This is a genomic window from Thermobifida sp., assembly GCF_017577275.1.
In the GTDB taxonomy this organism is placed as follows: Bacteria; Actinomycetota; Actinomycetes; order Streptosporangiales; family Streptosporangiaceae; genus Thermobifida; species Thermobifida fusca.
In genome coordinates, this window is the sequence record NZ_PITY01000020.1 from 1 (window position 1) to 230,686 (window position 230,686).

Below are 230,686 nucleotides of genomic sequence, written 5' to 3' on the forward strand. Positions count from 1 at the left end.
GCAGGTCGAAGGCGGGCCGCTCAGAGCGGATCCGCGGCAGCGAGACGAAGTTGTGCCGCGGCGGCGGGCAGGAGGTCGCCCACTCCAGCGAGCAGCCGTAGCCCCACGGGTCGTCCACGGTCACCTTCGGCGCCTTCTTCGCGGTCACCCAGACGTTCCAGAAGAAGATCAGCGTGGAGATGCCCAAGACGAACGAGGACACCGACGAGATCTGGTTGAGCAGGGTGAACCCGTCCGACGGCAGGTAGTCCGCGTAGCGGCGCGGCATGCCTTCCGCGCCCAGCCAGTGCTGGACGAGGAAGGTGCCGTGGAAGCTGAAGAACAGCGTCCAGAAGTGCCACTTGGCCAGCGTCTCGTTGAGCATCTTGCCGGTGAGCTTCGGCCACCAGAAGTAGAAGCCCGCGAACATCGCGAACACCACAGTGCCGAACAGCGTGTAGTGGAAGTGGGCGATCACGAAGTACGAGTCGGTCACGTGGAAGTCCATGGGCGGCGACGCGAGCATGATGCCGGTCAGCCCGCCGAAGAGGAAGGTGACCATGAAGCCGATGGAGAACAGCATCGGCGACTCGAAGGTGAGCTGGCCGCCCCACATGGTGCCGATCCAGTTGAAGAACTTCACGCCGGTCGGCACCGCGATGAGGAAGGTCATGAAGGAGAAGAACGGCAGCAGCACCGCGCCGGTGGGGAACATGTGGTGCGCCCACACGGTTCCCGACAGCCCGGCGATCGCGATGGTGGCGCCGATCAGGCTCTTGTAGCCGAAGATCGGCTTGCGGCTGAACACCGGGAGGATCTCGGTGACGATGCCGAAGAACGGCAAGGCCAAGATGTAGACCTCCGGGTGGCCGAAGAACCACAGCAGGTGCTGGTAGAGGATCGGCCCGCCATGCTCGGGGTCGAACACGTGGGTGCCGACGATCCGGTCGGCGAGCAGGGCGATGAAGGCACCGGTGAGCACGGGGAAGGTGAGCAGGATCAGCACACCGGTCAGCGCCGCGTTCCACGTGAAGATCGGCATGCGGAACATGGTCATGCCGGGGGCGCGCATGCACACGACCGTGGTGATGAAGTTGACCGCACCCAGGATCGAGGACAGGCCGGTCAGCGCCAGGCCGAGGATCCACAAGTCGCCGCCGATGCCGGGGGACCGCACCGCATCCGAGAGCGGCACGTAGGCGAACCAGCCGAAGCTCGCCGCACCGCCGGGCGTGATGAACCCGGCGATCGTGATCAGCCCGCCGAACAGGTACAGGTAGTACCCGAGCTGGTTGAGGCGGGGGAAAGCCACGTCAGGCGCGCCGATCTGCAGCGGCACGAGCGCGTTCGCAAAACCCGCGAACAGCGGGGTCGCGAACAGGAACAGCATGATCGTGCCGTGCATGGTGAACAACTGGTTGTAGGTCTCGTTGTTCATCAGCTGCATGCCCGGGTACATCAACTCGGCCCGGATCAGCAGCGCCATGACTCCGGCGAGCAGGAAGAACGCGAACGAGGTGATCAGGTACATGTTCCCGATCACCTTGTGGTCAGTCGTCGTGATCACGCTGATGATCTTTGAGCCGGGCCGGGCCCGGACCGACGGCTTCGGTGCCGTCGCAACCTGTGTGGCCACGATTCATCTCCCCTTCGGGTCGCCCGCCTCGTCCCGGGGTGCCCGGCAGGGCTCTGCCGGGACGCGCCACGCTCCAGACAGGCAATGACAGACAAAGAATTAACGCACAAATAATTCGCGTCCTAATTACTTGTAGGATGCTACACAGGGTCTGGGGAGGCCCTCAGTGGGGGTGAGGATTGTGAACAGCAGCGATTCCAGCCTCGGCGATCCGCTCGCCCTGGAGAACCAGGTCTGTTTTGCGCTGACCATCGCGGCGCGCAACGTGGTCGCGCTCTACCGTCCGGTGCTGGCCCCCCTGGGCCTGACCCATCCGCAGTACCTGGTGATGCTCGCGCTGTGGCAGTACGCCCCCGTGTCGGTCAAGGAGCTGGCCACCCTGCTGGAACTGGACTCCGCAACCCTCTCCCCGCTGCTCAAACGCCTGGAAGCAGCGGGGCTGGTGCGCCGGGAGCGCAACCCGGACGACGAACGGCGGCTCATGGTGACACTCACGCCCGCCGGCCGCGAGATGCAGGAGAAGGCCCGGGACATCCCGGAGCGGATGATGCGCCTGCTGGGCATGGACCCGGAAGAACTCCGCCACCTCAACGCCGTGCTCTCCCGCCTCAATGCGGCCGCCACGAGCGCCGATCTGACTGACGCCGAGTCTTAAGCCCGCCATCCCCTCTCCCCGGTCTCTTCCTTTCGGCCCACCCGGTGTCTGCGCTGTCCACCCCCGGGATAACATCCACGCTATCAATTAGTGCACTAACGATTTGGGCACTAAGTCCTTAGTTGGCTGGGTCCTTCGCCCTGCCGGGTAGGGGCCCAATGGGAGGCGAGAACATGGCACACCGACGTCCCAACACCGTCACCGCCCCCACACCGATCCCCAAAGGGGTGGTCTTCGGCATCTTCCTCGCGGTCCCCAGCCTCATGTACGGCTGGGTGTACTTCGGCCACCTGTGGTGGGCCGTCGCCGCCGGCCTCGTCCTGGTCCTCGGCTTCGGCCTGACCCTGCTCCCCCGCCACCTGCCGCGGTTCAGCCGCGGCCAGCAGAAAGTAGAGCTGTACGGCGGGCCGCTCGACGGGGAGCACATCGACCTGTCCGCTCTCTCGGTGGAGCGGCTCAGCGAAGGGATCACCCTGCCGGTCCGCGGCGGCGGCCGCTGCCGGTACGCCCTGGACCGCTCCGGCGTCCTTCGCCACGTCGGCGACGGCTGACCGCATCCGAGGCCACGGCAGGGACCGCGCCCCTGCCCCGCCTAAGCACCAGCGTCTGCTCCTCTGCTACCGTGCGCAGACAGGTACGCCCCAGCCGAAGACACAGAAAAGCACCGGAAGCAGCGGTGACACGAATCGGTGGGTGCGAGAAAAGAACGTTTTGCGGGCATCCCGCCGGAAAAGACGGGTAGGCCGGGCGGGACTTGAACCCGCGACCCAGGGATTATGAGTCCCCTGCTCTGACCAGCTGAGCTACCGGCCCGCGCGAGACACCGGGCCCGGGGAAGGCGGGCTCCGCACATCCAACCGATGACAGATCGGCCAGGATGTCCGCGATTCTATCAGGGGGTGCCTTGCGCTGCGGGCAGGAAAAACCGACTTGCCGCCCCGGCCGCGTCCGACGCTCTGCTCAAGCACCGGTCCTCGACGGCCCGTCCCCTCCGGTCCGACGGGTCTCCCCACGGTCTCCCCTACGGGGGACAGCACCCGCCCTAGCGCCCCGCAGGACACACCCCGACAGCCCGGATTCACCTGGGACAACGCTGCTCCCCGCCTGTCCCTTCCCCTGGATGGCCCACCCCCTTGTCGCTCCAGCGAAGGCGCTCGGCGGTATTCCCGCCTCTTTCCCGGACTCCCCCGCCGATACGGCACGATCAGGTGCGGAAAGCAGGCAGTATGGAAGTGTGAGCCTCATCGATCATCTCCCTGACGGCACCGCTGATCCCGACACCCTGTTCGACGCCTTCGCGTCCTGGGCTGAGGAACGGGGGCTCACCCTCTATCCCCACCAGGAGGAAGCCCTCATCGAAGTGGTGTCGGGATCCAATGTGATCCTCAACACTCCCACCGGTTCCGGGAAGAGCCTGGTGGCCACCGGAGCGATCTTCGCTGCCCTGGCCCGCGACGAATGCAGCTTCTACACCGCCCCCATCAAAGCCCTGGTCTCGGAGAAGTTCTTCGACCTGTGCGAAATCTTCGGCACCGAGAACGTCGGCATGATGACCGGCGACGCCAGCGTCAACTCTGATGCGCCGATCGTGTGCTGCACCGCTGAAGTGCTCGCCAACATCGCCCTGCGCGACGGCGCCGACGCCGACATCGGCACGGTCATCATGGACGAGTTCCACTTCTACGCCGACCCCGACCGGGGGTGGGCCTGGCAGGTGCCGCTGCTGGAACTGCCGCAGGCCCAGTTCCTGCTCATGTCGGCGACCCTGGGGGACGTCAGCCGGTTCGAAGAAGACTTGACCCGCCGCACCGGACGCGACACGACCGTCGTCGCCTCCGCGGAACGGCCGGTGCCGCTGTACTACTCGTACCGGACCACACCGCTGCACGAAACGCTGGAAGAACTGCTGGAATCCCAGCAGGCGCCCGTCTACATCGTGCACTTCACGCAGGCCGCGGCGGTGGAGCGCGCCCAGTCGCTGACGAGCATCAACATGTGCTCCAAAGCGGAGAAGGCCGCCATCGCCAAGGAGATCGGCAACTTCCGGTTCACCACCCGGTTCGGCCGCAACCTGTCCCGCTACGTCCGGCACGGAATCGGCGTGCACCACGCGGGCATGCTGCCCAAGTACCGCAGGCTGGTGGAGCGGCTCGCCCAGCGGGGCCTGCTCAAAGTCATCTGCGGCACCGACACGCTGGGCGTGGGCGTCAACGTGCCGATCCGTACCGTCCTGTTCACCGCACTGTCCAAGTACGACGGTTCCCGGGTCCGCCGGCTCACCGCCCGCGAATTCCACCAGATCGCGGGCCGCGCGGGCCGCGCCGGATTCGACACGGTCGGCAACGTGGTGGTGCAGGCCCCCGAACACGTGGTGGAGAACGAGCGTGCCCTCGCTAAGGCGGGCAACGACCCGAAGAAGCGGCGCAAGGTGGTCCGCAAGAAGCCGCCGGAAGGGTTCGTCGGCTGGGACGAGGCCGTCTTCGAGAAGCTCATCAACGCCCAGCCCGAGCCGCTCGTCTCCCAGTTCAAGGTCTCGCACGCGATGCTGCTCAGCGTGATCGCGCGCCCCGGCGACTGCTTCGCGGCCATGCGCCGTCTGCTCACCGACAACCACGACGACCCCAAGAAGCAACGCCGCCACATCCGCGAAGCGATCGCGATCTACCGGTCCCTGTTGGACGCGGGGATCGTAGAACGGCTGGAAGAGCCGGACGAGGAGGGCCGCACCGCGCGGCTCACCGTCGACCTGCAGCCCGACTTCGCGCTCAACCAGCCGCTGTCCCCGTTCGCGCTGGCCGCGTTCGAACTGCTGGACCGGGATTCGCCCCACTACGCGCTGGACGTGGTGAGCGTAGTCGAGTCCACCCTCGACGACCCCCGGCAGATCCTCGCCGCCCAGCTCAACAAGGCGCGCAGCGAGGAGCTGCAGCGGCTGAAGGCCGAAGGGCTCGACTACGAGGAGCGGATGGCGCGGCTGGAGGAGGTCACCTACCCCAAGCCGCTCGAGGACCTGCTGGAGCACGCCTACGAGACCTATCGGCGCGGCCACCCGTGGGTGGGCGACCATCCGCTGCAGGTCAAGTCGGTGGTGCGCGACATGTACGAGCGCGCGATGACCTTCACCGACTACATCGGCTACTACGAGCTGGCCCGTTCGGAAGGCCTGGTCCTGCGCTACCTCGCCAGCGCGTACAAGGCGCTGACGCAGACCGTCCCCGAGGACATCAAGACAGAAGAGCTGCGGGACCTGATCGAATGGCTGGGCGAAATGGTGCGCCAGGTCGACTCCAGCCTGCTGGACGAGTGGGAGCAGCTCACCAATCCGAGCCAGGAGCAGGACACGGACGCCCCCGTGGAGACCAAGCCCAAGCCGGTCACCGCCAACCAGCGCGCCTTCCGCGTGCTGGTGCGCAACGAGATGTTCCGCCGGGTGGAGCTGGCAGCGCTCCGCCGCTACGCGGAGCTGGGCGAACTGGACGGCGAAGACGGCTGGGACGCCGAGGCGTGGGAAGAGGCGATGGAGGCCTACTACGCCGAGCACGAGACGTTGGGGACCGGTCCGGACGCGCGCGGCCCGCACCTGCTGCTCATCACCGAGCACGAGGACCACTGGGAGGTCCGGCAGATCTTCGACGACCCGGAAGGCCACCACGACTGGGGGATCACCGCGCACGTGGACTTGACCGCGTCCGACGAGGAAGGACGCGCAGTGGTGCACGTGGTCGCAGTGGACCGCAAGGACTCCTTCTAAGACCGCGGCAGCGCCCACCGGGCACGGCCGTGCCCGGTCATGCGCGGCGGAGCAGGTGGGCGTTGACCTGCCGCACCAGCGGCGCGAGTTCGGGGACTTCGACGACTTCCCGGCCCGCGGCGCGCAACAGTTCGGCGCCGCGGCAGTCCACGAACAGTTCGGGCTCCCGCCAGGCGAACACGATGCGGGGGATCGGCGTGTCCAGGATGAGGCTGGTGCACGACCGGGGCCGGGAGGCCCGGGTGCTGCACGGTTCCAGCGAACTGTAGAGGGTGGCTGCGGCGAGGCGCGGATCCTCGGCGGCGACCGCGCGCAGCGCCACTTCTTCGGCGTGGTCGTGGGGGTCGTCCCGGCGGGAGTAGCCGTCGGCGAGGACGGTGCCGTCGGCGGCGACGATCAGCGCGCCGACGGAGAACGCGGTGGACGACGGCGGGCAGGAGCGGGACAGGTCGACAGCGGTGCGCAGCAGGCGCAGATCACGTTCGGTGGGTGTGGTCACTGCTCCTCCCGCAGGACGTAGTGGAGGACCGCCATTCCGGCCACGTTCCGGGCAGAAACCAGCCGCATGGGCTGGCCGGGGCGGTGCGGGAATACGGCGGGGTGGACGAACCGGGGTGCGCGGGCGTCGCCGACGAAGAAGGGGGCGATAGCCAGCCGCAGTTCGTCGGCGAGGTTGCGGGTGAGGAAGGCGGTGTGGACGGCTCCGCCGCCTTCCACGAGGAGTCGGCGCACGCCGCGGCGGGCCAGGTCGGCAAGGACGCGGTCGAGGTCGGGGGCTCCGGCGGCCACGACCTCCACGCCCGCGGTTCCGGCGAACCGGTGGCGGGCGGCTTCTGCTGCGTGGTCGGCAACGTAGAGCAGGCAGCCGGCGTCGCCGGTGGTGAAGACCCGCGCCGCGGGGTCCAGGTCCCCGCTGGTGCTCAGCACGACTTTGCGCAGGTGGGCGGGGTGTCCTGCGGCGAGGCGGCGCTGCTGCCGTTCAGGGGAGCGCACGAGCAGCCGCGGATTGTCGGCGCGGATCGTGCCGGCGCCGACGAGAATCGCGTCGCAGGAGGCGCGGAGTTCATCGACTTCATCGAAGTCGGCTTCGGTGGAGAGCCGCAGCCGCTCAGGGGAGGCGTCGTCGATATAGCCGTCCACCGACATGGCGCAACTGAGGATGACCCGGGGGCGTTCGCCTGACATGCCGCCCAGGCTAGCGGGGACGGTGCGCAATGCGGCACAGGCCGCGGGGGTGCCCCCGTCTGCTGCGGGCCGCGGGGTCCCGTGCCGTCACCGTGGACTGGGCGGATAACGGCACGGGACCGGCAGCCTGGATCACCTGTCCGGGGTGAGGAGCCACTCACCCCACGCCACAAACTGACCGGACGGTATGTTACTGGTGGTTTTTCGTTGCCGGTACATCAGGAGTGCCCATGACCGACGTGTACATCCTCGACGCGGTACGCACCCCCTTCGGACGGTACGGTGGCGCACTGTCCGGGATCCGCCCCGACGACCTGGCCGCGCACGTCCTGCGCGCGCTCGCGGAACGCTCCCCCGGGCTGGACCCCGCCGCGGTCGACGACGTCTTCTTCGGCGACGCGAACGGGGCTGGGGAGGACAACCGCAACGTGGCCCGCATGGCCGCGCTGCTCGCGGGCTGGCCCACCTCGGTGCCGGGCGTGACCTTGAACCGGTTGTGCGGTTCCGGCATGGAATCCGTGATCGCCGCCAACCGCGCGATCGCCGTGGGCGACGCCTCCCTGGCGGTGGCCGGGGGTGTGGAGTCGATGAGCCGGGCACCCTGGGTGCTCCCCAAACCCGCTCAGGGCTTCCCCACCGGCCACGAAACCCTGTACTCCACCACGCTGGGGTGGCGGATGGTCAACCCGGCCATGCCGGAGCAGTGGACCGTCTCCCTGGGAGAGAGCACCGAGCAGGTCGCCGCCACGTACGGCATCAGCCGCGCCGAACAGGACGCTTTCGCGCTCCGCAGTCACGAGCGCGCAGCCCGCGCCTGGGCGGAAGGAGTGTTCGACGCGGAGATCACCCAAATCCCCGGCGCGGAACTGGAACGGGACGAGAGCATCCGGGAGACGTCCGCGGAGAAACTGGCCGCGCTCAAACCCGCGTTCCGCCCCGACGGCACGATCACCGCGGGCAACGCCTCCCCGCTCAACGACGGGGCGGCCGCGCTCCTCATCGGGGACGCGGCAGCAGCTGAACGGGTCGGCCGCGAGCCGCTGGCCCGGATTGTCAGCCGCGGGGTCGCCGCAGTCGACCCCGACGTCTTCGGAATCGGCCCGGTCCAGGCAGCCGAGATCGCGCTGCGCCGCGCCGGGATCGGCTGGGACGACCTGTCGGTGGTGGAACTCAACGAAGCGTTCGCCGCCCAGTCCTTGGCCTGCCTGAAACTCTGGCCGGACCTGGACCCGGAGATCGTCAACCCCAACGGCGGCGCCATCGCCATCGGCCACCCCCTGGGCGCGTCCGGTGCCCGGATCGTCGGCACGCTCGCCCACGAACTGCACCGCCGCGGCGGCGGGTGGGGGCTGGCCGCGATCTGCATCGGCGTGGGCCAGGGCCTCGCCGTAGTGCTGCACCGCTAAGCGCCACCGGGCACGTTCGGCACGGGCGCGCCGCACTCTCCGGAATGCTGACCCGGGCATGTCCCCTCCGCGCTCCTCGTGGGTAGCGGCGGAGCGAGCAGGGCGGCGCCGTGCCAGCGCACGGGCCGAGACCGCCCGCGCCCCGGGGCCTCCCGGGGATGTGTGCCGTAGGCGGAGCAGTCTCCGCACTGTTTCCGCCCCAGCCAGGAGGAGAGCGCCCATGAGAGTGTGCGTGAGCGGAGCGGCACCAGCCAACCACCCCGGGCCTGCACTGTGACCGGCATCACGGGCATGACCGCTCCGTGGGGGTAGTCGTCGTGGTGGCGCGGCTTGCGCCCGGTGCCCCGCGGCCCGCCGTTCGTCGTCCACGGCGGACCCGACCCGCGCCCGCGGGGCACCGCAGGCCGATCATGTCCCACTTCCCGGTCTTCGTGGCGCGCGGCGGCCCGCATGCCCGTCGACCGGGACGGGCCCGGCCGCTCCGCACAGCAGCGGGCCTCCCCGCAGCCTGGTCTCCCCGCCCGCCTGCCGGATCCGAGACAGCAGTCCGCTTTCCCACTGTCGGGGTTGTGCACGGTGGCCTGCCCGGGTATCCCCCAAGGGTTGGAAGAGCGGGGAAGGCCACAGGTTTCCCATGCCCGGCCAGTCCCTTCCCGCTGCGGCAACCGCCATATTCGACCCTGCGGGACCTTCCGGCTCGCTCACCAGGAACACCCGTTCCGCACAGAAAGGTCAAGGCTATGAGTGTTGATGTGCACTACACCGTGGACGGTCCCGAAGACGGGCCCGTCGTCGTGCTCAGCGGTTCGCTGGGCAGCCGCCTCGACATGTGGGATCCGCAGATGGCGGGACTCACCGGACAGTTCCGCGTCGTCCGCTACGACCTCCGCGGCCACGGCTCCTCCCCGGTTCCCCCCGCGCCCTACACCATGGCGGACCTCGGCTCTGACGTGCTGCGGCTCCTCGACCGGCTGAAAGTGGAGCGCGCCCACTTCGCGGGCCTGTCCATCGGCGGGATGACCGGCATGTGGCTGGCCGCGAACGCCCCGGAACGGATCGACCGCCTGGCCCTGCTGTGCACGTCGGCGACACCCCCCGGCACGCCGGAAGCGTGGGAGGAGCGCATCCGGACAGTGCGCACTCAAGGCACGGCCGCGATCGCGCCGACCGTGGTATCCCGCTGGTTCACCCCCGCCTATGCGGAACGCGACCCTGAGACGGTGTCCCTGTTCATCGACATGATCGCGAACACCCCCGACGAGGGGTACGTGGGCTGCTGCAACGCCATCCAGACCATGGACCTGCTTCCGGGGCTGCCTTCGATCACCGCGCCCACCCTGGTCGTGGCGGGCAAACTGGATCCCACCTCCCCGCCGGAGCACGCCGAGCTCATCGCGTCGCGCATCCCCAACGCCCGCATGGAGGTCATCCCGGACGCCGCCCACCTGGCGTCGTGGGAGCAGGCGACCTTCGTCAACGAACTGCTCCTCGACCACTTCGGCCGGTCGTCCGCTGCTGCCTGAAGCACGGGGTGCACACCGCGGGGCCCGAAGCGGCGCGTGCCGCTCGGGCCCCGCTTGAACGCCTGGGTCTCCGGCGGTCAGGCCTTCCCCGGGGCGGGGGCCTGGTGTCCCGGCGAGGACAGCATCGCGGCGCCCTGCGGTGCGGCCTCCGCGGACCGCAGTGAGGAGGGGATCACCCCGGCGTGGTGGAGCATGGTCAGGGCGGCTTGGATCGCTTCGGGGGTGGTCTCGAAGACGCAGCCTGCCTCCCGCAGCCGGGGGAGGGTGCCCAGGGACTCCAGCGGACGCAACTGTCCCGGGCGCAGACCGGACATCATGACGGTGATGCCGCGGGCTTGGAGCCGGTCCACGGCATCCCCGAGAACCTGGGCCCCGGTGGCGTCGATCGTGCTGACCCGGGCCATGCGGAGGATGACGACCCGCACGTCGGCCACCTCGCTGAGTTCCAGCAGGAACCGGTGGGCGGCGGCGAAGAACAGCGGACCGTCGATCCGGTAGGCGACGATGTGCTTGGCCAGGAGGGCCCGCTCCTCTTCCGTGTGGTCGCCCGGGGGCAGGTGCCGGGCCAGCTCCTCCTGGTCGAGGCTGGCGTTGCGGGCCAGCGACGCCAGGGCGAGCGCACCGGCGACGAGCATGCCGACCAGCACCGCGACCACGAGGTCGACGGTGAGGGTGACGACCGCGGTGAGCACCAGCACGACCCCGTCGGAGCGGGTGGCGCGGACCATGGCGCGCACCGAGCCCACTTCGACCATGCGCACCGCTGTGGCCAGCAGCACTCCAGCCAGGGCCGCCAGCGGGATCCGCTCCACGAGGGGCGCGGCCAGGTAGACGATTCCGGCGAGGACGAGGGCGTGGGTGATCGCTGCCAGCCGCGAGCTCGCCCCGGAGCGCACGTTCACTGCGGTGCGGGCGATTGCCGCGGTGGCGGGGACCCCGCCGAAGAGGGGGGCGGCGATGTTCGCCACGCCCTGGCCGAACAGTTCCCGGTCGGGGTCGTGGCGCTGGTTGACGCTCATCCCGTCGGCGACGGTGGCCGACAGCAGCGACTCCAACGCGGCCAGGGCCGCCACCGCCGCGGCCGGGGCCACGAGTGTGCCCACCTGGGAGAGGTCGAGAAAACCAAGGGAGGGGGCGGGCAGGCCCGCGGGCAGGTCCCCGATCCGTTCCGCGTGCAGCGGGGTGACTTCCACGAGGACCGTGGCGAGCACGACAGCCATCAGGGAGAACGGCACTGTGGGCCGCCAGCGGGCACCGACGAGCATCACCACGACCACGCCGAGAGCGATCGCGACCGCGGTCCACTCCGGGTGGGCCGCGAAGTCGAGGACCGCCTGCCACGCCACGACGAGCACCCTGTCGCCTTCCGGAACGGGCACGCCCAGGGCAGCGGGCACCTGCTGCAGGGCGATCACCGCGGCGATGCCGATGGTGAAGCCTTCCACCACGGAGGCGGGAATGTAGCGGACGTAGCGGCCGGCGCGGAGCAGGGCCAGCAGGACAAGCATGAGGCCCGCCATCAGCCCGACGGTGAGGACTCCGGAGGGTCCGTGCTGGGCGACGATGGGCACCAGCACCACCGTCATCGCCCCGGTGGGGCCGGAGACTTGCAGGTTGGAGCCGCCGAAGAACGCGGCGAGGGCACCCGCGACGATCGCGGTGACCAGCCCGGCCTGAGCTCCGAGCCCGGAGGAGATCCCGAAGCCCAGGGCGAGCGGCAGGGCAACCACGGCGACGGTCACCCCGGCCAGCAGGTTGCGTCCCGGTGCGTGCCGCATCCGGGCGAGGTCGGCGCGGGCCGGAATCATCACGCGGAAACGGTCGAGGACAGGGCGCAGGGCGCTGTCCCGGGAGAGGACGGGAAGGTTCACCGCTGCCCCTCCCGTTCTGCTTCGCGGAGCTCGGCCAGCAGTTCCCCCTGGTCGACCAGCATGCTGGTGAGGATGGTGCGCGCGGCGCGCAGCAGGTCGCCGACCTGTGGGGCGCTCAGCTCGTAGCGCACGACGTTGCCTTCGCGGTGGGAGACCACCAGACCGGTGCGGCGCAGCACCGCCAACTGCTGGGAAAGGTTGGACGCTTCAACACCGATGTCGGCAAGGAGTTCGTGGACCGGGCGGGGCCCCTCCTGCAGCAGCTCCAGCACCCGGATCCGAACCGGATGGCCAAGCGTGCGGAAGAACTCCGCCTTGGCCTGGTAGAGCGGTACCGGCACGTTTGATTCTCTTTTCACTTTTGAGGGGATGTGGGGAGGTATGTCGGGATCAAGAATGTATGAACATGAAAAATTCTTCAAATCAAGAAGAACGAAAGTGACTCCTGCCACTTGCGTTGAGGGGATCGCCCGTGGTAGCAGAAGCCGCTCGCAGCAGGGACACGGCAGCGCACTCCGTCGGTCCCTGTCCCACCGGTTCTGCAGCGAGAAAAGGCCAGCGGTCGTGCACCAGTGCCGCGCCGCCTCCTGCCCCGCGCTGGCCCCACCCGGAGACACAAGCCCCGGGCTCGACTCGCGGAGTCCCGCGGGCCTCTCGGACTCGGCACGCCGCCCTTCCCCGGGAAAGCGCCGGCTCCGGACCTGGGAACAGCCCGCAGAAGAAAGCGCTCGACTCCCCGAGAGAATGCGAAAGACAGAGCGGTCACCCAGCTACAGCGCTCCCCGGTGCCTGGGCTGCGTCCTCAAGGCCACGGGCCCCTGCCACCGGGAATCACTGCTGGAGACCCACTGCCGGAGATAAAGCGGCAACCGATGCCCGGATTCCCGCGGCGGCACGCCAGTGTGCCCGCCCACGCGAAGGCCGAATCGGGAACCAGCAGTCACGATAAAGGCTCTCGCCTCAGGGCAAGAGCCTCGACGTGCGGAACTTGCAGGAGATGACGCTATCCACCGCTGACGCGGGACCGCGTCCTCACTGTCGTTGCTCCCGCGATTGGACTCGAACCAATAACCTGCCGGTTAACAGCCGGCTGCTCTGCCAATTGAGCTACGCGGGACTGCGTTGCTGTGGGGTTCGTGTTCCCCGCAGTGACACCACTAGCGTAGCGCACTCTGGAGAGTGCTCGTGACAGATTTTCCTCCCCCGCAGTTCCCCCGCCCCGAATGTCGCCTCCTGTCCTGCGGCAACCACTGCGGGTAGCGTGGATCACGGCACGAATTCATCGTCTCGGGAGGACCGCATGCGCTATCGGATCGTCTTTATCGCCGGGTTCGCTATCGGCTACATCCTCGGCGCCAAAGCCGGACGGGAACGGTACGAGCAGATCGCCCGCGCGGCCCGCAGCCTCGTCGAGAACCCCACGGTGCGAGAGACAGCCGACCGGGTGCGGTCCCAGGTGACCGACGCCAGCAAGACCGTCTACGACAAACTCTCCGAGAAACTCCCGGTCACCTCCGTGCGCGACTTCCTGGCCAGCCCTACCCCGGAAGAGGAGGCCGAGCTCGACCGGATCGAAGCCGCCTCCGGCACCGCGGCACGCGACTAGGCGCCTCCGTGTGCTGACCGTCGGGCACGGACTACGGTAGGACCATGCTGCGCTGGCTCCGCCGACACGCTCTGCCCTCCGAGATCCGTGCCCGACTCGACCTCGCTCCCGGGGAGCGGATCATCGCCCACGCGTGGACCGAGAACGGGACAGCGGTCGTCGCCACCACGGCCGCCCTGCACCTGCCGGAGGGGCGGCGCATCCCGTGGGAGCGCATCGACCAGGCCCGCTGGGACGACACCGGCCTGGTGCTCACCACCGAAGACGAACCCGAAGAGGTCATCCCCCTGCCCCGGCCGGGCCGCCTCGCCCAAGCCGTCTACGAACGAGTCACCGCCACCATCGTGGTCTCCCGCCACGTGCCGTTGCTGTCTGACGTCGAAGGCGCTCCCGGGGTCCGGTTCATTGCGCGACGCGCCCCCGGGAGCACCGACATCACCTGGCAGCTCCGCTACGACGAGGGCGTGGACCCGGAATCCCCCGAGATCCGCCAGCGCACCCAGCGCGCCCTGGCCCGGCTCCGCGAGCAGACCGGCGTGTAACCCCGCTCCCGAAGGGAGATCCATGGCCACTTGGGAATCCTTCGCCGCAGAAGCCCCGCGCCTCGCCGCCGCGGTGCGCGCCCGCTTCACCGCCCACCGGCACCACGTCCTCGCCACCCTCCGCAAAGACGGGTCTCCCCGGGTGAGCGGTACCGAAGTGGTGTTCCACGGCCCCGACCTCATGCTGGGCTCCATGCCCGGCGCGGTCAAAGCCCGCGACCTGCAACGGGACGGCCGGTTCGCCCTGCACGCCAACCCCGGCGACGGCTCCATGGCCGCGGGCGACGCCAAACTGTCCGGGCGCGCCATCGAGGTGACCGACCCGGAAGAGATCGCCGCGTTCCGCCAGCACGGGGTACCGCCCGGGCCGTTCCACCTGTTCCGGCTGGACCTCCACGACGCCGTGCTGACCTCGGTGGACGGCGACGAACTCGTCATCGAACTGTGGCGGGCCGGATCGGGGGTGCAGCGGTTCGTGCGCCGCTAGCTCCAAGCGGGTTCAGCGCAGCGACTCCGCCATCGCGGCGACCAGCTCCCCTTCCGGATCCATGTCCAGGTTCCACAGCACCAGGCCGCGCAGGCCGTGGCGGACGGCGTAGGCGCCTTTGCGGCGCACCACTTCCGGGGTGTCGTAGGACCACCACTCGTCGCCGTCGTAGATCCACGCGGCCCCGGTCTCGCGGTCGAAGAAACGCTCCCCGGGATGCTGCTCCAGTGTTTCGTAGGCGTGTGTCGCCTCCCCGTAGCCGCCTTCCGCCGGCTGTTCCGCTTCGACCAGCCACCCGTCGCCGTTGGGCCCCGGCGGCACCCCGCGCCAGCCGCGACCGTAGCCGGGGATGCCGAGCACGAGCTTCTCGGCGGGCAGCCCGTAGTCGAGGTACTGGCGGACTGCCCGGTCGACGCTGGGCTGGTCGGGATCCTGGTCAGGCGCGTACAACTGCGCGTGGTGGCCGGTGATGTCCCGCCACGACCCGGTGAAGTCGTAGCCCTGGACGGTAGCGAAGTCCAGGTAGTCGAAGACCTCAGGCTCGTAGCTGTCCCGCATGATCTTCGGGTCGTGGCTCAGGGACGCCGACAGGGTGTACTCCCGCCCGGTCTCGCGTTCCAAGGCGTCCAACTGGGCGCGGAACTCCTGCACGACGAGGGTGAAATTCCGCTTGTCGTCGGGGTGCTCGACGTTGTCGGGATGGCCGTTGCCGCCCGGCCACTCCCAGTCGAGGTCGATACCGTCGAAAATCCCTGCGGCGACCCCTTCGCCTCCCTGCGGCTCCCCCTCGAGGCGGGGCAGGTTGCCGCGCAGCCACAGGTCGATGCAGGAGGCGACGAAACGCTCCCGGGACTCCTGAGTCCGCACCGCCTCGGAAAAGTACGTGGACCAGTTCCATCCCCCCAGCGAGATGCTGGCGCGCAAGTCCGGGTACTTCTGCTGGAGTTTGCGCAACTGGTTGAGGCTCCCGGCGAGCGGCTGCTCGTAGGTGTCGGCTTGGCCGTCCACGCTTTCCGCGGCCTCGTAGCGGCGCTGGAAGATCTGCCACGGCTGGTCCGCCTCAGCGGGGATGTGGCACAGCCCGTCTTCGCTCACATCCCCGAACGCCCAGATCAGCCGGTCCAGGAGTGCGGCAGCCCCGCTCTCGTCCACGTCTTTGATCGTGTAGCCGCGGTTGGCGGTATTCCAGTCAGCGAAGTAGGCGATCCGCTCCGCCGTGGGCCTGGTCCACCAGTTCCCCAGGCGCGGGCCGAGGAGCACGACGACCCCGCCGCACAGGGCCACCACGCCGGCCGCGACCAGCAGCACGACCCAGGTGGGTGCAAAGGTACGGCGCCGTGCTGGAAGAATCCGGTGTCGACCCGCCATGGTTTCAACGTATCCCGCCCCGTGACGGAATGTCCGCGACATACCACTATTAGTCGCGGCGCATTACCTGTTTCTTCCCACCGCTTATCCCAGGTAGTCGCGGAGGATGCGCGCTCGGGAGGGCTGCCGGAGTTTCGCGAGCGTCTTGGACTCGATCTGCCGGATGCGTTCCCGGGTCACGCCGAACTTCCGTCCCACCTCTTCAAGAGTGTGCGGTTTTCCGTCCTCCAACCCGAAACGGAGCGTGATCACCCGCTGCTCCCGTTCTGAAAGCCCGCCCAGGACCTGAGCCAACTGGTCCTGGAGCATGACGAACGCCGCGGCCTCCACCGGCGGGACTGCGTCCGTGTCCTCGATGAAGTCGCCGAACGCGGAGTCTTCCTCGCCGATCGGCGTGTGCAGGGAAATGGGCTCCTGGGAGACGCGGTGGATTTCCACGACCCGGTCGTGGTCGACGTTGAGTTCGCGGGAGAGCTCGTGCAAGGTCGGTTCTCGGCCGAGCTCCTGGTGCAGGCGGCGGCGGGTGCGGGCCAGCCGGTTGATGCTCTCCACCATGTGCACGGGGACCCGGATGGTGCGGGCCTGGTCCGCGATGGCGCGGGTGATCGCCTGCCGGATCCACCAGGTGGCGTAGGTGGAGAACTTGTATCCGCGGGTGTAGTCGAACTTCTCCACCGCGCGGATGAGCCCCAGGTTGCCCTCCTGGATCAGGTCGAGCAGGGCCAGACCGCGGCCCAGGTAGCGCTTGGCGACCGACACCACCAGGCGCAGGTTAGATTCGATCAGGCGGCGTTTGGCGAGTTTTCCTTCGCGGACGAGCTCGTTGAGGTCCTCAAACCATTCAGGGGAGTACTGTGCGGGGACCGGACCGGTGCGTGCGGCGCGCAGTTTCTGCTCGGCGTAGAGGCCGATTTCGATGGCTTTGGCGAGTTCGACTTCTTCTTCAGCCGTGAGCAGGGGGACTCGGCCGATTTCTCGCAGATAGGCGTGGACGATGTCGCCCGAGGAGGTGCGGGTTTCGGGGTGCTCCGCGAAATCGTCGCGGTCCACGTACTCCGGTTCTCCCCCGACCGCCTCGACAGGAGGACCGCCACTGCGTTCCACCGCGGCCGCGGGGCCAGCGGGCGTTCTCCTTTCCACGATCTCAGCCGCCGTATCTCGCATCGACGACGCCCTCTTAGGTGACACCGGAAAAACCACTCTTATAGTGTGCCTGCGTTTTCCCGGAGTAGAGGGATTGAATTTTATCACCTTTATGTCACATAGCTCCCCCAAAACGCTCTCGCATCATACGTTTCTGCTGTTCAGCGGTCATGAGTTCGGTGAAAATCCGCTGGTATTCCTCGGCGTCCGCGACCGGGTCGAGCCGGGACAGGCGAGATTTGAGGTTTGTGATCTGTCGGTTGATGGAATGAATTCTGATTGTGCTGATGATCTCTTGGGCGCGGTACTCGTCGAGTTCCCCGTAAATCTCGATCGGCTCCACCGCCAATTGGGTGAGGAAAGTCCGCTGCGCTTCGTTACGGGCCGTCTCCCGCAACTGTCCGGCCCAGAGCGCCGGGTCCTGGACGGACTGGGTGCCGCCCGCTTTCTGGATGAGGTGAAACACGTCGCGGTGCTGCTCCACGGTGAACATGTCAGCGTCCAGGTGGTCGAAACCGGAGCAGAGCAGGGGGTGTTGCACCGCGAGTTTGAGGGCGAGACGCTCCCGCTGCACCACGGGGTCGCGCAGGTCGTAGCGGGGCGCGGGTGCGGCAGTGGCCGGTTTGGGCGGGACCCGGCGGCCGCGGGCCCGGCGCATGTGCTCCTGGATCCGCCGGTGGACGAATTCTTCGTCCATGATGCCCAGCCAGCGGTCCAGGCTGACCCCGTAGAGGCGGCGCACCCCGGCGTTGCGGATGCTCGCCACGATCGGCGCGGCCGCGTCCAAGGCAGCCAGCCGCCCCTCCGGGGTGTCCAGGTTGTAGCCCTCGAACTTGCTGCGGATCATGAACTCGTACAAGGGCTGCTTCGCGGCGATCAGGTCGCGGACCGCCGCATCGCCCCGTTGGACCCGCAGGTCGCAGGGGTCGAGCCCGTCGGGTTGCACGGCGACGAACGTCTCTGAGGCGAATCCGTGCTCTTCAGCGAAGGCGCGCAGGGCCGCGTTGCGCCCTGCCTGGTCGCCGTCGAAGGTGAAGATGACTTCGCCGCCGAACTCGGAGCGGCCCAGCAGGAGGCGCCGCAGGATCTTGAGGTGCTCTTCTCCGAACGAGGTGCCGCAGGTGGCGACCGCCGTGGTGACGCCAGCCAGGTGGCAGGCCATCACGTCGGTGTAGCCTTCCACGATCACGGCCTGGCGCTGGCGCGCGATCTCTTTCTTGGCCAAGTCCAGCCCGTAGAGGAGGCTGGCCTTCTTAAACAGCGGGGTTTCCGGGGTGTTGAGGTATTTGGGCCCGGTGTCCTCGGGGTCGAGTTTGCGCGCCCCGAAGCCGACGACGTCCCCGCTGAGGTCCCGCACCGGCCAGACGAGGCGGCCGCGGAACCGGTCGTAGGGGCCGCGCCGCCCCTGGCTGGCCAGTCCGGCGAGCACGATCTCCTGGTCGGTGAAACCTTTGGCACGCAGATGGGACAGGAGCGCATTCCAGGAGGCGGGAGCGTATCCCACGCCGAAGTGCTCCGCATCGGCCCGGGTGAAGCCGCGTTCGACGAGGAAGCGGCGGCCCGCCTGCGCTTCCGGGCTCAGCAGCTGCTCGGCGTAGAACTCGGCGGCGACCCGGTGGGCGTCGACCAGCCGCTGGCGCTGCCCCTGCTCGTTGCGGGGGACGTAGCCGCCCTGCTCGTAGCGGAGCTGGATGCCCGCTGCCCGCGCCAGGTGCTCGACGGCTTCGACGAAGCTCAGGTGTTCGATCTTCTGGATGAAGGAGATGACGTCGCCGCCTTCCCCGCAGCCGAAGCAGTACCAGAGGTTGCGTGCGGGGGTGACGTTGAACGAGGGGGTCTTCTCGTCGTGGAAAGGGCACAGGCCTTTGAGGGAGCCGCCGCCGGCGTTGCGCAGCTGGAGGTATTCGCCGACCACGTCGGCGATAGGGGAACGCTCCCGTACCAGTGCGACGTCTTCATCTTTGATTCGACCGGCCACGGAAGCCAGGGTATTCGTTGCGGCCGGGCTCGGGTGGGATGGGGGTGGAAGCCCTGCTGTGGGCGCGGGCCATGCAGGGCTCCCGCCCACAGTCGCTGCTTCGGGCAAGGTTGCAATGACAGATTTCTGGGGCGGGGCTTAGCGGCCGCAGCGCAGCCCCGGTCAGCAGAGGCGAGCGTGCCAGGAGAGGGCAGAAAGGTCGGTGAGCGACGCCACCTGGTCGATCACCACGCGCAGCGCGGCGGCATCGTCCTGGGCTGCCGCGTAGTCTGCCTGAAATTGCGGCTCCAACGTGGCGGGCGCGCCCGCGGCAACCGCCTCGACGAGCTCCGTGACCACCTGCCGCTCCCGCGCATAGCGGTCCTCTTCGTCTACCAGGAACACGTAGTGCGCGGTCACTGCTTTGAGCAGGGCGCACTCCATGCGCTGCTCACGGGGCACCACCAGTTCCGCGGCGTAGCGGGTCAGCGGTGCCGAACCGTACTTCTCCAGCGTGGCCCGCTCCGCGGCCCGGCAGAACCGTCCGATCAGCTCGCTGGTGAGGTTCTTCAACGCCGCCAGCGACGGCAGGTCGCCGCTGAGCGACCGCGGCCAGCACTCCTGCGCCATCAGGCGGGCGAACACCTCCTCCAGTTCCGCTGGCTCAGCGTCGGAGTAGTGCGCGGCTGCGGTCCGGCACACCTCGCTCCGCTCGGCGGGGCTGTGGAGCGCGGCCAAGGAGAGCTGCCCCGTGTACAGTCCGTCCTCCAAGTCGTGGACCGAGTAGGCCACGTCGTCAGCCCAGTCCATGACCTGCGCTTCGAGACAGGTGCGCCGCCCCACCTCCCCCTGGCGGATCCACGCGAACACGTCGCTGTCCTCGGCATAGACGTTGAACTTGGCGGTCTCGCCGGCTTCCCCGCGCCGCCAGGGGTATTTGAGGGTGGCGTCCAGCGTCGCCCGGGTCAGGTTGAGTCCGGCACTCCGCCCCTCGGGGGTGAAGACCTTCCCTTCCAGGCGGGTGAGCAGCCGCAGGCTCTGCGCGTTGCTCTCAAATCCGCCGCACGGGCGCGCGGCCCGGTCCAGCGCGGCTTCCCCGTTGTGCCCGAACGGCGGATGCCCCAGGTCGTGGGCGAGGCAGGCGGCTTCCACCAGGTCCGGGTCGCAGCCGAGCGTGCCGCTGAGCTCCCGCCCGATCTGGGCGCACTCCAGCGAATGGGTGAGCCGGGTCCGGGGGAAGTCGCTGACCCCTGGCTGGGCCACCTGGGTTTTCGCGGCGAGTCGGCGCAGCGCGAAACTGTGCAGCACGCGGGCCCGGTCGCGGGCGAAGTCGCTGCGGGACCGGCGTTTCGGCGGCTCCGCAGCCCACCGCTGCCGGTCGTGGTCGCGGTAGCCGTCCCCCGGGTTACCAGCCATGGGCACCCCACAACACTGCGCTGGTGTTCTCCGCCCTACTTTAGGAGCGTTAGCGCAGGAAGTCCGGGATTCCCGCGGTATGCCGGGGTGTCGGGGTCACAGGGCGTCGACGCGGACCGCGGCGCTCTCCCCGAAAATCCAGTAGTGCCACAGCGACGCGGTCTCGCGGGTGATGTACCACAGTTGGGTTTCCCGTTCGAGGACAGCCGGTCCGGAGCGGGCCGGGGACGTGGCGGCTTCGATCCCGAAATCTTCGGCGATCTCCCGGGAGCGCAGGGAATGCCACGGGTCGCTGACGATGACCGCGGTGCGCCAGCCTCGCTCTTCGAAGACCTGGGCCACGAGCTCCAGGCTCTCCAACGTGTCGCTGCCCTTGCCGATCGGGATGACGCTGTCTGCAGGCACGCCCTGTTCGACCAGCCAGCGGGCACCGCTGCCGCCCTCGGTGAAGTTGTCGCCCGGCTGGTTGCCGCCCACGGTGACCACGGTGGGCGCCACCCCTTCCTCGTACAGGTGGGCGGCGTGGCGGAGGCGGGCCTCGAAGACCGGAGAAGGGCGGCCATTGTACTGGCTGGCGCCCAGCACGACGATCGCATCGGAGGGCGGGCGTTCGTCCTGCCGCGCGGTGTACCACACCCAAGCCCAGGTCGCGCACGGCAGCAGGATCACGGTGAGCACCAGCAGCGCCACAGTGCGCCGCACTATCCGCCCGATGCTGCGCGGGCGGCGGGTGCGGGCGGGGCGCCGCAGGGTCCGGGGGTCCTCGAGGCGGTCAGGCTCGTCAGGGGGCCCGTCGCGGCCTGGTAAGGAAAGGGTGTCCCGCGTAAACGTGCGCGTAGGCGCGGGCTCGGGCGGCGCGGCCGCTTCGGCTCCCCCACTGATCCGGCGGAACGTCCGCGCGTGGTCGTCGCCGGGGTGGTCCGCGTCGTCCCGGAGGTCGCGGGCGTCCGGCTCGAAGGTGGAGAGCCGTGTGAAGACCCGGGTGGCCTCCTCGTCGGCCCCGTGGTGGCCCGCCTTCTCAGGCCCGTCACCGGTCGTGCGCACCTTCACACCCCCTAGCCGATCGAGCACGGTTGTGCGGTACCGCACCCCGGGCCGTGCCAACGGTGCTGTGCAGGCCTGCGGACGGTGGGCCGGAGTACCCCTGGCGCGTCCGCGTGTGCGGTCTGACGGCACCCTGGTCGGGAGAGCGCGGCACCGGATTCCTGTCCGGTACGGCCGCTTCCCGGGGACAATGCTACGAGAAGGTCACAGCCGAAACACCCAAATGTCTTGTATTCGTCATATATGAAGTCCCCGCCTCGGAGCAGGGTCGCAAGGCGGGGACCACCGTGCTTATCGGCGTTGGCGCAGGTTAGCGGAGCGCGGCCCGTCCCGCTTCGAGGCGGGCGACGGGGACGCGGAACGGCGAGCAGGAGACGTAGTCCAGGCCCACCTCGTGGAAGAAGTGCACCGAGGCTGGGTCGCCGCCGTGCTCACCGCAGACCCCGAGCTTGAGGCCGGGGCGAGTGGCGCGGCCTTCCTCCGCGGCGATGCGGACCAGCCGTCCCACCCCGTCGACGTCCAGCGACTCGAACGGGGAGACGCCGAACACTCCCTTCTCCAGGTAGGTGGAGAAGAAGGAGGCTTCCACGTCGTCGCGGGAGAAGCCCCAGGTGGTCTGGGTGAGGTCGTTGGTGCCGAAGGAGAAGAACTCGGCGCTCTCCGCGATCTGCCCGGCAGTGAGCGCGGCGCGGGGCAGCTCGATCATGGTGCCGATCGGGATGTCGAGCTCCACCCCGTGCTCGGCGGCGACCTCGCGGATGACCTGCACCGACTCCTCGCGGATGATCTCCAGCTCCTGGACGGTGCCGACCAGCGGGATCATGATCTCGGGGCGCGGACGGCCGCCCTGCTTGATCCGTGCGGCCGCAGCCTCGGCGATCGCCCGTACCTGCATGGTGAACAGTCCCGGTACGACGAGGCCGAGGCGGACCCCGCGCAGGCCCAGCATCGGGTTCTGCTCGTGCAGCCGGTGGACGGCCTGGAGCAGCCGCAGGTCCCCTTCGTTCTTCTCACCGCGCGCCTCCGCTACGGCCACACGCACCGACAGTTCAGTGATGTCGGGCAGGAACTCGTGCAGCGGCGGGTCGAGCAGCCGCACGGTGACGGGCAGGTCGTCCATCGCCTCGAAGATGCCGGTGAAGTCCTCGCGCTGCAGCGGCAGGAGGGCGGCGAGAGCCTCGTCCCGCTCCTGGTCGGTGTCGGCGAGGATCAGCCGTTCCACCAGGGCGCGGCGGTCACCGAGGAACATGTGCTCGGTGCGGCACAGGCCGATCCCCTGGGCGCCCATGCGCCGGGCGCGGGCCGCGTCCTCGGGGGTGTCGGCGTTGGCACGCACAGCCATGCGGCGCTTGGCGTCGGCGTACCGCATGATCCGGTCGACGGCGCGGACCAGGTCGTCGGCTTCCGCCGAGGAGGGGTCGAGCTCGCCTTCGAAGTAGCGCACGATCGGGGAGGCCACGACGGGGACTTCGCCGAGGAACACTTCACCGGTGGTGCCGTCGATGGAGATGACGTCGCCTTCCTTGATGACCCGGCCGTCCGGCGCGGTCAACTGGCGGTTCTTGGTGTCGATGTCGAGCTCTTCGGCACCGCAGACGCAGGTCTTGCCCATGCCGCGGGCCACGACGGCGGCGTGCGAGGTCTTGCCGCCGCGGCTGGTGAGGATGCCCTGGGCAGCGAGCATGCCTTCCAGGTCGTCGGGGTTGGTCTCCCGGCGGCACAGGATGACCTTCTCCCCGTTGCGCGACCACGCGACGGCGGTGGCGGAGTCGAAGACCGCGCGCCCCACGGCCGCGCCCGGGGAGGCGTTCATGCCCCGGCCCAGCAGGTCGCGTTCGGCCTTCTCGTCGAAGCGGGGGAACATGAGCTGGGCGAGCTGCTCGCCGCTGACCCGGTTCACCGCTTCTTCCAGGGTGATGAGCCCCTGGTCGACGAGCTGGTTGGCGATACGGAAGGCTGCGGCAGCGGTGCGCTTGCCCACGCGGGTCTGCAGCATCCACAGTTTGCCGCGCTCGATGGTGAACTCGATGTCGCACAGGTCGCGGTAGTGCCGCTCGAGTTTCTCCATGATCTCGAGCAGTTCGGCGTAGCTCTTGGGGTCGATCCGCTCCAGTTCGGTGAGGGGGATGGTGTTGCGGATCCCCGCGACGACGTCCTCACCTTGCGCGTTCTGCAGGTAGTCGCCGTAGACGCCCTGCTGGCCGGTGGCGGGGTCGCGGGTGAAGGCCACTCCGGTGCCGGAGTCCATGCCGAGGTTGCCGAAGACCATGGAGCAGATGTTGACCGCGGTGCCCAGGTCGCTGGGGATGCGCTCCTGGCGCCGGTAGAGGACGGCGCGGGGGGCGTTCCAGGACTTGAAGACGGCTTCGATGGCCAGGCGCATCTGTTCGCGCGGGTCGGTGGGGAACTCCGCGTCGGTGGCTTCCCGGACGATGGTCTTGAACGTGTCGACGAGCCCGGCGAGGTCGGCGGCGTCTAGGTCGAGGTCGCTGGTGACGCCTTTGCGGGCCTTGAGGTCGTCGATGGCGTCCTCGAACAGGTCGCCATCGATGCCCAGTACGGTCTTGCCGAACATCTGGATGAGGCGGCGGTAGGAGTCCCAGGCGAACCGCTCGTTGCCGGACTGGGCGGCAAGTCCTTTGACCGACTCGTCGTTGAGACCGATGTTGAGGACGGTCTCCATCATGCCGGGCATGGAGAACTTGGCGCCCGAGCGTACGCTCACCAGCAGCGGGTTGTCGGGCTGGCCGAGGCGCTTGCCCATGGTCGCTTCAAGGGCGGCCAGCTTCTCTTCGATCTGGGCGTCTAACCCCGGGGGCATGGTCCCGTGCTCGAGGTAGTGCCGGCACGCCTCAGTGGTGATGGTGAACCCGGGCGGCACGGGAAGGCCAAGGTTGGTCATCTCCGCGAGGTTGGCACCCTTGCCTCCGAGGAGATCCTTGAGGTCCTTGTTCCCCTCGGTGAAGTCGTACACGTACTTGGGCACGGGAACTCCTTGCTACGGTCGGGCGGCCTAAAAGATGGCGCGACTCTACCCGACCCTGTCGAGCAACTTTGTTCAGCACACCCCTTATTTGAGTGTTTTCGCAGGTCATAGGCATTCGAATGGTATAAACCAATGGTCCATCCGTTTTGTCCCAGTTCAGGGCACTATTTCCGCGAGGAGCACCAGGGAACGACCTGCAAAACACGAGATCAAAAGAGATTTAGACCACTCACCCGACCGAGGGGGAGAAAATTGGTCCACTCCGCCCGACATCAGCCCGGAAATGTGCCCAGCACCACATCGCTACCGCCAAGTAACCTACGAATGCGTAAGTTACGCTCCAGAAGCAATGCCGCTCGGCGCCCACGAAGGAGAGGTGGCACAGAAGAACGTGGCTGCACAGCCGGAAAACCGCCCCCCAGCAGAACGCCCGCACCCCTCCCCGACCCCGCTCACCCGGGTCGAGGCGGCCGCCGCCCACCTCCTGCACTCGGCCAAGCCTCGCCTACGCGGCTGGCTGCATTTAGGCACCGCCCCCCTGGCCCTCATCGCAGGCATCATCCTCATCGGGTTTGCGCCCACCACTGCGGCCCGGCTCGCCAGCGCAATCTACGGCCTCAGCGCGGTCTTGCTGTTCAGCATCTCAGCGGCCTACCACATCGGCCGCTGGTCCCCCCGGACCGCGGCTGCACTCCGCCGCCTCGACCACGCCAACATCTACCTGATCATCGCCGGCACCTACACGCCGTTCGTCCTGCTCGTCCTCGACGGGACCCAGCGCACCGCGATGCTAGCCCTGATCTGGGGATGCGCCGCGGCCGGAGTCCTGTTCACCCTGGTGTGGCTCCACGCCCCGCGCTGGCTGTCCACCACGCTGTACGTGGCCCTGGGGTGGATCGCCGTCCTGTTCCTGCCCGACCTGATCCGCGGCGTGGCAGCCGTCCCCCTGCTGCTCGTCCTCACCGGAGGAATCCTTTACAGCCTCGGCGCTCTGGTGTACGCGCTGAAACGCCCCGACCCGTTCCCGCGCTGGTTCGGCTTCCACGAAATCTTCCACGTGCTGACCATTGCGGCCTTCGCCTGCCAGTACATCGCGGTGTTCGCCGTCGTCACCGCCGCCGCACCGGCGCAGTAACCACTGCGGCCCCGGACCAAAACGGTCCAGGGCCGCAACGTCAACGGGCCGCCGTACGGGTCAGCACCCGGCGAGCCGCTCCGCGAGGTACTGCTCGACCTGGTCGATCGAGATGCGTTCCTGAGCCATCGAGTCGCGCTCGCGGACCGTCACCGCGTTGTCTTCCAGCGTGTCGAAGTCGATCGTCACGCAGAACGGGGTGCCGATCTCGTCCTGGCGGCGGTAGCGGCGGCCGATCGCCCCGGCGTCGTCGAACTCCACGTTCCACCGCTTGCGCAGCTTCGCGGCCAAGTCCCGGGCCTTCGGCGACAGGTCCGCGTTGCGCGACAGCGGCAGCACCGCCGCCTTGACCGGGGCCAGCCGCGGGTCCAGCCGCATGACGACGCGCTTCTCCATCTTGCCCTTGGCGTTCGGCGCCTCGTCCTCGGTGTAGGCGTCGAGCAGGAAGGTGAGCATCGTCCGGTCGACACCCGCCGACGGCTCGATCACGTAAGGGATGAACCGTGTGTTGGTCTCCTGGTCGAAGTAGGACAAGTCCGTGCCCGACCTCTTGGAGTGCGTGGACAGGTCGTAGTCAGTGCGGTTGGCGATGCCCTCCAGCTCGCCCCACTCGCTCCCGGCGAAGTTGAACCGGTACTCGATATCCACGGTCCGCTTGGAGTAGTGGGACAGCTTCTCCTTCGGGTGCTCGTACAGCCGCAGGTTGTCCTTGTTGATCCCCAGGTCGATGTACCACTGCAGCCGCGTGTCGATCCAGTACTGGTGCCATTCCTCGTCCGTTCCCGGCCGGACGAAGAACTCCACCTCCATCTGCTCGAACTCGCGGGTGCGGAAGATGAAGTTGCCCGGGGTGATCTCGTTACGGAACGACTTGCCGATCTGGGCGATTCCGAACGGGATCTTCCGGCGCGACGACTGCTCGACGTTCTTGTAGTTGATGAAAATGCCCTGCGCGGTCTCCGGGCGCAAGAACGCCAGGCCGCTCTCGTCCTGCACCGGTCCCACGTAGGTGCGCAGCAGACCGCTGAACATCCGCGGCTCGGTGAACGCACCCTTAGCGCCGCAGTGAGGGCAGTTGAGGTCCGCCAGTCCGTTCGCCGGAGGCTTGCCGTGCTTGGCCTCGTAGGCCTCGGTGAGGTGGTCGGCACGGAAGCGCTTGTGGCAGGACTGGCACTCGGTGAGCGGGTCGACGAAGGCGTCGACGTGGCCGGACGCCTCCCAGACCTCACGGGCCAGGATGACGCAGGAGTCGAGGCCGACGATGTCCTCACGCTCCTGGACCATGGCGCGCCACCACTGGCGCTTGACGTTGTTCTTCAGCTCCACGCCCAGAGGGCCGTAGTCCCACGAGGCGCGCAGACCCCCGTAGATCTCGCTCGAGGGGTAGACCAATCCCCGGCGCTTGGCAAGACTGACCAGGGTGTCCATTGCCTCTGACTTAGCGGCCATAGTGATTGACTCCATCCATCCGGCTGGCGGTCGGCGGATCGCGGAAAGGCGCGACGCTCGAAATAGGTACGGTCCTCAAGCCTATTGGACTCACCACCGACTTTATGCCGCTCAGCGACTTGTCTGTTTTGCCGAGTGTCTGCGGTCCCGCAGTGCCGTGCGTCAGTCCTCCGCCGCGGGCGCCTGGCGGGCCAGGGTCTCGAACGCACTGGGCTCGTCGTGGGCGGTGGACAGCAGCGGTACCGCGGTGACCTTGACGTCGTAGTGGGAGAGCGCCCGGCGGTAGTAGCCCGGCCCGTCCCATTCGGTGACCACCGTCCACAGCGTGGGGTCGTCGACCGCGCGTGCCAGGGACCCCCGGCGGTAGCCGGGCCTCTGCGACAGCACGTCCAGCGCCGCTTTGGCGTGGGCGACGAACTCCTCAGAGTCTTCGGTGGCGACGGTGTGTCTGGTGATGACGATCACCACGCCATGGTGCCATAGCGGGTGATGCGGCGCAGATCCAGCCGCAGCGGACGTCGCCCGGCCCGCAGCGGGCAGAGGGTGCGGTGCCGTGCGGGCGCTCCTCGACTAGAAGCGCCGCACGGTCCTCGCGGTACTCCGGGCACCGCCCGTCCCGCTGCTGCAACCCCTCGGCGGTGAGGCCGTCACTCAGTACGCTTAGACCGTCGCCCCAATGCTGTGGAGGAAAGCCGGGTGTCCCCCAAAGAGCACCACACTGAGCCCGCTGGTCGCCGTCTCCCGGACGAGGAGCCCTCTGCCGCTGCTGAAGTGTCCCGACTACGCCGCGCCGTGGAGGAGCGGAGCGCGCTCCCCCTGCTCGTCCTGCACCACGCCCCCGGGTGGGTCCTGCCTGTCGCCGTGGTCGGGGTGTTCTTCTCCGGCCTGCTGCTGACCGGGATCGTGGGCACGCTGCTCCTCGTCCTGCTGGCCCTGTTCTTCGCCTGGCTGGGCTACCTGGCCTGGCCGCGGCTGTCGTCGGCTGAGCGAGCGATGCGGTGCGTCGTGGTGGCGGTGCTCCTCGGGCTCGGAGTACTCCAATCCGGGATATTTTGACAATCATTTTCGTTTTCGCGACACTGAAAAAGTGTCGTCATCGAGCCTGCCCACCGCGCCTGCCTTCACCGCACGCGACGTCGCCGTAGCGTACGACGGCAAGCCCGTGCTGCGCGACGTCTCCTTCGAGATCGCCCGAGGAGAGACCGTCGCCGTCATGGGACCGAACGGGTCAGGCAAGTCCACCCTGGTCCGCGCCCTGCTCGGCGTGGTGCCGCTCTCCGGTGGACAGGTGTGGATCGGCGGGACCCCGCTCCGCCGCTTCCGTGACTGGGCGCAGATCGGCTACGTGCCGCAACGCCTCTCCGTCGGCGGCGGTGTCCCGGCGACCGTGCGCGAAATCGTCGCTTCCGGGCGGATCAACCGGCGCCGCCGATTCCGCCCCCTCACCGCGCACGACCGGGACGCGGTCACCGAGGCGCTGACCGCGGTAGGACTGCTCGACCGCGCCGACGACTCCGTCTACCACCTGTCCGGCGGCCAGCAGCAGCGCGTCCTCATCGCCCGTGCCCTTGCCGGGGAGCCCGACATCTTCGTCATGGACGAGCCCATGGCCGGGGTGGACGCGGCCAACCAGCAGGCCCTGGCCCGCACGATCGAAAGCCTCGCCGCGCGGGGCGCCACCATCCTGCTGGTCCTCCACGAACTCGGACCGCTCGAACCTTTGATCGGCCGGGCCCTCACCCTGGAGAACGGCACACTGGTCAGTGACGGTGCGCCGCAGCACTCGGACCACGGCTGCTGCTCGGGCCGCGACCACTCCCGCACCGACACCGGACGTCCTCCGCCCACCCTTCCGTACATCGAGGTCTCACGCCGTGCCTGAGATACTCCAGCTCGACTTCATGGTCCGCGCCTTCATCACATCCGCCCTGGTCGGCATGACCGCCCCCGTCATCGGGGTGTTCCTCGTCCAGCGCCGGCTCGCCCTGCTCGGCGACGGGATCGGACACGTGGCGCTGACCGGGGTAGGGCTGGGGTTCCTCACCCACACCTCCCCCGTGCTGACCGCGCTCGTCGTCTCCGCGGTCGGCGCAGTGCTCATCGAACTCGTCCGCACCCACACCCGGACCAGCGGGGACCTCGCCCTGGCGCTGCTGTTCTACGGCGGGATCGCCGGGGGCGTCTTCCTCACCGGGCTGGCCCCCGGAGCGACCAGCGCCGACCTTACGTCCTTCCTGTTCGGCTCGGTCAGCACGGTGAGCCCGCAGGACGTGGTCCTGGTCGCCCTGCTCGCCGTCGCCGTCCTCGCGGTCCTGGGCTACTTCGGACGGGAGCTCTTCGTCCTCTGCCAAGACGAGGAGCTGGCCCGGGTGCACGGCATCCCGGTCCGCTTCCTCAGCACAGTGCTCGCGGTCGTCGCCGCGGTCACCGTGGTCTTGGCGATGCGGGTCGTGGGGGTGCTGCTCGTCAGCGCGCTGATGGTTGTTCCGGTGGCTGCGGCCCAGCAGCTCACCCGTAGTTTTCGGGCCACGGTACGACTGGCGGTGCTCCTCGGCGTGCTCGCTGCACTCACCGGTCTCTCCACCGCGTACTACACCGACACCGCGCCGGGCGCCGCCATCGTGCTGGTCGCGATCGCACTGTTCGTTACCGCCGCAGGAGGCGGAATCCTGCTGCGCCGCAGGCGATTCCGAACCGTCCCTGAGGCGGAGTCTCCTCCGGCGGTGGGTACGATTTCCGGGACTGATCCGGGGAGTGTTTCGCCATGAGCTCACGTCGTGAGGCTGTCCGCCAGGCCCTGCACAAGAGCAACGGCTTTCGCAGCGCTCAAGACCTCTACGCGTCTTTGCGGGCTGACGGCGCCAAGATCGGCCTGACCACTGTCTACCGCGCCCTGCAGGCACTCACCGATGCGGGTGAAGTGGATGTCCTGATGACGGACGAAGGTGAAGCCGTCTACCGGGCCTGCAGTACCCCCACGCACCACCACCACTTGGTCTGCCGGGACTGCGGCAAAGCCGTGGAGATTGAAGGCCCGGCAGTGGAAAGCTGGGCGGACGAACTCGCCGCCCAGCACGGCTTCGTCGACCTCACCCACACATTGGAACTCTTCGGTACCTGCTCCGACTGTGCCGCGGCCAAGCCCCGCACCTGATTCCGCGGGACGTCACCGCCGGACCAGCGGTTCCAGGTTCGGGCGTTTGGGCCGCACTCCGTCGCCGGAGGAGCGGCCCGTCAACCGCCGGTGGATCCACGGCACCAGGTGCTGGCGGGCCCAGCGCAGGTCCTCCTGCCGGGCCTGGTGCCAGGGCGCCGGCGGTTCTTGCGGCCACGGGGCGTTCCAGTCCTCGTCGACCGGCACCCCCATCACTTCGCACACCCGCAGCGCCAAGCGGCGGTGCCCCTCCGCCGACAGGTGCAGCCGGTCGTCGCTCCAGGCGCGGCGGTCCTGGAAGATCTTCATGCTCCACAGGTCCACGACACGGCAGTGGTAGCGGTCGGCGATGCCGCGCAGGTGCATGTTGTAGGTGGCGATCTTGCCCCGCAGGTGCCGCATGACCGGTTGGAACCCGGTGTCGAACCCCGTGAAGATCACGACGTCCGCTCCGGTGTCGCGCAGTTGGCGCACCGCGCCCTCGAACGCGTCGGCCAGCGTGTCCGGGTCGGAGCCGGGGCGGAGGATGTCGTTGCCGCCCGCGCAGAGCGTGACGAGGTCGGGGCGGAGTTCCACGGCTCGGGGGAGCTGTTCGGTAAGGATCTGGCGCAGGAGTTTGCCACGCACCGCGAGGTTGGCGTAGCGCACCTCGCGCACGTGCCGGGCCAGGTGTTCGGCGAAGCGGTCCGCCCACCCGCGGTACCGGCCCTGGGGGAAGCGCGCGCTGTCCGGGTAGGGGTCGTCGAGTCCTTCAGTGAAGCTGTCACCGACAGCCACGTAGGAGAGGATGTCCTTCCCGAGAGTAAAGCCGCTCATATTAGAGGATCATGCACGGTAAATCCACGGTTACGCGACAGTAGGTTTGTGGATTACCGGATTTTGTCGCGGCCCTCACACCCGCGCTCCCCCTGCCGATCAGGGGTTTTGCCCCCGCTGCGCGTAGTGCGGGCAGGGGCGCCGCCCCTAGTCCTGCGGCGGGTACTTCTCCAACACCGGACGCTTTGCGGTCACCGTGTCCCCGGACGAACGGCCGGTCAGCCGCCGGTGGATCCACGGCACCAGATACTGGCGGACCCAGCGCGCATCCTCCCGCCACGCCTGCGCGCGCGACACTGGAGCGGCCGGCGGCCACGGGGCGTTCCAGTCCTCGTCGACCGGCACCCCCACGACTTCGCACACCCGCAGCGCCAACCGGCGGTGCCCCTCCGCCGACAGGTGCAGCCGGTCGGTGTCCCAGGCCCGCGGGTCCCGGAACACGGGCATAGACCACTGGTCGACGAGGAAGCAGCCGTAGCGGTCCGCGATCGCGCGGATGTTGAGGTAGTAGCGGGCGAACCGGCCGATCAGCCCGCGCATGTACCCGGTGGCGATGTTGACCCCGGTGAACAGCACCACCTCGGCGCCGGACGCGCGGAGCTGACGCACCCCGATCTCCAGGGCCCGCGCCAGCCGGTCCGGGTCGCCGCTCGGGCGGAGCAGGTCGTTTCCGCCCGCGCTGAACGTCACCAGGGTGGGGGCCAACTCCAAAGCGCGGGGCAGCTGCTCCTCCATGACCTGGCGCAGCAGCCTGCCGCGCACCGCGAGATTGGCGTAACGCAACTGTCCGCTGTACTCCGCCAGGCGGTCGGCGAACCGGTCCGCCCAGCCGCGCGGGGTGCCGTCGGGGTACCAGTCCCCCACGCCTTCGGTGAAACTGTCGCCGATGGCCACGTAGTCCACCGGCATCCCAGGGGCGAGCGCTCCCATCAGTCCTGCCCCTGCGCTCCGGCAGCGGACTGCGGCGGCCCCACCGGGTTGGGTTCGGCTCCCCCGTAGCGACGGTCCCGGCGGGCGTAGATCTCGCAGGCCTGCCAGAAGTGCCGCCGGTCGAAGTCGGGCCAGAGCGTGTCGAGGAACACGAATTCCGCGTACGACGACTGCCAGAGCAGGAAATTGGAGAGGCGCTGCTCCCCGGAGGAACGGATGAACAGGTCCACGTCGGGGATGTCCGGGTGGTACAGGTAGCGAGCGAGCGTGGCCTCGGTGACCCGGTTGGGGGAGAGGCGGCCGGCAGCCACATCCCGGGCCAGGGCCGCGGCCGCGTCCGCGATCTCGGCACGGCCCCCGTAGTTCACGCAGAACTGCAGCGTGAGCTTGGTGTTGTGCTTGGTCAGCTCTTCGGCTTCGGTGAGCTCTTTGATGACGCTCTTCCACAGCCGTCCCGGCCGTCCCGCCCAGCGCACCCGCACCCCGCGTGCGTGCAGCTCGTCACGGCGGCGTCGGATCACGTCGCGGTTGAACCCCATGAGGAAGCGCACCTCGTCCGGGGAGCGCTTCCAGTTCTCCGTGGAGAACGCGTAGGCGGACAGGTAGGGCACGCCGAGCTCCAGCGCTCCCTCGATCACGTCGAACAGGGAGGACTCGCCCGCCTTGTGCCCTTCAGTACGGGGCAGGCCGCGCTGCTTGGCCCAGCGGCCGTTGCCGTCCATGACGATTGCCACGTGCCGGGGAATGAGTTCTCGGGGTAACTGGGGTGGCCGAGCCCCGCTGGGGTGCGGTTGCGGGGGTATCGGCTCCCGGTGGGTGTCGGTCGAGAAGACGGTCTTGGGACTCACGCACGCTCCACAAGGCGCAAAGATCGGACTCCGTTCTCCAGGTGCCACTGGAGATAGGCGGCGACCAGGCCGCTGCATTCGGTGCGGTCCCGCTCAGCGCTCGCATCGGCGCTCTCCCAGTCACCGCGCAGCAGCGCCACCATCAGCGCCACTGCTGCGGGGGACGGCTTGACCGAGCCCGCGGGACGGCACAGCGAGCACACCATACCCCCGGCGTGCACCGCGAACTCCCGGTGCGGTCCCGGCACACCGCAATGGGCACATTCTTCCAGAGCGGGGGCATAGCCGGCGACGGCGAGGGAGCGCAGCAGGTAGGCGTCGAGGACCAGGCGGGGGTCGTGCGCGCCCTCGGCGAGGGTCCGCAGTCCGCCCCACAGCAGCAGGAACTGCCGCAGCGCCGGGTCTTTCTCCACGCTCACGACCTTCTCTGCGGTCTCCAGCATCGCGACCCCCGCGGTGTAGCGTGGATAGTCGGTGACCAGGACACTCCCGTACGCGTGCAGGGTGTCGACCTGCGTGACCACGTCAAGGCTCTTGCCGGCGTGGAGTTGCACGTCGATGTGGGTGAACGGTTCGAGGCGCGCCCCGAAGCGGGACCGGGTGCGGCGCACCCCCTTGCCGACCGCGCGGACCAACCCGGTGCGCCGGGTCAGCAGAGTCACGATCCGGTCGGCCTCTCCTAGGTCCTGAGTACGAAGGACGATGCCTTCATCTCGGTAGAGGCTCACTCTCCCATTGTCACCGATGCGACGGACCGCAACGGCCTGTCCTCATTCCCACTTTTCGCCCGCCGCAATCCTGTGACATATTTCGGACGGATAACACTTTGGGGTTTTTCGTCGTCTACCATCATCCCCCAACGGAAAATCCCGCATCCCCCGTCCGAGGTCCCCTCACGAACGGAGGCAGGCGAATGTCCGAGGACGAGCAATCCCCGCTCGGCTCCCGGTCGCATCGGCGCCGCCCACCGCCCTCCCGGCGCCGCCGCAGGCGTCCTCCCCTACGACGGCGCCGGATAAGCGGCACACTGCTCACCGCGCTCCTCGCCCTCCCCGTAGGGTTGGTGCTGGCCGCGGTGCTGGTGTTCGGGTCGATGCGCATGCCCAGCAGTGATCCGTCCTCTTATGCACCCGGGTCACTGCTTCCCAACGACGCCGCGGTGCCCACCCCCTTCTTCCCCAGCGCGGAAGCGGAAGCGGCACCGCCCATCCCCTCCCCCAGTCCTCCCCCCAACGTGCAGGCCGAGCAACGGCGTGACGGGGTGAAAACCCAGGCTGAGGAGCAGAACAGCGCCGAAGAGGAGGCCTCCTCTGGCAGCAGTACGGGATCGGGTGGGCAAAGCGGTTCCGGAGGCGGAGGTTCGGGATCCTCGTCCGCCCCTTCGTCCCGGAGCGGGTCCACCGGAAGCATGAACGCGTTGAGCGCCCAAGTTTTCGCGCTGGTCAACGAAGAGCGCGCCGCAGCGGGCTGTCCCCCCGTCCGGGCCGACGACCGGCTGACCGCCGCCGCACAGGCGCACAGCGAGGACATGGACCGCAACAACTACATGTCGCACACCAGTCTGGACGGCCGCACCCCCGACGACCGCGCCCGGGAACACGGCTACCACGCGTGGTCCGGGGAGAACATCGCTAAAGGGCAGCGCACCGCCGCACAGGTCATGCGCGACTGGATGAACAGTCCGGGCCACCGCAGAAACATCCTCAACTGCAGCAACCGCGCGCTGGGGGTGGGCGAGTCCAACGGTGCCTGGACCCAGATGTTCGGCCGCGAATAGTCGAGCACGCCAACAGGCCCCGCCCGTATCGGGCGGGGCCTGTGCCTGTTCTCGAACAGTCAGGCGGACGCGCCGCGGCGGCACCGCGACCGATCCGCCGCGCTCAGGTCAGCTCTGCTGGGCCCGGTTGACCGCGCTGCACACCGCCTTCAGCGAGGCTGTCGTGATGTTGCTGCTGATCCCCACACCCCACAGGACGTTTCCGTCGACTTCGGCTTCGACGTAGGCCGCGGCGCGGGCGTCGCCGCCCTCGCTCAACGCGTGCTCGCTGTAGTCCAGGACCCGCAGCTTGAAGCCCACACCGGCCAGCGCGTCCACGAACGCGGAGATCGGGCCGTTGCCGGTGCCGGTGATCTCACGAATCTCGCCGCGCAGCCGGACGTCGGCGCTGATGCAGTACTCGCCGTCCTCGCTCGTCTCCGAGCGGTACGCCATGACCCCGACCACGCCCTCGGACAGGTAGGTGTCGGTGAAGATCTCCCAGATGCGCTCCCCGCTGAACTCGCCGCCCTCGGCATCAGCGAACTGCTGCACCACGCGGGAGAACTCGATCTGCAGACGGCGCGGCAGGTCGATGGAGTAGTCGCGCTGCAGGACGTAGGAGACCCCGCCCTTGCCGGACTGGCTGTTGACCCGGATGACCGCCTCGTAGGTGCGGCCCACATCCTTGGGGTCGATGGGCAGGTACGGCATGTTCCACCGGTACTCGTCCACAGGGACGCCCGCCGCAGCAGCGTCGGCCTCCAGGGCGTGGAAGCCCTTCTTGATGGCGTCCTGGTGGGAGCCGGAGAACGCGGTGTACACCAGGTCGCCGCCGTAGGGGTGGCGGGGGTTGACCGGCAGTTGGGTGCAGTGCTCGACCGTACGGCGGATCTCGTCGATGTTGGAGAAGTCGATCATCGGGTCGATGCCCTGGCTGAACAGGTTCAGGCCCAGGGTCACCAGGCATACGTTGCCGGTGCGCTCGCCGTGACCGAACAGGCAGCCTTCGACCCGGTCGGCGCCCGCCATCACCGCCAGCTCGGCGGCGGCCACTGCGGTGCCGCGGTCGTTGTGCGGGTGCACGGACAGGCACACATACTCGCGGCGGGACAGGTTGCGGCTCATCCACTCGATCTGGTCGGCGTACACGTTCGGGGTGGCGCGCTCGACCGTGGCGGGCAGGTTGAGGATGATCTCCCGGTCCGGACCCGGCTGGTAGGCGTCCATGACGGCTTCGCACACTTCGAGTGCGAACTCCAGCTCGGTGTCGATGAAGATCTCCGGCGAGTACTCGTAGCCGAAGTACTCGGTGTCCTTGAGGTACTGCTCGGCGAACTTCAGGACGGTGCGGGTGCCTTCCACCGCGATGCCCTTGCACTCTTCGCGGTTCACGCCGAAGACGATGCGGCGGAACTCCGGCGACGTCGCGTTGTACAGGTGGACGGTGGCCCGCTTGGCGCCGACCAGGCTCTGGACGGTGCGTTCAATCAGCTCCTCGCGTGCCTGCGTCAGCACCGAGATCTGCACGTCGTCGGGGATGCGGTCCTCTTCGATCAGGTACCGCACGAAGTCGTAGTCGGTCTGGCTGGCTGCGGGGAAACCGACCTCGATCTCCTTGTAGCCCATGCGGACCAGCAGGTCGAAGATCTCGCGCTTGCGCTCGGTGTCCATGGGCTCGATCAGCGCCTGGTTGCCGTCGCGCAGGTCAGTGGAGAGCCAGCGAGGAGCTTTGGTGATGGTCTTCGAGGGCCAGGTTCGGTCAGGCAGGTCGACCGGCTTGAACGGCTGGTAGCGGTGGAACGGCATGCCACTCGGCTGTTGCTGCGGAATCATGTGAATACGCTCCCGTGAGACTTTTTCTTGCGGTCGTGCGGCCGACAGCAGACAGGTCGAACCTCCGCGGCGAGGGAGCCGGCCCTTATCGGCCCCCGCCGCGGCCGCTAAGCAGGAGCAGCTCACGCAGCATGACAAAGGCCACGTTAGCAGACTGCTGAGCGAAGTGGGACGGGGAGCCCGCAGTGTGAGACTGCTCATGGGCGTGCCGCGGGTCTGCGACGCCTGGTTTTCCCCTCGGTGAACTGCATCGACTCCGGCAGGTTCGGTCCGGTGCATGCTGTCCGGATGGTCCCGCCGGCTGCCGCGCCGCGGCCCCTGGGTCCCCCTCCCCGGCCGCACACGGCAGCAGCCCTGCCACGCAGGACCGCACTGGCCATCGACAGTACCCGCTCCCAGGCGCCGGGGTACGCCCCACAGCAACGACCGCGGCCTGGTCGAGCTCCGTGGCCGGAGTCGGCCGTTCCCCCCGCCCGCCACTACTTCCGCATGCCGGAGTCTGACTTCTACACTTCGAAAGCACGTGGTGCGGTCTGTGCTGCCCGCGCACTCCACAAGCCGTTCAGCCTTGAGGCGGCAACCGCGCTGCCGTACCACGCAACACGGGCGCCATGCCCGCAGATGGCCGCCCGGATACCGCAGAATAAGGGTCCCGAGAACTCATGTGGCCGCCAGCGCAGTCGGTCACGGCGATGGGAGCTGACTTCCTATGACCACGTCACAGACAGCGACCGGTGACGCCGGACTCGACGGCATGAACGGGACCACCGTCACCGCGGGCAAACGGGAACGCTCAGGTGGCGTGCAGTCCCTTGACCGCGCGTTCTGTCTGCTCGAAATCATGGCCGAGGCGGGCGGGGAGACCTCGCTCAGCGAACTCGCGCAGTCGTCCGGGCTGCCCCTGCCCACCATCCACCGCATCGTGCGGTCCCTGGTCAGCAACGGCTACGTGCGGCAACTGCCGTCCCGCCGCTACGCTCTCGGCCCCCGTCTCATCGGCCTCGGAGAGAGCGCGTCCCGCCTGCTCGGCGCCTGGGCCCGCCCGCACCTCGCTCGCCTCGTCGACGAGCTCGGCGAGACCGCCAACCTGGCCATGCTCGACGGCGACCAGGTCGTCTACGTCGCCCAAGTGCCCTCCGCGCACGCCATGCGCATGTTCACCGAAGTGGGACGCAGGGTGCTGCCGCACTCGGCGGGCGTCGGCAAAGCGCTCCTCGCCCAGCTCCCCGACGACGAAGCCCTGGCCATCGTCCGCCGCACCGGGATGCCCGCGGCCACCGACCGCACCATCACCACCCCGGACGAGTTCGCGGCCGAACTGGCCCGTATCCGCAGCCGCGGCTACGCCATCGACGACGGCGAACAGGAAGTCGGCGTGCGCTGCCTTGCCGTGCCGGTCGTCGGCGGCCCGGCGATGATGGCCATCTCCATCTCCGGCCCCGAGTCCAGGATGACCTGGGATTTCGTGGCCAAAGCCGCTCCCGTGGTCCGGGAGGTCGCCCGCGAACTCGCCGACGACCTCAACAACCAGGCGCGGTGACCTGCGGCCCAGGCCCGCGTCACACCTGCTGGTCGAAACCGAGCCGGCGCAACTGCTTGGGGTCGCTCTGCCAGTCTTTGGCGACCCGCACCCGCAAGTCCAAGTACACGCGGCTGCCCAGCAGCGCCTCGATCTGCCGGCGTGCCCGGGTGCCGACCTCACGTAGCCGGGAGCCTTTCGTACCGATGACGATCGCCTTCTGGCTGGGCCGCTCCACGTAGAGCGAAGCGTAGATCTCGATGAGGTCCCGGTCTTCGCGCGGCACCATCTCGTCGACCACGACCGCGATCGAATGCGGCAGCTCTTCCCGCACCCCTGCCAGTGCGGCCTCCCGGACCAGCTCCGCCACGAGGATCTCCTCGGGCTCGTCGGTGAGGTCGCCGTCCGGGTACAGCGGCGGCCCTTCCGGCAGGTGGCTGCAGAGCACGTCGACCAGCTCGTCGAGCTGGAAGCCGCTCGCCGCGGAAACTGGGACGATGTCGGCCCAGTCCCCGAGTTCGGAGACCGCCACCAGTTGCTGGGCGATCTGGGCCCGCCGGGCCTTGTCGGTCTTGGTGACGATCGCCACCACCGGGGTCTCCTTCTGCTGGGCGAGCTCCCTGGCGATATAGGTGTCGCCGCGGCCGATCGGCTCGTCCGCGGGGATGCAGAAGCCGATCACGTCGACCTCGACCAGGGTGGAGCGCACCAGGCTGTCCAGCCGCTCCCCGAGCAGGGTGCGCGGCTTGTGGAGGCCCGGCGTGTCCACGATGATCAACTGCGCGTTCTCGCGGTGCACGATGCCGCGGATCGTGCGCCGCGTGGTCTGCGGCCGGTCGCTGGTGATCGCTACTTTCCGGCCGACCAGAGCGTTCATCAGCGTCGACTTGCCGACGTTGGGCCGCCCGATGAAGCAGACGAAACCGCTGCGGAAACCCTCCTGTTGCGTCGGTGCGGAAAGCGGTGTCGTGGTGTCGAGATCGTCCATGGTTCCAGTCTCACCGGTTCCCGCGGCCTGCTGCGCCCTGCTCCACACGGACCGGGGTACCGTCGGGCGCGGCCACCACCAGGGTCTCGGTGTTGAGGTCGGCTGCCACTGCACGGTCCGCCTCGGTCCACTCCGCGGCTTCGGTGACGACCACGGCCGCTTCGAGACGCTGGGCCCCGCTGGACACCGCGGCAGCCACGGCAGCCTGCACCGCGCTCAACTGGAGCGACGGCAGGGACACGGTGGTGGCCACATAGGTGCGGCCGGTCTCGTCCCGCACGGCCGCGCCCTCGGCAGCGCTGTTGCGGGCCCGGGACGAGCGGGCCAGGGTGATGAGCTTGGTGTCCTCGGGGTTGGAAAGCTCGTGGGCAGTGTTACTCACGGAAATAGCCTTTCTGCGGTCAAGACTGGTCCGGATCAGTGGATTCCACGGCGGCGGGCAGCCGTTCCACTAAGACCGTGGCGGTCTTGCGACGGCGGCGCGCCGGATCCTCCGCGACCAGCCGCAGTCCTGCATACTCTGCCTGGGATCCGGGCACAGGCACCCGGCCGAGTGCGTAGGCGAGCAGCCCGCCGACCGTATCCACATCCGGCGCGTCGATCTCCACGCCGAACAGTTCCGCGAGCTCACCCAGCGGCAGCCGCGCAGTCACCCGGGCACGGTTGTCGTCCAGCCATTCGATCGGGGGGACTTCGTCGTCGTACTCGTCGGTGATCTCCCCGACGATCTCCTCCACAATGTCCTCGATCGTGACGATTCCCGCGGTGCCACCGTACTCGTCGATCACCACTGCCAAGTGGATGCGCTGCTGCTGCATCTCCCGCAGCAGTTCGTCGACGGGCTTGGAATCCGGCACGTAGGTGGGTTCGCGCATGACGTCGCGGATCGTCCGCCCCGGGGCGGGAGCGCCGCCGTTCGCGCGCCACGCATCGTACAGGCGCGCCACCAGGTCCTTGAGGTAGACGATGCCGATGACGTCGTCAAGGCTCTCCCTAATCACCGGGATGCGCGAATATCCGCTGCTCAACGCCTTTTCCAGGGCTTCCTCAATGGAGACGTCGCCTTCGAGGAAGACAATGTCGGGGCGCGGGATCATCACCTCGCGCACCGTGGTGTCGTCGAGCTGGAACACCGAGTGGATCATCCGGCGCTCCTCGGGGTCGATGACGTGCCCCCGTTCGGCCAGGTCCACCAAGTGGCGGAGCTCCTCCTCGGTCGCAAACGGCCCCTCCCGGTCGGTGCCGCCGCGCGGCAGGAGCAGCTGGCCGGCCCGCACCAGGAGCCGGGCTACCGGGCCCAGCACCACTGTTGCCGGGCCGACGACGGCGGCGGCGACCTCCGCGGTAGGCCCGGGGAACCTCCGCGCCAGAATCCGGGGAATCACCCCAACCAGCACGTAGTCGACCAGCACCGTCACCACCGCGGTGAGGGCGACCGCCCCCCAGGTCAACCCCAGCCAGGTGAGGAAGCCCACCGCCAACGCCAGGGTGGCCCCCACCTCGCAGCAGACCCGGAGCAGCAGCGCCGTGTTGAGATGGTAGGCCGGGTCCGCCGCGACCCGACGCAGGCGGCGGGTCGCGGAATGGTCGCGGCTCGGCGCCTTGCCCCCCAACCGCACCGTGCGGCTGAACGCGGTCTCCGCCGCGACGAAGAAAGCCGCGCCGCAGATCAGCAAGACCGCCAGTCCGAAGACACTCCCCGTGCCGGCGGCCCCGTTCACCGTTCCTCTTCTTCCAAACTTCGTCGCCAGCCCGCCAGCAGCTCGTTCTGCAGGCTGAACATCTCCCGGTGCTCATCCGGCTCGGCGTGGTCGTAGCCGAGCAAGTGCAGGATCCCGTGCGTGCACAGCAGGTCGATCTCGTCCTGCATGCTGTGCCCGGTCCGCTCCGCCTGCCGGGCGGCAACCTGCGGGCAGATGACCACATCCCCCAGGATCCCCGGTTCGGACGTCCGCCCCGGAGCGCCCGGGCGGAGCTCGTCCATGGGGAAGGAGAGCACGTCGGTCGGTCCCGGTTCATTCATCCACCGGACGTGCAGATCCGCCATCGGCTCCTCGTCAACGAGGAGCACGGACAGTTCCGCGAGAGGGTGCACCCGCAGGGCGTCCAAGATGTAGCGCGCCAGTCGGGCCAGCCGTTCCTCGTCGGCGGGGACGCCGGACTCGTTCGCGACGTCGATACTCATTGCTGTTACCGGCCTTGTTCCATTGGTGTCGGGGACACTGCGGCATGCGGTCTGCGCCGCGGCTCACCTGCTACTGGAATCGGTCCCATGGGGACGGTGCGTCTCCCGTCCCACAGCACCGTTGCCTTGCTTGCGACGCTGTGCAGCTTCGTGCCGACCATAGGCGTCCACGATCTTGCCGACGAGCTTGTGTCGGACGACGTCGTTGCTGGTCAGACGGCAGAAGCTGATGTCCTCGATGCCGTCGAGGATGGTCTCCACCGTCCTCAGCCCGCTCTCCTGGCCCTCCGGAAGGTCCACCTGGGTGATGTCACCGGTAACCACGATCTTGGAGCCGAAACCCAGGCGGGTGAGGAACATCTTCATCTGCTCGGGCGAGGTGTTCTGCGCCTCGTCGAGGATGATGAAAGCGTCGTTGAGGGTACGGCCCCGCATGTAGGCCAGCGGCGCGACCTCGATCGTCCCCGCCGCCATCAGCTTGGGGATGGAGTCGGGGTCGAGCATGTCGTGCAGCGCGTCGTAGAGGGGACGCAGGTAGGGGTCAATCTTCTCGTACAGGGTGCCCGGCAGGAAGCCCAGCCGCTCTCCCGCTTCGACCGCGGGACGCGTCAGGATGATCCGGTTGACCTCCTTGGCCTGCAAGGCCTTGACCGCCTTGGCCATCGCCAGATAGGTCTTTCCGGTCCCAGCGGGGCCGATCGCGAAGACGATGGTGTGCTTGTCGATCGCGTCGACGTAACGCTTCTGGTTCAGCGTCTTGGGTCGGATCGTGCGCCCCCGCGCCGACAGGATGTTCATCGTCAGCACGTCGGCGGGACGCTCAGGTCCGGGGGAGCGGAGCATGGCCAGGACCCGTTCGATCGTGTCCGGGGTGATCTGGGTCCCGTTCTCCACGAACCGCAGCAATTCCTCGATGAGCCGGACCACGAGAGCGTTGTCCTCGGGGCGCCCACTGATGGTGATCTCGTTACCCCGAACGTGGATGTCGCTGTCGAAAGAGTCTTCGACCACGCGGAGCAGTTCGTCTTCGGTGCCCAGCAGATGGAGCATCATCTGCTCTTCGGGGACGACGACCTTAACCTGGGTGTGCGCGTACGTTGACTCGACCATGATGTGGCCTTGCGGCCGTCTCGCCCCTACCTTTCGCGTGTCCGGAGGCCGTGTCTCACCTGCCCCTGCGGCCTCATTTCTTTTCGGCAATTCTACCAACGGGTGCTTAATCCCCCGAGAGGTTTTCCCGTCCCGGCCGGGGCTGTCCGCCGGACCGCTCCCGACCGGGACGGGGACGATCGATCACCCCGGGGGCCACTCCAGTCCGCGGCCGCCGAGCAGATGGCCGTGCACGTGGAAAATGGTCTGCCCGGCTCCGGGACCGGTGTTGAAGACCATCCGGTACCCGCTGTCCGCAATGCCCTCGGCCCGGGCGATCTCCCCGGCTTCCCGGGCGATCTCGTCGAGGAGGCCGATCCCGGCAGCGCCCGCGCTGGCCATGTCGGGATAGTGGTCCCGCGGAATGATCAGCACGTGCGTGGGCGCCTGCGGGTTGATGTCGCGGAAGGCGATCGTGCGCTCGCCCTCCCGCACGATATCGGCGGGCACTTCCCCGGCGACGATCTTGCAGAACAGGCAGTCGGACCGACGATCGGTCACCGCTTCTCCCTCCGTTGCCGAATGCGGGGGTGCTGCCCCAGGGTCCCATCATGCCGGAAACCGCGACTAGGCAGCGTCCGGGGATCCCGTGTCCTCGCATAACCGCACCTGAGGCACTATGACCGCCACTATCCTGGTTCTCGGCGCGCCGGCCGCGCTCCTGTCCGGCCCCGACTCCCCCGCTCCCAACGCCGAAGGAGGTCATCGACGCTTTTCCCGTCAGCAGCAGTCTCCGACCAAGCGAGAAGAACGGCATGGCCTTTCGTAAACCCGGCGAGAAGGGGCCGCGTCCTCATCACGTGAGCGAAACCATGGTGGTGGAAGCGCCCGCGGCTACGGTGTCGGCCCGGTGGGATGCCGACCAAGCGGTGACACAGCTCTACTCGGACCACTACCGCCCTTTGGTGCGACTCGCTGCCCTCCTCGTTCGCGATGTCGCCACTGCCGAAGAAGTCGTACAGGACGCGTTCGTCGCCATGCACGGGGCGTGGCGGCGGCTCCGCGACCCCAACAAAGCGCTTTCCTATCTGCGGCAAGCGGTGGTCAACAAAGCCCGGTCGGTCCTGCGGCACCGAGCCGTTGTCGAGAAGCACGCACCCAAGGCGCTTCCCGACGCCCCCAGTGCTGAGCACGGTGCACTTAACGAACTGGAGCGCGCCGAGGTGGTCAACGCGCTGCGCGCGTTACCGACGCGGCAGCGGGAGGCCATCGTCCTGCGGTACTACGGAGACCTCTCCGAAGCTCAGATCGCCGACGCCATGGGCATCAGCCGTGGCGCGGTGAAGAGCCACACGGCACGCGGTATCTCCACGCTCCGCAAGCTCCTGGAGCAGACGAAATGACCGAAGAATTCGACGACTTCGAAAAGCGGCTCAGGGCTGCCTTGCACGCCGCGGCCGACGACATTCCCATCTCCCACGACGCGCTGGAACGGATCCGGGCCCGCACCGAGCGCCGGAGCCTGTTCCCCTGGACAGGACTGGCATGGTTCCGTCCGGTCGTCGCCGTGGGCGCCGCGGTGCTGATCGCCGGATCAGTGCTGCTCGGGACCCCGCAGCTCCGCAACCAGGTGCTGCCAGGGTCGTTCGTCTCCGCTTCAGACACCCAGCGGGCCGAAGAGACACCGTCGCAGTCACCGCAGGCGCCGGCCGATCCCGAAGGCGTCGTGCCGCCTCCGGTGCACGGGGCTCCCTCCACACTGCCGTCGGCCGCCCCGGAAGCGTCGCCGTCCGCTCCGGAAGCTGAAGCACCGCCCACCGTCTTCGGAAGCTCTGCGTGCGCGTCCCCCAGTCCGGGGGAGCGGGCAGACAGCGGTGCCGCAGCAGACCCCCGCGCCACGGAACGCCCGTGCCCGTCGGAGTCGCCGGCTGTCCCGGACGAGCCTGAGCCGTCGCCGTCCCCCTCCGAGGACGACGGCTCGAACGGCTCCTCATCCCCTGGCTCCCCGGGAGCGGAGAAGACGCCGACCGCCTCCCCGCCCCCGCCGTCCGGCGGCGACCCGCAGTAAACCGCTTCCCGGTGCCGGCCGCGCGCCAAGAGTCGCCCGGCTACCAGCGGCCGCACCGGGCCTGGAGGACCGCGAGAGCAGCCACGCCGGCCGTGGACGTGCGGAGCACGGTCGGCCCCAGCAGCGCCCGCAGCGCCCCGGCGTCCTCGAAAGCTGCGAGCTCCGCGTCGCTGAACCCGCCTTCCGGCCCCACGACGAGGACGGCGTGCCCGGCAGGGCCGAACAGTTCTTCCGGCAGCGGCAGCTGTGAAAGCCGGACCGCGCCTTCTTCATGCAGCACGATGCCCAGCGTTGCGCTTTCCAGCAGCGCGACGACACCCGCCTTCCCCACCGGTTCGGCGACCTCGGGGATGCGGCTGCGCCGGGACTGCTTAGCGGCAGCCCGGGCCGCGGAACGCCATTTCGTGAGCGACCTGGCGACACGGTCCCCCCGCCAGCGGGTGATGCAGCGCTCTGCCTGCCAGGGCACCACGGCGTCGACGCCCGCTTCCGTCATGACTTCCACGGCGAGCTCACCGCGGTCCCCTTTCGGCAAGGCTTGGACGACCGTGATCCGCGGCCGCGGTTCAGCCTCGAACACCCGCTCTTGGACGGCGCAGGTGATCGTGTCGCGGCCGACCGCGGTCACCACGCAGCGGGCCCGGTGGCCCGCGCCGTCGACCAGGTCCACGGGTTCACCCACGGCGATGCGGCGCACCGTGGCGGCGTGCCGCCCCTCAGCGCCGTCCACCACGACGGGGTCAGAGTCGAGGGCCGCGGGCTCGACCAGGAAAACCGGGGCGGTCACCGCGCGCCGAACGCGTCACGGATGCGGGAGAAGAAATTGCCCTGCCCCGGGCTGAACTTGCCCGGCGGCCGGTCCTCGCCGCGGAGTTCCGCGAGCTTGCGCAGCAGCGCTTCCTGCTCTTCGTCCAGTCGGGTGGGGGTCTCCACCGTGACGTGGATGTGCAGGTCGCCGCGGCCCGGCGCGTTGAGGTGGTGGCAGCCCTTCGACTGCAGGGTGATGACCTGCCCGGAATTGGTGCCGGGGCGCAGGTCGATCTCCTCCGGGCCGTCGAGGGTGTCGATGGTCAGCGTCGCCCCCAGCGCGGCCGCGGTCATCGGAACGGTGACCGTGCAGTGCAGGTCGTCGCCGCGCCGTTCGAAGATCGGGTGCGGGCGTTCCACGATCTCCAGGAAGATGTCGCCGCGCGGTCCGCCGTTCGGGCCGACCTCGCCTTCGCCCGCCAGCTGGATCTGGGTCCCGTCCTCGACACCCGCGGGGATCTGCACTTTGCGGGTGACGCGCTCCCGGACCCGGCCTTCCCCGGCGCAGTCCGGGCAGGGGTTGCGGATGATCGTGCCCTGGCCCGCGCACTGCGGGCACGGCCGAGTCGTCATGACTTGGCCGAGGAACGAGCGAGTGACCTGGGAGACTTCACCGCGGCCACCGCACATGTCGCAGGTCTCGGGGTGGGTTCCCTGCGCCGTGCCCTCACCCTGGCAGGTGTTGCACACGACCGCGGTGGGGAACGTGATGTCCTTGGTGACGCCGAACGCGGTCTCTTCGAGGTCGAGCTCGACCCGCACCTTGATGCTCCGGCCCCGGCGCATCCGCTCGCGTGCCGCGCGGGTTCCCGTGCTCCCCCCGAAGAACGCGTTCATCAAGTCGTCGAACGGGAAGCCCGCTCCGAAGCCGGTGGCTCCGCCGCCCGCTGCCCCGCCGCGCGCGAACGGGTCGACGCCCATGTCGTACATGCGGCGCTTCTCCGGGTTGGAGAGCACCTCGTAGGCTTGGGCGACTTCCTTGAACCGCTCCTGGGTCTCTGGGTCGGGGTTGACGTCGGGATGCAGTTCACGTGCGAGCCGGCGGTATGCCTTTTTGATCTCGTCCTGGGTCGCGTCGCGGCGAACACCAAGGATCTCGTAATAGTCTCTGGCCACTTACTGTCCCGCCAAGATCTGACCGACGTACCTTGCCACTGCGCGCACCGCTCCCATCGTTCCTGGGTAGTCCATCCGGGTTGGACCGACGACCCCGAGCTTGGCCAACGTTTGATCGCCGATCCCGTACCCTGCGGCGACAATCGAGGTGGACTGCAGGCCCTCGTGGTTGTTCTCCGCACCGATACGCACGGTCAGCATCGATGCGTCGCCCATCTCACCCAGCAAACGGATGAGGACGACGTTTTCTTCCAGCGCTTCAAGGACGTCTCGGAGCCCGGCAGAGAACCCCATCGCCGCGAGGTTCGCGGTCCCCCCGAAGACGACCTTCCCCTCGTGCTTCTCGACGAGGCTCTCCGTCAAGACCGACATCACCGACTCGGCGATCGGCCGCTCCTCCAGCGGAAGCTGGGCGAGGACCGTCGGGAACTCTTTCGGTGCCTCGGTCAGCCACTTGCCCACGAGAGCCCGGTTCAGCGCCCCGCGCAGGTTCTCGACCACGTCGTCGGAGACCTCTGCAAGACCGTCGATGACGCGCTGCTCGACACGACCGGTGTTGGTGATCAGCACCAGCATAAGACGCTGCGGTCCCAGCGGCACGAGCTCCAGGTGCTGCACGCTCGACCGGGTGAGGGACGGGTACTGCATGATCGCCACTTGCCGGGTCAGGTGCGCCAACAGCCGCACCGTGCGGGAGACGATCTCGTCGAGGTCGAGCGCCCCGCTCAGAAACGTCTCGATAGCCCGACGCTCAGCCTTGGACAGAGGCTTGACCTTGGAGAGCCGGTCCACGAACAGACGGTAGCCCTTGTCCGTCGGCACCCGGCCCGCGCTGGTGTGCGGCTGGGCGATGTACCCCAGCTCCTCCAGCGCAACCATGTCGTTGCGGATAGTCGCCGGAGAAACCCCCAGCTTGTGCCGCTCGGCCAGTGCTTTCGACCCCACGGGCTCATTCGTGGACACGTAGTCTTCGACGATGGCACGCAGCACCGCGAGTTTACGGTCGTCGAGCACGTTACGGTCGTCGAGCACGCGCTCACCTCCTGGCACTCCGTGGTCTTAAGTGCTAATTCTATGCGGCGGCGCCGAGCGGCGTTATGTCTGTCCAAGCACGGTATCAACCGAATTTTGCCCCGCTTCGGACCTGTATTCACTCCCCATCACCAGATTTCCCACGCCGCAGGCCCTGCCGTTTCGGGGCCGGTCGCCCTGTTCCCGCCAGCCTCGTCCGCAGCACCATTCCCACCGCCGCTGCCCGTGGGAACAGGAGCGGGGCATGAGGCTATCCGCGTCGGCTGCAGGCCGGGCGTCCCGGCACACCCGTGGCGCGTCGCGGCACAGGTGTGCAGATGAGGCGTTCTCCGCCCAAGGGCGGAAAGCCGCCGCGGGGCCGCGCCTGGCACAGGGCCAACCAGACTCGAAATCTTCAGTCGCGGCCTGCTGCGGCTCGGCTGGAATCGGTCGACGACTGAAAGCTCCTTGTAATCGCTCCGCAGCCCGTCCTGATTAAGCTGCCTGTGTGGATCCGCGATGCGTATCCACGGCAGTGCCCCAGCCAGCCAAGGGAAGATATGCACGAGACACCGTCTTCTCCCTCCCCCGACCACGACCCGGCTGTCCCTTCTCCGGGGGCGCAGCCGGGGTCCGGACCTTCTGGGGCCGCTCCCCAGTCCGGCCCGCACCCGCCGCACCATCCTCCGCAGTTCGCCCCGCCGACTCCCCCCGCACCCGGGGCAGGACCTTATCCCGCGTATCCCGCACCGCAGCCCCACCAGGAAGGCAGCTATCCTCCCCCCGGCCCGTACGGGACCGCTCCGGGGGTTCCCCCCGCCGCCTGGCCGCCCGCACCGGACGGCAGTACGTGGGCGATGATCGCGCACCTGGTGGGTATCGTGTTCGCCTGTGTCGGGTGGCTGCCCGCGCTCCTCGTCTACCTGGCAGTGAAAAACCGTTCTCCGTGGACCCGGCATCACGCCGCTGAAGCGTTGAACTTCCAGTTGACCCTGTTCATTCCCTACGTGGTGGGAGCCGGGCTTTTTGTGGGATTCGGGTTCTTCACCCCGGATTTGGCGTGGATCGGCGCGGTAGTCATCGTCGTCGTGTGGCTGGACTGCCTCGTGTTCGGGACTATGGCCGCGATGGCCGCGGCCCGGGATGCCTGGTACCGCTACCCGATCGCCATCCATCTGGTCAAGTAGCGGAACCTCCTCTACGGTGAAGCCATCTAAAGATTGGTGGACGGCCGCTGCCGCCGAGGACGCCCCGGCTGTTCACGACCGCACGGCTAGGGCTGCAGCGAACCGTTGCGGTGCCACTGCATCGCTACTGCGGAGCATCCATCTCCCCCATCCTCGATTGACGAACTACTGAGGACGACGCATGAATAACCCCTATCCGCCCCCCCGGTCCTGAGGAGTACGGCACCGGCGGTTACAGCCCCGATCCTTCCGCTATGGGAGGCCAGCCCGGCTACGGGACTCCGCCCGGCTACGGCGCGCCCACACCTCCCCCCGGCTACGGCGCCCCCGTCCCGCACCCCGGCTACGGGCAGTACGGCTACGGGCAGCCGGGACCGAGCAACTCTGACGAGAAGACGTTCAGCGTGCTCACCCACGTGCTCGGTCTGCTCACCGGGTTCGTGGGGCCGCTCATCCTGTTCTTGATCCAGAAGGACACGGCCTCCCCTTACCTGCGGCACCACTTGACGGAAGCGCTGAACTTCCAGCTCACGCTCCTCATCGCCTACGTGGTGTCCTGGTTCCTGACCTTCATCGTCATCGGCGCGCTCACCTGGATAGCCGCCCTGGTCTGCGGGATCATCTTCGCCATCCTCGCCGCGGTCGCCGCGAACCGGGGCGAGTGGTACCGCTACCCGATCAGCATCCGCATGGTCAAGTAGTCTCGGCCTGCGGCACGGGGGATCCCACCGGGATCCCCCTGAACTTTGTCGGGCTCCTGCTCAGGCAAGGTCGAGCACCAGCGCATCGGCGAGCAGCCGGCCGCGCAGGGTGAGGACGGCGCGTCCCCGCGCGTGGGCGGCGGCGTCCAGCAGCCCGTCGGCGACGGCGCGGGCAGCCGCGGCACGCCCCGCGTCGTCGAGCAGGTCGAGGGGGCAGCCTTGGGCGATCCGCAGCTCCAAGAGGATCCGTTCGAAACGGCGGTCCGCTGCGGAGAGGATCTCCCGGGCGTGCGCCGGGGTGCGGCCCGCGGCCAGGCGGGCCGCGTAGGCAGCGGGGTGTTTGACGTTCCACCACCGCACCCCGCCGATGTGGCTGTGCGCACCGGGGCCGACCCCCCACCAGTGGCCGCCGGTCCAGTACAGCAGGTTGTGCGCGCTGCGCGCGGTAGGGTCGGCTGCCCAGTTCGACACCTCGTACCACTGCAGTCCCGCGGCGGAGAGCAGTTCGTCGGCCATGATGTAGCGGTCGGCCAGCACGTCGTCGTCGAACGGGGTCAGCTCGCCGCGGCGCACCCGGGCGGCGAGCCGGGTGCCTTCTTCCACGATGAGCGAGTAGGCGGAGATGTGGTCCGGGCCGGCCGCGATCGCGGCGGTGAGGGACTCTTTCCAGTCGGCGTCGCTCTCCCCGGGGGTCCCGTAGATGAGGTCCAGGTTGACGTGCGCGAACCCGGCCTGGCGGGCCCAGGCCACGCACTGTTCGGGCCGTCCCGGGGTGTGGGTGCGTTCCAAGACCGCGAGCACGTGCGCTTTGGCGCTCTGCATCCCGAAGGAGATCCGGGTGAACCCTGCTTCGCGCAACCGGGCGAGGATGCCCGCGTCCACGGTTTCCGGGTTGGCTTCGGTGGTGATCTCGGCGTCGGGGGCGAGCCCGAACTGCGCGTCGATCGCGTCGAGGATGCGGCCGAGTTCCTCCGGGGAGAGCAGGGTGGGGGTGCCGCCGCCCATGAAGACGGTACGCACCGGGAGTTCGCGGTCGCCGAGCACCCGCCGGGCGAGCGCTATTTCAGCGATCGCCTGGTCCGCGTAGGTGCGCGGGGAGGCGACTGCTGTTCCGTCCCGCGAGCGCAGCTCCGCGGCGGTGTAGGTGTTGAAGTCGCAGTAGCCGCAGCGGGTCGCGCAGAACGGCACGTGCACGTAGAACCCGAACGGCCGGGTGCCGAGCTCGGCGAGCGCATCGGCAGGCAGGGAGCCGTCCGGGGGAACAGGCGTACCGTCGAGTGGAGCTGAAGGCATGTCTTCAGTGTCGGCGATGCGAGGCAGTCCTCGCTCCGGCCGCCGCGGGCCAGCATGGCTGCCGTGCCGCGGCCCTGCCCACTCGGTGGGGGCGAGTGGGCTGGCCTGGTGGGACCGTGCGGTCCGCGGAGCACAACGTCGGCTAGTTCCCGGCCGGAGCGACCTGTTCTCCCAGGGAGGCCCGGTGCACGCCGGTGGAGCCGCGCACGACGAGCTCCGGTTCGAACATGTACTCGGTGCGTGCCGGGGCATGCCCGGAGATCTCGTCGCAGAGCGCGCGGACCGCGGCGAGTGCCATGGCCTGTATCGGCTGGCGGACCGTGGTCAGTGGCGGGTCGGTGAACGCGATGAGCGGGGAGTCGTCGTAGCCGACCACTGACAGGTCACCGGGGACGGTGAGGTTCCGCTGGCGGGCCGCGCGGATCGCCCCCAACGCCATGAGGTCGGAGCCGCAGACGATGGCGGTGACCCCGCGGTCCAGCAGTCTGCTGGCCGCCGCGTGGCCGCCTTCCACCCCGAACAGGGAGAGTTCGACCAGGTCGTCGTGGAAGTCGAGGCCGTTCTCCAGCATCGCGGCCTTGAAGCCGTCCAGCTTGCGCTGGACGGGCACGTAGCGGTGGGGGCCGCTGGCGAACCCGATCCGGGTGTGGCCGAGAGCCGCGAGGTGGTTGACCGCGAGTCGGGCCGCAGCCCGGTCGTCCGGGGAGATAAAGGTCGCGGGCAGTCCTTCGACGTAGCCGTTGACCAGGACGATAGGCAGGCGGCGCTGGAGGAGCGCCCGGTAGCGGTCGTGGTTGGCGGTGGTGTCGGCGTGCAGGCCGGAAACGAAGATGATGCCGGAGACGTTACGTTCCAGCAGCATCTCCACGTACTCGTCCTCCACGATCCCGCCAGGGGTCTGGGTGCACAGCACGGGGGTGTAGCCGTGCTGGGCGAGCACCCGCTCTGCGGCCTGGGCGAACATCGGGAATATCGGATTCTCTAGCTCCGGGACGACCATGCCGACCAGCCCGGCGGAGCGCTGCCGCAGCCGGGCTGGACGCTCGTATCCGAGCACGTCCAAGGCGGTCAGTACAGCTTCGCGCGTGGCTGGGCCGACCCCTGGCTTGTCGTTGAGTACCCGGGAAACTGTCGCCTCGCTTACGCCCGCGTGGCGGGCGATGTCGGCCAATCGTGGTGGACCCATGGCAGAACTCTATCGAAAACCCCTCTTCCATGTACGCAAGAAGTAGGTAATCTTGCGCAAGTAATTGCAATCGTGGGTTCCACTCGTGCGATGGAGACGCATCCATGCAGCAAGTTCCCGACAGCGTTCACTTGACCGCGCCCACCGCCCATACCCACTGGTGGCGCCACGCGGTCATCTACCAGATCTACGTCCGCAGCTTCGCGGACTCCAACGGCGACGGCGAAGGCGACCTCAACGGCATCCGGGAGCGCCTGCCCGCCCTGGTCTCGCTCGGCGTGGACGCGATCTGGCTGACCCCCTTCTACGTCTCCCCCCTCGCCGACGGCGGCTACGACGTCGCCGACTACCGTGACGTCGACCCGCGGTTCGGAACGCTGGCCGACTTCGACGCCCTCCTGGCCACCGCCCACGACCTGGGCCTCCGGGTCATCATCGACATCGTTCCCAACCACACCTCCTCCGCCCACCGCTGGTTCCGCGACGCGCTGGCCGCCGGACCGGGCAGCCCGGAGCGCGACCGGTACGTCTTCCGCCCGGGGCGCGGGGAGAACGGGGAGCTGCCGCCGAACAACTGGCAGTCGATCTTCGGCGGGCCCGCCTGGACCCGGGTGACGGAGCCGGACGGGACGCCCGGCGAGTGGTACCTGCACCTGTTCGACGTAGAGCAGCCCGACCTGAACTGGGAGAACCCGGAGGTCCGGGCCGAATTCGCCGACATTCTGCGGTTCTGGCTGGACCGCGGGGTGGACGGCTTCCGCATCGACGTGGCCCACGGCATGATCAAGGACCCCGCGCTGCCCGACATCGCCGAAGGCCAGAAGGCGGACATGCTCGACGGCCACACGCGGCTGCCCTACTTCGACCAGGACGGGGTCCACGAGATCTACCGGGAGTGGCGCGCCATCGTCGACAGCTACCCCGGGGAGCGCGCGCTGGTGGCCGAGGCGTGGGTGGAGAACGCGGAACGCGTGGCCCGCTACCTCCGCCCCGACGAGCTGCACCAGGCGTTCAACTTCGAGTACCTCACCGCAGACTGGGACGCTGCAACGCTGCGCGCCGTGGTGGACCGCTCCCTGGCCGCGAACAACGCGGTGGGGGCGCCGACCACATGGGTGCTCTCCAACCACGACGTCACCCGGCACGTCACCCGGTTCGGCGGGGGCGCGCAAGGGCTGGCGCGGGCACGCGCCGCGCTCCTGCTGATGCTGGCCCTGCCGGGATCGGTCTACCTCTACCAGGGTGAGGAGCTGGGACTTCCCGAGGTCACCGATCTGCCGGAGGAGGCCCTGCAGGACCCCACGTGGAAGCGCTCCGGATACACCGAGCGGGGCCGCGACGGATGCCGGGTGCCGCTGCCTTGGGAAGGCGACGAGCCCCCGTTCGGCTTCGGCTGCTCGGCGGAGCGCAGTTGGCTGCCGGTGCCCGCGGAGTGGCGGTCGCTGACCCGGGAGGTCCAGGAGCGCGACCCGGACTCGACCCTGTCGCTGTACAAGAAGGCGCTGCGGCTCCGCCGCGAACTGCTGCTCCCCGCAGAGGACGCGCTGCACTGGGCGGACGCCCCGCAGAACGTGCTGGCTTTCCGCCGGGAACCGGGTTTCACCTGCGCGGTGAACTTCGGCGCTGACCCGGTCACGCTGCCGTTCGAGGGCGAAGTGGTGCTGTCCAGCGGTCCGGTGGAGCAGGACGGCACGCACCTCGTGCTGCCTGGGGACACCGCGGTGTGGCTGCGGCAGTAGCGGGGTGAGTCGGCGCGTGGCGCGCTGACACCGACAGAGGGGTCCGGACTTTTCGGGGGCGTTCGGACCCCTCTATGTCAACCGGAGATTTCACTTGGATTACTCATTTCGTTGCAAGAAAGAGAAAACTCTTCCAACTTTTGCAAAAAGTTGCTAACGTCCACGCCACCGCACCCGGAAGCCGCGCCGTGCAGGGGGACGCTGCCGCGGCCTACTCGAAGGAGAATCCATGAAGTTCCGTAGCTTCAGCGTGTTGTCGGGCATAGCAGTCCTGACACTGCTTGCCACCGCGTGTGGCGGCGGAGGCGACGACAGCGCGTCCTCCGAGCAGTCCACCGACGGTGCCATGGTCATCTGGGCTGACCCCAACCGCACCGATGTGCTGATCCCCTACGCGGAACGATTCGGTGAGGCCCACGGCATCACCGTGAAAGTCGAATCCATCCCGAACGAAGACCTCCAAGACAACTTCGTCACCGCACACCAGGCAGGATCCCCGCCCGACCTGGTCGTGGGCGCCCACGACTGGACCGGCAACCTCGTCCGCAACGGCGCCATCGACCCCGTCCAGCTCCCCCAGGAGGTTGCCGACGGATTCGAACAAGTCGCCCTCGACGCGGTGACGTTCGAAGGCCAGCTCTACGGCGTGCCCTACGCCATGGAGAACCTGGTGCTCTTCCGCAACACCGACCTTGCCCCCGAAGCCCCCGACACCATTGAAGAGCTCATCAAGAAAGGCAAGAAGCTCAAAGAGAGCGGCAAGGTCGAAGAGATCATGAGCCTCCAGGTGGGCTCGGAAGGCGACGCCTACCACATCTACCCGCTGTACACCTCCGCGGGCGGCTACCTGTTCGGCAAGGACGACGAAGGCAACCTCGACCCCTCCGACATGGGTGTGGGCTCGGAATCCTCCATCAAGGCGTTCGAGAAGATCGCGGAACTCGGCGAGAAGGGCGAAGGCGCGCTCAAGCGCTCCATCGACAGCCAGAACGCCGGCCCCCTGTTCAACGAAGCGAAGACCGCCTTCCTCATCTCCGGCCCGTGGGCGATCGCAGACATGAAGGAAGCGGGCATCCCCTACGAGATCAGCCCGGTTCCCGGCTTCGCGAACGGAGACGAAGCGCGCCCGTTCATCGGCGTCCAAGCGTTCTTCGTGGCTTCCGGCGGCGCCAACAAGGTCTTCGCCCAGGAGTTCGCCACCAACTTCGTGACCGAGACCGAACTGGCCGTCGCCCTGTACGAGGCCGACCCCCGTCCCCCGGCGCTGACCGCCGCCCTGGAAAAGGTCTCCGCCGACGACCCCGACCTGCTCAAGATCGTCGAGGCCGGCGCCAACGGCGACCCGCTGCCCGCCATCCCCGAAATGGCCGCGATCTGGGGCCCGTTCGGGCAGGCCGAGGCCGCGGTGATCGCCGGTGAGGACGTCGCCGAGGCCGTCAAGGCCGCGGGTGAGGCCATCTCCGAGCAGATCGGCGGTTGATCCACGGTGGCTCGCAACACCGTCACGGGCGCCCGCTCGGGGGCGCCCGCCCCCACATCCCACGTCCGCGGTGAGCCCACGACCTCACTGCTCGGACTGGTCGTCAAAATCGGTGCGCTGGGGCTGGCCGCTGCCCTAGCAGTCTGGGCCGCGTTCCCGCTCATCGAAGCGGCCAACTGGGTCGGGGTCGGCATCGTCGCCGCAGTCACCGCCCTGATCTTCTACGTCTACCTGTCCCCCCGCCACGTCCCGCTGAAATACCTGCTGCCCGGGACGCTGCTGCTCATCGCCTTCCAGATCCTGCCGGTGCTGTACACCGTCAGCACCTCGGTCACCAACTTCGGCGACGGGCACCGCGGGGACAAGGAGCAGGCCATCGCCGCGATCGAGGCCTACTCCGTGGTGCGCACCCCCGACTCCCCCCAGTACACCCTCACCGTCGCCGCCGACGGCGCCCCGGACACCGGCGACCTCGTCTTCCTGCTCACCGCGGCCGACGGCACCGTCTACGCCGGCGACGCCGACGGCCTCACCCCCCTCGACCCCGACGACCTCACCCGAGAGGCTTCCGGGAAGATCGTCGACGCCGAGGGGTACACCGTGCTCACCACCGCCCAGATCAACGAGCGCAGCGACGAGATCGCCGACTTCGCGGTGCCCACCGGCGACGGGACCGGGATCCGCTCCAGCGGCCTGTCCATGGCCTACGAAGGCCAAGCCACCCGGACCTACCAGGAGGACTGCGACTGCATCGTGGACTCCGTCACCGGGGTGACGTACACCGCCGACAACGTCAACGGCTCCTTCGTCTCCGACGACGGGCAGCGGCTCCTCCAAGGCTGGCGGGTCAACGTCGGCTTCGACAACTTCCTCCGGTTCGTGACCGACCCGGCCACCGGCGCGTCCTTCCTGTCCATCCTCGCCTGGAACATCGGATTCGCTGCCGGCACCACCCTGCTGGTCTTCGTGGTCGGCCTGGGCCTGGCGCTGCTCATGCACACCCGCACCCCGCTGCGCGGCCGCACCCTGTACCGGATCCTCTTGGTCCTGCCGTACGCCATGCCGTCCTTCGCGATGCTGCTGCTGTGGCGGGACATGTTCAACACCGACTTCGGGCTGATCAACCGGGTGCTGGGACTGGACGTGAACTGGTTGGGCAACGCGTGGACCGCGCGCGGCTCGATCCTGCTGGTCAACACCTGGCTCGGCTTCCCCTACATGTTCCTCGTCGCCACGGGAGCCCTCCAGTCCATCCCCCGGGAACTGGAACAAGCAGCCCGAATCGACGGCGCGGGCGCCTGGCAGGCGTTCCGCCACGTCACCCTGCCGCTGCTGATGATCGCGATGACCCCCATCCTGGTCTCGACCTTCGCGTTCAACTTCAACAACTTCAACGCGATCTGGCTGATCACGGCAGGCGGCCCGTTCAGCCCGGACAACCCGCTGGCCGGAGCCACCGACCTGCTGATCACCTACACCTTCCGGTTGGCGTTCGGCGGCCAAGGCGCCCAGTACGGGTTCGCCTCAGCGGTCTCCGTGCTGATCTTCCTGATCGTGGCCCTGCTGTCGCTGATCAGCCTCAGACAGAGCCGTTCCCTGGAGGAGGTGAACCGGTGACCGCCCCCGTCTACCGCGACCGCCCCTTCCTCCGCTGGCTGCGCGACAACTCCTGGCGGCACCTGCTGCTGTGGTGTGCGGTGGCCTTCGCCCTGTTCCCGATCCTGTTCGTCATCTCGGCCGCGCTCAACCCGCTGGGCACGCTCAGCTCCAGCCACCTGGTGCCGACCGGGGCCAGCCTGGACAACGCCCGGGAACTGTTCGCCACCACCCCGTTCGGTGCGTGGTACGTCAACTCGATCGTGCTGGCGGTGTGCAACGCCGCAGTGACCGTGTTCCTGTCCGCGCTGGCCGCCTACGCTTTCAGCCGGTTCCGGTTCACTGGGCGCCGCATCGGCCTGCTCGGCATCCTGCTGATCCAGATGTTCCCGCAGTTCCTGGCGATCGTGGCGATCTACCTGATGTTCGCCACGGTCACCGACTACTGGCCCCCGATCGGCTTCGACACCCGCTGGGGCCTGCTGTTGGTCTACCTGGGCGGGGCGCTGAGCGTGAACACCTGGCTGATGAAAGGGTTCTTCGACACCATCCCCATGGAGCTCGACGAATCCGCCAAAGTCGACGGCGCCACCCACGCCCAGGCGTTCTTCCGCATCATGCTGCCTCTGGTCACCCCGGTGCTGGCGATCGTCGGCCTGTTGGTGTTCATCAACACCATCAACGAGTTCCTGCTCGCCACCGTGTTCCTGCGCGACCCGGAGGCTAAGACGGTGGCGCTCGGCCTGTACTCGCTGGTCGCCGACGAACGCAACGCGAACTTCGGCCTGTTCGCGGTGGGCACGCTGCTGATCGCCCTGCCGACCATGGCGGTCTTCTGGTTCCTGCAGCGCTACATCGTCGAAGGGCTGACCTCGGGGGCGGTCAAAGGCTGAAAGCCATCGGGCCGGTGCGGCGGCCCCTCCCCAGACCGCACCGGCCCCTTCCCACGCGCTTCCCGGCGTGCGGGCCGGGAAGCGCTTTACTTCTTCTTGCCGTCCTTGCCTTCGCCGCTGCTCTCGGTGGACAGTGCCGAAATGAACGCCTCCTGCGGCACTTCGACGCGGCCCACCATCTTCATGCGCTTCTTGCCTTCCTTCTGCTTCTCCAGCAGCTTGCGCTTCCGGCTGATGTCACCGCCGTAGCACTTGGCGAGCACGTCCTTGCGAAGCGCGCGGATATTCTCCCGGGCGATGACCCGGGAACCGATCGCGGCCTGGATCGGCACCTCGAACTGCTGCCGGGGGATGAGTTCCCGCAGCTTCTTCGTCATCTCCGCACCGTAGGAGTAGGCGTTGTCGCGGTGCACGATCGCGGAGAACGCGTCCACCACCTGCCCCTGCAGCAGGATGTCCACCTTCACCAGGTCGGCGGCCTGCTCCCCGGACGGCTCGTAGTCCAAGGAGGCGTACCCCTTGGTGCGGGACTTGAGCTGGTCGAAGAAGTCGAAGACGATCTCGGCGAGCGGCAGCGTGTACCGCATCTCCACCCGGTCCTCGGACAGGTACTCCATCCCGTCCAAGACGCCGCGCCGCCCCTGGCACAGCTCCATGATCGGGCCGACATAGTCGGAGGGGGTCAGCACGGTCGCCTTCACCACCGGCTCGCGGATCTCCGCGATCTTGCCCGACGGGAACTCGCTGGGGTTGGTCACCGTGTGCTCGGTGCCGTCCTCCATACGGACGCGGTAGACCACGTTGGGGGCGGTCGAGATGAGCGCCAGATCGAACTCCCGCTCCAACCGGTCCCGGGTGATCTCCAAGTGCAGCAGCCCCAGGAAACCGCAGCGGAACCCGAAGCCGAGCGCGGCGGACGTCTCCGGTTCGAACACCAGCGCGGCGTCGTTGAGCTGGAGCTTCTCCAACGCGTCCCGCAGCACAGGGTAGTCGGTGCCGTCGATCGGGTACAGCCCGGAGAACACCATCGGCTTGGGGTCGCGGTAGCCGGGCAGGACCTCCGCGGCGGGAGCGGCCGCCGACGTGATCGTGTCCCCGACCCGGGACTGGCGCACATCCTTCACCCCGGTGATGAGGTAGCCGACCTCGCCCACCCCGAGGGAGTCCACCTTGGTGGGCTCGGGGGAGATCACCCCGACCTCCAGCATTTCGTGGGTGGCCCCGGTCGACATCATCTGGATGCGTTCCCGGTTGGTGATCTGCCCGTCGACCACCCGCACGTAGGTGACCACACCCCGGTAGGTGTCGTAGACGGAGTCGAAGATCAGCGCGCGGGCGGGCCCGTCCGCATTGCCCACCGGCGGGGGGATGCGAGCCACGATCTCGTTGAGCAGCTCCTCGACACCCTCACCGGTCTTGGCGCTCACCCGCAGCACGTCCGACGGCTCGCAGCCGATGATCCCGGCGAGCTCCGCGGCGTACTTCTCCGGCTGGGCCGCGGGCAGGTCGATCTTGTTGAGGACCGGGATGATCGTGAGATCGTGCTCCAGCGCCATGTACAGGTTGGCCAGAGTCTGGGCCTCGATGCCCTGGGCCGCATCGACCAGCAGGATCGCGCCTTCACAGGCCGCCAGCGACCGGGAGACCTCATAGCTGAAGTCCACGTGCCCCGGGGTGTCGATGAGGTTGAGGATGTAGGTCACATCGTCGAGCGCGGTAAAAGGCAGTCGCACCGCCTGCGACTTGATGGTGATGCCACGCTCGCGTTCGATGTCCATGCGGTCGAGGTACTGGGCCCGCATCTGGCGTTCCTCAACCACGCCGGTCAGTTGCAGCATGCGGTCGGCCAGTGTCGACTTGCCATGGTCGATGTGCGCGATGATGCAGAAGTTCCGAATCAGCGCGGGATCGGTCCGAGTTGGCTGTGGCACCGTGGTCCGTTCACATTCGTCGAGGTCGGATAGGGCACTGCGTGGCGGGAGCGCACACGCGGCCGTGATCGGGCAGTGCCCCCATGGTCCCACGGACGCGACAGCGGGCGGTACCGCGGGCCACAATGGGGCACACGATCCCTATCAGGCTATGCGACGGACAGAACCGGGAGAGCAACGTGCGCTGGCTTCTCACACGCCTTCTCGCGGGCCTGGCCGCAGTACTGGTAGTAGCGGTAGGCGCGGGCGTGGTGCTAGCCGCACAGTTCTCCGGGGAGAAAGCGGAGTGGGCGGCCTCGACCGGCGCAGACGCGGCGTGGCTGGACGGGTCGTGGGTGGACGGGAGCAAAGACGAGTCCGACTTCGCCGCGGCGCTGCCCCGGCTGCGCGCCTTCACCGAAGTGTATGTGCACGTGGGGGAGATCGCGGAGGACGGCACGGTTGACCCCGCCGGGTACGCGGCAGCGAACGCCTTCCTCGACTGGATGGGCCGCGAGCTTCCGGACGTGGCAGTGGTGGGGTGGCTCAGCAGCACCGCGGAGAGTTCTTCGCTGCTGGAGGACCGCGTGCCCAAGGAGGCGCGAGCCCGCCTGGTGGAGGCGGCCAGCGCTGTCGTGGACGCGGGGTTCGACGGCGTGCACTACGCCATCACCCCGGTCACCGTGAACGACCCGGGCTTCGTGGACCTGCTGGAGCGTACTCGCGACGCGATCGGCGCGGAGGCCGTGCTGTCCGTACTCGCCCTCCCCCTCGAGCCGCTTCCCGGGGTGCGGCTTCCCGTGTTCGCCGTCCAGGGGGGCGAACGCTACTGGTCGACCAATTTCCTCCTCCGGGTCGCGGAACTGTCGGACGTGGTCGTCGTGTCCGGCAGCGGCACGGGGATGCCCAGCGGCTCCCTGTACGGCGGTTTCATGGCCCGGCAGACGACGCTGGCGCTGCGGACCGTGCCGGAGACGATCGGGCTGCGGATCGGGGTGCCGCCGGCGGCGGACGACCCTGCCGCGGCAGCGACCGCGGTGGAGGCGGTGCGGATCGCGTTGACCGCGCACGGCCAGCGGGACAGTTTCGGGATCGCGGTCCACGCCCCGGAGGAGCTGGCCGACGACGCGTGGACGGAGCTCGAGGAAGATTGGCTGCACATCCAGCGGTAAAGCGGTGCCGCGGTGCGAGCATTCCCCTTCCCAGGGCATAATGGAAGTCCGTGTCTCAGACGTTCCACGTTCACTTTTGAGCCCTTGGTCTCAATCCTCGCGTCGATCTCCGCGGATCTCCTCGTGGCGCGGCTGCCCACAGGCGCGGTCCGGGTGGTGACGACGCACATCCTGACGTAACTGGAGCAGGGTTTCGCATGGCGAACATCAAGTCGCAGAAGAAGCGCATCCGGCAGAACGAGAAGGCTCGTCTGCGCAACAAGGCGGTCAAGTCGTCGCTGAAGACCGCTATCCGCAAGTTCCGTGAAGCTGCCGAGGCCGGGAACGTCGAAGAGGCCATCATTCTCCAGCGCGCCGCGGCACGCCAGCTGGACAAGGCCGTCAGCAAGGGCGTGATCCACAAGAACCAGGCTGCGAACCGCAAGAGCGCGATCGCCAAGCGGCTCCACCAGCTGCAGCAGTCTCAGGCTGCCTAAGCGTCTGCAGCAGGTTCGTTCCTGACACGCGCCCACGGCCAGGCATCGTGACGGTGTCTGGCCTTTCGCGTTGTCGGGGCCGGTCCGCTGCCGGTTGCGGGCCGTACCGGTGAGCGCTCCGCGCAGTTGTCCACAGGCGGAACCTTCCTCTCTAGCGCTCCCGTGGCGGGGACCTACCGTCCCCGGTATGGCACGACACACTGCTCCTGAGCCCGCTGCCCCGGCAGCGCAGCAGCCGTCTCCCCTGCCGTCGTCTGAGGCCGCCTTGCCTGCCGAGTGGCGGGCAGCGGACGACGGGGACCCGACCCCACTGGACTTCACTGTTCCTCCCCCGCCCGATGCCGTAGCCGACACGGTCCGCTCCCCGGTGCCCGTGCTTCCCGCGCCACGGCGTCCCCCGGCTCCCGAGGTGGGGAGGGACGAGGATGCGGCAGAGCGCCCTGCCCGGGCGGGCCGCGGTGCCCGTCCGGCCCCGCCCGCCGCACCTCAGCCGGACCGCGGCACGGGTCGGAACGACGGTTCGGCTCCCGCTCCCCCGCCCGGGTATGTGCGCATCCCGCCGCTCCCCGACCCGGCGGAGCGGCGGCTGCCTGCCCCGCTGGCGGCCCTTGTGGACCGCTGGAGGGGTGTCTCAGTGGAGCTGCGGCCCCGCGTGACCCTGTCCGGGGTGGCGGCGCTCGCCCTCGTGTGCCTGCTGGCCGCGGGGGTCACCGGCTGGTTCATGCTCAACGCCCGTCCCGCGTCCGCGCCCGCGCCGCCGCAGGAGGCCGTCCCGTCCGGTCCTCATCCGTCCCCGGCGGCGGAAGCGAGTCCTGCCGGCACGGTCGTGGTCCACGTGGGCGGTGACGTGGTCTCCCCGGGGATCGTGACCCTGCCCGCCGGGTCCCGGGTGGCCGATGCTCTCGACGCGGCGGGCGGCCCGCGCCCGGATGCGGATCTAGGGTTCCTCAACCTGGCCCGTCCCCTCGTCGACGGCGAGCAGATCCTCGTTGGGGTCACCCCGTCGCCCATGGCCGGGGAAGGCGAGGGTCCGGGCCTGCCCGCCGGGGACGGGCGGATCGACCTCAACACCGCTACCGCCGACCAGTTGCAGACCCTGCCGGGAATCGGCCCGGTGCTGGCCCAGCGCATCATCGACCACCGCGCGTCCATCGGCGGTTTCACCTCGGTGGAGCAGCTCCACGACGTCACCGGTATCGGGGACCGCCGGTTCGCGGAGCTGCGCGACCTGGTCTACGTCGGCGGTGCCCCGTGACTGCGGCAGGTTCCGGTCCCCTGCCCGGGGCAGGTGTCCGGCTCGACGTGAGCCTGGCGGTCCCGGCCGTGGGACTGTGGCTGACGGTCCTCGCACTGCTCCACGCTGCGCCACGCACCGCGTTCCTCACCGCGGCGGTGCTCGGCACGGCCGCGTGGGCAGGGCTGCTCCTGCTGCGCCACCCGCGCTGGGGGACCGTAGCCGCCCTGTGCGGTGCGACCCTGGTCTGCGCTGCGGGCGGGGCGGTGGCGGTGGCCGGGCGCACCGCCGCGGTAGCGGCCAGTCCGATGGCTGAGCTGGCCGCGGCCCAGCAGTTCACGGAGGCGAGTGTGGTGCTCGCCTTGGACCCGCGGCCTCGGGAGAACCCCGCGGTCCCGGGGCGGGCCGAGTTCGTGGTGACGGCCCACACCGAGTGGGTGACGCTGCCGGACGGGACCCGGGTCCGGAGCCGGGTCCCGGTGGTCCTCCTCGTCCACGGCGAACAGTGGCGGCACCTGGTGCCCAGCCAGCCGGTGCGCGTAGCGGGCACCGCGGTGCCCGCGGGCACCCGCCTGGATGCTGCGCTGCTCTTGGTCCGCGGTCCGCCCCGTCACGTGGGCCCGCCGTCGGCCGCCCATGCGTGGGCGGACCGGGTCCGCGGCGGGCTGCGGCGGGCGTGCGCGGTCCTGCCCCAGCCGGAGCGGGGTCTGCTGCCCGCGCTGGTCGTGGGGGACACGTCCCTGTTGGACGCGGAGACCGCGGAGATCTTCCGCGCCACCGGCATGACGCACCTGTTGACCGTCTCCGGGGCGAATCTCGCGGTGATGGCCGGCGCGGTGCTGGCGGTCACCCGCTGGCTCCGGCTGCCTGTGTGGGCTTCCGCACTCACCGGTGCGGCCACAATCGCCGGGTTTGTGCTGTTGGCACGGCCGGAACCGAGTGTGCTGCGTGCGGCTTTCATGGGCGCGGTCGCCCTCGTCTCCCTGGTCGTGGGGCGTCCCCGGATCGGGGTGGCAGCGCTAGCTGCCGCAGTGATCGGGCTGCTGCTGTTCCATCCGGCGCTGGCTGCCTCGTTCGGGTTCGCCCTGTCCGTGCTGGCTACCGGCGGCATCATGGTGCTCGCGCCCCCGTGGCGGGACGCATGGGCACGCCGGGTGCCGGCGTGGCTGGCGGAGCCGGTCGCGGTCACGCTCGCCGCCCAAGTGGCGTGTGCGCCGCTGCTCGTGGTGCTGTCCGCCGAGGTCAGTTGGGTGTCCGTGCCGACGAACGTGGCGGCTGGGCCGTTCGTGCCGGTCGCCACCGTCGGCGGTTTCGTGGTCGCCGCCCTGGGACTGGTGGCGCCTCCCGCCGCACAGGTGGCGGTGTGGGTTCCGGGGGTCGCCGTGGCCTGGATCCACCGCATCGCGGAATGGGGTGCCCGCGTGCCGCACGGCGCGGTGCCGTGGCGGTCCGACGTGGTGGGGGCGTTGCTGCTGGCTGTCCTGCTCGCCGCGCTGCTGGTGCTGCGGGGCTGGGCACGGAGGGTGGTGGCTGCGGGGATTGCCGCGTCCGCGGTGGCGGCGCTGGCTCTCGCCTGCCTGGCTCCTAGCTGGCCCCCGCCGGGGTGGGCGGTGGTCGCCTGCGACGTCGGCCAAGGGGACGCGCTCGTGTTGGCGGTGGACCGCGGGGAGGCGGTGGTGGTCGACACCGGGCCGCGTCCAGGGGCAGTGGACCGCTGCTTGGACCGGCTGCGGGTGCGCCGGGTTGCGCTGCTGGTGCTCACCCACCACGACCTGGACCATGCGGGCGGCACAAGCGGGGTGCTGCGGGGCCGGACCGTGGCGGAGGCGGTGGTGCCTCCGGGGTTCGACGCACCGGACGCTGCCGCAGCCTTGGAGCGGGCCGGGGCGCGGCTGCGCACCGTGCATGCCGGGGAGGAGCTGGCTGTGGGACGCTGGCGACTGTCCGTGCTGTGGCCGCCCGCCGACTTCGCGGGCGGGGACGCCAATGAGGGCAGCGTGGTCGTGCTCGCCCACCGGTCCGCTGCCCCGCCCGCCGAAGGCGGGTTGTCGGTGCTGCTCACCGGGGATATCGAAGAGTCGGCCCAGCGCGCTCTCCTCACCCATCCGGGGATCCGCGGTGTTGACGTGCTCAAGACCCCGCACCATGGGGCGGGCACGCAGGAGGCCGTGTTCCTCGAAGCCACCCGGCCCCGGGTGACGCTCACCTCGGTGGGCGCCGGCAACCCCTACGGGCACCCGGCTGCGGACACGTGGGCGCAGTTGACCGCGCTGACCTCCGCCTCGTACCGCACAGACCAGCACGGCGATGTGGCGGTGGTGCCGACCGGGGACGGCCCCGTGGTGTACTGGCGCGGCCCTGACGTGCGCTAATCCCAGGACCGACGGCCCCAGCCCTCGGTCCAGCCGGAACGTAAGCTGAAAGTTATGGTCCCCTCCTCCCCCTCTGATGCTCCTGTCCTCGACCGTGTCTTCCGCGAGGCTGCCCTGCTGGCCGGGGCCGGGTACGCGATCCTGCTGCAGATCGCCCACCCCGCGGTGGGGCAGGGCGTGCACGACTACAGCGATTTCGCGCACCGGCCGCTCAGTCGGCTCCACGGCACTCTCACCTTCGTCTACGGGGTCATGTTCGGCTCCCCGGACGAAGCGGAGCGGATCAGCGCGATCGTGCGCGCAATGCACACCAAGGTCACCGGTCCCGGATACCGGGCGCTCGACCCGGAACTGCTCCGCTGGGTGGCCGCCACCTTGTACCAGTCCGCGGAGACCGCCTACGAGCGGTTCGTGGGGAACCTCACGGACGCGGAGAAAGACGAGGTGTATGCGCGTTCGGCAGTGTTCGCCACGGCCTTGGGATGTCCGGAGGAGTACTGGCCGGCCTCCCGCGCCGAGTTCGCCCGCTACTGGGAGGAGACGCTCGCTACGCTGCGGGTCACCCCAGCAGCCCGGGCCGTGGCCCGCGACCTGCTGCACCCTTCTGCTCGTCTGCTGCGTCCCGCGGCCCGCTTCCAAGGGTTTGTGGCTGCCGGGCTGCTGCCGTCCCGACTGCGCGACGAGTTCGGCCTGGCCTGGGATGCGCGCCGCCACCGCCGCTTCCACCGGTTGTGCACGGTGGTGCGGGCGGTGTATCCGCGGCTTCCGCTCCGGCTCCGCACCGCGGTGCGGGACGGTTTCCTGTGGGATATCCGCCGCCGGGCGGCGCAGAACCGGTTGTACCACCGTCCCCGCGGGCGGCGGCCTGCCGCCGCGGCGCGGGCCCGGCAGCGTTCTTGACGGCCTCCCCTGCGGGTGGGCCCGGAGGTCACCGCAGCATGGCATGCTGACGTCCATGGACTCCACCTCCGTTCCGCCGCTGACCGTCATCGTCGGCGACGAGGAGCTGCTCGTCGACCGCGCCGTCGCTGAAGTGGTGGCCGCGGTGCGCGCCACCGATCCGGAAGTCGACGTGCACGACCTGATGCCGTCCCAGGTGAGCGCCGGGAAATTGGTCGAAGTCACCTCGCCGTCGCTGTTCGGGGACCGCCGGGTGGTGGTGTTGCGCTCAGCGCAGGACCTCACCAAGGAGCCCGCCGGGGTGATCACCGACTACGTGAAAGATCCCGTCGACGACGTGGTGCTGGTGCTCGTCCATGCGGGCGGCGCGAAAGGCAAGGCGCTGCTGCAGGCTGCGCTGCAGGCCGGAGCCCACCGGATCGACTGCGCCAAGCCAACGAAGGCGTCGGAGCGGATCGCGTTCATCAAAGGCGAGTTCGACCGCGCGGGACGGAAGATCACCGCGGACGCCGCGCAGGCGCTCTTGGACGCGGTCGGCACGGACCTGCGGGAGATCGCGGCGGCCTGCACCCAGCTCATCGCCGACACCGAGGGTCGGGTCGACGCCGAGGCGGTGGCCCGCTACCACCGGGGGAAGGCGGAAGCGTCCGGGTTCACCGTGGCGGACCGTGCCGTGGAGGGGCGGCTCGCTGAAGCGTTGGAGCAGTTGCGCTGGTCGTTGGCGGTGGGCATGGCACCGGTGCTGATCACCAGCGCGTTGGCGAGCGCGGTGCGCGGTCTCGCGGTGGTGGTGCAGTCCTCGCGCGGCCTGTCCGAGTCGGAACTCGCGAAACAGGCCAAGGTGCCGCCGTGGAAGCTGCGTACGCTTCGCCAGCAGGCGCGCGGCTGGACTCCGCGGGGGGTGGCGCAGGCGATGCGGGTGGTGGCGGAAACCGACGCCCTCGTGAAAGGCGCGGGCCGGGACCCGGCCTATGCCCTGGAGCGGGCGGTGATCGAAATCGTGGCGGCCCGTGGCCGGCGGTAGACGGTCCGGAGCGGCGGCCGTGCCGCGGGTGGCTTAGGGTCGTCGTCCTGTGGACAGCGAGGTATTCCGCGGCGGGGTCAACCAGGTGGTCCGGGTCGGGGCCGTCGTACTCCGCCCTACCGGCCCGTGGACTCCTGCGGTGCACGCACTGCTGCGGCATGTGGCGGCGGCAGGGTTTTCCGGGGCGCCCCGCGTGCACGGTGTCGACGATCAGGGGCGGGAGATTCTCGACTTTGTGGCGGGGGCAGTGGCCACCGATCCGGTGCCCGCGTATGCGCGCCGGGATGCGGCCCTGGCCGCTGCGGGGCGGCTGGCTGCTGCGACGCTACCACGACGCGACCGTGGGGTTCGTTCCGCCGCGCGACGCGGTGTGGCAGTTGCCGGAACGCGCTCCCCGCGAGGTGATCTGCCACGGTGACGTGGCGCCCTACAACACCGTGTTCCGCACCGGGCTGCCGGTGGCGTTCATCGACTTCGACGCGGCGCATCCGGGGCCGCGTCTCTGGGATCTCGCGTTGGCCGCCTACCGGTTCGTGCCGTTGAGCGCGCCCGGCACGATCGGTGAGGACGTGCCTGTGGCGGAGCAGGCACGACGGTTGGAACTGTTCACGGCCGCCTACGGGCTCACGAGCGCGGCGGACCGTGCGATGCTCCTCGCAGTCGCTCAGGAACGCTTGGTGGCCTTGGTGGAGTTCATGAGGGAGCGGGCAGCGGCAGGGGATGCAGCGTTCGCCCGGCATTGTGCCGAGGGGCACGACGCCATCTACCGCACGGACCTCGCCTACCTGCGCGCCCATGCCGCGGCGCTTCGGGGCTGATCGTGGGCATCGGCTCCGGCCCGCACCGTGGCGTGTGCCGCAGGGTCAGCGGAGGGGCTCTCCGCCGCGCCACACCCGCATCGCTTTGAGCCCGTAGGACCAGGCGAAAGCGCCTTCGTGCTCGGCGTCCCACTGGACGACGTCCGCGACCTTCCCCACGGCGATCACGCCGCGGTCCAGCGTGCCCAGTGCCTGGGCCCCGCCGACGGTGGCGGCGCGCAGGGCTTCTTGCACGCTGAGCCCGTACAGCCCGATCGCCATGCACACGACCAGCGACATCATGGTGGTACCGCAGTGCGCCGGGTTGTGGTCGGTGCCCAGTGCTACAGGGACTCCGTGGTCGAGGAGGGCGCGGACCGGCGGGGTGCGGCACTCGTTGAGGGACGCGGTGGGGCAGACCACGACCGGTGTCTTCGTCCGGGCGAGCGCCACCAGGTCTTCCTCGTCGGTCTCGTGGAGCAGGTCCACCGAGTTGCACTGCATTTCCGCGGCCATGCGCACCGCGCCGTGCCGGGGTTTGGAGCAGGCGTGGATCCGTGTTTTGAGGCCGGCAGCGCGCCCTAGGGTGAGGATCCAGCGCGCGTCTTCTGTGGTGAACTGGCGGTTGTCGCAGTAGACGTCGACCCCGTCCGCCCCGGCCTGGGCGGCGTCCCCCAGCCAGGAGCCGACCGCCTGCACGTAGTCGCGGTGGCGGCCGAAGTATTCGGGCGGTATCGCGTGCGCAGCGAAGAAGGTGACGTGCAGCCGCGGCATTCCGGGTTCTTCTTCGAGGGAGCGCAGCAGGCGCACATCGGCGAGCTCCCCGTCGCGGGTCAGGTGGTAGCCGGTTTTCGCTTCTACGGTGGTGGTGCCCCACAGCAGCCAGTGGCGGAGCCGGTCTCGCACGTCGTTGCAGAGGGTCCACGGGTCGGTGCCCCGGGTCACGGTGACGGTGGAGGAGACACCGCCGCCCGCGGCGACGATGTCGCTCTGGGAGGCTCCCTCGCTGCGCGCGGAGATTTCGGCGTACCGGTTCCCCGCGTAGACGGGGTGGGCGTGGGCGTCGATGAGCCCGGGGGTGACGAGCGCGCCGCCCGCGTTGTCGATCTGGGCGTCGGCGATGTGGTCAATCACTCCGGGAATGCTCTGGGGCAGGCTGGCGGCTGGGCCAACCCAGGCAATGATCCCATCGCGCATGACGATGGCGGCGTTGCTGATCAGTTCGACGCCGGTCCATAGTCGTCCGATGTTCGTCAACAGCCGTACCGTCATTGTTTCACCGCTCGCCCGTCCGCGCTGCCACGGCCGTCCCCCGGACCCGGAAGACGACCACGTCACACGAACAGTCTTCACACGACTTCATATCGATGCCTTGCCGTAGCTGGGGGGTCAACGCGGCCGGAACGAGGCCGGGCAGCAGCATCCGTCAACTTCGGGTGAAGGCAACCGTAGTTCATAGAGCGCTGAGATGTACACCTTTGCGGCTGAACAGTAAACGGCGGAACCTCACAAGAGGTTCCGCCGTTTTTGTTCGGTTAGGCTCTAGCTATGAGGCCACGGTGGCGTATCGGTCCAGTTGACCGGCGAGTTCCGGGGACACCCAGGCGTGGAGGACCGTGCCGGAGGCGGTGTGCTCCTCGCTAAGGATCCGGCCTTCCTGGTGGATGCGGGAGACCAGGTCGCCCCGCTCGTAGGGCAGCAGCACGGTGACCTCGTGCTCCGATTCGGGCAGGGCTTCGGCGATCGCTTGGAGCAGCTCGCCGATGCCTTCCCCGGTGCGTGCGGAGACTTCGACCATGCCGGGGTACTTGGTGCGCAACTGCCTGAGCTGTGTCTCGTCGGCGGCGTCGATCTTGTTGATGACGATCAGCTCGGGGATGTCCGTGGCGTCGATCTCCGCGAAAACCTGCCGTACCGAGGCGATCTGCTGCTCGGGGTCAGGGTGGGAGCCGTCCACGACGTGGAGGATGAGGTCGGCTTCGGTGACCTCCTCCAAGGTGGAGCGGAACGCTTCCACGAGCTGGTGCGGCAGGTGCCGCACGAATCCGACGGTGTCGCTCAGGGTGAAGAGGCGACCGTCCGGGGTGCGTGCCCGGCGCACGGTCGGGTCCAGGGTGGCGAACAGCGTGTCCTCCACGAGGACCCCGGCACCGGTGATCCGGTTGAGCAGGCTGGACTTGCCCGCGTTGGTGTACCCGGCGATGGCGACGGCAGGCACTTTGCGGCTGCGGCGCCGGTCGCGTTTCACTTCGCGGGCCACCGCCATGTGCGCCAGTTCGCGACGGAGCTTGGCCATCCGCCGGTGGATGCGGCGCCGGTCGGTTTCCAGCTTGGTCTCACCGGGACCGCGCAGCCCCACTCCGCCGTTGCCGCCGCCGGACGTGCCCGTCTGGCGGGACAGGGCCTCACCCCATCCGCGGAGCCGCGGCAGCAGGTAGGTGAGCTGCGCCAGTTCCACTTGGGCTTTACCTTCGCGGCTGCGGGCGTGCTGGGCGAAGATGTCGAGGATGAGCGCGGTCCGGTCGATCACCTTGACCTTGACCGCTTCTTCCAGTTGGCGCAGCTGGCCGGGGGTGAGCTCCCCGTCGCAGATGACGGTGTCAGCTCCGGTGGCCTCCACGATGTCGCGGAGTTCAGCGGCCTTGCCGCTGCCGATGTAGGTAGCCGGGTCCGGTTTGGACCGGCGCTGGGTGAGTCCGGCGAGAACCACGGCGCCCGCGGTTTCCGCAAGCTGTTTGAGTTCGAACAGGGAGTTGTCGGCATCCTCCTGAGTGCCGCTGGTCCACACGCCGATGAGTACCACGCGCTCCAACCGCAGCGACCGGTACTCGACTTCGGTGATGTCGTGGAGTTCGGTGGACAGTCCGTTGACCCGGCGCAGCGCGAGGCGGTCCTGCAGCTCGGCCTCTCCCGGGGTGGTCGTGTCGATTCCGTCGAAATGGGCTGGCACAGAGTCTTCCGTGTCGACGCTTGATCCGGTGCGGAGTGTGTGGTCGTTGAGGTTGAGAGAAGTACGCGTCATATCCATCTGGTGAGTGCTAACACGGCGTCACCGTGGTTCCTTCCCCGATCGTCCCACGGGTACCGCCAGAAGTCAGGTGGTTTTTGAGGCGCTCCGCCGTCCCAGCAGCCCCAGAACATCCCCCTTAAGCAAAGAACAGGTGTTCTTTACCCATGTTTAACCCAGAAAAAACTTCAATATTTCCGCATGAGCGAAAAATTTGCGCCTCGTAGCACGGAGACTGCGTTGACCTGCCAGGACGGGCAGAGTAGCGTCAATTCCACATAACAAAAGCAAGTTTCGCCATGCGGAAGGGTTGGTGCCATGGGTACTCCCCACGGAGTCGAGATCACCGGTCCGATGAAGGACAGGTACGACGAGATCCTGACCACGGAAGCGCTCGAATTCCTCGCTGACCTGCACCGCCGGTTCGAGCCGCGCCGTCAGGAGCTCCTCGCCGCACGCAAGCGCCGTCAGGAAGAGATCTCCGCGGGCGCCAACCTGGACTTCCTGCCGGAGACCAAGGCCATCCGCGAAGATCCGGACTGGCGCGTCGCCCCGCCTGCCCCGGGGCTGGTCGACCGCCGTGTCGAGATCACTGGCCCCACCGACCGCAAGATGACCATCAACGCGCTCAACTCGGGTGCGAAAGTGTGGCTGGCCGACTTTGAAGACGCCAACACCCCCCTATGGGAGAACATGATCGAAGGCCAGCTCAACCTGCGGGACGCCCTCGACCGCACCATCGACTTCACCAGCCCGGAAGGCAAGCGCTACGCGCTCAAGGACGACTCCGAGCTGGCCACCATCGTGGTCCGCCCGCGCGGCTGGCACCTGGACGAGAAGCACATCCTCGTCGACGGACAGCGCACCTCCGGCGGCATCGTCGACTTCGCGCTGTACTTCTTCCACTGCGCCCGCCGCCAGATCGCCAAGGGCAAAGGCCCCTACTTCTACCTGCCGAAGATGCAGAGCCACCTGGAAGCCCGGCTGTGGAACGACATCTTCATCCGGGCCCAGGAGGCGCTGGGCATCGAACGGGGCACCATCCGCGCCACCGTGCTCATCGAGACCATCCCCGCCGCCTTCGAAATGGAGGAGATCCTCTACGAGCTGCGGGAGCACTCCGCAGGGCTCAATGCCGGCCGGTGGGACTACCTGTTCAGCATCATCAAGACGCACCGCACGCGCGGCCGCCAGTTCCTCATGCCTGAGCGCAACGCGGTGACCATGACCGCGCCGTTCATGCGCGCCTACACCGAGCTGCTGGTCAAGACCTGCCACAAGCGCGGCGCGCATGCTATCGGCGGCATGTCCGCGTTCATCCCCAACCGGCGCGACCCCGAGATCAACAAGGTGGCGTTGGCCAAGGTCCGTGACGACAAGACCCGCGAAGCCAACGACGGCTTCGACGGCTCGTGGGTGGCCCACCCCGACCTGGTCCCCGTCGCTATGGAGGTCTTCGACGGTGTGCTGGGCGACCGCCCCAACCAGATCGACCGGCAGCGCGACGACGTGTCGGTGACCGCCGCTGACCTGCTGGACATCTCCAGCGCCGAAGGCGGCATCACCGAGGCGGGCCTGCGCAACAACATCAACGTCGCCATCCAGTACCTGGCCGCGTGGCTGGGCGGCAGCGGCGCGGTGGCCATCCACAACCTGATGGAGGACGCCGCGACCGCGGAGATCTCCCGCTCCCAGATCTGGCAGTGGCTCCACAACGACGTCACCTTGGACGACGGCGCCAAGGTCACCACCGAGCTCGTGGAGCGCCTCATCTCCGAGGAGCTGGCGACGATCCGCGAGACCACGTCCCTCGACGCCGACCTGCTGGACCGCGCCACTGCGCTGTTCAAGGAGGTCGCCCTGGCCGAGGACTACGCGGAGTTCCTCACGCTTCCGGCCTACGAGCGGATGCCGTAACACTCGGCCGCATCGCCTCGGCGCCCCCACCCGGCTCGGCCGCGGTGCAGGGGCGCCTGCTCATTCCTGCACCACGTAGCCGATGTCGGCGTAGTCCAGCGTGCCCAGCCCGGGAGCCCCCACATTGGCCAGGGTGTCGCGGACCGCGTAGATCTGCGGCCGCTGGTAGAGGGGCAGGGTGTGGCCGAGCTCCCACAGCAGCCGGTCGGCTTTGTTGAGCTGTTCGATTGCGGTGCCGCGGTCGAGGGCCTCGAGCGCGCCGTACAGGGCCTGGTCCACCTCGGGGGAGCCGATCCGGCCGACATTGGTCCGCCACTGCGGCTTCCCGTCGGCGTCGTCGACCGCGTCGAGCCACTGGTGCAGCGAGTCGAAGACCGGGAACCCCCTGCCGCTGTTGACGAAAGCGACCAGGTCGTAGTTGCCGGGCTGGACGTATTTGCTGAACAACTGGTTGCCCGGCACACTCGTGATCTTGATGTCCACCCCGATCTCGGCGAGCATCGACTGCACCAGTTCGGCTTCCTCCCACGCCGGCGCATACCCCTGCGGGACGATGAACCGCAGCGTCAGCGGCTTGCCGTCACGAGTGCGCACCTCGCCGGGCTGGGCCGCGGTCCAGCCTGCTTCCTCCAGCAGTTGCGCGGCCCGGTCGGGGTCGTACTTCCCCCACTCGCCGCTGTTGTCGGCATAGCCGGGCTGTTCGGGCATGAGGAACCGGTTGTTGAGCACCCGCGGCTCCCATCCCAGGGTGCCCAGCGCCGCTGTGGCGAGCACTTCGCGGTTGATCCCCAGGAAGATCGCGTGGCGGACGTCCACGTCCTTGAGGATCGGGGTCTGCCCGTTGAGGGTGATGTGCCGGTAGTCGGCGCCCAGTGCAGCCCGGATCTCCGTGCCCGGTGCGGAGCGGATCCGCTCATAGGACCCGGAGTCGAGGGAGAGCGCGTACAGGTCGATGCTGCCGTCGAGGAAGGCCGCGTCCAGCGCGTCGGGGGCCAGCGTGCGAAAGATGATCGCCTCGAGCCGGGCCGGGTCACCCCACCAGTCCGCGTTGCGCTCCAGGGTGATGGTCTGGGCGACGAGGTCGAGCTCCGCCACGTCGAACGGTCCCGCGGTGACCGGGATCTGCTCGAGGTATCCGGTGTTGAAGGATTCCGGGTCCGCGGTGTACTCCTCGGGGAGCAGGGGCGAGAACAGCGCCGGATACTCGGAGAACGGCTGTTCGAAGACGATGACGACCTGGTACTTGTTCTTCCCCTTGCGTACTTCAGCGATCCGGTCGTAGCCGACAGTGCCGAGCGCCTGATACTCCGGGTTGCTTCCCGACAAGGCTTCGGCCATGGCCGCGTAGTCGCGCCAGGTGATGGGGTCCCCGGTGGACCAGGCAGCCTCCGGGTTGAGGGTGAGGGTGACGACCTGTTCGGGTTCGGTGGTGACCGACACGTCGATCACATAGTCGGGGTTGGGGTGGGCTTCACCCCGTTCATCGACCCGGAACGGGATGGGCAGCAGCGCTTCGAGGACCGTGTGCACGGCGGCGAGGTTTCCGGCCTGATGGTGGGGGTTCCACTGGGTGGGGAACTCGTTGATCCCCCAGGTCAAGGTGCCGCCGTCGGCTACGAGCGCGCGGTCTACGGCGTTGATTGCGGCTGTTGCGGGTTCCGGGGCTGCCTGCCTGTGGTCCACTTCCGCCTGGCAGCCTGCCAGCGCGGCGGTCAGGGTGAGCACGAATGCTCCCACCGAAATCGCACGCCGTTTCCCTGTTCGCACTTGTCCCCCAAATGCCCTGGGCCGTTCCGCTGCGGAGTCCGGGGCAGACTCCGGTGCTCCGCCGGGCCGACGCGCCATGATCGCCTTGACAAAAGGCACCAATGGAACAATTGGGGAAAATTGTACTCCGCTTGGGAACGGGGAACCCGGTATTTCCCAGGCGTTATCCCGCCTGGCTCCGCGGATCCACCACCGCACGCACCAGATCAGAGACCACTCCTGCCGCGGTCACGCACACCGCCCCGAAACAGCAGACCGCCGCAACCGCGTTCACATCCCCCTGCCCTACCGCTTCGAACAGGTACTCGCCGACCCCGTGCCATCCGAACACTTGCTCGGTGAAAACCGTACTGGTCAGTAGCACAGCCAGGGAATAGCTGAAATACGCGGCCGCCGGAATCAGCGTGACCCGCAGCGCGTGCCGCACCACCGCCTGCGACCGGGTCATCCCCTTAGCCCGCGCCGTGCGCAGATACTCGGCGCCCACCTGATCGGCGATCAGCGAACGCTGGTACCGGCTGTACAAGGCGATCTGCGGGAGCGCCACCGCCAGTGTCGGCAGTACCAGGTGGCGCAGCCGGTCGAGCGCCTGCTCCCCCACCCCGCCGGAGAACCCGGGCGTAGCCTCCCCGGTGACCCGCACCAGATCCATCCCCGCCACCTGGTTGGCCCACACCCCCACGTGCTGGAGCGCCACGGCGAGCACCACTACCGGCACGGAGATCACCAGCAGCGACAGCGCAGTCACGGCCCGGTCTGCGCTCCCCCGCACCCGGCTGCCCGTCCACGTGCCCAGCGCCACCCCGCCGATACAGCCGAGCACGGCCCCGGCCGCCAGCAGCCGCACACTCACCCCGATCCGCCGGGACAGCTCCTCGTTGACCGAAGCCCCGTCCCACGTGCGTCCGAAGTCGCCGACCGCTATCCCCGAAATCCACACCGCATACCGCTGGAACAGGGGCGTGCGGTCGTTGAGATTAGCGGCGTCCAAAGCGGCATCCACCGCGGCAGGAGGCGGGGGCGGCCGCTGCGCCTCGAAGTTCTCCCGGGGATGCAGCGTGGCGGCCGCCAGAAGGTAGACACAGCTCACCGCGGTGAACAGCAGCACCGCCCGCCGCACCACCCGCCGCAGCAGCGGGACCACGACCCGGCGGCCCACCGCGCTACCGCTCACCGGAGCGCAGACAGCCGGACGTCCCCCTCGGCGACGATCACCGCGGGGCCGCTCAGCCGAGCTGCTCCAGACTCGAGCACCACCGTGCACTCCCCGCCCGGCACCCGCACCGTCCACCGGGCATCCTCGCCCGGGGGAGTCGCGGCGGCCGCGGCAGCCACAATCCCCGTACCGCAGGACCGGGTCTCAGCGGCCCCGCGCTCGTAGACGCGCATCTCCAATACGCCCGAGGCGACTTCGCGGAACACTTCCACGTTGGCGCCCTGCGGGAACTCCTCAGCCCGCAGCAGCGGAGGAGCGCTCAAGTCGACTTCGGCGACAGGCCGCGCCACCCGGCACGCCAAATGCGGGTTCCCCACCGAGATCCGCGTCCCGTGCACCGGGCCGTCGGCCAACCGGGCACTCCCCGGCCCCAGGATCCGCACCGGCCCCATGTCGACGGTGATGTTCCCGTCGGGCTCCAGCACCACGTGGCGTGCCCCGGCCCGCGTGCCCACTTCGAAGGCTGCGGCGCCGACCAGGCCGGCCTCCTGAAGATAGCGGGCGAACACCCGCACCCCGTTGCCGCACATCTCCGCCACACTGCCGTCAGCGTTGCGGTAGTCCATGAACCACTCGCAGCGCTGCGCGGTCGCCGCCTCCCCCGTCAACGGCTCGTCCAATGCTTTGGTCCGGACCACTCGCAGCACCCCGTCCGCTCCCAGACCGGCGCGCCGGTCGCACAGTGCGGCAACCGTCGCTGCATCGAGGTCGAGCTCCCCGTCCGGGTCGGGAAGAATGACGAAATCGTTCTCTGTGCCGTGGCCCTTGGCGAAACGCATGGGTTCATCCTAGATTCCTGGCTCACGCCGCGTCCGCGTTTCCCGCTGCGAACCCGCCCGCCACACGCCGTCCACTGCCACACTTAAGGCATGAGCACAGTGATCGCGGTCGTCGGACCGACCGCAGTGGGCAAGTCTGACCTCAGCGTCGCCCTGGCGCTGCGCCTGACCGAGCACGGCCTCCCCGCCGAAATCATCAACGCCGACTCCATGCAGCTCTACCAGGGCATGGACATCGGCACGGCCAAGCTCACCCCGGAGGAACGGCGCGGCGTCCCCCACCACTTGCTCGACGTCTGGGAGGTGACCCAGACCGCGAACGTGGCCGACTACCAGCGCATGGCCCGCGCGGTCATCGACGACCTCCACGCCGCAGGCCGGGTGCCCGTCCTCGTGGGCGGCTCTGGACTGTACGTGCGGGCCGCCTTGGACGAACTCGACTTCCCCGGCACCGACCCGAAGGTCCGGGCCCGTTTGGAGGCTGAACTCGCCGAACAGGGGCCGCTCGCCCTGCATGCCCGGCTGGCGCGCCTCGACCCTGAGGCGGCCCGGGCGATCCTGCCCACCAACGGACGGCGTATCGTGCGCGCCCTGGAAGTCATCGAGATCACCGGGGGACCGTTCACCGCGACCTTGCCCGACCACGTCTCCCGCTACCCGTGCGTGCAGATCGGGTTGACTGCGCCCCGCCCGGAACTGGACGAGCGGATCGCACTCCGCGTGGACCGCATGTGGGAGGCGGGCCTGGTGGACGAGGTGCGTGCCCTGGAGAAGGCGGGGCTGCGCGACGGGTTCACCGCCTCCCGGGCCCTGGGCTACGCCCAGATTCTCCGCTTCCTGGCCGGGGAGTGCACGGAAGAGGAGGCCAAGGAGGAGACCGTACGGGCTACCCGGCGGTTCGCCCGCCGCCAGGAATCGTGGTTCCGCCGTGATCCGCGGGTGCACTGGCTGCCCTACGACGCCCCCGACCTGGTGGATCGGGCGTTCGCGCTGGTCTGCGAGCACTCTGACCCCTGCTTCCGGTCAGCCACGCGCGACGAGCAGTCCTGATACGAGCTTCCCGGCACCCGCGTTTTCTCCACGCTCGCAAGTGTGGCCGGGCCTCGGCGGGCGGCGGCTAGGCGATCCCGTACCAGGCCCGCGGGGCACGCCTGGCGTGGATTCCCGCGACCCGCCGCTTGCACTCCGCGACTTGAGCTGCGGCGCCTGCTTCCCGCATCGGCGGAGAACCGCTGCCCCGGACGCTACAGCAGGACGCCTTCTTTTCTGAAATACAGAGAATTATCCTTCACATTATTTCGACAAAATTCAACTTTCATCCATTTGCCACTTTAGGGACAAATCCACGCATTGCCAACCTTTCAGTCAATTAAAAACATGAGCACAGTTTCAGTCTTCACACTCTCCCCTACAGGAACTATCCCATCACACGAAATGTGTCATCCATCACACTCTATTCCTTCTTTATTGCGCATCCACAGCTCTGAGCTGCACACTTTTACCGACACCGCGGACACACAGGGAAACCCCAGCTCAGGAACCATCCACAAGGGGGATGAGATTCGAAAAATCACCAAGAGAAAACCATTGAAATCCCCAAACCTGGGCTGTTAGTCTCGCCTACTGTGTGGCCGCACAATCCAAAGAAATCTTTCCAAAACCCCTTCAAGGAGGACGGATTATCGGATAGGGAAACCACACTAAAACTCCCTCAATGATCACCTCTGGTTTCACATTCGGACCGCAGAAACCGTTTCCGTCGTGATCGAACGATCGGCGGCCGGCGGAATCGAGGGATTCCGAGTGTCCGCGGCCACTCGGACGGCAGCCGCACAACCTCCACCACGGTTTCACCCCTGGGGACACGTGCACCATCGGCATCTCCCCGAAATGCCGCATCCCTAGTACAGAGCATCAGGGAAATAGCCGCCGAACGGACCTCATGGTCCATGGACTTTCCATTCACTACCGCGCAATTTCCGGTCACGAGGAGTTTCCATGAACGCACTCAAGCGCACCTGCGCCACCCTCCTCATCTCCGCTGGTCTCACCGCAGGAGCCGTCGGCGTCGCTGCGGCGGCAGTGGAGTACGTCGGGGGCGGCATCTGGGACCACGGTCTCACCAGCAGCATCGTCTACTCGGACTACTACCACGGCTCCGTCTGCCACGGCTCCACCGCCGTCGGCACGAAGACGGTCCGCGCTTCCGCCCCTGCCGGCTACTGGTCTCTGGCGGACGCTCCGCGCGCCATCGCCAACAACCAGGCGTACTGGCGGACCACCTGCTGACCTCTCTTCTCTTCATCGTGCGGGCCCGCCGGAACACCCTGCATCGGCGGGCCCGCCGCAGCCATTGTTGACAGGACCACCAGGTGCCGAACCGAACACTCTCCTTCGCCTACACCGCGTGCGCTGCTCTTGCCGCGCTCATCGCTTTTCTCCTCGCGGTCACAGCCGAACGGACTTTTATCACCCTCGAAAGCTTCGAACTGGTATGGATCACCGAGAATGAGGGGATCCATGACATTGACGAAGTCGCGCGTACGGTGCAGCAGGTTGCCGACGACTACGATGCCGCGATCGGCTACACCGTCCCCGACGTGCACGAGCCCGGGACACGGGCCCACATGTACCTGGCGGTCTCTGACCCAGATTCCCGCTACGCCCGCTGGTTAGCCGACGGGTACCCTGCCTTCAGCCGCAATTACACCCTGGAAACCCATCCCATCACCGAATTCCGGGATGTCGGCCCCAACGGCTCTTACCACATCTTCGGCGCCCCGGAAGCCCGTCCTGCTCTCCTCGAGGCGCTCGCCGACCACGGCCTGCACGAATCCTCCGGGATGCAGGTTTCTCAGATCTGGCACTACTTCCTGGGTGGCCACCTCTTCAATCTCCTCGCTGTTTCCCTGCTCGCCACCGTCACCGCGGTCGGTGCCGGGGTCCTGCTGTCCGCGCGTGACTACGCCGTCATGCGCCTGCAAGGGCACTCCTATACCCGCATCCTCCTCAGCGACCTCGGCAAAGTCGTCCGGCTTTGGGCTATTGCCCTCCCCTCGGTGGCTGGCGTCACCCTGGCGTTCCTCGGCTTCTACAACGGGTGGAACCAGCTCGGCCACTACACGCTCTTCGCACTGACATTCCTGGCGGTCCTCGCGCTTTCCTGCCTCATCGCCCACGCCGCGGTCCTCGGCCTCGTCCACACCACCGAGATCCTGCCCGCACTCAAAGGCCGGCTGCCGGTGCGCAGCACCACTGTCGCTATCTACCTGGTGCGTATCCCCGTCCTAGCGATGGCCTTCGTGATCCTTAGCGCGGTGGTGCTCCACGCCCAGGAGGCCCGGGACCAGCAGGTAGGCCTGCAGTTGTACGAACAGCAGGGCGATACCTCACTGATCTCGTTGAGCTCCGACTACGGCTGGGCAACAGAGGAAGACGAACAGGCCGTCGACAGCCTCCTCGGTCCATGGCTGCAGCAGATGGATGCCGAAGGCTCCATGGTGCTGACAATCCACATCCCTCTCTCCCAACTCCTCTTCGACCCGTCCACCGGCACTGATCAGCCCGCTGAGGACGCTTCCGTCCTGCTCGTCAACGACACCTATCTCGCTGAGCAGGAACTCCTCTCCCCCAGCGGGGAACGCTACGGTCCGAATGAAACCATTCGCGTGATCGTTCCGGAATCCTCCGGCATCTCCACCGACCGGCTCGTCGCGGGATTGGAGCGGTGGCTCGCACCCCATCAGACGCCCGAGGCGGAGGGGACGGTCGAAGTGCTTCCTGCTGCCAATGGCCAGACCCTGTTCACCTACGGCGTCCAGAACTCTGCGGCCCCCTCCTACCTCCCCTTGGTGTATGAGCCGATCGTCGTTGTGCTCCCCAACGGGAAAGTCCTGTCGGAAAGGGCCTATGTCACCTACATGACCAGAGGGTCGACGATCTTCCCTGACCCGGACGTCGTCACCGCGTTCCGCGAGACCAATCCAGAAGCTGCGCGGTATATCTCCATGGTCGAAACCCTTACCGCGAATGCCGCACAGGACCACGCAACTACCTTGATCGCTCTCCGCAGTCAGCTCTTCAACCTTGCCGGTGTGAGCGCTGTGCTCCTACTGACCGCGGTGGCCGCCTGCGTGGTCTATGCGCGAGCCCGGGCCCAAACCATCTTCGCCCGCCACATCAGCGGCTGGACCTTCCTCGCCACCCACCGGCGCCTCCTCGCCGCCGAACTCGCCATCGCCGCAGGGTTCGTCGGCTGGATCACCTGGGACACCCTTGACACCTTGCAGATGCAATTGGCTGCCCAAAACGATCCTCTTCTCGGAACCCTGGGAAGAACAGAGGTCAGCGGCATCGAACCGTTCTACGCTCTCGGGATCGCCGCCGCCTCCCTGGCCATCACCGTCGCAGCGCTGGCCCTTTTCCACCGCCGAATCGTCCGCGAAGGCGCCTCACAGGCCTAACCACCCAGAAAGCCCATGATCACCGTCAAAAACCTCACCAAGTCCTTCGGCACACGCACCCTCTGGCGCAACCTCAACCTCACCGTCCCCGCAGGACGGATGCTCGCCCTCGTCGGCGCCAGCGGGTCAGGAAAAACCACGCTGCTCAACTGCATCGGCCTCCTCGAACGGCCGAGCAGAGGCCACATCCTGTTCGACAACACCGACCTGACCCGGCTCGGCCCCGGCGGACGACGCCGATTCCGCCGCGACAAACTCGGCTACCTCTTCCAGGACTACGCGCTCATCGACAACGCCACCGTCAAAGCCAACCTTGATGTTGCTCGCAGACGCGGCACCCGCCCCGACTACGCGCGCATCCTCGAACGCGTCGGCCTCGCAGGACGCGAAAACGAGAAAGTGCACTACCTATCCGGTGGAGAACAGCAGCGCGTCGCTCTCGCCCGACTCATGGTCAAACAGCCCACCCTGGTGCTAGCCGACGAACCCACCGGGGCCCTAGACAGCGCCAACAGCGCAATGGTGGTGAACGTGCTCCGTGAGATGAGCGAACAAGGCTGCGCGGTCGTCATCGCCACCCACAACGACGGTGTGCGCGACGCCTGCGACCTCGTCTTCGACGTCCACGAACAGCGGGAACTGTGACCGAAGCAGACGGGGACGGTCCGGCGTCACCGGGCCCGTCCCCGCAACACAACGAATCCGCGTCAAGAATCGCAGCAGCCGCCCACCACGCTCGGCTGCGGCTCCGGCGCCCCCACCTTCGGCATGCCCAGCAGCACCCCGGTAGGCCGCCGCTCTGGGGCGTTGCGCGCCTCCCACGCGTCGCCGGCGCGGGTGCGCCGCAGGTTCCGAATCCCCGAATCCGCCACCAGGTGGTGGGGCGCCGCGTACGTCACCTCCACCGTGACCATGTCGCCGGGGCGTACCGTCACACCCTCGTCCACCGCGAAATGCACGAGGCGGTTGTCACGGGCCCGGCCCGACATGCGACGGTGCACATCGTCCTTGCGGCCCTCGCCCTCGGCGACCAGAACCTCCACTTCGCGGCCCACGAACTTGGCGTTCTCCTCCTCGGAGATACGCTCCTGCAGCTCCAAGAGCCGCTGGTAGCGCTCTTTCACCACTTCTCGGGGCACCTGGTTGTCCATCGACGCCGCCGGAGTGCCCGGGCGCTTGGAGTACTGGAAGGTGAAGGCGTGCGCGAACCGCACCTCCTCCATCACCCGCAAGGTCTCGGCGAAGTCCTCCTCGGTCTCCCCGGGGAACCCGACGATCACGTCGGTGGTGATCGCCGCGTCCGGGATCGCTTCCCGCACCTTCTCCACGATCCGCAGGAACCGCTCGGCCCGGTAGGAGCGGCGCATCGCCCGCAGAATCCGGTCAGAACCCGACTGCAGCGGCATGTGCAACTGCGGCATCACATTGGGGGTCTCCGCCATCGCTGCAATCACGTCGTCGGTGAAATCACGCGGGTGGGGGGAGGTGAACCGCACCCGCTCCAATCCTTCGATCTCACCGCAGGCCCGCAGCAGTTTGGAGAACGCCTGCCGGTCGCCGAACTCCGAACCGTAGGCGTTGACGTTCTGCCCCAGCAGGGTGACCTCGATCGCCCCTTCGGCCACGACCGCGCGGATCTCCGCCAAAATGTCGCCGGGGCGGCGGTCCTTCTCCTTGCCGCGCAGCGCCGGAACGATACAGAACGTGCACGTGTTGTTGCAGCCCACCGAGATCGCCACCCACGCCGCGTACACCGACTCGCGCCGGGTGGGCAGCGTGGAGGGGAACCGCTCCAACGACTCGACGATCTCCACTTGGGCTTCCCGCTGCACGCGGGCGCGTTCCAGCAATGCGGGCAGCGAGCCGATGTTGTGCGTCCCGAAGACCACGTCGACCCAGGGGGCGCGGCGAATGATCTCCCCGCGGTCCTTCTGCGCCAGGCACCCGCCCACCGCGATCTGCATGTCCGGGTTGGCATCCTTGACCGGCCGCAACTGGCCTAGGTTGCCGTAGAGGCGGTTATCCGCGTTCTCACGCACCGCACAGGTGTTGAAAACAACGACATCCGGCGTGGTGCCTTCGGCTGCCCGCTGGTACCCCGCGGCCTCCAGCAGTCCGGAGAGCCGTTCGGAGTCGTGGACGTTCATCTGGCAGCCGTAGGTCCGCACTTGGTAGGTACGACTCTGGCTCACCCATCCAGGCTAAACGTTTCTCTTACCCTTCTGAACCGCGGTTCTCCCCTCAACGGCCAGAATCGGCCATCTTCGGTGGTCGACCCCCCGCTCAACGAGACAGAGCGACTAGTTTTTCCGGTTCAAACTTAACAATTCTACAAATCTAGGAATAACAAGTCTGCCACTTTGCCTGATTCACGGCACTGCCCCTGGTGACAAACGCCCCGGCACAAGCTAGTTTCCGATCCCATGACCGCCACTCCACTCGTCGTCCTGGAGAACGTCAACAAGCACTTCGGGGAGCTTCACGTCCTCCGCGACATCAACCTCTCCGTCAACGCCGGCGAGGTGGTCGTCATCATCGGCCCCTCGGGATCGGGAAAATCCACCCTGTGCCGCACGATCAACCGGCTGGAGACCATCGACAGCGGCCGCATCCTGGTCAACGGCCAGCCCTTGCCCGCGGAAGGGCGTGCCCTGGCCCGGCTGCGGAGCGACGTCGGCATGGTGTTCCAGTCGTTCAACCTGTTCTCCCACATGACCGTGCTGGAGAACATCACGCTCGGGCCCACCAAAGTCCTCAAAATCCCGCGGGCCCAAGCCACCCTGCGCGGCCTGGAACTCCTGGAACGCGTCCGCATCGCCGACCAGGCCCACAAGTACCCGGCCCAGCTTTCCGGCGGTCAGCAGCAGCGGGTTGCCATCGCCCGTGCCCTGGCGATGAACCCCAAAGTCCTCCTCTTCGACGAGCCCACCTCTGCCCTCGACCCCGAGATGGTGCAGGAAGTCCTCGACGTCATGACCGACCTGGCGCGCGAGGGAATGACCATGATCGTGGTCACCCACGAGATGGGCTTCGCGCGGCGCGCCGCCGACAGGGTCGTGTTCATGGCTGACGGCCAGATCGTCGAGGAGAACACCCCGAACGAGTTCTTCACCAACCCCCGCACCGACCGCGCCCGCGACTTCCTCTCCAAGATCCTCACCCACTAACCCACCATCCCAGATTCTCCGCACCACGAGAGAGGACAAGGTTGACTACTATGCGCATCCGCCGTACCAGCGCCGCCCTGGCCGGGGCGTCCGCACTCGCCCTGACTCTCGCCTCCTGCGGTACCGCCGAAGTCGGCGGCGGAGGCAACGGAGGGGACAGCGGCAACGGTGACACCATCACCATCGGGGTCAAATACGACCAGCCCGGCCTCGGTCTCCTCGAAGGCAACAAGCCGGTCGGCTTCGACGTGGACGTCGCCACCTACATCGCCGGCGAACTCGGCTACTCGCCTGACCAGATCGAGTGGACGGAAGCCGCCTCCGCCAACCGGGAGACGTTCCTCCAGCAGGGCACCGTCGACATGATCGTCGCCACCTACTCCATCACCGACGAACGCAAGAACGTCGTCGACTTCGCCGGCCCCTACTACATCGCCCAGCAGGACATCATCGTCTCCGCCGACAACACGGACATCCAAGGTCCGGAAGACCTCGAAGGCAAGGTGCTCTGCTCTGCTTCCGGGTCGCGTTCCGCCAACAACATCGTCGACAGCGAAGAAAACGGCGGCCTGGGCATCGGCGCGGAGCTCCGGGAAGCCGGCAACTACTCCGAATGCATGGAGCTGCTCGCCAACGGCACGGTGGACGCTGTCACCACCGACAACACCATCCTCGCCGGGTTCGCCGCACAGAACCCCGACGCCTACCGGATGGTGAACAACCCCTTCGGGGAAGAGAAGTACGGCGTCGGCCTGCCGAAGGGCTCCACGGAGATGTGCGAGAAGGTCAACGAGGCCATCACCAAGATGTGGGAGGAGGGCAAGGCCCTCGAATTCCTCGAAGCGGCCTTCGGTGAGACCGGATTTGAGTACGCCACGGAGCAGCCGCCGCTCGAAGGCTGCGCGTAGCCCCGCTACCCGTCCAAGGCCGGCGGGGCGCCCCGCCCCGTCGGCCACTCCTATCGACTGGGACTGATGGAAGCCTTCTTCACCAACATCGACAAGGTCATCGACGGTTTCTCCTGGACCGTCCGGCTCGCCTTGTTCAGCGCCCTGTTCTCCTTCATCCTGGGCGTCATCCTCACCGCGATGCGGGTCTCCCCCATCGGCCTGCTACGCGGCGTGTCCACCGTCTACGTGGAGACGGTCCGCAACTCCCCCCTCACCCTGGTACTGCTCTTCTGCGGCCTGGGCCTCAACAGCGCCCTCGGGTTGAGCCTTGCGGACAGCGTGGCCTGGGACGTGTTCTGGTGGGCGGTGATCGGCCTGTCCGCCTACACGGCGTGCTTCGTCTCCGAAACCCTGCGCTCCGGGATCAACACCATCCCCGTCGGCCAGGCCGAAGCGGCCCGCTCCCTAGGACTCACCTTCACCCAGATCCTGCGCCTCATCATCATCCCGCAGGCACTGCGCACCGTCATCGGCCCGCTCGGCAGCGTCCTCATCGCCCTGATCAAGAACACCACGGTCGCGTCGGTCGCCGGGCTCGGCGTCCAAGAAGCATCCCGGCAGATGAAGCTCATGTTCGACCAGGGGATCGCTCCCGTCCTGCCGACCTTCGTCGGCTTCGCGATCGGTTTCCTCGTCCTGACCCTGCCGGTGGGGTACTTCTTTAGCTGGCTGAGCAAGCGAATGGCGGTGGTCCGGTGAGCGCACAGCAGGTTCTCTTCGACATTCCCGGGCCCAAAGCCCGGATCCGCCACGCCGTCTACACTGTGCTCACCCTCGTGGGCTTCTTCGTCGTCCTGGCCATCATCTACCTGGGGTTCAACCGGTCGCTCGGCGAGGGCGCGCCGCCCCTGTTCAGCGCTGAGGCGTGGGCGGTCAACCCCAACGGCCAGTGGGCGGCAGTCCGCTGGCAGCCGTTCATCGACCCGGCCACGTGGACCGACTACGTCATCCCGGGTCTGCTCAACACGCTGACCGCAGCGCTGTGGGCTGCCGTGCTCGCCCTCGTGTTCGGCCTGGTGTTCGGGATCGCCCGGCTCTCCGACCACGCGTGGATCCGCATCCCGGCGGGAGCAGTCGTCGAGTTCTTCCGCGGCATCCCGCTGCTCATGCTGATCTTCTTCGCGATGGCGCTGCCGCTGGCCGTCAACCAGGTGCGCCCGCTCCTCGGCCTGCCCCCGCTGCAGCCCGGCACTTTCCAAGTCTCCGCGCTCGCCGCCGTTGTCATCGGGCTCACCCTCTACAACGGCTCGGTGCTGGCTGAAGTGTTCCGTGCCGGGATCAACGCCGTGCCCAAAGGCCAGTCCGAAGCCGCCTACTCGCTGGGTATGAACAAGGTCCAGGTCATGTGGTGGATCCTCATCCCCCAGGCGGTCCGGTCCATGATGCCCGCGATCGTCGCCCAGCTCGTGATCCTGCTCAAGGACACCGCGCTCGGCTACATCATCGCCTTCCCCGAGCTGCTCCGCAGCTTCTCCCTGATCGGCACCCGCTACGGCAACGTCATTCCCGCGGCCCTCATCTGCGCGGTCATCTACATCGCCATCAACATCTCCCTGAGCCGTCTGGCGATCTGGCTGGAGAAGCGCAACGCCCGCAGCAGCAAGGGCTGCACCAAAGGCACGGCCCTTCCCACCACGGCCGCCTCCGGCACGTTCGGGGCACCCGGATCAACCACGTAACCCACCTGGCATGACTCCCCTGGGGGAGCCTCACCTTCCGGCACAGGCGGTGAGGCTCCCCCATTCCGTCTCACCAGCGGCTAATGTCTCTCTTGATCCTCACCACCCCACTCAATGCCAGGGAAAGCGCATTATGAACGAACGCGTGATCCTGCCCTACGGGAGCTGGTCCTCACCCATCACCGCGGCCGACATCGCCAAAGGTGCTCTCCGTCTCGGTTTCCCCTCTGTCGTCGCCGATGAGATGTGGTGGGAGGAATCCCGACCCGAGGAAGGCGGCCGCACCACCGTCATGCACCGCGCTGCTGACGGCACCGTTACCGAACTCCTGCCCGCCCCGTGGAATGCGCGGACCCGGGTCCACGAGTATGGAGGCCGCTCCTACCTGCCTGTGCCCCGCCGCGACGACAAGGCGATCACCCGCTGGGGCATCGTCTTCGCCAACTTCTCCGACCAGCGCCTCTACCTGTTGGAGAAAGGCTCCCGCGAGCCCCGCCCGCTCACCCCGGAACCGGAGAGCCCGGGTGCGCTCCGCTACGCCGACTTCGTGCTCTCCCCCGACCGCAAGCACCTCATCTGTGTGCGGGAAAGCCACGACGGCACCACCGTCACCCGCGCCATCGTCTCCGTGCCCCTGTCGGGGCGGGCCGCCACCAACCCGTCGGCGGTCCGCGTCCTGGTGACCGGGGCCGACTTCTTCGCCTCCCCGGTGCCGTCACCGGACGGGACCAAACTCGCCTGGATCTCCTGGAGCCACCCACGCATGCCGTGGCAGGGCACCCAGTTGCGGGTCGCCGACATTCCGGAGACCGGGCCGATCACTACTTCGCATCCGCTGCGCGGCGGGTTGAAAGAGTCCGTGCTGCACCCGCAGTGGCGGGACAACGAGACCCTCTACTTCGTGTCCGACTGGTCCGGCTGGTGGAACCTGTACGAGACGCGGCTCTACGGGCAGGCGATGGCGCTCTTCCCGGACGAAGCCGAGTTCACGCCGCCGCCATGGCAGTTGGGGATCACCCCCTACTGCGTGCTCGACGACGGGCAGCTCATCACGCTCTACGGCCACGCGGACCTGGGGGTCGGCCGCTACGATCCCCACACCGCCGACCTCACCCCGCTCGCTTCGTCGTTCACAAGCTGGCACACCCTGGCCAGTGACGGGAAAACCGTGGTCGGTATCGCCGCCTCCCCCACCGAGCCGACCAGTCTCGTGCGGCTCAACCCGGAGAACGGGGCGACGACCGTGCTCCGCCGCTCGCTCACCGAAACCCCCACCATCGGGTACCTGCCCAAACCCCGTACCACGTCCCTGTCCGGCCGCTACGGCACCACCGTGCACGCCAACGTCTACCCGCCCACCAACCCCGAAATGGAAGGGGAAGGGCCCGCCCCCTACGTCGTCTGGGTGCACGGCGGCCCCACCGGAGCTGCCACCACCGGGCTCGACCTGCACAAGGCCTACTTCACCAGCCGCGGGATCGGCATCATCGACGTCAACTACGGCGGATCCACCGGGTACGGCCGCGCCTACCGGGAACGCCTCGACGGCCAGTGGGGGGTCGTCGACGTGGAAGACGTGGTCGCCGCAGCCCAGAGCCTCGTCGACCAGGGCCTCGCCGACCCCGACCGGCTGGCGATCCGCGGGGGAAGCGCAGGAGGGTTCACCACTCTGCTCGCACTCACCCAAGACGTGTTCGCCTGCGGCGTCTCCTACTACGGCGTCACCGACCTGCTTCGGCTCGTGCAGGAAACCCACGACTTCGAATCCCGCTACCTCGACACCCTCATCGGTGTCCTCTCCGGTTACAGCGCCACCTACCAGGAGCGCTCCCCGATCAACCGGGTCGCGGAGATCAACGTTCCCGTGCTGCTCCTGCAAGGCGCGGACGACCCTGTCGTCCCACCGGAGCAGGCCCGGGAATTCGCCGCTGTCCTCAAGGAACGCGGTGTCCCCCACGTCCTCGTGGAGTTCGAGAACGAAAGCCACGGTTTCCGCAAGCCCGACACTGTCGCCACCGCGTTGGAGAAGGAGCTTGCCTTCTACTGCAAAGTGTTCTTCGGGTTCACACCGCCGGGGGTGCCCCCGATCGACCTCGACCTGTCCGCCCCCACCGAATAGCCTCTCGGGCCCCGGCCGGTCGACGGCCGGGGCCGCCCTCGTTCAGCGGGCGGTTTCCACCGCGCGGGACTCCCGAATCACCGTCACCCGGACCTGTCCCGGATAGGTGAGCTCCTCCTCCACCCGTTTCGCGATGTCCCGGGCGATCACCTGGGCCTGCACGTCGTCCACCGCCTCCGGTTGAACCATCACCCGGATCTCCCGCCCCGCCTGCATCACGAACACCTTCTCCACCCCGTCACTGACGGCGTAGGCGATCTCCTCCATCCGCTGCAGCCGTTTCACATACGACTCCATGGAGGCGCGCCGCGCCCCCGGCCGTCCCCCGCTGATTGCGTCCGCGGCCTGGGTCAGCACCGCTTCGACCGTGCGCACTTCCACCTCGTTGTGGTGGGCTTCGATCGCGTGCGCCACTTCCTCGCACTCCCCGTAGCGGCGGGCGAGCTGCGCGCCGATCACCGCGTGGCTGCCCTCCACTTCGTGGGTGAGCGCCTTGCCGATGTCGTGGAGGAGCGCGCACCGTTTCGCGAGAGGCACGTCCGCGCCCAGTTCAGCGGCCATCATCCCCGCCAAGTGGGCGCTTTCCACAAGGTGGGCGAGCACGTTCTGCCCATACGAGGTGCGGTACCGCAACTGTCCGAGCAGCGCCACCAACTCCGGGTGCATGTCGGAGATCCCCACTTCAAGGAGGGCGTCTTCTCCGGCGCGCACGCACTGCTGCTCCACTTCGCGCCGGCTGGCTTCGTAGGCTTCTTCGATCCGGTGGGGGTTGATCCGGCTGTCGGCCACGAGTTTCTCCAAGGTGAGCCGCGCTGTTTCCCGCCGCAGCGGGTGAAAGCACGACAGCAGCACCACCCCCGGGGTGTCGTCGACGATGAGATCGACCCCCGTCACTGTTTCGAACGCCCGGATATTCCGCCCTTCCCTGCCGATGATTCGCCCCTTCATCGCCTCCTCGGGCAGGGGCACGGCGCGGACCACCGATTCACTGGTCTGCTCGCCCGCCAGCCGCTGGATCGCCAGGGAGATGATTCTGCGGGCCCGGGCCTCCCCGTTCGTGCGGGCGTCCCGCTCGATCGCGCGGACGAGGACAGCGGCTTCCCGTTTCGCCTGGTCCACGATGTCTGCAACGAGCGCGGCTTTCGCCTCCTCCGCGGTGAGCGCCGCAGCCTGCTCTAAAACAGCCCGCCGTTCTTCTGCTAGGCGGGCCAGTTCGGCTGCGCGCTGGTCGAGCTGGGCGGTCCGCTCGTCAAGCTGGCGGCGCGCCGCATCCAACCGGCGCAGCTCCCTCTCGATGCGCTGCTCCTGGGCGGCGATCCGCTGCTCCCGCCGGTCGAGTTCTGCCCGGTATGCGGCGGCTTCCGCGAGCAGGCGGTCCTGGTGGCTGCGGGCGGCGTTCTCCGCGTCGGCCCGGATGCGGTCGGCCCACTGCTGCGCCTGCGCGGCGACGGCTCGGCTGCGCGAGCGGAGCGCAAGCACATGACCCGCGGTCAGCAGCGTCAACGCTCCGAGAAGTGCGATGACCACAAGGTCGGCCACTCCGTCCATGGAGCTCCCCCCACCGCACTCCGCCCTGGTCCGACCACTGTGCGTGGCTGGCTGGACGGTTCTGCCGCGCGCTCGTGCGCGTCCTCTGTCGGGATAGGGGTTACCCCGCGGACTCTCGGGTTAATGCTTGCTCAAACGAGATTAAAGAGAACAGTGACCCTGGGGACATCACACCGATACGCGTCGCAGCGGGCTCATCCCTCCTCAGGGGACGGGAAGTCCACTTCGACGCCTTCCGCTTCCAGCTCTTCGCGGACGAGCCGATAGGCCAGACCAGCGGAGTATCCGCGGCGCGCCAGCATGCCCATGAGCCGCCGCACCCGCACCTCAGTGGGTTTCCCCCGGGTCGCGGCGAGTCTGCGGCGCACCAACTGGCGTGCCGTGGCCTCCTCCTGTGCCGGGCTGAGCCCATCGACCGCCGCGCGCACCGTGTCCTCGTCCACGCCGCGCTGCCGGAGCTCCGCGGCGAGCGCCCGACGCGCCAGCCCGCGTCCCGCGTGCCGGGAGTCCACCCACGCTTCAGCGAAAACCGCGTCGTCGACGATCCCGACTTCCCCGAACCGGTCCAGCACCGCTTCGATGACCTCGTCGGGGATCTCCCGCCGCCGCAGCGCGTCGGTGAGCTGCGCCCGGGTGCGCGGGGCACGGGTGAGCAGCCGCAAGCAGATGGCACGGGCCCGGGCGTAGAGGTCCTCCGGGGCGGCGGAGCCGCCCGGAGGACCGTCCCTGCCGTCTGCGGCGCGGTCAGGCATCCGTGCTCGGCGCCGCCGACTTCGACGCGGAGGTCGACGCCGTGGTCTTGCGGGTGGTGCGCTTGGTCGTGGACGCGGCCTTCGCCTCGTCCTTGGCAGCCTCCTCGGCGGGGGCGCTGTCGTCGCCCGTGGGGATGCCCAGCTTCTGCTTGATGCGCTTTTCGATCTCGTCGGCCATGTCCGGGTTGGCCCGCAGGAAGTTCCGGGCGTTCTCCTTGCCTTGGCCGAGCTGGGTGCCTTCGTAGGTGTACCAGGCTCCCGACTTGCGCACGATCCCGTGCTCCACGCCGAGGTCGAGCAGGCCGCCTTCCCGAGAGATGCCGACCCCGTAGAGGATGTCGAACTCGGCCTGCTTGAACGGCGGAGCCAGCTTGTTCTTGACGACCTTGACCCGGGTCCGGTTTCCGACGGCTTCCGTGCCGTCCTTCAAGGTCTCGATCCGGCGCACGTCCATGCGGACGGAGGCGTAGAACTTCAACGCCCGGCCACCCGACGTAGTCTCCGGGCTGTTGTGCACCATGACCCCGTCCACAAAGTAGTTGTGGTTCCCCTCGACTTCGATGTCGAACTTGCGCGTGCTTCCGGGCTTGACCTGGATGTCCAGCACCGGGGCGGCCACGAGACGCTGCACCGGGTCGCTGTACTCCGGGGTGACGGAGCAGCGTCCGCGGAACTGGGCGAGCAGCATGCTGCTCATGGACTCGGGCACGTAGGGGGCGACCAATTCCAGGAATCGCACCGTGGCCGCAGGCGTGAACTCGAGGAGGCTCCGCGCGTCCGCGCCCTGCTGGACCACCGCAGCGTCCAGTTCGTGGGTGTCGCGCAGGTACTCCACCAGCCGCTGCCGGGAGCCGGGGCTGAGCGTCTCAACGTCGATCTGGACCCGGGCGTCGTCGTCCGTCCCGGACTGCGGGATGGTGAGAGTGCCGGCGTCCAGGTACCACACGGCCAGCGCCAGCGGGGTGAGCTGCTTGAGGAACTCCCAGGTGAGGTGGGTGTGCCCGTCGCCGAAGTCGACGACCCGGTGCAGTTCGCTCAGTTCCGGCATCGGGGTGAACTCGACGCCCACCGTGGCCGACGCCTCGGCGGTCCGGGAGTGGGCGATGTTCCCCAGCAGGGAGACCTTCCAGTCGAGGTAGGCCGCCTGCTCGGCGGTGTGCGCCATGCAGAAGTGCACGCCAGGGCCGCCGTGTCGGTCCGGCACGAGGGTGCCGCGACCCATCAGGGAGCCGTAGACCACCTGGCGCTGCTGCTCGTTCAGGTAGTGCGGTTCGTGCACGAGGACCCGGTCCCCGGCGATCAGCTCACCGGCTTCCCGCCAGCCTCCCGGGGTGCGGATCAGGTGGTTGGGGGTGGCCGTGAACTGCGCCCCGCCGGGCTTGCCGGATCGGCCGACCGTGAACTGCAGGAAGTGGTCGGCGGCCCCGTTGTCGAACCAGTTGACGACCCGCCGGGGGACGATCCGGTCCGTCTCCGGGTCGTAGGAGAGGACTTCGACGTCCAGTTTGCGGTCGACGATAGTGCCGATCTTCTCCTGTGTACCGTCGGCCAGTGTGACCAGGGTGTCGTAGTGCATGCAGCCGAACATCACGCCGACCTTCTCGCGGAGCTGGTTGATGAAGATCGCGGTGGTCTTCGTCTGGTTGAGGGCTCCGGCGATCTTGCGCAGGGCCTGGGACATGAGGCGGGCCTGCAGGCCGACGTGGCTGTCGCCCATCTCGCCTTCGATCTCGGCGCGCGGCACGAGGGCGGCCACCGAGTCGATGACGATGATGGAGATCGCGCCGGAGCGGACGAGCATGTCGACGATCTCCAGCGCCTGTTCTCCCGTGTCCGGCTGGGACAGCAGCAAGTCGTCGATGTTGACGCCGATCTTCTCCGCATACGAGGGGTCGAGCGCGTGTTCGGCGTCGATGAAGGCGGCGATCCCGCCGGCCCGCTGCGCGTTGGCGACGGCGTGCAGGGCGACCGTGGTGTTGTGCGACAGGATGCCGTTGGCGAGGAAGCTGTGGGTGCGCGGCACCATGAGGTCGAAGGTGGGCTGCTGCCCCGCGTCCTCGACGGCGGTGATCGGCTCGTAGGTGTAGCGGGCGTCCGTCAGTTGTGTGAGGTAGCCGAGGATCGCGTTGGCAGTCGCCGGGGCCTCGTCTGTGCGGCGCTTCGCCCAGTCGATGACGCGGCGCACCTGGTCCCGGTCGTAGGCTCCGCCGCTGGCCGCGGGGAACGGGTCGTCGGTGCTCTCCGCGCGGTCGCCGATGCTGTCCCGCAGCGCGTGGATCAGCCCGGTGAGGTTCGGGATGGCTTCCACCTGCGGGGTGGGCTCGTGCAGCCCAGTCTGGGGGCTCTGCTGGGCGGTGCGGAAACCGACCTCGGTGTGGAAGCGGGGTGCTGCGGCAGGGCTGATGGTGACGGCCCACGGGTGCTGCCCATTCCCGTGGCTGCGGTCGAGATCGGCGGGGATTCCCAAACCGTAGAGCAGGTACTGGACTTCACGGGCCAGTGGCGCGGAGGCAGTGCGCAGTCCGACAGCCGCCGAGGTGTCGGTCCAGCCAGCGGCCGTGTAGAGGGCGGCGAGGAATGCACGCTGCATCTTGTCGCCCGCGGTCCGCACGCACTGCGGGATCCGGGCGGCAGCGGCGTAGTCGACGCCGTACCGTTCGGCGAGGGTGTGCCGGGCCGCCGGGTCGGACAGCACGTAGGCAACCTGGCCGTCGCCGGGGACAGCGGTGACCGTGGTGTCGAGCAGCCATTCGGCGAGAGCAGCGAACTCCGCACCGGTCTCGATGTCGGTGGTGGTGAAGCGGACGTGCCCCGCAGGGTCGAGGGAGCCCGCCGCAGTCAGGTAGCCGAGGAGGACGGCCTCATCCTCGCTGAGGCCCCCACCACTGGCGGCCTGCACCGCGCCGAACGCCGCAGAGACGAGCACGTCTCCTTCGCGGAGCTGTCCCGCTTCGCGCCAGACGATGAACCCGTCGTCGTTCATGACGCGCAGCGGGTGGTTGCGGGTGACCGTGACCTGGCGTCCCGAAGCAACCGTGATCCGCACCACCGGCTGGCGGCCGTTGTGGGTGAGCGCGGCGACCTGTTCGAGCTCGCCTTTCTCGTTGACGACCCGGATGTCCCGGTCCCGGACGTCGGTGACACGGCTGGTGCTGGAGAGCGGCAGCCCGGCTCGGCCGAAGACCTCGGCCACCGTCTCCAGACCGCGGTCGGTCCAGACGTAGGTGTCTGCGGTAAGGCACTTCCCTGACGACTCCGGACCGTAGATCTCGACGATCCGGCCGCGTGGGATGCCCCCGATTCCCAACGCCACGTCCAGGGAGATAGACCCGGTGGGGATCGACTCGATGGGCGGGCGGTTGTCGTCGCCGAGGCGCATGATGGTGCCCTTGCCGAACTGGCGCTCGATCTGCGCGAGTGCGGTTTCAAGAGCCTTGTCTCGATCAGAAGCTGCCACGGGAAACCCCTGTTGGGTCGATGCCTTCTTCTTCATGATGGGGGTGACGCTACGCCGCACCAGTGACATCCCGCGACGTGTGCTCCCCCGCTGTGGACAACCTCCGGGCCGTCCCCCGGTCGGCTGCGGCGCCCAAAGGCGGGCCACTCTGAAGCCACTCTAGGCTCAGGCGCGCCCCATCCTACCCGAACCTTTGTTCGATTGACTGGTGCTCGCGGCCCGCCTCAGTAGACGTGTGCGGGCAGGTCGAAAGCCTGACAGACGGCGTGCCAGACCTCTTTGGCGTCGAACCCGTCGTCGAGGGCCTGGCGGATGGTCCGGGAGCCGAGTTCTTCGAACACGTAGTCGCGGGAGAGGCTTTCGGCGTAGGCGGCGCCGAAGTGTTCTTCCATGCGTTGCCAGAAGTGGGACAGTCTCATCTCTCCTCCAGTATCGGCCCCGTTCCGCTCTGCCACTCCGGCATGCCGCGGCATGTCCCCCAGCGCTCCGGGGAGGCGCGGGGCGGCCTGCGCGCCCCGCTGGCGAACGCTCCCCGCACGGCCGCGGAGTGTGCTGGCAGGGGCGCCCGGCCGGTACCGGAAGAATCCACCCCACCACCCGGCTTCTATGAACTAGATCACATTCAATGCTGACGGGTGCGCTGCACAATCCTCCAGACCGTCCAGCCGATACTGCCCCGGGCACACCGACGCTTCTGAAACGGATAGGTTGGCGCACGGCCCCGGAACACCTGCCGCATCCGGCGTCCCGTCTGAGAACCGCGCCCATCCACAGCAATGGACCACACGATACGCCCCATGACCGCAGCGGACCGGCCGCGACTCGTCGAAGTGAGCCGGGCCGCCGACACACTGTTCGCCCGCGCCGGAGTGCACCTGCCGGACGACGACCCGGACGACCTCTTCGACCAGGCTGCTGCCGTGCTCGTGGCCGGCAGGCCGCCCGTAGGCTTCGCCGCGCTGACCGTCCTCGACGGCGCCGCCCATCTGGAGCAGCTCTCCGTCCACCCCGACTACGGGCGCCGCGGCATCGGAACCGCCCTGCTCACGGCAGCCTGCGCGTACGCGCAAGAGCACGGCTCCCCGTGGATTACCCTGACGACCTTCCGCGACCTGCCCTGGAACGCGCCCTGGTACGCACGGCACGGTTTCACGGTGCTCCCGGAACCGGAGTGGGGACCGCAGTTAGCCCGGCAGTGGCGCGAAGAGATTGCAGCCGGAATCGCGGTCCTCCCCCGCGTCGTGATGCGGCGCCGTCTCACTCCGGACCGCACCACCGCGACCGGTAGGTAGCCTGGAAGGGACAAGTGTGACGTGCGGCCTTGCCCGCCGGGACTTCCCGGCAGCGGGGAGCAGGCGCGCCCACCGGACAGTCCCTGGAGGAGAACCAGCGGATGAGACACTACGGCAGCATTCCTCGACTGCTCCTCGGCCGCCCCACTGGCCGGACCTCTTCGGATTCCAAGGCATAATCGCAGCATGCGCCTTTCCGCCCGGGTTGATTACGCACTCCGTGCCGCTGCCGAACTTGCGGCCGTCGGTGGCGGTCCCGTCACGGCCGAGCAGCTCGCACGTGCCCAAGCCATTCCTGGCAAGTTCCTGGAGAACATCCTGACGCAACTGCGCCGTGCCGGCCTGGTGCGCAGTCAGCGTGGGCCGGTCGGCGGATACTGGCTGGCACGCCCGGCCTCGGAGATCTCGCTGGCCGACATCATCCGCGCCGTGGACGGCCCGCTGGCAAACGTGCGTGGAGAACGCCCCGAGCACCTCGAATACGACGGTGCGGCGCGCAGCCTGCAACAGGTGTGGATCGCCCTGCGGGCCAGTGAGCGGGCCATCCTCGAATCGGTGACCCTCGAGCACGTGGCCACCTCGCAGCTTCCGGAATCCGTCCGCTCACTGGCCGAGAACCCCGAGGCCTGGACGAGCTGACCCCTCATCCCCCGGCCGCGCTGCGGCCCCTGCAGCACAGGAAGTCAGCGCCGCCCGACCAGGGCTAGCTCATGGCCTGGAACATCCAGTGCTGCTGTTCAAGGTCCTGGGCTGCCGCGATGAGCAGGTCCTGCGTGATCGGGTCGGTTTCCTCCGTGGCTTTGACGTGCTCCCGGAAGCGGTCGACTGCGCCGCTGAGCGCTTCCACCACGAACGCGACCACCTTGTCGTCCTGGATGTAGCCGGGGTCGAGCTGGGGAAGACGGGTGTCCTGGGCGATCCGGCTCACCCGCCCGTCCGGGTTCACCCCGAGCGCGATGGCGCGCTCCGCGAGAGTGTCCGTGTGCTTGCGTGCCGCTTCCACGAGCTCGTCGAGCTGCAGGTGGATGGAACGGAAGTTGCGGCCGATCACGTTCCAGTGCGCCTGCTTGCCCAGCAGCGTGAGGTCGATCAGATCGACGATCGCGGCTTGGAGCGTCTGTCCGACAGACTTGCGGGCTTCTTCGCTCAGCGCGCTGTGGATCTTGGCCATGGTTCAACCCCCGATGTGCGATAGCAGTGACAACGGGGAGTCCACTGCCCCAGACCTGCCGGGGAAAACCCAGGAAAAGCACTCCGGGGAGGGAGCGCGAACGGGTCGACCGTGTGCACCGCGGTCGACCCGTTCGGCTTCGCGGGGGCGGGCCTACACCCCCACCATGTCGACAACCTCCGGAACGCGATCGGGGATGGTGGAGTCGATGCCGAGCCTGTCGGGACCGGCAGCGGAATCCGCCGGGACCGAACCGCTGAGCGCCGCCTCCTGGAGTTCAGCGAGAGCGAGCTGGTCGGAAACCTCTCGAAGAACCTGGGAGAGGGGGACTCCCAGCGCGCCACAGATCGAGGCGAGCAGTTCAGAGGAAGCCTCCTTCTGTCCGCGTTCGACCTCTGACAGGTACCCCAACGACACTCGGGCATCGGCCGACACCTCGCGGAGAGTGCGGCCCTGCCGCTGACGAAGCTGCCGTAGCACGTCACCGAGCAGGTGACGAAGCAGGACCATCATTCGCGCTCCCTCCTACCGGTAGCGACCTTCATAAAAACACCGTACCCGCCCGAAGCCCGATCGTCGCACCTCATAGCTTCCTTGTTCGCTGGAGGGATAACACGATCTTGGTGAGGTTTTGTTCCCCGACTCCGGGGTCTTGAACGGGTCCTCGGACGTTATTTCACGGTGTTTTGTGCCACGTCGTCTACGAGGGTATCGCGCAGGAGGGCCGCCGCCGCGGCGACAGTCTGCTCCCTAATCGCTGCCCGATCCCCCGCGAGCTGAAGTTTTCGCAGGTTATCACGGTTTTCCGGGCAGGACACAGCGGCGTAGACGGTTCCGACGGGCTGTCCGTCCTGCGGCCGGGGTCCGGCGACCCCGGTGACCGCGAGACCGAAAGTGGCCGCAAAAATCCGGCGGGCGCCGCGGGCCATCGCCACGGCGACTTCCGGATGGACGGCCCCGTGCTCGGCGAGCAGGGACTGGGGAACGCCCAGAACCGTGTTTTTGGTCTCTGTGGCGTAGGCGACAGCTCCCCCGCGGAAAACCGCGGAAGCCCCGGGCAGCGCGGTGAAAGCAGCACCGATCATGCCGCCGGTGAGGGACTCGGCCACAGCGAGCGTCGCACCGCGCTCCGCGAGCAGCGCGTGGACGCGGGCTACCAGCTCAGCAGTACTGGGCACGCGCTAGTCCCTCCCCCCTTCGCGGCTGGGCTACTTGTGCCGGGCCCGCTGGTAGAGCCGGAACGCTTTGAACACGTAGTCGACCCCGGTCCACAGGGTGACGGCGACCGCGGCCGCCATGATGGTGTGCGCGGGCAGTTGCAGATACCACTCGCTCGGCAGCGGGAACAGGTAGACGCAGATGGCCACGATCTGCAACGCGGTTTTGAGTTTGCCGCCCGGGCTGGCGGGGATCACGCCGTACTTGATGACGGCGAACCGCAGCGCGGTGACCCCCCATTCGCGGATGAGGATGACTGCGGTGACCCACCACCACAGTTCCCCGATCCACGACAGCAGGATGAGGGCAGCACCGGTCAGGGCCTTGTCGGCGATAGGGTCCGCGATCTTACCGAAGTCGGTGACGAGGTTGTGGCGGCGGGCCAGCTCCCCGTCGACCCGGTCGGTGATTGCGGCGCCGACAAAGACCGCGAAGGCCGCCAGGCGCCACCAGAAGCCGTCCTGGAGGAGCAGGACGATGAAGAGGGGCACCATGACGATCCGGCTGACCGTCAGGATGTTGGCGATGTTCAGCACCGGAACGGAACCGGTGGGTGCGGCAGGATCCGGGGTGCTCACGTGGTATCAGCGTCTTCCTGGTGTTCGGCGACGAGGTCGACTCCCATGGCAGTCAGCACCGTAGCGGGCACAATGTCGCCCACGTGCAGCGCGGTGTCGGCGTAGAGGATGGTGCTGCCGTCCACTTCGGGAGCCTGGTGTGCGGCGCGTCCTTCGTAGGCACCGTCGTCCAGCACGTCTTCGACGAGGACGTCGATCGTGGATCCGATGCGCTCTTCGGCCCGCTGGGCCATCAGCTCCTCGGCGAGCTGGTTGAGCTGGTCAACCCGCTCCTTGATGGTCTCTTCAGGGAGTTTGCCATCGAATCCGGCGGCTTCGGTGCCGTCCTCGTCGGAGTAGCCGAAGATCCCGATGGCATCCAGGCGGGCCTGTTCGAGGAAGGCGACGAGTTCCGCGAAGTCCTCGTCGGTCTCGCCGGGGAATCCCACGATGAAGTTCGAACGGATGCCCGCTTCGGGGGCTTTGGCGCGGATGCGTGCCACGAGCTCCAGGAAGCGTTCGCGGTCGCCGAAGCGGCGCATGCGGCGCAGCAGGGGGCCGCTGGCGTGCTGGAAGGACAAGTCGAAGTAGGGCACCACGCCGGGGGTGCCGGTGAGGACGTCGATGAGTCCGGGGCGGACTTCCGCGGGCTGCAGGTAGCTGACACGGACCCGTTCGATCCCGGGGATTGCGGCGAGCCGGGGCAGGAGCTTCTCCAATGCCCGCACATCACCCAGGTCCTTGCCGTAGGAGGTGGAGTTTTCGCTGACCAGGAAGAGTTCGCGGACGCCCTGTCCAGCGAGCCATTCGGCTTCGCGGAGGACGTCCTCAGGCTTGCGGGAGAGGTAGGCGCCCCGGAAGGAGGGGATGGCGCAGAACGAGCAGCGGCGGTCGCACCCCGAGGCGATTTTGAGGTTGGCGACGGGACCGCCGGTGAGCCGCAGGCGCGGAATCGTGGGCCCGGAAGCGGGGGCGACCCCGTCCGGCAGCGGGGTGATCTCCTCCCCGAAGGTGAGGTGTCCGGGCACGTGGTTCTTGGCCGCTTGGGAGCGGTCGACCGGGGTGATGGGCAGCAGGGTGCGACGGTCCCGCGGGGTGTGCGGGGTGAGGGGGCGTCCCGCGAGAACATCCTCGAGACGCTCGCTGATGTGCGCATAGTCGTCGAAGCTGATGACCTGGGCTTCCGGCATAGCCTCGGCCAGTTCCGCCCCGTACCGTTCCGCGAGGCAGCCCGCAGCGACCACTCTGGCGCCGCCCTCGGCCGCGTTCAGCAGGGTCTCGATGGAGTCCTCTTTGGCTGCTTGGATGAAGCCGCACGTGTTGACGATGACGACGTCGGCTTTCTCTCCGTCGTCTGCGTCGACGAGGGTCCAGCCGTCGGCGGCGAGCCGTCCGGCGAGCTCTTCGGAGTCGACCTCGTTACGCGCACACCCGAGGGTGATCAGCGAGACAGTACGGCGCGGTGACATAGCTTCCAAGGTTAGGGGAATTTGTGAGTGCGGTGGTTTCGTCCGCTCCCAGAGTAGGTCGTCTCCGGGGTGGCCCGGGCATCGGGTCAGCGCGGAGAACCGCTCTGCGCAGTGTAGGTGAGATGAGTCACTTCTCCGTCTGCTCCGGGGACGCCGTACGCGTGGCCGTTGACCCACAGGTGGACGCCGCCGGCGTCGGCGAGCCGCAGGTGGATCACCTCGTCAGCGGTCCAATCACGGGTCTGGCCCGCGGCGAGGACCCCGGTGAAGAGCATGTCCGTGCCGTCGGTCACACTCACCCAGGTGGGGCGGTGCGCGGTGACGCGGAGCGTGACCTGCCCGGCCGTGGGCGGGACGGCCGGGGCGGCGGACGAGGCGGGGTCGGGCGCACTCGGTGAGCCAGCAGGGCTCTGCCCGGCGGCGGGAAATGCTTCCGGATGGTCGGGGGTGAACGGGCGTCCCGGCCACGCGAGGACGGCCAGGGTGAGGGCGGCAGCGATCACCACGGCCGCCCACCCCCACTGTCCCCCACGGCTGGGGGCGGTTCTCCTCCGTACAGGGGCCTGACCGGGGTCTCCACGGCACAGCAGAGCGGCCGGGTCGAGGTCCAGCACCGCGCAGAGGGTCCGCACCTGGGCCCGGTACCGCTCGGCAGGTCCGCACGCGGTGTCGCCGTGCTCCCAGGCATGCAGCACGCTTTCGGGGATGCGGGTGAGCTCGCTGAGCTGGCGCAGGGTGTAACCGCGGCGGGCCCGGGCGGCCGCGAGCTCCCGCCCGACGGGGGCCGCCGACTGGTCCTGTTCCTCGTTGGAGCATTCCTGTCGCACTCTGCCTACTGTGACCTTGCCGCGCCCCGCACCGGGCGGAGACGCGCCTGTGCCGGTGTCAAGAAAAGGTCAGAAAACGGTGGCTCGCCCCCTTAAGGGGGTGTCCGGCATGGTTCACGCGGCACGCAGCGCGGCAAGGACCTCGGGCAGCTCGTCGGGTTTGACAAGGACTTCGCGGGCTTTCGAGCCTTCGCTGGGCCCGACGATGCCGCGACTTTCCATGAGGTCCATGAGACGCCCCGCCTTAGCGAAGCCGACGCGGAGCTTGCGTTGCAGCATGGACGTGGAGCCGAACTGGGTGGTGACCACGAGCTCGACGGCTTGCAGGAGCAGGTCGAGGTCGTCGCCGATCTCCTCGTCGATCTGCTTCTTCTTGGTTTCCGCCACCCCCACGTCGTCCCGGTAGGCGGGCTTGGCCTGCTTCTTGCAGTGGTCGACGACGGCGCGGATCTCCTTCTCCGACACCCACGCGTTCTGCAGGCGGATGGGCTTGGAAGAGCCCATGGGCAGGAACAGGGCGTCCCCTTTGCCGACCAGTTTCTCCGCCCCGGGCTGGTCGAGGATGACCCGGCTGTCGGAGAGGCTGGACGTGGCGAAAGCGAGCCGGGAGGGCACGTTGGCTTTGATGAGGCCGGTGACCACGTCCACGCTGGGACGCTGGGTCGCCAGCACCAGGTGGATCCCGGCGGCGCGGGCCAGTTGGGTGATGCGGACGATAGCGTCCTCCACGTCGCGGGGAGCGACCATCATGAGGTCGGCGAGCTCGTCGACGACGACGAGCAGGTAGGGGTAGGGCTCGTAGCTGCGGTCGCTGCCCGGGGGCGCGGTGAGCTCCCCGGACCGCACTGCAGCGTTGAAGTCGTCAATGTGCCGGAACCCGGAGGCGGCCAGGTCGTCGTACCGGCGGTCCATCTCCCCCACGACCCACTGCAGGGCGTCCGCGGCCTTCTTGGGGTCGGTGATGATGGGGGTGATGAGGTGCGGGATGCCCTCGTACATGGTGAGCTCGACCCGTTTCGGGTCGATGAGGATGAGGCGGACCTCGTCGGGCAGGGCCCGCATCATGATCGACGTGATGAGCCCGTTGATGCAGGTGGACTTGCCCGCGCCGGTGGCTCCGGCGATGAGGACGTGCGGCATGCGGGCGAGGTTGGCGACGACGTCGTTCCCCTCCACATCCTTGCCGAGGCCGACCAGCATGGGGTGGTCGTCTGAGGTGGCGGCCGGGGAGCGCAGCACGTCACCGAGGCTGACCAGGTCTTTGTCCGTGTTAGGGATCTCCACGCCGATCGCGGACTTGCCGGGGATCGGCGAAAGGATGCGCACGTCGGCGCTTTTCACGGCCAGGGAGATGTTCTTGGTCAGTGCGGTGACCTTCTCCACTTTGACGGCAGGGCCGAGTTCGATCTCGTAGCGGGTGACTGTGGGCCCGCGGGTGAACCCGGTGACCCGGGCGTCCACGGAGAACTGGTCGAGGACGCCGGTGAGCGCCTGCACCACTTCCTCGTTGGCTTTGGTGCGCTGCTTGGGCGGGGTGCCGGGTTTGAGGAGGGTGGGAGGCGGCAGCTCGTAGTCGCCGTCGACCACGCGAGTGGGGATGGACAACTGCTCCACGGTGAGGGTGGGGGCCGGCTCGGGAGCGGGCTCCGGCTCCGGTTCGACTGCTGCGGGCGGCGGCGCAGCGTCCACGACCGGCGTGTCGTAGGGGCGTTCGTGGTCTCCTGCGTGGGTGGTCTTGGGCTCGGGTTCGGGGGCAGGCTTGGGTTTGGGCTTGGTGGTGCGCCGCTTGGGGCGGGGGGTCTTCTCCTCGGCCTGGTCGAGGATGTCGAGGCCGACCGACGGGCTGTTCTCGGAGACCACGACGTTGTCCCAGAGCTGCCGGAGCCGGTCGGGGATGCGGCTGATCGGGGTCGCGGTGACAACGAGCAGGCCGAACACCATGAGGAGGAACAGCAGGACCCCGGTGAGCCAGGGGGTGATGAGCAGGCTGAGCGGACCGGAAGCGGCGAACCCGACGAGTCCGCCGGCTTTCTGGACCTTCTCCATCCCCTCGGCCGGCCAGGGGATGCCGTGGCTGATGTGGATAAGGCCGAGAAGCCCGGTCAGCAGCGCGGCCGAACCGATGACGATCCGGCCGTTGTCGGTGGGCCGGTCCGCGGGAGTACGCATGAGCCGCCACGCGAACGGTAGGCACAGCAGGGGGATGACCGGGGAGAAGGTGCCCACAGCGCCGACGACGACGGTACGGGTGAGGTCCAGCAGCGGGCCTTCACTGTCCCACCACACGGCCGCGGCGATGAGGAGGCCCACGGCGAGCAGGATCATGCCCAACCCGTCGCGGCGCAGGTCCGGGTCGAGGTCGCGTGCGCTGCGGCCGGCCGCGCGGACCAGGAACCCTACCGTGTGCGCGAGCAGCCGCCACACCAGCAGCAGCGCGCGTCCGAGCCACACGAACAGCAGTGCGATCGGCCCTTCGGAAGCAGTGTGCGGCCGAGGACTCCGCTTCGCGGTGGGGCGGCGGGGGCGAGACTGCGCAGAGGTAGGACGGCGGGCCGGGGACTTCCTGCCGGTTCCACCGCCCGAACGCTGGGAGGACTTGGGCGCACGGGTGGCCATGCCCAGCAGCCTACTAAGGGTGGCGGAACGGTTTCAGGCACCGGCCGGGTGTGTCGCGGTCGGTGCCTGTGCGGTCAGATCTCGATGACGACGGGGACCAGCATGGGCCGTCGCCGGTAGCTTTCGTTGACCCACCGGCCGATGCTGCGCCGGACCAGTTGCCGGAGTTGCGCCGGGTCGTTGACACCCTCGGCTGCGGCCTGCTCCAAGACTTCTTGGATCTTGGGGATGACGTCGTCGTAGGCTTCCAGGTCGATCCCCGCGCCCCGGGTGTGGATCTGCGGTTCCCCGATGAGTTTGCCGGTGGTGGACTCCACCACGATGACCACGGAGATGAAGCCTTCCTCCCCGAGGATGCGGCGGTCCTTGAGCGCGGCCTCGGTGACGTCGCCGACCGAGGTGCCGTCCACGTACACGTAGCCGGCCTGGACCACGCCGCTGATGCGGGCCTTGCCGTCGTGGAGGTCGACGACGACGCCGTCCTCGGCGATGACGACCCGGTCCTCGGGGATCCCGCTGAGCATGGCGAGCTGGGCATGGGCGCGCAGGTGCCGCCATTCCCCGTGGATCGGCATGAAGTTCCGCGGCCGCACCATGTTGAGCACGTACAGCAGCTCTCCCGCGGGTGCGTGCCCGGAGACGTGGACCAGGGCGTTGCCCTTGTGGACGACTTTGGCGCCCCAGCGGGTCAGGCCGTTGATGACCCGGTTGACGGAGTTCTCGTTTCCGGGGATGAGCGAGGAAGCCAGGATGACCGTGTCCCCGGGTTCGATGTGGATCTGGTGGTCCCGGTTGGCCATGCGGCTCAGGGCGGCCATGGGCTCGCCCTGGGAGCCGGTGCACACCAGGACGACTTCGTCGGAGGGCAGCGCCTCGAGGTCGCGCGCGTCCACGAGCAGGTCGCCGGGGACTTTGAGGTAGCCGAGCTCCCGGGCGATGTTCATGTTGCGGATCATGGTGCGGCCCACGAAGGCGACTTTGCGGCCGTGGGCCTGGGACGCGTCGAGGACCTGCTGGACCCGGTGGATGTGGGACGCAAAACAGGCGACGATGATGCGCTTCTCGGCTTTCGCGAAGACCGTGTCGAGGACGCCGGCGATGTCGCGTTCGCTGGTGACGAAGCCGGGGACTTCCGCGTTGGTGGAGTCCGACATCAGCAGGTCGACGCCTTCCGCGCCGAACCGCGCGAACCCGCCGAGGTCGGTGATGCGGTTGTCCAGCGGCAACTGGTCCATTTTGAAGTCGCCGGTGTGCAGCACGTTGCCGGCCGGGGTGCGCACACCGACCGCGAGCGCATCCGGGATGGAGTGGTTGACCGCGAAGAACTCGAGGTTGAAGGAGCCGAAGGTGTGCTGTTCGCCTTCGGCGACCTGGATCAGGGTCGGTTTGATGCGGTGTTCCCCGAGTTTGGCGGTGAGCAGGGCCAGGGTGAGGCGGGAGCCTACCAGCGGGATATCGGTGCGTTCCCGCAGCAGGAAGGGGACGCCGCCAATGTGGTCTTCGTGGCCGTGCGTGAGCACGATCGCCTCGACGTCGTCGAGGCGCCCCCGCAGGTATTCGAAGTCGGGGAGGATCAGGTCGACTCCGGGCTGCTCTTCCGCGGGAAAGAGCACACCGCAGTCGATGATGAGCATTTTCCCCTCGTATTCGAGGACGGCCATGTTGCGGCCGATCTCACCCAGCCCGCCCAAGGGGATGATCCGCAGGGTGTTGCGGGGCAGTGGCGGCGGGGGCCCGAGCTCGGGGTGCGGGTGGCTCATGCGGTCCCCTCCGTGAGTCGTTCCGCTTCCCTCCCGCTGGCCGCGTCCTCGTGAGCGGAGGCAAGGCCAGTGGGGCCCTTCACCCCGGCCATGGCGAGGTCTTCGCGGAGCAGCTCTTTGAGTTCGGGGGACGCGTCGAGCAGGGGGGCGCGGACCACTCCGGCGGGCAGCCCGAACATGGCGAGCACCGCCTTAGTGGTGATGACTCCCTGGGTGCGGAACATGCCCCGGTAGACGGGGATCAGGCGGCGGTGGATGTCCAAAGCCCGGGCCACGTCCCCGGCCCGGTAGGCGTCGATCATGTCGTGCAGTTCGGAGCCGACGACATGGCCGACCACGCTGACGAAGCCCGCGGCGCCGATGGACAGCAGCGGCAGGTTGAGCATGTCGCTGCCGCTGTAGTAGGCGAGGTCGGTGCGGGACATCACCCACGAGCTGGCGCCGAGGTCGTCTTTGGCGTCCTTGTTGGCGACGATGCGGGGGTGCTCGGCGAGCCGGACCAGGGTTTCGGAGTCGATCGGCGTGCCTGTGCGGCCAGGAATGTCGTAGAGCATGATCGGCAGCCCTGTGGCGTCGGCAATGGCCGTGAAGTGCCGCAGCAGGCCTTCTTGGGGCGGCCGGTTGTAGTAGGGGGTGACGAGCAGCAGGCCGTCTGCTCCGGCGCGTTCCGCGGTCCGCGCGAGTTCAATACTGTGCCTGGTGTCGTTGCTGCCCGCTCCGGCAACGATGGTGGCGCGGTCGCCGACCGCGTCGATCACGGTGCGGAGGATGCGCTCCTTCTCCTCATCGCTGGTGGTGGCGGACTCTCCGGTGGTTCCGTTGACGATGAGGCCGTCGTTGCGCTGCTCATCGACGAGGTAGGTCGCGAGGCGGGCCACCCCGTCGTAGTCCACCTCCCCATTGTCGAGCATGGGGGTGATCATCGCGGTCAACATCTGGCCGAAGGGCGCGTTCGGCGTCGTACTGCCTACCATGTTGCAAACGGTACCGCGAAAGCTGGACAGAGCGCGCCAACCTCCCCGTTTGGGAAGGTCTGTGGCGCGCTCCGATCCGCACGAGGACGGTCGGTCAGTCGTCGTCCTTGCCGACGAACAGGCTCAGGAGCCAGCTCACGATCGCCACGATGATGGCTCCCCAGAACGCCGCCCAGAAGCCGTCGATCTCGAAGGGGATGCCCAGCACCCCAGCCAGCCAGGCGGTGAGCCACAGCAGAAGAGCGTTGACGACGAGAGCGACAAGCCCCAGGGTGACGTAGTAGAAGATGCAGCCGACCGTCTTGACGATCGGTTTGATGACAGCGTTGACGATACCGAACAGTGCTCCGATACCGAGGTAGGTGGCGATCGTGGAGACCGTGGTGTCGGCGGACACCTCGATCCCGTCAACGAGGAGCACCGCGGCCCAGAGCGCGATAGCGTTGACGATGACTCTCAGAATGATGCTCACACCTTGATACTCCCACGCCGCAGCGGTCTCTTTGCAGTCCCCAATGGACGATTCAGGGGTTTTTCGGGGTTCGGCCGCACCCGCGGTTTCCCGGTGCCCGGGTGTTCCTGGGACGATGGGCACGGTATCTGGAGCCGGTGAACGAGTGAGGGGCCCTGCCGTGTCGACACAGCGTTTTGTCCGTCCTGCCCGGGCCGAGGACGTCGAAGCGATCGTGGACGTGCAAGTCGCGGCGTGGCAGGAGATGTACCACGCGCTCCTCCCGGAGCCCGTGCTGGCGGAAATGGCGGGCGCTGAGGCCCGGGCAGCGTTCACCGCCCAGTGGCGTTCCGCGGTGTCCTCCCCGCCCACATCCCGGCACCGGCTGCTGGTCGCCGTGGACGAGGGGGCAGTGGCAGGGTTCGCGGCGTTCGGCCCGGCCCAGGACCCGGACCGGTGGCCCGGCACGGACGCGGAGATCTTCGCGTTCCACATCGCCCCGGGGCTGACCCGGCGGGGGCACGGCAGCCGCCTCCTGCACGCCGTCGTCGACCACCTCGTCGACGACGGTTTCCACGCCGTGTACGTGTGGACGCTGGAGCAGGCGAACCCGGTGCGCTCGTTCCTGGAACAGGCAGGGTGGGCCCCGGACGGGGCGCGCCGGGAACTGGACCCGGGCACTGTCGTGCCCATGGTGCGGCTGCACGCAGCGATCCGCTGACCGTGCTGGTCGCAGACAGCGCTACCGTGGAAAAGCGGAGAATCCGGACAGGCGTGTCCCGCCCGCGCAGGCGGGACGGAGGAAGTGAGGCCGACACGTGGCCACGGTGAGCCAGTGGGTGGCGGGGGCCCGGCCGCGGACCCTGCCGAATTCGGTGGTTCCAGTGGCGGTAGGCACCGGGCTCGCCTTCGGCCTGGGCGCCGCCGTGTGGTGGAAGGCACTGCTTGCGCTAGTCGTGGCGGTAGCGCTGCAGGTGGGAGTGAACTACGCCAACGACTACAGCGACGGGATCCGCGGCACCGACGACAACCGGGTGGGGCCGGTGCGGTTGACCGCGACCCGGTTGGCCGCGCCCCGGCAGGTGTTCACCGCCGCGTGGGTGTGCTTTGCGGCGGCTGCGCTCGTCGGTCTCGTGCTGGTAGCGACGTCCTCGTGGTGGCTGCTGCTCGTGGGTGCGGCGGCGATCGCCGCCGCCTGGTTCTACACCGGGGGGAAGAACCCGTACGGCTACCGGGCGCTCGGCGAAGTGTCGGTGTTCGTGTTCTTCGGCCTGGTGGCGGTGGCCGGCACCGTGTTCGTCCAAGCCGGTTCGGTGCCGTGGCAGGGGTGGGCGGCAGCCGTGGCCGTGGGGCTGCTGTCGTGTTCGATGCTGGTCATCAACAATCTGCGCGACCTGCCCACTGATGCGGCGAGTGGGAAGCGGACGCTGGCCGTGGTGCTCGGCGACCGGGGGGCGCGGCTGCTGTTCACCGGATGTGTGGCGGGCGCGTTCGTGGCCGCCCTGGCGGCCGTGGCGTGGTCGTGGTGGGTGCTGCTCGTGCTGCTGGCCGCGCCGCTTGCGGTGCGCCCCTGCCGCCGGGTGCTGGGCGGCGACACCGGTCCCGGCCTGATCCGCGGACTGGCGGAGACCGGGCAGCTGCAGTTGGCGTTCGGGATCCTGTTCACCGCGGGCCTGGCCCTGGGATAATCGCCTTCAGGCGCCGGGGCGGGGCGGGAGGCACCGGTTTCCTGTTCTCCCCACGACAGGGGGATGGGCCGCTAACGTCAGGAAAAATCGGTAGACGCGGCACACGAAGAGGAGCAGGGCCGGTGACCGAACAGTACGTAGCGGCAATTGACCAGGGCACCACGTCGAGTCGCTGCATCATCTTCAACCGCCACGGCGACGTGGTCGCCCTCGGGCAGCGGGAGCACCGCCAGATCTTCCCCCGCCCGGGCTGGGTCGAGCACGACGCGGAAGAGATCTGGGCGAACGTCGTCGCCGTCGTGGAGGAGGCGCTCGCCGCGGGCGGGCTGCGCCGCCACCAGTTGGCCGCGGTCGGGATCACCAACCAGCGGGAGACGACCGTGGTGTGGGACCGGCAGACCGGTCAACCCGTCCACCACGCGATCGTGTGGCAGGACACCCGCACCGACCGCCTGCTGCGAGTCCTGGGCGGGACGGAAGGCCAGGACCGGTTCCGGCAGCGGTGCGGACTCCCGCTCGCCACCTACTTCTCCGGGCCGAAACTGCGCTGGCTGCTCGACGAAATCCCCGGGCTGCGGGAGCGGGCGCAGCGCGGCGAAGTGCTGTTCGGCACCATGGACACCTGGCTGGTGTGGCAGCTCACCGGGCGGCACGTCACCGACGTCACCAATGCCAGCCGTACCATGCTGATGAACCTGCGCACCCTGGACTGGGATGCCGAAACCCTGGACGCGATGGGGATCCCCGCAGCGATGCTCCCGGAGATCCGATCCAGTGCGGAGGTGTACGGCACAGCCACCGGCCCCTTGGCGGGAGTGCCCGTGGCCGCAGCTCTGGGCGACCAGCATGCCGCCTTGTTCGGGCAGACCTGCTTCGACCCCGGCGATGTGAAAGGCACCTACGGGACGGGGGCGTTCCTGGTGCTCAACACGGGTACCGAGCCGGTCGTCTCCACCAACGGGCTGCTCACCACGGTGGGCTACCAGATCGGCGGCCAGCCCGCGGTGTACGCGCTCGAAGGGTCGATCGCGATGGCGGGCTCGCTCGTGCAGTGGCTCCGCGACAACCTGGGGATGATCACGCACGCCGCGGAGATCGAAGAACTCGCTTCGCAGGTCGCAGACAACGGCGGCTGCTACATCGTGCCCGCGTTCTCCGGGCTGTTCGCGCCGCACTGGCGGAGCGACGCCCGCGGCATCATCGCCGGCCTGACCTCCTATGTGACCAAAGCGCACCTGGCCCGCGCAGTGCTGGAAGCGACAGCGTGGCAGACCCGCGAAGTGGTGGACGCGATGAACAGCGACTCAGGGATCCCGCTGGCCTCGCTGAAAGTGGACGGCGGCATGGTCGCCAACCGGCTACTGAACCAGATCCTCGCCGACGTGCTGGACGTGGAAGTGGTGCGGCCCAAAGTGGCGGAGACGACCTGCCTCGGGGCTGCCTACGCGGCGGGCCTCGCCGTGGGCTACTGGCCGGACTTGGACAGTCTGCGCGCCAACTGGCAGCACGACGCCACGTGGACGCCGCAGATCGACGCGCAGGTGCGGGACCGCGAATACCGCAACTGGACGAAAGCGGTACGCCACACCTTCGGCTGGGTGGAATCCGAGGAGGACGCGTCCTGACGCGTGCCCCGGCATGGCCGCCGGGAGCGCAGCCGGTGCCGCGGGTACGGCGCTTCTGCGGCTTCCGGTTGCCTTGGGCCCGGCCCTCCCCGGCGGCAGCCTGCCCTGGACCGGTGGACCGGGCCGGGGCCCTGACGCGGGCTGGCCGACAGGCCGCGGGCGGCTCCCCGCTGCACATCCGGCAGCGTCCGCGGCCTTCCGGCGTTCCTCGGCCCGGGGCTCCCGCCACGTACGCCGCAGCGGGACAGCGACCGCTGCCTTCCTACAGGCCGAGCAGGGACTCCAAACCCACGGTGAGCCGATCCGGCAGGGACGCGACCTTGCGGACCCCCAAGAGCACGCCCGGCATGAACGATTCGCGGTTCATCGAATCGTGGCGGATCCGCAGCGTCTCCCCGTGGGTGCCGAACACGACCTCCTGGTGGGCGATCATGCCGGTGATCCGCAGCGCGTGGACCCGCACCCCGTCCACCTGGGCGCCGCGCGCACCAGGCAGCTCCGACGTGGTGGCGTCCGGGGCGTCGCCCAAACCAGCGTGGGCGCGGGCCGCGCCGATCAGTTCGGCGGTGCGGTAGGCGGTTCCGCTGGGCGCGTCAGCCTTGTTCGGGTGGTGCAGTTCGATGATCTCCGCCGACTCGAAGTAGGGGGCCGCCTTCGCCGCAAAGTGCATCATGAGTACGGCGGCGATCCCGAAGTTGGGGGCGATGAGCACGTTGACGCCCGGCTTCGCGTCCAGCATGCGGCGGACTTCGGCGAGTCTGGCGTCGTCGAACCCGGTGGTGCCCACCACGGCGTGGATCCCGTGCTCGATGAGCCAGCGCAGGTTGTCCATCACCGCATCGGGGTGGGTGAAATCGACGACCACGTCGGCGCCGAGCACCTTGCCGCGGTCGTCCCCGACGTCGATTCCGGCTACCAGTTCGGTGTCGTCGGCCGCTTCCACGGCCTTGACGACTTCTGATCCCATGCGCCCGAGAGCGCCGAACACTCCTACCTTAATCACGGGTCTCACCGTACCGGAAAGCGTGCGGCACCCGAGGGCGCGGCGGCTGCGGGAGACCGGCGCGTCCGGCCGGCCCTCCCCGCAGCACGCCGGGCTGGTTCAACAGCTCAGACGAACGAACGCCCCTCCTCGTACGGGCCGACCACCGCCAGCGCTTCAGGGCGGGTGAGGATCTCCGCGGCGACCTCGCTGACGTCCTCAGAAGTGACCGCGTCGAAGAGGGCGAGGTCCTCGCTCAGTGACAGGTGGCGGCGGTAGCCGAGTTCGTGGCTGGTCAGCCGGCTCATCCGCGCATTGGTCCCCTCGGTACCCAGCACCCAGGAGCCGCGGATCTGCCCCTTGGCTCGGGCCAGTTCCGCAGCGTCCACCCCGTGAGCCGCTGCCCGCTCCAGTTCGGTGCGGCAGACGTCGAGGACTTCGTCGATCTTGTCGGGCAGGCAGCCCACGTACACCTGGAACAGTCCCGTGTCGGAATAGCTGCACGTGTAGCCGTGGACGGCGTAAGCCAGCCCGCGTTTCTCCCGCACCTCCTGGAAGAGGCGGGACGACATGCCCCCGCCGAGGATGGCGCTGAGCACCCGCAGCGCATACCAGCGCGGGTCGGTGCGTTTGACCCCTTCACGCCCCAGGATCAGGTGGGCCTGCTCACTGTCCCGGCTGACGAGGACCGTTCCCGGATTGGTGGCGGGAGGCTCGGTGCCGATCCGCGGCGCAGCAGGGCGGGCGTCCCCGGCCGCGTCGAGCTTGTCCCGGAACGCTTCCGCGACCTGGCGCACCACCGTGTCATGGTCCAGGTTGCCCGCGGCGGCGACGATGAGCTCGGAGGGCACGTAGGCGCTCCGGTACTGTTCGAGGATCCGCTCGCGGGTCAACGCGCGGATCGTGTCGTTGGTGCCCAGGATGGGGCGGCCCAGGGGCGAGCCTTTGAAAAAGTGCGCGGCGAACACGTCGTCGACCACGTCGGCAGGCTCGTCCTCATACATGGCGATCTCTTCGAGGATCACCCCGCGCTCAGTTTCCACTTCGGCAGGGTCGAGGACCGAATTGGCGACCATGTCGCTGATGACGTCGATCGCCAACGGCAGGTCGCGGTCGAGGACCTTGGCATAGTACGTGGTCTGCTCCTTGGTGGTGTAGGCGTTGTAGTCGGCGCCCACCCCGTCGAGCAGCGCGGAGATGTCCAGAGCGCTCCGCCGTTCCGTCCCCTTGAACAGCAGGTGTTCCAGGAAGTGCGCGGCCCCCGCGTGCTCCGCGTCCTCATCGCGGGACCCGGTGGTCGCCGAAATCCCAAAAGCTACGGAACGCACCCCCTGCATGGTCTCGGTCACTACCCGCAGACCACCCGGCAGTACGGTACGGCGCACCAGGCCAGTGCCGTCCCCGGGTTCGAGGAGGGTGACAGTGGTGCCGACTTCCTGCTCGGCCGCGATCGGAACTGTCGTCATGGGTCCTTCTTCAGCGAAAGCGAAAACGATTGCGGGTCCTCCCCCCAGCACATAACGGAGGGCGGCCGTCCCTTCACGGTACGGCCGCCCGACGGTTTTCTCACCCCTCCCGAGGAGCCCTCAGACGGGGTGGGAGAGCCGGTCAGGTGTTCTCACTGGAACGGCTGGACGACCGGGTGCGGCGACGGCGGCGCGGCTGCTTGGCGCCGTTGCCGCTGGCGTCGGTCTTCTTCGCCACGTTCGGGCTCTCCCCGCCGTTGGGGGCGGCAACAGCTTCAGCTTCGATGACTTCGACGGGCACCAGGGAGAGCTTGCCCCGTTCGTCGATGTCCCGGACTTCGACGTGGATTTTCTCCCCGATGCCGATGACATCTTCGACGTTCTCAATCCGCTGGCCGCCGTGCATCTTGCGGATCTGCGAGATGTGCAGCAGCCCGTCCTTGCCGGGCAGCAGCGACACGAAGGCCCCGAACGCGGTGGTCTTCACGACCGTGCCGAGGTAGCGTTCCCCGACCTCGGGCATGGTCGGGTTGGCGATGCTGTTGATGGCGTCGCGGGCGGCCTCCGCGGACGGCCCGTCGGTGGCGCCGATGTAGATGGTGCCGTCGTCCTCGATGGTGATTTCGGCGCCGGTCTCGTCCTGGATCGAGTTGATCATCTTGCCCTTGGGGCCGATGACCTCGCCGATCTTGTCGATCGGCACCTTGACCGTAAGGATACGCGGCGCGTGCGGACTGATCTCAGCGGGCCGGTTGATGGCCTCCGACATGACGTCGAGGATGGCCAGCCGCGCCCCGCGGGCCTGCTGCAGCGCGGACGCCAGCACCTCGGCGGGGATCCCGTCGAGCTTGGTGTCCAACTGCAGCGCGGTGATGAGGTCGCGCGTGCCCGCGACCTTGAAGTCCATGTCACCGTAGGCGTCTTCCGCACCGAGGATGTCGGTAAGGGTGACGTACTTGCCGTCCTCGTAGATCAAGCCCATGGCGATACCGGCCACCATGTCCTTGAGCGGCACACCCGCCGCCATCAGCGACATGGTGGAGGCGCACACCGACCCCATCGACGTGGAGCCGTTGGAGCCGATCGCCTCCGACACCTGCCGGATCGCGTAGGGGAACTCTTCCCGCGACGGCAGCACCGGGACGAGAGCGCGTTCGGCGAGCGCCCCGTGCCCGATCTCGCGGCGCTTCGGCGCGCCGACCCGCCCGGTCTCCCCCGTGGAGTACGGCGGGAAGTTGTAGTTGTGCATGTAGCGCTTGGTGCGCTCCGGGTTGAGCGTGTCGATGGTCTGCTCCATGCGGAGCATGTTCAGCGTGGTGATCCCCAGGATCTGGGTTTCCCCGCGCTCGAACAAGGCCGACCCGTGCACGCGCGGAATGACGTTGACTTCGGCGGTGAGAGACCGGATGTCCTTCACACCGCGGCCGTCGATACGGACCCCGTCCTTGACGATCCGCTCCCGCACCAGCTTCCGGGTGAGCGCGCGGAACGCTGCGGCCAGCTCCTTTTCGCGGCCTTCGAAGTCCTCGGCGAGCTTCTCGGCGACCAGCGCCTTGACCCGGTCGAGTTCGGCTTCCCGCTCCTGCTTGTCCGCGATCGTGAGCGCCGCGGCGAGCTCGTCATGGATCGCTTCCTCGACGGCGGCGTACGCGTCGTCCTGGTAGTCGATGAAGATCGGGTACTCGCCGGGCGGCTTGCCCGCGGCCTCAGCCACGGTCTGCTGGGCGCGGCACAGCACCTTGATGAACGGCTTGGCGGCTTCCAAGCCTTCCGCGACGGTCTGCTCGTTGGGGCCGATCGCTCCCTCCGCCACCAGTCGCAGGGTGTGCGGGGTGGACTCGGCCTCCACCATCATGATCGCGACGTCGCCGTTGTCCAGCACCCGGCCGGCCACGACCATGTCGAACGTGGCGTTGGCCAGCTCCGAGTGCGTGGGAAACGCCACCCACTGGCCTTCGACCAGGGCCACCCGCACGCCGCCGATCGGGCCGGAGAACGGCAGTCCGGCAAGCTGGGTGGACATCGACGCGGCGTTGATCGCGATGACGTCGTAGAGATGGTCCGGGTGCAGGGCCAGCACGGTCGCAACGATTTGGATCTCGTTGCGCAGCCCTTTCTGGAAGGACGGACGCAGCGGCCGGTCGATGAGCCGGCAGGTGAGGATCGCGTCCTCCGAGGGACGCCCCTCCCGGCGGAAGAACGAGCCGGGGATGCGCCCCGCGGCATACATGCGTTCTTCAACGTCGACCGTGAGCGGGAAGAAGTCCAGGGCCTCCTTGGGGCGCTTCGACACGGTCGTCGCCGACAGGACCATCGTCTCGTCGTCAAGGTAGGCCGTAGCCGACCCTGTGGCCTGGCGGGCCAGGCGACCGGTCTCGAAGCGGATCGTACGGGTGCCGAAACGGCCGTTGTCGATGACGGCCTCGGCAGAATACACGCCCTCCATGGGCGACCTCCTACACGGATAACGAAGATCCCGCGTCCGTGCCCCGTAGGTGTCCGTCTCGAGAGTCGTGAGGACTCCGCGGTAGGCCGGGCGGACCGCCGCAGCCGTACCGCGATGGCCCCGACGGCCGGCCATCGATCGAAGTTCCCCGAGACCCCTGGTGCGGGCGTGTCGGAGAACCACTACCGAAGACCGGCCTTTCTCGACACCGTGGCGAGGGTGTTCTCCTCGCCTACCGGAAGATGCCACCGTGGCTAGAGACGGCCGAGGGTGGGAGCGCGGGAATGCCTGACTGTTCAGTTGTCATCCGACACACCGCGGCAGAGTATCTACCCTGTCTCGGCGGCCGGTAACGAGTCCACACTACTAAGAAAAAGGGAGCGGCGGAGGCCACTCCCTTTTTCGAGCACGCCGCTAGCGCCGCAGACCGAGGCGTTCGATCAGCCGACGGTAGCGGTTGATGTCCTTCTTCGCGACGTACTGCAGAAGACGGCGCCGACGACCGACCAGCAGCAGCAGACCACGACGGCTGTGGTGGTCGTGCTTGTGCTCCTTGAGGTGCTCCGTGAGCTGGTTGATGCGGTGCGTCAGCAGCGCGACCTGCACCTCGGGAGAACCGGTGTCGCCTTCCTTCGTGGCGTACTCGGCAATGATCTTCTGCTTGGTAGCGGTGTCGATCGGCACGACGCTCCTTTTCCCATACGTGGCGCGCGAACCGTACTGCGGGATTCTTTCGAAGACAGTGGCCCGAGCGGGCCGTCGAAAGCCGACAACCGTGCGCGCCCACAGTCGTCGGAGGGGAATACCCAGCCGGACGTGTCGCGGAATCACTAGCGCAGCAGAGCAGACACGAACGGCTCCCAGAAAACAAAGCTTACTACCGATGCGCACCGTCCAGGACCAGAGCCGCCCCGGTCAGCGGCCTGCCAGCAGTTCCCGGCACCGGTCGACGTCGCGCTGCATCGCCTCGATCAGCTCGTCGATGCTGTCGAAACGCAGCATGGGTCGGATGTGGTGGGTGAACTCCACCGCCATCGGCAGCCCGTAGAGTTCGAGGTCGTCCCGGTCGAGCGCGTAGGCCTCCACCGTGCGCACCTGGCCGTCGAACGTCGGATTGGTGCCTACGGACACCGCAGCCGGCCAACGGGCCTCCGTCCCTTCTGGCGGGGTGTCGAGCCGGAGCAGCCAGCCCGCATACACCCCGTCGGCGGGCACCGCGCTGCGCGGCGGGCAGTCCAGGTTCGCGGTGGGAAAACCCAGCAGTTCCCGTCCCCGCGCCGCGCCGTGGACCACGACCCCTTCGACCCGGTGCGGGCGGCCCAGTGCCGTGTGCGCGCCGGCGACATCCCCGGCCAGCACCAGGGAACGCACCTGCGCTGCGGTCACCGCCTCGGGGCCGCTGCCCGCAGCCAGGCCCACCACGGAGAAGTCGTGCTCTTTGCCGAGGGCGTGCACGGCCGCGAGGTCGAAAACCACGCCGTCGTCGTCCTCCTCAGCAAGGAGCGCTACCGCCGCAGGCACCCCGTCGACCAGGATGCGGTGGGCGAGGTCCCGGCTGGGCAGGGCGGCAAGATCCGGGGTGGCTTCGAGGACGCACACCGCGTCCACCCCGTGCTGGGCGAGCAGTCCGGCCCGGTACTCCGCACCGGTGAGCACCACAGGGGGGTCGAGCGTGCCCGCCACCAGACCGAGGGGCGGGTCGAAGGTGACGGCCACGAGAGGCAGGCCAAGCCGGTCAGCGTGCTCCCGTGCCTGGTGGAGGAGCCTCTGGTGGCCGCGGTGGACCCCGTCGAAAGTGCCGACTATCACCGCGGAACGCTTCCAGTCCGCGGGTACCTCGCCGAGTCCGCGCCAAAGCCGCACGCTCACCGTTCTCCCATCCGCCATGCTCACCAGCACGGGACGGCAGCCGAGCGGCCGCCCCGCGTCATGGTACTCGCCGCGGTTCCGCTTCCGGGAAGGACGGTCCGCAGCCCTCTGCAGCACACCGCGGAGCCCGCCCGCCTCAGCTTCCCGCGAAGACCACCACGGGCTGGCTGCTGCCCGACCGGTTCTCCGCCAGGGCCAGCACCCGGCCGTCGGGGGCGAACAACCCCACCGGACCGGAATGCCCGCTCGGGGAGATCCGGTGGCCGTGGACCACACGGCGGGCTTCGCCCGCGCTGAGCCGACGGACCGGGAACGCCGCAGCCACCGCTTCCGCCAGCGGCATCACGGTGAACTCGGCGGCCAGCTCGTCCAGGGTGGCGGCCTGCTCCACGGTGTAGGGCCCTACCCGGGTGCGGCGCAGCGCGGTCAGGTGCCCGCCCACGCCGAGGTCCGCCCCCAGGTCACGCGCCAGGGAACGGATGTAGGTGCCGCTGGAGCAGGTCACGCGAGCGTCAACGTCGACGAAGGCGCCGTCCGGGCTGTCGACGCGGCGGAACCCGGTGACGGTGAACTCGTGCACGGTCACCTCGCGCGCTTTCAGTTCCACCGTCTCGCCTGCCCGGGCACGGCGGTAGGCGCGCTGCCCCCGCACTTTGACCGCACTGACCTGCGGCGGAACCTGGTGGATCACGCCGGTGAGCGCGCGGGTCCCCGCGTGGACCGCGGCCTCGTCGATGTGGTCGGCGGGGCGGCGCTCCAGCAGCTCTCCCTCCGCGTCGTCGGTGGTGGTGGACTGGCCGAGGCGGATTGTCGCCTCGTAGACCTTCTCCGTCAACGCGAGATACCCCAGCAGCCGGGTCGCTTTGCCGACTCCGACGACCAGCACCCCCGTCGCCATCGGGTCAAGGGTGCCGGCGTGGCCGACCCGACGAGTGCCGGCAAGGCGCCGCACCCGGGCCACCACGTCGTGGGAAGTCCAGCCTGCGGGCTTGTCGACGATGACAACGCCGTCGGCCATGAATCACTCGTCCTCGTCGTCCTCGTCGTCGTCATCGGCCGGACGCGGCTCCCGGTAAGGGTCGGGGTCCCCGGCCGGACGGGCGTTGGCCGCGGCCCGAGCCACCTCCGCGTCGGCCTGCTTGGCTTTGGCGAGCAGCTCTTCGATGTGCCGGGCGTTGTCGGGAACCTCGTCGATGACGAACGTGATGGTGGGAGTGTGCCGGAGCCCGGTGCGGCGGCCGACCTCGGAGCGGATCAAGCCTTTCGCGCTCTCCAACGCAGCCGCCGTCGCGGCTTTCTCCGCATCACTGCCGAACACCGTGTAGTAGACGGTGGCGTCACGCAGGTCATTGGTGAGCCGCGCATCGGTGACGGTCACAAAACCCAGGCGCGGATCCTTGATCCGGCGTTCCAGCATCTCGGCCACGATCCGCTGGATGCGGTCGGCGAGTTTGCTCGCACGTGCGGCGTCAACCATCGGTCTATTCCTCATCGTTGAAGAGCCGCTGCCGGGCAGACAGCAGCTCGACTTCGGGGCGGTCGGCGACTAGGCGTTCACAGGAGTTCATCAACGCGGTGCAGTGCGCTGCCGTGGACGCGACCACCGCGATTCCGATCTCGCACCGCCGGTACAGGTCGTGGTTGCCGGTCTCCGCAACCGAGACGCTGTATTTGCGCTGGAGTTCGGCCACGATGGGTCGAATAACGGAACGCTTCTGCTTCAATGAACGGACGTCGCCCAACAGCAGGTCCAGCGTCAGGGCTCCGACGTACACGCACTCACCCCGGGGAAGGATTTGGAGTTATGGGTGCCGATTTCCCGGTGCGACCCACCGTGGCCACCGGGCTTCGGGCCCCGACGGAGGGCGTCGGGGCCCGAAAGCAGCCCTGGAAGGTCAGTCGCGCGGCTTCTCCCGCATCTCGAACGTCTCGATGATGTCCTCGACGCGGATGTCGTTGTAGCCGATTCCGATACCGCACTCGAAGCCCTCGCGGACCTCGGTGACGTCGTCCTTGAACCGGCGCAGCGACTCGACGGTGAGGTTGTCGGAGACGACCACCCCGTCGCGGATAAGCCGGGCCTTGGCGTTCCGCTTGATGACACCGCTGCGGACCACCGCACCGGCGACGTTGCCGACCCGCGGCACCTTGAAGATCTCGCGGATCTCCGCGGTACCGAGCTGGACTTCCTCGTACTCGGGCTTGAGCATGCCCTTGAGGGCAGCCTCGACCTCTTCGATGGCCTGGTAGATGACCGAGTAGTAGCGGATGTCCACGCCCATGCGCTCGGCCAGCTCGCTGTTCTTGCCCTCGGGCCGGACGTTGAAGCCGATGATGACCGCGCCGGACGAGGCAGCCAGGTTGATGTCGTTCTGCGTGATCGCACCGACACCGCGGCCGATCACCCGAATCGCGACCTCATCGGTGCCCGGGTCGATCTTGAGGAGGGACTCCTCAAGCGCCTCGACAGAACCAGACATGTCGCCCTTGATGATGAGGAGCAGCTCTTCGCGCTGGCCCTCCTCCAGGGTCTTCTGCCAGTTGTCGAGGGTGACCCGGCGGCTGGCCTTGGCCTGCTGGGCGAACCGCTCGCGGGCCTCGCGCTGCTGCGCGATCTGGCGCGCCACCCGGTCGTCCTTGACCACCAGGAAGCTGTCGCCCGCGCTGGGCACGTTGGTGAGACCCAGCACCTGGACCGGACGGGACGGCTCGGCTTCCTTGACCCGGTTGCCGTTCTCGTCAAGCATCGCGCGGACCCGGCCGTAGGCGTCACCGCAGACGATCGAGTCGCCGACGCGCAGCGTGCCGCGCTGGACCAGCACGGTGGCCATGGAGCCCCGACCGCGGTCCAGGTAGGCCTCGATCGCCAGGCCCTGGGCCGGCATGTCCGGGTTGGCCTTCAGGTCCAGCTCGGCGTCCGCCGTCAGGATGATGGCCTCGAGGAGCTGGTCGATGTTGAGGTTCTCCTTCGCGGAGATGTCCACGAACTGGACGTTACCGCCGTACTCCTCAGCCACCAGGCCGTACTCGGTGAGCTGGGCGCGCACCTTCTGCGGGTCAGCGGTAGGCAGGTCGATCTTGTTGACCGCCACCACGATCGGCACGTCGGCCGCCTTGGCGTGGTCGATCGCCTCCGCCGTCTGCGGCTTGACACCGTCGTCGGCCGCGACCACCAGCACCGCGATGTCGGTGGCCTGCGCACCGCGGGCACGCATCGCGGTGAACGCCTCGTGACCCGGGGTGTCAATGAAGGTGATCTTGCGCTCTTCCCCGTCCACCGTGGTGGTGACCTGGTAGGCGCCGATGTGCTGGGTGATGCCGCCGGCCTCACCGCTGGCCACGTTGGTGTTGCGGATCGCGTCAAGCAGCCGGGTCTTACCGTGGTCGACGTGACCCATGACGGTCACCACGGGCGCACGCGGCTTGAGGTCCTCCTCGCTGCCGATGTCCTCACCGAACTCGATGGAGAACGACTCCAGCAGCTCGCGGTCCTCGTCCTCGGGGCTGACGACCTCAACCGTGTAGTTGAGCTCCTCGCCCAGCAGTTGCAGGGTCTCGTCCGGCAGCGACTGGGTGGCCGTGACCATCTCGCCCAGTTGCGTCATGACGACCTGCACCAGCGAGGCCGGGTTGACGTCGATGCGCTCACCGAAGTCGGCCAGCGACGCCCCACGGGACAGCCGGATCACCTTGCCGTTACCGCTGGGGATCTTGACACCGCCGAACGACGGCGCCTGCATGTCCTTGAGTTCTTGACGCCGCTGCTTCTTCGACTTGCGGGAACGGCTCGGACGGCCACCGGGACGGCCGAACGCTCCAGCGGTTCCGCCGCGACCGCGACCACCACCGGGGCGGCCGCCGAAACCGGTGCGCGGCGCGCCGCCGCCCGCTCCGCCACCGCGCGGTCCAGCGCCGCCGCCACCACCGCGGCCGCGACCGCCGCCGCTACGGCTCGACGTGCTCGGACGGGCCCCACCAGGCGGGGTGGGCCGCGACGCAGGCATGTTCATCGGGCTGGGCCGCGGACCGGGACGCGGGACAGGGCGCGGCGGCCCGCCCGCACTCGAGCCGGGACGTCCGCCAGCCGTGCCAGGACCAGGACGCGGTGCCTGGGGGCGCGGTGCCTGGGGACGCGGCGGTCCGCCTGCACTCGCACCGGGGCGGGGCGGCATCATGCCGGGGTGCGGACGCGGCCCCGGACGAGGCGCACCCGTACCGCCGGACGCCGGCGGACGCGGCGTAGGCCGCGTGCCCATACCGCTGGCGGTCGAACTGAAGGGGTTGTTGCCCGGACGCGGTCCCGGCTTGGGCACCGGACGCGGCGTCTTCCCAGATTCAGGACGTGCGGGACCTTGGGCACCGGAAGGCTGCTGGCCGGCCTTGCCCGCACCGCCCTCAGGCCGGGGACCGGGGCGCGGTCCCGGCTTGGGCACCGGACGCGGTCCCGGCTTGAGGCCGGGGCCGGGCTTAGGCACCGCCGGACGTGGCGTCTCACCACCGGCCGACGGGGCCGAGGCCTTAGTCTGCTGCTGCGGGCTGGGCTGCGGTTTGGGGCTGGGCTTCTTCTCCTGTCCGCCCTTCGCGCCCTCAGTGCTCTCGCTGCTCTGGCTGAAAGCTTCCTTGAGTCGACGTACCACAGGCGCCTCTACCGTCGAGGACGCCGAACGTACGAATTCGCCCATCTCCTGGAGTTTGGCCAGGACAGCCTTGCTCTCCACACCAAACTCTTTAGCGAGCTCGTATACCCGGACCTTCGCCACTGCTCTCCTTTATCTCGGTCCGGGACATGAGCCTGTGCCGGACCGTCGCTAGCTTGACGTACTCATCGCTGCGTACTCATCGAGCGCTCATCGCAATCTCGACCCGCTTCCGACTCGTTTGCTACACAACAATGGGTGGGTGACGCCGGATCTTCCGGCATGACAAGACCCGCCGCGTACCCGGTTAGTACAACCGAGCGGGCGGCGTGATCATTCCAACCCTAATCCAGAACCTCGGCCAACTCGAAATCAGACCGCGGCAAACCACTCGGCAGCGGGTGAGATATCGAGGGCCCGCTTGACGCGGAACACCCGCGGCCAGACCTGGCGCCGCTGCGCGGCCTCCCAACACCGTCGGTCGGGGTGGAGATAGGCTCCCCGCCCCGGCAGCCGCCGGGCGTGGTCGCAAACGACCGCATCTCCGTCCAGCGCCAGCCTAATGAGGTCTGACTGGGCTGCTTTTGACTTGCAGCCCACGCACGTGCGCACGGGAGCCGCTGAGTTGTCACCCATTCTACCCCGTGGGCTCATCGACCTATGCGAACCGTTCTTCCGCTCGTGCTATTCCTCGCCGTGCTGTTCGGCCATCTCCGTGTCCGAGCGGATGTCGATGCGCCACCCGGTCAGGCGGGCAGCCAGCCGCGCGTTCTGCCCCTCTTTGCCGATCGCCAGCGACTGCTGGTAGTCGGGCACGATGACCCGCGCCACCCGCGCCGCAGCGTCAAGCACTTCCACGTGCGTCACCTGGGCCGGCGACAGGGCGTTCGCGACGAACTGCGCCGGGTCGTCCGAGTAGTCGACAATGTCGATCTTCTCCCCGCGCAGCTCGTTCATCACATTGCGGACACGGCTGCCAAGCGGTCCGATGCACGCGCCCTTCGCGTTGACGCCGGGCTTGTTGGACTTGACCGCCATCTTGGTGCGGTGGCCCGCTTCCCGCGCGATCGCTGCGATCTCGACCGTGCCGTCGGCGATCTCGGGAACCTCGAGCTCGAAGAGCTTGCGCACCAAGTTGGGATGGGTGCGCGACAGGGTGATCGAAGGGCCGCGGTGCCCCCGGCGGACCTGCACGACATAGGCCCGCAGCCGCTCACCGTGGGTGTAGGTCTCGGTGGGTACCTGCTCTTGCGGCGGCAGGATCGCCTCGACCCGTCCCAGGTCGACCAGCACGTTGCGCGGGTCCTTGCCCTGCTGGACGACACCGGAGACGATCTGGGACTCCCGCCCGGCGAACTCGCCCAGGGTGATCTCGTCCTCGGCGTCCCGCAGCCGCTGCAGGATGACCTGCTTCGCCGTGGACGCGGCGATCCGCCCGAACCCGGAGGGGGTGGCGTCGTATTCCCGGATCAGCCGCCCCTCTTCGTCGCGCTCTTCGGCCCACACCGTGACGTGTCCCGTAGCGCGGTCCAATTCCACCCTGGCGTTGGTGTCGGGCCCCTCCTGGCGGCGGTACGCAATCAGGAGCGCGTCCTCGATGGCTTTGACGACGAGGTCCACCGAGATGTCCTTCTCGCGTTCCAGACTGCGCAGGACACTCATGTCGATATCCACGGGGCTCCCCCTCTAATCCGCCGCGTCGTCGTGGCGGAATTCCACCTGGACCTTGCCTCGTCCCAGGTCGGAGAAGGCGTACACCTGGCTTTGACCGTCAACATCAAAGGTGACGCCCGTCTCGTCAGCGTCAATGACACGCCCCTTCACCTGGCCGCCGGCGACCAGCGGCGCGTGCACCAGGCGTCCCCGGGCGCGCCTCCAGTGCCGTGGCTCGGTGAGTGGCCGGTCCACGCCAGGCGAGGTCACCTCCAGTACGTACGGAGACTGCCCCATGACGTCGACCTCGTCAAGCGCGGTGGAAATCTTCTGGCTGACCTCGCCGATCCGCTCCAGGTCGACACCGTCATCGGAGTCCACCACCACCCGGACCAGACGGCGCTTCCCCACCGGGGTGATGTCCAGTCCCTCCAAGTCGAGTCCCGCCTCGGCCAGAATGGGGGCCACTAGCTGCGCGAGACGCTCGCGGCGGGCCTGCGCGCCCATCATGATCCTCCTCGGCGATTCCCGTCCCGGTCCGACGGTCGCGGGGCGGTCCAGTTGTCCACTCGGTTACTGATCGCCTTTACGGCGACCATTTCAGGTTCAAGGGTATCCGCAGTCTGTGCCTCTCCGGCATCGTTTGACCATTGCGTGCGCCAGCAGCACGCTACTCCCCGCCCGTCAACGCGGGCAGCACCAGGCTCTGCAGACCGGCTGCGGCGTGCGAAGATAGGGCGCGTTCGGTTCCCCTTCCGTCACGTTTTCAGGAGGTACCGTTGCGCCACCACGCTCCCTCCCGCCGCGCGGTCTTGGCGGGCGGCGCGCTGGCTGCGGCCGTGATGGGGCTGAGCGGCTGCCGGGGGTCCGACTGGTACCCCAGCGAAGTCACCCCCGACGAGTATCTGCTGCGCTCGGTCATCGCGGAAAAGGAGCGGCTGGTGGCGCGCTACACGGCGACGCTCAACAGCGGCACCGCCGACGACCCCGGGCTCTACGAGGAGCTGCGCGGCCACCACGAACGCCACCTGGCGGTGCTGCGGGACCGGCTTCCGGAACGGGACGGCCCAGAACCGGAGGTCTCCGCCCTCCCTGAGACGCCTCCCCCCGCGGCCACCGACCGGGCAGGGCTCCGGATGGCGGAGGAAGGGGCCGTCGCCAACCGGCTCCGCCAGCTCAGCGAGGTCACCGACCCGGCGCTGGCCCAGCTCCTCGCCAGTGTCGGCGCCTGTGAGGCGGGACACGTCCACCTACTTTCGGAGGCATAGTTGACCGGGACTCTTGACCCCACCCCCAGCGGGGAGGCAGGAGCCGCAACCGCCGCGCTGCGGGACGCGCTGCTGGCCGAGCATGCGGCCGTGTACGGGTACAGTTTCGCCGCTGCCCACACTGACGCGGACCTGCGCAGCCTGTGCCTGTCCCATCTGGAAAAGCACCGCGCGTGGCGGGACACGCTGCACAGCGCGCTCGTGGCCCGGGACGCGGTGCCGCCGGGCGGGGAGGACGCCTACCAGCTGCCGGAGCACACCGGGCCTGAAGAGCTGCGGAGCTTCGCCGCAGGGCTTGAGGAGACTACCGCGCAGGCCTACCTGGAGTTGGCTGCCGTCCCCGATGCGGGGCTGCGCGACCTGGCGGGCCGTGCCCTGGGCGAGGCCACCCTGCGGATGCTGGCGCTGGGCGGCCAGTTGAGCGCGTTCCCCGGCTTCCCTGGCGGAGAGCTCTAGCACCGAAACCGGTAGGGGCGTTCCGTACGGAACGCCCCTACCGGGTGGCACTAGCCCCGCACCAGGTTGACGATCGTGTCGACCACGGTGTCCACGGAGACTTCGCTGCGGTCCCCGCTGGCACGGTCGCGCAACTCCACGACCCCGTTGGCCAGGCCACGGCCCACGATGAGCACGGTGGGCACGCCGAGCAGTTCCGCGTCGGTGAACTTCACGCCCGGGGAGACCCCTTTGCGGTCGTCCACGAGCACCCGCACCCCGCGGTCCACCAGCTCCTGGCTGATCCGCAGCGCCACCTCGACCTGGTCGCCCTTGCCGGTGCCGACCACGTGCACGTCCGCGGGGGCGACTTCCCGCGGCCAGATGATGCCCCGCTCGTCGTGCGACTGCTCGACGATCGCGGCGACCACGCGGGACACCCCGATGCCGTAGGAGCCCATGGTGATGCGCACCGGCTTGCCGTCGGGGCCGAGCGCGTCCAGGGAGAACGCGTCCGTGTACTTGCGGCCGAGCTGGAAGACGTGCCCGATCTCGATACCGCGCGCCGTGTAGAGGGTGCCCTTGCCGTCGGGGGCGGGGTCTCCGTCGCGGACCTCCGCGGCCTCGATTGTGCCGTCGGGGGTGAAGTCACGACCGCAGACGAGGTCCACCACGTGGTGGTCGGCCTTGTCCGCACCGGTGACCCAGGCGGTGCCAGTCACGACGCGGGGGTCGACCAGGTAGCGGACCTTGTTGGCCTGCAGCGCGCCCGGGCCGATGTAGCCCCGCACCAGGAAGGGGTGCTTGGCGAAGTCCTCCTCGTCCAGCAGGGCCACTTCCGCCGGGGCCAGCGAGGCTTCCAGGCGCTTCATGTCCACTTCGCGGTCGCCGGGAACGCCGATCCCGAGGAGCTCCCACTCCTTTTCACCCGGGGCCCGCGTCTTGACCATGACGTTCTTGAGGGTGTCGGCGGCGGTGAACGTACGGCCCAGGCCTGCGTTGTTGAGGAACTCCACCAAGGACTCGATGGTGGGGGTGTTCGGGGTGTGGTGCACCCGCGCCTCCGGCAGGCCGTCGATGGGCTGCTCGGGCGGCGCCGGGGTGACCACGGCTTCCACGTTGGCGGCGTAGTCGGAGCCGGTGCTGCGCACGAACGTGTCTTCCCCGGTGGGGGCGATCGCCAGGAACTCTTCGGAAGCGGAGCCGCCCATCGCGCCGGACGTGGCCTTGACGATCACGTACTCCAGGCCGAGCCGGTCGAAGATGCGGATGTAGGCCTGGCGGTGCGCCTCATAGGAGCGCTGCAGCCCTTCGTCGTCGAGGTCGAAGGAGTAGGAGTCCTTCATGTGGAACTCCCGGCCCCGCAGGATCCCGGCGCGCGGCCGCGCCTCGTCGCGGAACTTCTCCTGGATCTGGTAGAGGATGACCGGGTAGTCCTTGTACGAGGTGTACTCGCCCTTGACGAGCAGGGTGAACAGTTCTTCGTGGGTGGGGCCCAGCAGATAGTCGGCGCCCTTGCGGTCCTTGAGTCGGAACAGGGTGTCGCCGTACTCGGTCCACCGCCCGGTGGCCTCGTAGTATTCGCGGGGCAGCAGCGCGGGCAGCAGCACTTCCTGCGCGCCGATGCGGTTCATCTCCTCGCGGACCACCGCGGCGACGTTCTCTAACACGATCTTGCCGAGGGGCAACCAGGAGTAGACGCCGGGCGCGGTACGGCGTACGAACCCGCCGCGCACCAGAAGCTTGTGACTCGGTACCTCGGCGTCCGCCGGGTCCTCACGCAGGGTGCGCAGGAACAGGTTCGACATCCGCAGTAGCACGACCACCACTCCTCGGTGAGAGCGCGGAGGTATTCCGCTGGGACTTTTGGACACTGGACTGGGCGGGTCGGTGGCCTCGCCCGGAAGGGGTTTCCAGGCTAGCGGTATTGGGCGGGCGCCGTGGACTCCTGCACAGCGCTGCTTCCCGGTTTCCACCCCAGGCGCGGTGTGCCGTCCCGGCTCCGGGCGCCTACCGTAGGACCGGCACGACCGTGACGTGAGGAGACGAGGACGGATGGGCAGGCGCGGGGCGACGACGGCGAAACGGGAGCGGATGGAGCTGCTGCGGGACGCGGACCGTCCCGACTCGTGGATGCTGCTGGTCGACGGCATCCCGCAGTCGCACGTGGACCTCGCCGACCCCACCTATCTCGACTTCGAATATGTGCGCCGCCTCGGCCACGTCGTGGACCTGGTCGCACCGGAGCGCGCCCCGATCGACGCCTACCACCTGGGGGCGGGGGCGCTCACCCTGGCCCGCTACGTGGCGGCGACCCGGCCCCGGTCCCGGCAGCGGGCCGTGGACATCGACCCGGACCTGGTGGCGCTGGTCCGCCAGCAGCTCCCCTGGGACCGTCGGGCGGATCTGCGGGTCGCTACCGGGGATGCCCGGGCCTGGCTGGCGGCGCGCCGCGCAGCCAGTGCCGACCTCGTCATCTGCGACGTTTTCGTGGGGGCGCGCACGCCTGCCCATCTCACGTCCGTGGAGTTCGCCGCGGAGGCGGCCCGGGTGGTGCGGCTCAGCGGCATGTACGCGGTGAATGTGAGCGACGGCCGCGGGCTGCGCTACACCCGCTCCCAGGTTGCGACGGTGGCCCAGGTCTTCCAGCATGTGGCGCTGGTCGCGGAGCCGGGAGTGCTGCGCGGGCGGCGGTTCGGGAACCTGGTGCTGGTGGCTGGGCACGAGGCACTGCCCGTGGACGAGCTGGCCAGGCGGGCCCACCGGGATCCGGCGATGGCGCGGGTCCTGGCCGGGGACGAGCTCCGCCGGTGGGCTGCGGGTGCGGCCGTGGTGCACGACGCCGAAGCGCAGGACTCTCCCGCACCGCCGGAGAGCCTGTTTTAACCCGTCCCGCGGTGTCAGGCGGGAAGTTCCCGGTCGATCACCGCGTCGAACTCCGGGGAGTGCCTGACCTGAACTCCGCCGTTGCCGGCAGGCCGGGTGGCCATGCCCTGGAGGCGGCCGTCCCGCCACCACAGCATCTGGTCGGTGACCGCGTTCCCTTCGTTGAGCTGCTGGAACACGGAGTAGAGGGTGGAGATCGCCGGGAGGGAGCGGCGGCTCCGCAGCACCGTATAGGCCAGGACGTTGGTGTCGGGGAGCATCACCAGGGCGCCGTAGGGGGCGGGCTGCTGCATGACGTCGGAGAGCCGCATCACGTGGGCGGACCCGGCCCAGCCGATCCCCTGCACCACGTGCACGTCGGTGTCGCCCCCGGACGACACCGTGTACTCCTGGTACTGGTCGTAGGCCATGTTGCCCAAGGCGGTGAACCACAGGTCCTGTTTGGTGCGCCCCCAGGCCTGGGTGTGGCGTTTGTCGAGGACTACGCCGCTGTAGTTGCCGGGGTCGGTCCGGTACACCAGGAGCGCCGTCAGCTCAGGGTTGATGGAGTAGGCGAGCTTGTCGTAGGGACCTGCCGCGGCAGGGTCCCCGATCATCAGGACGCGCAGCCACGGGGCCGCCACGTCGAAGGGGACGCGCAGCAGCTCTTCGTGCAGGTTGTCCTGGGGGGTGGAGTAGCGTCCGGGGTGGGGAAAGTGCATGGGGTCTGGTATTTCCTTGTGGTCTTGTCCACGGTCTACGGGTCTCTGCTGCTTCTGTACGGTATCGCTGGCCGCTGACAGCCCGCGGCGGCTGCCCCGCCGTGCCGCTGGGCTAGATTCCTCCCATACAGGGGACAGCGGACGCCTGTTCTCCGCTCCCCTGGCGTGCCCCCTGCCCGTGTGTGGAGTTCCACCGTGTCTCTGCCCCGTTCTTCCCCTCCGTCTGCCCTGCCCCGCTGGCGGGGGCCGCTGCTGCTCGCCCTGGCGGGAGTGCTGTGGGGAACCGGAGGGTTCGCCGGCGCTTTCCTGCAGCAGTTGACAGGAATCCACCCCATCGCCACCGCCTGCTACCGGCTGCTCGCAGGCGGGGTACTGGCGATCGTGGCGCTGGGGGTCAGCGGGCAGCTGCGCGGGCTGCCCCGCAGTCCGGCGGTCCTGCGGCGGGTCGCAGCGGCGGGGGTGCTGCTGGCCGCGTTCCAAGCCTGCTATTTTGCGGCGATCGCGGTCTCGTCGGTGAGCCTCGCCACCCTGATCGCGATCGGCAGTGTTCCCGTGTTCGTCACATGCGCCGCGGCGGTGCTGGAGCGGCGGCTGCCCCGGCCTACGCTGCTGGCCGCGGTCTGCTGCGGGGTGCTGGGCCTGGTGCTGCTCAGCGGCGACCCGGGCGGGGACGTGCCGCCGGGGCGGGTGGCGCTCGGCGTGGGCTGTGCCCTGGGGGCGGGCGCGGCGTTCGCTGCGCTGACGCTGGTCAACCGCCGTCCCGTTCCGGGCCTGGACCCGCTGCGGGTGACCGCTTTGGGGTGCCTGCTCGGCGGCACCCTGCTCGTGCCACTCGCCGCGGCCACGGGGATGACGTTCACGCCGACGCTTCCCGCGGTGGGGGTGCTGCTGTACCTGGGTCTGGCGCCCACAGCCTTGGCCTACCTGGCCTATTTCGGGGGGATGCGCACCACCCCGGCTCCGGTCGCGGCCCTCGCCGTGATCTTGGAACCGTTGACTGCGACCGTGCTGTCGCTGCTCCTCCTCGGGGAGGTGCTCACCCCGACGGGAACGGTGGGAGCGGTCCTACTGTTCGGGGCGATCCTGCTGGAATACGTCCGCCCGCCCCGCCGGTGACCAGGGCCCTCGCCTGCTCCGTACGGTGGAGGCGCGACCGAAGAGATCCTCCCTGCGGCTTATGGAGCTGGACGTCGTTGCGCCGTACGGTCGACCTGTGAGAGAACGGCTGTGGCGGATCACTTTCCTCGACGCGGGAATTACCTTGGCCGTGGCGGGGATCACCGCGGTGTCCACGGTGCTTCCCGCAGTGGACTCCCCTGGCGGCCTCGCCTCCCTGCAGGTGCTGCTGCCGTGGGGGCTGGCGCTGCTGGTGGTGGCGGTGGTGCCGCTGCTGTGGCTGAGCGCGTTCCCCATTCCCGTGGCCGTGGTGACCGTGCTGGCCACCACCGCATACTATCCGCTGGGCTATCCCGACAACTTCGTCATCCTGGCGGGTGCGGTAGCACTGTTCACCCTGGTCGCCCGCGGGTTCCGGCTGACCGGCTGGCTGCTCGGGTTCTCCCAGTACCTTGTCGTCCACGTCGCGGAGACGCTGTACTTCGGGGCACCACGCACGGTGTATGCGCTGGGCATGCTCGCCTGGGTGCTCGTGGTGTTCATCAGCGGAGAGGTGGTACGCAAGCATCGCGCGTACCTGGACATGGCGCGCAAGCATTCCGCGGAGGCGGAACGCACCCGGGAGGAGGAGACTCGCCGCCGGATCTCCGAGGAGCGGTTGAAGTTCGCTCGCGAAGTGCACGATGTGATCGCCCACAATATTTCGTTGATTAACGTGCAGGCGGGGAGTGCCCTCTACCTCATCGACACCCAACCGGAGCGGGCCGCCGAGGCGCTTGCCGCGATCAAGCAGGCCAGTCGGGAGACCCTGCAGGAGCTGCGGGCGATCCTCGGGGTGCTCCGCGCGGTCGACGAGACAGCGCCCCGCTCTCCCGCCCCCGGGCTGGACCGCTTGGACGAACTGGTCGCCGGGGTGCGGTCCTCGGGGGTCGACGTGCACGTCGACGTCGCCGGACGCCCCCGTCCCCTGTCGGCCGCCGTGGACTCGGCCGCTTACCGGATCGTGCAGGAGTCGCTGACGAACGTGGTACGGCACGCGCAGGCGGATACGGTCACCGTGTCTGTCAGATACACCCCCGACGGGGTGTCCCTCCGGGTGTCGGACGACGGCCAGGGCGCCGCTGCGGATTGGGCAGCCGGGCACGGAATTGCCGGCATGCGGGACCGCGCTGCCGCGCTGGGCGGCGAACTACGGGCAGGGCCCGATCCGGAGGGCGGGTTCACGGTGGAGGCGTGGCTGCCCGGCTGACCGGCCGTCCCGTTCAGGTGCGACTTCTTGGGAGGATCTGTGATCCGCGTACTCCTCGCCGACGACCAGGCGCTCGTGCGGGCAGGGTTCCGGGCCCTGCTCGACAGTGCCCCGGACATCAGCGTGGTAGCTGAGGCTGCGACGGGGGCCGAAGCAGTCCGGTTGGCCGTGGCGGAGCGCCCCGATATCGCCCTGCTGGACATCCGCATGCCGGAGCTGGACGGGTTGGCTGCCGCGGAACGCATCCTCGCCGACCCCCGGCTGTCGTCGACCCGGGTGGTCATCCTCACCACGTTCGACCTCGACGAGTACATCTTTGAGGCGCTCCGCCTGGGGGCGAGCGGATTCCTTGTCAAAGACACCGAGCCGGAGGACTTGATCAACGGGGTGCGGGTCGTGGCCCGGGGCGAGGCGCTGCTGTCTCCGAGCGTCACCCGCCGCGTCATCGCCGAGTACGCGGGACGGCCGCGCCGCCCCGCCCCGGACCGGCGGCTGCGCGACCTGACCGACCGGGAACGCGAAGTGGTGGCCCTGGTGGGGGAAGGGCTGTCCAACGAGGAGATCGCTGCCCGCCTGGTGCTGAGCCCAGCCACGGTGAAAACCCATGTCAGCCGGGCCATGGCCAAACTGCGGGTCCGTGACCGGGCCCAACTGGTGGTGGTCGCCTACGAGACCGGCCTGGTGGCTCCGGGGTGGATGCAGTGACGGGCGGATAGGGCCCCGCTTTTCGGGTAAGGGTTTTCCCCCGACGGCGGCTCAGGGTTGTCCTGTACTCCCCGCAGACGACCCCCGTAGTCCTGGGGTGGTGGCTGACCGCGCTGATCCGCACGCTACGGCGTAGCGCAACTGCCTCCCTGTGGGGGATGTGGCGTGCCCTGGCAACCGGAGAGCATCAGAGTGTTCCGAGGACGATCCGGTCGAGGAGCTCGCCTTCCCATGTTCACTGATCCGTTGCTGTGGGCACGGCTGCAGTTCGCGCTGACCTCAGGTGTCCACTACATGTTCGTGGCCTTCACCTTGGGCATGGCGCCGCTCATCCTCGTCGCCCAGGGCAGCGCGCTGCTGCGCCGGGACGAGGCGCGGCTGGCCGCGGTGCGGTTCTGGGGCGGCCTCTACGTCGTGAACTACGGCATGGGAGTGCTGTCCGGCCTGGTGATGGAGCTGCAGTTGGCGCTGAACTGGAGCGGGTTGAACGACGTGTTCGGCCACGTGTTCAGCGCTCCGCTCGCGGTGGAGACGGTCGCCGCGTTCTTCACCGAGTCCACGTTCTTGGGGCTGTGGATCTTCGGCTGGGACCGCATGAACCGCTGGCTGCACTTGGCGTGCTTCGGCGTGGTGACTTTGACCGCCTACCTGTCGGCGTTCTGGGTGCTGGTCGCGAACGGCTTCCTGAAGAACCCGGTGGGTTTTGCGCTGCGCGACGGTGTGGCCGTGCTCACCGACCCTGTGGCCCTGGTCACCAATCCGGCGGCGCTGCTGGCTTTCGCGCACGTGGCCACGAGCGCGCTGCTGGTGGGCGGCCTGGTGATGGCCGGGGTGAGCGCCTACCACCTGCGCCGCGGCAACGATCCGGACGGGATGTTCCGCCGCGGGGTGCGGCGCGGGGTGGTGGTGGCGTCGCTCGCCTTGTTCCCGACCCCGGCGGCCGGGGGTGCCCAATACTCCTTGGCGGGCGCGCCCCCGACGAGCGGGCTGACGCTCAGCTCAGCCGAGATCGCAGAGATCGAAGCGGCGCGGCCGGAGTCCACCATGGTGCTTGCCGAGGTAGGCAACGGCGTGATGACCCTGTGCTGGACGGTGTTCTTCCTCGTTCTCCCCGTGGCCTTGCTGGCCTGGCTGGTGCGCAGGTTGGACCGCTGGCGCTGGCTGCATTGGCTGCTCTCGGTGATGCCGGTGCTGGCGCTGCTCGCCGGGGTCGCTGGCTGGCTCTACCGGGAGCTGGGACGCCAACCGTGGGCGGTTCGGCACCACATGACGACCGCGGAGGCGATCACTCCGCTGTCAGTACCGCACGCAGTGGCCTCGTTCGTGGTGTTCACCGGGGCGTTCGCAGTGCTGGCGGGGATCACATGGTGGCTGCTGGTCCGCTATGCGCGCCGCGGCCCGCACGGGGGTCCGCTGGCCCCTGCCCCGTCGGGGGACGACGCGCCCGCCGTCCCCGTCCACACCTAACCTACTAGCTGTCGGCGTTTCCAGGTGAGGGAGTCGTTGTGGAATCCGTGGCTGTCGTCTTGCTGCTCGTCCTGCTGGGAGGCTATTTCGTCTTCGCGGGCAGCGACATCGGGCTGGGCATGCTGCTGCCGTATGCGGCGCGTTCCCCGGCGGAGCGCCGCCGTCTCATCGCCGTGATCGCCCCCTACTTTCTGGGGAGCGAAGTGTGGCTGGTGGCCACCATCGGTGTGGTGGCGGGCCTGGTCCCGGTGTGGGAGGCCGCGGTGGTGACCGCGCAGTGGCCGGTCTTCGTGCTCCTGCTCGCCGCGTGGCTGGGACGCGATGCGGGGCTGTGGCTGCGCGGGCGGCTGCCCGCCGCGAGGTGGCGTGCCGTGTGGGACGGAGCAGTGGCGGCAGGCAGCTGGCTGCTCGCGGTGGCGTGGGGATTCGTCGTCGCTGCCCTGGTGGGCGGGGGAACGCTGCGGCCCGGGGTCACCCTCGTGTGCGTGGCACTGGTCGTGCTCTTGTTTGCGGTACGGGGGGCCGCGTTCGGGGCGGAGCGGCTCGCTGCCGCGGAAGGTGTCGGGGGTGCTGAGCCGGGAGAGCGGGCGGCCCGGGCCTTCCGGGTGCTCGTGCGGGCCGGGCTGGTGGTGGTTCCGGTGGCGGTCGGCGTGCTCTGGGTGTCGGCGGGGGCGGCGCCGGCGGTCGTGGTGGCCGGAGCCGAGGTGGTGCTTGCCGCAGCCGCGGTGGACGCGGGTCGAGGGTGGGCGCGCGTGCTGTCGGCGCTGGGCATGGCCGTGCTGCCGGTGGTGCTCGCGGTCGGAGCCGAACTGCCCGCGCCCGCTGTCGAGCGGAACTCTTTGCTGCTGCTGGTCGCGGCGGCGGGCCCGCTGGTTCCGGTCATGGTTGCGGGCCAGGTGTGGCTGTACCGAATTTCGCGCCGCCCGATAGTCGGTTCGGGATTTTTCGCGTAACAGGGGAATGGCACCGGTTGCCGGTTTTTAAACCTGCTGGGCGGGGATTTGCCGAAACTGGCCACACGGGTTGAGCTGCAGGGCTTCCCGGGAAGAGTGGTTGCCGGAAGACATCCCGATACCGGGACACCGAGCCAAACGGAGGAGGGATCCCATGGGTGATCTCAGGACCGAGGCCAGGGGAGGCTGCAGTTGCGGTCCCAATTGCGGCTGCGGCTGCCAAAACGGGGGCCCTTGCTCGTGCGGCGGTAGCTGCTGACCTGTTCTTCTCCTCTCGCGGAGTGGTCGCCACTCTCCACTGCGGGCCGTCCCGGACCGGGGCGGCCCGCAGTCTGTGCTGCGCGGAGGCATGCACGGCCGTCCCGGCGCTGCTAGCCCACGGGGATGCCGAGCGCGGCGAGTTCCGCGGGGCTGCGGGTGGTGAAGAACCAGTCCCGGAACCGCGGATGGGCGACGAGCCGGGACGCGGGTGCAAGAGCCTGCTCCCCGACCAGGTGGTAGCGGTAGCCGTGCGGGTCGAGCAGGTCCGCCAGTCGTTCTGTGTCGGCGTCGGCCAGCACTTCGCACAGGATGTCGGGGCGGTGGGCGGCCAGGAATTTCTGGCCGTGTTCGAAGACCGCGGTTTCGGTGCCTTCCACGTCGACTTTGAGCAGCACGGAGCTATTCGGCGGGATCTGGTCGGTGAACGTGTCCAAGGCGACGATCTCCACCGGCACCCCGTCGGGGAAGCCGAGCCTGCTGGAGTAGAAGCAGGGGAGGGCGGAGTCTGCCGTGCGTGCGGGCATCATGACGGTGGCCGCCGGGTCGCCGACCCCGGTGTGGTGGAGGGTGACGCGGTGCAGGACGCGGTTGCGCACGCAGTTGTCCACGAGGGCCTGGTAGACGTCGGGCACGATTTCGAAGGCGTGGGCCCGGAGCGTCGGGTTGACCGCGGTGCCGACCAGGGTGAACAGGCCGGTGTAGGCCCCGATGTCGAACAGGGTGGTGGCCTGGCGGGCCGCGGCGGCGAAGACGCGGACCGCGAGGTCGTCTGCGGGCTGCGGGCGGCGGCCTCCACCCCAGTACAGTTCTTTGGCGATCACGCAGCGGGCCGGGTCCCGCATCACGTATTCGACGCCGTCTACTCGGCCGACGACTTCGGGGAGGGCAGCGGGGGCGGGCAGCCGTCCCGTGGCGCGGATCTGCGGGGCGAGGACCCGCACGGCGGCACGCATCGCCACGTGGGGCAGCCGCCAGCCCAGCACTTTTTTGATGTGCTTCTTCGTCCCGTACCAGCGTTGTCGTCGGCCGACGGCGCTGCGGCGGTAGTCGGTCACCGAAGAGTGTGTTCGCGCCATGTCACTGTCCCGACTGGTGGTCCCTGCTCGGCGTGCGCACCCGGCCCTCGTCCGCCCTGCCGTGCGGGGAGGTTGCGCCGACGATGTGTCTCGCCAGATCAACGAAACACTACCCTATGTAACCAGAGAATCACTCTTGACACATGAGGGTGGGATCGCTGTGCCGCGGCAGGCCCGCCCCGTGCGGGCTTCGCGGGGCGGGCCGCGTTTCCGTAAGGCAGCGCGCGTGCTGAACCGGGTCAGAGGGCGAACTGCACCGCGACGCGGTCTGCCAGCATCGGAGCGATGATCGCCAGCGCCGCCCGGTGGTCAGGATGGTCCTGGTAGGCCCGGAAGCCGTCTTCCCCGTCGAGGTCGGCGACGACTGCGAAGTCGTAGTTCCCTGCTGCAAGCCCGAGGTCTGCACCGAAGGCGTAGTTTTTCAGCTCCGGGATCGCCGCGGGCAGCTTGCTCAGGGCCGTTATGACCTGCTCGACCTGGTCAGGGGTGACAGTGTCGTTCCAGCGGAACAGTGCGATATGCCGAATTCCCATACGGAGCAACCTAGTGCCCGGTGCGGGCTCGTTGCTCCCGGGGGAAGCAGGGGTCAGCCGATACGGGTGGCGAGCAGGTAGGCGTCCGGGGTTTCCGGGTTGACGATCTCGTCGACCCGCCACACCTGGTCGTCGACGGTGAACGTTTCTCCGACCCGGACTTCGAGGAGCCCTCCCCATTGTGCTGGGCCGCCGAGTTTGGCTACGGGTCTTCCCTCGTCGTCAATCCAGAACGCGCCTCCCCCGACAGGACCTCCGGCGAAACGGTCGTTGCGGCCGTAGGTGATCTTCTCTTGAGCGCCGACTTCGTGGGGCACGGTAGTACGTCCTCTCTGATGCGAAACTTTTTCGGATAGCACACGCGACAACGGTTTTCACGCTGTGAGCGGGGATTCTCCGTGACCTTATCTCGCTTCTCAGAGTTCCCACATGAGGCGTAAAGCCCTTTAACCGTCATTCCGGAAAAATAGGTGGGCCCGGTGAGGGAGATCACCGGGCCCACGGAGGGGATACTGGAATGCTCCAGTCGGTCAGTCTCGGCCCATGAGGTTCTTCACCCGGCCGACAATGTTCTCCAAATCCGTGCTGAACGGCTGGTCTTGCACCATGTAGGTCCACGTGGTGGAAGGCCGTTTGACCCCGGCTGCGGCCACGTCGAGCCGACCGTCCACCACCTCCAACTTCTCGAACATCTCCGCGGCACGGGCCCGGGCCTCGTCCAGGAAGCCCTTGAACGCGGGGACCGCGTCGCGGTTGAACTCGTCCAACGGGTCGCGGCGGCCCAGGAAGCGCAGGTGGATGCCCTCACGCAGGTCGGCGAGGAAGGCGTTGTGGTCAGCCCACCCCCGGTCCAGGTGGTAGAGGGTGACGAGGCGCGCCGCCCGGGCGACCTCCTCCTCGCCTACCTCTTCCACCAGCCGCTGGTAGGTTTCGGGGCAGTCCACGGCGAGCTGGCGGCTGCCCAGGTCCTCGTGGAGCACCGCCCGGCGCTGCTCGAGCACCACCGAACGCTGGACGTCGATGATCTGGTTGTACCGCCAGGTGTTGCGGTGGAGTTCCAGCAGCTGCCCTTCCGCGATGCGCTGCGCGTGGTTGACCATCTCCTTCCAGGCCGGGTCGGTGATCTCCCCGTCAGCCGAGGAGACCCGGTAGCCCTTCGCCTCGGGAAGGTTGGTGGTGATCAGGTCGTCTTCCACGCTGACGTAGAACACCGAGCCGCCGGGGTCCCCTTGGCGTCCGGCACGGCCGCGCAACTGGTCGTCGAGCCGGCTGCTGGGGTAGCGGCCGTAGCCGATGACATAGAGGCCGCCGGTCTTCACCACCCGGTCCCGGTCCCGCATGTCGCTGCCGCCCAGGCGGATGTCGGTGCCCCGGCCCGCCATCTGGGTGGACACGGTGATCCGGCCGTAGGTTCCGGCCTCCGCGATCACCGCGGCCTCTTCGGCGTCGTTCTTCGCGTTGAGGACGACGCACTCGAGCCCGGCCCGCCGGAGGCGCTTCGCGAGCCGCTCGGACTCCGCAACGTCCTGCGTGCCGATGAGGATCGGCCGACCCGTGGCGTGCACTTCCTTGACCTTCTCCACCACGGCCTCTTCCTTCTCCTCGGCCGTGGCGTAGAGCCGGTCCTCCTCATCGATGCGGATGTTGGGCTTGTTGGGCGCGATGACCGCGACCTCGAGTTCGTAGAACTCGCGGAGCTGTTCGGCGACGGCCATCGCGGTACCGGTCATCCCGCAGCGGATCGGATAGCGCAGCACCAGCGACTGTACCGTGATGGAGTCCAGCACCTCGCCGGTCTCACTGGGCGTCAGGTGCTCCTTGGCTTCCACCGCGGCCTGCAGGCCGTCGGGCCAGCGCTGGAGCAGCGCGATACGGCCGCGCGACTCGTTGATGAGCCGCACCTTGCCGTCCCGCACCACGTAGTGCACGTCGCGGTGGAGCAGGGCGTGGGCGTGGAGCGCCAGGTTGACCCGGGAGAGCAGCGTCGTGTCCTCCGCGGAGAACAGGTCGACCCCGCCCAGGGCCTTCTCCACCACGTTGATCCCGGTGTCGGTGAGGTGGACGTTGCGCCCGTCGTCGTCGACCTTGTAGTCGATGCCGGGACGCAGCCGGCGCACCAGCTCGGCCATGGCCGCGTCGGATTCGGCCGGTTCGGCGGCTCCCGCCAGCACGAGGGGGACCCGGGCTTCATCGACGAGCACGGAGTCGGCCTCGTCGATGATCGCCACGTTCGGTTCGGGAACCACCAGTTCGGACACGTCGGTGGCGAGCCGGTCCCGCAGCACGTCGAAACCGAGCTCGCTCACGGAAGCGTAGGTGATGTCAGCGGCGTAAGCGGCGCGCCGTTCCTCCGTCGTGGACTCCTGGCTGATCCAGCCGACTTCGACACCGAGCAGCGTGTACAGCGGCCGCATCCACTCGGCGTCGCGTCGAGCCAGGTAGTCGTTGACGCTGAGCACATGCACCCGCTGTCCGCGCAAGGCGAATCCGACAGCGGCAAGTGCACCGGTGAGGGTCTTGCCCTCACCTGTAGCCATCTCCGCGACGTGCCCGTCCAGCAGCGCCATCATGCCGATGAGCTGGGTGTCGAAGGGGCGTTCCCCCAGCGTACGGCGGGCGGCTTCCCGGCCCAGCGCGCACAGCTCGGCGAGGTCGTCGCGGTCGTAGGGCAGTTCTGCGTTCCCGAGTTCGGTCGCGACCTCGGTCAGCTCGGCGTCGCTCAGCTTACGCAGCGCCTCTTCGCGTTCCTCAATCGTCTTGAGCAGCTTGATGTAGGGCTGGAGTGACACCGATCCCGGTTTCCCCAGGAGGCGTCGTACGCCCTCTGCCATTCGTGCGAACACCACAGCAGAGTAACGCTGTTCACACCGTCCGAGTTCCCTGCGTAAAGTGCGAGATCACGCCGTAGGACCGGCTCCGCGGCACCCTGCTACCGGAACCTCTCTTCTGACCTGCTGTTACTCGTCCACCACGGATTGTGGACCGCGGTTCCTCCGGCAGGCCGGGGCTGCGCCGCTGCTTGCGGTACCGACCATGGGGGTTAGTGGACGAGCTGGCGGCTCCGCCGCTCCTCCACCACCATCGCGTGCTTGACCAGGCTGATCAGTGTCTCCCGCACCGCTTCCCGCTTGCGGGCGTCCGTCGTCACGATCGGCACGTCGGGCGGGAGCGCGAGCGCCTCGCGCAGCTCGTCCTCCGGGTAGTGGTAGTACTCCTCCTCGGTTTCAAAGGAGTTCACCGCGATGATGAACGGTATGGGGTGCTGCTGTTCGAAGTACTCGATGGCAGGAAAGCAGTCCTCCAGCCGCCGGGTGTCCACGAGGATGACCGCACCCAGGGCGCCTCGCACCAGGTCATCCCACATGAACCAGAACCGCTGCTGGCCGGGGGTGCCGAACAGGTAGAGCACCAGGTCGGTGGGGAGGGAGATCCGGCCGAAGTCCATGGCCACCGTGGTGCTCCGCTTCTCCGGGGTCATGGACAGGTCGTCCACCCCGGCACTGGCATTCGTGATCGCCGCCTCGGTGCGCACGGGAGGGATTTCGGAAATCGAGCCGATGAACGTGGTCTTTCCGACGCCGAAGCCCCCGGCGACGATGATCTTCGTGGTGAGTTTCGGGGAATCGTTCACGGGTTCGTTACCTCGAGACACTGAGGGAGCGCGTGCGCGGCCCCGCTCCGGAAGGTCCGCTGGGGGTGGGAGCGGCCGACGGACATGATCATCACAGGTGAACCTAGCACCGTCTCGGGGTAGCCGCGGCGTTCTCCACCGATTCTGCAGGCGAAGGCGGAGCGGGCGCTCCGTGTAGCGTGCCGCGGTGCCCGCCTATCGCGGGGTATAGGGGTCTCAGCCGGACAAGTGAGCTGTTCCCTGGAAGGGCCCGGATGCGTATTCTCCGCGTCCGGGGCAGCGCCGGGCCGCCACCGGTCAGCTTCTAGCCCACATCCGTCCAGTTTGCAAGGGAAGAAAGTCCTTTGTTTCGGCACGGCGCAGTGCGCAACCGTCGCGGTTTTCGTCCTTTCTCCACGGCGGACTGGATCGGCAGCAAAAGATCCGCCACCACCGTTCCAGGCACCTCCTCAAGAATTTATGCGAAGCGTTTTCTCCAGAGAAAACGCTGCCGTTTTTCTGTCGGGGACTGGCCACAAAGAAACCCCCGGAACGGCTGCTCCGGGGGCAGGAAGACAAGGGCGGTAACACCGTGGGTTTTGGAGAGAAACCTCACGAGGGGGGACAGTCACCGCCTCTCGTCATCTCCAAAACCAAGCTTAGGCTTTCTACCACCCGAGGTCAAGAAAATGCCAAAACTCTCGATCCTGCGGGGGATTTTTCCGAATTCTCCTTATCCATCACTGAATTCAGTCCGCACCCCGTATTTCTTCCTTCTTTCCTGCTCGCACCCGGCAGCTCCCGGTCCGCGGCCACCGCTGCACCGGGCCACCTCCCCGCTGCCCGTGCAACCGGCCGGACAGCAGCAGCGTGCCCGCCCGGCCGGGCCGGCGAGAGCCCAGGTGTGAGCCCTTCCCCGCTTCAGGGCCTACGATTAGGCCGTACCCGAACGGTCCCTGGCTAAGGAGCCAACCGCACCCATGTCCGAACAGCGCATCATCCGACCCACGCCCATCAGCGGATTCCCCGAGTGGACGCCCCGCATCCGGTCCGTGGAGCTGCGCTGGCTGGACCATATCCGCCGCGGTTTCGAACGGTACGGGTTCTCCTCGGTGGAGACCCCGTCGGTGGAGGTGCTCGACGTCCTGCTGTCCAAGGGCGAGACCTCCCAGGAGATCTACACGCTGCAGCGGCTCCAAGCGGACGCCGACGACAGCAGTGACGCACGGCTCGGCCTGCACTTCGACTTGACCGTGCCGTTCGCCCGGTATGTGGCCCAGCACTTCAACGACCTGGTCTTCCCGTTCAAGCGCTACCAGATCCAGCGGGTCTGGCGCGGTGAGCGCCCCCAGGAAGGCCGGTTCCGCGAGTTCACCCAGTGCGACATCGACGTCATCAACGTCGACCGCATCCCGCTGCACTTCGACGCCGAACTGCCGCGCATCGTGCACGAAGTCCTCACCGGCCTGGACATCCCTGCGTGGACCCTCAACATCAACAACCGCAAGGTGCTCCAGGGCTTCTACGAGGGCCTCGGCATCACCGACCCGCTCGCGGTGATCCGCGCGGTGGACAAGCTGCACAAGATCGGCGCTGACGCGGTCCGCGAGATCCTCATCGACCAGGCCGGCCTCAGCTCCGACCAGGCAGCGGCCTGCCTGGAGCTGGCGGAAATCCGCGGCTCCGACACCACGGTGGTCGACGCGGTCGCCAAACTGGGTGTCTCCCACCCCACGCTCACCGCCGGTCTGGACGAACTGGGCGAGGTGTTGGACGAACTGTCGGACCTGCCCTCCGGAAGCGTCGTCGCGGACCTGTCCATCGCGCGCGGCCTGGACTACTACACGGGAACCGTCTACGAGGCGACGTTCAACGACGATCCCGGCTACGGAAGCATCTGCGCGGGAGGCCGCTACGAGAACCTTGCCGGACAGTTCATCCGCCGCTCCCTGCCTGGCGTGGGGATCTCCATTGGGCTGACCCGGATCTTCGCCAAACTCGTGTCCGAAGGCCGCATCACCGGCGGCCGCTTCTGCCCCACCGATGTGCTCGTCGTCCTCCCCAGCGACGAGCGGCGCAGCGCCGCCTTGGCCGTCGCGGCGCAGCTGCGCGAACGCGGCTTCAACACCGAGGTCTACCACCAGGCAGCCAAAATCGGTAAGCAGATCCAATACGCCGTGAAGAAGGACATTCCCTTCGTGTGGTTCCCGCCCTTCGACGACGGTCGGCCCCATGAGGTCAAGAACCTGGCCACTGGGGAGCAGGTGGAAGCCGATCCCGCTTCCTGGAACGGATGAGCCTCCGAGGCGTGGGATTGCCCCGGCCAAGGCAGGCCTCGGTGCAATCCCACGCCGTGCGGGTGGCCGCGTCTCAGGCCGCGACCTCTCGTTTTCTCCCGGATCGCCGGATCTCTCACATATCCGTCGGGGGAAGGAGACGGAAGGGGGCGACACCACGGTTGCAGAGACAAGACCATGCCAGCGCCACGACAGCACCTGCCCGCTCCCCGCACCCCGTTCATCGGCCGAGAACGCGACGTCGCCGATCTGATCAGCCTGCTGCACACCGTGCGCATGGTGACGCTCACCGGCTCCGGCGGTATCGGCAAGACCCGCCTGGCGCTACGCGTCGCCGAACAGGAGCGCAGCCGGTTCGCCGACGGAATGCTCTTCGTCGACCTGAGTGCGGCCACCGCCGGCGACCACGTGCTGTACTCGATCGCCCAGGCTCTGGGCATCGAGACCGCTCGCGGCCAGTCACTCCACGAAGCCGTGCTGCTGGCCCTCCGCTCCTGTGAACTGCTGCTGGTCTTGGACACCTGCGACCGCATCGTGGCCCCGCTGGCTGACCTCTGCCGCAGCCTCCTGCGCACCTGCCCCCGGCTGCGGCTGCTCGCCACCAGCCGGGAGCCGCTGCGCATCCCCGGGGAGAACGTCTGGCGGGTTCCTCCGCTCGACCTTCCCCCCGCTCCCCCAAAAGCACCGGTCAGCGTCCCTTGGTCCCCCCCTTCCCCGGGACGGTTGAGCGTCCACGAAGCGATGCGCTCCCCAGCGGTCCGCTTGTTCGCCGCGCGTGCCCACCAGGCACGCCCGGGGTTCACCATCACCCCCGAAACCGTCGACACAGTCGTGCAGATCTGCCGCATCCTCGACGGGGTGCCCCTCGCTATCGAACTGGCCGCGGCCCGCGTCCAGGTGCTGTCAGTCGAACAGATCCTGCAACGCCTCGACGACCGTTTCACCCTGCTCAACAGCACGGACCAGCAGCTCCCGGAACGGCAGCGCACCATGCGGGCCGTGGTGGAGTGGAGCCACGCCCTGCTCACCGACGCGGAGAAAGCCCTGCTCCGCCGCCTGTCGATCTTCACGAACTGGTCGCTCGACATGGCGGAGGCCCTCTTTACCGCCGACTTCGGGGACAACCTGCTGCAACTGCACGCCTCGCTGCTGGACAAGTCGCTGATCGTGCTGGAAGACGAGGTAGAGGGCATCGCCTACTACCGCATCCTCGACAGCGTCCGCGTCTACGCCGCCGAGAAACTGCAGGCCGCGGGGGAAACCGAGCACTATCTGCGGCGCGCCCTCGAACAGGGGGTGCACTGGGCCGGGGAGTTCGCGTCCGCGATGGGCGAAGACCTGCCCTGGCAGGAGCGGCTGAAACTCCTGAACCGGGTGGAGCGCAACCTGGACAACATGCGCTCCTTCCTGCACCGGGCCGCCACTGGCGACCTCGTAGAGCCCGGACTGCAGGTCTGCGTCCTCCTGCGGTCCTACTGGCTCGCATTCGACCGGTGCGCGGAAGGCGCCGCCTTCCTGTCCGCCCTGCTGGCCGCGGCCCCCGACCAGCTGCCCACGCCGCTCCGGACCCGCGCCCTGGTCCTGTACGGCGAACTGACCTTGGACCTCGACGGCGACCAGATCGTCCACGAACGGCTCACCACCGGGCTCCGCTTGGCGGAGTCGTTCGGCGACGACACTGCCCGCGCCCACGCCCTGGCTGCCCTGGCGGTCCTCGCGCTCCGCCAGGAAGAGTTCTCGACGGGCATCGCCCACGCCACGGAATCCCTGGAGTTGGCGCGACGCCTCGGCGACCGGCTCCTCGAAGTCCACGTCATGGGGGTGCGGAGCCGCCTGGCTGAGGCGGCAGGCGATGTCGACGACGCCCAGCAGTGGCTGTCGCGGACCTTGGCGTTGAGCGAGCAGACCGGCTGCGGCTGGGCCCTGGCCTACTGCCACGAGTCGCTGAGCGCCCAGGCGCTCCGGGAAGGCGCCTCTCAGCAGGCTGAAGAGCACCTGCACCGTGCCCTCACCCTGTTCTCCGAGCTGGGATCGGCGCTGGGTGCTGCGCGGTGCCTCTCAGCGCTGGGCCGTCTCGCCGCGCAGCGCGGGCAGTCGCAGACCGCCTGGGAGCACTTGAGCGGGGCTGTCCGCCGCAGCAGGCTGTCGGGGCGGCGGCTGACTCTGGCCCGCGCAATGGAGGACCTGGCCTGGTTCGCGGCCTCAAAGAACATGACCGACCGGGTTGTGCTCCTCGGCGCGCAGGCGGAAATGCTGCGCCAGTGGGCCCACGCCCCTTCCCCAGGCAGTCAGCGGTTGCGCGAGCACGTTGCCCGACAGTGGGGGGACGCGTCCGCAGCCGCAGCCTGGACCCGGGCCCGCACCCTGCCCCTCGAAGAAGCGCTGGATGCCGCGCTCGCCGCCCCCCATTTCGGAGATGTGCGCACACTCACCCCGCGGGAGCGTCAGATCGCCCGACTCGCGGGTTCGGGACTGTCCAACCGGGAGATCGCAGCCCGGCTGGTGATCAGCCAGGCAACCGTGGCGCGGCATATCGCCAACATCTTCGCCAAACTGAACATCTCCAAACGCGCTGAATTGCCCGCTCGGCTTGCCGCACTCCGGAAAACTCAGACAGACGGACACCCGCAATCGGCGGACACTTCCCCGTGCCGGTCGTGATCTTCCACCCGTATTGTCAAAACAACCATTCCGAACAGTGAAAATATCTGTTTTGGTTGCACTGGGAGTCAATAACCACTAAGACAGAATGTGACGTTCGTTTCTTCCGTTTCAGTCTGTCATTCCCCCCACCCGTCCTCGACTGAGCATAATGTCGCGTTTCCCCACCGCCTGATCTCACCGGAGTCCATGGCAACGAATACGACGCAGGTGCAGCAGAACCTTCCCCTGGAACTCGACAGTTTCGTCGGCCGTGCCCGCGACCTCGATGCCATCCTCCGTCTGCTGGGGGTCCACCGGGTCGTCACCCTGTGCGGGATGGGAGGGATCGGAAAGACTCGGCTGGCTCTGCGGGCCGCGGCGCAGGCAGTGGACCGGTTCTCCGACGGCGTGTGGCTGTGCGAAATGTCCGAGACCACGACCCGCGAGGCGGTGGCGGCGCGGATTGCGTGCGTCCTCGGGGTGCGGAGCGACCACGAGTGCGCTCCCGACCAGGTCCTCGTCGACCTGCTGCGTTCCCGCCGCCTGCTGCTGGTGTTGGACAACTGCGAGCACGCGGTCCAGCACGTCGCTTCCGTGATCGAGCAGCTGCTGCCCCGCTGCCCGAACGTCTCTTTCCTGGTGACCAGCCGGGAACCGCTGCATATCGAAGGGGAGGCGCTGTGGCGGGTCCCGCCGTTGACCGTGCCTGACCCCGGCCACGGGGACCCGCTCGAAGCGGAATCCGTCCAGTTGTTCGTGGACCGGGCCCGCGCGCATGCCCACGATTTCACCGTGACACCCGAGCGGTTGGAGGCGATCGCGACGATCTGCCGCCGCCTCGACGGCATCCCCTTGGGGATCGAACTGGCTGCCGCCCGGGTGCGGCTGCTGTCGGTCGCGCAGATCGCCGAACGGCTCCGCGACCGGTTCACCATGCTGACGTACGGCGACCGGAATGCTCCGGTGCGCCAGCGGACGCTGCGTGCGGTCCTCGACTGGAGCTACGACATGCTGGACGAGCCGGAGCGGCGGCTGTTGCGCCGGCTGTCCGTGTTCTCCGACTGGGATCTGGACTTGGCTGAACGGGTCTGCGCGGATGAGAGCCTGCCCGCGCACTGCCTGTTGGACTTGATGGTCTCGCTGGTGGACCGTTCCTTAGTCACCGTGGTCGGGGAAGTCCAGGGCCGGATGCGGTACCGGATGCTGGACACGATCCGGCAGTACGCGTTAGCCCGGCTGGCGGAGAGCGGGGAGGAGACGCGGCTGCGGCTGCGCCACCGGGAGCAGGTCCTGGCGCTCGCTGAAGAGCTGGCGCACTATGCCGTCGCCGGGTACGGCGTCTCGTGGGAGCAGCGGTTCTCCGCGTTCCAGCGGGTGTGCGCGGAGCGCGACAATGTGCGGACCGCGCTCACCTGGTCGGCGGAGCGCGGGGACGTTGTTGAAGGGCTGCGGCTGTGTGTGGCGCTGCGCCCGTATTGGATGGTCAACGGTCTGCTCGCGGAGGGGGCCTATTGGACCGACCGTTTCTTGGCCATGGACTGCGCCGATGAGATGCTGCGCGGGCAGGCGATGGTGCGCCGGGCTGAACTGGCGTGGGACCGCGCTGACCCGTCTCACGCGGTCACGATCGGCGAGGAAGGGCTCCGGCTCTGCCAGCAGGCGGGGGACCACGGGTCGGTGGCGCTGGGGTTGAACATTCTGGCGATGAGCGATATCCGCGCGGGACGGTTTGACCGGGCTGAGCAGCGGCTTGCCGAGTCGGTCACGTTGACGCGCGCCACCGACGACCCGTGGAACGAGGGGATTGCCCGCAGCACCCAGGGGGCGTTGGCGGCCCGGCAGGGCCGGTGGGAGGAGGCCCGGGACCGCTACGAGGAGGCGCTGACCCTGCTGCGCACGATCGACCACTGGTGGGGGGTGGGGATCACGCTCATCGGCCGGGGCCGGGTCGCGGAAGCGAGCGGGGATCTCCGCGGGGCAGAGCGGTGCTTCCGGGAGGCTTTGGACATTCAGCGGATGATCGGCGGTCCCCCGGAGCTGGCCCGCTGCCTGGCCGGGGTGGGCCGGGTCTTGGCCAGTCAGGGCAAGGGCGCGGAAGCCTACCGCTGCCTGCAGGAGAGTCTGACGCTCTGCCACAACACCGGGCAGCGGCTGGGGACGGCCCGCGGACTGCTTGCGATCGCCAAGGTGGCGCTGGCCGAGGGGCGTGCGGACGAGGCCACCCGGTTGGCGGGGGCGGCGGATGCGCTCCGGGAGCGTTCTGGGCATCCCGCCCCGCGGAAGAAGTGGCCGCTGCAGGGCGGGACGTTCACGCTGCGGTGGGAGGAGGGCCGCCGCATGGACTCTGACGAGGCGGTCCGTGCCGCTGTGCAGGTGGCGGAAGCGGGGGCGGCGTCGGATGCTGCTCCGCTGCTCGACGCGGACGAGGCGGTGCTCACCCCGCGGGAGCGCGAGGTGGCCGAGCTGATTGGCCAGGGGATGAGCAACCGGTCGATTGCGGAACGGCTGTTCATCAGTCCGGCAACAGTGGCCCGGCACGTGGCCAATATCAACACGAAACTGGGGTTCAACTCCCGAAACCAGATCGCTGCGTGGATCAACCGTTGATGTCCGTTTTGTGAAGAGTGGCCTGCGGAGGGAGTGCGTTCTTTTGCGGCACGGCTGCAGCGGGTACGCTATGCCTTCACCGGTGGCCCCTTCTTTGAACTGCGGAAAAGCTGTCTACATACCCCCAAACCCGGAATCTACATATGCATATGCACGGGAAAATGCATGTGCAGACGATTTCTGTGGGGGTAGTCTTTCTTCCGTGCGGTTGTGACGCGCAGAGTACCGCGGTCGGCCCGCACGCCGTTGGGGCGCACCCGTCACGGTGTCCCCGGTCACCTCATCACGCCCTTGGGCACGCTACGGAGACCACGGCACGCGGTGGGAGGACGGCCGTGGCTCTACTGAGGGCGTCGACCGCCGCGGGTTGCTGTGAGGGGAAGCGACCCGCGGCATTGACCGCGGGACTCCCCGGGTTCGCCACGTGGAGGGGGCGTGGCGAACCCGGGGCGCGTCCACCGGGGAGGAGCACTGGGAAACCGGGGGAGGCACATGAGGGTCGAGCGACGGCCCTGCACCGGCAGCGAGTCCTCCGTGCACCCGTCGCGCGGAGGACTCCAGAACGGGTCGCTCATCCACGGCCTGCTGGACCGGTTGCGCTACTGCGTGGACTCCGGCATGGTCGCCGACCACAAGGGGATGCGGATGAGCGGCGCCGAGTTCGCCGGCGTGGTCTACCGCGCTGCCGCGGGGTTGCGCAGTCGCGGGCTCCACCCGGAAGATGTGGTTGCCGTACTCGCCCCGGTGTCCACCGCCCGGCTCGTCTCCGTCTGCACTGCCCTGGCGGTGGGGTGCGTGGCCCTCCCCTTGCAGCCGTCCTCAGACGTTGACATTCTCATCAAGGTGCTGGTCGACACGGATGCCCGGATGATCCTGGCCACGGGGGAACTCGCTCCCCTGGCGGTCAGGCTGGCGGACTGCTCCCGGGTGCGCCAGGTGGTCTCGTTCGGCGGCGCCCCGGAGACGACACCCTTCGCTGACCTGCTCCGCCCGGGTCCGCGGCACAGCAGCTCTGGGACCGTGCCCGGTCCGCACGGCAGCGGTCTCATGGACTACACGGTGCTTCCGGACGCTTCTCCTCGCACGGTCTGCCACTCCCCTTGGGAGCTGATCACCCACTTCCTGCGTCTGAATACCGGGTTGCGTCTTTCTCGGGGGGATACCGTGGTGCTGGAGAACGGGATGACCGAGTGCGACCGGTACATCCTGGCTGCGGTCGCGCTGTGGAACGGCGCCTCGGTGCTTTCCTTGGCGGATGAGAACGCGACGGTCGCAGCTACGGCTCTCCGCGCTACCAGGCCGTGGTCCGGGGAGTCCCGCTGCCGTCTCGCATGAGCCTCCGCCCCGCATGACACGGCCGGGGCCGCGTTGGGCTGGCCGCGGCCCCGGCCGTGTCCCCGCACTCATCGCAGGTCGATCTCGAACCAGGCGACATGGGTGGCCTCAGTCCAGTACTCGCCGCTGCGGGAGGAGCAGTTCTCGACGATGAGCTTGCCCCGCCCGTACTCGTTCTGGTCTTCCCGACTGATCACGTCGCTCACGTGGGGGTCTTTGCGGCCCTGGTCGGCGACTGCCACGCGCACGGTCCGGGAATCGACCCTGATGAACAGGGTCATCACTCCGCCGATCTGACCTGACCGGGAGTGCAGCAGGGCGTTCGTAGCCAGTTCACTGACCGCGAGCTCGGCGTCGTCCCGGACGTGCTCAGCGCATCCGGTGCGGCCGAGGAACTCGCGGACCCGGGATCGGATGGAGCGGACCGCGGTGAGGTTGCCGACGCAGCTCCACACCGTGTGGTCAGTGGTCGAACCGGTGTACTCCACGGGGTCGACCACGGGCGCACTGGAGGTATCAGCGGAAGCGAAGGTGCGCACCTCCTGTGAATCGGTCGTCCCCATGTCACTCCCATCGCTCTTCGGTGGGACCGCCAGGATCGCACGCCCGCGAAGCCGTCATGGCGGAACTCAATAACAGGACAGCACACCAACGGTTTTCCGGATACAGCAGCCCCGCAAAACACGGTCACGTGTCCCGCAGAGGTAGCACAAAGAATTCCACGTCAGGGGCATGGATATCCCTTTCGCGCGGCAACGTTCCGGCAACAGCGACCCCCTCCACAGATTCGATACCACCCCTTATTCAATAAGCGACTGAATCGTTATTCAATCCTTTCTCTACTCTGGAAAGAAAACGATAATCGTTTCCAATAGCATGGTGGACACGCACGGTGACCACCGATGGCCGGTACGCCACCATCTCAAGACCAGCAGAGGGAGTCCGCATGAAGATCGCATTCGTCGGCAAAGGCGGCAGCGGGAAAACCACCCTGTCCGCCCTCTTCTCCCGCTATCTCGCGCACTGCGGCGTCCCCGTGGTCGCGATCGACGCCGACATCAACCAACACCTCGGCACCGCGCTGGGCGCCTCACCCGCCGAGCTCAGCACGATCCCCCCGCTCGGCAGCCACCTCACCGACCTCAAAGAGATCCTCCGCGGCCGCAACCCGCGGATCGCCTCCGCGGAGCAGATGGTGAAAACCACCCCGCCCGGGCGGGGTTCCCGGCTCCTCGACCTCTCCGCAGACAACCCGGTGCACCAGCGCTTCGGCCGCGACATCGGCGGAGTGCTCCTCATGCTCACCGGACCGTTCAGCGAAGACGACCTGGGCGTCTCCTGCTACCACTCCAAAGTGGGCGCGGTCGAGATGTACCTCAACCACCTGGTGGACGGCCCCGGCGAGTACGTCGTCGTGGACATGACCGCCGGAGCGGACTCCTTCGCCTCAGGCCTGTTCACCCGCTTCGACGTCACCTTCCTCGTCGCTGAGCCCACGGTGCGCGGAGTCGGCGTCTACCGCCAGTACGTCGACTACGCCCGCGACTACGACGTGACCGTGCACGTCATCGGCAACAAAGTGCACGGACCGGACGACGTGGAGTTCCTCCGCGACCACGTCGGCGACGCCCTCACCGTCTGCCTCACCCACTCCGGCTTCGTGCGCGCCATGGAGAAAGGACGGTTCCTCGACCTCGCCGAACTGGAAGAGGACAACCTCAAAGCGCTCGCCCGCATGCGCGACCTCGTGGACGCGGCCGAACAGGACTGGGAGAAGTTCACCCGCCAGACCGTCGAGTTCCACCTGCGCAACGCTGAGAAATGGGCCAACGCCGCAACCGGGGTCGACCTGGCCGCCCAGGTGGACCCCGAGTTCACCATGGGGCCTGAGGCGCTGGCCGCGTCCCGGCAGTGGTGCTGATCAGCTCCCGTCAAGCGCCCTGTCCGCCGCCGTATACACCTGCGCCAACCGCTTGGCATCGAGCGGGACCGCGCCGTGGAGCGCGTCCGCGAACATCGGGTGCAGACCGGAGAAGACCTCCTCGCTGAACTGCGAATAGTAGGGGGTGACCGGCCGGAGCTGGGCGTCGTCGATCGCCAGTCGGATCGTGTCCAAGAGCTGGTTGGCCTGGTTGTGCCAGGCGTCCTCCCCTGTGATCTCGTAGGAGGCGCACAACTGCGCGGCCTGTTCCGGGGACAGCTTGTTCACGTAGATGTCCTGGCGGGTGGGGGCGTACCCGCCGCAGTAGAACAGAAGCTGCTGCTGTTCCTCCCCGGTGAGGAAGCGGATGAGGTCGAGCGCGGCTTCCTCGTGGGGGGTTTCCGCTGCCAGCGCGAGACTCTGCCCGCCTAGGACCGCTCCGGGCAGGGCCTCCACCGCGTACTCGGAGGCATGCCCGGAGTCGTTCTCCGTGGACGCGATGAGCAGTCGGCGGTACCAGATCGGCCAGTTGCGCATCGCCACCGTCTCCCCGCTGAGGAAGCGGACGTATGCCTCCTCTTCGTTGCTGTCCAACGCGGCAGGGTGGAAGGTGCCGTCCTCGAAACTGGCTGCGATGAGGTTGAGCGCCTGGTGTTCCGCCCCGTTGCGGTGGATGTCGGCGAGGCGCTGCTCACCGGAGACGATGAGCCTCCCCTGCTCCCCGGCGACGATCTCCATCGTGTTGACCGTGAACCCCTCGTACTGGGCGAACTGCCCGATGTAGAGGTGGTCGACGTCGGTGCCTTCCGCGGCGTCCGCGAGCTCTGCGAGGATCTCGTGGAACGTGCGCCCCGCGGTCAGCGACCCCTGGCCGACCAGGTCCCGGCGGTAGTAGAGCATGCCCACGTCCGCGGTGAAGGGGACCGCGTAGGCCTCATCCTCGTAGGTCACCGACCGGATCAGCGTCTCCCGGAACGTCCCTTCCAGCAGGGCGGTGCCGTCCGCGTCAGGGAACCCGTTGGCCTCTGCCCAGCCAGGGCCGATCTCTTTGATCCACCCGGCCTCGGCGAACATGGCGATGAACTGGTTGTCAATGTTGATGATGTCGTACTCGGGGCTGCCGCTCTGGGCGTCGCGGACCATCTCCGCGTACTGCTCATCGGCGCTCCCCGGCAGTTCCACGAGGTAGGCGCGGTAGCCCTCCTTCTGGTGGGCTCTGTTCCACTCCTGGATGAGACTGAGGTAGAGGTTGTTGCCGCTGACGTCCCGGCCGGTCGCCAGGTAGATGATCCGGTCCTCCTCCACCTCGCATGCGGCCGCCGCCAGTACGGCCAGCGCTGCCGCCGCGGCCGCTATCCTCCGCACTTCCCGCACTACCTCCCGCCACGTGCTTCCTCGGCTACGCCGCGCGCACTCTCGTCCGCCCTGCCCTCGTCAGCGGCGCGGCATTCGACATTCGGGTGCTCGGTGAGCTGGGGCAGGAGTCCCACCTCGCACGCGTTCTGCTCCTCGGCCTGCTGGGCTCCCCCGCCGACCGCGATGATCCGCACGCGTACGTCGCTCTCGTCGAGCACCCGCTCCAGTTCCTCCTGGCCCAGCCCGGGGTCGTCCTGGATGCGCACCCCGTCGGTGATGACCACGAGGACCGCTTGGGGGGCCTGCTCTTTTTCCAGGGCGAGCACCCCGTCGCGGATCACTTCGCGCAGCGGGGTGGGCCGGTAGATGGGGGTGAGCCCTTCCACTGCGGAGATCAACCCTTGAGGGAGTTCGTCGCGGTGCACCATGTCCACGAGGGTGGCGGCGGTGGTCGCGGCTGCCCCGGTGTCGCCCGCCGGATAGGACCACAGTCCGAAGCGGTCCTGTTCCCGCAGGTCCCGGATGATCGTGGTCGCAGCGGTGCGGGCAGCGTCGAACTGCTGCGGGAGCGAAGCCATCGACGTGGAACGGTCGAAGGCGAGCAGCACGGTCGCGGGTTCGGCGGCTTTCTCGTGCGCGGTCTTCGCCCGGGTCGCCCAGGAGAACCATTCCACGGCGTCGAACTGGGCCGCCCACTGGGGGATTTCCCCTTCCCGCGAGACGCCGTGGCCGGCCGCCAGCTCGGCGGCCGCAGCACCCTGCCCGGTCACCGACCGGTATCCGGCGTAGACGCCGGAGCTGCGGTACGCCTCCTCGTCGTCGGCGAGGTCGAGGAGGAAGTCTTCGAACTTCCGGCGTTCCTTGGTGATGTCGTCGGGCTCTACCGTCTTCCAGTTCACCCGGATGAGCGGATGGTCGAGGAAGGGAAGGTCCGGACTGTAGCGGGGGACCAGGTCGGTTCTGATCCCCTCCGGGCAGTCAGGGGAGACGCTGTCGCTGGCGTGGTAGGCCCGGTACAGGGCCGCTTCACTGACCAGCGCGACCGTGTCGGACCCTGTGCCGAGGCGGCATAGAAGCGCCGCGCTGCTGTCCGCCCCCTCGTCCCCAACGAAACGGGCCTCGGCTTCTTCCACGTCGAGTATCCGGTCGTTTTCCACCAGCAGGCGGGTCTGGTGGGCGCCGTGCAGCCGTCCCACCGAGGTCCACCGCAGTCCGGGGCGCGCCCAGTTCACGTCCGGGTCGTCGTAGGGAATTCCCGGTTCCACGTCGTGGGGAAATGTCGTGGGAACCGCCCAGACCAGCGGGGTCAGCCGCGTGGCCCCCAGGTATTCGAGCCCTCCTGCCTCTTCGTTGTGGTCGAGTTCCGCGCTCTTGATGATCCGCTTATCAACCGGGTTCACTAAATCGAGGTATTCAACAGTGGATTCAGGAATCCAGTAATGGGGTTTGGCTCCTAAAGAGCGGTCGATGAGATAACTAGGCCCTGTTGATCCGGATCCGGGTTCCGCGGTGGTGGGAAGCTGCCAGTTGTTCTGCAAAGTCTTCTGGACGACTTCTGTCGTTCCCGCCGAGTAGACCACCACGTCTGCCGGTCGGCATCCGCCGTTTTCGTCACGGCGCATGATCTCGTATTTGTCGGCGGCGGCTCGCAGCACCGCTTCACTGTCTGTCGCGGTGGCGACGACGATCTGGGTGGGGATCGGGCACGCGGGCCGCAGTATCGGCCAGATCCAGGGGGCGAGGAAAGCGGCCGCGGCGATCCCGGCCAGCACGGTGAGGACGTATCCGGTGACGGGCGAGTCAGGCAGCGTTTTAGCGACGAGGCGGAGTCCTTCGTGCGGGCTGTCCCGCTGTGCGTGCGCGAGGAGCAAGATGAGGGACCCGGAGAAGAGGAGGAGCGAGCCGACCCAGAGGAGGTCTCCCAGCAGCGCGCCGAGGGTCTGCCCCAAGAACTCCTGCCACAGGGCGATGAAGAACGAGGAGAGAACTGTGGCGGCGACGAATATGAAAGATTTAGACTTTTTTGTCGTACCGCGCTGGTCGGTCTGGGTCATGTCAGGGCGGACTCCAAAGCCACAAAGGTGACTGGCCGGGACCGCCTACGCCACCTCCTTTAGGCACTCCAGGATATGCGTCGTCAATCACATTTTCCACCCTATGTGTGGTTGCTCCAATTGGTCAGACTTTACCCGTGACGTGGCCATACATAACCCTCTTCACCTTTCGCGACATTTTCCAACGTCGTCGCGACCCACCAAAACACTCGACCACGCTCTGTTTTCACGGAATTCCGATGCGTAATACAGAACCGCTATTCCGTCACCATGGGTCGTAATCATTCCGCTCATCAGATCGGAACGAATTCCGTGCAGCAGCCTGCCAGTGGAGCGCGGGCACGCCTCCACCCCGGTCTACGGAGATTCGCGGTGGCAGAAAGCCCCCCGGTCGAGGGGGCGGCGGCCGGCTAGAACAGGATCGACATGACTTCGCCGATCTCTTCAAAACCCACTTTGCGGTAGACGGCGCGGGCCGGAGCGTTGAAGTCGTTGACGTAGAGGGTGACGACAGGGGCGAATTCCGCGAGCGCATACCGCACCACGGCAGCCATCCCGGCCACCGCGTGGCCGCGGCCCCGCAGCTCCGGATGCACCCAGACCCCCTGTATTTGGCAGGCCCGCGGGGTGACCGCGCCGATCTCCGCTTTGAACACCACCCGGCCGTCCTCGATCCGGGCGAATGCGCGGCCCATCCGGATCAGTTCCTCCACCCGGGCCCGATACAGCAGGCCGCCGTCCCCGACATCCGGGGGCAGCCCGACTTCTTCGGTGAACATGGCGATACTGGCAGGCAGCAGGATGCCCAGCTCGTCGAGCCGGACCCGCCGCACGAGCGGGTCGGCGGGCACCGCAGGCTCCTGGGAGGTGGCCATCACCGGTTGCCGGGCCCGGATTGCCCGGGCAGGCCCCCAGTAGGGCCGCAGCCTGCGCCACAGGTCGGTCACGGCCGGGATCGGCCCCACGATCGACGAGCAGCGCCGCCCCTGCCAGCGAGCGCGGTTGGCGAAGTGTCGGATCGCTTCGGGACCCGCGTTGACGGGGATCAGGTTCGCACCCGCGTAGCACAGCGCGGTAATGGCTTCGTCTTCGATGTACCCCCACACTTCCGCGCCGAGCCGCGCAGGATCCAGGCCCGCGACGCGCAGCCGGGAGGCGACGAACACGTTCCCGACCGGATCCCGGTCAAGCAGCGCGCACACCTCGGGATAGTCCCGTTCCCCAAGCACCCGGATCGGCGAGGTCCGTAGCATCCGTATCACCTCACCTGCGCGTTTCCAGGGCGGGATCGGCTTCCGCCTCAGGGCAATCGTAGCCGCGGTACCGGTACGGGAAACGCACTGCTGCGCTCTTTTCTTACCGGTTTGGCGGTTTGCCGACCATGATTTACCGCAAGATCACCTTTCTTGGGCGTATCGGAGGACTGTCCGGGCGTCTTCACTGTCCTTCTGTACAGGGGACGGTTCCGGCAAGGGCCGGGCCGCGCAGGTCAGGTCGGCGCCGTCAGCTCCGCCCTGCGCGGCGGGCAGGGTACCGTCGCGCAGATAGGCGGTGAGCGTGTCGTCGATGCACGGGTTGCCGCTGAGCGAAATACCGTGGTCCACTCCCCCGTCTTCGATGACGAGCCGCCCGTGCGGGAACCGGGCCCGCATCGCATAGGCCCCGTCCACCGGGGTCGGCCCGTCCGCGGTGGCGTGCAGGAGCAGGGCGCTGTCCACCGCGGTGCCGTCCACGTCGAACCAGGGACGGGCCGGGGCGGACCAGAATCGACACGGCGCGTTGTACCAGACGTTGTTCCACGCGATGAAGGGTGCGTCGCGGTGGGTTTTCACCGCGTCCTCCCGCCACCTCCCCCAGTCGGCAGGCCACGGCGCATCCGTGCACTCGGTGGCCAGGTAGGCCCCGTACTCGGGGTCGCTGGCGGCGTCTTCCCCCAACCTCTCGTGGAGGTCCAGCAGCAGGGTGCTGTCGTCGTGGACGACCTGCGCGGACAGGGCTTGGGCGATCGGCGGCCAGGCCGCGCTGGTGTAGGCGACGTAGAGGACGAGGGTCTCCAGCTCGGTGGGGCCGAGGAGACCGGCGAGCGGCTGCCGGGCCAGTTCGTCCCGCAGCGCAAAGTAGCGGTCGGCGACCTGGTCCCCCGTGGTTCCCAGCCCGTAGGTGTCGTGGTGGCGGGCAGCCCAGGCGAAGAAGTGGCGGGCAGTGGCGTCCAGGGAGCGGCTCTGCGCCACGTTCCCCTCATACCAGGGCCGACCAGGGTGGACGATGCTGTCCAGCACGAGGCGGCGCACCCGCTCGGGGTAGCGGGTGGCATAGACCGCGCCCAGGTAGGTGCCGTACGAGTAGCCGAGGTAGTCGATCTGCGCCACGCCGAGCGCCCGCCGGAGAGCGTCCAGGTCGGTGGCGTGGTCCACGGTGGTCATGTGGTGCAGGAGGGGCCCTGAATGCTCCGCGCAGGCGCGCGCATAGGCGGCGGCCCGGTCCACGAGCTCTTGCTCGGCCTGCTCGTCCGCGGGAACCGTGTCGGGGCGCACCGGGGCGAAGTAGGCGGGATCGCAGACGACAGCGGGCCGGGACGCGCCTGTCCCCCGCGGGTCGAAGCCCACGACGTCGTAGGCGGCGCGCAGGTCGTCAGGGAGCCGCATAGCGACAATGCCCGCCCAGGCACGGCCGGGACTGCCTGGGCCTCCCGGGTTGACGACCAGCACCCCGCGCCGCTGCCCGCTCGCCGGCACCCGGGAGAGGGCGAGCACCACGGTCTCGCCAGCGGACGGGCCGCGCCCGTGGTCGAGGGGGACGCTGAGTTCCGCGCACTCCAACAGGATCTCGTCGTCGGGGGGTTCCAGGTCGGCGCACTCAGACCAGTCCAGGATGTCGTCCGCTGCCGCGGGCACAGCCGTCCCGGAGGCGACCAGCACGCCCGCCACCACAGCCCCGACCAGCTTCGCCACCACGTACCGCATTGATCCCGCCTCTGTGAGTGACAGCAGTTCCGGGGGCATTCTGCCGAGGCGGGGCCGCAGAGTCAGGAAACGACACTCCCCTCCCCGCGGGCAGGGCTGGGGTCTCCGGTGTTTCAGGACCGGTGTCCCACCAAAAAAAGGGGGGCCGGTCCGGCCCCCGCGCGAAGACTGTGCGGTCTAGCCCGCCACGTCCACGCTGGGCTGGCCCGAGGGCACGCCTTCGGCGCGCATCTCCTCAGCGATCCGCAGAGCCTCCTCGATCAGGGTTTCCACGATCTGCGACTCCGGCACCGTCTTGATGACCTTGCCCTTGACGAAGATCTGGCCCTTGCCGTTGCCGGAGGCCACGCCCAGGTCCGCTTCACGGGCCTCACCGGGGCCGTTGACCACGCATCCCATGACCGCCACGCGCAGCGGCACGTCCAGCCCTTCCAGGCCCGCGGTGACCCGGTTGGCGAGGGTGTAGACGTCGACTTGGGCCCGTCCGCAGCTCGGGCAGGAGACGATCTCCAGGCCGCGCTGCCGCAGCCCGAGCGACTCCAGGATCTGGATGCCGACCTTGACCTCTTCCGCGGGGGGAGCCGACAGGGAGACCCGGATCGTGTCGCCGATACCTTCGGCCAGCAGTGCACCGAAAGCCACCGCGGACTTGATCGTGCCTTGGAAGGCCGGGCCCGCTTCGGTGACCCCCAGGTGCAGCGGGTAGTCGCAGCGTTCGGCGAGCATCCGGTAGGCGCGGATCATGACGACCGGGTCGTGGTGCTTGACCGAGATCTTGATGTCGTGGAAGCCGTGCTCTTCGAACAGGGAGCACTCCCACAGGGCTGATTCCACGAGCGCTTCGGCCGTGGCCTTGCCGTACTTGGCGAGCAGCCGCTTGTCCAGCGACCCGGCGTTGACGCCGATCCGGATCGGGATCCCCGCTTCAGAGGCGGCCTTGGCGATCTCCCCGACCTTGTCGTCGAACTTCTTGATGTTGCCCGGGTTGACGCGTACCGCCGCGCAGCCCGCGTCGATCGCGGCGAACACGTACTTGGGCTGGAAGTGGATGTCGGCGATCACCGGGATCTGCGATTTCTTCGCGATGATCGGCAGCGCTTCAGCGTCGTCGGCGCTCGGCACCGCGACCCGCACGATCTGGCACCCCGCCGCGGTCAGCTCGGCGATCTGCTGCAGCGTGGCGTTGATGTCCGCGGTGACCGTGGTGGTCATCGACTGCACCGAGATAGGAGCGTCGCCGCCCACGGGGACGTTGCCGACCATGACCTGCCGCGTTTTGCGGCGCGGCGCCAGCGGCTGCGGAGGAGCAACGGGCATTCCGAGATCGACGGACACGCGATTTCACCTCGCTGGCCGCCGGGGTGGCCGACGGCATCGCTCGACTTACTTGGTTACCGGGGAACGTCGCCGCGGCGCAGACCTGCGTCGCGGCAGGGCACGGGGGATGGAGACCTCGCCGTGAGTCGATGTGTCACAAGGCTACCCGGATCGGGCACCGTTCCCTGCCATGGTCGGGCTGGGAACGCCTCGGACTTCGCCCAGGCATTCCCGCTGGTTCACCTGTGTGTTGCCGACGTATCACCGAAGGTACTCCCCGGGCTGCTAGTAGATCAGGCGGACCGGGTTGACGATGTCGGCGACCAGCAGCATCAGACTGAAGCCCACGAAGCAGGCGACCATGATGTAGGCCACGGGCATGAGCTGGGCCACATCGAAAGGTCCGGGGTCGGGGCGTTTGAAGATCCGGGCGGTCCAGCGGCGGACCGACTCCCACAGCGCGCCGACGATATGCCCGCCGTCCAGCGGCAGGATCGGCAGCATGTTGAAGGCGAAGAGGAACAGGTTGATCCCGGCCAGCAGGTTGATCAGCATCGCGACCCGGTCCAGGACGGGGGCGGGCATCGCGAGGATCTCGCCGCTGATGCGGGAGGCGCCGACCACGCCGACGGGGGAGTCGGGGGTGCGTTCCGCGCCGAGGAACGCCGCCGCGAACACGTCGGGGATCTTCGACGGCAGCGTGATGATCGCCTTGCCGACGGAGACCACGGTGTCACCGAAGAACGCAGCGGTCTCTGCGGCGCTGAGCGTCTGCCGCTGCTCTTGCGGCGCGAAACCGAGGAAGCCGGCGGTGACCGTCTCCGGGATCTGCCGTCCTTCCTCGTCGAGGATCGGATCGCCGTCGGCGTCCCGGCGGACGACCGTGTTGCCGTCCTCGTCCCGTTTCACCACCTGGTTTTCGATGAAGTCGGCGTGCAGGGTGATCTTCTCGCCGTCCCGGATCACGTCGACCGTGCCGGGACCGATGTGCGCGCGGATCGCGGACTGCACGGCCTCCCAGTCGGGGGTGGGCTGGCCGTTGACCGCGACGATCCGGTCGCCGACTTGCAGCCCGGCCGCGGCAGCGGGGGACGGGTCGGCGTCCTCCGGGCATTCGCTGGTCGCCGCGGTGGCGGGCACCACGCATTCGTGGACGGCGCCGACCACGGTGGTGGGCTGGTAGACGCCGATCCCCATGAGCAGGACCGCGAACAGGACCACGGCCAGGACGAGGTTCATGAACGGCCCGCCGAACATGACGATGAGCCGTTTCCACGGCGGCCGCTGGTAGAACTGCCGGTCTTCGTCGCCGGGTTCGACTTCCACGTAGGACGCTTCACGCGCGTCCTCGATCATGGCGCGCCACCGCGACATGGGCTTGTCGGGGTCGGCGGGCGCGGCGGGCGGGATCATCCCGACCATGCGCACGTATCCGCCGAGCGGGATCGCTTTGAGGCCGTACTCGGTGTCGCCGCGTTTGACCGACCACAGCGTTTTTCCGAAGCCGACCATGTACTGGGTGCAGCGGATACCGAACAGCTTGGCCGGTACCAGGTGTCCCAGCTCATGCCAGGCGATTGAGAACAGCAGGCCGAGGATCATGAGGACGATCCCCAGCACGGTCAGCAACGCCACCATGTACGTCTCCTCATCCCTGCCGGGAGATGAGCTCCTTGGCCCGTTGTCGGGCCCAGTCGTCGGCTTCGTAGACGTCTTCGAGCCGCGGCACAGTCCCTCGGCTCTCTCCCCGGTGTTCTGAGACTACCCGCGCCACGGTGTCCAGGATCGCCGGAAATGCCAGACGCCCGGCGAGGAAAGCGGCGACGGCCTCCTCGTTGGCGGCGTTGTACACGGCCGGCGCGGTCCCGCCCACAGATCCGACTTCGCAGGCCAGCCGCACGGCGGGGAACGCCTCGTGGTCGAGGGGTTCGAAGGTCCACTGGTGGGCCCGGGTCCAGTCGATGGCGGGAGCGGCTTCCGGGACCCGGTCCGGCCAGGCGATGCCGTAGGCGATGGGGATGCGCATGCTGGGCGGGCTCGCCTGGGCGATGGTGGAGCCGTCGACGTACTCCACCATCGAGTGGATGACCGACTGCGGGTGGACGACGACCTCGATCTGTTCGAAGGGGATGTCGAAGAGCAGGTGCGCTTCGATGACTTCCAGCCCTTTGTTGACCAGGGTCGCGGAGTTGATGGTGATGACCGGGCCCATGCGCCACGTGGGGTGGGCGAGCGCCTGCTCTGGGGTGACGTCGGCGAGCTCGGCGGAGGAGCGGCCGCGGAACGGTCCGCCGCTGGCGGTGATGACGAGGCGGCGCACGTGGTCGCGGCGGGCGGCGAGGTTGCCTTGCGCCAGGCTGGTGAGCTGGTCGGCGGGCAGGCGGGGGAAGCACTGGGCGATCGCGTAGTGCTCGGAGTCCACGGGCACGATCTGTCCGGGGACGGCGAGCTCCCGGACGAGCGGGCCGCCGATGATCAGCGATTCTTTGTTGGCAAGGGCGAGCAGCCGTCCGGCGCGCAGCGCAGCGAGGGTGGATTCCAGGCCGAGCGCCCCGGTGATGCCGTTGAGCACCACGTCGCAGTCCCAGGCGGCGAGCTCCGCGACTCCTTCGGGTCCGGCTAGGACTTTGGCGGCACTGCCCCGTGCGGAGAGCTTGTCGCGCAGTTCAGCGGCTTTGACGGCGTCGGCGACCGCGACGGCTTGGACGTCGAGGGCGCAGGCTTGGTCGGCGAGCAGGTCGAGGCGTCCGCCGCCAGCGGCGAGTCCGACCACGTCGAAGCGGTGGGGTTCTTGCCGGACCACCTCGATGGCTTGGGTGCCGATCGATCCGGTGGAGCCGAGGATGACGACTCTGCGTGGCATGCGGGCAGCCGGTGCGGGGGTCGGGTCGAACACCTCTTGGGGTGGAACAGCAGTGGTCACACCCCCATTGTGGCGTAGCGTCCGCTTCGTTTGTCCTGGATCGGCGGCTTCGAGGGCGCGGTACCGGTGAAGCCAGGAGACACGCAGCCCAGTGGCCTTCCCCACCAGGAAGAGTGAGTGCCTTCACAAGAAGGCCTTTACAAAAGACTTATCCCGGCTTTAACTTAACGACGAAGTAACTTACTTCACAGTAGCGGGGGCCTCCCCAAAGGCCCCCTACGGCCCACCCGGGATGCGACGGCAGGCGCGGCCGTCGGTATCTCCCGCTCATTCCGGAACGAGGTCTTATGAAACGACTGTCCGCAGTCATCAGCGTCACCCTTGCTGCGCTACTCAGCACAGCAGTACTGTCACCCCCCGCTCACGCTACTGTCGGGTCCACCACCCAGAAAGTCCGCATCCCCGTCGACGACGGGACGGAACTCAGCGCACTCGTCATCACCCCGACCGGCACCGAAGGCCCCCACCCCCTCCTCGTCATGCCTTCGGCCTGGTCCACGAACAAACTGCTCTACGTGGGCGCGGCCTGGAAACTCGCCCGCGAATCCGGCTACCAGGTGATCAGCTACACCTCCCGCGGCTTCCACGAATCCGGGGGCCGGATCGAAGTCGCCGGACCACGGGACGTCGCCGACGCCCGCGCCATCATCGACTGGGCGCTCGCCAACACCGACGCCGACCCGGACCGTATCGGCATGGCCGGCATCTCCTACGGCGCAGGCATCAGCCTGCTCACCGCCGCCGAAGACGCGCGGATCAAAGCCGTCGGCGCCATGAGCGGCTGGGCTGACCTCACCGCCTCCATCTACCCCAACGAAACCTTCAGCACCCAGGCCGTCGAACTCCTGCTCTCCTCCGCCCACCTGACCGGGCGGCCCGGCACCACCCTCCAGGAGATGGAGCAGGGCTACCGCCGAGGCGACGTGCAGCCCGCCCTGGACGCCGCCCCCGTGCGCTCCCCCGCGACCAAAGTCGACGCCATCAACGCGCACGGCACCGCGGTCATGATCGCGCACGCCTGGAACGACGGCATCTTCCCGCCCGGCCAGATCATCGACTTCTACAGCGCGCTGACCACCCCCAAGCGGCTGATGCTGGCCCCAGGCGACCACGCCACCCAAGAGGCGTTCGGCGCGTTCGGCCTGCCCAGCGAGACGTGGGAGTCGCTGAACCGCTGGTTCGACCACCACCTGCGCGGCATCGACAACGGCATCAACACCGAACCCCCCGTCCAGGTGAAGCCGAACAGCGGCAGCGGACCGTGGACCGGATACCCCGACTGGGAGTCGGTCTCCTCCGGGGAGCTCGTCTACCACCTGACCAAGCCCGCGGCCAGTTGGACCAACTGGCTCAGCACGGGCGGCCTCTCCCCCGACCCCGCCACCGGCTGGAACTACCAGATCCGCACCGCGCTGGGCACCACCGCCAACAGCGGAGCCCTCATGCTCAGCGGCGCAATCCAGCAGCTCGCCCAGATCCCCACCGGGGTGGCGCTGCCCCTGGTCAGCCGGGTCTACGCGGGGGTGTGGACCGGTCCGGCCCTCACCAACGTCACCGTCAGCGGCACCCCGCGCCTGCGGTTGACGGTCACCCCCAACCGGTCTGAGGCCAGCCTGTTCGTCTACCTGTACGCGGTGAACTCCTCGGGCACGGGAGCGCTCATCACGCACAAGCCCTACACCCTGCGCGGAGCCACCCCCGGCCAGGCGCAGACCGTGGAGATCGCCCTGGAACCCGTGGTATGGCGCGTCCCCTCCGGACACCGCCTCGCCCTCGTCATCGACGGCCAGGACCTGCGTTACGGCAGCGAGAACGGCGTGGGCAGCACCGTCACGGTGAGCTCCCCCGCCGGCGACCCGTCCTGGCTGCGCATTCCCACGGCCTAACGGCTGACCCCTGGACCACGGCCTCCCTCCGCGCCGGGGAGGCCGTGCCTTTTCCGCGGTTCGTCCCCGCACAGCCAGCAAATATAACTAAAAGAAGTCACTTGAACACGGAGAGTGTGGCATGCTTCGGGGACATGAACCGGTCAATCATGTATGCGTTCCTCGCCTCACTCACGCTTGTCGCAGCCGGGATAGCCCCCGCCTCGGCTGTTGAACCCTCCCACCCGGTCCCCCTGGACCCGGCCCCAGAGGTGGTGCACCAGTCCGCGGCGACCACCCCCGAGCAGCAGCGCGCCGTCGCGGCCTACTGGACCCCCGACCGCATGGCTGCCGCCCTCCCCCTTCCCTCCGCCCTCGACGACCTGCCCGTCTCCCTGTCCCTCCTCGGCGGCCGCCGCGCCTCCGACACCGACACCGACACCGACACGACTAGCCTGTCCGACTCCTCGGTCCGCCGCTGGACCGGGGGAGGCCTGGTCGCCGCCACCACCGGACGGGTGTACCTCACCTTGGACGGCGTGGACTACACCTGCACTGCCTCGGTGATCAACGCGCAGAACCGCGACACTGTCCTCACCGCAGGGCACTGCCTGAAGAACAAGACCGGCTCGTGGGCGGAGAACTGGATCTTCGTCCCCGGTTACGCGGACGGTCGCGCCCCCTACGGCCGGTACACCGCCCGCGACATGCTCGTCTCCCCCAAGTGGTCCCGGCAAGGGGACGACAGCTACGACTTCGGTTTCGTCGTCCTCAACACCGACCTTCGGGGACGGCACGTCGCCGACCGCACCGGGGCCCAGAAAGTCTCCTTCAGCGGACGCATCGCCCCCTACGTGCACGCCTTCGGCTACCCGTCGTCCCCGCCCTATTCGGGACGCCACCTGTACCACTGCGTGGGCGCCACCCACCCCGACCGGCAGGGCACCCTAGGCTCTGGCATGGACTGCGCCATGACCCAAGGCTCCAGCGGCGGACCGTGGTTCGCCGACTTCGACACCACCACCGGAACCGGAACCATCACCTCGCTGACCAGCTTCAAGTACACCGACAACGCCGCTGTCCAATACGGTCCCCGGCTCGGCGACGAAGCCCGGCGCGTCTACGAGGCCGCGCAGATCCTGTAACCGGACCACCGGCACCCGAGTGCCGGCTGCACACACCGCCCGGCGGGCCCACCCGCAGGGTCCGCCGGGCACACAGGCATGCCGCAGACCGTGCGGCTGCCGCCCACTCGCAGCACAGCCCCGCACCCACCACCCGTAGAGACAAGGGAAGGGCCGAGCCGGACGAGTAACGTGGAGGCGGCGTCCAGCCCGGCCCCGGCCGCCCGGGCACGCGTCGGGCGGCACCACCCGCAGCCCCGGAGCCGGGACCGGAAGACCAGCTCCGAGGCCGCGCTTCGCATGCGGGTTACAGCACCCCGGTGAGCACCATCACCCGTTCGTCGGTCAGGTCGTCCATCGCGGAACGCACCCCCTCCTTGCCGACCCCGGACTTCTTCACGCCGCCGTAGGGCATCTGGTCGGCGCGGTACGTGGGCACGTCACCGATGATGACCCCGCCCACCTTCAGCTCGCGGTGCGCCCGGAACGCCGTCGCCAGATCCCGGGTGAACACCCCCGCCTGCAAGCCGTACTTGCTGTTGTTGACCTCGGCGAACGCCTCATCCACGCCGCTGACCCGGCGCAGCACCATCACCGGGCCGAAGACCTCCTCGCACACCACCTTCGCGTCGTCGGGGACGTCCGCCAGCACGGTCGGAGCCATGGTCACCCCGTCCCGGGTGCCGCCGGTGAGAACCGTGGCCCCACCCGCCACCGCCTCGTTCACCCACTGCTCGACGCGGGCCGCGGCAGCCTCGTTGATGAGCGGCCCCACCTGGGTGGCCTCGTCGGCGGGGTCCCCGGTCACCAGCTCTTCGACCCGCTGGACCAGCTTCGCGGCGAACTCGTCGTAGACGGCGTCCTCCACGATGACCCGCTGCACGCCGATACAGACCTGGCCGGCCTGGTTGTTGCCGAACAGGGCGATCCGCCGGGCCGCCCAGTCCAAGTCGGCGTCGGCCAGCACCACGGCCGCAGCATTCCCACCCAGTTCGAGGGTGACGTGCTTGTTCGGGGCCATCTTGCGCAGCTCCCAGCCGAACTGGCCGCCGGTGAACGAGATAACCGGCAGCCGTTCGTCGGTGATGAGCGGCTGCGCCAGTTCGTTCGGCATCGGCAGCACGGAGAACGCCCCGGCCGGCAGATCGGTTTCAGCGAGGATCTCGCCGAGCACCAATGCAGAAAGAGGCGTCGCGGGAGCGGGCTTAACCACGATAGGCGCGCCCACCGCGATCGCCGGAGCGACCTTGTGCGCGACCAAGTTGAGGGGGAAATTGAACGGGGAGATTGCCAGCACTGCACCCTTGGGGACGCGGCGGATCAACGCGATCCGACCCTCCCCCGCACTGTCGGTGTCCAAGCGCTGCACCCGCCCGCTGTCGCGGCGGACCTCTTCTGCAGCCCAGGTGAACACGGAGACAGCCCGCCCCACCTCGGCACGCGCCCACAAGATCGGCTTCCCGCTCTCCGCAGTGATGAGCTGGGCGATCTCTTCGGAGCGCTCCTGGAGCCGCCGTGCCACGTGGGCGAGGGCCGTAGCGCGCACGTGGGCGGGGAGCGCCGCGGTGGCGTCGAGGGCACCGTGCGCGGCAGCCACAGCCTGGTCGACCTGTTCCGGGGAGGGGACGGCGACCGTTGCCACGGTCTGCCCCGTGTAGGGGTTGGTGACAGTGAGTTCGTTGTCGCCGGTAGTTGCTGACCCGGCCAGCCAGAACGGACGTTGAGACATGTCCGTGACGCTACTGCTTCGCAGTGTCGTCTTCCTCATCCATTCGGGCCCAACAACGCAGGCCTTCACTCCATCCTGGCGATTTCTGCACTGTTCCCGCGCCTTTCCCGCGGGCCTGTGCGAGTGTTGTGCACAGTTGTCTCCATTCGGTGGCGCAGCCGATGCCGGTCAGCCACTCTGGTGTCAGAGCGCGCGACGGTCCTCCCCCGCTGTTCCGCGTGTTCAGGGTAGGAATCCTTCTGCCCGAGCCTTGCATCAAGGAGACCGCGACGAGAACCGTTATTTGGAGATCACCGCTTGCCACTCGTTTACCGCACTCTTTTCACCGTTCCACCGCCGTGCGACGTCGTCGACCTGAGCCTCGACACGTTTTCGGCCTGGCTTGCGCAGAAGTCCGACGGCTGGACCCCGGACATGAGCCGGTCCGGGCACTACGTGGTGGACCACCGCTACACCGTGAAAGTCATCCGGCACGACAACCCCGACGAAAACCTGCGTTTTGTCCGGCTCAAAACCGAGTCCTTGCACGAGCGCAGCGGAACCGTCTGGCAGACCGTGCTGACTGCCGTGTCCGACCCGGGGCGCGAAGCCGATCGCACCGTCTGGATCGAGATGACCGCGACATCCCCCCGGGAGAGGATCGGTGTGGGCGGTGAAGGGGTCTTCGAAGTGGTCCGGCCCAAACTCGTGCGGTCGTTTCTGAACTCGGCACGGTGCTTCGACGGCGCGGCCATGCTCACCGAAACCCCGGTCATCGTCCGCGGCCGCGACGAGCAGGCCGTCGAGGCGCTGCTGACCGCGATCTGCGACAGCTCCCGCAGGCTCGCGCTGGTCGCCACCGGGGTCCCCGCAGACCTCACCGTCCTCACCTGGCAGAACGCGATAGGGCAAGTGCTCAAGTTCGCGTGCGGCATGTACTCCGGCTATGTGCTCGACCGGGCAGCCCAGCAGCGGGTGGCTGCCCGCCTCCCCAAAGACTTCAGCATCCCCATGGGCGGGGTCCGCACCTTCCTGCCCGGGGTGCAGTTGACCGACCTCACCGACCACCTGCGCCACCCCATGCTCAGCGCGCGCAGCATGGACGAGTCCCGCACCGGCAGGATGATCCGCGCCCGGGTCGGCAGAAAACTCATGCCCGCACTGCACACCACCGCACTGAACCTTGCGCTGCCTGACGCGCTGCTCCACGTGGACGCGCTGCTGGACGAGGAGGAAGCGGACCTTCCCGCCTCCCCTGTGGCGCCGCGCGTCTCCAAAGCGACTGTCGTCTACCGCACCGAGTCTGCGACCGCGGCACGCTCCCCCGCCCCCGACCCCACGGACGCGGAACGGGAACGCACCCTGGCGTTGGCCGCCGAACTGAAACGGCGCAATGCGCGCCTCGCCGAGCTGGAACGGGACTACGAGCAGTTGCGCTCCGAACTTAGGGAGACGGTGCGGGAACGCAACCAGTACCGGGAGCAGTTACGCAAAGCCCGCTACGAGAACACGTGGCTGCGCGACCAGCTCCGCAACTTCGGCCACTACGAGACGGCTGCCACCCACCCTCCGATCCCGCCGAGCGAAGTCCCGCCCGAGGACTTCGAAGAACTGTGGGAGCGGATGACCGATGAGACCTCCTTCCCCTATCTGCGGGTGACGATCGACGACGCGCTCGACGACATGCGGGAGCTCAGCGGCCACAAGAAAGAACGGCTGTGGGTGACGAAAGCGTGGGAGGCGCTGCGGGCCCTCAACGACTACGTGCGCTACCAGTTGACCCGCCCGGAGAACAGCAAACCGCTCCACGACTATCTGCGGGACCAGCCTGACGGCTTCTTCACCATCCCGGTGAAGCGGATGGCCGCCCACGAGAGCGACACCGTGCAGAACCGGGCGAAGTTCAGCGGCAAACGCATCTTCCGGGTGCCTACCGAAGTGCACCCGGACGGGGTGGTCCCCATGTTCGCGCACATCAAACTGGACACCGAGTACGGGGTCTGCCCGCGCCTGTACTACTACCCGGACTTGGGTCCCGGGCGGACCAACCGGATCTACATCGGGTATCTCGGCCGTCACCTGCCCGTGCACAGCACGAATTGACGGGAGCGTGCCGGGCCGGTCTTCGGGCCGCGGGACAGGCCGGTGGCCCGTGCCTGTTTTTGCTGCCGCCTCTCGTGGCGGGTCGACGCCCGCGGCCCGAAGACTGCATCGGCACGCGCTGCACTCTACTGCCCGCTGTCGGCGCCTGGCATGGCCGCCGCACCCGGAGAAAACCAGGTTAGGGGCCTGGATGCAACGGCGACTGTTCGGCCGCAGGCTCGTGTTCGGGGTCGCTGTCGGGTTCGGTCATCCGCATAGCGGGCGTGCTGCCCGCATCGAAGAGGCGGGCGAAGTCGGCGTCGGTGCCCGCGACCGCCTCGATCCGCCGATTGCGGGCCCGGCCTTCCACGGTGCTGTTGTCGGCGATCGGGTTGGCGGCGCCATGCCCGGCGGTGATGAAGGCGACCCCGTCGACCGGCATCATCTCTTGGAGGAATGCCGCGGCTTCTTCCGAGCGCTGCAAGGACACCTGCAGGTTGGCTTCCGGGGTGCCGGTGTCGTCCCCGTACCCGTCGATCCGCACCCAGGAGGCGTCGGCTGCGGCAGCTTCCTCCGCGAAGCGCTGCAGTTCCACGATCCCCTCGTAGGTGAGTTCGGTGCCGTTGTGGGAGAAGTGGACGACCGCGGTAATGGTGCGGGGCGGGTCTGCCTGGGGCTCGTGGTTCTCGTCTGCCTGCGCCCGGTGGTCTTCGGGGAGGGGTGCCGCGTCTTCCTGGGGCGGGGAGACGTCGGCGTCCGCGGTCCGCTCCTGCGGCTCCGCGGTGGTCGGGGGCGTTGCGGGGTTCGCGGACTCTTCTGGCGTGTCCACAGCAATCGTGTCTTGTTCAGGCGCTGCCGGCGGGAACAGGACGGCCGAGAACGCGAACAAGCCGAGGGCGAGGACACCGACAAGGGGGAGGGTGACGTAGCCGGACCACGGTCCTTTCCGTGGCTCTCGAGCCCAGCCCACGGTCCTCGTGTTCCGGACCGCTGCGATCCGCCATTGCCCATAGTGTCGTTCCGTCACGCGACTGAGAGTAGAAAACCCCAGTCCAGGACGGGATTCAGTGCAGGACAGCAAAGGGTTTCCCGACGCCTTTCCCAGGATGCAGAGCCGCGGTTTTCTCGCCATTTGCCCGGTTGGGCGCGGCAGGCGTGTCCGACTTCTCCGCTGAAAACTTCCCGCGAAATAAGTGACGCAGATCACTCTGCCTGTGGGGCGGGTAACGTCGCCACGAAGCGGGATACATCCGACCTGCCCGACGTCCTACCCTGGAGTGGTCATGGACAGCTCTTCCCCTTTCGCGACAGCTCACCCCCGCACCGTTCTCACCGAGCGGGAATGGCAGGAACGCGCCGCCCGGCATGCCGCGCGTGCCGAAGAGTTCATCCGCAGCGCCCAGCGCCCGGAGGCGCGGCCGGTGGAGAGCTTCCTGTTCACCTACTACAGCTACCGTCCCGCCCAATTGCGTCGCTGGCATCCCGGACCGGGAGTGGTGCTGCTCGGCGAGTCCGCGCGGAACGTGTTCCGCCGCTGGTACCGCACGACCACGGTCCCGGGGCCTTCCGGCGACCCGGTGACGGGTGTGGAGTTGGACGTCGCGGCTTTCCTCGCCGACCGGGGCAAAGCGGTGCGGTTCATCGCCGACCTGCTGTCCGCGGTTCGGGCGCGCAGCGCGAACTTCAGCTGTTTCGCCCTGCACGAGTGGGCGATGGTCTACCGGCAGTCCCCTGAGGAGCGGCGGCATGCGCTGCCGTTGCGGCTCGGTGCCGAGGGCACCGACCGGGTCGTGGAGTCGCATCGGATCCGCTGCTCGCATTTTGACGCGTTCCGGTTCTTCACGGCCGAGGCGCGTCCGCTCAACCAGTTGCAGCCCACCCGGGAAAGCCAGATCGCCCTCGACCAGCCGGGCTGCCTGCACGCCACCATGGACTGCTACAAGTGGGCGTACAAGCTCTCCCCCGCGGTCCCCGGCGAGCTGCTGTTGGACTGCTTCGCGTTGGCGCGGGACATCCGGGAGCTGGACATGCGCGCCTCCCCCTACGACCTGTCCGACCACGGGTATGCCCCGGTGTGCATTGAAACCCCGGAGGGCAAGGCGGAGTTCACCGCGGCGCAGCGGGAGTTCAGCGAACGCGGGCAGGTACTGCGGGACCGGCTTTTGGCTGTGATCGCGATGCTGGGGGTGGAGCGTTCCCCTGCGGCCGCGTCGTAGCGTTGCTCGCAGACCACGGGCAGCCTTCGTGTCCTGCGGAAACCCGTGAATCAACGTCAACTATTGACACGATCGCATTCCCTCCGTAACAATTCCTTTACGGAAAGCGCTTTCTTAACAGCGCGGTGTCCGTCAAGGTGGCTCCTCCACCGATCGAAGGCACGGCCCAAGCCGTGCCTTCCCTTCACGTCCTGCCGTCGTCACCGATATCCCCACGGCGGACCGCCCCGCGGCCGCCATCGGTGCCGGCAGCACACCCGACGAAAGGCTGCCTATGCGAGCGCACCCAGCGGCCGCTCCGGCTCGACGACCCCCGGAGCGCTGGCAGACGCCGCGACCACCGCGGTCCGCACCCTGGTAGTGAGCGCCCCAACGGCAGTGGGCGCCCTCCCCTCCGCCCTCGACACCCCCAGCAGCACTCCAAGCATCGTGCGCACCGGCGCCGGAAAGCTCTGACCTGAAGGGTTCCACGACCGGCGGGGACCTACCCCACGGGGTCCCCGCCCCTTCGTTTTTCAGAGTGCGACCGGCCTCACCGGCACCGCGACGACTGCGGGCTGAGCTCCCCGCGCCCCCAACCCGCGGGAATCCGTTCCAGCACGCCGCCGCGGAACACGTCATACAAGTCGAGGGACTCCAAGTGGACGTAGCCGATATGGCAGTCGCAACTGGCTGCCGGGCACGGGCGGGGACGGAGCCGCGCCACGAAAGACCCGTCGTACAAGTTGCCGAGTTCCGTGGGCAGGAAATGGCAGCGGCGCACCGTGCCGTCCCCGAACACGGAGACCACCGTGTTCCCTGTCCGGCACAGCCGCCCCCGACTGGGATGCGGATCCCGGCTGTAGGGGAACAGCGGATCAATCTCCTGCCAGGGTGCTGCCTCGGCATCCGTGTACGAGCGGCCTCCCACAGCATTCACCCACAGGTAGACGTCGTCCGGCAGGTCAGCGCGGAGGCGGCAGGCCGCAGCCAAATGCTCCGGCAGCCCGACAATGCCCACACTGAACCGCACCCCGAGCTCCCGCAACCGGAAGCATTTGGCGAGGAACCGCTCATACCGGGTCTGCGAGGGATGGAAAGTCGCCCACAACGCCGCGGTCTCCCGGTCGCATTCGGCCAACCATTCAACACGACAGCTCAAATTGGTCTGGATAGCGACCCGCTCCACATGCGGCAGGTGGCTGAGCCGCACCATCGCGGCGCGGTACCACGACCGGACAAGTCCTTCCCCCCACGGGGTGAACAGGACGGAGATACGTTTTCCCGGGCTTTGCGTAGCCTGGCTGGCCACCCAGTCCACGAACCGTTCCACGGCGGCACGGTCGGCGCGCAACTGCTCCGGGGTGTCGCGCCGCTTAGCGAACGGACAGTACGAGCAGTCGTAGTCGCAACTGGCCAGCGGCCCCCGATACAAGATGGTTATGTCGTGGGGAAGAGTCATCGCGCGTCGTACTCCGCCATCAGCCTGGTCACCCTGGGTGAGAAGAACAGCGGACCCACCGTGTCGGAGTAGGCGAGCCCTTCGTCGGTGAGCCGCACCACCCGGGAGGTTTCCGTCACCCAGCCACGCTGGGTCAAAACCGCGAACTCCGCGGGAAAGTCGGTGCGCGGATCAGAAGCGAACCGCGACCGGTACCAGTCAAGGTCGAGACCGTCGGCTTGCAGCAGCGACTGCAGCAGGTGGCGCCGCCGCCGCTCGTCCTCGTCAAGCCGGAACCCCACTTCGGCACAGTCGAACCTGCCCGGACCACGGGAAATGTAGTCGTCGAGGATCGCCCGCACCTGACGCACACCGACCGCGTAATCGAAGGAATAGTGCAGCCCGCGGGTGTAGGAGCGGGCCCCGCAGCCCAAACCGACCATGCCGTCAGTCTGACAGCAGTAGGCGGGCCCCGTCTCCGACGGCGCATCAACCCGCTCGAACATGCGCATCGACACCTGCCGATAGCCGCGCTCCAGCAGATAGTCGCGGCCCTGCTGGTAGAGGGTGCGGCGCTGGTCGTCCCACGCCCGGCCGCGCTTCCCCAACCCGGTCAGCGGGCGCACATACAGCGGGTACAGGTAGATCTCCTCCGGCCGGTACGCCACGGCAGCGTCCAGCGAATAGCGCCAACTGTCCGGGGTCTGCCCGGCAATGCCGTAGATGAGGTCGATGTTGAGCCGGGCGCGCGGGGCGTGGCTGCGGATCGCGGCAAGCGCCCGGTCCACGTCGGCGCGGCGCTGCGGCCGCCCCACCGCGTGCGCCTCGGCGTCCAGGAAACTCTGCACCCCGATACTGATCCGGCTGGCCCCGCGGGCCGCCACCACATCGAGACGCTCCGGGGTGGCGGTTGCCGGAGAAGTCTCCACCGACGTGGGAATGGCCGCCAAATCCACGCCAAGAACCCGGTCGGCCAGGTCGTAGAGCCGGTGGAGTTCGTCAGCGGTCAGATAGGTGGGAGTGCCGCCGCCGAAAGCAGCACGGGCGAACCGCGCTGTGCCGCCGAGCGCGTCCGCGACCGCCTCAGCCTGCCGGGCAAGCGCATCCAGGTAGGCAGTGACCTGCTCGGCAGGCGGTACCGCGCGGGTGAACAGGTTGCAGAACCCGCAGCGCACTTCACAGAACGGAATGTGGAAGTACAGGAACAGGGCATCGGTGGGCTCGTCCCGCCACACGTCGGCCAGCCGCGGGGCCGGGATGAGCGGACGGTAGGCGGTCTTGTGCGGATAGCCGTAGACGTAGGTGCGGTACGGCGTGTCCGCGGGGGGCGCGGCAACGGGATAGCTGTGCAGTGTGGTCACAGGGATGCCAGTCTTTCTGCGGTGTCGGATACGGGCAGGCCCGCCACGAGTCAGTGGCCGAGGACAAAGTGGGCGTAGGGGACCGTCCACACTGTTTCGTGGCCGATCCTGTGCCCGGTGTAACCGTCCTCGCCGTAGGCGGTGCCGTGGTCGGAGCAGATGATGGTGAAGCACGGGCGCCGGGACGCAGCCGCTTCGAACAGCGCGGGAATGTGCCGGTCGACGTATTCAAGGGCGGCGGCGTGGCTGGCAGGCGAGTCCCCGTCCTCCCGGGTCGCCCCAGGCAGGTAGAACCAGTTGGGCTGGTGGAGCGCGGCCACGTTCACCAGCAGAAACAGGGGCTGCTGCGCCGGGGTGGCCGCGATGATGCCGGTCGCGCACGCCACCTGGTGTTCAAAAGAGGCAGGCTCGGTCACCCCGAACGACGGCTCCCAGCGGCTTTCCGCGAACAGGTCCGGCAGGACTGAGCCGAGCGCGGAACGCCGGTTGAAGAACCCTGTGCCGCCCACGCACGCCGTGTGGTAGCCGACTTCAGCTAACGCGGTCGGCAGGTCCGGGGCCGTAAAAGTCCACGTGTACTCGTCTGTGGTGGCACTCCCGGGAAAAGCGGCAGCAAACAGTCGGGGATGCGGGCCAGGCGCGGCGGGGGTGGGCAGGAACCCGGCGAGCATGGCCAGGTGGGAGGCGTAGGTGAAACTCGCGGGGGCGTGCCGCCGCTCCCACCTCCCGTCGGGGAGCACGGCAGCGAGGTTCGGGGTGCGTCCCTCCCGGGCGAGACGGTCCGCCACGTCGTAGCGCAGCGTGTCCAAGGTGATCAGCAGGATGTCGTGGGTGCCGACCACGTCGTTCATGTTGGGGCGGGTGTCCATCGGCGGCTCCGTTAGAGAGGGGTCCAGGCAAGTCCGGTCTCGGTTGGGGCGTGTCGGGTCGAAGGCACGGCTCAGTCCGCGGCCACCACCGTTTCCTTTCCCGCGCTTCCACTGGACTGCTCCCGCACTGTCCGGGGCGGCAGCGGGGTGAACCGTCCGGTGCGCACAGCGTGCAACTGTTCGGCGTAGGTGTCGCGCCCTTCATGCAGGACCCCGGGGAGGAGGTCCCCGAACGCGTTGACCTCGCACACGACGCTGCGGTGCCAGCCGGGTGCCAGCAGCAGGTCGACACCGGCGTGCAGCGTGCGGGGAAAACACGCGGCAGCGGCCTCCGCGGTCTGCATCGCGGTGTGCCAGGCGGCTTCCCCCATCCGGGCGCGCAACGCGGCCAGGTCCCCGCGCGCGTTCCCCAAATGCAGGTTGGTCATGGGCGAGGTCGATGAGCGCACCACCACGTGGGTGGCGCGGCCCGCCACGACCAGCACCCGCAGGTCGATAGTGCGACCGTGGAGTCCCGCTTTCGGCAGCCAGCGTTCCACGTGCACCCCGTCAGCGCACAGCGTGTCGATGAGGGCCGCCACTTCGGCCTCATCGGTGTAGGTGCGGATACGCAGACTGTTGTAGAGCGCGACCCCGGTGCTGGCGTGCACCAGATCAGCGGAGGTGACCGCGTGGACCCGGTCGCGGTGCACGGTCAACGCCACCACCCCGGACGCGGAGGAGCCGTGCACGGGTTTGACGAACACCCGAGCCCAGCCGCGCTCCGCTAGCTGCGCGCGCAGGTCCGCGTAACTGGTGACTCGACGGTCCAAGGCAGGCGGAACCGGGACTCCGGCGGCACTCAAGCGGGCATGGCAGCGCCGTTTGTCGCACATGACGACAAGATCAGCGGGGTCTTGGAGCAGCCGGGCCCCGGGAGCAGCGCCCACAGCCGCGGCGAGCCGCTCTAGCGCAGAACACAAACCCGTGTGGAAGGCCGCGCTGCCTTCCACACGGTGGAGGTCCGGAGCACGGCTGAGTCCGCGGAGCAGCCGTGCTGTCTCAGCGTCTTCCCCGGGGGAGTCAACCCGGACCAGGGCCCCGGGCGGCACCCGCACCCGCCCGGCAGCTAATTCCGCCCAGGGCAGGACAACCGGGTCGGGAAGCCCGGCGGCGCGGGCCGCCTGGGTGAACAGGTGCAGCCTGCGACTGCCGGGGACAGCGACGACAGCAAGAGGAGAGACGTCCACTCGGCGACCTTACAAGCGGGCAGTGACCGCGATGCAGCCTCGGGTTCGGCGGCACAGTGGTCGACCTCGCGTCAAGACAGCTCCGCGGCATGCGGCCACGGGAAGCCTTGCAGTTTGCTGTGCATGAGACGAAGAGGTCGCAAACTCCCCTTCCCCGCTCGAGCACAACAGCGCTGTCGCATCAACGGTCGCGCTCACCACGGGTGAAGAGAATGGCCCAGCAGAGCTGGATGCGCTATACCCCGGTCAGAGGCATTGCCCTATCCGCTCCACGCAGAGCGTGGCAGCCACCGATAGTGCCCACACGAGGACCAGACCCACCCACGAGTCCTTTTCCGCTTTTGGGAAGTGAATGAAATCAGCGCCACCCGCTGGTAAACTCGCAGGTCGTTTAGTGTGCTCCCCGCGTATGCGGGGATGGTCCCATTTTCACTGCCAGTGCGTGCCGTTCCGGGGGGTGCTCCCCGCGCATGCGGGGATGGTCCTCTGGGTGGTCCCTCGGGTCACAGACAGGCTGCGTACTCCCCGCGCATGCGGGGACGACCCCCTGCATCAGCGCCCAAGGAATCTTCGATAGCGGCCCCGGGGAGGTGAGCTGCCCGGGGCCGGGAGCCTGTCTCTGCTGTTACGGCTACTCGGTGACAGACGGGTAGTAGTAGGTCTTCCCCTGGTACACCTCGGGTTTGCGGGCGTCGCTCAGCTCGAGGTCCACCCCGGCCAGGGCTGCACGCACCCGCTCCTGCATCCCCTCGGTGAGGAAGTGGTGGCGGATCACCAGCCGCTCCAAAGTCCGGAACGTGGGGGCGGTGGCGAGCACCTCGCCGCCCGCGTCGGTCAGCACATGATCCGACAGGTTGAGGACACGCACCCGTTCCAGGACGGGCGCCTCAGCGAGAGCACGCACCAAGTCGTCGCCCCACTCTGAGTTCCGCAATCCCAGGGAACGCAAAGAGGGGAACAGTTCCCCAGCGAGCAGCGGGGTCAGGTCGTCCAGGGTGGTGGTGCCGCCGTAGCCTTCCACCCCGAACCACAGTTCCAGGTGTTCCAGCGCGGGAAGCTCGGAAGCCAGAATCCCGGCGGTGGCCTGCCGCGGCAGTCCCCCCGTCTGCGCGGTGAGTTTGCGCAGCGACCGGTGTTGGGTGGCGGACAACCTCAGGCCGTTCCCGCCGCGCACCACGAGCTCCTCCATACCGGGGAAGGCGGCGAGCAGCGGCGCCAGGTCAGTCTGCTCAATCCAGGAGATTTCCGCTTCCTCCACGATGAATTCGCCGAAAAACAGGGAGCGCAGTGCGGGAAACCGGTCGGCGTGGGCGGTGAGCAGGTCGCGGGGCATGTCCCCCGCGATTTCGTAGCTTTCACCCCAGCAGCCGATGATCAGCGCGGTGACCTGTGTGGTGTCCACGCTGGAAATAAACCGGGTGAAGTGGTCTTCGAAAGTCTCGTCTGAGTCCGCGACGACGCGGAGCCGCCACGCCGCGGTGCCCGGCTGGGCGAGCGCCTCCGCGTAGATGTCCCCCGGCTCCCAGCGGTCGGGGACCGGCTGCTCGGCACGGCGGGCGCGCCATTGGGCGTCGAGGAGCTTCTGCTGTTCGATCGCGGGAGAGAGGAACTCCACGACGGGCAGCCCAGCAAAGTCGGTGAGGTGTTCGTAGAAGCTCATAGATCGTATTCCTGTCGATACCAGGCCAGGGCCGCCCTTAGTGAAGCAGCGAACACCGACGAATAGCGGGATGCCACGCCCACGAACACGGCAGTTGTCTGCGTGCATGGCTGTGCGGGGCGCGCGTGGTGCGGTTTCGGCTGCGGCGTAATGTGCGGGGTGAAAGGCTCGGGCAGTGCGCGGTATCGCAGGAGCACCGAAGGGCTTCGTACGACGTCTCCTTCTTCTGGGCTGCTGTGCGGGGGAAGAGGGGACTGTGGGTCAAGAGTGCGGCCGGTGGGCGACGACCCCGTCGAAGAATCCCCAGGCGAGCGAGTGGTGCTGGTCGATCACGAATCCTTGGTCCCGGGCGACGTCTACGGGGCGGCGGCGGGGTGCGGTGCCGCGCCGTCGGGCTCGCAGCGGTTCGATCCAGCGCATCGGTGCGCGCGTGTATTCGACGTGGTCGAGGAGGAGCAGTCGGCCGCCGGTGCGGAGGACGCGGCGCATTTCGTTGAGTGCGGCGGCCTGCCCGGGGATTTCGCACAAGGCGAGGAAGCACACGACCGTGTCGAAGTCGGCCTCGGAGAACGGCAGGTGGCGGGCGTCCCCTTCGTGCAGTTCGACGGGGAAGCTGGCCCGGCTGGCTGCGGTGCGGGCTTGGCTCAGCATGCCGGGGCTCAGGTCGATGCCGACCACCTCGGTCACGTCGGCGGAATAGTGGGCAAGGTTGCGGCCGGTTCCTACGGCCACGTCGAGGACCCGGCCGGATGCTTGAGCGCACAGCCGCTGCCGGGTGTCTTTGAGGATCTTCCGTTCCAGCCACGCCCCGTCGTCGTATCTGGGGGCCCTGCGGTCCCAGATCTGTCGGGTGTGGGCGACGGCGCGATCTTGGCGTTCCTTGCTGATCTGTGTGTTCATTGTTCGCCCTGCGGTTGGTAGACCCGTAGTTGACCTCTGCCCCCAGTGTGAAAGTTAATGTCAACATGAAGTCAAGCTCCGTGGAATTGTCTATCGGGGAGCTCGCCGCTCGGTTCGGGCTTGCCCCGCACGTGCTGCGCCACTGGGAGTCGATAGGGCTGCTGCGCCCCGCGCGCCGAGTCAACGGGCGCCGCCGCTACACCGCCGAGCATGTAGGGCTGGTCGCGTTGATCTTGCGCGGCAAGGACGCCGGGTTCAGCTTGGAACAGATGCGGGATTTGCTCGTCGCGCCGGACGGGGAGACGCGGCGCGCACTGTTGACCGACCATTTGGCTGCGCTTGACGCCAAGATCGCCCAGTTGCAGCGGGCTCGGGCCTTGGTGGAGCACACGTTGAAGTGCACTGCTGACGACTTCCTCACCTGCCCTGATCTGCACGCGCTTCTCGACGAGCTGGTGGCGGAATCGTTGGCGGTGCCGGATCCAGCGCAGCGCAGCGGGTCTTCCTGTCTGGCCAGGCAGGAACCGTAGGTGCAGCCTTGCAAAGGGCTAGCCGCTGACGGCCGCGTGGGCTGTCAGCATGGTCGTGGCTCGGGACGCCATGGTTGTGGAGTGGGAGGCCGCGCGGTCCCATTCGCCATGGGGATGGGATCCGAACGGAACCGCGCGGGGTCTGCTGGATCAGCCGGGGAAGACCACGTCGCTGCAGGCGTAGAACGTCCGGTCGTCGTGGCTGGCCTTCCAGTTCATGGAGACGATGTGGCGTCCCGGGCGTCCGGGGCGTGCACGTCGATGTCGATGGACACTCCGTTGAGGGGGTACTGGTTGTCGGGTCGGTCTTCACCGGCGGTGAGGACTCCGGTGTCGGCGACGAGTTCCAGGTCGGACCGGAGCGGGTCGGTGACCGGGTTGTAGTCCTGTGTGGTGGCGTCGATGCGGATGTCGTCGGCTCCGTGGTGGGCTCGGTCGTGGACGGTGGAGTGGTGGTTGACTTCGGTGGCGTGCCCTTCACCGGGGACGTCCATGGCGGCGTAGCGGCTGTTTCCGGTGCGGCCCGCGCTGCACAGTTGCCTGTCGGGATTGCCGCCTGGTGGTTGTCTGCGAGGTGCTCCCCGGTATCACCCGTTCCAGTTCCCCTGGCGGTGGTGTCGGCTTGCCATGCTTGCCAGCACACGGGGTCTTCACTGTTCCCAGCAGCTGTAGGGGCGGGAGAGCGGGTTGATGGTGGGGCCGTGGGCGGACGCGGTGCCGACCGTGAGGGTGGAGAGCAGCGGTGCGGCTGTTGCGGCTACGACGAGCGCGCACTGCCCGAGACGGCGACGTGCTGCGGAACGCACGGGACCTCCTCCGAAGTGGGGTTTCGGTGGTGTGCTCCCGGTCGGATGGCAGGCCCGAAAACTCTGAGCAATCAATACATAACGGTACGGAAATCCCTTTTCCGCACACTTCTCTCGGTCCAACGCGCCGTTTCCTCGAAATCCGCCCAGTTCAGGACGGGATTCTTCAGAGTTCTCGTTTCCTAGGCCCGTAGTGTTCCGTCCTCCGGGAAAACGTGTTTTCCTGGGTGTTGCGGTTCTCTCCGGACGGACTCCCCTGTCGGGAAAATTTTTCCTCGACAGTCCTCCCCCAGCCTTTCACCCACGTCAGTCCCAAGAGGCCACGAGGAGACAACAGCCGTTCCATGGCGTTTTTTCGAACCATTAATTATGGTCAGTGCTCGATGTCTGACCGCGCCGGGCTTCTCACCAGATCACCGAATCCGCCGTGTCCGGCACGGAAGGCGCAGCGTCCCGCACCCTTTCCCTTCTCACGCACTAGGGGGCATTCTTTCCATTTCCCACGCAATACTCCCTGTTTCGGACGCGCCGAAAAACGCTGTTCTCCTGACAGAAAAGGAGTGGAATGGGCGAGGAGAACGTTTCGTTCGGGGCTGAACTCCGCCGGCTGCGCACGGAAGCCGGATGGAGCCTCGCGGACCTCGCGGAAGCAGTGCACTACAGCAAAAGCCACCTGTCCAAAGTGGAGACGGGCCGCAAATCCCCCTCCGCTGACCTAGCCCGTGCCTGCGACACCGCGCTCGGCGCCGAAGGCCGCCTTGCTGCGCTGGTCCGCGGACGTCGGCCCACCACCCGATCCGGTGCCTCGGGGCCGCCGCTGCCCGCCGCAGGCCCTCCCCTGTCGCCGCCCCACGCGTTCGCCCTCGGAGCGGGGGCACTGCTCGGTTTAGGGCCTTCCGGTAAAGAACCGCCCGCTTTCCTGGGGTCCGCGGACGTGCTCACCGCGTTCCGCTCGATGTTCGACCAGGCTCGGGTCCTCGGCCAGCGCACCGGCCCCACCCTGGTCCTGCCGACCGTGGCCGCGCAAGCCCACGCACTCACCCGGCTGGCCCGTGGCGCCAAACCGAAACTAGCGGTTCCCGCGCTCCTCCTCGCTTCCCGGTTCGCCGAATACGGCGGCTGGCTTGCCCAAGAAGCAGGCAACAGCCACGGCGCCCTGTGGTGGACCAAACACGCCGTGGACCTTGCTGCCCAGGCCGGGGACCAGGAAATGCGGGCCCAGGCTCTGATCCGCCGGGCCTGTGTAGCCATGTACGCCCACGACGGCCTGCACACCGTCGCCTTGGCCCAGCAGGCGTACGCGATCGCTCCCTCGCCCCGGCTCCGCGCTATGGCAAGCGAACGCGAAGCCCAAGGACACGCCCTGACCGGCGACTACGACCAATGCCGCCGTGCCCTGGACCGGGCCGAGAAGGAAGCAGCGCACGAGACCGCGGAACCGTCAGACCGTCCCCTTCTGGGGAGTTCGACAGTGCCGAACCGGCTCGCTGTCGTCACGGGATGGTGCATGTACGATCTCGGCCGCCCTGCTAAGGCGGCCGAGATCCTTGACCGGGAGCTTTCCGCGATCCCCCACACCGCGGTGCGCGCCCGGGTCCGGTTCGGGATGCGGCGTGCGCTCGCGCACGCCGCCGCAGGCAACCTGGAACGCGCCTGCACCCTCGCACACGGCCTGTTGGAGAAGTTCGCCGCCGTGGACTCCGCGACCGTCGCCCACGACGTCCGCCAACTCGCGCGCACCCTCTCCCGCTGGCACAACGACCCGGCAGTCCGGAACCTCAACCCCCGGCTGGTCCTGGCGCTGCGTCGGGCCCCGGTGTGAACGGTGAGGCGCCGTTGAGCCGAGACGGCTCGGACATGCTCACCGTTTCCTGGGGGTCCGAGCCGTCCCTTTTCTCGGCAACCGGCTCGTCCCAGTCCTGTTCCGGAAGAAGGTAGCGCTCCCGCAAATACCGCGCGGTGTCTTCGTGCCCCTGCCATTCGAGCAGGTTCGCGAGCCGGTCCGCGAACACGTGGCGTCCTTCCGGCAGGCTGTCGACGAGCGCGCACGCCTGCTGGTAGGAGATCGATCCGGTGACCGCATCCGGCCGGTCCGCACGGTCCTGCCAGTCCGAGCCGATCCACCACGGGGAGAACGCTGCCTCTTCACGTCCGGAGATCGTCTCCGACATGCGGCTGAAAGCCTCCACCAGCCGGGCGGCCTCCCGCAGTTCCTCTGGTCGAGGACGTGCCTTGCTGTCCCGGGCCAGCCACCACAGCAAGGCCTGTGCGGGGGAGGAGAGCGTCGTCCCGAGAGCATCCCGCCGGACCTGCTCCACCTCCTGCTCCCGCTCCCATATCCGCAAGTCCTTGCGGAACGAGGAGAGCCGCTGCAGCCGCTGAATGTCCTCTTCCACCAGTGTCAAGACGACGTTGTTCGCCCACACGGTCAACCCTGTGGCGGCGTCAACCACGGGTTCCCCGAGGACAGCAGCGAGCCGGTATTGGGCGATCGTGTGCTCTTCCGGACGGTAGTCCCTAGTGAGCTCCCGAGCACGTTCCAGGAGCGCGAGCGCCGCCACCTGGGCGGGGTTCCCGTGCTGCCCGGTCGGCGTGCCCTGGTAGCGCACGTTCGCGGAGAAACGGAACAAATACCCTTCTTCCGCGCTGGGCAGTTCCACCCCTACCACTTCAGCGCTCTGGATCAGCGCGACAGGGGGCTCTGGGACGCTGGGCTGCGGGATTTCAGCGAGTCCACGGCGGAGGAACCCCTCACCCAGGAAAAACCCCAGGCCCAGCGCTGCGCCTACCAGCAGCACGAGGACCCACCACAGGCCGGGGTAGAGAATCAGCACCCAGAGGAACGTTCCCACCCCAACCGCGCCAAGGATGGCCTTGGCCTTTTTCTTCTCCTCGAAGAATTTCACGCCTCTTCCTCCTGCCCCGGCCGCTGCCGCCACGCTTCGTGGAGTTCATCGATCCGTCGGGTGACCAACCTGGCAGCGCGCACCCGCCGCGCTCTCTCCGCGGAACCGCCGTGCTGCGTGCCCATGGCCCACCGCAGCGCCGCCGCGTAGAGCACCACCCCCTGCCCGGCGCGTTCCGCTGCCTCGACAAGGAGATCCACCAAGGATGACGCCGCCCCCGTGGCGAGCGCCCAACGGTAGGCGTACTGGACGAGCACGGTCTCCTGCGCACAAACCGTGGCCAACGCCTGCACTAGGACGGGACGCACCTGCGGATCGTCGACAAGGGACGCTCCGGGTTCCGTGGCGGCGAGCCGCTCCAACAGCTCCACATCGGTGGCCCTGTACCGCTGGCTCAGCGCGTCGGCGATCCGCAGCATCAGCCTGAGGCACAACTGCGGCTGCTCCACCAGCGCAAGCAGCGCCTCCGTCGCCTCTTCCTGCACCTTCCTCGCGGTGTGACGGGTCAACTGGTGGAGGCGGACCATCGCCTCATCCGGCCAGGCGTCCGCGATGACCTGGGCGGACACGGTGACGAGCACTCGGGCAAGGCGAGGGGACAGATTGTGGTTGCGCGCCCAGAGAAGGACCTGGCGACGCACCTTGCGGGAAAAGCCATCGTGGGCTAGGGCTTCGCTCAGGGCATAGGCGATCTGGGCGGAAAGATCGAGTCTTCCCCGAGCCCAGTGGGTGATGTAGACGAACAGCTCTTCAATCCGGCCGACCCGCAGCATCTCGCGGGTGAAGTGCGCAACAGCCTGGTCCCGGTCGCGGCCAGTCAGCCCGCGCAGCCGCACACACTGGTCGATCCAGACGCACAGGTCCCTGCCCAGCTCGGGATAGTTGTCCCAGAACCAGTTGCGGACCGCGGCAGCGTAGCCCACCCGTCCGAACCGGACACTGTGGTCTGGCTCCAGCCGTGCCTCAATGTCCTTCAGACGGGAGGTGAACGTGGGACGTTGGAGCCGCGGCTCTTCGGGCTCCGGTGTCTTCACCTGCTCCGCGAGCATCCCGGCGGCCGCAGCCACCACATTGGAGCGGGCCCCTTCGAACATGGCGACCGTCAACAGCAGTGCCCGCTGCCAACTGTCCAGTCCCTCGACTTGTTTTTCGACCTCGGCCCCGTACGCGGTGAGGGCGTCCAATGCCTGGGCGAGCCATTCCGCTGGTCCTGCCTCGGGGGCGCTGCGGCGTCCCTCCCCAGCGATCCGGACCAGCTCAGCGATCTCCCCCATCCGCGCCTTGGGGATCCAGGCTTTGATCTGGTCGGGGAACTCGCCTTCCCAGGCGATGCCTTGTGCTGCGAGGTGGCGCCGCAGCACCTGTTCCCCATCGGGGCGGCCGAGCGGGACGATCAGGTCCCGGAACTCGTCGCGCAGCTCGATCCGCTGGTCCGGGTCGATGACGACGACCAGGTAGGAGTCGTGTGCGCGTACCGCGTTCCGGTAGCCCTCCAGCACCGCCTGGGCTGGAGCGAGCAGCTCCCGGTTGGGGCCGGACAGGTCGAGCAGGAGCTGTTCCCCGCGGCTCAACCGCTCCGGGAGGAGCATGCCGGTCGGCCCGTCCCCCACGTCATAGTCGTCCTCGGGAAGCTCCCGTAGCCGGATCTCACCACCGCCGGCTGTAGCGAGCAGGATTTTCGCCGCGGTCGTCCGTCCGCTCCCTGCTTCCCCCGTGATGATCACCGTCCGCCGTTCGGCGAGCATTTGCAGGGCGTCCCGGTAGCCGTCAGGGGCGAAGAAACATTTCCGGAGGTGTGCTACCTGGTCTTCACCGACGAGAAGGGGGACGCGGTGGTGGAGCCGGCCTCGGTCGTCGATCGTGAACGCGGCGCTGGACAGGTAGATGTGCTGGTCCCCGTCCCCGGTGTGGATGAGTCCGTAAACGGTTCCCAGCTCCGTGTGGGAGCGGGGCGTGTCCGGAAGGTCGCGGTCTTCTTCACGGGGAGTGTCAGCGGCGGGAGGGGTGTGGACGGGGGCCGCTGAATCCCCGTCCACACTGTCTCCCCCCGTGGCAGCAGGCTCGTCGAGGACTGCGTCGGGCTCGTCTACCGCGGGAGGAGCGGGCGGTTCGTCCCACTCGCTCCTCCCGCTTCTCCCCCCATCCAGTGGAAGTTCCACAGTCACGAGTCGTCCTCCCGCGGAACGCTGCCGTGGCGCTGGTGCTGGCTCCCGTGGTTGTCTCCGGCGACGTAGTTCACGGCATCCCCGTGGAACTGGGGCGCGTTGTACTGGGCTCCGCTTCCGGTGTGCAGCGGCCCGTACGCGGTACCGATGACCGTCCCTGCACCGCCGACGACGTCCCCCACCCCGCCGGAGTTGTGCGTGAACCGGTCACGCCCTTGGACGACATTGCCTTGGTGCACGTCTCTGACCGTGCTGTTCACCTGATCCCCATGCGAGCGGGAATCCCATTGAGCCTGCGCCGCATTTCCCGTCACTTTGGCGACCTCCTCAGCAACGCGTGCCAGATCCGCGTCCGCGTTGCGGTGACTGAACCTCAGGTACTGGCAGTGGGCGAGGGGCTCCAACGGCTGAGGCAAGCTCGCAGGAGACAAGGGCCGCACGTCACCGACCAGTACGGGGATGACCCGCACCTGGTAGGCGAGGGCTTCGAGAATCTCTTGGCGGACCCAGTCGTGCGGGTCGTCGAGTTTGCGTCCGCCTCGTTCGGCTGTGGCGTCCAGCCAGCGGGAGCCGATGACGGCGAGCAGCACTTCGCTGCGCCGTACCGCGTTGAGCAGGCGTTCGCGGTAGTCGTCTCCAGGCTGGATGGACTTGCTGGCTCTGAAGACCGCGTTGCTGCCGAACCGTTTGGAGAGATGCTGGTCGAGCAGGGTGGCTGTGGCTTCTTCGTCATTGTTGCGGTAGTTGACGAAGACAAGTGGCATGAAGGGCTCCTCCCAGCGCCGGACACCCAAACCCCCCGGCCTCGGGTTGTCCGGGTCTTTTGTCTCTGCGAGGGGCAGTTGGAACAGGAGCCATTTTTCCGAAGACTTCTCTCAAAGGGGTCGGAAACCAGAAAGTTTCCCTTTGCCTCACCCAACAGACAACAGGAAACGTCCCAAAAATCCCCTTTTCCGGCTTTTCTTCCCAGCGAGAAGACAATGGTTTCCCTTTTCACTCCGAGCTGAGTGGATGGGAGTTGCACGATCCCCTCTCGACGGGATCAGGGAGCACAGACCACCCTGCGACCTGCACACATCGCCGTTTCTCATGCTTCGTGCCGCTACCCGGAGCGTTTTCCGGATTCTCTTTGCACTCTTGACACGGCACACCACAAAGGCGAATAAAAACTCAAGGTGTTCAGATTTCCTTGTCTGCGGCGCTCGACCTTCCGCTTGCTGTTAGCACCAAGAGGAAACGACACTTCGAACCGGAATACTGATTACGTTTTTAGTAATGGTGTCACCGGTCCCGTCCTTACTCCCGCTTCTTCTGCCGGACAGTGCCGAGCCTCCCTTTCCAGGGCAGCATCCAGGCGCAGACCGCTCCACGGCATGCTTCTATTCCAGAGGTTCAACCGGTGCGCAGCCACCGCTAGTGGACGGCCTCGGTCCTCTCGGGCTGTCCTTCGCTGCCCTGCTGGGCCGCCCGCTGTCCCCTTCATCTCCGGGAGTACGCCCCCGTGGGCTGCTACCAGCCCAGCAGCGGCGTGCACAACCAGGTCTCCCGACCCGGCACTGTGCTTCCCCGGCACCCGTTCAACCCCAGCCTCCGGCGGGATCTCTCCCCGCGGCGCAACCGTTCGACGAACCACCGGAACGGAAGCAGACGAGGCCAGGCAGTGCCCTGACGAGTTCCCGGACCGAGCGCACCCAGCCCCGTCCTTACCCCTCCCACCAGGAGAAATCGACCTTTCAATGACCTTGCGCATGTCTTCTCCCGGCTTTTTCGGGCAGTCGTACGGTGCAGCTCGCGCAGTCCTCAACCGCACGGAGGGTAGGAATGGCGACGAAGACGCTGATTCCCGGCTACACGTACGGCACCGAACAGGTCGCCAAGTCACCGATCGGGCTGGAAGACCTGAACAAGCTCAAAACCACGGTGATGTTCACCAGCGCCGATGAGGAAGCGCTGCGGATGGCCGGGGACGTTCTTGAAGACCAGGTCGAGGACGTGCTCGACGTGTGGTACGGGTTCGTGGCCGACCATCCCCACCTGCTGGCCTACTTCTCCACTCCCGACGGGCACCCGATCCAGGAGTACCTGGACCGGGTGCGGGAACGGTTCGGCCAGTGGATCCTCGACACCTGCCGCCGCCCCTACAACCAGGAGTGGCTCGACTACCAGCAGGAGATCGCGCTGCGCCACACGCCGGAGAAGAAGAACGTCACCGACAACGCGAACTCGGTGGACAACATCCCGCTGCGCTACGTCATCGCGTTCATCTATCCGGTGACAGCAACGCTGCGGCCTTTCCTCGCGAAGAAGGGGCACAGCGCCGACCAGGTGGAAGCCATGTACCAGGCCTGGTTCAAGTCGGTCACCATGCAGATCGCGCTGTGGTCCCAGCCGTACACGCGCGACGGCTACTGGTGATCCTGCGTCCGGGTCTCGCGCACCGGTCATGGTCTGCGCGAGACCCGGATCGGCTTCCCCAAGCCGAGGGCTGCCCGACAAGCAGGGAAGGCTTGTCGGCGTGCCGTGCTTCGGCGGCCGGGAAAGACGCAGCGGGCCGATAGTCCGTGCTCTCCATGCCCTTAAAGGCTGGGCCATGCCCCGGTGAGGAAGCAGACGGCGAGTGCTGCTGGCCGTCGCATTGCCGTGGGCGGCTCTTTCCAGGCACATGCCTCGGGGCCTGCACTCCGGAGCGGGCCCCGAGGCGATTCGGTGATTCTCATGGGCTTGCTGCTGAGCTGGCGGGTGCCGCCAGGCTCAGAAAAGCTCCAATTGTCCCGGGGTGAGTGGCACCACAGCTCTGACGTAGCCGAGGCTTTCCGGGGAGACCTCGTAGAGCAGGTCGACTTGGTACGCCCACTCGTCGAGAGCCGAATCGAGTGCTGCGGGAAGTGCGCGGAGTTTAGCGAGTTCGAAAGTGAGCGCGGAGTCGTCGCCGATTTCTGCCGCCGAGCGGGCCGCAGTCCAGATCTCCGCGAGGCTGCTGCACAGGGCCCGGATGTAGTCGGCGGTACGGGAGATCTGGTCGAGGAGCTCCGCCGCGTGCTCTTCCTCTGCCTCCTCTTCATCGACCGCGGGGTCGTCCAGGTCGTCTTCGGCTGTGAGCGGGTCTTGTCCTTCTTCCTGCCACCGCGGGATTTCTCCGCTAGGGGTGTAGCCGATTTTTCCGGGGATTGCCCAAAAGTCGGTGCCCCGGTCGTCGAGCAGCACGTCTTTGGCGACCCGGGACAGGGCCGCATAGACCCGCAGCGGAGCTTCGTCGAGGCAGTGAACGGTGGTGGCGAGGCCGCCGATGCACCGTTTGAGTCTGGGGTAGTGGAAGTCGTCCAGGTCGTCGCTGATCTGCGTCGAATACTCGCTGATCTGCTGGGAGATCTCGGTGAGCCGCTGGTCGAGAGCGGCGAATTCGATGTTCAGCCGCTTCTTCAGGTCTTTGAACTCTTCGAGTGCTTCCCTGTCCCGCAACACGGAATTCGCTCCCTGCGCCCGCTGATCTCCGAAACAGCCACGGGAAACAGTAGCAACTGTCTCGGCACTGCCCGGACCAACAATTCTTGACCCCTGTCCGAACGTTTTCCTTTTGCAAACACTTGCGCACTGTTTTTCTTTTTGCTGTCCCGTTGCGCTTCCCCGGGCTTCCCCACATTGTCCGAGGTCACAACGGGCTTCCGGCCTGGTTCACCAAGGTTTGAGGCGGTGGGCGCCTCCTCTGTGCACTGCGGACTCATCCACCATCACCGCGGGTGCACGAGTTCGTTTAGCCGCATCCGTGTTCCACCACCGTGGACTCTCTGAAAACAGGAAGAGGAGGAGAAACTCCGAGACCGGATCCGTGAACCGCCCGAAAGTGTTCGGTTCCCACAGGGCTGCTGTTTCCCACGTGGATAGTGCTGCTGAAGGCTAGCGTTCCTTCCGCTCCAGCTCCATCCGCCCGCCGGGCAAGGACGGCTCCTTGCTGCCCTGATTTTTCTAAGCTGGCGTGGTGTTCCCGTCCCTGCGAGGTGTGGTGTGTCTGCTGCCCTGCGAGGTGGTGCTGCATGAGTCCTGCCGCTGCCGCGGCTTTTGCACCCGGTTCTCTCGTGGCAGGACGCGGACGGGAATGGGTGGTGCTGCCCTCTACCGAGGAGGACTTTGTGCTGGTCCGTCCCCTCAACGGGGACGAGGCTTTCACCACGCTGCTGTACCGAGACGAGGTGACGCCCGCAGAGTTTCCCGCCCCGTCCACGGAACTGTCCCAGATCGGGGACCATGTTTCCGCGTCTCTGCTGCGCACCGCGATGCGGGTGGGGTGCACGTCCCCCGCGCTTCCGCTCCGGTGTTTAGGGTCGATCCGCGTGCAGCCGCGCCGCTACCAGTTCGTGCCGCTGCTGTTGGCGTTGCGCATGGAGACGGTTCGGCTGCTCATCGCGGACGATGTCGGGACCGGGAAAACGGTTGAGGCCGCGCTGATCGCTAAAGAACTAGTGGAGCGGGGGGAGGCACGGCGTATGGCGGTGGTGTGTCCCCCGGCGCTGGCCGAACAGTGGCAGGCAGAGTTGCGGGACAAGTTCGGTATCGAAGCCGAACTGGTTCTCCCCTCGACTGTGCGCTGCCTGGAACGTCCGCTGCGCGTCGACCAATCGGTGTTCAAGACGTACCCGTACACGATCGTCTCCACCGACTTCATCACCTCTGAGCAGCGCCGCGCCCAGTTCCTCACCCACTGCCCTGACCTGGTGATCGTGGACGAGGCGCACACGTGGGTGAATGCTTCGCCCACGAGGCTGCGCCAGCAGCGTCAGGAACTGCTACGGAACGTGGCCGCACAGCAGGACCGCCATCTGATCCTGGTTACCGCCACCCCGCACAGCGGGAGGGAGAACGCGTTCCACGACCTGCTGGGCATGCTCACCCCAGAACTCGCCGAGGCGGATTGTCGAAGCCGGCGAGGGCGGGCACTCCTGGCCCGTCATTGTGTGCGGCGTCACCGCCGCGACATCCAGCGGTTCCTCGACCAGGAGACAGTTTTCCCGCAAGGACGCGAGTTCCGGGACGAAAAGTACGAGTGGAGCCCGGCCTACGCTGAGTTCAACGCCGAAGTGCTGGCGTATGCGCGGGAAGCGGCTGCTGACCCCAGCGGCACCAAGCTGCAGCAGCGGGTGCGCTGGTGGTCGGCGTTGGCGCTGCTCCGGTCGGTGGTTTCGTCCCCGGCGGCCGCAGCCGCAGCGCTCCGCACCCGGTCGACAACATTCTCGGCGGCGCGCAGTGCGGCTGACGTCGACGCGCTCGCCCGCGAGTCGGTGTATGACGCAGACAGTGCCGCCACAGAGGGCGGGGACGCGGTCCCCGGCGCGGCAGTCGACCCCGACACCTTGCCGGAGAGCACCCGGAGACGCCTGCGCGCGCTAGCGGAACGGGCCGAGAAACTCCAGGGCGTGGAGCACGACGCTAAGCTGCGGGCGCTGATCGCCACGGTCAAAGGTCTGCTCGCCGACGGCTGCGACCCGGTCGTGTTCTGCCGGTACATTCCCACCGCCCACTATGTCGCTGAAGAGTTGCGGCAGGCGTTGCCGAAGAACTGCGCAGTGGAGGCGGTCACCAGTGAGCTTCCCCCACGCGAGCGGGAGGACCGTGTCGCACACCTCGCGGCAACGGACCGCCGACGCGTGCTGGTGGCCACGGACTGCCTGTCCGAGGGTGTCAACCTGCACGAGCTTTTCCCCGCGGTCGTCCACTACGACATGGCGTGGAATCCGGTCCGGCACGAGCAGCGGGAAGGCCGGGTAGACCGGTTCGGGCAGCGGGCGAAACGGGTGCGCGTCGTCACGCTTTACGGGGCTGACAACGGTATCGACGGCCCTGTGCGGGACGTGCTGCTCCGGAAGCACCGCACAATCACGGCGCAGGCGGGGGGTGCGGTCCCGGTGCCGACGTCCAGCGAATCGGTGCTGCAGGCGCTCGCGGAAAGCCTCCTGCTGTGCGGTCCACACCCCCAGCTCGGCCGCACCCCCGGTCTTGCTGAGGCCAGCGCTGTGCTGCACCGCGAAAGGGAACTGGTGTCGGAGCCTGCACCGCACCAGGGCGCAACGTTCGCGCCCTCCACCGGGGACGTCCCGGATGTGGTGGAACATCTGGAGCGTCTCATCCCCGCCATCGACGACGAACTGGGCCGTCCCCGCGATATCGCTTCCTTTGTGGCACGCGTGTTCACGAGGCTGGGAGTGCCAGTCCACGCCGATGCCGGGAAGCTCACCGTGCCCCCTCAGTCGCTGCCGCCGGGGGTGCGCGCTGCCCTGGGGGTCGCTGACACCGCCCACCAGGATCTGGTGTTCCGGCGTGACCTGCCTGCCGGGCCGCACGAGCACGTGCTGGTGCGCACTGATCCAGCGGTGCGCGCGTTAGCCCGCTACGTGGTGGAGACCGCGTTCGAACCGGATCCGGGAACGCGTCCTGTCGTGCAACGCTGCGGGGTGACGTGGACCGGCCGCGTAACTGTCCGCACCGTGCTGCTGCTGGTGCGCTACCGGTTTCTGCTCACCCTGCCTGGGGTGGACGGGCCGCGCACTGTGGTGGTGGAGGAAGCTCGTATTCGCGGCTACCGGGCGGGGGCCCACGGACGCGAGTGGCTTACCGACGCTGAGACTGCGGCACTCGTAGACACTCCCCCTGACGCTGATCTGCCACCGGAACTAGTGCAGTGCCACGCTCGGCGCGCCGTTGCGGAGCTTGACGAAATCCGCGGCGACCTCGCCGAGTGGGGGGTGGTGCGCGCCGAACAGCTCCGCCACGCCCACTACGGCATCCGCGCGTCTGCTGGGTCCCGTGGCCAAGGACTGGCACTCGTCCCCCATGGCCGTGCCGACGTGGTTGGCGTGTACGTCTACCTTCCGCTGGGGGACGCCCCGTGACCGCCGTGTCTTCTCCACCTGCATCGTCGACGGTTTTTGCCGCCCCGCGCGGCTACTCGTCGGTGCGCGTAGCGGGCTCGCTGCTCACCGCTGCCCTCATAGGCCGGATCGGTTCCGGCGACCCGCAGTTGCCAGGGCTTCGCTCCGAAGACTACGGCCTTGCCCCGGGGCGGCGGCTAGGCGAGTTTGCGAGCCGCCACTGGGAGGAGCTGCTCGGCGTCTACCGGGAGTTCCAGCAACAACTCACCCAGGCCAGCTCTGGCGAGTCGCGGGCAGCGCTCACTCGGGAACGCTGGCTGCTGCCGCTGTTCGATGCGCTCGGTTTCGGTCGGCTCCACCCCCAGCGCGAAGGGTTGACGGTGGCCGGGCGCACGTTTCCGGTCAGCCATCTGGGGCGCAATGTGCCTATCCACCTTGTGGCGTGGGGGCGCGACCTCGACCGGCGGTCCAACGGGGAACGTGCCCCCCAGTCGATGCTCCAGGACTTCTTGAACTCGAGCGACGAGCATGTGTGGGGGATGCTCAGCAACGGGCAGAAGCTCCGCCTGCTGCGTGACGCCGCATCACTCTCAGAGGCCGCGTTCATCGAGTTCGACTTGGAGTCGATGTTCGACGGCGCCCTGTACGCCGACTTTGTGCTGCTGTTCGCGCTCGCCCATTCTTCCCGGTTTGAGGCACGGACCTCCGACAAGCCGGGGAACAGTGCGGAGCAGCCGAGCGTGGCGAACTGTTGGATTGAACGCTGGCGGGTTGAGGGCGACCGTGCGGGAATCCGGTTCCGCGCGAAGCTCCGCGACGGGTTGAAAGCGGCGCTGGAGGAACTGGGCACGGGGTTTCTGGAAGGCAACGCGGAGCTGAGGGAGAAGCTGCGCCGCGGGGACGTGTCCCGCCGGGAATTCCGTGACGAGCTGCTCCGGCTGGCCTACCAGTTGCTGTTCTTGTTTGTGGCCGAAGACAAGGGTGCGCTGCTCGCCCCGGATGCGGACCAGGCTGCCCAGGACCGGTACCGCACCTATTTTTCTACGCAGCGGCTGCGCCGTATCGCTGTGCAGCGGGTAGGCGACCGCCACGACGACCTGTGGCGGACACTGCTGATCGTGCTCAACGCGCTCGGCTCGGATGAGGGCTGCCCGGAGCTGGCGCTCCCTGCCTTAGGAGGCTTGTTTGTCCCGGCCAACGCGGTGGAAGGGGACGGCTCGCACCCGGGGCTGTTGCGGGGCCGGGACGTCACTTTGTCCAACCGGCGTCTGCTGGCCGCGGTGCGTCACCTCACCCGGGTCGAAGACGAGGGCGGGTGCTGGCAGCAGGTCGACTACCAGCATCTTGACGCCGAAGAGTTGGGTTTGGTGTACGAGTCGCTGCTGAACTTGGTGCCCTACACCGACCCTGCTGTCCGGGTTTTCGAGTTGCGGAGCGCTGCCGGGAACGACCGGAAGACGACCGGCTCCTATTACACACCGTCTTCTCTGGTGGAGACGCTGTTGGACAGCACACTCGACCCGGTTATCGAGGAGCACGCCAAGCGTGGGGTCCCAGACGACCTGTTGAAGATCACGGTGTGCGATCCGGCGTGCGGCTCCGGGCATTTCCTGGTTGCTGCGGCCCGTCGTATCGCCCGCACCTACGCGGTCTTGGAAGCCGGGGACGAGGAGCCTACTCCGGACGCTATTAGCCGGGCGATGCCGAAGGTGGTGCGCCACTGCATCTACGGGGTGGACCTCAACCCGCTGGCTGTGGAGCTGACCAAAGTGTCGCTGTGGCTTGCGTCTGTGGAGCCGGAGAAGCCGCTGGCGTTCCTCGACGACCACATCAAAGTGGGCAACGCACTGTTCGGAGCCACGCCGAGACTGCTCGAGGCCGGGATCCCGGACGGGGCTTTCACAGCGTTGAAAGGTGACGACCGGAAGGTCGCGGCGGGGCTGCGAGCCCGGAACCGGCGGGAGGTGCGGGCCCTCCACCGGGAGAGGGGAAGAGAGGTTCGCGGGCAAGCCCAGGAGGTGCGGGTTTTTGACGCGCCCCTAGACAAGCAGCGGTGCAAGCGTGCCGCTGACGCGTGGTGTGCCGCGTTTGTGTGGCCGCAACGTCCCGGCGCTCCCGACGGGGTGACGACGGCCACTCTTCTCCGCATCAGCCAGGGGCAGGCTCTGCCGCCAGACCAGCAGGAGATGATCGACCGGCTGGCCCGGAAGTACCGGTTCTTCCATTGGCATGTGGAGTTTCCCGAGGTTTTTCGCGGGTGCGACGGGGATCCAGCGGAGGACTTCAACCCGGTGACCGGTTGGCGGGGCGGGTTCACGTGTGTGCTCGGCAATCCGCCGTGGGAGCGGGTGAAGCTCCAAGAGAGGGAGTTTTTCGAATCCCGGCATTCAGAAGTCGCTGGAGCGGCGAACAAAGCTCAACGCAAGGCGCTGATCAGCGAGTTGGCGGGGAGCGAAGAAGGCGCGCACTTGCTGCGCGAGTTCCAGGAGGCTAAGCACACGTCGGAAGGGCTCAGCCTCTTCCTGCGTGAGTCAGGGAAGTATCCGCTGAACGGGCGCGGCGACGTCAACACGTATTCCGTGTTCACCGAGCAGGGGAAGGACCTGCTGCATCCTCACGGCAGGCTCGGTGTCATTGTTCCGACGGGCATCATCACTGACGCCACGACTCAGCATTTCTTCAAAGATGTCGTGGGACGCCAGGTGCTGGCCTCTGTGTTCGATTTCGAGAACCGGAGAAGGCTGTTTCCTGACGTTGACAGCCGCCTCAAGTTCTCTTTGGTGACGTTGACCGGCCACGCGGACACTGTCGAGCACGCAAGGTTCGCTTTCTTCCTGCACAGCGCTGCTGAACTGAACGAGCCGGACAAAGTGTTCACGTTGAGCACGAAGGAGATCCTGAAACTCAACCCGAACACCGGGACCTGCCCCGTGTTCCGTTCCCGCCGTGACGCGGAGATCACACTGCAGATCTACGACAGGGCTCCTGTCCTCGTCACCCACGGCGAAGAAGCGGAGAATCCGTGGGGTGTGTCGTTCACGAGAATGTTCGACATGTCGAACGACGCCCAGCTTTTCCGAAGCTATGCGGAGCTCGCTTCTGACGGCTGGCGGCTGGAAGGCAACATTTTCGTCCGCGGGGAGGAGCAGATGCTCCCCTTGTACGAGGCGAAAATGCTGCACCACTACGACCACAGGTGGGCGACGTACGGAAAAACCGGCAGATCGGCCCGGGACATCCCGCTGGAGGAGAAGAACAACCCCCACGGGTTCGCTCTTCCCCGGTACTGGGTTCCCCGGCAGGAAGTCGAGAAGCGGGTAGGGCGGGAGAACGGCTGGCTGATCGGCTTCCGAAAGATCTCCAACGTGACCAACGAGCGGACGCTGGTTTCTTTCGCTTTTCCGCTGCGTGCCCTGGCAGATTCAGGAAACATCCTCCTCACCGACAAGGAAGAGAAGTCTTCGCTCTACGCGAACATCACTTCATTTATTCTCGACTACACGCTGCGCCAGAAGCTCGGGGGAACAAACCTCAACTTCTTCCAGTTTGAACAGCTCCCCGTCATCAGTCCGGAGGATTTCAGCAGGAAAGCAGCGTGGGATTTCGGGTTCACCGTGCATGAATGGTTGACCCCCCGTGTCCTGGAGCTCAGCTACACCACCTGGGACATGGAGTTGTTCGCGCGTGACCTCGGGGACTTCGGAGCGCCTTTCGTTTGGGACGAGGAACGCAGGTTTCTCCTCCGCTGCGAGATCGACGCCGCTTTCTTCCACCTGTACGGGATCGCGCGCGACGACGTTTCCTACATCATGGAAATGTTCCCTCTTGTGAAGCGGAAGGACCTCAAGCAGCACGGTTTTTACCGCACGAAGGACACGATCCTCGAGGTTTACGACGCGATGGCGAAGGCCATCGAGGCCGATGATCCTTATCAGACGGTTCTCGACCCGCCGCCGGGCAAAGGATCCCGCCACTGCACGTGATCCGGCAGCCTCTCTCCTGGCTGTCGCAGTGGAATCGTTGTGGGAGCGCCGCAGCATGGCAGGGATCGCGGGGAACGGATTGCCGCGGCGCTCTCGGAGTTATCTGAGGGTTAGCCCCACTCGCATCCCACACCGTCGCCGTCGCGGTCCAAGTGGCGGCCATAGCCCGGCTGGCCTTCATAGATCGGTGTAGCTCCAGCGGCCCGTGCAGCGGCGCAGTTCTCGTAGTATTCGGCGGCTGGTGCGGGCTGCGGCGCAGGCGGAGCAGGTTCCCGGTTGGTGGAGCCTGACCCTGAAGAGACCGTTTCCTGGACTGTCTCCGTGGCGGTTACGGTGACTTCTACCTCCACGGTCTCGGTGGCCTCCACCTCGACGGTTTCGGTTGCGGTAACGGTGACGGTAGGCGTGGGTTCCGCCCGGGGCTCCCCCTCGTCTTCCTTCGATGGGAAGCAGCTAGCGACGATGACTAAGAAGACTAATCCTGCAGCGGCACATCCAACCTTTTCATTCACCGAAGAACCCCTGTCTTGCAAAGTCATATTTCAAAGAATTCCTTGAAACTCGCCCAACACAAATGGACCTCTCTATCCTGGAATATTTCTATTCCTTAGAAAGAGTGGATACCAGTCCAAGGAAACCGAAGAGAACTTTAGACAGGGGAGGTAACGATCTCAGTTCTTTTCCGCCGAGATCAAGAAAAGATCCTCATCCCCATCCCTCATCCTGACTATCAGTGATAATGAACATCGGTAACGCAGAGCTATAAGCCTTCTCTCTTGTCTTCTGAAAAACAGGGCATCGCGCTAACCTGAGAGGGATCCCTTTCAGGCAACTGTTTTGCCTTGATGCTGATGACCAGCCGGGGAAGATCGGAAATTGCTTGTTCTGCAGCAGTCCGGAGAACGACTAGTGGCGCCCAACGAGACAGCTCGCGGAAATTCCCGCTTCACCCGAACTTCCCGTTGAAAACTTCATAGCATCTGCAGTTCTTACTCAAAACCCCGCCTCTGCGAGGAAACTACGCAAAGATACTGCTCTGCTGCGCAGCTCTAGGGCTTTGGCCTCCAACCGGCGCAGGGGCTCGGCGTCGCGGACCAGCCACCCACCGGTCTGCTCGCCAACCGGTCCCGACCCGTAGTCGTGGACGAGGGCGATAGTTCGGTCGAAGAGCAGGAAATCGAAGTAGTCGTTGCTGGGGAGCGGGGTATCTCGCGTAACCTGGACCACTTCGATGGTCTCCCCCATGTCGGCGCGGATCTGGTAGGCCAGGAGCTCGTAGCGGAGATAGTCGGTCCACGGCTCTCGCACTACCCGGATACGCGCGAAGTCGATTCCCCGCGAGCGCACATCTTCGTACAGCGCGCGATCGGCTTCGGCTTCTTCGCGCAAGAGCCGCACAGTTTGCTCGTATTCGCCCCGCTCGTAGGCGTGTTGGGAGGCGCTGTTGACGTTTTCCCGGTAGGACTGCCAGCACTCGACCCTGAGGAATCTCTTCTCTAGCCGAGTCCATGCTTGAGAGAACGCTGCGGCGAAAGCGTCGAGGTCGAGTCGTTCTCCGTGGTCCACTGCCCAACCGGGTGGGTGCACCTATTCCTCCGGGATATCGTTCCGTGCCGCTAGTAGGGTGTTACGCGGTATGCGGACAATACGCTCATTTGACGCACACCTGGCGTCAGGCAGCGGTATTTCGCCGAGCTCCTCGGTCACATCCACACCGATAACCGCAAAGCTCCCGTCGTCAAGCTCCAAGATATCTGGCGAACCGCTCACACCAATGGTGTTGCCGAGTTCTTTCGGGGGTTTCCCCAACCTCCGAACTTCCTTCACTTGATCACCACCTATCACACAACCAACGGTTTCAAATACTCAAAGTATAGGAGATTCCATATAAAGAGATATCTAATTCGATAGTTTCATCTATCCTCTTTTCATACATCATTACATCTTCAACCCCAATTCCTGATCTTTACTCGAAAGTGCATTGTCGACCAGGATTAAGACCTGGAGAGTGGAGGGCTCTGGTCCTCTCCACCAAGACCAAACCGAGACGTCGCCGCAGGTAGCCGCCTTTATGAGGTCTCACCACTACGCTTCGGAGTATGCTCTTGCGCCGCTTGCCACCATTCTGCGACCACGACAGCGGTAGTAGGACCACAGAGGCTGCTGCCAGACTTTTCCCATTTCTCGTCCTCTCTCTTAGGCAAGGGGACCTGGGCAGCGGGTGCTGATTGCTGTGGTCAACTTTCAGCGGTGCATCTGATCTGTTCTTTCCTAGAAGTGTTCTTCTGCTCTTCTTCCAGGAACCGCAGCAACAACCTCTCGGAAGGGGATTGATCTCCGGTGCACATCCCGGGCCAACCTTGTGCCCCCTATCCCCGCCCTAGAGGGCTCAATTCCTCAGAAGCGACTTCTGCATCAACGCGGAACGCAGCCTAGGTGCCACTCTTGGCATGAGCAGCCGGCCCAAAACCTTCACACAGAAAACGATCTTTGGTGGGGATCGGGCAGTGTTCGGCTGCCACGACCCCCACCAACATTCCGCTTCGAGAATCGCTGGCCGCTACATTCCGCTGCCTGTCTCCGCGGGCAGGGTCATGGGCCGGATGTCCAGTTCCGCCAACCGCTGCCACAGGGGTTGCAGCGCGGCTTCAGGGTCGCGGAAGAACCGGCTGCCGCGGATCCGCACGAAAGTCCAGCCGACTCTTTCGAGTTCCCGCTGCCGGGCGGCGTCTTCAGCCGCGTTTTCTTCGTTGTGGTAGGCGTCCCCGTCGCATTCCACCGCGAGGCGGCGGCTGCCGCCTTCAACGACCAAGTCGATGCGGTAGCGGCCGACCTGGTATTGGGGGTAAACGCGGTAGCCCCGGTCGCGCAGGGCGAGGAACACGCGCTGTTCGAAGAGGCTGTCGAACGGTTCTTGGCGGACGTCGGGGGACACGTCCCCGATCCCGGTGCCGTCGTGCAGGTGGAGCGGACGGTTCAGGTATTCCAGGTAGGCGCGGCGCAGGTCGTTCTGTCCCAGGTCGGAGATGGAAACACTGTGGAACACCCACACTTGGTCTCGGGCCCGCGACGCCGCGACGTTAATGGCCTGCTTGTTCCCTTCCGCGCTGAAGTGGCTCAGGCGGCGCGGCCCGTCGGTGCCTTCCCGGCTGACGACCATGCTGATGAAGATCACGTCTCGTTCGTCGCCTTGGAACGCGGCCGGGCTGCCGACGCGGATACGCCGTTCACTGCGTTCGTCGAAGGGGAGCCGTTCGGCGAGCAGGTCTTCGATCAGGGTCTGCTGGGCGTGACCGAGCAGGGTGATGACGCCCATGCTGCGCCCCTCGTAGGCGGGGTCGTTGCAGCAGGCGATGATCTGCCCCACGAGGCGTTCCGCTTCGAGCCGGTTGATCTGGCGCTGCCCGCTTCCTTCCACGACGCCCGGCACGTAGACGGTTTTGAGCGGGGGGAGACGGTCCGCGCCGTATTGCCGCAGCGGCTGCAACTGGCCCTGGTAGCACAGTTCGTTGGAGAAGCCGATGATTTCGGGCATGCAGCGGAAGTGCTCTTTGAGCATGAGCTGCCCGGGGCCGCCCGCAAGCCCGGAGGTGATGTCGAAGAAGCTCCGGTCGGGGGAGAACAGGTTGCGCCGCGAGGGCGACAAGTCGGCGAGCAGCCGTTCCTGCAGCCGGAACAACTGTTCCCGGTCGAGTCCCACATTGGCCGGGCTGACCTGCTTGTCGTCACCGACGACGACGATCCGGTCGGCGATCCAGGCGAGCAGCATCGCCTCCGGCCCGGACTGGCTCGCCTCGTCGATGATCACCACATCGAAGATGCGGGGCGTGTCCATGGGGATGGTGGCGACGACCTGGTACATGGGCATGATCCAGGCCGGGACAGCGGGGCGGCATTCGCGGAGGCTTTCTTGGGCTTGCCGCTGGTAGCGGGGAGCGTATTTCCCGGTTCCTTTGCCGATTTTGCGGACGCTCTGCTGGTAGGAGCGGAGCGCGACTTCTTGGCCTTGGGTGAGGCGCCGCAGGCACGAGTCCCAGGCGAGAGCAGCGGCGAGCCTCCGCATGGTGGTGCGGATCTCGCTGTCGGCTTCGCTGAGTTTGGCGCGGCAGCGGTCTTCCGCTTCCGGGTCGGTGAGTTCAGCGAGCCGTGTGTTCCACGCCGACCACGCCCACGCTTTCTCTAGTTCGGGGAGCCGTTCGTCCCAGACGGTGTCGTCGTAGGTTTCGGCGATGGCCCGTGCCAGCGTGGGGTGGGCTTCGTCAACGGTCGCGTACGCATCCTGGTAGGCCTGGCGGGCTTGTGCCGCAGCGCGGGTCTCGGCGAGGGACGCGCAGGCGTGTTCGTAGGCGTCCGGGTCGAGTTTTTCCAAGGCGAGCTGGGCCTGCCGGAGGTCGTCGGACACCACTCCGCGTTCTTCCCAGTGCTGGATTTCCGTGAGGGCGCGGTCGACGAGCTGGCGGGCAGGGCTGGCGGCGTGTTCCGCGGTGGCTGCGGTGAGCAGCAGGCGCACAGTGTCGACTGCGGTGGGATCAGCCCAGTCGAGCACAGCGAGTCCGGGAACGGTCGCGGTCTCGGTGGCGACGCGTGCGCGGGTGTCTGCCAGGTGCACGAGCTGGGCGAGCCCGTCGAGGTCGTCGCGGAGGGCCGCGATCCGGGAGCGGGGGTTCTTCCACGCGTTGCCGGCCGCCTGCTGGGGCAACCATTCTTCTTCGGTTTCCGCCAGGAGTTGTTCGGCTTCGACGCGGGCGCGGACGAGGGCCGCTGTGTCAGCGGTGGTGGGTTCTTTGCCGTCGACGCGCACGGTTTCCACGAATTCCCGGACTTCTTTGCCGAGCCGGGTGCGCATGCCGAACAGGCCGCGCAATTGCTCGCCTGCGGCGAGCCCGTCGTGGAGGCGGACCGCATATTCTGCGGCTTTGTCGAGGGGGAAGGTGTCGAGGCCGGTGATGCGTGCGTCGCCGACTTCCGCGGTTTTCTGTTCCGCGGCTGCAATCGCTTGTTCGATCTGCGCGTGCTGTTCCCGGATTCTGCGGTCCCGACCGGCAAGCACGTCGTTTCTGGCCTGCTGCCAGCGGTCGCTGAGCCGTGCCGTGATGTCGCGGGATGCTACGAAGGCTTCCACTGCCGCAGTAATGTCCGCGCAGCGTTCCGGGGACAGGCTGCGGATGGCGGCGTCGGCTTCGCCTTCCCACAGGCCTTCGGCAGCCTGAGCGGCCTTCTCCGCTTCGGTGATCTTGTGGACGGCGTCGCGGAATTCGGTGGGGGTGGGAAGCTGGTCGGCTGCAGGCACGTCAGCAGCCCGCTTCCGCTGTTCGGGGGTGTAGTTGCGGGCGGCGCGCAGCAGGGCGAGGGCGTCGGCGGCGGTCAGGGCGGGCTGCGGTTGGCTGACGGTGCCGATCCACCGGTATCGGGGTTCTTCTGCGGCGAGACGCTCCGCGATGTCTTGGAGTGAGCCCTGGTAGTCGCCGATTTCCGGGGAGAAGTGGTAGGTCTCTTGTTCCCGGATTTCGCGGAGCCGCCGCAGTACTTCTGCCCGTTCGCGGCGTGTCTTGTCCAAGTGTTCTTCGAGGCGGCGGATTTCTTTCTTCGACTGTTTCGGGGAGAAGTCGGAGCGCCGCTCCAGGATGGCGCGAACGGATTTTTCGAGTTCTTCCTGGGCTTCGACCCCGTCACCGGTCCTGCTCACGCACAGGGCTTGGATTTCTTCGGGGAGTTTTTCTTTGAGGACGCGCAGGGCCCGGGCGGTGTGGCTGGTGATCAGCACTTTCTTTCCCTGGGCGAGCAGGTCAGTGACCAGGTTGGCGATGGTGTGGGTCTTCCCGGTGCCGGGCGGTCCTTGGACGACGACGAGGTGGCTCTGGTCGAGTCGTTCCGCGATGGAGCGCTGCTCCTGGTTGGAGGGAAGCGCGAAGTAGGGTTCGCGGGCCGGGGTAGCGCGCTTGTCTTCGTCGTCGACGTCTGCGAGGGAGTGGCTGCTGCGGTCGTCGTCAGCTCCGGTGAGGAACCGCAGCAGCGGGGTGAGGTCTTCGCACGTTTCTAGGCGCTTGGTGATTTCCCGCAGGGCTTTGAGCTGGTTGTCCCGGGGGCGTTCCCGCAGGATGAGGGCGGGTGCGAAGCTGATGCGCGGAGCTTCGGTGCCTTGGTCGGCGTGGCGGGTGAGGCTGTCGCTGTAGTGGGCGTCCGCTGCCGCTTCGATGCTCCATTTTTGGAGGGCGGTGTGGAGGTGTTCGAGGCCTTCCACCCCTTCGTAGGCGGCGCCCTGGTCGAGTTCTGCGGTGATGCTTTCCCGGACTTCTTCGCTGACCCGCTGGTCGGGGTCGAGCATGTCTTCTTCGAGGACGAGTCCGGGGGTTTCCGGGTCGGGTGCGAGGGTGAGGGCGCCGGTGTCGTCGAGGGTGATGACCATTTTCCGGGTCACCAGGTGGCGGCCGACTGGTTTCCCGTCGGACTTCCAGGTCAGGTAGCCGAAGCCGAGCACGAGTTCGTACGACTCTCCGAGGTCTTCCATCTCCTCGCGCATGCGGTAGAGAGTCTCGTAGTGCCGGACGGCTTCCGCGGTTTCGCGTTCACGTTCCGCCCATTTCATCCACTGGGCGCTCCACGAGGCGTAGGCTTTCCGGATCTGGTCGCGGTCCTCGTGGTCGTCAAGGAAGATTTCTCGAGGCGCTTCGAGGTCGATGTCGTCGATGTCGTCGACGAGGTCGATGTCGGTGATCCGTTCCCGCAGTTTCGGCGGTTCGGTGTTCTGGTAGCAGTACAGGTCACTGAGGGTGATCCAGGGTTCGAGCACCTCAGGGACTGCTGGTGGTTCTTGCTGGTGGATCCTCTTGATGCGGAGCCACGCCTTCTGGTCTGGGTCGAGCAGGCCAGAGGCCACGTAGTCGCTGCCTGTGGGAAGTTCGCTGAACCAGAGTTTTCGATGGGCGGAGCTGAGCGTCCTGATCGGACGGAGCCGTGTCTGTTCTGCTTCCGCGAGGAAACGGAAGATGCGGCGTGCGATTTCGGTGTCCTGTCGCGCAGTCTCCGCGCCCATGCAGACTCCTCACCCTGTCACGTTTGTTTCGTGGTGTGTTCCGTCGGGTGAGAGTAACGAGACACCGCCCCAAATAAGCAGAAACGGTGACAAATCATCACTTTTGGGGACTTTTTCGGACTCGGTGCGTGTCGTATCGGCTACAGCATCGGGAAGCCGCTCTCCCGCCCCGGCAGGGAAGAACAGCACGGTAGATCAACGACCCGTTTTTCTGTGCTGCGGCACTCGCCGAGTGCCAACCCAGGGAATCAACCACTCTGCCTGTTTGAGCCCGGAGCTGCAGGAATTGCGCTTTGCTCGCTGAGGGGGTTTGACCCACGAGGATGAACTCGGCGGCGTTCATCGGACCGCAGGAATGCTGGCCACGATGATGCCACAACACTTCGGGAAGTTTGCTGTAGTCGCGGACCCGCTGGTTGGCCAGGAACCCCCGGGTGAAGATCACCGGTTGTCCGTGGTCAAAAGGCAGGGCGTGCATGGATACGCACACCAGCTCCCCGGATAGCAGAGGTGAGTCCGGTCCGATCGCCCCGCCCGGCAGAGAGCAGCCGTATGCACCGCGGTATCGATCTCCGTCGTAGGTCCGCGACCGCTTGGAGATCCCCTAGAACCGGAAACCGAAGAGGCCACCGCTGGGCGTGTCATTGAGGCGAGGTTTGATGACGTAGGGATCCGGATCAAATCCGAGGTTCTCGGCCTTGGCAAGGTCGTCGGAGTTGATGGTGACGACGTACTGCATGCCTTCGTCTTCCATGAGTCGTGCGGCTAGCGTCAACGCCCGGTACACCTGGCGTTCATCGACTCCGTCGTAGAGCTTACTGTCGTGGACCAAGAAGTCTGGGCCGCGTCCTTCTCGGTGCGCGATGATCGCACAGGTCAGGTCGAAGCAGAAGGTCTTCATGTTGGAGATGCCGCTGCTGCTGTCACTGTCGAGCTGGAGGATGATGTCCAGCGAGCTCTTGCGTGCTTTGAAAGCGAGATAGGGCGTGCGGTCGTTCCCGTAGAGCTCTTGGACGAATGAGCTGAACAGGGCGTGGGCCTGCTGTTCGACCTCGGCTCGTTCTTCGATGTCAATCTGCATCTCCTCTTCGAGCCGGTCTTTTTCTCGGTCGATCTCTCGTTTGCTCTGCTCGAGGGCCTGCGCCGCGGCGAGCCGGTGTTGCAGCGCTTCAAGACGTGCGCGTTCCTGGCCGAGAGCGTTCTGCAAAACGGTGAGCGTGTCCAGAGCACCGCCCTCGTTCAGGATTCTCATGAGTTCAGCCTGTCGCCGACCTAATTCTTCGCGCTCCTGTTCACTAGCCCTGATTCGCTCCCGGAGCTGGGTGATCTCCTCTTGCAGGTAGTGCCGACGGTTACGCACTACCGCTTGGTGGAATTCCCTAACCTGGTCGAAGCGTGCCCGTACCTGGTCACCGAGGATGACGTTGAGTTCGGCGTAGGCCCTCTCCAGGTAGCGATCATCAGGTTCGTAGACATCGGTGACGGCCTGTTCCAGTTCTTCCAGGTTGCGGCGGTGGACGGCTTCCTCGTTGCGGAGCTTGCGGATGCGTCTGTTGACCTCGTCGGCTTCCCGTTGGATTTCTTCGTATTCGGGAACCACCTTGAATTCGTTGATCTGCTGTTCCAGCTCGTTGACCCGCTGCTGGACTGTACGAATCTGTCCTCGCAGCTCCGCTGACGAACCGACAATCTTGCCCCATACAGGGTCTTTCTGCGCAGCGACGAGTTTCCTTCTGGTTGCCTCCCGCTCGGAAAGGTCAACGTAACGCCGGGCCAACCTCCAGTCCATGCCGAGCAAGTAGGACAGGTTAGTGGTGACCAGGTGAGCGGAGGTCCGCTCTGCAGGTTTGAGGGCGTCTTTGAACCCGCCTTTCTCCTCACGGCGCATGTAGAGGTTGAGCAGGATGCGTCCGCTGAGTCCTTTGTCCTCGGGACGTATGCCGAACAGGTCTCGTTCAATGGCAGCACGCCACTCTTTGAGTGTGACGGGCTTTTCGTCCTCGAAGAGGGTGTGTGACTCCTGTGTGATGTCCGGGTTCAGCAGGATCTCGTTCGGGCTGCGGCCGCTCCGCCTGATTCGGATCGGGTCTTCCTGTCCCGGCCAGTCCATGTCGAGCCGGAAGGTTGCTTGGCTGATGGTTTTGTCGTCCATCAGCTTGATCCCGGTTTTGTCTGCCCCCAGCAGGAAGTGCAGCAGTTCCACCACGCTCGTCTTGCCGACGGCGTTGCGGCTCTGGTCAGGGGTGGAGGTTGCTGTCCGATCCGCGACGATCAGGTTGAGCCCTGGTCGGAAGCGGACTGTACGGAAGCGGGGATCGTCCGATCCGAGTTCACGCAGCATGGGGGCGCTCCCGGAACACAAGGATGTCGTTGCGGAGTTCGACCACTCCCAACGCGTAGAGGACGTCGAGGGCCAGGACGAACCACCAGAAGGGAATGGGGGAGGTGTGCCGGTTCTCGGCTCGCCACTTCTTGAGCCGCCGCCACGCCTGGGTGACGGTGACGGGCTGGTGTTCCGTGGCTAGCAGGATCTGCGCGCCGACTGCAAGCAGAGCGCGTTGTGGTGCGATGCCCTTTGTCGGGGTGATCACCCTGCTACCTCCGCGTACTCGTTCGACGGCTGCCAGTCCTCCGGCGGGATTTCGAAGATCTCACACTCTCCGAAGAAGTACATCAAGATGACCTGTGCGTTGACGTACCCCTCTCTTGTCGGAGCTTTATTGCCGAGAACATACTGTTGCATCTGGTAGAGGATCTCGTCGGGATCCGAGTATTCCTGGCTTATCCGCTGGTACTCGGCGTGGAAGGCGGCAGCGGTGTTGTCTCGTTCAAACGGGTCGTTCCGTTGCTGGTAGTAGGCCTCGACGAGGGGGACGTACTTCATCCGGCTTATCAATTCGTCCCGCAGGTCCGGAGAGAATCCGTTGTATTCGAGCTTGTTGCGCGGCGGGGGAAGGATCACATCTGACGGCCTTGCTTGTATCCGCCGTTTTCCTAGTTCAGCGAGAAGCGGGGCGAGGTCTTCCATCTCGACGCCGACGACTACCTCTTTCGCCGGAAGGCTCTGCCCAAGCAAGTCCTCTACGTCCGAAACGTCGAGTTTGCAGACCTCCTGGATGAAACGGCATGCTCCAAACACTTCGAACTTGAGGTAAGGGTGGTCCTTCCGGGCTTTGCTGATCTCTGAGCTGATCACCGGCCCGACGCCGCGGAGGTCATTGTGGACGAAAACGAAAGTGTCGAACTCGTCCCTGCGCTTCTCTAAAGCACCGGTGAGGTCCTTGGTGAACTTCCTGCTGATCTCGGACGCGTTGTAGGTCTCCGGCGCGTAGCACGCGTAGAGCTTCCGATCGTTGATGGTGAGCCCGTCTGCGCTGCGGTCTCCCAGACGGCCCTGGGTACGAACCGGCACGAAGTCGGGATAGCGAAGCTGCATCAAGTCATGGAAAAAGGACTCGAACTCTTGGCCGTGCAGTTCGCTGAGTTTTGCTCGCACCATCGGTCTCACGAGAAACCGTTGCCAAGACTCCACCGCTGTCCTCTACTTCTGCCTGGCTGAGTTTGTCGCTCCTTTTTACCAAGCGCACTATGACCGCTGCCATAGGTTTGCCCTATTTGGCATTTAGGAGAAGCAGGGCACCCTGGCAAGCCAGTACACTGGCCCATCTCCCTTCATCTAGAATCAATCCAATGATTACTATTGATGGTTACCCGAGGAATGGTTCTCACAATTGACCAATTAAGGGGAAGTTCTGGAGCACAGAAGTCTTCCTGGCGTTTGTCATGTGCTTTCCTTCGGGAACAAGGAGAGCGAACAAGGTTCTCGCTCTCGTTAATTCCGAGCCCCGGCTCATGACGCCAGGAGAGAGGCCTAGTTCCAGATATTTGAATCAGAGCACAAGAACTGGAAAGCCACCTCGCGACCCAGAACTTTCGAATAAATCTTGCACTCTAATGATCCTGCAAGTCCAGGATGTCCTTCTTCAAAAATACGGTCTCCAGTCTGCCACGTGCTCTCAAGCATCATGGATCAGCGGAGTAGCCCGCTCCGAACATCCAAATGATTTTTGACAACAGGTTACAGAGAGTTCTATCCACTCTGATGCACATTTCTTTAACTGGCCTGTTGCATATGAGATCTGGAATTACCGAGCTTCACCAGTCAAATGTCGACGTCTCAAGCGCAGCGATGAATTCATCGGCGGTCATCGTGGCCTCTGCGAGGATGCTGTCCACGACTTCGACCAGTTCCGCTATCCCCGATGCCACGTACACTCCGGGACGTTCGCTGTGCTCCCGGGCCCACTGGTTGGCCAGGAGTTCCTGGGTGAAGATCACCGGCCTCCCGTGGCGGAGTGCGATGTGCGCTTGGGCGCGCGCACTGCTGTGTTCTCCAGCCTCTACAACAATGGTGGCGGCCGCGTAACCGCTCATCACCGCGGTTCGCAGTGTGAGGTTTTCCCGTGCGGCAGGGGTGTCGGGGAGGAATGGGCTGAGTACCATCCCCCGCTCAGCGGTTTCCTGCTGGAGCTTCCGGCTGCCCCGCGGGCGGTAGTGGTTGATCCCAGTTCCAAGCACAGTCACAGTCCTGCCTCCTCGGCGGAGGACAGCAGTGTGCGCCACCGTGTCGACCCCCGCTGTCAGTCCGCTGACGACTGTGATGTTCCGCTCGACGAGCGCTTCGGCGACGCCGCTCACGATTGCTCGGCCTCGCGGGGACGGTCTGCGCGGTCCGACAACGGCGACGGCACGACGGTCATGGGCGACTGCGCCTTTGGTGAAGACCACTGGAGGCATTTCGTGGATTTCGCGGAGCGCCGCTGGATAGTGGTCCTCCCAAAAGGCGTGGACACCGACTCCGTGCGAGGCACACTGGTCCAGCAAAGCTCGGGCTTTGGCGATCGCACGCTCAAGTGGACTGTCTTCGGTGCCGCAGGGCATGTTCCGCGTCCGGAAAGTCTTCTCTAGGACGGCCCGTACGCTGTCCGCGTCGAGGATCTCCTCCACGATCTTCGACCACGCGGTGCGCTTGGCGAGGAGCAGAGCGAACAGGGCGGCCCGTTCTTCACGTTGCTGCATAGCGGTTCGATGGGAGCGTTCCTGTTGAGGATCGGAGACTGGCACGGAACCGCCCTCCCATCCGCTTACTCCGCCAATGTGGTCCTAGCCATGTCAGCGAGAACATAGCTCCCACCAGAGACATGCCGTTTTCCCTTCACTGTGGGAGGGCCAGCAGCCTGGTTGATGCTGCTGTTCCGGTGAGCGGAACCGCTGACTCCCCCGGCTATGCGGTCCTCGCTGGCCGCATACGCCGTCCACGTGCGGCCAGCGAGGACGTGTGAAGCCAGGCTCAACCGACCAGGCCCGGCACCGTGCCCGCAGCACCGGCGAGGGTTGCGAGGAGCAGGATCGCCCCGGCGCATCCTCCGTTTTGCGTGGTTTTGCTCGAGGTGAAGACCGGTGCTGTTTCGTCGGCGAACCGGTCGACGAACTTGACCCGGTATTCGGCGTCGGTCAGTTCGCGGGGGCGCCAGAACTGGTGCCATTCGTTGGTGGTTTCCCCGGCCTGTTCGTGGGCTTGCTCGGCGGCGATGCGCGCAGCCACGTCCCCAGCCCGCGTGTCGGCGACGAGTGCTGCCCCGCGCTGCTTCTGTTCGACTTCGGCGCTGAGCAGGGTCCAGGCTTCTTTGGGGGTGAGGATGGGGACTCCTCGTTCCCTGGCCTGCGCGGTTTTGGTGGTTTCTACGCCGTCGGGGGCGATGACGAGCCGGACGGTCTTGGTGACGTTCGCGGCGACTTTCGCGCCGTGGTCAACCGCGTAGTCCATGACGTCGGTGAGTTCTTTGCCTTCGCCGACGGGGAGGATCCGCCAGCCTTTCAGGGGCCCGTTGCGGCGTGCTTTTTCGGCTGCAGCGGCTTCTTCGAGGTCGCTGATGAGGTGGCTGACTGCGAGGTTTTTCGCGGCGCGTTGGAGTTCGCGGAGTTCTGCTGCGGTGACGACGCCGTCGGCTTCAGCCCGGTCGCGGGCGCGGAGCAGGAATTCTCCGTGGACGCCGCGCGCGGTTTCTTGGGTGAGTCCGGCGCGGGAGGCGAGCAGGGCGAGTTGTTCGGCTTCTTCGCCGACGACGCGGCCGTCGGAGAGGGCGTGGGCGAGCATCGCCTGGTAGTCGTCGAGAGCCTCGGACCGGGGCGGAGGCGAGTCGACCATGAGGGGGAGCCGTGCGGTGAGGGTGGCGAGCCAGCCTTCGCTGCCTTTGCGGAGTGCGGCCGCGCGGGGGGCGATGATGCGGGTGCGGGGTAGTTGCGGGAGGGGCGCGGGGGTTGGTCCGTCCCAGTGGAGGGGTTGGGGAGCGGCGTTGATGAGTTCGGTGAGGACAGCGGCGAGGGACCGGGCGTCGCCGAGTGCGCTGTGTTCCGCGGTGGGCCACCGGCCGGTGAGGAGGTGGTGGAGGTGGGCGAGGCGGTAGCCGTAGCGGTCGAGTTGGTAGCGGGCGGCGACGAGGGTGCAGAGTCCGGGGATGCCGGTGAGGGGAACACCGAGGCGGGCGAATTCGGCGGCGAGGAATTTTTCTTCGAAGTCGAGTTTGTGGCCGACAACGATGGCGCCGTCGAGGTAGGCGAGGAGGTCGCCGGCGACTTGGTCGAAGCTGGGCGCGGTTTTCACCCAGGTGTCGGTGATGCCGTGGAATGCCGAGTTGCGGATCGAGGATCCAGGGTTGACGAGGGTGGAGTATTCGTCGAGGACGGTGCCGTCGCCGCGCATGCGTACGACGGCGATTTCGCAGACGCGGGCTCCTCGCTTGGGGTTGAGGCCGGTGGTTTCGAGGTCGAGGACCGCGTAGGTGAGCGTGCGGGGGTCGAGTCCGCCGCGTCGGGTGAGTCGCCCGTAGTGGAACACCATGGGGAACCTCCGGAGAACTGTATGCCTTCGCTACGGTGTCCCACACCGCAGAATTTTTGAAGAGAAGTACCGGAAATTCCCTAATTTTGTGGAGCGGGCATTTGATTCCCGAACGCCTGTTCCTTTTGCGCTGCGTGCAGTAGCGTGAGCTTTCAGTAGTGGCAGCAAGTCGGTCAGGATACTGTTCGTCTTGTTTGCTGGACGAGGTCTTGAGCGGGTGCTGGCTGTGGATTCAGGCAAGGTCCTGGGATAGGGGGTTCTTCTCCTGTTTTCCTGGGCGCGTAATAATGACGGATTATCTGTTCTGCCTTCGGACGGTGATTGCAGCGCCCGATAGCATTCTGGCCTGAATTCGCACTGAATCAGGGAACGGTTGTTGCGCTTTTTCTTATATTCCGAACAGGGGTTTCCACCGCTGTTGAGAGTCGTTGATCAAACGCAGCGGTCGTGGGTGACTAACCGGTTTCCATGACGGGTTTGCGGCCTTTCCCCCTGTGTGCACTCGCCCTCGATCCTCGCTTCTTCTGGTTGCGCTGTCTGTGGCGTGAGGCTTCGACTGGCTGCCCGCTGTTCGAGCCTGCTCCCCCAAGTGGCCGTCTCCTCCTGACGCTTGAGGCGGGCTTGACTGCTCTGGGAGTGCCCCTGCGGGATGCCGGGCCCGCGGTGGCGTAGCGGACAGTGTCTGCGTACTTCTGCTGGCTGCGGGAAGACGCCACCGGTCCCGCCGCACACCGAAGCGGATGCTCCTTCTGTGTCCACCATACAGCCCGCCAGGAAAGGATTTTCCAGAAACAAAAGAACGCAACCCGTCGAAGCGGATATTTCCCTGACCTGAACAGCGGCAGCGGCACGAGGGCCTCTACCGATCACCACGAAAAGCAGAAAAGAAAAGTTGGCAACTTGGCATTAGCTTCCTTTTCCATAGGCCTACAATCTCTTTCTCCTCGTGCATTTCTTGTCTTCGGTGTGGTAAAAGCAGGTAGCACTGCGACAGCAGGACACAGGGGGACAGTCCGCTCTCGGCGATGAGGGGGTCTCGCATGGTCGACGCGTGCTCAGTACTCATACGCGGCTTGATTCTTTGATTTTCCGCGCCCTCAGTTCTATTTCGCCTTCCGGACTGATCCGCAGAGTCCGGGTGCTGTAAACCCGCGGTGAATCATGTGCTCTGAGAGAAGTCTGCGAGCGCGAGTCAACCTGCAGTGATCAGCGGAGGACCGCCGTGATCCAATGCCCGGTCTGCTTGAACAACGACCAGATAAGAAAAGTGTCGTCGATTGTAGGGTCAGGAAGCACGACGGGGTACACCACCGGGTGGGTGGGGGACAGCTCCTATTCTGTGAGGCATTTCTCTCAGAACAGTCTTGCTTCCCAGCTTTCTCACGAGCACCCCTGGGATCCCCCCGGATGCCTCATATTCATAGGGGGCCATCTACGCCCTCGCAGCTTTCGGACCGGATTTCATCCGATTCTTGACAGGGGTACCTGTCGTTCTTGTTGTATGCATATTTATTATGGCCAAAGAGTGAGAAAGAGGCATCTTGAAGAGCCTCTTTAGCCTCAAAGGATGGATCTCCAGCATTCTCTCCGGCCTTGCCATCATGTTCCTTTTCGCGGGATCCTTCTACGGCGTCACCACCTTCTTGGCAGGAGCCTCTCTCGTAGCTTTTGTAGTGCTAAGAAAAAACTATTTGCATAAGAACAGGGAGAAGCACGCTCGGGAGCTGGAAAACTGGCACCAGCTCTACTACTGTTTCCGCGACGACGTCGTCTTCCATCCCGGTACGGGACGTTACGGGCCTCCGGAAACAGCGCAGCTTCTCACTCAGGAAGAGTGATCACCCCAACGCGGTACCAGACCAGCGGGGGTTCGCTGCGGCCTTCGCCTTCCGCAGCAGCCACCCACGCTCGAGAAAAGGAGCACAGCCGCAGGCCCCTCGCTCCCCTGGTCGCGCCGGGCGAAGAACGGACCCATCGCACAGCCTGAGGGCCTACTCCCCCACGACGAACCGAGTGGGTTCGGTGAGCGCAGTCCGTGCCCCTGCAACGTCGGCGAGCCGGGCGGCCAGCGTGCGTTCGGCGAGGTGGCGAGGGAGCGCTGCGGTGAATTTCAGCCCGTGCAGGGCTTTGTCGTCGACTTCGGGCAGCACGATGCGCTCGGCGGCAGCCGTGCGGATGGCCCGCCACCGGGTCCGGTCCACGTCCCCGCTCAACCGCAGGTGGGTGTCGCGGACCTGCTGGCCCGGGTCAACAATCCCGCTGAGGGTGGCGCGCAGGGTGAGGTTGGCGCGCGTGCCCGCCCACGTCCACCAGCGCAGTTCCCCGTTGCTGCGGGTGATGACGGTGCCGTCGGGGTGCACGTGGTCGGCGTGCCGGTCTCGGGCGTGCGTTAAAGCGTCGACGGCACGTCGGGTCAGTTTCACGGGTGGATCCGTGCCGAGAAGCACGTCGCGCACGGCCCGCGCTAGTTCGAACGACCAGCCGAGCACAGTCCCAGAGTCCCAGCGGGCTCGTCCTTCCCCGCTGTCTGCGGGTTCCACGTAGCAGCGGCGCCGTTTCCAGTCGACTCCGGTCACAGCCCAGCTGCGGCCGGCGAGCAGGAGCAGCCGCGGCCCTTCCCCGGGTTCGGCTGCGGACAGCAGCGCCGGGTTGGTGCGGCCGATTTCGGTGCGGCCGTGCAGCACGGTGAATTCGGGCGGGGCCGTAAACACGCTGGTGAGTTCCGCGAAGTGCCGGTGCCCGAAGCGGCGTTCCGCTTCGGGGCCGACGATGAGCATGCCGTTGTCGCTGGTGAGGAATCCTTCGCGGAGCAGGTGGGCGAGGATCGGCTCCCCTTCAGTGAAGGGTGCGAGCCCGTTCCACCATTCCGTCCACAGCCGTTCTCCGACTTTGGGTTCTTGGAGGCTGAGGGCGAGGAGTTGTTGGGCGACGATGTGCCGGGGTTCGGGGGTGGGGTGCACGGGTTCCACCCAATGCTGTCCCCACAGGTGGAGGAGCCCGGCCGCGCCGAGCAAGCCCATGTCGTTGAGGGCGAGGAACAGGCAGTTGCGGGTGGTGTCGGGGCGGCGCCCGGTGCGGCCGATGCGTTGCAGGAAGGATGCGACGGTGGCGGGCGCGTTGATTTGGATGACCCGGTCGAGGTCGCCGACGTCGATGCCGAGTTCGAGGGTGCTGGTGGCGACGATGACGCAGTCGCGGGCTTCCGCGAAGGCTTGTTCGGCGCGGCGGCGTTCGTCGACGGACAGGGAGGCGTGGGAGAGGAACACGGTGACGCCTTTGGCGCGGAGGGCCGCGCCGATGCGTTCGACGAGTTGCCGCGAGTCGCAGAAGACGAGGCGTTTTTCGCCGCGGTGGAGGGCGGCGATGACAGTGGCAGCGTTCTCGGGGGAGCCCACGTAGTCGAGTTCGACTTCGCCGGGTGGTGGCCCGTTTTTCGCTGCGGCTGGGCTGACCCGGGGCACACCGGGGGCGATGACGCGGCCGGGGCGGTTGCCCGCGTTGCTGCCTTGCAGCCAGGTGAGGAGGTCGTGCGGGTTGCCGACGGTGGCGGAGAGGCCGACGCGTTGCAGGGGCCGTTGGGACAGCCGGGTGAGGCGTTCGAGGACGGCGAGCAGGTGCCAGCCGCGGTCGTCGGAGGCGAATGCGTGGACTTCGTCGACGATGACGGCGCGGACGTTGCCGAGGAGGGCGCGGTGGTCGACGGTGGTGCTCACCAGCATGGCTTCGATGGATTCGGGGGTGGTGAGCAGCACGTCGGGCGGGGTGCGGAGGATGCGCTGCCGGGCCGCGGCGGTGACGTCGCCGTGCCAGAGGGCGGCGGTGCGGCCGAGCCAGCCGGTGTAGCCCTGGAGGCGGGGCAGCAGGTTGTTGAGGAGGGCTTTGAGCGGGCACACGTAGAGCACGGAGACGCGGTCCCACTGCTGGTTGGCCATGGCGGTGAGCAGGGGGAACACAGCGGCTTCGGTTTTGCCGCCCGCGGTGGGGGCGAGCAGGACCGCGTCGTCGCCGTTGATGAGGGGGGCGAGGGCTTCCCGCTGGAGGGGGCGCAGCGTGGGCCAGCCGAGGGTGTTGGCGACGTGGTAGGCGAGGGTGGGGTGGAGCAGGTCGAAGCTGGTGGGGGCGGTCACAGGCTGAGTTCTACCTCATCGGCGGATGCGGCGCGCGGGGTCCAGGTGTTGCGTTCGGTTTCGGTGAGGTCGCTGGCGCGCACGGTCAGCTGGTAGTGGATGCGCGGGTCGAAGTCGGGGATGTCGTTGACCCGGTCGATGACGTCGACGAGTTTGCGGAGGAAGAAGCGGGGGGCTACTCCGACACGGCCGCCGAGTTCTCCGGCGACGGCTTGGGCGAGGTCGCGGATGTAGGTGTTGTCGACGCGGGCGCGGATCCGGTCGGGGGCTTCGGCTCCGTTGGCGTACAGGTCGCGGACGGTGGTGCCGAGCTGGTGGAGCCGGTCGAGGTCGAAGCTGGGGAGGCGGATTTGGACGGCCCGCAGGTTGTCGTGGCGCGGGTCGGGCATGAAGTCGGTGGCGAGCCGTTGGGCGAGGGGGGCGAGGCGTTGCACGCCTTGCGGCCCGTCGTAGAAGGCGGGGGTGCCGGTGATGACGAGGTAGAGGCCGGGGAAGCGGCCGGCGGTGATTTCGTCGATGAGTTGGCGGAGCGCGTTGAGGGCTTTGTCGCGGGTGTCGGAGCGGGTGCGTTGCAGGGTTTCGAGTTCGTCGAGGACGATGAGGAGCCCAGGGTGGCCGCAGTCGCGGAGCAGGGTGAGGAGGCCTTGGAGGGCAGCGAGGGCCCCGGAGTGGTCGAGGTCGCCTTTGATTCCGGCGTAGCGTTTCGCGGCGGCGGCCACGTTGGGTTGTCCGCCGAGCCAGGCGACGAGCGCGTCGGCGATGGCGTGCTGCCCTTCGGCTTGGGCGCGGTGGTAGCCGCGGAGGGCAAGGGCCACGGCGGGGCTGCTGCGGGCGACTCCGGCGAGGCGTTGTTCGAGGAGTTCCGCGACGGCTTGGGTGAGGGCGTGTTCGTCGCCGCTGGGCACAGTGCCGTGGTCGAGGACGTCTTCTTCGAGGGTGTAGACCCAGTTGTCGACGATTTCTCGGAGGGCGCTGGGCGGCTGGGTGGCGGTGGCGAGGCGTTCGGTGAGCCGCCGGTAGACGGTTTCGAGCCGGTGCAGCGGGGTTTCGGTTTCGGAGATTTGGATTTCGGTGACGGCGAAGCCGGCGCGTTTGGCGCGTTCGGCGAGCCAGCGGGAGAAGAAGGTTTTTCCGGAACCGTATTCGCCGCGGACGGCTTTGAAGCTTGCGCTGCCCGCGCCTACGGCGGCGAGTTCCTCGTCGAGCACGGTTTCGTACCGGTCGAGTCCGACGGCGAACAGGTCGAGGCCGTTTTGGGGCACGGTTCCGCGGCGGAGCGCGTCGAGGACTTCGCGGCGGCGGGCGGCGCTGACGGTTTTCACCTAGGAGGCACCTTCCGGGAATTGTTCTTTAAGCAGCGGGATGTTGAGTTCCACGGCTCGGTCGGCGTCGGTGAGGACGAGCACCGGGAACATTTCCACGTTGAGGACTTTGGCCACCATTTTCAGGAATCGTGCCGCGCGGAAGGGTTCTTTCCCAGCGGCTTCAGCGACGCGTTCGACGGGCAGGCGGGGCCGGTCGCCTCCGACTTCGGCGAGCGTGTCGATGACGGCCGCGATTTCTTCCTTGGGCGGACTCTTGGGGATTTGCTGGTGGACGTCGGCGAACACGGCCGTGTCGACGATCCGCTGGCCGAGGCTGCGCACGACTTCGGCGCGGCTGATGAGCGCGTTGTCGTCGTCGACGGCGGGGGCGCGTGTAGCCCGTCTCGGGGTGGGTGTGGTGTCGTCGGGAAGGCGGGTGGCGATGGACTGGTTCCACCAGGCGGGTTCGTGCTGGGTGGGCCGCAGGGTTTCCCACCTGTCGGGGAGGAGTTCTTTGCCGGGGAGGAACACGAGCACAGGGATGACCATTTCGGCGGTGGAAATGCCGCCGTGGTATCCGGCCCGGCGGGAGGTGTAGCGGATGCGTTCGTCCCAGGGGACGACGATGCTGCCGCCTCCGGCGAGCACTCGGTCGCCGGTGACGAGGATTTCCCCGTCGTGGGGGGTGCCGGTGCGGTAGCGGGCGGCTTCCCCGTCACTGGTTTTGCGGTTTTCGTCGCGGTCCCACACGTGGCCGTGGTCGGAGACGAGGATGACGGGCCGGTGGGCGCGGTGCGCGGTGTCGAGGAGGGTGCGGAGTTTCCCGATGCGGTGGACCCGCCAGGTCGCGGTGTCGCTTTCCCGGCCGGTGGCGAGGGAGTCGTCGACGATGTTGAGGACGACGGCGACGACCTGTTCGGTGTCGTCGATGGCCGCCTCGACGTCGGCGGGCAGCCGGTCCCCGGGGCCGGTGGCGAGTTCCCGCTGGTAGAAGAGGGCGCTGGGGCGGGCTCCGGCGGCGGCTTTCCGCCAGAAGGCGGCGAATCCGGCGCGTTCGTCGCTCTGCCCGCCGGTGGTGAGGGTGCCGCACAGCAGGGAGGCCCGCGAGCAGGTGGTGATGGACGGCAGGGTGGCGAGTGCTCCTTCCCGTCCCCGGTCGCTGCGGGCGACTTCGATGAATTGTCCGCTGGCGGCGATGTCTTCCCCGAGTTGCACGGCGACTTCGGCGCTCATCCCGTCGAGCAGGATGATGAGCGGGGCTTGCTGTTTCGCGACGGGGACAGCGATCCGTTTGAGGAGGTTTTCGGCGAGGAGCAGTTCGTCGGTGTGCGAGGACACTTCGGTCCACGCGGCGACACGGCGGGCGAATGCTTCGTCGATGCGGGCGCGCCGTTCCCGGACGCGCGTGTAGAGCCGCTGGTAGGCCTCGCTGAGCGCCGGGTTGTCGGTGGCGGAGGTGTATAGGGCGCTGGCGGCACGGTCCACCCACGCGGTGACGGCCATGTGGGAGGCGACCCCGTCGGCGACGGTGGTGGGGGGTGCTGGGTCGGTGGCGAGCCAGCGGAGCAGGCGGACCGCGTTGAGCGCGCCCACGAATTCGGGGGCGGTGGGGTCGCAGCGCCGGTGGTCGCGGACTCGGGTGAATGCTTCTTCGACGTGCCCCAGGTCGCGGGGTTGCGGATCGTCTTTGCCGGGGTGGAGGAGTTCGCTGATGTGTTCGCCGAGCGTGGCGAGCCGGGCGTGGAGTCCGCTGGCGAGGAGTTGGCTGTTGTTGGCGACCGCGTCCGCGCCGACGGCGGCGAGGATTTCTTCGGCCCGCCTGCTGGCGCTGATGGCGGTGTCGTGTTCCGCACCGTCCATGAGGCGGAGCAGAGCGGCTTCGCAGTTGTCTGCGAATCGGCGCAGTTCGTCGAGGCTGGGCGGGGGTGCGCCGAGGAAGCGTTCTTCGATGCGGATGCGTGTCTCGGTCACACCGGGCAGGCTGCTGTTGGCGGGGTCGAGGAGTTCGCGGAAGACGAGTCCGAGCGGCAGCGTGTCGGAGATCTGCTGCCGGTCGAGGAGGCGGAAGACGACGGTGGCGACCGCGCCGATGTGCTGTTCAAGGGCGTGGCGGAGCCCGACGCGTTCTTCTTCGGGCAGGGACGTGTATTGGGTGATGCGGGCAGGGTCGCGGGTCCAGTCGAGGAGTGCGGCCGCGTCAAGCCGGTCAGCGTCCTCGTAGCCGAAGCGGGCCGCAGCGACCCGGTGGAGGGCGTCGTCGAGTTTGAGGATGGTGCTGCTTTTCCGCCACTCGGTTCCGAGGCTGATGTCGTAGAGGGCGTTGGCGAGCCACGCCCATTCCCGGGAGTAGAGGCGCGGGTCGAGGTGGCGCAGGTCGAGCTGGTCGAGGACTAGTTCCCAGTTGTTGACGGTGAAGACTTCTTGCCCGACGAGCCGGGAGAGCAGGGTGTTGCCGAGTTCTTGGGTGGTGCATGGGGTGAGGAGCACCAGGTATTCGGCGTCTCGGGGCCGGCTGAGTTCGGCGAGCAGCGCCAGCACGGTGGGTGCGGGGACGACGCGGGCGTTCACGTGGCGCCCGTCGTGGTCCACGGTGATTTCGTCGGGTCCCGCCCATTGGGGGGCGGCACGCAGGGCGACCGCGCGGGCGTGGGCCGCGGCGGGGTCGCGTTCTGCGCGCCGCTGCTGGCGTTTGAGGGCGCGCCGGAGCGCGCCGCGGACCGCGTCAACGGTGACGGGCGGAACGGTTGTCGTGGCAGTGGTCATCGGCGCACCACCCGCACGATGATCTCAAGTTCGGTGTCTTCAGGGATGTTGAGCCTGCTGCGCAGGTTAGCGACGGCCGCGGCCGGGTCCTCGCCGGGTGACACCCGGATGGTGGTTTCGGCGTTGGTGTAGGAAGGCGGCGGAGGAGGCGTGACCGGTCTGGGGCCAGAGAAGTCGTCCTTCTTTTCACCGCCGGGAGTGGAGGGGGCAACGCTTTTTTCGATAAGCGCGATCGCCTCGCCGGTGATCTGGTCGAGCGCGGTGGCGAGCTTCTTTTGCTGCTCGTTGTGGCGCGCTACTGTTCTGAGCTCTTGCAGTAGTCTCCTAGCCTCCGGGGCGTGCTCGCCTGCGCCTTTGGCGATTTTCTCCAGGGTGCGAAGGAACTTCCAGTGCGCGCCGTCGAGTGCTGCCGCCACGTTGGCAGCGGTTTCCATGCTGACCTTGTAGACAGCAGCGTCTCCGGGCAGGTCGGCGCGGGCGAGTGCGGTGATCAGCGTGCTGTCTTCGGTTTGGCCGCGGATCTGTCCTAGCAGGTCGTAGGTGATGTTCGCGGTGCGCAGCCGCGGGGCTTCTTCGTCAAGTTCGAGCATCTCGGTGTGCCGCTGGAGCTGGCTCAGCAGACTCTCGGTAGCGGCAAACCAGTCAACGCTTTTTTCTTTGAGCTGTTCAGCAAGCCGCTGCACGGCCCGCGCGTTGCGGACAGGCTGGGGTTCCAGGCCGAACAGCAGTTTGGCCCGCTGGTTGGCGATCGCGAAGTCCTCTTCCGAGGGCAAGGGCTGGCGGCGCAGCACAATGTCGCCTTCCAGGCTGCCGATCGCGACCTGGGTGTAGCGTCTGCCCGCACGGATCCATGCCCGGTCGGATTGGATCGCGTAGACGAGGACGAGCAGGTCGACGATGTCGTCGGGGAGTCCTTTGCCGTCGCCGCGTTCGCGGATCCACTTCTTCAGGTCGCGGACTTTGATGTCGGTGATGTCGGCGTATTCGGTGCGCGCCGCGTCGTCGAGCGCGGTCAGCCACGTATCGCGGAGCACGAATACTTCGCTGACTGTGGCGAGGTTCAGCGGTTGCGCGACGCGCCGCAGCGCCTGGATCTCGTTTTTGTTTTCCGGCTCGTAGCGCTGCAACCTGTCGGCTTTGGCTTTCTCCACAGCGTGGAGGACCGCGTTGAGGTCGCTGCGGCGCACTTCCCGCCGGGCCCCGCTGGTCGCAGTGAAGTCGGGGTGTTCGGGGTAGAGGTGGTCGAGGAGTTTCCCGGCGAGGCGTTGGAGGGCGTCGCGGAGCTGGCTACCCGCTTCGATGGCGATGTCCACGTTGGGCAGGAACGCTTCAACGTGTTGGGTGACCCGTTCGCCGACTTCGGTGTCGTCGGGTTCGGTGGCCCCGTAGAGGCTGCGCAGCAGGCCGCGGAGCCGTTCCCGAAGCTGGGTGGCCTGGTTGTCGATCTGGTTGTAGGCCTCGCGGCGGTCGTCGGAGCTCCAGTCGGGCGCTTTTTCTTCAATAACGCCGTCTTGGAGCAGGTATTCCATCATGAGGAGCCGTCGCGCGTCCTGTTGCCGGCTTTCGGAGAGGAAGTGCGGCAGCCAGACGAGGGTGGCGGGCGGGTTGTCGAATTCTTCGCGGAGCACCTGGACGCGCTGCCGGTCTTCGGCCGGGCTGTGGGTGCCTTCGTCGAAGGGGTAGTCGATGACGATCCGGATCGCCGCGGGGTCTTCCGGTTCGAACCGCTGACGCATGAGGGAGTCTTCGGACCTGACGTTGCCGAAGTCGAGTTCCACGGTGCGCAGGGTGCCGCGCCACAGGATGTGGGTGCGGGTGGCGTCCGGTTCGAGGCCCAGTTCTTCCCACAGGAGGCGTTTGAACAGCCGCCGCATGGCCTGGTCGCTGGCGGCGTGGTAGCTGCTGCGCATGAGGGATTCGGTGTCGACGCGCAGCAGGTTGAGGCTGATGGTGGGGTTGTCGCCGGGGCCGACGCGGACTTCACCGAATTGGGCGCTGAGTTCCCGGAAGAACGCGGCGGTCCGCGCGATGTCTTGTCCGGTGCGTCGCGCGGGGATGATGCCGTGGTTGAGGGCGATCATCCGGCTGACGGTGATTTCTTTGAGCGCGGGCACGTTGGGCACGAGGGCCGCCAGCAGCATGGTTTTGACCAGCAGGTCTTCGGCGCGGAACGGGTTGCGCACGTCGAGGTTGGCTGCGGTTTCTTCGGTGAGTTTGTGGCGGCTGAGCAGCCAGGGCCGCACCTTGTCGCGGTAGAAGTTGCGGATTTTCTCGTATTCGACGCTGAGCCGGTCGTGGAAGGGTTTGTCTTCCCCCGCAACGAGCACGTCGAGGATGGCGCCGAGCGGCACGAGCTGGCCGACGGGCAGGGTGGTGCGGTGGTCGATGAGCAGCTGCTGCATGAGTTTGAGGGCGCTGCGCTGGCGTTGCAGGGCCGCGGACAGGTCGACCATGACGTGCAGCAGTGCCGGGCTGAACGGGTAGAGGGCGCGGAAGTCGTCCCAGGTGTCGGCTTCCCCGCCGGACGAGTCGAGGAGGGTGTCGCGCACTTCGGGGCGGGTGTTGACCATGCGCTCGAAGGCGGCGCTGATTTCCGCGGCAGCCTCAGAGTTCTTGGGGCGCAGCAGCCGGTGCCGTACGACTTCGCTGAGGTTGCTGTCGTCGAGTTTGATGTGGCCGAAGCGGCCGTCCCAGTATTTGAGGGTGTCGAACAGGCCGCCGGTGGCGCCGGTGACGTTGGTGCCGACGAGGTCGCGCAGGTCACGCTGGCGGGGCACGAAGCTGATGATGGGGGCGGGCCGGTAGGACTCGGAGGATTCCACCAGCTTGGACATTTTCTGCGCTTCGGCGTTGATGCGTGCCTCGTCGCCGCCGAGGAATCGGGTGAAGCGCAGGATCAGCTCGTCAAGCAGGAGGACGACAGCGTCGTAGCCGAGTTCTTCTTTAGCGTGGCGGCTGATGAGGGACAGGCCTTCGTCGAGGGTGACGAAGGCTTCGCCTTTGCCGTGGACGACGTCGGCGTAGCGTTTGAAGTGGCTGCCGAGGAGGGCGCTGATCAGGTTGTTGCGGAGCCGGGCCTGTTCAGGGTCGGTGGTTCCGGCGGGAACGTTGAAGGCTTCGTCGAGTTTTTCAGAAGTCCACGAGTGAGCAGCCCAGGGCGTGTTGCCCCATCCACTGGATGCCGTGGCTCCTCTAGGGTTCGGCAGGTCTGCGATGAATTTTTCGTCGCCGAGTCGGGCGCGGAGTTCCCGTGCGTCGGCGAGCAGTCCGTCGGCCCGGTAGACGGGTGGGACGGAGGCATCTGGGTGGAGGCGGCGCACGGTGCGCACGTATCCGCCGAGGATGGCGGCTTCGATGGATTCGGCGTCGACGAGGTGGCTGGCGACGAGCAGGAATTTCTTGCCTGCCAGCCAGTCGTCGTGTTTGGCGAGGATGTCGGGCATCCGCGGCAGGCCGCGGGCGACAGGGTCGTGGCGGAGGATGGCGTGGAGGACCGCCATGAAGTGGCTTTTACCGGAGCCGAAGGACCCGTTGAGGTAGGTGGCGCGGGACTGGCCTTTGGCGAGCGCACCTTTGATGGTGGTGAGGGCTTCGTCGAAGTTGCGGGCGAGCTGTGGGGTGACGACGTAGTCGCGGATCGCTTGGGCTTGTTTCTCCTCGTCGACCCCCCCGGTCCCTTCGGAGACCTTGAAGACGAGGTCGCCGTCGTGGATCGCTTCGGGGATTTCGATGAGGTCGCCGATGAACCGCTTGCCGCTGGCGGCAGGGTGGGATGTCGTCATCGCCGTATGAAACCCTTCTCGCATTTCAGGGGATGTATGCCGCAGGTGACCGGTGGGAGCCGCCGACCCCGTTCAGCACTTCTCTCAAGGGTACGACTGTCACTGGTGGCGGTGTCCGCGGTCTGTCGTGGCCGTGTCAACAAGTCCGACAGCGGAAACGCACCCCAGTTTATGTGTTAACGACGATTTCATCAATAGCTCTGTTGGCGGTGCTCCGGTCACGAGGTTCCGGCAAACACTGGTACCTGCAAGAGACACGGACCCAGCGGCTTCTGGGCAATTCGGAAGTTGCCCCCAGGGACCAGAGACGCAATAGCTGCGAGCTCTGTCCCGGTGGGAGCCCGCGAGTATCCCACTATGTGAACAGTCGTCTCCCCAGACCATCCGTTCCTGCGTGGACTGTCATCTAGACCCTAGAGCGGAAACACCATCTTTTCCGGTGCTTTATGCCTTTTCAAAAGCCCATCTGCCGTTTCCAGATGAGTCCAAGGACGTTCAGCCCTCGAAAACAGTCCGGACGGGGCGCCCTGTCTGCCAGATCGGGGCCGTGAACAGCAGCGGCGTCGAGGGCTAGCGCCTAACTCCAGCCCTCGACGCCGCATTCAATGGACGTTACTTCTTCTTCGCTTACGGCTGCGGGTGGTGGTTTTAGGTCGCCATGCTTGCATGTCGCTGTCGGTGATGTCGGTGCGGTCTTTGAGCTCGGCGAGGTCTTCATCCAGGTAGTCAGCAGGGCTTTGCCCGTACTCATCCGGGGTGGTGTGCTACTGGTGCACCCAGGGGCGCAGTTCAGCCAGCCCGACCAGCAGCGGAGTCATTTTGTCCCGATCGTCGCCCCAGCCGTGTTCGTCAAGCCGTTGAACGCAAGATCAGGGTCGACATGTGCCAGGCCTGAACAGACACGCTGATGTTGTCGGTGACCATGGCTCTCTCGCGTTATCCATATTGGTGAAGTCTGTCAATGATTCAGAGAGCAGCTGCTCGAGAGCACTTCGAGACTCTCACCACGTCCCGCGGCTCCTGAGCGACGTCTGGCAACACCAGCCTCCTAGCCACACCGGGAGCTAGATATACCCGGACCTCTCGATGTGGTTCAGAGGGCTGCTGCTAAGCCCAGATTCCGCCTTTCAGTGACGCTCTTCTTGCGCCATACGGAGGAACGCCACCCACTCAGCGGAAGAGAAGCACAACACACCAGCCTCAGGGTGCTTAGAGTCACGGACAGCAATAGCACCAGGGAGCTCAGCGGCCTCAACACAATCCGCATTAATTCCACTGTAGCTGCTTTTACGCCACCTCAATTTCTTGTCTGTTGCGCCCATGCACTAGACCTTTGAACATCCTGTGTGACGCGGTCAAACATTCCCACAAAGAGAGATTCTTTCCTTATTTCACAACAGCCACAGGTGAAACTCAAACCTCTCTATATTACTTCAAAGAGCTAGAAACTTATCCATCCCAGAGAGCTAGATGTAGGTTTCCCCGATTCGTTTACAATGAATCTTTCGACTCCAAAGAAAAACCTCGATATCACAGCTCTTACTAACCGGATGCCTGAGGTTTCAGCACAGGAAGCCTTTGTAGGCGTGGCCTGCGGCAGACCACTGGAAAGGCAGCTAACGGCTATCCGACGAACAGGGCTGTGATCGGGGCGTCTCCATGCCCTCCTCCACCCTGTTCACCAGGTGTTCTAGAGGTGCTTGCTCCGGGCTGCCTGCAGGAACGCGACCCATTCAGCTGTGGGGAAAGCCAGCACTGCGGCGTCCGGGTTCTTGGAGTCGCGGACAGCAGTGGCACCGGGGAGGTCAGCGACCTCGACGCAGTTGTAGTCCCGGCCGCTGTAGCTGCTCTTACGCCACTCGAGCGTCTTACCTGCGGTGTTCATTCCTCCAGCTCCTTTGCGATCTGTGCAATGAGGTTGATGGAATCAACGTGGGTGAGAGCTACTTCGTTCAAGCGCTCTACTTCTTTTCTAAAGAACTTGATTTCTTCCTCGTCTTCCAGGAAGAGAGCACAGATTTTATGTTCCAGGAGCACTACGGATTTCTGTTCGGGCAGGTCGAGAAGCATGAAGGAGCCGTCCAAGCCGTTGTGTGCTCCTAAAGAGAATGGAAGAGCGCGAAGAGTCACGTTGGGACGTTCGGCTGTCTCCACGAGGTGGCGCAACTGCCGCGCCATCAGTTTGGGAGGGAGTACAGGACGTCGGAGGGCACTCTCATCAAGGAAAGCCTGAAAGGCAGGGCCTGGTTCCCGGCTCAGAATCGCCTGTCTGCTTAGCCGAGCAGCAACACGAACCTCGATATCTTGCTCCGGTACTCCGCATGCCTTCATAAGGGCGCGGGTGTACTCGGGGAGCTGGAGCAGGCCTGGTATGAGCAGCGGCTCGACGCTCTGGATCTGGATTGCGTCTCGTTCCAGACGTATGAGGGTTCTGGTTTCTCTGGAGAGGCCGCCATCAAGCCCGGATTTCTCCCAGTGCCCGGGCTTATCTACCTTTCCCGCCTTGTTCACCAGGTAGTCCCGTCTCTGCCCGGTGATCCCGTAGATCGCTAACAGGGAAGCCACATCCTCCCGTTTCGTCCCTTGTTTCCCTGTTTCGATCTTGGAGAGCTTGGAGGCGGGCCAGTCGAGCCGCCGGGCGACCTCCCGCATGGACAGTCCGCGTTCTTCTCGGATCTCACGCAACTCGCTTCCGAGGTCGCGGCCTGCCACGGTGGGCCGCCTGACTGTCATGGCAACCTCCTCATGTCTAGGGCTGGGACAGAGCCTAGTCGCTCGGGTTGCTCCCGTCCCAACCTGTCAACCACTCAAGAAATGTTTCTAGAAACATAAGAAACACCAATCGAAACGGTTCTATAGTGCTCTGTGTTCACGGAAGGCATCAGGAGTCTTCCACTGCGTGAAGAGCTCTCCCATGTCTGAAATCGGCCACTTCCCCTTAACAGAGCAGACCAGCGACCGCACCGCCCACCTCTCCCGGCTCGCTGACGCCATCCGCTCCCTCGGCGTCACTGCCCTCATCGCCCTGTCGGCCACAAGTCACCCGGTGCTCTACGTCCGCACACGCACGCGGCTGGTCCCCGTTGTCGTGGTGGAGGACATCGCCGGTAACCAGTGGTTCATCTGGGGCCGCACCGGTACCGCGCACGTCTCCCAGGTCAACCACGCCGCTGCCGCACTGTGCGGCCTCGACCGAGCGGTCACCCGTTCCCGGGTGAACCCGGTTGCTGCGCGGCGCGCCGCGTTGCGGGAGGCAGCTTGATGGACACTCCTCCCAACCCCAACGACCAGGAACCCGACCTGTCCGCACCTGGTTCTGGTCCCGGCCGGCTCACCGTCTCGGAGTTCTGGGAACTGCCCGGAGACCCTGCGTTCTGTCCCGAGCTGCGGCACCGCATCCGCCGCAGTCTCGCCGACTACCCGCACGCGGTTGACGACGCCGAACTGGTGGTAGCTGAACTGTTCGCCAACGCCTGCCACCACAGCGTCAGCGGCGATGGCGGCAAAATCTCGGTGACGCTCTCCGCCCTCCGCACTGGCCTCGTGCTCGTCACCGTCGCCGACCAGGGGCCTAAAGCAGACCCGCACACCCGCCTGCCGAGCATCCCGCACACCCGCACCGACACCGGCCTTCTTTCCCTCGGGGGACGCGGGCTGCATCTGGTAGCTGCTCTCGCCGCTGACTGGGGCCATTGGAACATCGACAGCGGCGGCTACACCGTCTGGGCGCTATTCGCCCCGCCGGGAGCCACCCGACTACCCGATCCTCCCCTCCCCGGATCTAACCTCTGATCCCGATCCCCACCCCAAGGACTTCAAGCTGCTGTGCCGACCCCTCGCCCACACCACGGCACAGAACAAAGCCACCGGTCCGTGGCCGGTGGCCCCACACACCCGAAACTGTTTCCAGCCACTCCACCGCGGGAGCTTCCATGCTCGTCAACGTTCCACAAGCACTCCAGCACAGAGACGTGGGAGGGGCGTCTCATCAAAGGACAACGGAGGCGGAGAACAGCGCAACACAGGCACTCGGAAGCCGTGTCTCCCCGCGCTGTTTACCTCGCGCGAACGAACGCGAGTGGTGCCAGGCTCGGCGCCGTCCCGGAAGCGCTCTGCAAGAGCATCTACCGCCGCCGCCCAGGAATATCTGATGAAAACTGCTGTGCTTCCCGCCGAAGCACCAAATCCGCTCCCCCAAACCAGGCCACGCCACACCCAGCCGCTCACCCGCGCCGCGAGCCCGCTGCTCCCACGCATCGCGAACCGGAGCTGAACGTTGACCCGCCCGCGCTGATCCGCCCCTACCTGATCGCTTTCGAAAGGAGCCACACCGTGATCGCCCCGGAGATCGACCTGATATACGACCGCATGGTCGAGCGCCTGCGCGATCACCTGGCGGACCCGCCGGAGCTCCGGGAGGCGTGCATAGCGTTGGACAACCACTTGAAGGGCCGCGCCCAGCTCCCCTCCCCGTGGGCCTCGGCACGCAGCACACCGCGCTAGACCAGCCTCTCCCCACGCCCAGCCGGCACACCGGTGGGCATCCTGCTTACAGGGTGGTGCGCGGACAGCCGCTCCAACACCGTGGAACTCCGCGTACCGTGCTTCCCCCCGCGTTTCGGAGACAGGGAAAAGGCCACCGGCTGCATCCGGTGGCCTCCCCCATGCCAGGGTGCGTCCGCTGTCACCCCACCAAAACCGGTTCTTCTGCGCCGAAACCGCGGGGCAGCCGCAACTGTTCCGCATCCGTGATCGCGCCCGCCGGTTCGTCGTCGAGCCGGGCCGGACGGTACGGGTTGCCCATCGGGCACAGCAGCCACAGGCCGTACGGGGCGGTGCCGCTCTCCCGGGCCTGCTGGGCTAGCGTGCGCAGCAAGTCTCGGCCTGCCGGGTAGCGGGCCAGCGGGGTCGCCCCGTACACGAACACAGGCCGGTCCTGTCCCGCGGCGCGGATCCGGTCGCCGAGAATCATGCACGCCTCGGCAACCATGTTCCCGAACTCGGGCGGGCCGCCGGGCACGTCAGCGGCGACCACCACATCCCATGGCGGGCCGCCGTACTGGTTGATCATCTCGGTGACGACCCGCACGAACTCCGCAGACGCGTCGAACGCCGCCACATCCGGCCGGGAAGCCAACAGCTCTGCCACCCGTTCGGCCTCTGACATCCACGTCTTCACGGCAAGGTAGCCGCCGCGGGCCACCGCCTGGTCGAGGCGGCGGCGGGCACTCTCATGCTCGCTCGGCGGCTCGTATCCGCCGCCCGCACTGATCGCCGAATAGGTGATGGACCTGGTGATCGCGGTGCGTGGCAGATACCAGTACTCGGTGCCGTCCGAGGCCGTCCGGGACTCCAGGTTGGGGAAGTCTTCGCGCAGCTGCCGACGGATCACGTGCACGCCAGGCGGGTCCATGTGCGGGAAACGGGCCCGCACCCGGTCGACGATCTGCTGCGGGGTGATGCCGGGCTCGCCGAGATAGCTGGCGACCTGGACGATGTCCAGCACCCGTTTCAGGCTCAACGACCGCGGATACAACTCCAGGCGCGCGGTGGCCTGCGCGTTCTCCGAGGCTGCCGCGGCCAGCGTCACCAAGTCCACGTCGGACAGCGGGGCCATGCCCGGTTTGGTGGGCACCCCGCGCAGCCGCTGCCGCACCTCGGCGGGGGAAGGCAGCGGCGCGTCATCGTCGAACCGGACAATCCGGTCGGCTTCCCGACCCAAGGCCGCCGCATAGTCGAGCAGGTCGGCCTCGACGGGAACGGTCGGGTCGTTCTCGATGACCTGGGCGACCAGCACCTTCGGGGTGTCGCTGTGCGTGTAGAGGCGGCGCAGCACAAACACGGGCGACTCTTTTTGCTTTCGCTCTTCGCATTCGGTCACCACGCGGATCGCGGCCAGCGCATACGCTTTCCGGGTCTCCGGGATTTCTGCGCTCGTCCCCCGTTTACTCAGCAGCTCGTCCGCGATCTGCCGCACCTCGCGGACCCGGCCGTGGCGTTCCAGGATCTCCACGATGTCGTCGCGGACCGCGGTACGCAGCTGGGAAGGAGTGTTCTTCACCCAGTACTGGCGGGCCTCCGCCAAATGCCGGGACACGGTGGCCTGCTGCAAGCCGAGCCGCCTGGCCACCTCTTTCTGGGTGCGCCACACCGGTTCGGCGAGAGCGTCCTCGGGGAGGCCAAGCAGCTCCCGGACAGTGCGCACCCAGTCGCGGTTCCGTTCCGTGGTCTTCGGCAGGAACTGGCGAATGATCTTGTCGAGGCTCGCGTTCTCGAGAGCGAGCTCCTTCTCTTCCTCGCTGGCACCGTCCACGGACAGTTTTGCGCTGACCTTCGGCAGCGGTTCGGCGTGCGCCAGCTTCCTGCGCCACCGGTTGGCTTGGCGGGCCAGTTCGTTGCGGGCCCGCAGCGGCACGCCGCGCAGGCGGCGGATCTCCGCAACCGGTTTCTTCAACAGGTCGCCGACGGTTTCACAGCGCAGCAGGCGGGTTGCGGCGTCCAGCGCGTCCGGGCTCAGCCCGGCCACGACCAGCGGCGTGTCCGCGGTGGCGTTCTCTGCGTTGCGCCGCCGCGTGGCCTCGTCGTCCACCTCAGCCAGCTCCAGGCTGTCCGGGGTGGTGACCGGGGAGGCTTCGATGTTCTGGAACGCCTGCTCCCACGCTTCGCGCATGTCGGCGAGCGTGGCGAACCGCTGCTCGGGTCTGCGGTGCAGGGCACGCCGGAAGAACTCGGTGAGTGAGGCGCGCACCTGGTCGGGGAAGTCCTCTTCGCTGAGCCGCGGGTATTCGACACTGTCCGGCAGCAGGTGGGGTTCGACCCCCTCCTCGTTCCACACCGGCAGGTCGCCGGACGCCATCTCGTGCAAGGTCACGGCGATGGCGTAGCGTTCCGCGGCGCTGTCGTAGCTGCGGTTGCCTTCTGCGAGGAACGGGTCCAGGTATCCGGGGGTGCCGGCCTGGGTTTCCCGGGTGCTGGTGCCCGCGAGAGAGAAGTCGAACAGCACCAGTTCGCGGCTCTTCTTGGTGCGTTCCCGCACGCCCAGGTTGGCGGGTTTGATGTCGCGGTGGAAAACCTTCTGGTCTTCCAAATAGTCGGCGATCTCGAACAGGTCGATGCCGAATCGGCGCAGCTCCTCGATACCGAGGTTGCCTTCCTGGCGCAGGTAGTCGGCGAGCGTGACCTCCCCGGCCAGTTCCAGTTGCAGCACGGTGTGCTCGCCGATCGTCATGACCGGGTCGTCGCCGATCACCGCGACAATACGGCGGTCGCGGAGCCTGCGGAGCTGTTCCGCTTCCCGGCGGAGCTTGGCGGCGGCACTGTCGTTCACCGCCACTTTGAAAACCCGCTGTTCGCCGTTGCGGGACACGAGCAGGGCGCGGGACGTGGCGCCCTTGCCGAGGACGCTCTCCACCTTCCAGCCGTCGATGATCTCCTGGCCTTTGGTGGCCTCCAACGGGCTCGTGACGACCTCGGGCCGGGTGAGCAGCTCCTCGATTTCTTCGAGACGGCGCAGGAACTCGCGGGGGGATGAGGTGCGTTCGGTGGGGATGAGCCGGGTCGCTTCCCGCACCAGGGTGTCCATCAGCGGGTGGATGTCGTCGCTCACCGCGGCAGGGGAGAGTTCGCCGTGCTCCCGGATGTGTTCGTTGAACTCTCGGCGGTCGTTGCCCGGCGGCTGCCCTGTCAGGATGAGGAAGGTGAGCGCCCCCAGGCCGAACATGTCCAAGGCACGCGGGTCGCTGTTGGGAGCGTTGACTTCGGGGGCGAGGTAGGCCTGGGCGGCGGCCTCAATGTGTTCGACGAGGGCGTGCACCGTGGTCTGCCCGACGTGCTGGGTGTGTCCGAGGCTGCCGATCCCCTGCCGGGCCGCGGTCTGCCAGTCGGCGATCCGCAGCCGCGGATAGTGGCCGTCGAGTTCCACCCAGACGCTGCGGGCCGCGAGCGCCCGGTGGAACAGCCGGTTGCGGTGGGCGTGGTTGACTGCTTCGGCGAGCTGGCGGACCATCTCCACGCGGGTGTAGACGTCGAGGTCGGCGCCTTTCTCCTGCATGAAGTGGTCGAGACGCTGCCAGCTTTCGCGGTGTTCGAACACGACCGCGGGACGGTAGCCCTCGACTTCGACGAAGTCTTCGGCTTTGACTATGCCTTCGTGGGCGACCCCGACCAGGGAGCGGTATTCGCGTTCCGCGGCTCGCAGCACTGATTTCTTCGTCTGCTCGTCGGCGTCCGGACGGTAGTGGTAGATCCGCACCCGGGAGTGCTTGTTGGTGATAACCGTGTGCTTGCCCAGGTAGTCGGTCCACGTGGGTCCGCTGTCGAACGCCCGGCGCTGGAGAGTGTAGGAGCCGGCCGTCAGGTCGCGGCGGATCGCTTTCGCCCCGATCGTTTCCATGAGCCGGGTGATGGAGCGGAAGAACACGGGGTCGGGGCTGCGGTGGGTCCGCCGGTTCAGCAGGCCGCTCCAAATCCCGGGCAGCCCGGTCTGCTTGTCCAGTCCTTCGCGGCCGTAGACGTGCTGCCGCTGGATTTCGTCGAAGTCGCAGCGCAGGTCGGGGGCGGAGAGGAAGACGGCGGGGGTGAAGTACGGCGACCGGTAGTCGCGGATGCCGAGCTTTTTAGCGGCCCACTCCAGTTGGCTTTTGAGCTCTTTGGCTTTCTTGTCGGTGAGGTAGAGCGGGTTGTCGATGGTGCGGACCCGGTCCCCGTAGAACGTCCACGTGCTGCCGCGGTTGATGGCCCGTCCCGGCTGGCTTTTGATTTCGACGAGGAACGCCCCGGCTGGGGTGACGATGAACAGGTCGCATTCGCGGATCTGCCCGGACGCGGCGGTGAACGAGAAGCACTGCCAGGCCCGGTAGGGGTCGCGCTGCGGCATGAGCGCTTTGATGTGTTCGAGAGCTTCCTGCTCCCATGGATGTTCGGAGCGTTCCCCCCACCACCGGTCGGTCATCGACGCCCTTCCCTGATACGGACCCAGTTATTGGCGAAGGATAGCGACCTGCACAGACGGTTTCCCAGACGAAGCGGACAACCGGGAAGAGAAGTGGGCAGGCACCTCGGGGTCGTCCACAGCCTGGGGGCAACGGCCGTCGTGTCGTGCTGTGCGGCCGCATGCGTGCCGGGGACTGCGGCAAAGCCCTCGGTGCCCTGCCGCGCACAGTGGGGCGGGGCAGGGGTGCGGTGCGTCCCGCGCCGGGCGGGTGCGGTTACACCGACCACACCATGACCTGCCAGACCACGGCCAGCACGACGAGAACGGCCACGAACAGGGCGGTTGCCGTCCCCCGCCGCGGTTTCGCCTCTTTTTTGCGGACGGCGGCTTCCGGCGCTTCGATGACCAAGTCCTCGGGGATGTCCCCGTGCAGGTCGGTGTAGCGGGCGCGGTACTCCTCCGGGGTGAGTTCGCGCAGCCGCCACAGGTCGCGCGTCTCCGGCACCGTGATCCCGCTCGGCCCGCTGCCGGGTGATGCCGCGACCGGGCTGGCGGGGATGCCCGCGGCCGCTCCGGCATGCTGGGGGACCAGGTGGCGGAGCTCCTGGTGGACTTCGCGGGCGGTGTGCTGGGTGAGCCCGGCGCGGGCCGCCAGCATCGCTAAATGTTCCGCGTCTTCCGCGGTGACCGTGCCTTGAGCGGCATACCGTTCCACGGCCATGCGGTAGTTGGCGAGCCCGTCGGCGCGGGGCGGCGGCGCGTCCTGCATGGCGGGAAGGCGGTCCACGAGCAGGTCCACGTGGTCGAGAGTGCCGCGGCGCGGAGTTGCGGCGCGCGGCGCGATGTCGCCCCCGCATGCCAGCATCGGCGGCACCGCGGACACGGGTCCTTCCCAGCCGAGCGGTTCCGGGGCGGTGTCGACGAGTCTCGCCACCATGGCGGCGAGCAGGCGGGCGTCCTCGAGGGCGTAGCGTTCCGCGATCGGCCACTGGCCGGTCAAGGCCCGGCACAGCGAGTCGAACCGGTAGTCGGCGTGTTCCAGGTGGGTGCGGCACGTCTGCAGTGCGCACAGGCCGGGGAGCCCGGTGACGGGGATGCCGAGCAGGTCGAACTCGGCGGCGAGGAATTTGTCGATGGCGGGCAGGTCGTAGCCGACGACGACCGCGTCGTTGAGGTAGCGGACCAGGTCCCCGGCGATCTGCTCGAATCCGGGCACGCCCGCCATCCAGGCGTCGGTGATGCCGTGGAGTTCCGTGTTTCCCAGCGGCGTTCCCGGGTTGACGAGGGTGGCGTATTCGTCGAGCACGGTGCCGTCGCCGCGCATCCGCACCACGGCCACCTCGCACAGTCGTGCTCCCCACGTCACGTCCAAGCCGGTGGTCTGCACGGCGAGGCAGGCGAAAACCAGTGTGCGGGGATCCGTTCCTCCGTCCCTGGTGAGACGGCCGTAGTGGAAAACCATAGAAAACCTCCGGGGAATGGCCTGCCCCGAGGATCGTACGCCTTTCTCCCCCTTAATGAGAGCGAAAACGGAATTTTCGGGTCATTGCCATGTGTCGGCGGGAATGGTGGGGTTCGGAGCCATTCAGCGGTGTCACCCCAGGTCGTTAGAGGTATGCGGGGCCGGTTTGCCGGGTACGGCCGCTAGGTGCGGCTCTAGGGGGTTTCTCCTGGAATACTGGGTTTCCCCGTACTCTGTCCGTGGCCGAGATGTTTCACGGGGAACTGCACCGGTGCGGC

At 67.5% G+C, this 230,686-nt stretch carries 178 protein-coding genes, 2 tRNA genes and 1 pseudogene; 71 read left to right on the forward strand and 110 right to left on the reverse strand.

The window, feature by feature from the left end; all coding sequences use genetic code 11:
- Positions 1-1,510: cytochrome c oxidase subunit I (ctaD, locus tag CW348_RS05165; RefSeq protein ID WP_287463367.1), on the reverse strand; the 1,510-nt coding region annotated here is incomplete at its 3' end.
- Positions 1,511-1,796: 286 nt separating this feature from the next.
- On the opposite strand from ctaD, the gene CW348_RS05170 reads away from it, so the two are divergent.
- Positions 1,797-2,270: a MarR family winged helix-turn-helix transcriptional regulator gene (locus tag CW348_RS05170; RefSeq protein WP_016188390.1), complete on the forward strand. Its 474-nt coding sequence runs from the start codon at positions 1,797-1,799 to the stop codon at positions 2,268-2,270.
- A gap of 173 nt (positions 2,271-2,443) precedes the next feature.
- Entirely contained in the window at positions 2,444-2,821 is a 378-nt protein-coding gene (locus tag CW348_RS05175; RefSeq protein WP_011291326.1) for a hypothetical protein, read from the forward strand.
- A gap of 188 nt (positions 2,822-3,009) precedes the next feature.
- Here CW348_RS05175 and CW348_RS05180 read toward each other — a convergent pair.
- Positions 3,010-3,083: transfer RNA gene (locus CW348_RS05180), tRNA-Ile, on the reverse strand.
- Between the two features lie 421 nt (positions 3,084-3,504).
- On the opposite strand from CW348_RS05180, the gene CW348_RS05185 reads away from it, so the two are divergent.
- Positions 3,505-6,021, forward strand: coding sequence for an RNA helicase (locus tag CW348_RS05185; RefSeq protein WP_011291325.1), 2,517 nt, complete (start codon positions 3,505-3,507; stop codon positions 6,019-6,021).
- A 37-nt stretch (positions 6,022-6,058) separates the two neighbouring features.
- Here the strand turns inward: CW348_RS05185 and CW348_RS05190 are convergent, their stop codons facing one another.
- Entirely contained in the window at positions 6,059-6,520 is a 462-nt protein-coding gene (locus tag CW348_RS05190; RefSeq protein WP_011291324.1) for a dCMP deaminase, read from the reverse strand.
- Entirely contained in the window at positions 6,517-7,206 is a 690-nt protein-coding gene (locus CW348_RS05195) for a dihydrofolate reductase family protein (protein WP_038043428.1), read from the reverse strand. Before CW348_RS05195 ends, CW348_RS05190 begins: the two co-directional genes overlap by 4 nt.
- 230 nt (positions 7,207-7,436) lie before the next feature.
- Here CW348_RS05195 and CW348_RS05200 point away from each other — a divergent pair, with 230 nt between their 5' ends.
- Together CW348_RS05200 and pcaD are read left to right on the forward strand one after the other, a co-directional pair.
- Positions 7,437-8,612, forward strand: coding sequence for an acetyl-CoA C-acyltransferase (locus CW348_RS05200; protein WP_011291322.1), 1,176 nt, complete (start codon positions 7,437-7,439; stop codon positions 8,610-8,612).
- 740 nt (positions 8,613-9,352) lie between these two features.
- A complete protein-coding gene (gene pcaD / locus CW348_RS05205; RefSeq protein WP_011291321.1) occupies positions 9,353-10,135 on the forward strand; it encodes a 3-oxoadipate enol-lactonase in 783 nt (260 codons plus the stop codon).
- Positions 10,136-10,212: 77 nt separating this feature from the next.
- Here pcaD and CW348_RS05210 read toward each other — a convergent pair whose 3' ends face one another.
- From CW348_RS05210 to CW348_RS05220, 3 genes are all read right to left on the reverse strand, one after another.
- Positions 10,213-12,006 carry a SulP family inorganic anion transporter gene (locus tag CW348_RS05210; protein WP_104612882.1) on the reverse strand — a complete coding sequence of 598 codons (1,794 nt, stop codon included), beginning with the start codon at positions 12,004-12,006 and terminating at the stop codon, positions 10,213-10,215.
- Positions 12,003-12,347: a helix-turn-helix transcriptional regulator gene (locus CW348_RS05215; protein WP_011291319.1), complete on the reverse strand. Its 345-nt coding sequence runs from the start codon at positions 12,345-12,347 to the stop codon at positions 12,003-12,005. Before CW348_RS05215 ends, CW348_RS05210 begins: the two co-directional genes overlap by 4 nt.
- A gap of 703 nt (positions 12,348-13,050) precedes the next feature.
- Positions 13,051-13,123, reverse strand: a tRNA-Asn gene (locus CW348_RS05220).
- A 183-nt stretch (positions 13,124-13,306) separates the two neighbouring features.
- Between CW348_RS05220 and CW348_RS05225 the strand changes: the two genes are divergently transcribed.
- From CW348_RS05225 to CW348_RS05235, 3 genes are read left to right on the forward strand one after another with little or no spacing between them, the layout of a single operon-like run.
- The gene (locus tag CW348_RS05225; RefSeq protein WP_011291318.1) at positions 13,307-13,612 is read left to right on the forward strand and encodes a hypothetical protein; all 306 of its coding nucleotides are present in this window, start codon (positions 13,307-13,309) and stop codon (positions 13,610-13,612) included.
- A gap of 44 nt (positions 13,613-13,656) precedes the next feature.
- A complete protein-coding gene (locus CW348_RS05230) occupies positions 13,657-14,154 on the forward strand; it encodes a hypothetical protein (protein ID WP_011291317.1) in 498 nt (165 codons plus the stop codon).
- 22 nt (positions 14,155-14,176) lie between these two features.
- Positions 14,177-14,641: a pyridoxamine 5'-phosphate oxidase family protein gene (locus CW348_RS05235; RefSeq protein WP_011291316.1), complete on the forward strand. Its 465-nt coding sequence runs from the start codon at positions 14,177-14,179 to the stop codon at positions 14,639-14,641.
- A gap of 12 nt (positions 14,642-14,653) precedes the next feature.
- Here the strand turns inward: CW348_RS05235 and CW348_RS05240 are convergent, their stop codons facing one another.
- The 6 genes from CW348_RS05240 to ppdK form a co-directional block, all read right to left on the reverse strand.
- Complete coding sequence (locus tag CW348_RS05240) at positions 14,654-16,009, reverse strand: glycoside hydrolase family 18 protein (RefSeq protein ID WP_011291315.1); 1,356 nt, start codon at positions 16,007-16,009, stop codon at positions 14,654-14,656.
- A gap of 84 nt (positions 16,010-16,093) precedes the next feature.
- Positions 16,094-17,173, reverse strand: coding sequence for an RNA polymerase sigma factor RpoD (rpoD, locus tag CW348_RS05245; RefSeq protein WP_081430395.1), 1,080 nt, complete (start codon positions 17,171-17,173; stop codon positions 16,094-16,096).
- Between the two features lie 94 nt (positions 17,174-17,267).
- A complete protein-coding gene (dnaG, locus tag CW348_RS05250) occupies positions 17,268-19,130 on the reverse strand; it encodes a DNA primase (protein ID WP_104612884.1) in 1,863 nt (620 codons plus the stop codon).
- A gap of 162 nt (positions 19,131-19,292) precedes the next feature.
- Positions 19,293-20,525 carry a deoxyguanosinetriphosphate triphosphohydrolase gene (locus CW348_RS05255; RefSeq protein ID WP_104612885.1) on the reverse strand — a complete coding sequence of 411 codons (1,233 nt, stop codon included), beginning with the start codon at positions 20,523-20,525 and terminating at the stop codon, positions 19,293-19,295.
- 96 nt (positions 20,526-20,621) lie between these two features.
- Positions 20,622-21,575, reverse strand: coding sequence for a YdcF family protein (locus CW348_RS05260; protein ID WP_016188382.1), 954 nt, complete (start codon positions 21,573-21,575; stop codon positions 20,622-20,624).
- 304 nt (positions 21,576-21,879) lie between these two features.
- Positions 21,880-24,555 (reverse strand): pyruvate, phosphate dikinase, encoded by a 2,676-nt coding sequence (gene ppdK, locus CW348_RS05265; RefSeq protein WP_011291310.1) that lies wholly within the window; start codon positions 24,553-24,555, stop codon positions 21,880-21,882.
- 349 nt (positions 24,556-24,904) lie between these two features.
- Here ppdK and CW348_RS05270 point away from each other — a divergent pair, with 349 nt between their 5' ends.
- Positions 24,905-25,690, forward strand: coding sequence for a hemolysin III family protein (locus tag CW348_RS05270; protein ID WP_258076881.1), 786 nt, complete (start codon positions 24,905-24,907; stop codon positions 25,688-25,690).
- Positions 25,691-25,750: 60 nt separating this feature from the next.
- On the opposite strand, the gene CW348_RS05275 is transcribed toward CW348_RS05270, so the two are convergent.
- Both CW348_RS05275 and CW348_RS05280 read right to left on the reverse strand, forming a co-directional pair.
- Positions 25,751-27,139: a glycine--tRNA ligase gene (locus CW348_RS05275; protein WP_011291308.1), complete on the reverse strand. Its 1,389-nt coding sequence runs from the start codon at positions 27,137-27,139 to the stop codon at positions 25,751-25,753.
- Positions 27,140-27,301: 162 nt separating this feature from the next.
- On the reverse strand, positions 27,302-27,604 hold the full coding sequence (locus tag CW348_RS05280) for an antibiotic biosynthesis monooxygenase (protein ID WP_038043423.1): 303 nt from the start codon (positions 27,602-27,604) through the stop codon (positions 27,302-27,304).
- 231 nt (positions 27,605-27,835) lie between these two features.
- On the opposite strand from CW348_RS05280, the gene CW348_RS05285 reads away from it, so the two are divergent.
- From CW348_RS05285 to CW348_RS05300, 4 genes are read left to right on the forward strand one after another with little or no spacing between them, the layout of a single operon-like run.
- Positions 27,836-28,195 (forward strand): DUF6703 family protein, encoded by a 360-nt coding sequence (locus tag CW348_RS05285; RefSeq protein ID WP_016188379.1) that lies wholly within the window; start codon positions 27,836-27,838, stop codon positions 28,193-28,195.
- A gap of 31 nt (positions 28,196-28,226) precedes the next feature.
- Entirely contained in the window at positions 28,227-29,021 is a 795-nt protein-coding gene (locus CW348_RS05290; protein WP_016188378.1) for a metal ABC transporter ATP-binding protein, read from the forward strand.
- Positions 29,014-29,907 carry a metal ABC transporter permease gene (locus CW348_RS05295; RefSeq protein WP_011291304.1) on the forward strand — a complete coding sequence of 298 codons (894 nt, stop codon included), beginning with the start codon at positions 29,014-29,016 and terminating at the stop codon, positions 29,905-29,907. Before CW348_RS05290 ends, CW348_RS05295 begins: the two co-directional genes overlap by 8 nt.
- Positions 29,904-30,293: a Fur family transcriptional regulator gene (locus CW348_RS05300; protein WP_011291303.1), complete on the forward strand. Its 390-nt coding sequence runs from the start codon at positions 29,904-29,906 to the stop codon at positions 30,291-30,293. Before CW348_RS05295 ends, CW348_RS05300 begins: the two co-directional genes overlap by 4 nt.
- A gap of 12 nt (positions 30,294-30,305) precedes the next feature.
- Here the strand turns inward: CW348_RS05300 and CW348_RS05305 are convergent, their stop codons facing one another.
- The 4 genes from CW348_RS05305 to recO form a co-directional block, all read right to left on the reverse strand.
- Positions 30,306-31,109: an SGNH/GDSL hydrolase family protein gene (locus CW348_RS05305; RefSeq protein WP_011291302.1), complete on the reverse strand. Its 804-nt coding sequence runs from the start codon at positions 31,107-31,109 to the stop codon at positions 30,306-30,308.
- 147 nt (positions 31,110-31,256) lie between these two features.
- Positions 31,257-32,039 carry an SGNH/GDSL hydrolase family protein gene (locus CW348_RS05310; protein ID WP_011291301.1) on the reverse strand — a complete coding sequence of 261 codons (783 nt, stop codon included), beginning with the start codon at positions 32,037-32,039 and terminating at the stop codon, positions 31,257-31,259.
- Positions 32,039-32,887 (reverse strand): isoprenyl transferase, encoded by an 849-nt coding sequence (locus CW348_RS05315; protein WP_011291300.1) that lies wholly within the window; start codon positions 32,885-32,887, stop codon positions 32,039-32,041. Before CW348_RS05315 ends, CW348_RS05310 begins: the two co-directional genes overlap by 1 nt.
- Positions 32,884-33,615, reverse strand: coding sequence for a DNA repair protein RecO (recO, locus tag CW348_RS05320; RefSeq protein WP_011291299.1), 732 nt, complete (start codon positions 33,613-33,615; stop codon positions 32,884-32,886). The genes CW348_RS05315 and recO overlap by 4 nt, the downstream gene beginning before the upstream one ends.
- Before the next feature lie 185 nt (positions 33,616-33,800).
- Between recO and CW348_RS05325 the strand changes: the two genes are divergently transcribed.
- Complete coding sequence (locus CW348_RS05325) at positions 33,801-34,664, forward strand: CAP domain-containing protein (RefSeq protein WP_011291298.1); 864 nt, start codon at positions 33,801-33,803, stop codon at positions 34,662-34,664.
- A 108-nt stretch (positions 34,665-34,772) separates the two neighbouring features.
- On the opposite strand, the gene leuA is transcribed toward CW348_RS05325, so the two are convergent.
- Positions 34,773-36,479 (reverse strand): 2-isopropylmalate synthase, encoded by a 1,707-nt coding sequence (gene leuA / locus CW348_RS05330; protein WP_104612887.1) that lies wholly within the window; start codon positions 36,477-36,479, stop codon positions 34,773-34,775.
- Between the two features lie 802 nt (positions 36,480-37,281).
- Between leuA and CW348_RS05335 the strand changes: the two genes are divergently transcribed.
- Positions 37,282-38,019, forward strand: coding sequence for an IclR family transcriptional regulator (locus tag CW348_RS05335; protein WP_038043422.1), 738 nt, complete (start codon positions 37,282-37,284; stop codon positions 38,017-38,019).
- A gap of 19 nt (positions 38,020-38,038) precedes the next feature.
- Here the strand turns inward: CW348_RS05335 and era are convergent, their stop codons facing one another.
- From era to CW348_RS05365, 6 genes are all read right to left on the reverse strand, one after another.
- On the reverse strand, positions 38,039-38,986 hold the full coding sequence (gene era / locus CW348_RS05340; protein ID WP_011291295.1) for a GTPase Era: 948 nt from the start codon (positions 38,984-38,986) through the stop codon (positions 38,039-38,041).
- A gap of 10 nt (positions 38,987-38,996) precedes the next feature.
- Positions 38,997-39,368, reverse strand: coding sequence for a hypothetical protein (locus CW348_RS05345; RefSeq protein ID WP_011291294.1), 372 nt, complete (start codon positions 39,366-39,368; stop codon positions 38,997-38,999).
- A 19-nt stretch (positions 39,369-39,387) separates the two neighbouring features.
- Positions 39,388-40,707, reverse strand: a complete 1,320-nt coding sequence (locus tag CW348_RS05350; RefSeq protein WP_104612888.1) for a hemolysin family protein — start codon at positions 40,705-40,707, stop codon at positions 39,388-39,390.
- Positions 40,704-41,171, reverse strand: a complete 468-nt coding sequence (gene ybeY / locus CW348_RS05355; protein ID WP_104612889.1) for an rRNA maturation RNase YbeY — start codon at positions 41,169-41,171, stop codon at positions 40,704-40,706. Before ybeY ends, CW348_RS05350 begins: the two co-directional genes overlap by 4 nt.
- A 63-nt stretch (positions 41,172-41,234) precedes the next feature.
- On the reverse strand, positions 41,235-42,281 hold the full coding sequence (locus tag CW348_RS05360; RefSeq protein WP_016188373.1) for a PhoH family protein: 1,047 nt from the start codon (positions 42,279-42,281) through the stop codon (positions 41,235-41,237).
- Positions 42,282-42,464: 183 nt separating this feature from the next.
- Positions 42,465-42,821, reverse strand: a complete 357-nt coding sequence (locus CW348_RS05365) for a histidine triad nucleotide-binding protein (protein WP_011291290.1) — start codon at positions 42,819-42,821, stop codon at positions 42,465-42,467.
- A gap of 311 nt (positions 42,822-43,132) precedes the next feature.
- Here CW348_RS05365 and CW348_RS05370 point away from each other — a divergent pair, with 311 nt between their 5' ends.
- Both CW348_RS05370 and CW348_RS05375 read left to right on the forward strand, forming a co-directional pair.
- Positions 43,133-43,663: a SigE family RNA polymerase sigma factor gene (locus CW348_RS05370; RefSeq protein ID WP_011291289.1), complete on the forward strand. Its 531-nt coding sequence runs from the start codon at positions 43,133-43,135 to the stop codon at positions 43,661-43,663.
- Entirely contained in the window at positions 43,660-44,328 is a 669-nt protein-coding gene (locus CW348_RS05375; RefSeq protein ID WP_011291288.1) for a hypothetical protein, read from the forward strand. The genes CW348_RS05370 and CW348_RS05375 overlap by 4 nt, the downstream gene beginning before the upstream one ends.
- 40 nt (positions 44,329-44,368) lie before the next feature.
- Here CW348_RS05375 and CW348_RS05380 read toward each other — a convergent pair whose 3' ends face one another.
- The 3 genes from CW348_RS05380 to hrcA are packed head-to-tail and all read right to left on the reverse strand — an operon-like array spanning position 44,369 to position 47,265.
- Positions 44,369-45,115: a 16S rRNA (uracil(1498)-N(3))-methyltransferase gene (locus tag CW348_RS05380; RefSeq protein WP_011291287.1), complete on the reverse strand. Its 747-nt coding sequence runs from the start codon at positions 45,113-45,115 to the stop codon at positions 44,369-44,371.
- Positions 45,112-46,251, reverse strand: coding sequence for a molecular chaperone DnaJ (dnaJ, locus tag CW348_RS05385; RefSeq protein ID WP_011291286.1), 1,140 nt, complete (start codon positions 46,249-46,251; stop codon positions 45,112-45,114). The genes CW348_RS05380 and dnaJ overlap by 4 nt, the downstream gene beginning before the upstream one ends.
- On the reverse strand, positions 46,252-47,265 hold the full coding sequence (hrcA, locus tag CW348_RS05390; RefSeq protein ID WP_016188371.1) for a heat-inducible transcriptional repressor HrcA: 1,014 nt from the start codon (positions 47,263-47,265) through the stop codon (positions 46,252-46,254).
- A gap of 854 nt (positions 47,266-48,119) precedes the next feature.
- Between hrcA and CW348_RS05395 the strand changes: the two genes are divergently transcribed.
- Together CW348_RS05395 and CW348_RS05400 are read left to right on the forward strand one after the other, a co-directional pair.
- Positions 48,120-48,449: a DUF4870 domain-containing protein gene (locus tag CW348_RS05395; RefSeq protein ID WP_016188370.1), complete on the forward strand. Its 330-nt coding sequence runs from the start codon at positions 48,120-48,122 to the stop codon at positions 48,447-48,449.
- A 254-nt stretch (positions 48,450-48,703) separates the two neighbouring features.
- Positions 48,704-49,150 carry a DUF4870 domain-containing protein gene (locus CW348_RS05400; protein ID WP_287463015.1) on the forward strand — a complete coding sequence of 149 codons (447 nt, stop codon included), beginning with the start codon at positions 48,704-48,706 and terminating at the stop codon, positions 49,148-49,150.
- A gap of 60 nt (positions 49,151-49,210) precedes the next feature.
- Here the strand turns inward: CW348_RS05400 and hemW are convergent, their stop codons facing one another.
- Together hemW and CW348_RS05410 are read right to left on the reverse strand one after the other, a co-directional pair.
- A complete protein-coding gene (hemW, locus tag CW348_RS05405) occupies positions 49,211-50,443 on the reverse strand; it encodes a radical SAM family heme chaperone HemW (RefSeq protein WP_011291282.1) in 1,233 nt (410 codons plus the stop codon).
- A 142-nt stretch (positions 50,444-50,585) separates the two neighbouring features.
- A complete protein-coding gene (locus CW348_RS05410) occupies positions 50,586-51,629 on the reverse strand; it encodes a LacI family DNA-binding transcriptional regulator (RefSeq protein WP_011291281.1) in 1,044 nt (347 codons plus the stop codon).
- A gap of 104 nt (positions 51,630-51,733) precedes the next feature.
- On the opposite strand from CW348_RS05410, the gene CW348_RS05415 reads away from it, so the two are divergent.
- The 4 genes from CW348_RS05415 (at position 51,734) to CW348_RS05430 (ending at position 57,337) form a co-directional block, all read left to right on the forward strand.
- Positions 51,734-53,368, forward strand: coding sequence for a glycoside hydrolase family 13 protein (locus CW348_RS05415; protein WP_011291280.1), 1,635 nt, complete (start codon positions 51,734-51,736; stop codon positions 53,366-53,368).
- Positions 53,369-53,597: 229 nt separating this feature from the next.
- Positions 53,598-54,848, forward strand: a complete 1,251-nt coding sequence (locus CW348_RS05420; protein WP_104612890.1) for a maltose ABC transporter substrate-binding protein — start codon at positions 53,598-53,600, stop codon at positions 54,846-54,848.
- 6 nt (positions 54,849-54,854) lie between these two features.
- Entirely contained in the window at positions 54,855-56,465 is a 1,611-nt protein-coding gene (locus tag CW348_RS05425; RefSeq protein ID WP_104612891.1) for an ABC transporter permease subunit, read from the forward strand.
- Positions 56,462-57,337, forward strand: coding sequence for a sugar ABC transporter permease (locus CW348_RS05430; protein ID WP_011291277.1), 876 nt, complete (start codon positions 56,462-56,464; stop codon positions 57,335-57,337). The genes CW348_RS05425 and CW348_RS05430 overlap by 4 nt, the downstream gene beginning before the upstream one ends.
- A gap of 86 nt (positions 57,338-57,423) precedes the next feature.
- Here CW348_RS05430 and lepA read toward each other — a convergent pair whose 3' ends face one another.
- Positions 57,424-59,268 (reverse strand): translation elongation factor 4, encoded by a 1,845-nt coding sequence (gene lepA, locus CW348_RS05435; protein WP_011291276.1) that lies wholly within the window; start codon positions 59,266-59,268, stop codon positions 57,424-57,426.
- Between the two features lie 179 nt (positions 59,269-59,447).
- Between lepA and CW348_RS05440 the strand changes: the two genes are divergently transcribed.
- The 7 genes from CW348_RS05440 (at position 59,448) to CW348_RS05470 (ending at position 67,243) form a co-directional block, all read left to right on the forward strand.
- Complete coding sequence (locus CW348_RS05440) at positions 59,448-60,419, forward strand: hypothetical protein (RefSeq protein ID WP_061783628.1); 972 nt, start codon at positions 59,448-59,450, stop codon at positions 60,417-60,419.
- Positions 60,420-60,616: 197 nt separating this feature from the next.
- The gene (rpsT, locus tag CW348_RS05445; RefSeq protein ID WP_011291274.1) at positions 60,617-60,895 is read left to right on the forward strand and encodes a 30S ribosomal protein S20; all 279 of its coding nucleotides are present in this window, start codon (positions 60,617-60,619) and stop codon (positions 60,893-60,895) included.
- A 187-nt stretch (positions 60,896-61,082) separates the two neighbouring features.
- Entirely contained in the window at positions 61,083-62,150 is a 1,068-nt protein-coding gene (locus CW348_RS05450) for a ComEA family DNA-binding protein (protein ID WP_287463023.1), read from the forward strand.
- Positions 62,147-64,501: a ComEC/Rec2 family competence protein gene (locus CW348_RS05455; RefSeq protein ID WP_104612892.1), complete on the forward strand. Its 2,355-nt coding sequence runs from the start codon at positions 62,147-62,149 to the stop codon at positions 64,499-64,501. Before CW348_RS05450 ends, CW348_RS05455 begins: the two co-directional genes overlap by 4 nt.
- 54 nt (positions 64,502-64,555) lie before the next feature.
- Positions 64,556-65,401, forward strand: coding sequence for an oxygenase MpaB family protein (locus CW348_RS05460; protein WP_011291271.1), 846 nt, complete (start codon positions 64,556-64,558; stop codon positions 65,399-65,401).
- 55 nt (positions 65,402-65,456) lie between these two features.
- On the forward strand, positions 65,457-66,425 hold the full coding sequence (holA, locus tag CW348_RS05465; protein ID WP_038043404.1) for a DNA polymerase III subunit delta: 969 nt from the start codon (positions 65,457-65,459) through the stop codon (positions 66,423-66,425).
- Between the two features lie 272 nt (positions 66,426-66,697).
- Complete coding sequence (locus tag CW348_RS05470) at positions 66,698-67,243, forward strand: phosphotransferase (RefSeq protein WP_199850770.1); 546 nt, start codon at positions 66,698-66,700, stop codon at positions 67,241-67,243.
- Between the two features lie 45 nt (positions 67,244-67,288).
- On the opposite strand, the gene CW348_RS05475 is transcribed toward CW348_RS05470, so the two are convergent.
- Positions 67,289-68,494 (reverse strand): imidazolonepropionase, encoded by a 1,206-nt coding sequence (locus tag CW348_RS05475; protein ID WP_011291268.1) that lies wholly within the window; start codon positions 68,492-68,494, stop codon positions 67,289-67,291.
- Positions 68,495-68,768: 274 nt separating this feature from the next.
- Positions 68,769-70,244 carry a GTPase HflX gene (gene hflX, locus CW348_RS05480; protein WP_104612566.1) on the reverse strand — a complete coding sequence of 492 codons (1,476 nt, stop codon included), beginning with the start codon at positions 70,242-70,244 and terminating at the stop codon, positions 68,769-68,771.
- Between the two features lie 303 nt (positions 70,245-70,547).
- Here hflX and aceB point away from each other — a divergent pair, with 303 nt between their 5' ends.
- Entirely contained in the window at positions 70,548-72,146 is a 1,599-nt protein-coding gene (gene aceB, locus CW348_RS05485; protein WP_011291266.1) for a malate synthase A, read from the forward strand.
- 60 nt (positions 72,147-72,206) lie between these two features.
- Here aceB and CW348_RS05490 read toward each other — a convergent pair whose 3' ends face one another.
- The 3 genes from CW348_RS05490 to dapF all read right to left on the reverse strand — a co-directional run bounded on the left by CW348_RS05490 (position 72,207) and on the right by dapF (position 75,908).
- Positions 72,207-73,871, reverse strand: coding sequence for an ABC transporter family substrate-binding protein (locus CW348_RS05490; protein WP_255266134.1), 1,665 nt, complete (start codon positions 73,869-73,871; stop codon positions 72,207-72,209).
- A 205-nt stretch (positions 73,872-74,076) separates the two neighbouring features.
- Complete coding sequence (locus CW348_RS05495; RefSeq protein ID WP_011291264.1) at positions 74,077-75,087, reverse strand: ABC transporter permease; 1,011 nt, start codon at positions 75,085-75,087, stop codon at positions 74,077-74,079.
- Entirely contained in the window at positions 75,084-75,908 is an 825-nt protein-coding gene (gene dapF, locus CW348_RS05500) for a diaminopimelate epimerase (RefSeq protein ID WP_011291263.1), read from the reverse strand. The genes CW348_RS05495 and dapF overlap by 4 nt, the downstream gene beginning before the upstream one ends.
- A 90-nt stretch (positions 75,909-75,998) precedes the next feature.
- On the opposite strand from dapF, the gene miaA reads away from it, so the two are divergent.
- From miaA to CW348_RS05520, 4 genes are all read left to right on the forward strand, one after another.
- Positions 75,999-76,958 (forward strand): tRNA (adenosine(37)-N6)-dimethylallyltransferase MiaA, encoded by a 960-nt coding sequence (gene miaA / locus CW348_RS05505; protein WP_104612560.1) that lies wholly within the window; start codon positions 75,999-76,001, stop codon positions 76,956-76,958.
- A gap of 948 nt (positions 76,959-77,906) precedes the next feature.
- The gene (locus tag CW348_RS05510; RefSeq protein ID WP_011291261.1) at positions 77,907-78,197 is read left to right on the forward strand and encodes a lactococcin 972 family bacteriocin; all 291 of its coding nucleotides are present in this window, start codon (positions 77,907-77,909) and stop codon (positions 78,195-78,197) included.
- Positions 78,198-78,280: 83 nt separating this feature from the next.
- The gene (locus CW348_RS05515) at positions 78,281-80,371 is read left to right on the forward strand and encodes a bacteriocin-associated integral membrane family protein (RefSeq protein WP_011291260.1); all 2,091 of its coding nucleotides are present in this window, start codon (positions 78,281-78,283) and stop codon (positions 80,369-80,371) included.
- A gap of 15 nt (positions 80,372-80,386) precedes the next feature.
- A complete protein-coding gene (locus CW348_RS05520) occupies positions 80,387-81,016 on the forward strand; it encodes an ATP-binding cassette domain-containing protein (protein ID WP_287463033.1) in 630 nt (209 codons plus the stop codon).
- Positions 81,017-81,078: 62 nt separating this feature from the next.
- Here CW348_RS05520 and miaB read toward each other — a convergent pair whose 3' ends face one another.
- Positions 81,079-82,539 carry a tRNA (N6-isopentenyl adenosine(37)-C2)-methylthiotransferase MiaB gene (gene miaB, locus CW348_RS05525; RefSeq protein WP_016188355.1) on the reverse strand — a complete coding sequence of 487 codons (1,461 nt, stop codon included), beginning with the start codon at positions 82,537-82,539 and terminating at the stop codon, positions 81,079-81,081.
- A 255-nt stretch (positions 82,540-82,794) separates the two neighbouring features.
- On the opposite strand from miaB, the gene CW348_RS05530 reads away from it, so the two are divergent.
- From CW348_RS05530 to CW348_RS05550, 5 genes are all read left to right on the forward strand, one after another.
- Complete coding sequence (locus CW348_RS05530; protein WP_011291257.1) at positions 82,795-83,538, forward strand: amino acid ABC transporter ATP-binding protein; 744 nt, start codon at positions 82,795-82,797, stop codon at positions 83,536-83,538.
- A gap of 50 nt (positions 83,539-83,588) precedes the next feature.
- Entirely contained in the window at positions 83,589-84,446 is an 858-nt protein-coding gene (locus tag CW348_RS05535) for a glutamate ABC transporter substrate-binding protein (protein ID WP_011291256.1), read from the forward strand.
- 66 nt (positions 84,447-84,512) lie between these two features.
- Positions 84,513-85,187 (forward strand): amino acid ABC transporter permease, encoded by a 675-nt coding sequence (locus CW348_RS05540; RefSeq protein ID WP_011291255.1) that lies wholly within the window; start codon positions 84,513-84,515, stop codon positions 85,185-85,187.
- Positions 85,184-86,167 (forward strand): amino acid ABC transporter permease, encoded by a 984-nt coding sequence (locus CW348_RS05545; protein WP_287463037.1) that lies wholly within the window; start codon positions 85,184-85,186, stop codon positions 86,165-86,167. The genes CW348_RS05540 and CW348_RS05545 overlap by 4 nt, the downstream gene beginning before the upstream one ends.
- 133 nt (positions 86,168-86,300) lie before the next feature.
- Positions 86,301-88,286: a prolyl oligopeptidase family serine peptidase gene (locus CW348_RS05550; RefSeq protein WP_016188354.1), complete on the forward strand. Its 1,986-nt coding sequence runs from the start codon at positions 86,301-86,303 to the stop codon at positions 88,284-88,286.
- Positions 88,287-88,328: 42 nt separating this feature from the next.
- On the opposite strand, the gene rny is transcribed toward CW348_RS05550, so the two are convergent.
- The 4 genes from rny to CW348_RS05570 all read right to left on the reverse strand — a co-directional run bounded on the left by rny (position 88,329) and on the right by CW348_RS05570 (position 94,462).
- Positions 88,329-89,834, reverse strand: coding sequence for a ribonuclease Y (gene rny / locus CW348_RS05555; RefSeq protein ID WP_104612559.1), 1,506 nt, complete (start codon positions 89,832-89,834; stop codon positions 88,329-88,331).
- 194 nt (positions 89,835-90,028) lie between these two features.
- Positions 90,029-90,586 (reverse strand): recombination regulator RecX, encoded by a 558-nt coding sequence (gene recX / locus CW348_RS05560; protein ID WP_011291251.1) that lies wholly within the window; start codon positions 90,584-90,586, stop codon positions 90,029-90,031.
- Positions 90,579-94,112, reverse strand: a complete 3,534-nt coding sequence (recA, locus tag CW348_RS05565) for an intein-containing recombinase RecA (RefSeq protein WP_276527019.1) — start codon at positions 94,110-94,112, stop codon at positions 90,579-90,581. Before recA ends, recX begins: the two co-directional genes overlap by 8 nt.
- Before the next feature lie 155 nt (positions 94,113-94,267).
- A complete protein-coding gene (locus CW348_RS05570) occupies positions 94,268-94,462 on the reverse strand; it encodes a DUF3046 domain-containing protein (protein WP_016188351.1) in 195 nt (64 codons plus the stop codon).
- A 357-nt stretch (positions 94,463-94,819) separates the two neighbouring features.
- On the opposite strand from CW348_RS05570, the gene CW348_RS05575 reads away from it, so the two are divergent.
- Both CW348_RS05575 and CW348_RS05580 read left to right on the forward strand, forming a co-directional pair.
- Positions 94,820-95,335, forward strand: coding sequence for a GNAT family N-acetyltransferase (locus CW348_RS05575; RefSeq protein WP_011291248.1), 516 nt, complete (start codon positions 94,820-94,822; stop codon positions 95,333-95,335).
- 186 nt (positions 95,336-95,521) lie between these two features.
- Positions 95,522-95,974: an Rrf2 family transcriptional regulator gene (locus CW348_RS05580; RefSeq protein ID WP_011291247.1), complete on the forward strand. Its 453-nt coding sequence runs from the start codon at positions 95,522-95,524 to the stop codon at positions 95,972-95,974.
- A gap of 64 nt (positions 95,975-96,038) precedes the next feature.
- Here CW348_RS05580 and CW348_RS05585 read toward each other — a convergent pair whose 3' ends face one another.
- The 10 genes from CW348_RS05585 to CW348_RS05630 form a co-directional block, all read right to left on the reverse strand.
- Entirely contained in the window at positions 96,039-96,506 is a 468-nt protein-coding gene (locus tag CW348_RS05585) for a Dps family protein (RefSeq protein WP_011291246.1), read from the reverse strand.
- Between the two features lie 153 nt (positions 96,507-96,659).
- Positions 96,660-97,019, reverse strand: a complete 360-nt coding sequence (locus CW348_RS05590; RefSeq protein ID WP_011291245.1) for a helix-turn-helix domain-containing protein — start codon at positions 97,017-97,019, stop codon at positions 96,660-96,662.
- Positions 97,020-97,177: 158 nt separating this feature from the next.
- Positions 97,178-97,684, reverse strand: coding sequence for a CinA family protein (locus CW348_RS05595; protein WP_011291244.1), 507 nt, complete (start codon positions 97,682-97,684; stop codon positions 97,178-97,180).
- A gap of 30 nt (positions 97,685-97,714) precedes the next feature.
- Entirely contained in the window at positions 97,715-98,302 is a 588-nt protein-coding gene (gene pgsA / locus CW348_RS05600) for a CDP-diacylglycerol--glycerol-3-phosphate 3-phosphatidyltransferase (RefSeq protein WP_104612558.1), read from the reverse strand.
- Complete coding sequence (rimO, locus tag CW348_RS05605) at positions 98,299-99,750, reverse strand: 30S ribosomal protein S12 methylthiotransferase RimO (protein ID WP_011291242.1); 1,452 nt, start codon at positions 99,748-99,750, stop codon at positions 98,299-98,301. The genes pgsA and rimO overlap by 4 nt, the downstream gene beginning before the upstream one ends.
- 86 nt (positions 99,751-99,836) lie before the next feature.
- Positions 99,837-100,577, reverse strand: coding sequence for a helix-turn-helix domain-containing protein (locus CW348_RS05610; protein ID WP_011291241.1), 741 nt, complete (start codon positions 100,575-100,577; stop codon positions 99,837-99,839).
- A 114-nt stretch (positions 100,578-100,691) separates the two neighbouring features.
- Complete coding sequence (locus CW348_RS05615) at positions 100,692-103,193, reverse strand: DNA translocase FtsK (protein ID WP_011291240.1); 2,502 nt, start codon at positions 103,191-103,193, stop codon at positions 100,692-100,694.
- 74 nt (positions 103,194-103,267) lie between these two features.
- Positions 103,268-104,953 (reverse strand): ribonuclease J, encoded by a 1,686-nt coding sequence (locus tag CW348_RS05620; protein ID WP_011291239.1) that lies wholly within the window; start codon positions 104,951-104,953, stop codon positions 103,268-103,270.
- Complete coding sequence (gene dapA / locus CW348_RS05625) at positions 104,950-105,927, reverse strand: 4-hydroxy-tetrahydrodipicolinate synthase (RefSeq protein ID WP_011291238.1); 978 nt, start codon at positions 105,925-105,927, stop codon at positions 104,950-104,952. Before dapA ends, CW348_RS05620 begins: the two co-directional genes overlap by 4 nt.
- Positions 105,928-106,021: 94 nt before the next feature.
- A complete protein-coding gene (locus tag CW348_RS05630) occupies positions 106,022-106,399 on the reverse strand; it encodes a phage holin family protein (protein ID WP_011291237.1) in 378 nt (125 codons plus the stop codon).
- A gap of 160 nt (positions 106,400-106,559) precedes the next feature.
- Between CW348_RS05630 and CW348_RS05635 the strand changes: the two genes are divergently transcribed.
- From CW348_RS05635 to glpK, 3 genes are all read left to right on the forward strand, one after another.
- Entirely contained in the window at positions 106,560-107,099 is a 540-nt protein-coding gene (locus CW348_RS05635) for a GNAT family N-acetyltransferase (protein WP_016188347.1), read from the forward strand.
- A 97-nt stretch (positions 107,100-107,196) separates the two neighbouring features.
- Positions 107,197-108,066 (forward strand): 1,4-dihydroxy-2-naphthoate polyprenyltransferase, encoded by an 870-nt coding sequence (locus CW348_RS05640; RefSeq protein ID WP_016188346.1) that lies wholly within the window; start codon positions 107,197-107,199, stop codon positions 108,064-108,066.
- A 122-nt stretch (positions 108,067-108,188) separates the two neighbouring features.
- Complete coding sequence (glpK, locus tag CW348_RS05645; protein WP_104612556.1) at positions 108,189-109,691, forward strand: glycerol kinase GlpK; 1,503 nt, start codon at positions 108,189-108,191, stop codon at positions 109,689-109,691.
- 262 nt (positions 109,692-109,953) lie between these two features.
- Here the strand turns inward: glpK and dapB are convergent, their stop codons facing one another.
- The 12 genes from dapB to rimP all read right to left on the reverse strand — a co-directional run bounded on the left by dapB (position 109,954) and on the right by rimP (position 123,251).
- Positions 109,954-110,694 carry a 4-hydroxy-tetrahydrodipicolinate reductase gene (dapB, locus tag CW348_RS05650; protein ID WP_011291233.1) on the reverse strand — a complete coding sequence of 247 codons (741 nt, stop codon included), beginning with the start codon at positions 110,692-110,694 and terminating at the stop codon, positions 109,954-109,956.
- 107 nt (positions 110,695-110,801) lie between these two features.
- Entirely contained in the window at positions 110,802-112,139 is a 1,338-nt protein-coding gene (locus CW348_RS05655) for a pitrilysin family protein (RefSeq protein WP_016188344.1), read from the reverse strand.
- Between the two features lie 142 nt (positions 112,140-112,281).
- On the reverse strand, positions 112,282-114,585 hold the full coding sequence (locus CW348_RS05660) for a polyribonucleotide nucleotidyltransferase (protein ID WP_104612555.1): 2,304 nt from the start codon (positions 114,583-114,585) through the stop codon (positions 112,282-112,284).
- A gap of 414 nt (positions 114,586-114,999) precedes the next feature.
- Positions 115,000-115,269, reverse strand: a complete 270-nt coding sequence (rpsO, locus tag CW348_RS05665; RefSeq protein ID WP_011291230.1) for a 30S ribosomal protein S15 — start codon at positions 115,267-115,269, stop codon at positions 115,000-115,002.
- A gap of 231 nt (positions 115,270-115,500) precedes the next feature.
- Complete coding sequence (locus tag CW348_RS05670) at positions 115,501-116,448, reverse strand: bifunctional riboflavin kinase/FMN adenylyltransferase (RefSeq protein WP_061783647.1); 948 nt, start codon at positions 116,446-116,448, stop codon at positions 115,501-115,503.
- Positions 116,449-116,590: 142 nt separating this feature from the next.
- Positions 116,591-117,472, reverse strand: a complete 882-nt coding sequence (gene truB, locus CW348_RS05675) for a tRNA pseudouridine(55) synthase TruB (protein WP_011291228.1) — start codon at positions 117,470-117,472, stop codon at positions 116,591-116,593.
- 3 nt (positions 117,473-117,475) lie between these two features.
- Positions 117,476-117,931 carry a 30S ribosome-binding factor RbfA gene (gene rbfA / locus CW348_RS05680; protein WP_011291227.1) on the reverse strand — a complete coding sequence of 152 codons (456 nt, stop codon included), beginning with the start codon at positions 117,929-117,931 and terminating at the stop codon, positions 117,476-117,478.
- Between the two features lie 4 nt (positions 117,932-117,935).
- Positions 117,936-118,229, reverse strand: a complete 294-nt coding sequence (locus tag CW348_RS05685) for a DUF503 domain-containing protein (protein WP_016188340.1) — start codon at positions 118,227-118,229, stop codon at positions 117,936-117,938.
- A 120-nt stretch (positions 118,230-118,349) separates the two neighbouring features.
- Positions 118,350-121,214 (reverse strand): translation initiation factor IF-2, encoded by a 2,865-nt coding sequence (infB, locus tag CW348_RS05690; RefSeq protein WP_104612554.1) that lies wholly within the window; start codon positions 121,212-121,214, stop codon positions 118,350-118,352.
- Between the two features lie 249 nt (positions 121,215-121,463).
- Entirely contained in the window at positions 121,464-121,745 is a 282-nt protein-coding gene (locus CW348_RS05695; protein ID WP_011291224.1) for a YlxR family protein, read from the reverse strand.
- 30 nt (positions 121,746-121,775) lie between these two features.
- Positions 121,776-122,753 carry a transcription termination factor NusA gene (nusA, locus tag CW348_RS05700; protein ID WP_016188338.1) on the reverse strand — a complete coding sequence of 326 codons (978 nt, stop codon included), beginning with the start codon at positions 122,751-122,753 and terminating at the stop codon, positions 121,776-121,778.
- Between the two features lie 24 nt (positions 122,754-122,777).
- The gene (rimP, locus tag CW348_RS05705; protein WP_011291222.1) at positions 122,778-123,251 is read right to left on the reverse strand and encodes a ribosome maturation factor RimP; all 474 of its coding nucleotides are present in this window, start codon (positions 123,249-123,251) and stop codon (positions 122,778-122,780) included.
- A gap of 272 nt (positions 123,252-123,523) precedes the next feature.
- Between rimP and CW348_RS05710 the strand changes: the two genes are divergently transcribed.
- Positions 123,524-124,012: a hypothetical protein gene (locus CW348_RS05710; protein WP_011291221.1), complete on the forward strand. Its 489-nt coding sequence runs from the start codon at positions 123,524-123,526 to the stop codon at positions 124,010-124,012.
- Entirely contained in the window at positions 124,013-124,468 is a 456-nt protein-coding gene (locus CW348_RS05715) for a ferritin-like domain-containing protein (RefSeq protein ID WP_011291220.1), read from the forward strand.
- Between the two features lie 50 nt (positions 124,469-124,518).
- Here CW348_RS05715 and CW348_RS05720 read toward each other — a convergent pair whose 3' ends face one another.
- Positions 124,519-126,267 (reverse strand): proline--tRNA ligase, encoded by a 1,749-nt coding sequence (locus tag CW348_RS05720; RefSeq protein ID WP_181140025.1) that lies wholly within the window; start codon positions 126,265-126,267, stop codon positions 124,519-124,521.
- A 235-nt stretch (positions 126,268-126,502) separates the two neighbouring features.
- Here CW348_RS05720 and CW348_RS05725 point away from each other — a divergent pair, with 235 nt between their 5' ends.
- Positions 126,503-127,333, forward strand: coding sequence for a spermidine synthase (locus tag CW348_RS05725; RefSeq protein ID WP_011291218.1), 831 nt, complete (start codon positions 126,503-126,505; stop codon positions 127,331-127,333).
- Between the two features lie 14 nt (positions 127,334-127,347).
- On the opposite strand, the gene CW348_RS05730 is transcribed toward CW348_RS05725, so the two are convergent.
- The gene (locus tag CW348_RS05730) at positions 127,348-128,034 is read right to left on the reverse strand and encodes a hypothetical protein (RefSeq protein WP_016188336.1); all 687 of its coding nucleotides are present in this window, start codon (positions 128,032-128,034) and stop codon (positions 127,348-127,350) included.
- A gap of 195 nt (positions 128,035-128,229) precedes the next feature.
- Between CW348_RS05730 and CW348_RS05735 the strand changes: the two genes are divergently transcribed.
- The 5 genes from CW348_RS05735 (at position 128,230) to CW348_RS05755 (ending at position 133,524) form a co-directional block, all read left to right on the forward strand.
- A complete protein-coding gene (locus tag CW348_RS05735; RefSeq protein WP_011291216.1) occupies positions 128,230-129,150 on the forward strand; it encodes a DMT family transporter in 921 nt (306 codons plus the stop codon).
- A 97-nt stretch (positions 129,151-129,247) separates the two neighbouring features.
- Complete coding sequence (locus CW348_RS05740) at positions 129,248-130,399, forward strand: sensor histidine kinase (RefSeq protein ID WP_234351622.1); 1,152 nt, start codon at positions 129,248-129,250, stop codon at positions 130,397-130,399.
- A 39-nt stretch (positions 130,400-130,438) separates the two neighbouring features.
- Entirely contained in the window at positions 130,439-131,104 is a 666-nt protein-coding gene (locus tag CW348_RS05745; protein ID WP_011291214.1) for a response regulator transcription factor, read from the forward strand.
- 231 nt (positions 131,105-131,335) lie between these two features.
- On the forward strand, positions 131,336-132,571 hold the full coding sequence (locus CW348_RS05750; RefSeq protein ID WP_104612553.1) for a cytochrome ubiquinol oxidase subunit I: 1,236 nt from the start codon (positions 131,336-131,338) through the stop codon (positions 132,569-132,571).
- Positions 132,572-132,618: 47 nt separating this feature from the next.
- Positions 132,619-133,524: a cytochrome d ubiquinol oxidase subunit II gene (locus tag CW348_RS05755; protein ID WP_258076834.1), complete on the forward strand. Its 906-nt coding sequence runs from the start codon at positions 132,619-132,621 to the stop codon at positions 133,522-133,524.
- Positions 133,525-133,895: 371 nt separating this feature from the next.
- Here the strand turns inward: CW348_RS05755 and CW348_RS05760 are convergent, their stop codons facing one another.
- The 5 genes from CW348_RS05760 to CW348_RS05780 form a co-directional block, all read right to left on the reverse strand.
- On the reverse strand, positions 133,896-134,861 hold the full coding sequence (locus tag CW348_RS05760) for an FkbM family methyltransferase (RefSeq protein ID WP_104612551.1): 966 nt from the start codon (positions 134,859-134,861) through the stop codon (positions 133,896-133,898).
- 239 nt (positions 134,862-135,100) lie between these two features.
- The gene (locus CW348_RS05765) at positions 135,101-135,394 is read right to left on the reverse strand and encodes a Dabb family protein (RefSeq protein ID WP_011291210.1); all 294 of its coding nucleotides are present in this window, start codon (positions 135,392-135,394) and stop codon (positions 135,101-135,103) included.
- A 53-nt stretch (positions 135,395-135,447) separates the two neighbouring features.
- Positions 135,448-135,711 carry a DUF6406 domain-containing protein gene (locus CW348_RS05770; protein ID WP_011291209.1) on the reverse strand — a complete coding sequence of 88 codons (264 nt, stop codon included), beginning with the start codon at positions 135,709-135,711 and terminating at the stop codon, positions 135,448-135,450.
- Between the two features lie 213 nt (positions 135,712-135,924).
- Entirely contained in the window at positions 135,925-138,225 is a 2,301-nt protein-coding gene (gene secA2 / locus CW348_RS05775) for an accessory Sec system translocase SecA2 (RefSeq protein WP_038043394.1), read from the reverse strand.
- Between the two features lie 209 nt (positions 138,226-138,434).
- Entirely contained in the window at positions 138,435-139,025 is a 591-nt protein-coding gene (locus CW348_RS05780; protein WP_011291207.1) for an ATP/GTP-binding protein, read from the reverse strand.
- Positions 139,026-139,984: 959 nt separating this feature from the next.
- Between CW348_RS05780 and hisS the strand changes: the two genes are divergently transcribed.
- From hisS to CW348_RS05800, 4 genes are all read left to right on the forward strand, one after another.
- Positions 139,985-141,301 carry a histidine--tRNA ligase gene (gene hisS / locus CW348_RS05785; protein ID WP_011291206.1) on the forward strand — a complete coding sequence of 439 codons (1,317 nt, stop codon included), beginning with the start codon at positions 139,985-139,987 and terminating at the stop codon, positions 141,299-141,301.
- 177 nt (positions 141,302-141,478) lie between these two features.
- Positions 141,479-143,962: a LuxR C-terminal-related transcriptional regulator gene (locus tag CW348_RS05790; protein WP_104612550.1), complete on the forward strand. Its 2,484-nt coding sequence runs from the start codon at positions 141,479-141,481 to the stop codon at positions 143,960-143,962.
- A gap of 189 nt (positions 143,963-144,151) precedes the next feature.
- Positions 144,152-146,551, forward strand: coding sequence for a tetratricopeptide repeat protein (locus CW348_RS05795; RefSeq protein ID WP_104612549.1), 2,400 nt, complete (start codon positions 144,152-144,154; stop codon positions 146,549-146,551).
- 492 nt (positions 146,552-147,043) lie between these two features.
- Positions 147,044-147,886 (forward strand): AMP-binding protein, encoded by an 843-nt coding sequence (locus CW348_RS05800; protein ID WP_258076833.1) that lies wholly within the window; start codon positions 147,044-147,046, stop codon positions 147,884-147,886.
- 68 nt (positions 147,887-147,954) lie between these two features.
- Here CW348_RS05800 and CW348_RS05805 read toward each other — a convergent pair whose 3' ends face one another.
- On the reverse strand, positions 147,955-148,449 hold the full coding sequence (locus tag CW348_RS05805; protein WP_011291202.1) for an ATP-binding protein: 495 nt from the start codon (positions 148,447-148,449) through the stop codon (positions 147,955-147,957).
- A 383-nt stretch (positions 148,450-148,832) separates the two neighbouring features.
- Between CW348_RS05805 and CW348_RS05810 the strand changes: the two genes are divergently transcribed.
- Positions 148,833-149,807 (forward strand): ATP-binding protein, encoded by a 975-nt coding sequence (locus CW348_RS05810; RefSeq protein ID WP_011291201.1) that lies wholly within the window; start codon positions 148,833-148,835, stop codon positions 149,805-149,807.
- Here the strand turns inward: CW348_RS05810 and CW348_RS05815 are convergent, their stop codons facing one another.
- The 7 genes from CW348_RS05815 to dxr form a co-directional block, all read right to left on the reverse strand.
- Positions 149,808-151,172 (reverse strand): extracellular solute-binding protein, encoded by a 1,365-nt coding sequence (locus CW348_RS05815; protein WP_258076832.1) that lies wholly within the window; start codon positions 151,170-151,172, stop codon positions 149,808-149,810.
- An 8-nt stretch (positions 151,173-151,180) separates the two neighbouring features.
- Positions 151,181-153,217 carry a vWA domain-containing protein gene (locus CW348_RS05820; protein ID WP_104612547.1) on the reverse strand — a complete coding sequence of 679 codons (2,037 nt, stop codon included), beginning with the start codon at positions 153,215-153,217 and terminating at the stop codon, positions 151,181-151,183.
- A 410-nt stretch (positions 153,218-153,627) separates the two neighbouring features.
- The gene (locus CW348_RS05825) at positions 153,628-154,470 is read right to left on the reverse strand and encodes a GNAT family N-acetyltransferase (protein ID WP_011291198.1); all 843 of its coding nucleotides are present in this window, start codon (positions 154,468-154,470) and stop codon (positions 153,628-153,630) included.
- A gap of 144 nt (positions 154,471-154,614) precedes the next feature.
- A complete protein-coding gene (locus CW348_RS05830; RefSeq protein ID WP_104612546.1) occupies positions 154,615-156,180 on the reverse strand; it encodes an alpha/beta hydrolase in 1,566 nt (521 codons plus the stop codon).
- Positions 156,181-156,357: 177 nt separating this feature from the next.
- Positions 156,358-157,515 (reverse strand): flavodoxin-dependent (E)-4-hydroxy-3-methylbut-2-enyl-diphosphate synthase, encoded by a 1,158-nt coding sequence (ispG, locus tag CW348_RS05835; RefSeq protein ID WP_011291196.1) that lies wholly within the window; start codon positions 157,513-157,515, stop codon positions 156,358-156,360.
- 267 nt (positions 157,516-157,782) lie between these two features.
- Positions 157,783-159,135 carry an RIP metalloprotease gene (locus tag CW348_RS05840; RefSeq protein WP_011291195.1) on the reverse strand — a complete coding sequence of 451 codons (1,353 nt, stop codon included), beginning with the start codon at positions 159,133-159,135 and terminating at the stop codon, positions 157,783-157,785.
- 10 nt (positions 159,136-159,145) lie between these two features.
- Positions 159,146-160,360 (reverse strand): 1-deoxy-D-xylulose-5-phosphate reductoisomerase, encoded by a 1,215-nt coding sequence (dxr, locus tag CW348_RS05845; RefSeq protein WP_011291194.1) that lies wholly within the window; start codon positions 160,358-160,360, stop codon positions 159,146-159,148.
- 347 nt (positions 160,361-160,707) lie between these two features.
- On the opposite strand from dxr, the gene CW348_RS05850 reads away from it, so the two are divergent.
- Positions 160,708-162,306, forward strand: coding sequence for a CocE/NonD family hydrolase (locus CW348_RS05850; RefSeq protein ID WP_104612545.1), 1,599 nt, complete (start codon positions 160,708-160,710; stop codon positions 162,304-162,306).
- Positions 162,307-162,440: 134 nt separating this feature from the next.
- Entirely contained in the window at positions 162,441-163,430 is a 990-nt protein-coding gene (locus CW348_RS05855; RefSeq protein WP_104612544.1) for a serine protease, read from the forward strand.
- Between the two features lie 286 nt (positions 163,431-163,716).
- On the opposite strand, the gene CW348_RS05860 is transcribed toward CW348_RS05855, so the two are convergent.
- Positions 163,717-165,138, reverse strand: coding sequence for an aldehyde dehydrogenase family protein (locus CW348_RS05860; RefSeq protein WP_016188319.1), 1,422 nt, complete (start codon positions 165,136-165,138; stop codon positions 163,717-163,719).
- Between the two features lie 297 nt (positions 165,139-165,435).
- On the opposite strand from CW348_RS05860, the gene CW348_RS05865 reads away from it, so the two are divergent.
- On the forward strand, positions 165,436-167,220 hold the full coding sequence (locus CW348_RS05865; RefSeq protein WP_104612543.1) for a hypothetical protein: 1,785 nt from the start codon (positions 165,436-165,438) through the stop codon (positions 167,218-167,220).
- Between the two features lie 178 nt (positions 167,221-167,398).
- Here the strand turns inward: CW348_RS05865 and CW348_RS05870 are convergent, their stop codons facing one another.
- Entirely contained in the window at positions 167,399-168,226 is an 828-nt protein-coding gene (locus CW348_RS05870) for an OmpA family protein (protein ID WP_193742810.1), read from the reverse strand.
- Between the two features lie 256 nt (positions 168,227-168,482).
- Between CW348_RS05870 and CW348_RS05875 the strand changes: the two genes are divergently transcribed.
- Entirely contained in the window at positions 168,483-169,415 is a 933-nt protein-coding gene (locus CW348_RS05875; protein WP_011291188.1) for a hypothetical protein, read from the forward strand.
- 532 nt (positions 169,416-169,947) lie between these two features.
- Here the strand turns inward: CW348_RS05875 and CW348_RS05880 are convergent.
- The 6 genes from CW348_RS05880 to CW348_RS05905 form a co-directional block, all read right to left on the reverse strand.
- Positions 169,948-170,856 (reverse strand): STM4011 family radical SAM protein, encoded by a 909-nt coding sequence (locus CW348_RS05880; RefSeq protein ID WP_011291187.1) that lies wholly within the window; start codon positions 170,854-170,856, stop codon positions 169,948-169,950.
- The gene (locus tag CW348_RS05885) at positions 170,853-172,196 is read right to left on the reverse strand and encodes an STM4012 family radical SAM protein (RefSeq protein WP_104612542.1); all 1,344 of its coding nucleotides are present in this window, start codon (positions 172,194-172,196) and stop codon (positions 170,853-170,855) included. Before CW348_RS05885 ends, CW348_RS05880 begins: the two co-directional genes overlap by 4 nt.
- Before the next feature lie 50 nt (positions 172,197-172,246).
- Positions 172,247-173,065, reverse strand: a complete 819-nt coding sequence (locus tag CW348_RS05890; RefSeq protein WP_011291185.1) for an STM4013/SEN3800 family hydrolase — start codon at positions 173,063-173,065, stop codon at positions 172,247-172,249.
- Between the two features lie 71 nt (positions 173,066-173,136).
- On the reverse strand, positions 173,137-174,294 hold the full coding sequence (locus CW348_RS05895) for an STM4014 family protein (protein ID WP_011291184.1): 1,158 nt from the start codon (positions 174,292-174,294) through the stop codon (positions 173,137-173,139).
- 631 nt (positions 174,295-174,925) lie between these two features.
- The gene (locus CW348_RS05900) at positions 174,926-175,954 is read right to left on the reverse strand and encodes an STM4015 family protein (RefSeq protein WP_011291183.1); all 1,029 of its coding nucleotides are present in this window, start codon (positions 175,952-175,954) and stop codon (positions 174,926-174,928) included.
- 261 nt (positions 175,955-176,215) lie between these two features.
- The gene (locus CW348_RS05905; RefSeq protein WP_104612541.1) at positions 176,216-176,854 is read right to left on the reverse strand and encodes a class I SAM-dependent methyltransferase; all 639 of its coding nucleotides are present in this window, start codon (positions 176,852-176,854) and stop codon (positions 176,216-176,218) included.
- Between the two features lie 65 nt (positions 176,855-176,919).
- Between CW348_RS05905 and CW348_RS05910 the strand changes: the two genes are divergently transcribed.
- Positions 176,920-177,384, forward strand: coding sequence for a MerR family transcriptional regulator (locus CW348_RS05910; RefSeq protein WP_016188314.1), 465 nt, complete (start codon positions 176,920-176,922; stop codon positions 177,382-177,384).
- A gap of 150 nt (positions 177,385-177,534) precedes the next feature.
- On the opposite strand, the pseudogene CW348_RS05915 reads toward CW348_RS05910, so the two are convergent.
- A pseudogene (locus CW348_RS05915) lies at positions 177,535-177,920 on the reverse strand (lytic polysaccharide monooxygenase).
- A gap of 114 nt (positions 177,921-178,034) precedes the next feature.
- A complete protein-coding gene (locus CW348_RS05920) occupies positions 178,035-178,190 on the reverse strand; it encodes a hypothetical protein (RefSeq protein WP_016188313.1) in 156 nt (51 codons plus the stop codon).
- A 565-nt stretch (positions 178,191-178,755) separates the two neighbouring features.
- Here CW348_RS05920 and CW348_RS05925 point away from each other — a divergent pair.
- Complete coding sequence (locus tag CW348_RS05925) at positions 178,756-180,012, forward strand: helix-turn-helix domain-containing protein (protein WP_104612540.1); 1,257 nt, start codon at positions 178,756-178,758, stop codon at positions 180,010-180,012.
- On the opposite strand, the gene CW348_RS05930 is transcribed toward CW348_RS05925, so the two are convergent.
- Genes CW348_RS05930 through CW348_RS05940 form a run of 3 tightly spaced genes read right to left on the reverse strand, consistent with a single transcriptional unit; the run spans position 179,969 to position 184,025 of the window.
- A complete protein-coding gene (locus CW348_RS05930; protein ID WP_104612539.1) occupies positions 179,969-181,096 on the reverse strand; it encodes a hypothetical protein in 1,128 nt (375 codons plus the stop codon). The genes CW348_RS05925 and CW348_RS05930 overlap by 44 nt on opposite strands.
- Positions 181,093-183,255 (reverse strand): hypothetical protein, encoded by a 2,163-nt coding sequence (locus tag CW348_RS05935; RefSeq protein ID WP_156482481.1) that lies wholly within the window; start codon positions 183,253-183,255, stop codon positions 181,093-181,095. The genes CW348_RS05930 and CW348_RS05935 overlap by 4 nt, the downstream gene beginning before the upstream one ends.
- A gap of 2 nt (positions 183,256-183,257) precedes the next feature.
- On the reverse strand, positions 183,258-184,025 hold the full coding sequence (locus CW348_RS05940; RefSeq protein WP_104612538.1) for a toll/interleukin-1 receptor domain-containing protein: 768 nt from the start codon (positions 184,023-184,025) through the stop codon (positions 183,258-183,260).
- A 1,057-nt stretch (positions 184,026-185,082) separates the two neighbouring features.
- On the opposite strand from CW348_RS05940, the gene CW348_RS05945 reads away from it, so the two are divergent.
- Positions 185,083-185,676, forward strand: coding sequence for a protoglobin domain-containing protein (locus CW348_RS05945; RefSeq protein WP_011291174.1), 594 nt, complete (start codon positions 185,083-185,085; stop codon positions 185,674-185,676).
- 336 nt (positions 185,677-186,012) lie between these two features.
- Here CW348_RS05945 and CW348_RS05950 read toward each other — a convergent pair whose 3' ends face one another.
- Positions 186,013-186,723 (reverse strand): hypothetical protein, encoded by a 711-nt coding sequence (locus CW348_RS05950; protein WP_011291173.1) that lies wholly within the window; start codon positions 186,721-186,723, stop codon positions 186,013-186,015.
- 569 nt (positions 186,724-187,292) lie between these two features.
- On the opposite strand from CW348_RS05950, the gene CW348_RS05955 reads away from it, so the two are divergent.
- Positions 187,293-190,142: a helicase-related protein gene (locus tag CW348_RS05955; protein ID WP_104612537.1), complete on the forward strand. Its 2,850-nt coding sequence runs from the start codon at positions 187,293-187,295 to the stop codon at positions 190,140-190,142.
- A gap of 5 nt (positions 190,143-190,147) precedes the next feature.
- Entirely contained in the window at positions 190,148-194,104 is a 3,957-nt protein-coding gene (locus CW348_RS05960; protein ID WP_258076831.1) for an Eco57I restriction-modification methylase domain-containing protein, read from the forward strand.
- Between the two features lie 110 nt (positions 194,105-194,214).
- Here the strand turns inward: CW348_RS05960 and CW348_RS05965 are convergent, their stop codons facing one another.
- From CW348_RS05965 to CW348_RS06000, 8 genes are all read right to left on the reverse strand, one after another.
- On the reverse strand, positions 194,215-194,616 hold the full coding sequence (locus tag CW348_RS05965) for an excalibur calcium-binding domain-containing protein (protein ID WP_227481002.1): 402 nt from the start codon (positions 194,614-194,616) through the stop codon (positions 194,215-194,217).
- 481 nt (positions 194,617-195,097) lie between these two features.
- Complete coding sequence (locus tag CW348_RS05970; RefSeq protein WP_011291169.1) at positions 195,098-195,691, reverse strand: DUF6879 family protein; 594 nt, start codon at positions 195,689-195,691, stop codon at positions 195,098-195,100.
- A gap of 973 nt (positions 195,692-196,664) precedes the next feature.
- Positions 196,665-201,137 (reverse strand): AAA domain-containing protein, encoded by a 4,473-nt coding sequence (locus CW348_RS05975; protein ID WP_061783640.1) that lies wholly within the window; start codon positions 201,135-201,137, stop codon positions 196,665-196,667.
- 604 nt (positions 201,138-201,741) lie between these two features.
- A complete protein-coding gene (locus CW348_RS05980) occupies positions 201,742-203,478 on the reverse strand; it encodes an ABC-three component system protein (RefSeq protein WP_011291165.1) in 1,737 nt (578 codons plus the stop codon).
- Entirely contained in the window at positions 203,468-203,728 is a 261-nt protein-coding gene (locus tag CW348_RS05985; RefSeq protein ID WP_011291164.1) for an ABC-three component system middle component 6, read from the reverse strand. The genes CW348_RS05980 and CW348_RS05985 overlap by 11 nt, the downstream gene beginning before the upstream one ends.
- Positions 203,725-204,669, reverse strand: coding sequence for an ABC-three component system protein (locus CW348_RS05990; protein ID WP_234351641.1), 945 nt, complete (start codon positions 204,667-204,669; stop codon positions 203,725-203,727). The genes CW348_RS05985 and CW348_RS05990 overlap by 4 nt, the downstream gene beginning before the upstream one ends.
- Before the next feature lie 623 nt (positions 204,670-205,292).
- Positions 205,293-206,216 carry a DNA-processing protein DprA gene (locus CW348_RS05995; RefSeq protein ID WP_016188304.1) on the reverse strand — a complete coding sequence of 308 codons (924 nt, stop codon included), beginning with the start codon at positions 206,214-206,216 and terminating at the stop codon, positions 205,293-205,295.
- Positions 206,217-206,487: 271 nt separating this feature from the next.
- On the reverse strand, positions 206,488-208,038 hold the full coding sequence (locus CW348_RS06000; RefSeq protein ID WP_011291161.1) for an exonuclease domain-containing protein: 1,551 nt from the start codon (positions 208,036-208,038) through the stop codon (positions 206,488-206,490).
- Positions 208,039-209,579: 1,541 nt separating this feature from the next.
- On the opposite strand from CW348_RS06000, the gene CW348_RS06005 reads away from it, so the two are divergent.
- Positions 209,580-209,876: a hypothetical protein gene (locus CW348_RS06005; RefSeq protein ID WP_104612532.1), complete on the forward strand. Its 297-nt coding sequence runs from the start codon at positions 209,580-209,582 to the stop codon at positions 209,874-209,876.
- Between the two features lie 153 nt (positions 209,877-210,029).
- Here the strand turns inward: CW348_RS06005 and CW348_RS06010 are convergent, their stop codons facing one another.
- The 7 genes from CW348_RS06010 to CW348_RS06040 all read right to left on the reverse strand — a co-directional run bounded on the left by CW348_RS06010 (position 210,030) and on the right by CW348_RS06040 (position 222,747).
- Entirely contained in the window at positions 210,030-212,165 is a 2,136-nt protein-coding gene (locus CW348_RS06010) for a DEAD/DEAH box helicase (protein WP_011291159.1), read from the reverse strand.
- Complete coding sequence (gene brxD / locus CW348_RS06015) at positions 212,162-213,487, reverse strand: BREX system ATP-binding protein BrxD (protein WP_104612530.1); 1,326 nt, start codon at positions 213,485-213,487, stop codon at positions 212,162-212,164. Before brxD ends, CW348_RS06010 begins: the two co-directional genes overlap by 4 nt.
- Positions 213,488-216,232: a BREX-2 system phosphatase PglZ gene (pglZ, locus tag CW348_RS06020; RefSeq protein WP_061783642.1), complete on the reverse strand. Its 2,745-nt coding sequence runs from the start codon at positions 216,230-216,232 to the stop codon at positions 213,488-213,490.
- The gene (locus CW348_RS06025; RefSeq protein WP_287463092.1) at positions 216,229-220,014 is read right to left on the reverse strand and encodes a phage resistance protein; all 3,786 of its coding nucleotides are present in this window, start codon (positions 220,012-220,014) and stop codon (positions 216,229-216,231) included. Before CW348_RS06025 ends, pglZ begins: the two co-directional genes overlap by 4 nt.
- Before the next feature lie 1,127 nt (positions 220,015-221,141).
- Positions 221,142-221,336 carry a DUF397 domain-containing protein gene (locus CW348_RS06030; RefSeq protein ID WP_081430391.1) on the reverse strand — a complete coding sequence of 65 codons (195 nt, stop codon included), beginning with the start codon at positions 221,334-221,336 and terminating at the stop codon, positions 221,142-221,144.
- Between the two features lie 368 nt (positions 221,337-221,704).
- Positions 221,705-221,899 (reverse strand): DUF397 domain-containing protein, encoded by a 195-nt coding sequence (locus CW348_RS06035; protein ID WP_011291155.1) that lies wholly within the window; start codon positions 221,897-221,899, stop codon positions 221,705-221,707.
- Positions 221,896-222,747 (reverse strand): helix-turn-helix transcriptional regulator, encoded by an 852-nt coding sequence (locus CW348_RS06040; RefSeq protein WP_016188299.1) that lies wholly within the window; start codon positions 222,745-222,747, stop codon positions 221,896-221,898. The genes CW348_RS06035 and CW348_RS06040 overlap by 4 nt, the downstream gene beginning before the upstream one ends.
- A 181-nt stretch (positions 222,748-222,928) precedes the next feature.
- Between CW348_RS06040 and CW348_RS06045 the strand changes: the two genes are divergently transcribed.
- From CW348_RS06045 to CW348_RS06055, 3 genes are all read left to right on the forward strand, one after another.
- Positions 222,929-223,276, forward strand: a complete 348-nt coding sequence (locus tag CW348_RS06045) for a hypothetical protein (RefSeq protein WP_016188298.1) — start codon at positions 222,929-222,931, stop codon at positions 223,274-223,276.
- Positions 223,276-223,806 carry an ATP-binding protein gene (locus CW348_RS06050; RefSeq protein WP_011291151.1) on the forward strand — a complete coding sequence of 177 codons (531 nt, stop codon included), beginning with the start codon at positions 223,276-223,278 and terminating at the stop codon, positions 223,804-223,806. Before CW348_RS06045 ends, CW348_RS06050 begins: the two co-directional genes overlap by 1 nt.
- A gap of 540 nt (positions 223,807-224,346) precedes the next feature.
- Positions 224,347-224,517: a hypothetical protein gene (locus CW348_RS06055; protein WP_011291149.1), complete on the forward strand. Its 171-nt coding sequence runs from the start codon at positions 224,347-224,349 to the stop codon at positions 224,515-224,517.
- Between the two features lie 181 nt (positions 224,518-224,698).
- On the opposite strand, the gene pglW is transcribed toward CW348_RS06055, so the two are convergent.
- Positions 224,699-228,964, reverse strand: coding sequence for a BREX system serine/threonine kinase PglW (gene pglW / locus CW348_RS06060; protein ID WP_104612529.1), 4,266 nt, complete (start codon positions 228,962-228,964; stop codon positions 224,699-224,701).
- 256 nt (positions 228,965-229,220) lie between these two features.
- A complete protein-coding gene (locus CW348_RS06065) occupies positions 229,221-230,408 on the reverse strand; it encodes a 3'-5' exonuclease (RefSeq protein WP_104612528.1) in 1,188 nt (395 codons plus the stop codon).
- Positions 230,409-230,686: the final 278 nt, after the last annotated feature.

Bases quoted from the DNA above. Each gene is read 5' to 3' on its own strand.
- CW348_RS05175 (WP_011291326.1), top strand. From the start codon at position 2,444: ATGGCACACCGACGTCCCAACACCGTCACCGCCCCCACACCGATCCCC.
- CW348_RS05195 (WP_038043428.1), bottom strand. From the start codon at position 7,206: ATGTCAGGCGAACGCCCCCGGGTCATCCTCAGTTGCGCCATGTCGGTG.
- CW348_RS05200 (WP_011291322.1), top strand. From the start codon at position 7,437: ATGACCGACGTGTACATCCTCGACGCGGTACGCACCCCCTTCGGACGG.
- pcaD (WP_011291321.1), top strand. From the start codon at position 9,353: ATGAGTGTTGATGTGCACTACACCGTGGACGGTCCCGAAGACGGGCCC.
- CW348_RS05225 (WP_011291318.1), top strand. From the start codon at position 13,307: ATGCGCTATCGGATCGTCTTTATCGCCGGGTTCGCTATCGGCTACATC.
- CW348_RS05230 (WP_011291317.1), top strand. From the start codon at position 13,657: ATGCTGCGCTGGCTCCGCCGACACGCTCTGCCCTCCGAGATCCGTGCC.
- CW348_RS05235 (WP_011291316.1), top strand. From the start codon at position 14,177: ATGGCCACTTGGGAATCCTTCGCCGCAGAAGCCCCGCGCCTCGCCGCC.
- CW348_RS05240 (WP_011291315.1), bottom strand. From the start codon at position 16,009: ATGGCGGGTCGACACCGGATTCTTCCAGCACGGCGCCGTACCTTTGCA.
- rpoD (WP_081430395.1), bottom strand. From the start codon at position 17,173: ATGCGAGATACGGCGGCTGAGATCGTGGAAAGGAGAACGCCCGCTGGC.
- CW348_RS05255 (WP_104612885.1), bottom strand. From the start codon at position 20,525: ATGGCTGGTAACCCGGGGGACGGCTACCGCGACCACGACCGGCAGCGG.
- CW348_RS05270 (WP_258076881.1), top strand. From the start codon at position 24,905: ATGCCGCTCGGCGCCCACGAAGGAGAGGTGGCACAGAAGAACGTGGCT.
- CW348_RS05275 (WP_011291308.1), bottom strand. From the start codon at position 27,139: ATGGCCGCTAAGTCAGAGGCAATGGACACCCTGGTCAGTCTTGCCAAG.
- CW348_RS05300 (WP_011291303.1), top strand. From the start codon at position 29,904: ATGAGCTCACGTCGTGAGGCTGTCCGCCAGGCCCTGCACAAGAGCAAC.
- CW348_RS05305 (WP_011291302.1), bottom strand. From the start codon at position 31,109: ATGAGCGGCTTTACTCTCGGGAAGGACATCCTCTCCTACGTGGCTGTC.
- CW348_RS05310 (WP_011291301.1), bottom strand. From the start codon at position 32,039: ATGGGAGCGCTCGCCCCTGGGATGCCGGTGGACTACGTGGCCATCGGC.
- CW348_RS05325 (WP_011291298.1), top strand. From the start codon at position 33,801: ATGTCCGAGGACGAGCAATCCCCGCTCGGCTCCCGGTCGCATCGGCGC.
- leuA (WP_104612887.1), bottom strand. From the start codon at position 36,479: ATGATTCCGCAGCAACAGCCGAGTGGCATGCCGTTCCACCGCTACCAG.
- era (WP_011291295.1), bottom strand. From the start codon at position 38,986: ATGGACGATCTCGACACCACGACACCGCTTTCCGCACCGACGCAACAG.
- ybeY (WP_104612889.1), bottom strand. From the start codon at position 41,171: ATGAGTATCGACGTCGCGAACGAGTCCGGCGTCCCCGCCGACGAGGAA.
- CW348_RS05360 (WP_016188373.1), bottom strand. From the start codon at position 42,281: ATGGTCGAGTCAACGTACGCGCACACCCAGGTTAAGGTCGTCGTCCCC.
- CW348_RS05370 (WP_011291289.1), top strand. From the start codon at position 43,133: ATGGTGGTGGAAGCGCCCGCGGCTACGGTGTCGGCCCGGTGGGATGCC.
- CW348_RS05375 (WP_011291288.1), top strand. From the start codon at position 43,660: ATGACCGAAGAATTCGACGACTTCGAAAAGCGGCTCAGGGCTGCCTTG.
- CW348_RS05395 (WP_016188370.1), top strand. From the start codon at position 48,120: ATGATCGCGCACCTGGTGGGTATCGTGTTCGCCTGTGTCGGGTGGCTG.
- CW348_RS05400 (WP_287463015.1), top strand. From the start codon at position 48,704: ATGGGAGGCCAGCCCGGCTACGGGACTCCGCCCGGCTACGGCGCGCCC.
- hemW (WP_011291282.1), bottom strand. From the start codon at position 50,443: ATGCCTTCAGCTCCACTCGACGGTACGCCTGTTCCCCCGGACGGCTCC.
- CW348_RS05410 (WP_011291281.1), bottom strand. From the start codon at position 51,629: ATGGGTCCACCACGATTGGCCGACATCGCCCGCCACGCGGGCGTAAGC.
- CW348_RS05415 (WP_011291280.1), top strand. From the start codon at position 51,734: ATGCAGCAAGTTCCCGACAGCGTTCACTTGACCGCGCCCACCGCCCAT.
- CW348_RS05420 (WP_104612890.1), top strand. From the start codon at position 53,598: ATGAAGTTCCGTAGCTTCAGCGTGTTGTCGGGCATAGCAGTCCTGACA.
- rpsT (WP_011291274.1), top strand. From the start codon at position 60,617: ATGGCGAACATCAAGTCGCAGAAGAAGCGCATCCGGCAGAACGAGAAG.
- CW348_RS05450 (WP_287463023.1), top strand. From the start codon at position 61,083: ATGGCACGACACACTGCTCCTGAGCCCGCTGCCCCGGCAGCGCAGCAG.
- CW348_RS05460 (WP_011291271.1), top strand. From the start codon at position 64,556: ATGGTCCCCTCCTCCCCCTCTGATGCTCCTGTCCTCGACCGTGTCTTC.
- holA (WP_038043404.1), top strand. From the start codon at position 65,457: ATGGACTCCACCTCCGTTCCGCCGCTGACCGTCATCGTCGGCGACGAG.
- CW348_RS05470 (WP_199850770.1), top strand. From the start codon at position 66,698: ATGCGCGCCGGGATGCGGCCCTGGCCGCTGCGGGGCGGCTGGCTGCTG.
- CW348_RS05475 (WP_011291268.1), bottom strand. From the start codon at position 68,494: ATGACGGTACGGCTGTTGACGAACATCGGACGACTATGGACCGGCGTC.
- hflX (WP_104612566.1), bottom strand. From the start codon at position 70,244: ATGACGCGTACTTCTCTCAACCTCAACGACCACACACTCCGCACCGGA.
- aceB (WP_011291266.1), top strand. From the start codon at position 70,548: ATGGGTACTCCCCACGGAGTCGAGATCACCGGTCCGATGAAGGACAGG.
- dapF (WP_011291263.1), bottom strand. From the start codon at position 75,908: ATGCGTTTCGCCAAGGGCCACGGCACAGAGAACGATTTCGTCATTCTT.
- miaA (WP_104612560.1), top strand. From the start codon at position 75,999: ATGAGCACAGTGATCGCGGTCGTCGGACCGACCGCAGTGGGCAAGTCT.
- CW348_RS05510 (WP_011291261.1), top strand. From the start codon at position 77,907: ATGAACGCACTCAAGCGCACCTGCGCCACCCTCCTCATCTCCGCTGGT.
- CW348_RS05520 (WP_287463033.1), top strand. From the start codon at position 80,387: ATGATCACCGTCAAAAACCTCACCAAGTCCTTCGGCACACGCACCCTC.
- CW348_RS05530 (WP_011291257.1), top strand. From the start codon at position 82,795: ATGACCGCCACTCCACTCGTCGTCCTGGAGAACGTCAACAAGCACTTC.
- CW348_RS05535 (WP_011291256.1), top strand. From the start codon at position 83,589: ATGCGCATCCGCCGTACCAGCGCCGCCCTGGCCGGGGCGTCCGCACTC.
- CW348_RS05540 (WP_011291255.1), top strand. From the start codon at position 84,513: ATGGAAGCCTTCTTCACCAACATCGACAAGGTCATCGACGGTTTCTCC.
- CW348_RS05550 (WP_016188354.1), top strand. From the start codon at position 86,301: ATGAACGAACGCGTGATCCTGCCCTACGGGAGCTGGTCCTCACCCATC.
- rny (WP_104612559.1), bottom strand. From the start codon at position 89,834: ATGGACGGAGTGGCCGACCTTGTGGTCATCGCACTTCTCGGAGCGTTG.
- recX (WP_011291251.1), bottom strand. From the start codon at position 90,586: ATGCCTGACCGCGCCGCAGACGGCAGGGACGGTCCTCCGGGCGGCTCC.
- recA (WP_276527019.1), bottom strand. From the start codon at position 94,112: ATGTCACTGGTGCGGCGTAGCGTCACCCCCATCATGAAGAAGAAGGCA.
- CW348_RS05570 (WP_016188351.1), bottom strand. From the start codon at position 94,462: ATGAGACTGTCCCACTTCTGGCAACGCATGGAAGAACACTTCGGCGCC.
- CW348_RS05575 (WP_011291248.1), top strand. From the start codon at position 94,820: ATGGACCACACGATACGCCCCATGACCGCAGCGGACCGGCCGCGACTC.
- CW348_RS05580 (WP_011291247.1), top strand. From the start codon at position 95,522: ATGCGCCTTTCCGCCCGGGTTGATTACGCACTCCGTGCCGCTGCCGAA.
- CW348_RS05585 (WP_011291246.1), bottom strand. From the start codon at position 96,506: ATGGCCAAGATCCACAGCGCGCTGAGCGAAGAAGCCCGCAAGTCTGTC.
- CW348_RS05590 (WP_011291245.1), bottom strand. From the start codon at position 97,019: ATGATGGTCCTGCTTCGTCACCTGCTCGGTGACGTGCTACGGCAGCTT.
- rimO (WP_011291242.1), bottom strand. From the start codon at position 99,750: ATGTCACCGCGCCGTACTGTCTCGCTGATCACCCTCGGGTGTGCGCGT.
- CW348_RS05615 (WP_011291240.1), bottom strand. From the start codon at position 103,193: ATGGCCACCCGTGCGCCCAAGTCCTCCCAGCGTTCGGGCGGTGGAACC.
- CW348_RS05620 (WP_011291239.1), bottom strand. From the start codon at position 104,953: ATGAGCCACCCGCACCCCGAGCTCGGGCCCCCGCCGCCACTGCCCCGC.
- dapA (WP_011291238.1), bottom strand. From the start codon at position 105,927: ATGGTAGGCAGTACGACGCCGAACGCGCCCTTCGGCCAGATGTTGACC.
- CW348_RS05655 (WP_016188344.1), bottom strand. From the start codon at position 112,139: ATGACGACAGTTCCGATCGCGGCCGAGCAGGAAGTCGGCACCACTGTC.
- CW348_RS05660 (WP_104612555.1), bottom strand. From the start codon at position 114,585: ATGGAGGGCGTGTATTCTGCCGAGGCCGTCATCGACAACGGCCGTTTC.
- truB (WP_011291228.1), bottom strand. From the start codon at position 117,472: ATGGCCGACGGCGTTGTCATCGTCGACAAGCCCGCAGGCTGGACTTCC.
- rbfA (WP_011291227.1), bottom strand. From the start codon at position 117,931: ATGGTTGACGCCGCACGTGCGAGCAAACTCGCCGACCGCATCCAGCGG.
- CW348_RS05695 (WP_011291224.1), bottom strand. From the start codon at position 121,745: ATGAGCCCACGGGGTAGAATGGGTGACAACTCAGCGGCTCCCGTGCGC.
- nusA (WP_016188338.1), bottom strand. From the start codon at position 122,753: ATGAGTGTCCTGCGCAGTCTGGAACGCGAGAAGGACATCTCGGTGGAC.
- rimP (WP_011291222.1), bottom strand. From the start codon at position 123,251: ATGGGCGCGCAGGCCCGCCGCGAGCGTCTCGCGCAGCTAGTGGCCCCC.
- CW348_RS05725 (WP_011291218.1), top strand. From the start codon at position 126,503: ATGGGCAGGCGCGGGGCGACGACGGCGAAACGGGAGCGGATGGAGCTG.
- CW348_RS05730 (WP_016188336.1), bottom strand. From the start codon at position 128,034: ATGCACTTTCCCCACCCCGGACGCTACTCCACCCCCCAGGACAACCTG.
- CW348_RS05750 (WP_104612553.1), top strand. From the start codon at position 131,336: ATGTTCACTGATCCGTTGCTGTGGGCACGGCTGCAGTTCGCGCTGACC.
- CW348_RS05760 (WP_104612551.1), bottom strand. From the start codon at position 134,861: ATGGCGCGAACACACTCTTCGGTGACCGACTACCGCCGCAGCGCCGTC.
- CW348_RS05765 (WP_011291210.1), bottom strand. From the start codon at position 135,394: ATGGGAATTCGGCATATCGCACTGTTCCGCTGGAACGACACTGTCACC.
- secA2 (WP_038043394.1), bottom strand. From the start codon at position 138,225: ATGGCAGAGGGCGTACGACGCCTCCTGGGGAAACCGGGATCGGTGTCA.
- hisS (WP_011291206.1), top strand. From the start codon at position 139,985: ATGTCCGAACAGCGCATCATCCGACCCACGCCCATCAGCGGATTCCCC.
- CW348_RS05790 (WP_104612550.1), top strand. From the start codon at position 141,479: ATGCCAGCGCCACGACAGCACCTGCCCGCTCCCCGCACCCCGTTCATC.
- CW348_RS05795 (WP_104612549.1), top strand. From the start codon at position 144,152: ATGGCAACGAATACGACGCAGGTGCAGCAGAACCTTCCCCTGGAACTC.
- CW348_RS05800 (WP_258076833.1), top strand. From the start codon at position 147,044: ATGAGGGTCGAGCGACGGCCCTGCACCGGCAGCGAGTCCTCCGTGCAC.
- CW348_RS05805 (WP_011291202.1), bottom strand. From the start codon at position 148,449: ATGGGGACGACCGATTCACAGGAGGTGCGCACCTTCGCTTCCGCTGAT.
- CW348_RS05810 (WP_011291201.1), top strand. From the start codon at position 148,833: ATGAAGATCGCATTCGTCGGCAAAGGCGGCAGCGGGAAAACCACCCTG.
- CW348_RS05820 (WP_104612547.1), bottom strand. From the start codon at position 153,217: ATGACCCAGACCGACCAGCGCGGTACGACAAAAAAGTCTAAATCTTTC.
- CW348_RS05825 (WP_011291198.1), bottom strand. From the start codon at position 154,470: ATGCTACGGACCTCGCCGATCCGGGTGCTTGGGGAACGGGACTATCCC.
- CW348_RS05830 (WP_104612546.1), bottom strand. From the start codon at position 156,180: ATGCGGTACGTGGTGGCGAAGCTGGTCGGGGCTGTGGTGGCGGGCGTG.
- CW348_RS05840 (WP_011291195.1), bottom strand. From the start codon at position 159,135: ATGGTGGCGTTGCTGACCGTGCTGGGGATCGTCCTCATGATCCTCGGC.
- dxr (WP_011291194.1), bottom strand. From the start codon at position 160,360: ATGCCACGCAGAGTCGTCATCCTCGGCTCCACCGGATCGATCGGCACC.
- CW348_RS05850 (WP_104612545.1), top strand. From the start codon at position 160,708: ATGAAACGACTGTCCGCAGTCATCAGCGTCACCCTTGCTGCGCTACTC.
- CW348_RS05855 (WP_104612544.1), top strand. From the start codon at position 162,441: ATGAACCGGTCAATCATGTATGCGTTCCTCGCCTCACTCACGCTTGTC.
- CW348_RS05860 (WP_016188319.1), bottom strand. From the start codon at position 165,138: ATGTCTCAACGTCCGTTCTGGCTGGCCGGGTCAGCAACTACCGGCGAC.
- CW348_RS05875 (WP_011291188.1), top strand. From the start codon at position 168,483: ATGGACAGCTCTTCCCCTTTCGCGACAGCTCACCCCCGCACCGTTCTC.
- CW348_RS05880 (WP_011291187.1), bottom strand. From the start codon at position 170,856: ATGACTCTTCCCCACGACATAACCATCTTGTATCGGGGGCCGCTGGCC.
- CW348_RS05890 (WP_011291185.1), bottom strand. From the start codon at position 173,065: ATGGACACCCGCCCCAACATGAACGACGTGGTCGGCACCCACGACATC.
- CW348_RS05900 (WP_011291183.1), bottom strand. From the start codon at position 175,954: ATGAGCTTCTACGAACACCTCACCGACTTTGCTGGGCTGCCCGTCGTG.
- CW348_RS05905 (WP_104612541.1), bottom strand. From the start codon at position 176,854: ATGAACACACAGATCAGCAAGGAACGCCAAGATCGCGCCGTCGCCCAC.
- CW348_RS05910 (WP_016188314.1), top strand. From the start codon at position 176,920: ATGAAGTCAAGCTCCGTGGAATTGTCTATCGGGGAGCTCGCCGCTCGG.
- CW348_RS05925 (WP_104612540.1), top strand. From the start codon at position 178,756: ATGGGCGAGGAGAACGTTTCGTTCGGGGCTGAACTCCGCCGGCTGCGC.
- CW348_RS05940 (WP_104612538.1), bottom strand. From the start codon at position 184,025: ATGCCACTTGTCTTCGTCAACTACCGCAACAATGACGAAGAAGCCACA.
- CW348_RS05945 (WP_011291174.1), top strand. From the start codon at position 185,083: ATGGCGACGAAGACGCTGATTCCCGGCTACACGTACGGCACCGAACAG.
- CW348_RS05955 (WP_104612537.1), top strand. From the start codon at position 187,293: ATGAGTCCTGCCGCTGCCGCGGCTTTTGCACCCGGTTCTCTCGTGGCA.
- CW348_RS05975 (WP_061783640.1), bottom strand. From the start codon at position 201,137: ATGGGCGCGGAGACTGCGCGACAGGACACCGAAATCGCACGCCGCATC.
- CW348_RS05980 (WP_011291165.1), bottom strand. From the start codon at position 203,478: ATGCTGCGTGAACTCGGATCGGACGATCCCCGCTTCCGTACAGTCCGC.
- CW348_RS05995 (WP_016188304.1), bottom strand. From the start codon at position 206,216: ATGCAGCAACGTGAAGAACGGGCCGCCCTGTTCGCTCTGCTCCTCGCC.
- CW348_RS06000 (WP_011291161.1), bottom strand. From the start codon at position 208,038: ATGGTGTTCCACTACGGGCGACTCACCCGACGCGGCGGACTCGACCCC.
- pglZ (WP_061783642.1), bottom strand. From the start codon at position 216,232: ATGACCACTGCCACGACAACCGTTCCGCCCGTCACCGTTGACGCGGTC.
- CW348_RS06025 (WP_287463092.1), bottom strand. From the start codon at position 220,014: ATGACGACATCCCACCCTGCCGCCAGCGGCAAGCGGTTCATCGGCGAC.
- CW348_RS06030 (WP_081430391.1), bottom strand. From the start codon at position 221,336: ATGGGCGCAACAGACAAGAAATTGAGGTGGCGTAAAAGCAGCTACAGT.
- CW348_RS06035 (WP_011291155.1), bottom strand. From the start codon at position 221,899: ATGAACACCGCAGGTAAGACGCTCGAGTGGCGTAAGAGCAGCTACAGC.
- CW348_RS06040 (WP_016188299.1), bottom strand. From the start codon at position 222,747: ATGACAGTCAGGCGGCCCACCGTGGCAGGCCGCGACCTCGGAAGCGAG.
- CW348_RS06045 (WP_016188298.1), top strand. From the start codon at position 222,929: ATGTCTGAAATCGGCCACTTCCCCTTAACAGAGCAGACCAGCGACCGC.
- CW348_RS06050 (WP_011291151.1), top strand. From the start codon at position 223,276: ATGGACACTCCTCCCAACCCCAACGACCAGGAACCCGACCTGTCCGCA.
- pglW (WP_104612529.1), bottom strand. From the start codon at position 228,964: ATGACCGACCGGTGGTGGGGGGAACGCTCCGAACATCCATGGGAGCAG.
- CW348_RS06065 (WP_104612528.1), bottom strand. From the start codon at position 230,408: ATGGTTTTCCACTACGGCCGTCTCACCAGGGACGGAGGAACGGATCCC.